Origin of the sequence: Pyxidicoccus caerfyrddinensis (assembly GCF_010894405.1) — a bacterium.
Lineage (GTDB): Bacteria > Myxococcota > Myxococcia > Myxococcales > Myxococcaceae > Myxococcus > Myxococcus caerfyrddinensis.
In genome coordinates, this window is sequence record NZ_JAAIYA010000026.1 from 1 (window position 1) to 181,290 (window position 181,290).

The following is a 181,290-nucleotide window of genomic DNA, read 5'->3' on the forward strand; positions in this document are numbered from 1 at the left end:
AGCCGGCTTCCAGCGTTCCATGCGCCACCTCCGTGAGGTGGCGACCTGATCACGCGGCGACAGCCCGCGTCGATCGCTCTCGCAAGTGTTCGACTTTCCTCGGGCCGAAACCTGATCGGTGCTCTAGGCCCCCATGAGCCTGACCAAGATCGTTTTAATCTCTATCGGCGTGGGCATCCTTGCTGGTGTCGTCGTTCTATTTTTCTCAGGCGGATTTCTCGCCCTCATTTTTAGAAACAGCTACGAAGTCAAGAATGGAAAAGTCTTTTATCATGCGGCGGGAATCGGCTTGTCCGAAGTGACCGGGGCTGACGCCGAGACATTCAAGGAAATGAAAGAGGGCAATCATGGGTACGGTGAAGATAAACACGGCATCTACTTCCATGCGCAAAAGCTCCCGGATGCCGACCGAGACAGTTTTTCGATTTTGACCGAAGCTTCGTATTGGTCGAAAGACAAGAACAAGGTGTTCTACGGCGCCAGCGTCTTGCCTGGTGTCGACGTTTCAAGATTCCGGCTTCTTGGCTCTTATTACGGGACGGACGGCAAATCTGTATATGGCGTTGGTAGACTCATTGAAGGTGCCGATCCCGGAACATTCGAATTGGTCGGAAAGGACGGCACGATGGCGAAAGACAAAAGTGCCTACTATCGCCTTGAAGAGCGCGGCCACATGCAAAACGGCGAATTCATCAGCGACGAAGAAGCCGCCGAAGATCCTCATTGAGGGTTGCCGCTCATTTCCGGGAGGCTCGGCTCCAGAGGTCAGTGTCCGGCCTGGGCCACGAAGTCGGCGGTGGAGACCACCTGGGCATAGGCCATGCCGAGCGCGGCGAGGAACGCGGCGTGGACCTGTGGCGCGGGCACGGCCTGGCCGTTGTGTTCCAGGCTCCGGGCCGCGCACGCATCGTGGAGCACCGTGACGGCGTAGCCCAGGTCCGCCGCCGCGCGCACCGTGGCGTCTACGCACATGAGCGTCATCATGCCCGTCACCACCAGGCGCTTCACGCCCAGCGCCCGCAGGCGCTCCTGGAGGTCCGTCTCCCGGAAGCTGTTGGGGAAGTGCTTGCGCACCACCGCCTCACCCGGCCGAGGCTCGACCCGGGGATGAATCTCCGCGCCCGGCGTCCCCGGGAGGAAGAACGTCGCCCCCGGCTGCATCGAGATGTGCTGCACGTGGATGACCGGCAGGTTTCGCTCCCGGAAGAAGTCCAGGGCCGCTCGGGCCTGGACCGCCGCGGCGTCGGAGCGGTCCAGCTCGAACCGCCCTCCCGGGAAGTAGTCATTCTGGATGTCGATGAGCAGCAGCGCGGTGTTCTCCAGGGTCTTCTCCATGGGGCGCTCCTCCAAGTGCGCCGGCCGGATGGGGCGGCGATGCAATGAATACCCAGGACGGGGGCCCGGCAGGAGCGGGAGGCCACCACCCACTGGGGCCTCGCCCAGCGCTTCGTGGCGAGCTATCCGCGCGTGTCGCTCAAGCCCGAGCTGCTCCTGGTGGACCTCGGCGACGTGCTCACCGCGGGCGGAGTCACCGCCTACCTGGACCTCTGTCTTCATCTGGTCTCGAAGCAGGCCTCACCGGAGCTGGCCGCGCTCTGCGCCAAGATGCTCCTGGTGGAGCCCGGCCGCAGGTTCCAGGCGCCCTACGCGGTGCATGCCGCGCCCCGGGACCACGGAGACGCCGCCGTGCTGCGCGCGCAGGAGTGGCTGGAGTCCAACCTGGAAGGGCCGGTGACGCTGGCGGGGGCAGCCAGCGCCGCGAGCCTGGGGGAGAGGACCCTGCTGCGCCGCTTCCGCAAGGCCACTGGCGACACGCCCCTGGACTATGTCCAGCGCCTGCGAGTCGAGGCCGCCCGACGCCTGCTGGAGACCACCCCGCGCACCGTGGAGGACATCTCCCAGTCCGTGGGCTACGCGGACACCACCGCGTTCCGCCGCCGCTTCAAGGCGCGCACGGGCCTGACACCCGATGCGTACCGGCGGCGCTTCGCGCTGCGGTGAGCGCGCTCCACCGCGACGCCCCCGCTGATGCAAGGAGACCGCCGGCGGCCCTCCCCGACATCCGGGAGGATGACAGCGACGGCGCGAGCCGGAAGCCCGCGCCGCCGCCCGCTCACGTCACGGGGAGTAGAGCTCCGCGGATGCGAGCGCCGGGCCCGAGCTGTCGGTGCCGCCCACCGCGAGCACCTGGCCCGACGGCAGGGTGCTGGTGGTGAAGTGGTTGCGCACCGCCAGCATGCTGGCCGTGGTGTTCCAGGTGCCGGTGCCCGGCTCGTACAGGTCCGCGCTGGACAGCAGGAGCGTCGTGCTGCTTCCGCCAATCTTGTTCACACCCCCGGCCACCAGCACCGCGCCCGACGGCAGCGCGGCGACGGCGTGGCCATGACGCGGGGTGCTCATCGTGCCCGCGGACGACATGGTGCCGGCCGTGAAGGACTCGGCCGCGGCGACCGAGAAGTGGCCCATGGAGTTGCCGGTGCCGGACAGGCCTCCGACGGCCAGCGCCTTGCCCGAGGGCAGCAGGAGCGAGAGGTGCTCGCTGCGGGACGTGGCGAGGCTGCCCGTGGTGGACCAGGTGCCGGTGGCGGGGGTGTACAGCTCCGCGCTCGCAAGCCGGGTGATGGAGGTGAAGACGTAGTAGAAGCCTCCGGTGACGAGCACCTGCCCGTTGCCCAGCAGCACGGCGGAGTGGTTCATGCGGCCCGTGGCGAGGCTGCCCGTGGCGGACCACGTGCCGGTGGCCGGGTCGTAGAGCTCGGAGCTGGTCTGGTAGACGCCGCCGTTGCCCCGGCCTCCCGTAACGAGCACCTGGCCGGAGGTCAGCAGGGTCGCCGTGAAGCCGGTGCGCACCGCGGAGAGGCTGCCGGTGGAGGTCCACGTCCCCGTGGCCGGGTCATACAGCTCCGCGCTGACGGGGCTGCCGCTGGCGATGCCGCCCATGACGAGCACCTTGCCGGAGGTCAGCAGGACGGCGACGTGCCCCGCGCGGGCCTGAGTCATGCTGCCCGCCGTGGACCAGGTGTTGGTGGCCGGGTCATACAGCTCCGCGCTGGCGAGCGGGCCGCTCGCGTCGTTGCCGCCGGCCACGAGCAGCGTGCCGGACGGCAGGACGGTGGCGCTGTGGTCGTACCGGCCCGTGATGAGCGGCGCGGCGCGGCTCCAGGTGAAGGCGCCCGCTTCGTAGAGCTCGGCGGTGGCCACCTCGCCCGAGGCGGTGGTGCCGCCGGCGGCCAGCACCTGCCCGGAGCGCAGCACGGTGGTGGCGGGGTTGGTGCGGCCCGCGAGCATGCTGACGGTGGCGCTCCACGTTCCCGTGGCCGGGTCGTACAGCTCGGAGGTGCCGGAGTTGTCGAAGACCAGCACCTTTCCCGAGGCCAGCAGCGCGGCGGAGTGGCCCCAGCGGGGCTGCGTCATGGCGCCGGTCGCGGACCAGGTGCCGGTGGCCGGGTCATACAGCTCCGCGCTCGACAGGGTGCCGCCCGAGCCATTGCCACCCGCGACGAGCACCTTGCCCGAGCGCAGCAGCGTGGCCGTATGCGCATTGCGCACGGCGCCCATGCTCGGGCCCAGGGTCCAGGTGTTGGTGGCCGGGTCGTACAGCTCCGAGGTGTTCGTCGAGGAGAGCCGGCCCTGGCCCCCGGTGACGAGCACCTTGCCCGAAGCGAGCAGCGTGGCCGCGTGCCTGTCTCGCACCAGGTTCATGCCGCCGGCCGTCCAGGCTCCGGTGGCGGGGTCATACAGGGCCACCGTCCCGATGGGACCGGTGGCTCCGGCGCCCCCGGTGATGAGCACCTTGCCCGAAGACAGCAGCGTGTTCGTGCCCCCGGCCCGTGGCTGGGGGACAGTGCCCGTGGCGGACCAGGTGCCGGTGGTCGGGTCATACAGCTCCGCGCTGGTAAGATAGACGCCCGCGCCGCCGCCCGCGTAGCCATTGGCCACGAGGACCTTGCCCGTGCGCAGCAGCGTGGCGGTGTGGCCCGTGCGCACCGAGCTCATGCTGCCTGTCGCGGCCCAGGTGCCGGTGGCCGGGTTGTACAGCTCCGCGCTCGACTGGACCGCGCCCGCGCTGTTGCCGCCGGTGACGAGCACCAGGCCGGAGGCAAGCTGCGTGGCCTTGCCGCTGCTCCGCGTCTGGAGCGCGCTGCCGGTGGTGACCCACTGCGCGGCGCCCAGCGCCGCGCTTGAAGTCTCACAAGATGAACCGCCCGGAGCGCAGTCTGTCTCGAAGCCGGAAGGGCCGCACGCCGCGCACGCCAGCAGCAACAGGATGGATGGGAAGATGACTGGGAAAGGACGTCTCATGGATTGCCCCCTCGGAGCGAGGCCCTGCCAAGGCAAGCAAAGAGGCTGGTCATGGCGAGGGCGCGAATACCGGTCTGCGAGAAAATGCAAACTTCCAGATTCCGCAAGGGCCGGTGCCGCGCATCCTTGCCCCTGCCGCCAAACAAACTCAAGCACGCAATCCCGCTTGCTCCTGCGGGGCTCCAGGCCGGTGACGTCCATGGCCCATGCGGCGGCGATGGGCCGCAGCCGCTGGTTTCTTTGCCTGCTGGAGGCGGTGTCAGGACGTAGTGCGGGCCCAGCCACCTCCCATAGGGATGAGCGGGCCAGGTGGAGAATGATGCAGAAGAATCAGCGGGCCCCTCCCAGTGCATTGCCTCGGTCTTGGGTGATGCCCCATGAGTTCAAACACTTACAGGCTGGGAGTCGCCGCGCGCCGGACGCCTGGGAAATACGCCGTATGCAAGGGCGCGCGCTGAGGAACGCTGACAAAGACTGCTTGGGGCCGTCAGCGCCAGTTCGCTCCCGCGCCTCGCGGACGTACCGCTGCGCAGGGAGTTGATGGCAGACATCGGCGTCGCGACCGCATCGGCCTCCGTGAGCCGCTCGAGCACTTCGACGAGAAACCAGACCGCCGTGGGGTCATCGGGCGTCTTCTTCTGCTTCCTCCCGCTCCGCGGCGAACACGGCCTTCACGTCCGCCCGGCGGAGGACGACCAGCGACCAGATGCCCACCCCCGCCGAGATGCCACAGCACGCGTTGGTGACGGGGATGATGGCCAGCACCGCTCCGGCAATGGCCAGCCCATAGCTCCGGTTCCTGGCCATCTGGATGCCCGCGACGGTCATCAACAGGCTGCCCAACAGTGGCAGGCCGAGCGGGACGACTCCCAGCAGGTCCACGCTGTCAGTGGAGATGGCTCCGCCTTTCCCGAACACCCGGGCAAACCCCACGAGCATCATGAAGAAGCTCAGTCCTCCCAGGGTGGCCAGCGAGAGGCCGGGAGCGACCACCGCTCCTCCGCCATCCCCCTGGATGCGCTCCAGACAGGGCTGACACCGCTGCCCCATCGGGCACTCCGCGCAGACAAACGCTCCGCAGCGCGTGCACGTCCCCCGCGCTGGCATCGCGTGAGCCGGGCACATGGCCCCCGCCCACGCGACGGCCGCGGCGCCGGAGGCCCCCGCCGTCCCACGCCGTTCGATTCGCGCGCGGCCCCACGACACCGAGAAGCCCAGCAGGGCCCAAGCGCTTCCCAGGGCGAGCAACACCAGGACCGCATGGGCGAACATGCCCGTGTGGTTCCACAAATCCATGAGGCTGAAGTTCATCGGTTCGGCCCCCGCCGAGAAGAAGTCTGTCGTCCGACCCGTGGATGCAGGATACCCGTGACGCGCCCGCCTGTTCACGAGTCCGGCCAGAGTAGCGCGCGGAGGAACGCGCGCGTCCCGGCGGGACGCCAGAGGCCGCCCGAAGGGCCTCGACCCGGGGCAGGTCACGTGCAGCACTCTTTGGGCACATCTCGGCCCGCAGACGTTTCGAGCGGCGGGTGCCGGACGTGGAGCGGGCGCTTTGGAGGGTCGACACGGTGGCTGTCGTCCACCTGCTGGATGGCGTTGGAGTCCAACTACCTCGCGAGTAGGCTCCTCGTGCGCGGTGCGGACCGCCTCACGAGGAACCTCATGGAGTCTGACGACCTCAATCCGGCAAGCCTGCCCCCTGGGACGCGACTGGGCCCGTGGCGTCTGCTGGAGCAGCGCGGTCGGGGCGCCTACGGCGTCGTCTACCGCGCCGTGCCCGCCGAGCCGCAGGACGCGGACGCCGTGGCCCTCAAGCTGGCCCTGTACCCGGGGGATGCGCGCTTCGCGCGTGAGGCCGAGCTGCTCTCGCGCATCCGCCACCCCGCCGTCCCCCGCCTGATAGACAATGGTCACTGGCAGCCCCGGGAGGGCGTGTCCTTCGCCTGGCTCGTCATGGATTGGGTGGAGGGCCTGCCGCTCTATGCGTGGTCCCAGGCTCAGCGCCCGTCTTCACGTCAGGTGCTTCAGCTTCTTGCCCGACTGGCTCGAGCGTTGGCCGCCACCCATGCGGTCGGAGGCCTCCACCGCGATGTGAAGGGTGACAACGTCCGCGTCCGGCTCGCAGACGCGCAGCCCTTCCTCCTGGACTTCGGCTCCGGACACCACCTGGGGGCCGCCACGCTCACCTGGCAGCCCTTTCCTCCCGGTACCCCATTCTATCGTTCGCCCGAGGCGTGGAGCTTCGTGCTCGGCTCCCGCAAGCCTCCTGCGGTCGCGTATCCGCCCGGGCCCGCGGATGACCTCTTCGCCCTGGGTGTCACGGCCTTTCGACTGGTCACCGAGAAGTACCCACCGTCGGCGCACCCGGATGATGAGGATGCCTGGCTCTGGCGCCCCGAGGAGTTGGAGGACTGGACGGCGCGAGTCTGCAACCCCCGCTGCATACCGGAACTGAGCGCCCTGGTGTCCCGGATGCTCTCGCCCCGCCCCGAGGCGCGAGGGAGCGCGCGGGAGGTGGCGGAAGCGCTCGAGCAGGCAGCGCGCAGCGCGGGACGCGAGGCGGAGGTGCCTCTCTTCACGGGAGAAGAGCCGCGGCCCGCGGGCCTCTTTCCCATCCCTCAGCGTGTCACGGTGCGGCGTCCTCCTCGCATGAGGAGGAGGCCCTGGTTCGCGGCCGCCGGCCTCGGAGGCGCACTGGCGCTGAGCGCCGGGGGGCTGCTGAGCGTGAGTCGCTTTGAGGAGCCCGCGACGTCCCACCTCGCGGAGCAGGAAGAGGCAAAGGATGCCGGCACCGTGGCCGTGGGGGACTCCGCACTGACGGCGCCGGTGGCGCGCGAGCGAGCCCCCTCCGTGTGGTCATCCATCGCGGTCGACGTGCCACCGAAACCCTTCTCAGGGCAGCGGCGCCCGGACGGCAAAGGCCGTTGTCCCGGCAAGGTGCAGGTCGCCATCAACGACGGTTGTTGGACGAAGCTGCCTGCGGACGTGAAGGACTGTGATGATTATTGGGGCGGCGTTGAGTACCGAGGCGCGTGCTACATCCCCGTCATGATTCGGCAACGCCCTGCCACCTCCGGCCCTGCGGAGCGAGACGACAGTCCATAGCCAGCTGCTCCAGCGCCCGACTTGTGCTCCTGGCCGGTGGACCGGCGCGTCGTCACCCCCGAGTACTTCGACACCCTGTGGGTGCCGCTGCTGCGCGGGTGAAGCGAGCCTCCGCTGGTGAATGACATGAGGATTACGACGCTGCGTAATCATGACTTGCTGGTATTTACAGGAAGAATGCCCTTGAAGTCATATTGTCTGTCCCGACGCTCCCATGCCGGGGCTGCGGGAAGAACCGCTTCAGGATGAAAAGGGGAACGACCATGTTCAAGCGAGCGGCAGGCCTCGGGATGAGCTGTGGCGCATTGCTGACCGGCTGCGGTACCGACCCGCAAATCGAGAACAAGGAGACCATCGCCAACCTGATCGAGGCCGGGTTTCCGGCCGACGACATCAGGGTCGTCGACGGTGCCGTGTACGTGGGCCGCGACGCTCAGGTGCCCCTCGAGGCGTCCCAGGAGATGCTCCAGCCCGGCGAGGGGAGCGCGGAGCTGGTCAGGACGACCAATCTCGTCGGCACCTCCGTGACGAAGATCTGCGTCAACCCCACCTCCACGTTCAACAGCTACATCAGCCTCAGCCAGGGACTCGATCTGGCACTCGCCAACTACAATTCCCTGGGGCTCAGGATTACCTTCGTGCGGGGGCCGACCACCGGCTGCACCGCGAACATTACCGCGACGACCATGGCCGGCACCGGCCACTCTGCTGGATACCCCTCGGGCGGCCGCCCCTACGGGACCATCACCATCGGCACCGGGCTGAACAGCTACAGCACCGACGTGAACGAGCACGTCGTCACCCACGCGCTTGGCCACACGATCGGTCTCCGCCACACGGACTACTACGATCGGTCCATCAGTTGCGGCGGCGAGCCCACCAGCGAAGGCACCGCTGGCGTCGGCGCCATCATCATCCCCGGGACGCCGCCGGCCACGCCGGGAGGGTCGATCATGAACACCTGCTATCCGCCCGATACGAACGGCGAGTTCACCAGCTCCGACATCACCGGGCTGCAGTACCTCTACTGAGAGATGGCGCGGTAGCCCCCTGGCGCGTCGATGACTCCGGGGTGCCCGCTCCTCGCGGGCACCGTCCTCCTGGGCGTTGCTGCCCATGGAACCGCGTCCCTTCGGGCCTTCCGCCTATCTGCAAATGGAGTCGTAGACGGGCGTGACGGACAACACGCCCTGGTTCGACATGGTTACGACGGTGCCTTGAACGGAGCCCGCCACGGCGCGTGCGGTGAGGGTGACGCTGAAGGGGCCTGCCACGTCCGCGCGGTAGATGAACTTGCAGCCCCCCACCCATGACGCATCGGGCACGGGCGCCCGGGTACCATCCGCGCACCCCGGCGGTGAGAAGCCAATCAGCGCGTAGTTGTTGGAGTAGTGGTCCTTCTCCTGGAAGTACGACCGCTCGGACGTGAACAGCGCCCGGATTCCCATCGTCCCTTCTCGCAGCTGGGCGTCACAGCTGAACGACTGTGGAGGAAGGCACTCCGCCGCGTCCACATACCGGCGCACACCGTTGCGCTCCAGCCAGAAGAGGAAGCCGGAAACCGGGTGGGTGGCGAACTGGAGCGTGAGGCCCGCGGCGGGTGTCCCCGGAGCGCCCTGCGCCACCGCGACGAAGGTCGGGTTGGGATGTGGGGTGATGCTCGCGATCCTGTAGGAGAAGTTGCACCCCGACACCCATCCCGGCCCCGGCAGGGGTGCACGCGTCCCGTTCGCGCAGGGCGGGGGTGCGAAGTTCCCGTAGGACGTGAGCACGCCCATGTCCTGGGTGAACACGTCCGTCTCCTGGAAGTACGACAGCTCCGCGACGCCCAGGGCCCGCGTCTCCCGGATGCCCTCGCACTCCACCGTGCCACAGTCGACGGGGGTGGGCGCATCCGCCCAGGCGGGCACGGCCACCGTGAAAGCTCCCACGCACACCACCGACAGCCACCGCTTCAGGTACTGCTTCATGGATTGAAACTCCTCGGGTCTGGGACGGAAAAAGGCTCGCGTCGCGGGTTGGACGCTCTTCGCCCTGCCGCCGGTCCGTGGCCATGCGCACGGTGCTGCGCCGTCTGTCCTCGGACTGCATGCGTCCGCCGCGACGAAAGGCCTCACACCACCCCGGGGCCGAGCGCAGCAGCAGCTCCACAGCGGCCCGGATGCGGGGCGCCCGGCTTCGCGCCTCGCGCGTGGCCAGGTGGATGCGGTTGCGCACGGGCTGAGCGGGCCGCATCAGCTCCACCTGCGAGCCGCGCTGGAGCGGGCCCGCGCACAGGTAGCGGGGCAGCACCGTCACGCCCGCTCCCGCCTCCGCCAGTGCCATTGCCGCGCGGAGGTCGGGCACCACGGCGCGGCGCGCCCCTTGACGAGGGGAGGAGCATTGAATAGCGGGAGGGCCCGGTGTCGCAGGGACACGGACCCCGGTGCTTCACGTCAGGCGCTGATGCCCACGCCAATCGGGCAACTGACGCCCGTGCCCCCGACGCCGCAGTATCCGTCCGGGTTCTTCTGCAGGTACTGCTGGTGGTAGTCCTCGGCGTAATAGAAGGCCGGCGCCGGCAGGATTTCCGTCGCGGGTTTGGGGTACCCCTCGTTTACGGGTTCAAGTCCCGTACTCCTCGGTAGAGGAAGCCCAGCAATCTCAACGGGTTGCTGGGCTTTTTCTTTTCCCTCGTTCCCTCATGTGCTCAGTGGGCCCCTCCGGCGTCTCTGGCCGGAGCGGCGTGGAACTGGAGGGGCACGCCCTGGACGGGGGCACCCTGGCGCGTCATCTGCCGCAGGTGAGGCAGGCCCGGTCCCCGCGGAACTGGTAGTTGGTGCACCCGGTGAAGAGACGCTCCTGGTAGGCATTGCGAGAGTCGACCTTGCCCAGGCGCGGCGGGTTGAGGGGTCGCTGTCGACGCGCCCAGGCTGGGCCCCACGACGATGACGTGCAGTTGGTGGCCGTTACGCCGCGCCACATCGGCCCGCCCGTTGAGGGACCTCCCAATTGCTGGCCCCCCAATCCGTTTCTCAAGTCCCTCGCGCAGAGACACGCGGCTGGCTGCGAGAACGCGCTCACCTCTTGGCGGGAGATTCGCGCCAAGGGCTTTCGCGGTACCTCGCAACGGTCCATCGCTGGCTTCAGACGCGCCGCATGGCCCCGGCACCCGCGAAAGCCTCCCCTCGCCGAAGCAACTGGCCTGGCGCTGCATCCAGCCGCAGTCCGCGCTCACCCCGAGCGAGGCCAGCATGCTGGCTCGCATCGAACAGGAGAAGGAAGCTGCCCGCGTGGTTGGGCTGGCACGTCGCTACGGTGAACTGGTGCGCGAGCGTGGCGTCACGCGCGGTGCCGAGCCGGCCACGTCCTGCGCCACCTTTGAGCAGTGGCTGCGCGAGGCACGCACCCCTGCTTCACATAAAGCACGGGAGAGCCACAAAATCGTGGCTCTCCCAGGAGTCAATGTAGCTACCGAGTCACCTTGCGCACTGAAATGCTTGATTCGGACGCGCCCACTCACATTGTCAAAGTGGGCTCAGGGTAAGTGTTCGCCGTGCCCCGTCGCGATGGGCTCCGGCGTCTCGTGAGACCTCCATTGGCCACCCACCAGGAGGTGAGCCATGGAGTTGGAGAAGGAGTTGGAGCAGTTCCGGCAGGAGGCGCAGCGACTGAAGGCCGGACGGCGCAGTGGTTCGTTGCCGTTCCCCGAGGCGCTGCGCGCCTTCGCAGTGCGCTATGCCGAGCACCTCGTGGCGGCGGGTGGGACGGTGACGGACGCGGCGCAGAAGCTGGGCGTGTCCGGGCCGACGCTGTACGAGTGGCGAAAGGGACGCCCCGCGGGGCACCGCAGCTCGAAGCCCGCCGAGAAGAGCGCGGCCCTGGTGCCAGTGCGAGTCAGCGAGCGACCCGCCGCAGCCGCACGGGCGGGGTTGCAGCAGGTGGCGCTGGTGTCGCCGAGCGGCTGGCGAGTCGAAGGCCTCAGCGTGGAGAGCGCCGTCCAGTTCGTGGGGCTGCTGGGGTGCTGACGCTCACGCGCGTGGTGCGCGTCTTCGCGTATGCGGCTCCGGTGGACATGCGCCGGGGCTTCGACGGGCTGAGCGCGCTGGTGGAGCAGCAGTTGGGCGGACAGGTGCTCAATGGCGACGTCTTTCTCTTCGTGGGCCGGTGCCGGCGCCGGGCCAAGGTGCTGCACTTCGACGGCACGGGCCTGGTGCTTCTCACCAAGCGGCTCTTCCGGGGCCGCTTCGCCCGGCCCTGGTGCGAAGAGGGTGCGCGGGCGGTGGAGCTGACGGTGAGCGAGCTGTCCCTCTTCCTGGAAGGCTGCGAGCTGGCGGGGCGGTGGAAGCTGTCGCCACCGACGGTGGACGAGAAAGTCCTTGCGGTAGGCAGTGGTTTGTAGCACCTGCCAGGTAGTCATGACGCGCGTCGAGCAACTACGGGACTTGGAGACGGCGAAGCAGGTGGCGTCGCTGCTGGAGGCGGAAGACGCCCGGCTGCACCAGCGCCTCGAAGCCCTGGTGGCGGAGAATGCCCGGCTCAAGGGCGAGGACGCCCAGACGCGGCTCCAGTTGGAGCTCGAGGGGCTCAAGGAGCAGCTGGCCCTGCTGCAGAAGCGTTTGTTCGGCGCCTCCAGCGAGAAGCGTGGCGACAGCTCGCCGAAGACTCCTCGCACGAAACCGCAGCGCGGCCACGGCCCCACGGCCCAGCCCGAGCTGAAGGTGCAAGAAGTCCTGCTGCCGCTGGCCGAGGCGGACCGCGTCTGCGGCCTGTGCGGCAGCGGCCTGCACGCGTGGGAGGGGCAGACGGAGGACTGCGAGGAACTCACCGTCGTCGAGCGAAGCTTCGTGCTGCGTCGCGTACGCCGGCAGAAGTACCGCTGCCACCAGGGCTGCACGCCGGTGACGGCCCCCGCGCCGCCGCGGCTGATTGCGGGCGGCCGCTACTCGCTGGAGTTCGCCGTCTACGTGGCTCTCATGAAGTATGGCTTCCACCTGCCACTGGCCCGTCAGCAGCGGCTGTACCTGCGCGAGAGCCTGGTGGTGGAAGCCCAGACGCTGTGGGACCAACTCGACGCGCTGGCCAGCCACCTGCAGAAGTCCTACGAGGCGCTGCTGGCCGAAGTCTTTACCTCGCCCGTCATTCACGCGGACGAGACGTACTGGCTGCTGCTGGAAAAGGGCCCGGGCACCAAATGGTACGCGTGGACGGTGGCCTCGCCGGACACCGTCTTCCACCGCATCCTTCCCAGCCGCTCCGCGGCGACAGCCAAGACGGTGCTGGGCGAGTACGCGGGCGTCGTCCTGGTGGACGGGTACGCGGCGTATCAGACGGCGACGAAGTCCGGGGCGGATGGGACCGTCCCCGCGACGCTGGCCTTCTGCTGGGCGCACGTGCGGCGCAAATTCTTCGAGGCGAAACAGTTCGCGCCCGCGTGCGAGCAGGTGCTGGAGCTCATAGGCCAGTTGTACGCCGTCGAGGCGGACCTGCCCGAGTGGTACGCCCTCTCCAAAGAGGAGCGCCCGGCCGTGCTCGCGCAGCGACGGGCGGTGCGCCAGCAGCACTCCGCGCCGGTGGTGGAGCGCATCCACCAGTGGGCCCTGGTGCAGCGAGCAATCCCTGGCAGCGCGTTCCGCAAGGCCCTGGCGTACATGCTGAAGCTGTGGAATGGGCTGACCGTCTTCCTGGATGACCCCGTGGTCCCCATCGACAACAACCACGTCGAGAGGCAGATGCGCGACATGGTGATGGGAAGGAAGAACCACTACGGCAGCAAGTCGAAGCGAGGCACCGAGGTGGCCGCGCTCTTCTACTCGCTCATCGAGACGGCACGCCTGCGCGGTGAGGAGCCGGGCCACTACCTCCGGCGTGCTGCGCTGGCTGCCATTCAGAACCCAGACGCCGTCACCCTCCCCGAGAGTCAGGACTGACGTCCGCGCCCGCCGTACTCCTCGGCCAGGTCAGGCCTGCACCGGGACGGGGCACGGCGAAGAGTTACAGAGCAGCTACACCACCCACTACCCGGCCATCATAGCGGGCGCGGTGGTGGCCTGCGCGCCCGCCCTGGCGTCTTTCCTGGTCAGCCAGAGGCAGGTGGTGGAGAGCCTCTCCAGCAGCGGGCTCAAGGGCTGACCTGGCCGCGCTCGTGCTCCCCGCCTTCCTGGTGCCCTGACGAACCCACGGCCGCTCTCGGTGCTCTTGCCGCACCAAGGCAGGCACCAGCCCAGCAAAGGAGGGAGCCAAGCACAGCCCGGTTGCCGTCAACGCCCCGGTCAAGCCCGGCACTCAGAAAATGAATGCGACTGGCATATGGTCACTCAGCAGCAGGCTCAGGACCAGCCCTGCGGGCGGCGCAGCCGCTCCGCTGCGGATTGCATAGTCATACTTGCTCTCTGGCTTTTTCGTCGGGTACGTCGGCCCGTTCGGCGGGCAGACGACGCTCCCCGCAGGGGCGAACCCGTCCGGTGTGCGGTTGAAGTCGCCAGCGACCACCCACGGAAGCGCCCCGGCCGCACCCTGGGCGGCCGCCAGCAGACCAGGGGCATCGGCGCCACCCGGCGAGATGGCGTGGCAGGAGAAGACCACTTGTGCGCCCGTCCGCAGTCCGAGGACCGGGCGCCACGCGGGTGCCCCCGCCGGCCAGGCCAGCGTGACATCTCCCGCCGCCGGAGGGCCCTGCTTGGTCAGAACCGCCAGGTTGACGCGATTGCCCAGCACGTCCCACTGGTGGAACGCCACCCAGGCCAACGGCCGCGACACTGTCCCTCCCCACAAGTAGACCTCCACCGAGGTGGCGACTCCCCCCGGTGAGAGGAACGGAACCGAGAACAGCAGGGTCCCGCTTGGCGGGGCGCCTCCACATTCCTGTAGGCAGATGACGTCTGGGCGCCAGCGCTCGGGGGTTTGGGCCAGCGTGAGCACCCCTGTCCTCCATTTCACCTCGGTGCTTGCGCTGCTGCCTTGCATGTTCCAGGTCGTCACGTTCATGGATGGGTGTCCTCCTGCCTGGGGCTGGTTCCCGCGACCGGCCGACACGCCCTGAAGCGTACCCGCCCGAGTAATTCGCACCAGAGCCGTCCAGCCGCGTCCCAGCGGTAGGCCGGGGCAGCGGCGCGACGGGCACACGCGTTCGCAACGGCCTGGCGGTGCGCCACACGCTTCAGCAGCCCCCTCATTGCCTCCGCGAGTGCGCCGACGTCGGGTTCGGCCCCGCTGAACACCTCGTCGACCACAACCTCACGCCCGGTCTTGACCCAGACCGGCGCGGCACCCCACAACTCGCGGAGGGTCTCGTGGTCTGGCAGCACCTGGGCTGCGCCGTGCAGGGCATGCTCGAAGGCCACAAGCCCCCAGCCCTCGGCACTGGCGCTGTTGACCCCGATCTCGCAGGCCGAGTACAGCGCACCCAGTCGGCTCTCGTCGTAGACTGGCTCGCCCTCCTCCTCGGTGAGGATCACCGAGCCGCGCAAGCCCAGGCGGTCGCGCTCAATGCGCAGGTTGAGCCCGGGCCGGGCGGCGCGGCAGTGGAGCACGAGGGTGGCGGCTGGATGGTCTGCGGCCAGGGAGGCAAAGGCGCGCAAGGTCAGCTCTGGCCGCTTGCGGCTATCGTGGCGGTTCCCGTTCAGCAGCCAAGTGCCCGCCGCGCGGTGGAGCCAGCGCGGGAACAGCTCGCGTCTCAGCTCCTCGCGCGGGCGCGGAGCCAGCGGGGGGGCAGCGATCGCGTGCGGAATAGCTACCACCAGCGGCTGCGGCCCGCCGAGACGAGCGAACCCGTCCCGCAGGGTGGCCGCCCCACCCTCAGTGTAAGCGACCAGGACGTCGGCGCGGCCCAGGAAGGCGAGCCCCTGCGGGCGGACGAGCCGGCCTTCCACTGGCACGTACACGAGGAGCGCCCCCTGGAAGCCATCGCGGCGAAGGCGCTCGACCATCCACGCGGTCACCTGGGCCTGCCCTACCAGCACCACCGCCTCGGGCCTGAGCGCCGCGGCCAGGCTCGAGACCGCGGAGGTCCGCGTAGGGTCGAAGCGCTCGTTGTGTGCGTGCCCGAGCCAGGGTTCGGACCCCAGGGGGGCGCCAAGCCCCACCACGTGGACCTCACCTTCCCGGGCGATTGCCGCGGCGATTCCGGCGGCGACGCGGCCGAAGCCGGTGGCCCGGCCGGTGTGCGATGTCACCAGCAGCCGAGCGCGAGGACCGGGGCTCATTCGGCCAGGACGAGGGACACGTGGGAGGGCAACCCACAGTTCACCTTCTGCACTTCGTCGGTAGGGTCGGGGCCGGGCGCGCGGACGCTGGCAACACGGCCGGAGAAGCCCGGCGAGCCCGTCTTGCCAATCGCGACCATCTGCGCCGGCCAGCCCGGGTAGGTTCCGTTCACCCACGGCTGGTCGGGGACGCCGCAGGAACTCAACCACTCCAGCGCCTGGACGCTCGGGATATTCGTCGCCACGCACTGGACCGCCACCACCCACCAGCTCTGCCCGGCCGACATGGCGCGGGCGGCGGAGATGAGGCGGTCGAGCTCGTCTGGATCGTCCTTGGACGAGGCTTCATTGAACTGGATCGTTCCCTCCTCGTCCGCCAGGACGAGCCAGTAGCAGGGCCGCTCCGCCACGTCCCGCGAGGCGGGCACCGGGACAGGTTGGCGGTTGAGGGTGATCGAGCAGGCAGCGCCGACGACCTCCTCGGACCGCAGCTCCGCCCGGCTCGTGGCCTCGATGCCATCATTCAGGTAGGCGTCGAGGGCCTGGTTGAGCACGGCAACCTGGCTGACCGGGGCGACGTGGGAGAGCGGCTGCAGCTTCACGTTCGTCACGTCGGGAGTCTGCTTCACGCCCGTGGCCCAATTGCTAATCAGCTCGGAGTAGTTGACGTAGGCGGTCGGGTCGCTCGGTGGGACGGCGTTCGCGAGGATGCTCGCGTCACCTCCCTGAACACTCAAGCTCGCGTTGCGCGAGCTGATCCAGCTCGTATCCATGCGGTCCCACTCCGCGTGGCCCGAGACTGACGAGTCGGTGAACACGGAGTCATACTCCAGCTTCATGTTGGCCGCAGCTGTCGTCTTGTCGAAGCTCGACGCGCTGGAAACGGCGACTGCATAGTGGAGTTTGCCGCCGACGGTCGCGTTGGTGACGACGTGGGTCCCGTACTTGTCGAAGAAGTCGAAGAACGCCTGCGCCGTGCCGGGGGCGAAGGTTGCCGGGAGGGCCGCGAGCTCGGCCTGAAATGTCGGGTCCAGGGACAGCGCCTGGAGCTGCTGGATGGCGACCTCCCACATCGAGGTGTCAGCATCCACCAGCCCGCAGAGCGAGGCCTGGCTGCCCTCCGAGAGGCTTGAGTAGGAGGCATCGAACTCGCCGCTGAACCCCCAGGCAGATACCGAAACTTGTGCCTCGGTGGCCATGTGCTCGGCGTATTCGGCTTGCGATGCGAACACGCTGAAGTCGATCTTTGAGGAGTGGTCGTCGATGAGGCTGATGTTCGCGGGGAGCAGGTACTGGATATCGTTCTCGATCACGGTCGTCCCCTGCTGCTCGTCGATGGCCACCACCCGCTGGGTGACGTCCCAGGCGCTGGTGGCGGTGACCACGTTGATCCCGAAGCCGAGGATCGCGGCCCCGGGGATGACGTTGACCGCGAGCGTGCGATTCGCCGAGGCGCATTCCGGCGCCGGGATGACTGCCTGTCCTTGCCGCATGTGAGGCCTTTCAGACGACTGTACTGGTACAGAGCGCTCAACTGCAGGGAACGGTCTGCGGGATCAGTCGCTCAACCACTGAAGAGTTGTGGAGGAATGAGACGATAAGAGAACAACAACATGAGAAAGCTTCTATTCTAAGCCACGGGGAGTAAGTTCTGTCAGGAGGCATCACCGCCCAGGCCGAGAATCTGGCCTCCGCGCAGGCCTCCCCTGAAAAGACTTAACCCCTCTGGCTTAGTACTACATGGTAAAAACTGTCAATTGGCCAGGAGCGAGGCTTCCCCTCGCCTGGATGAAGGTGGCCTCTGCCTGGCGGCGCACTGCTCGGCCGGCCCCCGTCAGCGGCCCTCCTCGGCCCCTCCGCTCCAGTCCGCCACCTCTGAACATAGCCTCTACCCTGCCTATACGCAGACATGAGCCGGGTCAGAGACGAGGGCAAGGGTGGCCTCCGCTGGTGCGGCACCGTCCACGGAAGATCGGAGCCCGTCACGACGGGGCACGGCGAACTCTTACGAAGAAGTTCTGGAACGTGTCGCTCTTGTTGGTGACGTTGATCGTGATCGTCGTGGCCATTTTATTTTCCTGTCGGCGGATATCGCCATGGGTTGCCTCCACAAAGACTCCCTCGGAGGTTTCAAAGCCATAGCGACAGTGCTTGCTTGGTTGAACCAACACCTGGGTTTGACACTCATTCACAGACATGTGCCTGTTTTAGGGTCCCTGACTTCGGCTTGGGCGCCCCGGCCCAAAGCAGTAGCAGGTGTCATGCCAAGCTCTGCCGGTAGCACGTCTTCAGAAAAGCCTCCCTTTGCTGAGACACTGGCGCAGGGCGACATCAGGCGCCGTGTGTCTCCAGCATCCGAGCAGGAGCGGGAGGAGCCAGGCTTTCCGGCAGGTTCTTGCCGAGAGGCTTTGCCCGGCAACTCCCTGCCGGCAACTTCTTGCCGGAACACCCGGAGCCCGTGGCGCCCTACTCCTCCGTGCGCGCAGGGAGCGTGGCCTCCGCCTTCCGGCGGATGTGCTCCCAGGAGTCGGTGTGGGAGAAGGAGTAGCGGGTCTGCTTCGGTGGCAGGCCGGCCTCCAGCTTCGCGCGCAGGGTGTGCAGCAGGCGCAACCCGTCGAGCCGCTTTGCGTCCACCCGGCGCTCGGCCACGAAGCGTCGGCACGCCTCCAGCCCGGCCGCGTCGAGCCCCGCCTCCTGGCCCTGCTTCAGCAGCCGGTGCCAGCTCCGGTCGGCATGGAACAGCCCCTTGGCGAGCTGCTCCAGCGTGTGTCGCGCCTCCGGGCCGAGCACCCCCGCGCGCTCCGCCGCCTGGAGGGTGGCGCGGATGTTCACCATCGCCTCGGAGAGCGGACGGTAGCCGTCCTCGGCCCCGGCATGCACCACCGCGACCTCGTCGTCGTCCTCCAGCGCTCCGCTCGCGAAGGCCTCGTAGATGGCTCCGACGCCCTCCATGCCGAAGGCCGCCAGCTCGGCGGCGCGCAGCGCCCCCATGCTCGCCGCGCCGAAGACGTGCACGCCCTGCGTCATCGCCCAGAGGATTTCCTTGTGGGACACCGAGGGCACGCGCTCGAAGTAGCCGTCGATGAGCCCGATGGCCACCGGCTTGCCCAGCGCCGCCCGGTACAGGTCTCCCTGCGCCGCGGGCGGCAGGTACACGGCGTCGAGTTCCCGCCGTCCTTCCTCGGCGGAGAGCGTGGGGCCGGCGAAGATGACCACCGTCATGGCGCGCGCTCCGAGAGGCAGCGGCGGGCGCGGGCGCCCGGCACGTAGCCAGGAATGTCGTTGAGGGGCTCGAGGCCGGGCACGAGGACGCGCACCACCGGGATGCCGAAGTGGGGCCGCGTCAGGTCCACCACCACCGCCTCCCCGAGCCCCGCGGCGCGCAGGCGGCCCAGCAGGAAGGCGTGGTCCTCCTCCAGCGTGCCGCCCTGGAAGTCGGGCGCGGCCTGGAAGCGGTGCACCTTCGGCTCGGCCACCAGCGCGTCCCGCATCCGCCGGGCGGCTTCGAGCTCCGCCTCGGAGCCCTGCGGCCCCATGTGGCGGACGTCGTCGCGGGCGCCGGTGATGATGGTGAGCCGGCTCTGCGCCGCCTCGGTGAGCGCGCGGGAGAGCGCCACGGCCCGGCAGGGATGGCAGCCCATGCCCCCCATGGGGCCGATGGGCCGCTGCGGCTCGGGGTCCGCGTCCACGATGGTGCAGGAGAACGCCGCCACCCCCACGTCCGACGTGAGCTCCCAGATGCCGACCTCCACCCCGGCGCGCGCGTACTGCGCCAGCAGGGCCCGGCAGCCCGGGTCATCCACCGTCGATGGGTCCACCCGGCGCTGGCGCCGGGCCTCGTCACCGGAGAGGCGGAAGAGGGTGGTGGCGTCCCGCTCGATGAGCTCGCAGAGCGCATGGTTCACCGCTTCGAGCAGGTGGTTGCCAGAGGCCAGGCCACTGGAGCTCATCAGGAACGAGCCGCTCCCCGACGGCAGCGGGAGCGTGTAGTCCATGTGGACCAGCTCGTAGGGCACCCAGGTGGCGCCCTCGTCGAAGAGGTTCCTGCCTTCAATCCAGAGCGTGCGGAAGTGGCCGTGGAACGCACTCACGGACAGTGCCGGCAGCGCCGTGACGTCCACCATGCGGTGGGTGAAGCGCAGCTCGTTGAAGGAGGCGAGCTTGAGAGGCTGGGGGATGTGCTCGGCGTGATACAGCTCGATGGCCTCCATCAGCCCCGAGGCCCGGGCCGATGCGAGGTCGCCCCCCTTCCCCTGGGAGACGGAGAGCGAGCGCGCATTGGGCCGGATGACCATCACCACCGGGATGCCGATGGTATCCAGGCCCGTGACGTTGGCCACGCGGGTGATGCCCATGAGGGGCAGCAGGCCGCGCACACGAGCGACCGTCGCCTCGGGTGGGACGAGGCGGTGGGTGCCGGCGAGGAAGCGCTTGGGCGTGGCTTCCCCTCCAGCACTGACGGGAGCGGCGTTTCCGGACACGGGGCTATCGGTTCTTCTTGGACTTCTTGGAACTATCGAACGCGAAGCTCGCGAGGTTCAACACGTAGCACGTGACGGCTTCTGACGAAGGGGCTACCGCTTTCGCCTGACCAGTAATATCCGCGACAATCGCGTTGGAATCGACCAGGGCAGTGATGCGTGGGTCGACTTCATCCGGATCGATTCGTTTGGCGCTTCCGTCAGCGAAGACCTGGCAATGGCTTCCATCCGCACCCACGATGACTACCGAGCCGACGTAGAGAGCCAGTATCTCTGAGCCACCGCTCCCATCGCTCACTTCGATGCTCGTCCGGCCAAAGGCACGTCCACTGACCCTCCAGGCAATCTGCGTTTCGGCGGTCTCAGAGTTGAGCAACGTGCCGTCGGAGCTCTCAGTCCACCTGTACGGGTTCGAGCCACCTACGGCCGTCAGAGTCACCTGGCTGCCGACCTCCACACAGTTATTACCGCCTGGGGTTTGGGGCGTATGGGAACCGGGACGGGGCGCAGGGGAACCGGGACGTGGTGTGACTGTGACTGTGATTGTGAGTGCCATGTCTTGCTCTTTCCTATGGGAGTGTCCGCGAGATTCTTCGACGATGGGAGCCCGGTTTTCACTACAGATAGCCGGCACGCTCCGCCTCTTGGAGCGCTCGCTCGATGGCTGCACCTGCGACGTCCTCGCGCCCGCTGTCCCAGGTCGCCTGGGCTTCCTGGAGCGCCGCCGCGAGCGTGTCGGGCAGGCGCTGCTGTGCTGACTGCAACAGGCGCGCCACCCGGAGCGCCGCGTCCGCCGGCCGGCCACTCCGGAGCTCCAGCAGGGCCAGGGGAAGCAATGCCATCCACTCGAAGGGGTAGATGAGCGAAGTGGTGCCCCAGAGCTGGAGCGCCGCCTTGCAGTGGCGCTCCGCGTCCTCGGGGCGGCCCTCGCGCAGGGCCACCCAGCCCAGGTTGGCCCGGGCCGCGCCGGCATAGCTCGTCATCTTCCCGGCCCCGGCGGCCCGCAGGCTCCGCTCGGCGCAGTCGCGCGTCGCCTCGACGGCGCACCGCCTCCGGTGAATCTGCGTCAGGTAGGTGAGGCCCCGCACCTCCAGGGCCACGTCCCCCATGCGCCGTGCCTGCTCCACCGTGGCGAGCATCCTGTCCGCGGCCTCCTCCAACGCGCCGTGCCACAGCAGCACGCAGGCGAGCACACAGCCCGCCTCGGCGCGCTCGTCCGGGTCGCCCGAGGCCTCGCTGGCCCCCTGATAGTCCCGCGCGAAGCGCACGGTCTCCGCGGACGCCAGGTAACGCTCGGCGCGCAGGTTGCGCTGGACGCGCACCTCGAAGAAGCGGGCCCGCTGCAGTGGCGTGCCATAGCGCTCGACGGTGGGCTCGATGCGCCGTGACAGCGCTTCCATGACCTCCAGCCGCGCCGTCCAGTAGTGCACCGCGAGCTGTTCAATCTGGATGTGCAGCCACTCGTTCCACCACGCCTCCGCGCCTTCGGTGGGTGGCGTGCCCAGCGCCTGCTCCGCGGCGAGGTACGCCGAGAGCGCCTCGTCATGCGCGTGGTGTATCTCCCACGCCTTGCCCGTCTTGCGGTGCAGACGCGCCAGCTCGAGGCCGTGCTCCGGCGCTGTGCGCTCCAGGGCCCGCGCGTAGGACTCCCGGGCCTCTTCGTGACGCCCCACGAGCGCGAGCACGTCTCCGAGCGCCTCGTGGAGCGGGAGGGCCGGCGTCTGCCCCCCTTCATCCCACCCGGAGGGAGCGGGCACTTCCTGGAGCGCCGCCTGGTACAGCCGGATGGCCTCTCCATTGGCATACGTGGCCCGCGCCCGGTCCGCCGCGCGGCCGAGGTAGAGGAGCGCCTTGTCGTGGAGGCCGGCCTGCGAGAAGTGGTGCCCGAGCTCCGGCAGGGCCTCGGGGACATCTTGGGCACGCGCCTCGAGCAAGCATGCCGCGCCCAGGTGGAGCGCGCGCCGCCGCTCCAGGGCCAGGCGCTCGTAGGAAATCTCCCGGAGCTTGTCGTGCACGAAGCGCAGCCGCCCCAGGGCCGTCTCCTCGATGAGCTGCCGCCTGCGCAGCTCCCCAAGCGCGTCGAGCGCCGCCGTCTCCGCGAGCCCGGCTAGGGTGGGCAGCAGCGTGCCGTCGAACTCGCGCCCCAGCACCGAGGCGCTCTCCACCAGTCGCTGCCCATCGCCCCCGAGCGTGGACAAGCGACGCACGATGAGCTCGGCCAGCGTGCGTGGCAGTGGCACCTGGCGGGCCATCAGGTCCGCGCCTTCGCCGGGCTGGCGGAGGTGCCACATCCCCGTCCGGTCCCTCGCGAGCAAACCTTCGTCGATGGCCGCGCGCAGGTACTCCGCGATGAAGAAGGGATTGCCCGACGAGCTGTCCGCCAGGAAGTCCACCAGCGAGACAGGTGACTCGCGGAGCGCCAGCATCCCGGCCACCATCGACCCCACGCTCCCCGTGTCGAGGCGGCCGAGCGCAATCCTCCGGGCCCCCGGCGCGCTCAGGAGTGCCGTGAGCTCGGCGCCCGTCTCGCCGAGGCGGCACGTTCCCAGGATGAGCAGCCCCGGCTCACCTCCCCGGGCGACCAGCACTTCGAGGAATGCGAGCGAGAGCCCGTCGGCCCACTGTAGGTCATCGAGGACGAGCAGGAGGGGCTGCTCCCAGGTGAGGCCGAGGAGCGCCGCTCGCAGCGCCTCCAGGATGCGCTGCCGGGCCGCGGCCGGAGGCAGTACCGGGGGCTCCGGCTGCTCCTTTACCCAGGGAAGCTCGGCCAGCGAGGGCTCGAAGAGCGCCAGCCACCTGCCGCTCGTGCCCAGCAGCCGCTCCGCTTCGGCTGCCCCCCGCGCGCGGCAGCGGTCCGCGAGCAGTTGGAGCAGCGGGCGGAAGGGATGGAGCGGGACGGCGGCCCTGCTCTGCTCCGGGGCCGTCATGCTCCACGGGGCGCATTGCCCTGTCACCACCCTCAGCCGCTGACGGGTGGCGAGCAGGGCCAGCTCCAGGGCGAGCCGCGTCTTCCCCACGCCGCTCTCGCCTTCGAGGAGGATGAGCTGTCCCCTCTGCTGCTGGCGCAGCTGCTCCAGCGCGTGCTCCAGCTCCTCCAGGGGACCCGCGCGGCCCTCGAGCCCGGGGCGATACAGGTAGCTCCTGGGACGCGGCAGGCCCTGGCGCTCCTCGCCTCCGGCGCCCAGCGCACCGAGCGCCTCGGCCACGTCTTCGGCGTAGCCGGGCCGGGCATCCGGGCGTTTCGCGAGGAGCCGCAGCACGAGCCGCTCGAGCTCCTCCGGGATGCCCTCGACATGATGCGAGGGAGGAACCGGCGCCTCGTTCAGGTGCTGGAAAACGATGGAGCCCGCCCCCGAGCCGATGAAGGGAGGGCGGCCCACGAGGCACTCATAGAGAATGCAGCCGAGCGCATAGAGGTCCGCGCGCGCATCCACGAGCTCGCCCAGGAGCTGCTCGGGCGCCATATAGGCCACGCTGCCCATGATGCGCCCTTCGGCGACGAGCTCCTCCCGGCTCGCGGCGCCACTGAACGAGGCGGCGATGCCGAAGTCCACGAGCACGGGCCGTCCATCCTCCCGGATGAAGATGTTCTCGGGCTTGAGGTCGCGGTGGACGAAGCCCTCTCCGTGCAGGTGGGCCAGCGGCGCGCAGAGCCCTCGCACCAGGGACAGCAACGCCTGGAGCGCGGGCAGGTCGACCCTGGGGCACGCGGCGGGAGGGGTCGGAAGGGAGGGAGGCGTCGCCACCGGGCCCGCCAGGGTTGCTTCGGTGGAAGTGGGCAGCCAGGTCCCGGTGGAGTCCACGGAGGAGGCTTCTGGGCGCCTGACCCACCGGGGGACCTCGAGGCGGCTTCGCAGCGTTCCCCCCTCGAAGAGCTCCATCACGTAGAAGGGCAGGCCGTGGGAGAGGCCCTCGTCGAGGATGCGAGCAATGCCCGGATGGCTCAGCCGCCGGAGCGCGTGGATCTCCCGGCGGATGCCCGCGAGCAACACCTCGGAGGGAGTCCGCACCGTCTTGAGGGCCACCGGCACGGCTTGCTCGCGGTGCTCCGCGCGGTAGACCACGCCCATCCCGCCGCGTCCGAGGAGGCCTGTGATGCGATAGGGCCCAAGGAGGGCAGGCAGCGCCTTCGCAAACTCAACCGGTCGGGACTGAGTTGTCATTCGACTCACCGAGCAGGACTAGGGCTTCTTGAGCCCCAGGACCTTCATCCGGTAGGACAGGGTCCGCACCGGAATTCCCAGACGCTTCGCGGCCTCGCTGCGGTTCCAGCCCGTCGCCAAGAGCGCCTCCTCGAGGAGGTGCGCTTCATAACTCCGCATCTGCTTGCGGGCCGGGGTTGCTTCTTCCCACTCGAGCCCGGGCGCGGCCGACCCGGTGGGAGCCGGCGCGGAAGCAGGGCGCTTCGCAGTCTCCGCTGCCTGCACCCGCACAGGCAGATCGCCGGGAGCGAGCAGTGCTCCACGTGCGACCACCACGGCGCGCTCGATGGCGTTCTTCAACTCGCGCACGTTGCCCGGCCAGGAGTAGGCCCGCAGCAGTTCCAGCGTCGCGGGCTCGAGCCCCTGCACGTTGCGGCCGTTGCCCTCGTTGGCGAGCCGCAAGAAGCGGTGCACGAGCGGCTCGAGCTCGTCCAGGCGCTCCCGCAGCGGCGGAATGGCCAGGAGGATGGCGTTGAGCCGATAGTAGAGGTCCTCCCGGAAGCTCCCGGCCGCCACCATGCCCTCGAGGTTCCGGTGCGTCGCGGCGATGACGCGCACGTCGACGGTGAGCTCCTTGCTGGCACCCACCCGGCTGAAGGCGCCGGTCTCCAGCACGCGCAGGAGCGCCACCTGCGCCGCGAGCGGCATCTCACCGATTTCATCGAGGAACACGGTGCCGCCGTGGGCCTCCTCGAAGACGCCCTGCTTCAGCTGACCCGCGCCGGTGAAGGCCCCGCGCTCGTGACCGAAGAGCGTGCTTTCGACGAGTTCCTTGGGGATGGCGCCGCAGTTGACCCGCACCATCCGCTGAGCGCGCCGAGGCCCCTCGTCGTGAAGAAAGCGGGCCAGCACCTCCTTACCCGTGCCTGTCTCTCCCTGAAGGATGACCGGCACGCGCGAGGCCGAGACCTGACGTGCGGTCGCCAGCAGCGCGCGCATGGCGGCGCCGGCGATGAGGGAACCCTCGGCCCCGGTGCTGCTGTCGAACCAGGGCGCCGTCGAGGTCACCTCCACGGGGTGTTCGGGAGCGGCGCGGTTGGCAGCCGCGCGCGCCAGCTCGACGAGCGCCTCCACCGTGTCCGCGGCACCGGGGTACAGGGAGACGCCCACGACGAGCGGCGTCCCGGAGCCAGGAGGCGCGGTGGCGATGGCGCGCGCGATGCGCACCGCCTCCTCGGGCCCGGCCTCCGGGAGCAGGAGCTGCACGGCGTCAGCGCCATAGGGAGCCATCCGGTCCACGGGCCGCAGCTGGCCGTGCACGCGCTCCGCCCAGCGGTGGACATGCTCTTCGATGGAGGGAGGAGCGCCGTCCCTCCGGGCCCGGGCGGCGCGCACCACGAGCAGCGCGAAGGGGCGGTGGAACTGCCGGGCTCGGGTGGCTTCTTCCTCCACCGCGCGCCGGAAGGGCTCATCTCCCTCGAACCGGAGCGACTGCCCCGCGCGGCCGAGCGCGTGGAGCCGCACGCACACCCCTCCGAGCCGCAGCTCGTCACCGATCTCGAGGAAGGCTTTCTCGATGCGCCGGCCGGCGATCCACGAGCCATTCTTCGAGCCGAGGTCCTCGACGGTGATGCGGTTGTCGGAGAGCAGGAAGCGCGCATGGACGCGCGAGAGGCGGCGATCGTTGATGCGCAGCACGGAGGGTTCCGCGCGCCCCAGGGTCAAGGGAACCTCGGGCGTCAGCAGCCCCAGCTCGACGCCGCTCTCGTGGTGGACGACGACGGCGAGCCGCTGCGCGTCTCCCTCGGCCCGCCCCACCTCCGCGCCAGTCGAGAGGGTCTCGGTTTTTGTGCCGTCAGACGCCTGCCGTGGATGCCCTGCGTGCATGACCGGTCCCCGCCCCAGAGTGCCGCCACTCATAGCAGGAAAGCCTCCGGCCTTCAGGGAGGCCCGGGGCACCTTGCCGGCACCACGGGGCCGCCCCCTGCGCCTCGCATGGCTGTGTTGAGGGCACTTGCCAGAGGGGGATGAGGGATGAACCTTCAGCCCCCCCTGGTTGCGGACGCTCAGGGCTTGCCGAGGTGCGTCCAGCAGGCGGGCCGAGACTCAGCTCCCCGTGTAGGCGCGCTCAAGGCCAGCGATGTCGATCTTCTGCATTCCGAGCAAGGCGCACCGCGGCTGCTTGTTGGGAGGGGGCCGGACGTCCACCTCCGTCCAGCGCAGCCGTTCTCATGTTCCACCACTCGGGCCTGGACCTGTCCCTCTACCAGTCCATGGAGCTGTGGGTGCACGGCGGCTCCGCCGGTGGCCAGGCGGTGCGGCTGGTCCTCCATGACGGCTCGCAGGCGCTGGGCAGCATCCGGCTGGACACGGCGTTGGGCGGCCCCATCGCCGCGGGCAGCTGGCAGAAGGTGAGCATTCCCCTCAGCAGCCTGGGCATCAGCTCGGGCACCCTGCAGGACCTGTACTTCCAGGACGACTCGGGCGCGGACCAGCCCGTGGTGTTCCTGGATGACATCTCGCTCATCCCCCGCTGAGCCCTGCTACCGGGCCCCATGGCCGGAGCGTGGGGGCCTTGCGGCGGGTGCGCTACGGCGACTCGCAGGTGAAGGCGGTGACGGTGCCTTCCCCGCTGTCGCCCAGGAATAGGAATCCGTGGCGCGCAGCCTCTACCGCGGGCCTTATTCCGGCTCAGGCACCGCGAGCCTGCTGGCCGCTTCGGCCTCGAGGTCTTCCGCGTTCAGCAGCAGCACACGCAGACCGAAGCTGTCGCCAACCACGGCCCGCCGGCCGTCCGCGCTGAACTGGCAGAAGTCCAGCAGTCCCATCAGCGACTGCGTCGCACGTGGCCGCAGCTCGCCCCCCGGGGCATCGAGCTCCCACACCTCTGCGACGGCGCCCTCCGGCAGGCCCACGAGCGTGCCGGCATCGTCGAGGCACACGGCGGACAGGCCTCCCGTGCCGCTCATGGTGCGCGAGGCTCGCAGCTTCCGCTCGGGCACCGACCAGACCTCGATTGCGGGCAGGGGGTTGAGTAAGCGCGAAGGGGGTTTGACGGCCGAGGCCAGCGCCAGCGTGTGGCCATTGGCCGAGAACGCCATCGAGCGCACCAGGTAGGCGGTCCGCGTCCGCATCAGCACCTTCGCCGCCGACACATCCACCACGACGACCTCCGGCCCTCCGGGCGACATGAAGGATGCCGCGAGCGTCCTGCCGTCCGGCGCCAGCACCAGGCTTTCGGCACAACTCGCGGGCAGATCCTTCACGTCCAGTGGCGTCAGGGCCTGTCCCGAGCCGGCGAACAGCCTCCCCCGGCCCACGGAGACGGCCAGCGCATCCGAGCCTCGCGCGAGCGCGGCCTGCCGCGAGCACCCGCCAGACGCCGCGGGGAAGTCCAGCCGCTTCTGCGGCTCACCCCCGGGCCAGCCGGTAGAGCCCCAGAGCGCGTCGCGAGTCGCGATGTCGATGCCGCCGTCCGTGCCTTCTCGCAGGCGCAGCGCCTGCACGGCTCCCGCGACGTGCAGGGCCGTCAGCCGCGCCGCGGACCGCAGGTCCCACAGCTCGATGTCGGTGCCCTGCGGCAGGAAACGCGTCCGGGTCGCGACCACGGCGCGGGCGGCCTCGCGGTCGGCGACGGCGGTGGCCACCTCCGCGAGGAGGTGTGACGTCCTGCCCTGGCGCGAGAGCAGATCGCCCCAGATTCGCACGCGGCCATCACTCGCCGCGGTGACTCCCGACGAGCCGGGACCGAGCGAGAAGAAATGCCAGATGTATTGGGGATGATAGAAGCGGGCCACCTCCTCGCCGCTGCCGATGTCCAGCAACGAGGCCCAGTGCTCCGTCCCCCCGGACATGCGGTGTACGGCCAGCAGCCGGTGCCCATCGGCGCTCACCGGCAGCCGGTCTCCCGCCGGGAGCGTGCCGGTCAGATAGGCCTCGTGAAAGCCCAGGCCGTCCGCCTGGACGAACAGCTGTTTCGGCTGGTGCCAAGCCTTGTACAGCCCATCGGCGGTGTGGGCGAGGAGCCAGCCCCTGGACGTGACGGCCAGCGCATCCACGCGCGCCAGCGGGAGCTGCTGCAGCAGCGCACCGTCGGAGAGACGGCGGATGCCAATCATGCCCCGGTAGGCGCTGATGAAGAGCTCGCGCCGCGAGTCGAACACCGCGGGCGGCGCCGCCCCGGGCGGGACGTCGTCCTCGGAGAGCGGCTCCCCCCAGATGCACTGGGGCTGCGTGCCCGCCCGGTTCCGCCAGACCTCGAGCGCGCTGCCGCTGCCCACCAGCAGGCTCTCGCCACGCTCATCAAAGCCGAGCGCCGAGATTGCCTTGTGCGGGGTGGCCCCGGGGTTGATGAAGCCCTCGAAGGCCACCCCTCCATCGGGATGCCGCGCCATGACCGCGACGTGGCCTTCGCCGGTGCCAACCGCCATCCACCTTCCGTCCGCGGAAAGCGCCATCCGCGTGACCTCCACCTGCAGGTGGATGGGGGGACGCTCGCTCCAGCGCGTGCCCTCCAGCACGCGGATGCGGGTGCCGGCCGCAGGAAACTGCCGGGTGGCGGCGACCAGGGCTCCATCGCGGTCAAACGCCAGCTCCATGATGTCCTCCAGGACCTCCAGCGGATGGGTCAGCACCACCTTGCGCTGCCGCAGGTCGACCACGCAGAGCCGTTCCGACTTCCCGATGGCGAGGAAGCGGCCCGTGCCATCCAGCGCGGCGACGTGGGGCGTGCAGTCCGTCTGGATGTCCGCGAGCAGGGGCGTCAACACCGTCAGGGCCGCGCGCAGCGGCTCCTCCATCAGCAGGCCCTGGTGCTTGCGCAGCGCCTCCAGCCCCAGCCGCACCGCCAGGTCCGGAGCCGCTGGCCGGCCGCGGCGTACGCCATCGGCCGTCGCGGCCAGGGCCTGCGCCTCGGCCACCCGGGCGCTCTCCGCCGCACGGGCCTGGAACCCGGCGGCCACGGCGACCAGCAGGACGAGCAGCGCGGACAGGCCCGCTACGCTCCAGCGCGCGAGCGTGTTGCGCCCGGTGAAGTCCTTCTCGGACTCGATGCGGCGCAGCACTTCATCCGCGGGGGCGGGCGGGTCCAGCTGCTGTGCGCTCTCCACCAGCCAGGTCTTGCCGGCCAGGCCGGGCCAGGTCTCCGGCGTCACCGTGCCGTCGACGTTGATGACGATGACGCGCGTCCGGTGCTTCAGGTACGTCTCGATTTCACGCCTCACCCACTTGCCCTCGGCAGGGTCCGCGGCGAGCGGCGTGCCCACGACAATCAGCAACTGGCTGCGGCGCAGCGCGCGTTCAATCTGCTCCGGAAAGTCGCCGCTGGGGGATATCTCCGTGACGTCGCGAAAGCAGGCCAGGTCCTGGGAGCGCAGGTGGTGCTCCAGCGCCAGTGCATAGCTAAGCCCGTCCTTGCGCTTGTAGGAGATGAAGACGTCATAGCCAAACAGCCATGCACGAAGACGGGCGAAGAACCCGGTTTCCAGCGGCTGGGACGGCGGGGCCGCGGCCGCGCCGGGGACCACGTTGGAACCTTCGCGATGGCTGGGACGGAGCATGCGAGAACCTGGACCGGGGTTGGACATCGTGCGGACGGGCGGCCTCCGCTCAGAAGCTGCCGGACAGCCCGCCCATGAAGCCACCTCGCGGTGCCGGCGCCACCACGGGCGCCAGCAGCAACCCCGGCTCGGGGCGCCTCCGGGGCTCGGCGCGCGGGCCCGTGGAGGACGAGGAGCCGGACAGCTCTAAGCCGATGATGGCGCCCAGCATCCCGGCCGCGGGGACGCTGAGGAAGACCAGGTCGTCCTCATTCCTGGGGAAGTATGAGATTGGGCTTGCCCCGTTTTCGTTGGACAGGTTCGTCAAGCTGCTGCACGCCGGGTCGAGGCGTCCCGCTCGTACTGCTCGGGGCTGACATAGCCCAGTGCGGAGTGCCTGCGGCGGCGGTTGTACCACGCCTCAATGTACTCAAACAGCGCCCGCCACACCGGGCACGGACAGAGGGCTGGTGTCGTAGCGTAGCCAGCAGGGGCTCTCCGTGCACAGCTGTTCGGCGATGCGAGCGAAGAGGTTTCGCACCGGAGCCGCGGCGCTCAGCGACAGCACGACGCGGCGGACACTGACGCGCACGAGGGCGGCGGACACTGACGCGCACGAGGGCGGCGACCTTCAGCAGGCGCAGCCGGAGGCTGCCAGCCTGAGCTCTCTCCATCTCGGTGCCCCGCAGGCCGAAGTGGCGCAGGAGGTTGAGGAGCACGTAGGCCACGGAGGCAAACCACAGACGCAGCTGGTTGGCGCGAAGCGTATGGGCGCTGGTCCGGTCGGCGAAGAGGCCCAGCTGCTGCTCCTTGATGCGGTTCTCCATGTCGCCTCTGGCGCAGTAGAGCTCCTCGTAAAGGGACTGCGCCGGGTACGTCTGCTCGCAGAAGGACGTGACGACGAAGCGCGGGTTGTGCTTGTCACCCAGCCACTCCGCCTTGGCCACCACGCGGCGCTCCCGCGTCCAGGAGTCGCGTGTCTGGTAGCGCAGCTCGCAGTAGGCGCGCGTCGGCGCGCCGTCGCGTTCCTCCTGCGACACCGCGCGCACCAGCTTCAGGTCCGCCGCAATCATCTGCTCCAACCGCTTGTTGCGGGCCAGGCGGAAGACGAAGTCGACGCCGGTGTCCTCGCACCACGCCATGAGGTCATCTCTGGCGAAGCCCGAGTCGGCGCGCAGCACCAGCTTGGCGTCGGGCCAGCGTTCGCGAATGCGGGCCACGATTCGCTGCACCTCCTCCATCGCCCCCGCGGCCGCGTCGATGCCAGAGGTGCGCAGCTTGGCGGCCAGCAGGAAGTCGCCCGCGAAGATGTAGAGCGGCATGTAGCAGTAGTTGCCGTAGTAGCCGTGGAAGAAGCGCCCCTCCTGGGTGCCGTGGATGGGGTCGTCGGTCGCGTCCAGGTCCAGCACCACCTCGCGCAAGAGCCGTGGGTGGGCGTCCAGGAAGGCGTCGACAAAGAAGTGCTCGATGGCCTGCGCGTGGTAGATGGAAAGCCTTGAGAACTCTCCACTTATCGGTCGGTCGCTACGCGGTGTTCCCTCTACCCGTGATCGATCCGGGCTAGCCCGTTGCTCGCGAGAGGGGCAGGCGCACCGTGAAGGTGGCGCCCTGGCCGGGGCTGGACTCCACCTGGATGGAGCCGTTCATCGCGTCGACGATCTGCCGGGTGATGTAGAGCCCCAGCCCGAGCCCGCCGTAGTGCCGCTCCGACACGGCGCGCTCGAACTTGCCGAAGATGCGCGACAGGTCGTCCTGGGAGATGCCGATGCCCTGGTCCTTCACCGTCACCATGGCCATGTCCCCCTCTCGCCCGAGTCTCACCTCCACCGGCTTGCCCGCGCCGTAGCGCACGGCGTTGCTCAGCAGGTTCCCCACCACCTGTTCCACCCGCAGCGGGTCCCACAACCCCACCAGCGGCTGCCCGGCGTCCCGCACGGTGATGGTGATGCCCAGCCGCTGGAACTCGTCGCGGAAGGCCTGTGAGATCTGCTCCACCAGGAGGCCCAGGTCGACCTCTCTCGGCTCCAGGGTCAGCCGCCCCGCCGTCAGCCGGGACACGTCCAGCAGCGTGTAGATGAGCCCGGCGAGCCGGCCGACCTGCCGCTCCAGGGCCGCGGAGCGGGAGGCGAGCTGCGCGGCCAGCTCGGGGCTGCCGAGGGCGAGCTGCCGCAGCAGGAGCTGCAGTTGCAGTCGCAGGCTCGTCAGCGGCGTGCGCAGCTCGTGCGCGGCCACGGTGAGGAACTCGTCCCGCACCCGCACGGCCTCCTCGGCTTCCCGCAGCAGGCGCACGCGCTCGCTCTCCGCCCGCCTTGCCTCGCTGATGTCCGTGTGCGCGCCAATCCACTCCCGAAGGGAGCCATCCGGGGCGAACACCGGCACGGCCCGCACCAGGAACTGGCGGTACTCGCCGTCGTGGCGGCGTACGCGGCTCTCCATCCGCAGGGGCTCCCTGCGCGCCACCGCCCGCCGCCACTGCTCCAGGGTTTGCAGTCTGTCATCGGGGTGCACGGCCTCGAGCCAGCCCAGGGGGGACGTGGCCTTCTTCGGGTCCTGCCCGGTGTAGGCCACCCAGCTCCGGGATTCCGGCCCGACCCCGCCGTCGGCGTCCGTCGTCCACACCATCTGCGTGGTGGCCTCCACCAGCGAGCGGAAGCGCTGCTCGCTCAGGTAGATGCTCTGCAGCACCCTCTTGAACTCGGAGACGTCGAAGAAGGAGGCGACCGCCATGGCGGGCTCCTGTTCTCCAGGGTGGCGCAGCGGCTGGGCGTTGATGGAAAGCCAGATGAGCGTGCCGTCGGGCCGATGCACCCCCATGGGGACACTCCTCACCGGCTCGCCGGTGCGCAGTGCCACCATGGCCGGATGCTCGTCCCCAGCGAAGGGCGAGCCGTCCTCGTGGATGGCCCGCCACCGCGGGTCCATGGAGGTGCGGCCCGTCAGCTGGTCCAACGTCAGCCCGAGGATGCGCTCGGCGCTCGCGTTGGCGGTGATGATGTCCCCCTGCCGGCCCTGCACGACGATGCCCTCGTCGAGCGCGGCCAGGATGGCCCGGTAGCGTGCCTCGCTCTCGCCGAGCGCCTGGGCGGCCGCCTCCGCGCGAGCCCGGGCGGCGCGCTCGCTCGCCAGCAGCTCCCGCTGCTGCTCCTGGAGCTGGCGCCGCTCGGTGACGTCCTCCACGAAGGCGTACAGCTCGGTGGTGGCGCCGTCGCGGCGCACCGGGTGGAAGCTGATGCAGTAGATATTCCGTGCCTCCGGCCGCGCCGGAGATTCGAAGGCCAGCACCTCGTGCTCCACGGACTGGCCCGTGTCGAGCACCTGGCGCGCGCAGCGGATGAACTGCTCGGCGGCGGGCGAGGGCCGGAGCACTTCGTGTGCGCGCCTGCCGAGGTAGGCCTCTCGAAGCTGGCCGGTGGTGGCCACCAGCTGCATGGCCACCAGCCGGTCATTGAGCTCCACGAAGCGCAGCTCCGAGTCCAGGACCGCGATGCCCAGCGGAGCCCATGACAGCAGCCCCTCGAGCCTCTCCCTGCCGTCTCGCGGTTCCCGCGACATGTGGTCAGCCTCCACCCTCGACGCGCGGGGTCCCCCTCGGGCACTCGTATAGAATTGCAATCCATGGCCCGGAGGGGAGCCGAAAGAAGCAGTAGCCAGGGGCTCGGTGCGCCTGTCCTCCATCCTCTCAGGGAGAGATGCTGTTCTCCGTGAGGGTCACCGGGCCGTAGCGCACCACGTTGTTGGAGTCGTAGTACCGCACCGTCAGCGTGGCCGGGCTCACGGTGGTGTTCACGTCGAACACTCCGTACACGGGCGTCGTGTCGTACAGGAAGAGCACCTGCGGGTCCGACGTCGTGGGCGCCACGCGGCGGGTCGTGGCCACCGGGGTGGGCATGAACTCGTAGAGGTTGTACGGCGCGATGTCATTCAGCTTGAACGCGCCCGACCAGTGCTGGTCACCCGACAGCAGCACCACCCCACGGATGTTGTTGTTCTTGATGTAGTTGAAGAGCTCCGCGCGCTCGGCCTTGAAGCCCCCCCACGCGTCACTGCCCGTCGTGCCGAAGTCGTTCCACGGCACCGAGGACACCAGGAACTTGAACTTCGCCGTGGAGGCGGAGAGCCACGCCTTCAGGTCTGCCTTCTGCGTCGCCCCGAGCATCGTCTCGCCCACGTCATTGGTGGACGTGTTCTGCGTCCGGAAGCTGCGCGTATCGAGGACGTAGAAGTCCGCCTGTCCCACCCGGAACGAGTAGTACAGCTCGCCGGCCGTCCGCGGCGTCGGCGCCTGGTTGGCGACGTAGGCCTCATACGCGGCGCGCGCCGGGACGTACTTGCCCGTCTTGCCGTTGTCCCAGTCATTCTGGATTTCGTGGTCGTCCCAGATCATGAACATGGGACTCTTTCGCATCAGCGAGCGGAGCGAGGACTGGGCCCAGTTCTGCCGGTACTTCGCCAGGTACTGCTCGTACGTGGAGGCGACGACGGCACCCGAGTCCGCGTACACCAGGTCGCCGATGAACAGTGTGAGGTCGGGGTTCTTGTCCGCGAGCTTGTCGAAGATCTCGACCTGGGCGCTCTTCGCCGGGTCCGGCTCGTAGATCCACCCGGCGGACACGTCCGCGCCGAAGGCGAAGCGGAAGGTGCCCGCCGTGCCCGGCGTCCTCAGCGTCCCCACGGTGGCCTGGGATTGCGAGTCCACTTCGCAGTCCACCACCGGCCGGTAGTCATAGGCCGTGTTCGCCGCGAGCCCCGTGAGCGTCACGACGGCGGTGAGGTCCTTGTTCACGTCGAAGAGGGCCTCGGCGCTGGTGAGCCAGACGTTGCTCGACGCCGGCTTGTACTGCACCCGGAAGGTGCGCTCGGCATGGCCCCGGGCCCAGACCTTCACCGAGGTGTCCGTCACCGACGCCAGCACCGGCCCCAGCGCCAGCCCCGGCACGAGGCCCCGGTACACGCCCACCATGCCCGACGCGGGGTCGGAGTAGGGCGCCTCGCCGGGCACGCCCACCGCCACGTCACTCCTGCCGTCGGCATTCGAGTCACCGATGGCGAGCGCGGTGCCGAACCCGTCCCCGGGCTCGTTGGACGACCCCAGGTCCTGCTGGGTCAGGCGGCGGCCCGTCTGTAGATTGGCCGGCGTCCCCGCGTAGAGGAAGACGGCCCCGGAGTTGACGCCGCCCGTGGGCGACTCGTTGGGGGCACCCACCACGAGGTCGTCGTAGCCATCCGCGTCCACGTCTCCGGCCGCCAGCGCCCGGCCGAAGCCATCCGACAGCTCGACCGGGTCGCCGCCGCTGTTCTCCTGCGAGCGCCAGTAGCCCGTGAGGCTGCCCGCCGTGCCGGGGAACACGAAGATGCTGCCGCCGCGAGGAAAGCCGCCGGGGGCCTCGTCGGGCGCGCCCACGACGAGGTCGGCCTTGTGGTCCTTGTTGAAGTCGCCCAGCGTCAGCGCGGCGCCGAAGTGGTCCCCCGGCTCATCACTTCCGCCGGCCTGCGTCTGCGAGAACCAGCTCCCCGTGGTGAGGCCGGTGCCGCTGCCCTTGAAGAGGAACACCGCGCCGCTGTCGGTGGCGTCTCCCAGGTCTTCATACGGCGTTCCGATGAAGAGGTCGTCGTACCCGTCGCCGTTGAAGTCCCCCGCGGCCAGCGCGTGGCCGAAGCGGTCCCCGTCCGTGTTGGACCCACCGCCCTGCGACTGGCTCTTGATGGGCCCCGCCTGGAGCCCGGAGGTGGAGCCCCGGAGGAGGAAGACCACGCCCGAGCCGTCCTCGTTGGGAGCGGACGCGGCCAGGTCGTCATAGCCGTCGTGGTTGAAGTCCCCCGCGGCCAGCGCGTAGCCGAGCTGGTCGTTCGCCTGCATCACGCCGCCGAGGGCCTCCTGGTCCTTGAAGGTGCCCCCGTGCAGCCCGGTCGCCGAGCCGAGGAAGACGTAGACGACACCGTCGTTGGTGTCGCCCCGGTCCTCCAGGGGCGCGCCCACCGCCAGGTCGCCATAGCCGTCGCCGTTGAAGTCGCCGGTGGCCAGCGAGAAGCCGAACCGGTCTCCCGCCTCGTTGCTCCCTCCGCCCGTGGACTGTGTCAGCACGGTGCCCGTCCCCAGGCCCGTGGACGAGCCTGGGAACACGAACACCGCCCCGGAGCGCGCCGTGCCCACCTCGTCGTCGGGGGCGCCCACCACGAGGTCCGCATACCCGTCGTGGTTGAAGTCCCCCCACGCGACGGCGCCGCCGAACCGGTCCCCTGCCACGTTGGTGCCGCCTCCGGTGGTCGGCATGAGCAGGGTCGACTGGTAGCGGGCCTGCGGCGGACAGACGATGCCCGCCAGCGCGGCACCCGGGGAGAGGATGGCGCCGGCGCCCAGAAACAGCAGGGCCGCCACACGCAGCCGGCCTCTCGGGTCGGTGCGCATGGCGGCGCTGAGATGAGGATTCGTCGTTGTGTGCATGAACCAGCCCCTGAAAGAGAGAAAGCCTCTCTTTCAACGGCGACCGGCTGGATTCTTCCTCAGAAGGCGAAGCGGGCCTGCAGCCTCCGAGGCCGGAGCCGGCCTACTTCGCCTGCGCCGCGAAGAGCGTCTTCAGCTCCTCCGAGGTGCCGTTGAAGTAGCTCTGGTCGACCTCCCCGTCGATGCCCTCCACGCGGCCCTTCTCCGTGTACTGCCAGAAGTGCCACTGCTTCCACCCCTTGGGGATCCGGGGCTCGGTCTGTTTCGTGTACGCGGCGAGCCAGAGCGGGTGGTCGATGAAGTAGGGGTGGTCGCAGAAGCTGGTGCTCCACGTCACGTGGTTCGTGTAGATCATCGGCTTGCGGCCGAGCGCCTTCTCCACGCCCTGGGAGAACTGCTGGAGCTTCCCCGCGAGCTGCTCGCAGGTGAAGCCGTCGTACTCCTTCTTGAACTCCTCCACGTCCACGACGGGAGGCAGTTCACCCGGGTCCGGCTTCAGGTGCCGTGTGAAGTTGGCCACCTGTTTGGCCACGTCCTCCTTCGGGTGGAAGAAGTGGTAGGCGCCGCGCGGGAGCCCCGCCTTTTTGGCCCCGCTCCAGTGCGTCTTGAAGTCCGGGTCCACCTCGCCCGTGGTCTCCGTCGCCTTCACGAAGACGAAGGCGGCCTTGCCCTTGAGCGCGTCCCACTTCACCTTCGGCTGGTAGCGGGAGACGTCGACGCCCTGCACCCAGGCCCTGGCCACCGGGGCCTTCGCGGGCTCGGCGGCGGGCGCTGCGGCGGGAGCAGGGGCGGCCTGCGCCACGACGGCCGGGGGCGCCGCTTCGGGAGCCTTCGCCTCCGGAGCCGGTGCCACGGAGGGCGCCTGCGCCTCCAGGGACTCGCGCGCGGGGGCGCTCGGTGAGGTGCAGGCCACGAGCAGCAGGGTGCCCATCAGGCCCAGGGGCCTCATCACGGGGTTCCACGGGGACATGGTTGTTCTCCTCTCAGTACACGACGAAGTTGAGGGTGAGGTTGGGACGAACGCGCTGCGTTCCACCCAGGGGAAGGTGGACGCCACCACCCAGGGCCACGCCCAATTGCTTGCCGCGCACGGTCGGGCTGTAGGTGACGAAGGCGTCCCCGCCGCTACCCTCCAGGGAGTCGAAGTCGGAGGAGAGCCCGCCCGCGAGGCCGACATCTCCCAGCCGCACCACGCTGGCCGAAGCGCCGAAGCGCAGCAGGTGCTCCGAGCGGAACGAGGTCGCCATGGTGGCCATCCACCCCGGGCCCCACTTCATCCACCCGTCGCCAGGCGGTCCCTCCTGGGGAGGATTGGCGTAGGTGAAGTTCGCATCCACCAGGTGGGCCTCGGCCAGCTCGCGGTACTGCTCTGCTCCCTGGCCGTCGGCGGAGACCTCCATGAGCTGGATGCGCTCGGCCATCAGCGAGCCGTCCTTTTGCTGCACGACGGTGCCCTTCACGCGGAAGAGCTGCTTCATCTCCAGGTCCTCATCGCCCTGGACCCAGATGTCGGGGTCGTTGAGGTGGATGCGGCCGTCCTTGTCCGCGAACGCGTAGGAGATGACCGGCTTCGCGGAGGGCGTGGTGTCACCGGGCCCGGACGGAGGCGAGGGCTCCTCGTGCGCCTCCTCCGTTCCATCCGGCGCGCGCTGCTTCAGCTCGAGGATGGAGTCGGACAGACTCTTCACGACGAGGGCGTGGTCGCGGCGGAACTTCTCGAAGTCCGCGTCCCTCGCGGTGAGCAGCGCGTTGTACTTCTTCTCCAGGTCCGCCGGCGTCACCAGCTGGGAGCGCATCATCCCGAGCTGCGCGTTGAAGGCTTCAATCTCCTTCTCGTGCTCGGTGAGGTGGCCCGAGAGCTGGCGCTGGTACTCGGCCTCGCGCTTCTCGTAGTCCGCGTCGCGATAGCGGTGGTAGAGGTACGCGCCGCCCGCGGCTGAGCCGAGCACGAGCAACGGCACTCCCAACAACCAGCCTGACGTGCGCAGCGACATGGGCTCTCCCCCGCGGCTCCGGCTTCTCGGGGGAGAAGACCGGGTGCGTGCGCAGGGGTACTGCGGGCCGCGTGCCAGCGCCGCGTGCCGCCCTCTTGAGAGGGAGGGCGGGGCGCCACCTGTGAGCCTTCGCCGGCCTCCGCGTCCCGCCAGGACGCGGGCCGATCATGGAGGGACGCAGGAGGGGCTCGCGATGGAGCCGTTTCCCGCACGAGCGCTCGGAGGCCAGGCCGCGAGTCGGGCCTGGTGGCGCCCGCGTCAAGTCGCGGGCCGGGCCGCCCGGGGCCAGGAACCCCGAGCGGCCACGAGTCCGCGCTGCGCTCAGGGCGCGACGACGGTGCCCATGTTGCCGCCGGAGAAGCCGTCGCCGAACTTGCCGCCGCCACCGCGGTCGTTGCGGTCGCCGTAGCAGTACGGCCCGCCATTGAGCGAGTACCGGTAGATGTAGGACGTGCCGACGGGCAGGTCCGGCAGATTCACGGAGAACTGGTCGTTGCTGCCCTCATCGCTGAGGAACGGCGCTGCGACCCAGGTCCATCCGGAGACACCCGGGTCGCTGCTCGCGCTGCCGTAGCCGAGCTCCGCGACGATGCCCGCACCCGCGCCACCCTGGTTGGTGACACCATCCTCGTACACCTGACCGTAGACGGTCCGGGCTCCATCGATGTCACTCGTCTTGATGGAGAACGGCCACTGCAGGTTGCAGTAGTCAATGTCCATGTGCTTGCCCACGGTGAGGGCATGCTGCTGCCCCATCGTGTAGCCGCCCACGTCGTTGCCGTCCTTGTCGCAGTACGTCCACGCGGTGCCGTCCGTGGTGTAGCGCAGGCTCACCGCGCGGGTGCCCTCGTAGGCCGGGTGGACGGTCGTGCTGAACTCGTCCGTGTTCGCCTCGCCTGACGCCTCGCCCGAGTACGGCGCGACCTTCCAGGTGAAGGCCGCCGGATTGGCGGAGGCATCCACGTCGCTGGCGCCCACGCCCACCTGCACCTGGAGGTTGCCGGCCGGGGCGCCCGAGCCATCGGTGACACCGGTGATGCGCACGCGGCCGGTGGCCGTGACGGCGTCACCGCTGCCCACCGTGGTGCCGCTCACGCTCTGCAGACGGCAGACCGCGAGGGGGGCGGGAGGGGCCTCGACCACCAGCGTGCCCGTCTTCGCCGCATCGAAGTCCGTGGCGCTGCTGCCGCCGTCCGCGTCGCAGTAGAGGAACGCGCCGCCGTTCACCTGGAAGCGGTAGGCGAAGCGGTAGTTGCCCACCACGCCCGGGTTGGGCAGCGTGGCGTCGTACTCGTCGTTGTTGCCGATGTCGTTCTTGAACTGGGCGGTCGACCAGCTCCAGCTCGCCGAGGTGGTGGGGTCCTGGCCCGCTGGGCCCCAGCCGAGCTGCCCCACGACTCCGGCGCCCGCGCCCGCCCCGGCCGTCACGCCGTCCACCCACAGCTGCCCGACCACCTTCCGGTCGGCAGTCGCGGTGGTGACGTACGTCACCGACTCCGGCGTGGTGTTCCCATCCGGCCCCAGCTTGCAGTAGCCGACGGTGGTGGGGGCCTGCGGCGCGCTCACGGTGAGCGTGCCCATCTTCGCCGTGTCGAAGCCCGAGGCACCGCCGCTGTTGCCGTCCGCGTCGCAGTAGAGGAACGCGCCGCCATTGACCTGGAAGCGGTAGGCGAAGCCGAAGCTGCCCACCACGCCCGGGTTGGGCAGCGTGGCCTCGTACTCATCGTTGTCACCGATGTCGCCCTTGTACGCGCCAGACGTCGCCCAGCTCCAGTTCGCCGAGGTCGTCGGGTTCTCTCCCGCGGGGCCCCAGCCGAGCTGCGCCACGATGTTGCCGCCCTTGCCCGTACCGGTGGTCACGCCCTGCACCCACACCTGGCCCACCACCTTCCGGTCGGCTGTCGCGGTGGTGACGTACGCCACCGTCTCCGGCGTGGTGTTCCCATCCGGCCCCAGCTTGCAGTAGCCGATGGTGGTGGGGACCTGCGGCGCGCTCACGGTGAGCGTCCCGAGCTTCGTCGTGTCGAAGTCCGTGGCGCTGCTGCCGCCGTCCGCATCGCAGTAGAGGAACGCGCCGCTGTTCACCTGGAAGCGGTACGCGAAGCCATAGCTGCCCGCCGAACCCGGGTTGGGCAGGGCGGCTTCGTATTCGTCGTTGTTACCGAGGTCGGCCTTGTACGCGGCCGACGTCGCCCAGTTCCAGTTCGCCGAGGTGCGCGGGTCCTCACCCGCAGGCCCCCAGCCGAGCTGCGCGACGACTCCGGTGCCCGCGCCCGTCCCGGTCGTCACACCGTCCACCCAGACCTGGCCCAGCACCTTCCGGTCGCCCGTCGCGGTGGTGGCGTACGTCACCGTCTCAGGCGTGCCGTTCCCGTCCGGACCCAGCTTGCAGTAGCCGACGACCTTGGGCACCACGACCTCACCGGTGACGTTGAGCGTGCCCAGCTTCGTCGTGTCGAAGCCCGCGGCCCCACCGCTGTTGCCGTCCGCGTCGCAGTACAGGAACGCGCCGCCATTGACCTGGAAGCGGTACGCGAAGCTGGAGGTGCCCTCCACGCCCGGGTTGGGCAGGGTGGCCTCGTACTCGTCGTTGTTACCGCCGATGTCGCCCTTGTACGCGGCCGCTGTCGACCAGTTCCAGCTCGCCGAGGTGGCCGGGTTCTCTCCCGAGGGGCCCCAGCCGAGCTGGGCCACGACGTTGTCGCCCTTGCCCGGGCTCGTCGTCACGCTCTGCACGTACACCTGGCCCAGCACCTTGCGGCTGGCCGTCGCGGTGGTGGCGTACGTCACCGTCTCAGGCGTGTTGTTCCCATCCGGCCCCAGCTTGCAGTAGCCGATGACCTTGGGCACGACGATTTCACCGGTGACGTTGAGCGTGCCCAATTGGTTCAGCTCGAAGTCCTGGCCACCGTCGTCGACGCCGTTGCCGTCACACACCCGCACCGGGCCGCCGTTGGCGGCGAAGCGCACCGCGTAGCGGTACTCGCCATTCACACCGGGGTTGGGGAGCGTGCCCTTCCACTCGTCGTTGACGGTGAAGTTGTCCTTGTTCCAGGCCAGGTTCGTGGACCAGTTCCACAGCGCCGACGTGCGCGGGTCCTCATTCGCGGGACCCCAGCCGAGCTGGCCGGTGAGGCCCGGGCCCGCGCCCACCTTGTCCGTGACGCCCGTCATGAAGACCTGGGCGTAGACCGTCTTCTGCCCGGACGTCTGCGTGGTCAGGTAGTTGATGGTCTCCGGCGCCTTCTGGTCCTCGCCAATCTTGCACCAGCCCACCTGCGGCTTCGGCGCCTCGTTGCCCACGGTGAGGGTGCCCAGCTTGCCCAGGTTGAAGGTCAGGTTGCCCTCGGTGCTGTCATTGACGCCGTCCGCGTCGCACACGCGCCAGGCGTTCTCGCTGATGCTGAAGCGGAAGGCGACGCGGTACTTGCCCTCGGTGCCCGGATTGGGCAGGTCTGCTTCCCACTCGTCGTTGTTGCCGTGCTCCGCCTTGTACGTGGCGTTGATCCACGTCCACCCGGTGGCGTCGCGCGGGTCCGAGTCCGCGGGGCCGATGCCCAGTTGCGCCACCAGGCCCGAGCCCGCGCCGGCGCCCTGGGTGATGCCCGCCGCGTACACCTGGCCCGCGACCTTGATGAGCGTCGAGTCCGTCGGCTTGTAGAACAGCTCCGGGTTGGCGCCGTTCCCGTCCGGGCCCAGCTTGCAGTAGTCCACCCGCGGCCGGGCGATGAACACCCGACGCATCATCTCCGCGGAGACGCCGTTGGCGATGCCGTCGCCGTCCGCCATCACCCACGTCTTCCCGCCGTCGATGGAGAAGCGGATGCTGACGACCCACTCGCGATTCTCGCCGCCAATCGCCGGCTGCAGGAGCACGTTGCCCTTGTAGACGTCCGCCTCGCCGCTGTCCGAGTCCGTCTCGTAGGTGGCCGCCTCCCAGGTGTAGCTGTCCATCTTGAGCAGCTCCGAGTCGCCCGCAGCGAAGCCCACCTGCGCGCGCACGCCGCCGGCCTGGCCCACGCCGCGCGTGAGGCCGGCCACGGTGATGGCGCCCCTCACGGTGATGCCCACCGGCTGTCCGCCGCTCACCGCGTCGGTGTTGCCGTTGAGCACCTCGGCCTGGTCGATGTTGGGCGCCGGCGGGCCCTCGTAGGTGAAGCCCTTCACCAGCACGCCGTACGCGCCATCCGGGTTCACCACCCGCACGTCGACCTGCGCCGACGTGGCCGTGGGCGTGTAGCCGTAGATGCGGAAGGCGTTGACCACCACGGTGCGCTGCAGCTCCTGGTCGCCCAGGAACACCTTCGCGCCGTCCTGGAAGCCGGAGCCATAGACGTTGAGGAGGGTGTTGCCGGCGATGGGGCCGCCCGTGGGCTGGAGTTCGCGCACGGTGGGCGGCGTCAGCTCGGGCGGGGTGCCTCCATCGGAGTCATCACCACACGCCACGGTGAGCAACGGCAATACGAGCAGCAGGGTCCTGAGACAACGCGACGACATCGGCCATCACCCCTTGACGCCGCCAGCGGTGAGACCGCCGACGAGGTGCTTCTGGAGAGCGAAGAACAAAGCCATGACCGGCGCGGAAATCACGAGTGCACCGGCGGCGAACTTGCCCCACTCCACCTTGTATTCGCCCACGTACCGCTGGAGGGCGACCGGCAGGGTGAAGCGGGTCGGGTCATTGAGCAGCGTGGCGGCGAGGATGAACTCGTTCCACGCCGTCATGAAGGAAAACAGCGCCGTCACGGCCAGCGCGGGGCGGGCCAGCGGCAGCACCACCTTGATGAACACCTGGGCGGGGGAGGCCCCGTCCATCACCGCCGCCTCCTCCAGTTCGCGCGGCAGCGTGTCGAAGTAGCCCTTCAGGTTCCAGATGCAGAAGGGCAGGGCGGTGGTGGCGTACACGAGGACGAGCCCCGTGAGGCTGTCCAGCAGGTGGAGCTTCTCGAGGATGCTGTAGATGGGCACCAGCATCAGCGTCGCCGGGAACATCTGCGTAATCAGCAGCGTCTGCATCCCGCCTTCCTTGCCGGGGAAGCGGAACCGGGACAGCGCGTACGCCGCGGACACCGCCAGCGCCAGGCCCACCAGCGTGGTGGCGCCGGACACGACGAGGCTCGACAGGAGCTGCCGGCCGAACAGCCAGCGCCCGGAGGCGTCCGTGCCCAGCAGCACCTCGCGGAAGTGCTCCAGGGTGATGGACTCCGGGAAGGGGTTGACGGTGAGCGTGAGGCTGTCGGAGGGCGACAGCGCCATCTTCACCACCCACAGCACCGGGTAGAGCGTGGCCATGCACGTCAGCATCAGCCCGGCGTGGATGGCGGCCATCTTCAGCTTCGACGGGCGGTTCATCCCATCACCTCCGACGACGCACGCATCAGGCGCTTGGTGAAGCTGGACCAGGCCAGCAGCACCACGAAGATGAGGACCGAGTACGCCGCGGCGAAGCCGTACTGCTGGTTTCGCTGGAAGGCCCAGCGGAAGGCCTCGGACACCAAGATGTCCGTGCCACCGCCCGGCTCACCACCGGAGACCAGGTAGATGATGTTGAACATGTTGAACGTCCACACGCTGCCCAGGATGACGGCGGGCAGCATGGCGGGCCTGAGCAGCGGCAGGGTGATGTGCCGGAACTGCGTCCACTTGCTCGCGCCGTCCACCTCCGCCGCCTCGTACAGCTCCTGGGGGATGGACTGGAGCGCGCCCAGCGCCACCACCATCATGAAGGGGAAGCCCAGCCAGGTGTTGGTGGCCACGTTGGCCGCGAAGGCGGTGGAGAACTTCGTGAACCAGCTCACCGGCTCCATCCCCAGCGCCACCAGCAGGCCGTTGATGGCGCCGAACTGCTGGTGGAACATGCCCTTCCACATCAGCGCGGTGATGTAGTTGGGCACCGCCCACGGGATGATGAGCAGCACCCGGTACACGCCCTTGAGCTTCAGGAGCGGGTCCTTGAGCAGCAGCGCCAGGAACAGGCCGATGCTCACGTGGAGCACCACGTTGACCAGCGCCCACAGCAGCGTCACCGCCAGCGTGAAGTAGAAGGACAGCGGCTCGCTGATGCTGTAGCCGCGGCTGGCCAGGATGTCGATGAAGTTGGCCAGGCCGACGAAGGAGTACTGGCCCGGCTCGTAGTGGAAGAGCGACAGGCTCAGGCCCACCACGAAGGGGATGAACACCAGCACCAGGATGCCGGCCGACGCGGGCGCGAGGTACGTCGCCGCCAATGCCACATCCGGGTAGCGCCGCTTGAAGGGCAGCGTCGGCGCGGGCCGGCGCATCACCCACACCGTGCCGCCCACGGCCATGACGCCCACCAGCCCCAGCCAGGGCAGGGGGCTCGCGTCGGGGGGACGCTCGCGGTGCAGCGCGCGGTAGCGACGGTCGGCGAGCGCGCCCGCGTCCTGGGGCTCGGTGCCGCCCTGGAGCACCGCGCGCAGCGCGAGCTTCATGGGCTCCCACACCCGGAGCATCTCCAGGGTGTTGGGCATGGGCGTGGCGTTCTTCGCCGCCTCGCGGAAGGAGGAGATGAGCACGTCGTCCTTCACCGCCTGCAGCTGGTACGCGGCCACGTCCGCCGGAATCTGCCGGCCCACCGTGGTGCGCACGAGCGACGCCTCACCCAGGGAGAGGAAGCGCGCCAGCGCCTGCGCCTGCTCGGCCTGCTTCGACTGGGAGGAGACGTACGCCGCCTCCACGCCCAGGAAGGGCTTCAGGGGGATGCCCGTCTCGCTCACCGTGGGCAGTGCCACCACGCGGTAGTCCACGGAGGGCGCCACCTCGCCGGCGAACCAGGGGCCGCTGATGATCATGGCCACGCGGCCGTCGTTGAAGAGGCTCTTCACCAGTGCGCCGGTGATCTCCTGCGGGATGAAGCGGTCGTCCTGCAGCTTCTTCACGAAGGCCAGCGAGCGCGCCATGCCCTCCGTGTTGAAGGTCGCCTTGCCGGACGCGTCGAACAGCTCGCCGCCGAAGCCGAAGAGGAAGGGCGCGTGGAAGTAGAAGTCGCCGTTCTCGTAGGCGAAGCCGAAGCGGCCCGCCTTCTCATCCGACAGGGCCGGCAGCATCGCCAGGAGCTCCGCCGTGGTGGTCGGCGGGGTGGGCACCAGCTTCGTGTTGACGTAGAGCGCCAGGGACTTCAGCGACATGGGATAGCCGTACACCTGGCCATCCACCTCCAGCGCCTCCAGCGCGTTGGGGAAGTAGTCGCCGCGCGCGAGCTTGCTGGCGGGGGCCAGCAGGTGCTGGGCGTGAAAGTTGCGCAGCCGCTCGTGGTTGAAGATGAAGACGTCCGGGCCCGCGCCGTGCGGAATCCCGTTGGTCAGCTTGTCGGCGTACGCGTTGTACGGCACGGCGAGCAGCTCCACCGGGACGCCCGTCTTCGCGGTGAACAGCTGCGTCACCTGGATGATCGCCGTCTCCTCGCCGCCACGGTACGCGTGCCACAGCTTCAGCGGCGCGGCCGCGTCGCCGGCCGCCTGCGCGCTCCACGCCGTGGCGAGGAGCACGAGCGCCAGCAACCTCTTCACGACGCCACCTCCAGCGAGTCGCGGTCCACCGGGTGCCGCAGCGCGCGCGCCCCGTCCTCGGTGAAGACGTGCAGCGAGTCCGCGACGGGCGCGAGGGAGACCTTGTCTCCGACGGTGACGTTCGTCCCCTTCTCGAAGCGCGCCGCCACCGGGCCCGCCTCGGTGCTGAGGAAGGCGTACCCGTCGAAGCCCAGCCGCTCCACCGCGTCCACCGTGCCCGCCAGCGGCCCCTGTGCCGCGACGCGCAAGTCTTGAGGACGCAGGCCCACCAGCACCTTCCCGGCGTCCGCCGGCACGTCCACGGGGCAGGGCAGGGTGAAGCCCTTGCCGGTGAAGCCCGAGCCCTCGCGCTTCGCCTCCAGGAAGTTCATGGCCGGGGAGCCGAGGAACCCCGCCACGAAGCGGTTCGCCGGGCGGTTGTAGAGCTCCAGCGGCGGCCCCACCTGCTGGAGGATGCCCCCGTTGAAGACGGCCACGCGGGTGGCCAGCGTCATCGCCTCCACCTGGTCGTGGGTGACGTAGATCATCGTGGCGCTCAGCCGCCGGTGCAGCCGCGCCAGCTCGCCGCGCATCTGCACGCGCAGGGCGGTGTCCAGGTTGGACAGGGGCTCGTCGAAGAGGAACACCTTGGGGCGCCGGACGATGGCGCGGCCCATGGCCACGCGCTGGCGTTGGCCACCGGACAGCGCCTTGGGCTTGCGGTCCAGCAGGTGGCTCAGCTCCAGCATCCCCGCCACTTCCTGCACCCGCGAGGTGATCTCCGCCTCCGGGAACTTCCGCAGCGTCAGGCCGAAGGCCAGGTTCTCCCGCACCGTCATGTGCGGGTAGAGCGCGTACGACTGGAACACCATCGCCACGTCGCGATCACGCGGGGGGACGTCGTTCACCCGCGCGCCGCCAATCTTCACCTCTCCCGAGTCCACCTGCTCCAGCCCCGCGATGAGGCGCAGCAGGGTGGTCTTTCCGCAGCCGGAGGGCCCCACCATGACGAGGAATTCGCCTTCCCTCACCTGAAGGTCCACGCCCTTCACGATGAGGTTCTGGCCAAACGACTTCTTGATCCCGCTCAGGATGACTTCGGACAAGACGCGCTCGGAAAATGTGTGGGGAGGACGGCGGCGAACCTTACCCTTCCGGCGTCATTTTCCTCAAACCCGCCGGGTTGGGCGCGCTGCGTCATGCATGAGCCACCCATCCGAGCGAGAGTGCGGGCCGTAAGGGCTTCCGGGGGCTGCCTTGTCAGCCCCGGAAGCCGCTTGTTATGGAAGCGTGGTTCGTTCCCGGGCCGAAGTCCGTCCGGAATGCCGAGGGCAGCCTACCCGTATGAGCACTCCCCGTATGACCCGCCTGAAGGGCGCGGCCCTGGCCAGCGTCCTGTTCGTCTTCGGCTGCAGTGAGAGCGATTACGTCCGGCTCTACCACAGCGAAGCCCGGGCCCCGAGCTACTCGGTCGACGACGTGGAGTCCATGCGGCACATGGGCACCACCTTCGCGGACCGCGGCGTCAACTTCGCCCTCTACTCGGAGAACGCCACCCGGCTGGAGCTGCTGCTCTTCGACGACCCGGAAGTGAACCGCCCCACGCGCACGTACGAGATGACGCGCTACGGGGACGTGTGGAGCGTCTACGTGGAGGGCGTGGGGCTGGGCCAGAACTACGGCTTTCGCGCCTGGGGGCCCAACTGGGAGTACGACCCCGAGTGGTTCCCCGGCTCCATCAAGGGCTTCAAGTCGGACGTGGACGTCTACGGCAATCGCTTCAACCCCAACAAGCTGCTGACGGACCCCTACTCGAAGGCGCTCCACCGCGATCACGACTGGGGCAAGGGCAGCACCGCCAGCGGCCCGGCGCGCACGGAAGTCACCTACGCGGCCTCGGCCAAGAGCGTCATCGTCCAGAGCGGCTACGCATGGGGCGAGGTGGAAGAGCAGTGGCGCTCCAACCGCCAGGACGAGAACTGGAAGGGCCACTCGTGGAACGACCTCGTCGTCTACGAGGTCCACGCCAAGGGCTTCACCGCGGACCCCGCCAGCGGCGTGCGCTTCCCGGGCACCTACCGCGGCATGGGCGAGAAGGCGGACTACTTCAAGGACCTGGGCATCACCGCCGTGGAGCTGCTGCCCATCCACGAGAAGCCGCTGGACGGTGGTTACTGGGGCTACCAGACCATCAACTTCTTCGCCCCCGAGCTGTCGTACTCGGCCATGAAGCGGCCGCACGAGGTGGTGGACGAGTTCAAGTGGATGGTGGAGGAGTTCCACAAGCGCGGCATCGAGGTCATCGTCGACGTGGTCTTCAACCACACCGGCGAGGGCGGCCTGTGGCGCGAGAAGCTGGAGACGGACGACGTCCTGCCCGGTGAGCCGCTGGAGTCCCTGGACCCGGCGGAAGTCGCGGGCCTCTACTCGTTCCGCGGCATCGACAACCAGGCGTACTACGCGCTCAACCCGGACCGCCGCACGTACTGGAACAACACCGGCGTGGGCAACCAGACGCGGCCCAACCACCGGCCCATGCGCAAGCTCACCGTGGACAGCCTCCGCTACTACGCGGAGGAGCTGCACGTGGACGGCTTCCGCTTCGACCTGGCGCCCATCCTGGGAGAGCGCGACGGCGACTTCAACCGCTGGGACGACCCGCGCAACACGGTGCTCCAGGAGATCATCGACGACCCCGTCCTGCAGAAGTACAACACCCGCATCATCGCCGAGCCCTGGAGCGCGGGCGGCTGGTACTGCCTGCCCATGGGCGAGTTCCCCAACTCGCTGACCCAGCCGGGCGCCGGCTGGTACGAGTGGAACGGCCGCTTCCGCGACTGGTGGCGCGCCTTCATCAACCGCGACGACTGGAAGCTCAACTCCAACGAGGGCTCGCTGTGCGGCAAGCCCGGCGCGGCGGATGGCCCCTTCCTGATGTACGGCAGCCGGGACTGGTACGCGCGCAATGACCGCCGCCCGTACCACTCGATGAACTTCATCACCGTGCACGACGGCTTCACGATGTACGACCTGTTCGCCTACGACAAGAAGGAGAACAAGTGCGGGCCGCTCAACCCGGTGTGCTGCGACACGCCCAACAGCCCCTTCTGCGACAAGGTCAGCGGCGAGGACAACAACCGCTCGCGCAACTGGGGCGCGGTGGGGGATGCGCGCGGTGAGAGCCTGCGCCGGCAGATGATGCGCAACGCCTTCATGTCCATGATGATCAGCCACGGCACGCCGATGATTCTCGGCGGCGACGAGTGGATGCGCACGCAGCTGGGCAACAACAACGCGTACTCCACGCGCGCGGACAACCCGTTCAACTGGTACCAGTGGGGCGCGTACCTGGCACGGGACGAGCGGCACCGCATGCACGACTTCGTCAAGGCGGCCATCCGCCTGCGCAAGGAGCACTCGTACGCCTTCGCCCCTTCGGACTACGAGAAGGGTGCGCCGCTGGCGTGGAAGAGCGCGCAGAACACCGACGAGGTGCTCTGGGACAGCAAGCAGCTGATGATCCACTACTACGACGTGTCCTTCGGGCCGGAGCTGGTGGTGCTCATCAACATGGAGCCCCGCGCGGTGGAGTTCACCCTGCCGCAGGTGGTGGGCCGGACGTGGAAGCGGCTCATCGACACGCAGGCCTACTTCGACAGCGCCGAGTACCTCACGGCCACGGGACTGAGCAGCCGCGTCACGGGCAACTCGTGGCTGGACGCGCCGTCGCCGGTGACGGGCACGACGTACGGCGTCCCGGAGCGCACCATCGTCGTCCTGCGCGCGGAGTAGGGCAGGCAGCCAGAGGTGCGCTATAAGCGGGGCTCGCCCATGCGAGTCCCGCCCGCGCGCCTCGGCGCATTCCTGCTGCTTCTCCTCAGCCCGCTCCTGGCCCTGGCCGACGCTCCCCGAGATCGCTTCGGGGCCGCGGGTTACTTCCGCATCATGACCCGCCCGGACTTCTCGGGTGGCTCCGGCCAGCTGGGCTACTACTGGCTCTACGGCCGGCTCCTCAACGAGAGCCCCTACGCCGAGCTCAACCTGAAGCTCGACGTGCTCCAGGCCACGCCGGGCTCCGACGAGGTCTGGGCCGAGGTGCACACGCGCTTCTCCGGTACCTCCATCCGCTCGGCGGACCCGGGCAATGGCTCGTTCGTCAACTTCCGCGCGGACTACCTCTTCGTGCGCGCCGGCAACATCCTGCTCGACAGGGTGACGTGGCAGCTGGGCACGCTCGAGAACCGCTGGAACGACCTGCACATCTACGACCAGCGGCCCGGCACGCTGCTCTACAACACGGTGGGCCTGTCCGGCACGTACACGGGGGACCGCTACGACGTGCTGCTGGCGGTGGGTGACAGCGGCTACTCGCTGCGGCCGCAGAAGTACAACACCGTGCTCACCGGCGCCGCGCACTTCCGCTACCGGCTGATTCCGGGGCACCTGGAGGCCGGCGTGCGCGGGCAGTTGGGCTACGAGCCCTCCGTGCGCGGCAACCGCAACGCGCTCTACGCGTCGCCCGGCATCAACTACGAGGACTACGTCCGGCGCCAGGTGGTGCAGCGCTACTTCGAGGCCAACCCCGGCCTGGAGGACCTGGTGCCCGACCTGAAACCGCGCAGCGCGGTTTCCTATATGGCCGCCGGCTACCTGGGCTTCGGCAACTGGGGCCCGCTCATCTGGGACAACTTCTACGTCACCTTCGAGCGCAAGCACCCGGACCAGTCGTACTCGGAGAACTACCGGGGCCGGGATTGGACCGTCTACATCGCGGACCAGACGGACCAGCGCTACGAGGCGAACCTCGGCAACGAGGCGTACATCAAGATCATCCCCGACAAGCTGGAGGCGCTCTGGGGCGTCTGGGTGGGCTACGCCTTCAACAAGGACAACGCCATCAAGCCGGGTGACGACGACCGGTTCATCGCGTCCACGGTGCTGCGGCTCCAGTACTTCCTCACCGAGCGGGTCCACCTGCTGGCGGAGACGAGCATCGCCCGGGAGAAGAGTGAGAATGGCAACCTCTTCCGCAACCACGTGGACTCGGTGTTCACCAACACGGGCGGCATGCCGGACGCGCGCGGGCTGGAGTTCGGTGACAGCGACACGCGCGACACGTGGCAGGGCAAGGTGGGCGTGGTGCTCAACCCGACGGGCAGGGGCATCTACGCGCGCCCCAGCCTGCGCCTGCTCTACGGCATCCAGTACTCCACGCAGCACGCGGCGTTCGGCAACTCCTTCGTGGAGAGTCTGGACCAGTACAACGTCTACGTCGGCCCCGAGCGCCACTGGCACTCGGTGGTCGCCATCGAGGCCGAAGGATGGTTCTGAGACAGCGGTGGGCCCTGGCGGCCCTCTTCCTCGCGGTGGGCACGGCGGGATGTCTGCTGAAGCAGTCCACCGCGCCCGTGCTGGCGCCCAACGGCACGGTGGTGGCGGTGGCCTACGTGCGCGACGACAGGCTCAAGCGCGGCGTCGTGGCGGACGTGCCGCAGGGCGTGAAGCAGCGCGTGGCGGAGGCCCTGGCGAAGCGCAACCTCCAGGTGCAGGAGGTGCCGTACGAGCAGTACGCGGCCGAGTTCGCGAGGGTGTCGGAGTCCCAGCGCCGCTACGCCATGCTGATGGCCCATGCGCCGAACGCGCCGCTGTACCTGCTGGTGGAGACGCGCGTCTCCTTCTTCGGCGAGGTGAGCGGGCGCTTCTCGTGGGAGGTCTACGTCCGCACGACGGCGGGGCGCGCCAACTCCACGCTGGAGCCCACGAGCATCAGCCAGGACTACTCCGCCGCGCTTCAGTACGACCAGCAGCGGGAGAACGACGCGCAGCTGGAGGTGTCGCGTCAGATCGCGGGGCAGGCCGCGGGCCTGTTCGACTCGTTCCTCGCGTCGCCCATGATGGTGCCGGTGACGGACGGGGGCCCGGCCGTGGTGCCCGGCCTGAGCGCGCCGGCCGGCGAGGGCATCGAGCCCGGGACGAGCACGCCGTCCGCGCCTCCCAGGCCGCCGGAGGGCGGTGCGGCGGACGGCGGCTCGGCGTGGGTGCCGCCCGCGGGGGACGCCATCTACTTCGTGATGGTGGACCGCTTCGCGAATGGGGACTCGCGCAATGACGGGAAGGTGGACCTGAAGGATGCGCAGGCGTTCCATGGGGGCGACCTGCAGGGTGTCATCTCGCGGTTGGACGGGCTGAAGCAGCTCGGTGTCCGCACGGTGTGGCTTTCACCCGTCTTCCAGATGCGGACGGAGAAGTTCTACGGGTACGGCGCCTTCCACGGGTACTGGGTAGAGGACTTCGGGAAGGTGGAGCCGCGCTTCGGTGACGAGGCGCTGCTGACGAAGCTGTCGGAGGAGCTGCGCCGCCGGGACATGCGGCTGGTGCTGGACGTGGTGCTCAACCACGTGGGCCCCGAGACGAAGCTGGTGCGCGAGAAGCCCCAGTGGTTCCACGGCCTGGGCCCCATCGACAACTGGAACGACACGCGCGAGTTGGTGATGCGCGACGTGCACGGGCTGCCGGACCTGGCGGTGGAGAAGGACGAGGTCTACCAACATCTCCTCGGGCACTCGCAGCAGTGGGTGGACGCGGTGAAGCCCGCGGGCTTCCGGCTGGATGCGGTGAAGCACATGCCGCTGAAGTTCTGGGCCCGCTACAACGACGACCTGCGGGCCCACGCGGGGAAGGACTTCCTGCTGCTGGGGGAGATGCTGGACGGGGACCCGGTGCTGCTGGCGGACACGATGGCGAAGGGGCACTTCGGGACGATGTTCGACTTCCCGCTGGCCTTCGCGCTGGTGGATGTCTTCTGCCGCGACAGGTCGCCCTCGCACCTGGGCGCGGTGCTCTCCAACGACAGGCTGTACCCGGCGCCGGGCTCGCTGGTGACGCTGGTGGACAACCACGACCTGCCCCGGGTGATGAGCGAGTGCGGCGGGGACGTGGAGCGGGTGAAGCGGGCCCTGGCGGTGCAGCTCACCGCGCGCGGGGTGCCGGCGCTCACGTACGGGACGGAGGAGGGGCTGGCGGGGAAGAAGGAGCCGGAGAATCGCGGGGACATGCGCTTCACGGCGGACCATCCGCTGCGCGGCTGGATTTCGAAGCTGCTGGAGCTGCGGCGGGGCAGTGAGGCCCTCCAGGGTGGCGAGACGCTCGTGCTCGCCGCCCGGGAGGACCTCTTTGCCTACGCCCGCGTGGCGCCAGACGAGGCCGTGGTGGTTGCCGTGAACCGGGGCAGGGGGCTCGTGGACGTGGCGCTTCCGGCGGGGCTCGCGGGAGCACGCGTCTCCGAGCTGCTCGCGGGCACCGCGTTTCCGGGCACCGATTCCATCCCCGTGCCGCCCGGCCCGGTGACGCTGCTGCGGCTGAAGCCGCGCGAGACCGGTGGCTTCGGCGCGCTGGTGGCGCAGGCCCGTACGCGCTGGCGGGGGCAGGGCGAGCGGCGCACGGTGGAGCTGACGGTGGACGACGCGTCGGCGCGGCTGGTGGGCAGCGGACCGGAGCTGGGCGGCTGGAAGCCCGAGCGCTCACTGCGTCCGGAATCCGGCGGATTCAAGCTGTCGCTGCCCGTGGGGGCCGTGTTCGAGTACAAGCTCGTGCGCGACGGCACCCCGGGGAAGTTCGACTGGGAGGGCGGAGACAACCGCCTGTTGTACGTGCCCGAAGGCCGCGAGCCCCTGCGCCTGAGTCTGGCGTGGGGCAAGCGCTGAAGGACATCCTCCACTTGCCCCCTCGTCACGAGCGGGGCCGACACCGAGGCCTGAAGTGAACGACCGACTCCTCCGCGCGGCGCGCCGCCAGCCCACCGACACGACGCCCGTGTGGCTGATGCGCCAGGCCGGCCGCTACCTGCCCGAGTACCGGGCCATCCGCGGCAACATCGCCTTCCTGGACCTGTGCAAGCACCCGGACCTGGCGGCCGAAGTGACGGTGCAGCCGGTGACACGCCTGGGCGTGGACGCGGCCATCATCTTCTCGGACATCCTCATCCCCGTGGAGGCGATGGGCATTGTGCTGGAGCTGGGCGACAAGGGCCCGCACTTCCCCAACCCGGTGCGCACCGCGGCGGACATCGACAAGCTCGGTGTGCCGGACCCGGTGCAAGGCACGGGCTTCGTGGCCGAGGCCATCCGCCGCACGCGCAAGGCGCTGAATGACTCGGTGCCCGTCATCGGCTTCGCGGGCGCGCCCTTCACGCTGGCCGCGTACCTGGTCGAAGGCGGCGGCTCGAAGAGCTACATCCTCATCAAGCGGCTGATGTTCGAGCAGCCGGAGCTGGCGCACCGCCTCTTCGGGAAGCTCACGGACACGCTGATTCCGTACCTGAAGATGCAGGTGGAGGCGGGCGCGAGCATCGTCCAGATTTTCGACTCGTGGGGCGGCGAGCTGTCGCCGTGGGACTACGAGCGCTTCTGCATTCCGTACCTGAAGCGGATGGTGTCCGAGCTGAAGGCGACGGGCGTGCCCGTCATCGTGTTCGGCGTGGGCATGTCCACGCACCTGCCGCTCTTGAAGAGCACGGGCGCGGACGTGGTGGGGCTGGACTGGACGATGCCCATGGACGAGGGCCGCAAGGTGCTGGGCCCGGACGTGGCGGTGCAGGGCAACCTGGACCCGCTGCACCTGTTCCTGCCGCGCGAGGAGCTGGACGGGCGCGTGAAGGACATCCTCCAGCGCGCCGGGCCCGTGGGGCACATCTTCAACCTGGGCCACGGCATCCTGCCGCCCACGGACCCGGACTCGGCGAAGTTCCTCGTGGACGCCGTGCACAAGCACGGCGTGGCACTGAGGCAGGGGACGCTGGGGAAGTAGCGGCTCAGCCGCCCTCAGCGGGGACGCCGTGCACAGGCAAGGCGTCCCGGTGCGGAAGGGCGCGCCTCAGCCGGCGTCGCCCAGTGTGCCGGCATCCCCCTGGGTGCCAGCGTCTCCCAGGGAACCGGCATCCACGGGAATGCAGCTCATGCCTCCGCCGTCCAGGCTGCCCGCATCCATGCCGCCATCCGTCAGGTCGCACTGCGGCAGGTCCTCGATGCAGTCGAACGTGCCGTCGTCGCACGGCGGCATGCCGTAGCAGGCCATCAACGTGAGGCCGACCGCGCTCGCGCCCGCGAGCGTCCACAGCGAGGCCACCCAGGACATCGCAAGGCGCGTGGGCCCGCCGTCGAGCGGGTGGCTGCAGTGCAGGCACGCTTTCGCGGTGGGCGGGTTGAATCCCTGGCAGGACGGACAGCCAGACAGCTGGGGCACGGAGGGCATCCTTGTCGGAGTGGGGTGTGAGGCCGGTGGGCGAAGTGCAGGGCTCGTGCCCGAGGTAAGTGCCAGAACTCCCGAGGGCCGCGCCACTCGCCGCGTGCTGGAACGAGCGCGGGCCTGACACCGGTGTCACGGATGTTGGTGCCGGGGCTCGTCCGTTAGGCTCCGTGCGCATGGTGAACCGGCGCATCGACGTGAGCCCCACGGACTACCACCCCGCCTACGTGGTGTGGGAGCTGACCCTCGCGTGCGACCAGCCCTGCACGCACTGTGGCTCGCGGGCCGGCACCGCACGCGCGGGGGAGCTGGGCACGGAGGAGGCGCTCGGGGTGGTGGCGCAGCTCGCGGCGATGCGCGCACGGGAGGTGGTGCTCATCGGTGGAGAGGCGTACCTGCACCCGGGGTTCCTCCGCATCATCCAGGCGTTGAAGGCCGCGGGCATCCGGCCGGGCCTGACGACGGGCGGGCGCGGAGTCACCGCGGAGCTGGCCTCGGAGATGGCGAGCGCGGGGCTGTACGCAGCGTCGGTGAGCATCGACGGGCTGGAGCCCACGCACGACATCATGCGCGCGGCCCGGGGCAGCTTCGCTTCCGCCACCGCGGCACTGGGGTACCTGAAGGCCGCCGGAGTGCGCACCGCCGCCAACACCAATCTCAACCGGCTCAACCAGGGGGACCTGGAGGGGCTCTATTCGCACTTGAGGGCCCAGGGCATCGGGGCGTGGCAGGTGCAGATCACCGCGCCGCTCGGGCGCGCGGCGGACCGGCCGGACCTGCTGCTGCAGCCGTGGGATTTGATGGACCTGATGCCGCGCATCGCCCGGCTGAAGGAGCAGGCGCGGCAGGACCGCATCACCGTGATGCCGGGCAACAACCTGGGCTACTTCGGGCCGGAGGAGGCGCTGCTGCGCTCGGTGCACGCGGGCGGGCGAGACCACTGGCGGGGCTGTCAGGCGGGGCGCTACGTGATGGGCATCGAGTCGAATGGCGCGGTGAAGGGATGCCCCTCGCTCCAGACGGCGCACTACGTGGGCGGCAACCTGCGCGAGCAGTCACTGGAGACCATCTGGAAGGACACGCCACAGTTGGCCTTCACGCGGACGCGCACGGTGGAGGACTTGTGGGGCTTCTGCCGCACGTGCCCCTTCGCGGAGACGTGCATGGGCGGGTGCAGCTTCACGGCGCATGCGCTGTTCGGCCGGCCGGGGAACAACCCCTACTGTCACTTCCGCGCAAAGACGCGCGCGGCGGAAGGGACGCGGGAGCGGCTCGTGCCGAAGGCGCCCGCGCCGGGCCGGCCATTCGACAACGGCCTGTACGAAATCGTCGAGGAGCCCTTCGACGCGCCGGACCCCAAGCCGCAGCTCGCGCGCGAGTACGTGAAGACGAAGCGCTGGCCGAAGCCCGCTCTGCCTCCTACCGGGCAGGCAGTTGCTCCTTCCGCTCAACCGTTGACTCTTGAATCAACGGACGATTGACGCGGTGCATTGTCGGCCGTTAGATGCGCCTCATCCGACGCAGCAGGAAGGTGAGGCACACATGGCAAGCGAGAAGCGCAAGGGCCACCCGAGGGTGGCCATCGTCCGCGGATTGCGGACCCCGTTCGTGAAGGCGGGCTCGGTCTTCTCCGGGCTCACCGCGCTGGACCTCGGCCGCATGGTGGTCCAGGAGCTCGTCCAGCGGACGGAGCTGGACCCGAACACCATCGACCAGGTGGTCTTCGGCCAGGTCATCCCCACGCTGACGGCCCCGTCCATCGCCCGCGAGGTGGTCATCGCCGCGGGCCTGCCGAAGAAGATCGAGGCCTTCACCGTGGCGCGCGCCTGCGCCACGTCCATCCAGGCGATGACCACGGCGGCCAACGCGATTGCCGTGGGCGAGGCGGACATCATCATCGCCGGTGGCACCGAGTGCATGTCGGACGCCCCCATCTTCACCAGCCGGCCCCTGGCCCACGCGCTGGTGGCCGCGTCCAAGGGGCGCTCGCTGCCGGAGAAGCTCAAGCCCTTCCAGAAGCTCAAGGGCAAGGACCTGATTCCCGTGCCCCCCGCCATCGCCGAGTACTCCACCGGCCTGACGATGGGCGAGAGCGCGGAGAAGATGGCCAAGGAGAACGGCATCTCCCGCGAGGAGCAGGACCGCATCGCCTACAACTCGCACCGCAACGCCGCGCGCGCGTGGAAGGACGGCCTCTTCGACAACGAGGTCATGCACGTCGCCGTGCCGCCGAAGTACGAGCAGATTGCCGCGAAGGACAACATCGTCCGCGACGACACCAGCGTGGAGGCGCTCGGTCAGCTCAAGCCGGTGTTCGACCGCAAGTACGGCACGATTACCGCCGGCAACGCCTCGCCCCTCACCGACGGCGCCGCGGCGCTGCTGCTGATGAGCGAGGAGCGCGCGAAGGCCCTGGGCTATGAGCCGCTGGGCTACCTGCGCGCGCACGCCTACGCCGCGACGGACCCGGGCGACCAGCTCCTCCAGGGCCCCGTGTACGCGGTGCCCACCGCGCTCAAGCGCGCGGGCCTCACGCTGGCGGACATCGACCTGGTGGAGATGCACGAGGCGTTCGCCGCCCAGGTGGCGAGCAACCTCCAGGCGCTGGCGTCCAAGGAGTTCGCGAAGAAGGCCGGCTGGAGCGCGCCGGTGGGCGAGGTGGACCGCGAGCGGCTCAACGTGACGGGCGGCTCCATCGCCATCGGCCATCCCTTCGGGGCCACGGGGGCGCGCATCGTCACCCAGGCCCTCAACGAGCTGAAGCGTCGGAACAAGAACACGGTGCTGTGCACCGTCTGCGCCGCCGGTGGCCTGGGTGCCGCCGTGGTCCTGGAGCGTGCGTGATGGCCATCAAGCTTGAAGAGCTCGAGGTGAAGCAGGGCTTCCACTACCAGGTGGAGGACGGGGTCGCCGTCATCACGTACGACCTGCCGGACTCGCCCGTGAATACGCTGTCGCCCGAGACGGGCGAGGTCTTCACCCGCCTCATGTCCCGCGCGGAGGGGGCACCCGAGGTGAAGGCCGTGGTCTTCATCTCCGGCAAGAAGGACAACTTCGTCGCCGGGGCGAAGATTGATTTCCTGCAGACCATCAAGACGGCGGAAGAGGCCACCGCCATCAGCCGCAACGGCCAGGAGGGCTTCGACCGGCTCGACGCGTTCCCCAAGCCCGTCGTCGCGGCCATCCATGGTTCATGTCTCGGCGGCGGTCTGGAGTGGGCGCTGGCGTGTGACTACCGCATCGCCACGGACAGCCCCAAGACGTCGCTGGGCCTGCCGGAGACGCAGCTCGGCCTGATTCCCGGCGCCGGCGGCACCCAGCGGCTGCCCGCGCTCATCGGGGTGCAGGCGGCGCTGGACCTCATCCTCACCGGCAAGAGCCTCAAGCCCTCCAAGGCGAAGAAGCTGGGCGTGGTGGATGAAGTCGTGCCGGTGCCGCTCTTGCGCAAGCTCGCGGTGCAGCGCGCGAAGGAGCTGGCGGAGGGCACGCTGAAGGTGGAGCGCACGCGCGGCCAGGGCTTCAAGTCCGTGGTCTCCGGCGGCAAGGCGAAGGGGCTGGCGGGCTTCTTCCAGGGGCTGGCCAACAAGGAGCTGTGGGCCGAGGTTGCCCTCGAGGACAACCCGCTGGGCCGCAAGCTCGTCTTCGACGAGGCACGCAAGCAGCTGCTCAAGAAGACGCGCGGCCACTACCCGGCGCAGGAGAAGGTGCTCCAGGTGATTCGCACCGGCCTGGAGTCCGGGCACAAGGCGGGCCAGGAGGCCGAGGCGAAGGCATTCGGCGAGCTGGTGGTGTCGGACGTCTCCAAGCGGCTGGTCGAAATCTTCTTCGCCACGACGACGCTGAAGAAGGAGAACGGCACCGCCAACCCCAGCGTGAAGCCGCGCGAGGTGAAGAAGGTGGCGGTGCTGGGCGGCGGCCTGATGGGCGGCGGCATCGCCTACGTGGCCAGCGCGCTGCAGGGCGTGCCGGTGCGCGTGAAGGACAAGGACGACGCGGGCGTGGGCCGCGCGCTGAAGCAGGTGCAGTCCATCCTGGATGAGCGCACGAAGAAGCGCTCGCTGACGCCCCGCGAGGCGGCGGCGAAGATGGCGCTCATCACCGCGGGCACGGACTACAGCGGCTTCAAGTCCGCGGACCTCGTCATCGAGGCGGTGTTCGAGGACCTGAAGCTCAAGCACCGCATCATCGCCGAGGTGGAGGCTGTCACCGGCGACCCGTGCATCTTCGCGTCCAACACCTCCAGCATCCCGATTACGGAGCTGGCGAAGGGCAGCCGCCGGCCGGCGCAGGTCATCGGGATGCACTACTTCAGCCCGGTGAACAAGATGCCGCTGCTGGAGATCATCACCCACCCGGGCACCGCCGAGTGGGTGACGGCCACCTGCGTGGAGGTGGGCCGCAAGCAGGGCAAGACGGTCATCGTCGTCAACGACGGGCCGGGTTTCTACACCTCGCGCATCCTCGCGCCGTACATGAACGAGGCGGCGTACCTCCTGGCGGAGGGCGCGGACATCGCGGAGCTGGACAAGGCGCTCGTGGACTTCGGCTTCCCGGTGGGGCCGATTACCCTCCTCGACGAGGTGGGCATCGACGTGGCGCAGAAGGTGGGCCCCATCATGGAGGCCGCGTTCGGCAAGCGCATGGCGGCGCCCAAGGCGCTGGAGAACGTCGTCACCGACGGCCGCCTGGGTCGCAAGACGCAGAAGGGCTTCTACCTGTACGAGGACGGGAAGAAGAAGGAGGTGGACCCGACCATCTACGCGCTGCTGCCGCACGGGAAGGACCGCAAGTCCTTCGACCGCGAGGAGATGGCGGAGCGGCTGGTGCTGCAGATGGTGAACGAGGCCGTGCGCTGCATGGGCGAGGGCATCCTGCGCAGCGCGCGTGACGGCGACGTGGGCGCCATCTTCGGCCTGGGCTTCCCTCCGTTCCTGGGCGGCCCGCTGCGCTACGTGGACAGCCGCGGCCCCGCCGAGGTGCTGCGCAAGCTGGAGCACTTCCACGACAAGCTCGGGGAGCGGTTCACCCCCGCGCCGCACCTCGTGGAGATGGTGAAGGCGGGCAAGACGTTCTACCCGCGCTGAGCGCCGCTGAAGGCTGCACCGGCTCGGGAGTCCGCGTCATCGCGGGCTCCCGGGCTTGACCGGGGCCGCGTTCTGGACCAAGCCTGCCGGCCGCATGGTCCGCTCCGCGTCCCGCACCATCCTCCTCGTCACCCTCGTCGCCGTGGTGCTGTGCGGCGCCGCCGCCGGGCTCGGGGCTCATCGCTACTTCCACAAGAACAAGCAGAACCCCGTCGTTCGCGTGGACGAGTACGTCACCATGGGCTGGGTGGCGTGGGACTCGAGCTGGTACATGCGGATTGCCCAGGAGGGCTACGAGTTCACCCCGGGCCAGCAGAGCTCGGTGGCCTTCTTCCCGCTCTACCCGCTGGTCATCCGCGCCGTGCAGACGCTCGGGCCGGACGTGTACCAGTCCGGCGTCCTCATCACCCTGCTGTGCGGCCCGCTGGCGCTGCTGCTCTTCACCCAATGGGCGCGCGGCCTCACGGACGAGGCCACCGCGCTGCGGGCCGGCCTGCTGATGGCCTGCTACCCGTTCGCCTTCTATTTCTACGGCGCCATGTACTCGGACGCGCTGTTCGTCCTGCTGGTGATTACCGCCTTCCTGCTGCTGGAGCGTGGGCACTTGCTGCCGGCGGTGCTGGTGGCGGCGGTGGCCACGGCGGCGCGGCCGGTGGCGCCCGCGGTGGTGGTGGGCCTGCTGGTGCGCCGGCTGGAGTGGAAGCACGCGCGCGGTGAAAAGTGGACCGCGGTGGACTTCCTGCCGGTGCTCGCGGGGCTGGGCTTCGGTGGCTACATGCTCTTTCTCTGGCACAAGTTCGGAGACCCCTTCGCCTTCGTGAAGGTGCAGGGCGCTGCCGGGTGGGACCAGCAGCCCGGCTGGCACTCGTGGCTGAAGGTGAGCTGGTTCGAGCGCGTCATCCTCCATCCCACGGACAAGCGCGAGGCGTTCCGCCTGGCCGCGCATGCCTTCTTCACACTGCTCGCGCTGGCGCTGGTGTGGCCCACGCGGAAGCTCTTGGGGTGGGGTTACGCCGTCTACGTGCTGGCGATTGTGGGACTGCCCGCGTGGTCCACGAAGGACTTCATGGGTATGGGGCGATATCTCCTGTCCTCGTTCCCCGTGTTCCTCACCGCCGCGATGCTGCTGCGCCAGCGACCGAGGCTGCTGCGGGGCGCGCTCACGGTGGGCGCAATCTCCGTGGTCGTTCTCTCGTGGGCCTTTGGCGCCGATTATTACATCTCATGAGCGCACTCCTCGAGCAGGCCCTCGCCCTCTACGCCGCGCTGCCCGCCGCCGAGCGCTTCCACGTCCATGCTCGCGCAGCTTCCGCGCCGCTGCTGGCCGTGGCCTCGCGGACGCCTTCCGGCACCGTGGCGGACATCGGCTGTGGACATGGGCTGCTGTCCGCGCTGCTGGCGCTGGCGGACCCGCGCCGCACCGTGCGGGGCGTGGACCCGGACCCGCGCAAGGTGGCGTGGGCGCGGCGGGCGCTCGCGGGGCTGCCCAACGTGAAGCTCGCGGAAGGCACCGTGGAGGAGACGTTCGCCACCGAGACGGCGGGTGACTTCGATGCGGCGGTGGTTTGCGACGTGCTGTACCTCCTGCCCGAGGCGAAGTGGCCTGACTTCCTCCGCACCGTGCACGGGCTGCTCAAGCCCGGCGGGCGCTTCCTGCTGAAGGAGGTGGAGGGCGACGGCTCCTGGAAGCACCGCAAGGCGCTCCTGCAGGAGTGGGTGATGGTGTCGCTGCTCGGGCGCACGAAGGCCAGCGGCGGCATGGCGCTCAAGCCGCGCGCGGAGATGACCCGGTTGCTGAAGGACGCGGGCTTCGGCGTGCTCGAGGTGGTGGACCTGGGCCGCGGCTACACCACGCCGCACGTGCTCTACGTCGCGGAGGCCTGGCTGCCGTAGGGGAGGGGAGACTACGCGGCCGATGCGAGGCTGCCGTAGGTGTGCAGCTCGATGCCGCGCTCGCGCAGCACGGCCTTCACTCGCGGGCTCGTGAGCGCGTCCAGCTCCGCCTGCCAGCCGTAGCGCCATGCCGGGTCCTCCGGCACATGCGGCGCGCCTTCACCGGGGTGGCAGCCAAGCTCGAAGTCACCCGCCGGCAGCGCATCCAGCGCGTCCAGCAGCGCGCGCTCATCCAGCCGGCCCGCCTCGAACACGCCGCCCGCGCTCACCCGGCGCACGCCCGGCGTGCTCCACGGTGGCAGCCGCGCCAGCGCCGCCAGCACCGTCGCCTTGAGCGCGGGCCCCGGGGCGCGCAGCCACCGCGTTCTCGGCAGCGCATCCGGCCACCGCAGCGGCAGCCCCTCGCGCGCGGCCAGCGCCTCCACCACGCCGCGCACGCCGGGCAGCAGGTGCAGGTGCTGGTGCCCATCCAGGTGGTCCACCGCCACGCCCAGCTCCCGCGCGCGCTTCAGCTGCGCGGCCAGCTCCACCTCCACCTCTTCACGTCGCACGGCTCCGGCGAGCCACGCCTTCGCGAAGTCCGCCCAGCTCCCGCGCAGCCGCCCGCCCGGCGCCACCGAGGGCACCGCATGCACGGGCGCCGCCGGAGCCAGCCGGGTGGATAGCGCCAGATGCAGGCCCACCGCCAGCCCCTGCTCGCGGGCGCGCCCGGCGGCCTCGGGCGCCGTGGGGCCCATGGCCAGCAGGGTGGCGCTGGTGACGATGCCTTCGCGGTGCGCCCGGAGGATGCCCGCGTCCAGCGAGGGGTGCAGCCCCAGGTCGTCCGCGTTCACCACCAGGCGCGTGAGGGAGCGCGCCACGTTGCGAAGCCCTCAGCCCCGCGCCGCGCGGCCCGGGGGCGGCACCGCGTGGAGCTGCTGCACCGACGGAGGCAGCCGCACCGGCTGGACCGGAGGCTGCGGCGAGCGCGTCTGCGGGTACAGCCGCACCAGCTCCTTCACCATCTTCACGATGACCGAAGGCGAGGCCAGCGTGGAGATGCCGCGCGTGCGCGGGAAGTAGTCCACGCCCATCTGGAACACGCGGAAGCCCTTGCGGATGGCCTTCACCACCAGCTCCGCGTCGATGAACGAGCCCTGGCTGTGCAGCTCCATGGACTCCAGCACCCGCCGGTGCATCACCTTGAAGCTGAAGTTGACGTCCTTGATCTGGATGTCGAACAGCGCGCGGATGAGCAGGTTGTAGACGAACGAGTAGACGATGCGCTTGGGGCCCTCGCTCGTGCGGTCGAACCGGAAGGCGCAGATCATGTCCGCCTCCAGGTAGTTCATCAGGTGCAGCGAGCGCTCCAGCTCCCGCATGTCCCACGGCAGGTCCACATCCGAGTAGACGACGATGTCCTTCGTCGACGCCGCCAGCCCCGTGCGCATCGCCCCGCCCAGCTTGAGATTCACCGGGTGGTGGATGACCCTCAACTGCGGCACCTTCTGCGCCAGCGCCTCGCAGATTTCGCGCGTCCGGTCCGTGGAGGCGTCGTTGACGATGATGATTTCGAAGTCGTCCGTCAGCTGGGGGAGTACGTCCAGGGCGCGACTTACGGCGCGCTCGACGTAGTCCTCCTCGTTCCACGCGGGAAAGAAGAGGCTGATACTGGGGTACTTGCCCACGGAGGACCTCGACGGAGAAGCGTGCGGGAGTGAACGCGCTCGGTACCAGAGCACTTCCCCCAAATCAACGAGAGGGGGTCGCACCCCGGACTACCGTCGTGATACCGTATGAGCATCAATTTGCGGGGACACTGTGAACTCCAGGCCCTACACCCTGCTCGTGGTGGATGACTCGCAGTCAACGCTGCCCCGGCTGGCCCGCGCCCTGGGGCCGGAGGACTTCGCGCTCCGGCTGACACCGCATGGGCCGGACGTACCGCGGCTGGCCCGGGGCACGGCCCTGGTGGTGCTCTGCCCGGGCGAGGACGCCGCGGGGCTGCTCCCGCTCCTGGACCGGTTGATTCCTCCGGAAGGCGGGCCGGCGACGCCCGTCCTGGTGCTGGCCCCCCCGGAGCCTCGCACCCTCTGGCTGGAGGCGCTCCGCAGGGGCGCCGAGGTCGTTCTTGACCCATGGGACGCCGAGGAACTGGTCGCTCGGGTGCACCGGTGCCTGTCCACGCAGGCCCGGATGGAGGCGCTCGCCTCGCAGGTCGGCGAGCTGCAGCGGCTGTCGTCGACGGACGGCCTCACGGGCGTCCACAACCACCGGCATTTCCAGGAGCGGCTGCGCGAGGAGTTCCGCCGCGCCCAGCGCTACGACGACGCGCTGTCGCTCATCCTCCTGGACCTGGACCACTTCAAGAACGTGAATGACCAGTTCGGCCACACGGCCGGAGACGGGGTGCTGCGCGAGGTGGCCGCGGCGCTCCAGCGCGGCGTGCGCGAGACGGACCTGGTGGCCCGCTACGGAGGGGAGGAGTTCGCGGTGCTGCTGCCTCGCACCCACCTCACCGGGGCCCTCACCGTGGCGGAGCGCGTGCGCCGCGAGTTGTGCGCCCTGCGCCTGGGCACCGAGGGCACCTTGCGCGTGACGGCCTCGCTCGGCGTCTCCACCTTCCCCCACCGCTCCGTCCTCTCCCCGGAGCAGCTCCTCCTCACCGCCGACGAGGCCCTCTACCGGGCCAAGCACGAGGGGAGAGATCGCATCTGCCTGCACGCCCAGCTCCCCCCGTCTCCGCCCCCCTAGTTGCTCGGCGGCTGACCCCGGGTCAAAGACTCTGGGTAGTTATTGACCCGTTTGATGGGGGAGGGTCTACTCTGACTCACGCACTCTTGGGTAACGAGAGAGTTAAATCTCGTGATTCCAGGAGTTTACCGCGCAACGGCCTCTGGCAGGGCCATTGCAATTGTCGTGAGGCAGAAAGAATCCATGGGTCCTCAAGCCGCACAGCTCTCGAAGCAGGACGCAGCGCCCCGGGGGCGGCTGCTGCTGGTGGATGACGAGGAGAACATCCTCAAGTCCATTCGCCGGGTGCTGCGCCGGGGGGACTGGGACATCGAGACGGCGACGGACGCGGAGCAGGGGCTGCGGACGCTGGAGCAGTTCCGCCCCGAGGTCGTCATCTCCGACTTCCGCATGCCGGGGATGAACGGGGTGGAGTTCCTCACCCAGGTGAAGCAGCAGGAGCCGCGCACCCAGCGCATCATGCTGACGGGCCAGGCGGACCAGCAGGCGATTGAAGAGGCCATCAACCGCTCCGAAATCTTCCGCTTCATCTCCAAGCCGTGGAACGACAGCCACCTGGTGCTGACGGTGAAGAGCGCCTTCGAGCAGTACGCGCTCCAGACGGAGAACGAGCGGCTGCACCAGATGACGCAGGCGCAGAACGCCGAGCTCAAGCTGCTCAACGCGGACCTGGAGGAGCGCGTCGCCCAGCGCACGCGCATGCTCAGCCAGGCCAAGCGTGAGTGGGAGCTGTCCTTCGACTGCATGGAGACGCCGCTGTGCGTGGTGCGCTCGCGCGACTTCGCCGTGCGCCGCGCCAACCTCGCGTACGCCCGCGTCGCCGGCCGCTCGATTGAAGAGATTCCCTCCGACACCGCCTGCTACCGCTACCTCTTCGGCCGCAACGAGCCGTGCACGGGCTGCCCGCTGCCGGCGGCGGTGGAGAGCGGCAAGGGCGCGCGCGGCGAGGTGCAGCAGTCCGGCCGCACCTACGTCGTCTCCGCGTACCCGATGGCGGGCGACGACCGGGTGGTGTGCACGTACCGGGACGTCACCGAGGAGCAGTCGATTACGCGCCGCCTCATCGAGACGGAGAAGATGGCCGCGGTGGGCCAGCTCGCCGGCGGTGTGGCGCACGAAATCAACAACCCGCTGGGCGGCATCCTCGCCTTCGCGCAGCTCATGTCCCGCGACGCGGGCCGCACCGCTCCGGACCTCGAGTCCCTCAAGCTGATTGAAGAGAGCGCGCTGCGCTGCAAGCGGATTGTGGAGAGCCTGCTCAAGTTCAGCCGCCACAGCCGCGTGGAGGACCGGCGGCTGTTCGACTTGTCCAAGTGCGTGGAGGACGCGGCGGTGCTCTTCCGCGCGCAGCTCAAGTCGACGCCCCGGGTGGAGCTGTCGCTGGGGCTGACGGAGGGGCTGCCCAAGGTGTACGGCGACCCCGGCCAGCTCGCGCAGGTGGTGCTCAACCTGCTGCAGAACGGCCTCCATGCGTTGCTGCCCACGCCCGAAGGCCGGCTGTCCCTGGTGACGGGCCGCGAGGGGGACCGCTGCTTCTTCGCCGTGGCCGACACCGGCTGCGGCATCGAAGAGCGCCACCTGCCGCGCATCTTCGAGCCCTCCTTCACGACCAAGGCTCCCGGTGAAGGCACCGGCCTGGGTCTCTCCATTGCCTACCGCATCGTCCAGGACCACGGGGGCAGCTTCCACGTGGACACCCAGGTCGGCGACGGCTCCCGCTTCACCGTCTTCCTGCCCATCCCCCTGCAGCTCGAGAGGTTGCCGTGATTCCAGTCAAGCGCGCCAAAGTCCTCGTCGTTGATGATGACTCGGTCGTCCTCAAGGCCGTGACGCAGATTCTCCAGCGCGAGGGCCACCCGGTGGTGGCCATTGACGACGCGGTGGAGGGCCTGACGGCGGCCAAGGACCCGTCCATCGACGTGGTCGTCCTCGACATCAAGATGCCCAACCTGTCCGGCATGGACCTGCTCCGCGGAATCAAGGCGGACCGCCCGGACGTGGAGGTCATCATGATGACGGCCTTCGCCACCGTGGAGACGGCGGTGGAGGCGGTGAAGGCGGGCGCGTACGACTACCTCACCAAGCCCTTCGAGAACATCGACGAGGTGAGCCTCACCGTGGCCAAGGCGGCCGAGCGCAAGGCGCTCAAGGACCGCACCCGCGCGCTGGAGGAGGCCCTCACCGCGCGCAGCCAGTTCGAGGACCTCATCGGCCAGTCCACGCAGATGCGCTCCGTCTTCAAGCTGGTGGAGACGGTGAGCCACTCCACGGCCACCGTCCTCATCCAGGGCGAGAGCGGCACGGGCAAGGAATTGGTGGCGCGCGCCATCCACTACCGCAGCTCGCGCAAGGACAAGCCCTTCGTCGCCGTCAACTGCTCGGCGCTCACGGAGACGCTGCTGGAGAGCGAGCTGTTCGGCCACGTGAAGGGCAGCTTCACCGGCGCCACCGGCAACAAGAAGGGCCTCTTCGAGGCGGCCGACGGCGGCACCATCTTCCTGGACGAGATTGGCGACGTGCCCCCCGCCACCCAGGTGCGCCTGCTGCGCGTGCTGCAGGAGGGTGAGGTGAAGCGCGTGGGCGCCAACGAGCCCGTCAAGGTGGACGTGCGCGTCATCGCCGCCACCCACGTGGACCTGTCCCGCGCCAAGGAGCAGGGCAAGTTCCGCGAGGACCTCTTCTACCGCCTCAACGTCATCACCATCGACCTGCCGCCCCTGCGAGACCGCCCCGAGGACGTGCCGCTGCTCGCGCACCACTTCCTCAAGGTGTACGCCGGCAAGGCGGACAAGAAGGTGTCGGGCATCTCCCCGCGCGCCATGGAGGCCCTCACCTGCAACCGGTGGACGGGCAACGTGCGCGAGCTGGAGAACGTCATCGAGCGCGCGGTGGTGCTGACGGCCAACGACATCATCGACGTGGAGGATTTGCCGCCCGGGTTCCAGGCCGCGCCGCAGGCCGACTCGACGGTGGAGGTGTTCAGCCTGGCGCACCTGCCGTACGCCCAGGCCAAGCGCCTGGCGATGCGCGCCTTCGAGCGCCGCTACCTCTCCGCGCTGCTGGAGAAGAACAACCAGAACGTCTCCAGCGCCGCTCGCGCGGCGGGCGTGGACCGCTCCAACTTCCGCCGCCTGCTGAAGCAGTACGAGGTGGCCGGCCGCTCCATGAAGCCGCGCCAGCCCAAGGAGGACGAGGCCGAGGCGCTGGAAGTCGCTTCCTGAGTCAGCCTTCTTCACCCGGCTCGCGGGGCGGCTTTCGCTCCGCGAGCTGGCGTTGGATGGTGTCGTAGCGGTCCGCCAGCTCCGCCTCCTCGCCGTTCCGGGTGGGGGTGTAGAAGCGGCGGGCGCGCAGGGTCTCCGGCAGGTAGTCCTCGGGGACGTAGTTGCCCTCGAAGTTGTGGGGGTACTTGTAGCCGCCCCCGTACCCCAGTGACTTCATCAGCTTCGTGGGCGCGTTGCGCAGGTGCAGGGGCACCGGCAGCGCGCCCTCCGCCTTCACGGCCTCGCGCGCGGCCATGTACGCGGTAATCACCGTGTTCGCCTTGGGCGCCAGCGCCAGGTACGTCACGGCCTGCGTCATCGGCAGGGTGCCCTCGGGCAGGCCCATGAGCTGGAAGGCGTTCAGCGCGTCCACCGCCACGCCCAGCGCGCGCGGGTCCGCGTTGCCGATGTCCTCCGAGGCGAAGATGACCATGCGCCGGAGGATGAAGACCGGGTCCTCCCCCGCCTCCAGCATCCGCACCATCCAGTACAGCGCCGCGTCCACGTCGCTGCCGCGCATGGATTTGATGAAGGCGCTGATGACGTTGTAGTGCTCCTCGCCGCCCTTGTCGTAGAGCAGCATCTTCTGCTGCAGGGCCTCCTCCGCCGACCGCCGGTCCACGTGGGTGCCGCCGTGGGCCGCGGCCACCTCCAGCGCGGTGAGGGCCTTGCGCGCGTCGCCGCCGGCCGTGCTGGCGAGGAAGTCCAGCGCCTCGTCGTCCACCGTCACGCGCCCGCCCAGGCCGCGCTCGTCCGCCATGGCGCGTCGGAGCAGGGGAATGAGCTCGTCCTCCTCCAGCCCGCGCAGGGTGACGACGCGGCAGCGGGACAGGAGCGCGGCGTTGACCTCGAAGGAGGGGTTCTCCGTGGTGGCGCCGATGAGCGTCAGCGTGCCCTTCTCCACGTGGGGCAGCAGCGCGTCCTGCTGGGCCTTGTTGAAGCGGTGGATTTCGTCCACGAAGAGGAAGGTGCGCTTCCTGTGCAGCTTCCAGCGGTCCTGCGCGCGGGCCACCGTCTCGCGGATGTCCTTCACGCCGGAGAGGACGGCGGACACCGACTCGAAGGCGGCGCCGGTGGAGCGGGCGACGATTTGCGCCAGCGTCGTCTTGCCGGTGCCGGGCGGGCCCCAGAGGATGAGGCTGGGCACCTTGTCGGCTTCAATCGCGCGGCGCAGGAAGCGGCCCTCACCGGTGACGTGCTCCTGGCCCACGAACTCGGAGAGCGAGCGGGGGCGCATGCGCTCGGCCAGGGGCGCCTGGCTGGCCTGGTCCTTCTGGCCGGCATGTTCGAAGAGGTCCATGACGCCTGAAAATAGCGACCTGGAGGCCTACGTGCCGGGTCCTGTGTCGGCGGGCGGGCACCCCGGTATTTCGGGGGAGCGCCCGGACGCCCGGCTGGATTAGAACCCACACGCGTGCAGACCCTGGCAATCGTCGCGAAGAAGGACAAGCCCGAGGCGGCTGCGCTGGCGGCCCAAATCCGTGAGCGCTACCCGCAGCTGACCACCCTCGGGGACCGCGCCCTGTCGCATGTGCTGGGCTGGCCGCGGGTGGACGACCGGGAGCTGGCGGCCCGGGCGGACCTGGTGGTGGTGCTCGGCGGTGACGGCACCCTCATCTACGCGGCCCGGATGCTGGGCGGCCGTGGGGTGCCCATCCTCGGCGTCAACCTGGGCAGCCTCGGCTTCATGACGGAGGTGCCGGTGGAGGAGCTCTTCACCACCCTGGACGGGGTGCTGACGGGGCGCTTCCAGGTGGATTCGCGGATGAAGCTCACCTGCCGGCTCATCCGCAACGGGCGCACCCTCATCGAGGACGAAATCCTCAACGACGTGGTCATCAACAAGGGCGCGCTGGCGCGCATCGCGGACCACGAGACGTCCATCGATGGGGTGCCGATTACGACGTACAAGGCGGACGGCGTCATCCTCGCCACGCCCACCGGCTCCACGGCGTACTCGCTGTCCGCGGGGGGGCCCATCGTCCACCCGTCGGTGGACTGCACGGTGCTGTCGCCCATCTGCTCGCACGCGCTCACCCAGCGCTCCATCGTCGTGCCGGCGGACCGGGTCATCCGCGTCACGCTGCGCAGCGAGACGGCGGACACGTACCTCACGCTGGACGGACAGACGGGCCACGGGCTGCAGGGCGGAGACTGCATCGAGGTGGTGCGCTCGCCCAACCGCGTCAACCTGGTGCGCAACCCGAAGGTGGCCTACTTCTCCATCCTCCGGCAGAAGCTCCACTGGGGAGAGCGCTGAAGCGCCGTGTTCCTCTTCCTGTCGAAGGTGCTCGACATCTTCCTGGCGCCGCTGTCCTGGGCGCTGCTGTTCCTCCTGGCCGGGGCGCTGCTGCGCAAGCGGGTGCGGGCGGCGCGGCTGCTCACCGCGCTGGGGCTGGCGGTGCTCTACGCCTTCTCGACGGAGCCGGTGGCCTCGGCGCTGATGCGGGAGGCGGAGGCCGGCGCCGTGTCCACCTTCCGTCCCGACGTGACGTATGACGCCGTCATCGTCCTGGGCGGCGGGTTGGACCCCGTGGCCACCGAGCGTTCCGGCCGGCCCGAGTACAACGCCGCCCCCGAGCGCCTGCTGCGCGGCTTCGAGCTGTTGCGAGAGGGGAGGGCGCGAAGGGTGCTCCTCTCTGGAGGCTCGCTGGACCCGAGGCCCCAGGCGGTGGTGGAGGCGGACGTGCTGTCGAAGCAACTCCAGGCGTGGGGCATTCCCGCGGAGCGCATCTTCACCGAGAGCCGCAGCCGCAACACGCGGGAGAACGCGGTGGGGTCCGAGCGCATCATCCGCGAGCAGGGGTGGAAGACGCTGCTCCTGGTGACGAGCGCCGCGCACATGCCCCGCGCGGCCGGCTGCTTCGCCGCGGTGGGCCTGCGTCCGGACACGCTGCCCGTGGACATCCGCACGTCGTCCACGCCCCTGCGGCGGATGAGCTGGCTGCCTCGCGCGGGCAACCTCAACCAGAGCACGGACGCGCTGCGAGAGCTGGCGGGGCGCGTCGTCTACGAGCGGCGCGGGTGGGCGGTGAAGTAGAGGGCGGAGGCGCCGCGCCCCGGCTCGCTACTTGAGCGGCTGCGCCGGCTTGCGCGCGTCCTTCGTCAGCGTGCCGCCGCCGACGCGGGCAATCCGGCCATCTCCCTTCGCGCGCGGCGCGGGCTTGCCGGTGCGGAACGCCTCGGCCAGCACGTCCAGCGGGGTGCGCCCGTCCTTCAGCGCGGGGGTGGTGGGCTGGCCCTTCAGCATCTCGTAGCCGTCCTTGCCGCTGGCGAGAAAGCTCAGCGTGGCGAGCCGGTACGTTCCTTCCGCGTCCAGCGGCTTGCCGCCCACCTTCACGTCCACCACGCGGTCTCCCGCGGGGCGGGCAGGGTTGTACGTGAAGCGCAGGCCGGACACCTGCAGGAAGCGGCCGGGCTTCGCGTCTTCGCGGCTCAGGCTGACGCCGTTCTCCAGCGCCGCCTTCAGCGTGGCCCCCTTCACCTCCACCACGACCAGCGCGTCCTCGTACGGGAGGATGGCGTGCAATTCGCGCCGCGTCACCACGCCCGCCGGCAGCACCGAGTCCGCGCGCAGGGCGCCGCCATTCACCAGGGCCACGTCCGCGCCGGACGCCGCGCGGAAGGCATCCGCGACGAAGGAGCCCAGGTTGGTCTCCCGCGTGCGCACCTCCGAGGCGCGCGCCTCCAGCGCCACCGGCGTGCGGCCCACGCGCTCGGAGAGCCGGGCGAAGAGCGGCTCGTAGGCCTTCATCGCCGCGTTGAACTCCGCGTCCTCCGGCACCTTTCGCGTGACGGGCATCCGCTTCCACGTGGCCTTGCGCAGCACGCCCGTCGCCGCGTCCACGTCCAGCGTGAGCCGGCCCAATTCCACCGCGTCCGCGGGCACCTTGAAGATGGGCGTCCCGGTGGAGCGGTCCTCCGCGCCCACGTGGTCATGCCCGCCGAGGATGGCATCCACCTTCACGCACTTCGCGAGCGCCCGGTCCTGCTCCAGCGTCAGGTGCGTCAGCCCCACCACCACGCTGGCGCCCGCCTCGCGCAGCTTCGTCACCGCGGCCTGCGACGCCTCGCAGTAGTCCCCGAAGTTCGTGTCCGGCCCGGCCTTGGAGGACGTCTTCGTCTCCGTCACCACCACGCCGAACAGGCCCACCTTGATGCCGCCCACCTCGCGCACGTCGTACGCCTTCACGCCCGCGAAGAGGTTGCCCGTCTTCGCGTCCGTCACGTTGGCGCCCAGCCAGGTGAAGCGCGACTCCTGGATGCGCTCGCGCAGCGTCTCGTCGCCGAAGTCGAACTCGTGGTTGCCCAGCACCGCGTAGTCCAGGCCGAGCGCGTTCCACGCATCAATCATCTGCCGGCCCTTGAGCGCCTTGCCGTCCACCGTCAGCAGCGATTCCACGGACGGGGAGAGCGTGTCGCCGCCCAGCACCGTCAGCACGTCCGGCGTCTCCTTCAGCACCTGCTTGCGCAGCGTGGCCACCCGCGCCAGCCCGCCCCGGCGTCCCTCCTCCACCGGCTGCACCTGGTACACGTCCGCCAGGTGGAGCAGCGTCACCTTGCGCGAGGCCGGCGCGGACGGCGCGGACGGCTGTGCGCCCGAGGCACGGCCCGCGGCCAGCACCATGGCCAACGCGAGCGGCAGGAGCAGGGCCCCGCGTCGGGCCGGCGCTGTCGTCTTGGTCATCTCGTCTCCAGGGGGCGCCCCCGGGCGCCGCGCAGTCCGCCGGGAGTAGCGCAGTCGGCTTTCGAACGCGAGCGCCCACGCCTTCACCCCGCGTGCGAGACAAGCGCGGCGCGGTGACGATTCAGTGAAGATTGATGCGGTGCGGCATTGTAGAAAGTTACAGGAAAGCGACTTCCCGCATTTGCCGAGACTTCACGGCGATTGCTAGGACGCCCGGTAACCAAGGGAGGTCGTCATCATGCGGGACCGCATCAGGTGGAGTGCACTGCTACTGGCCGGCTTGCTGGGCTGTGGCGATTCGGCGCTCGAGACACAGCAGCGCTCCAGTCCGGAGACAGCGCAGGTCGTCCAGCAACTTGCCGCTTCGACGCGCCCCGGCATGGGCGCCTCCATCTACTACGTGAACAACGTGATTGCCGGCACCACGTTCCGGACCTGGGCACCCCTCGCGAAGCAGGTCTGGGTGAAGGGCGATTTCAGCAGCTGGGGCCTCATCGCGCTGAGCAAGGAGATCGACAACAACGGCATCTGGAACGGCAACTGGTCCGGTGACGTGACCGCTGGGAGGCCGGGTCAGAAGTACAAGTACGTCACGCGCAACCAGTGGGACGGCGACGCGGAGCACGCGGACCCGCGCTCGGCGTGGCAGGAGAACTCGTCCGGCGCGAGCATCATCTACAACCAGGGCGAGTACCAGTGGAAGGCGCAGCAGTTCGGCACCCCCGCCTTCAACCAGATGGTCATCTACGAGATGCACGTCGGTACGTTCTACGACTCGGTTGGTGGCGGCCCCGGCAACTGGACCAGCGCGATTGCGAAGCTCGACTACCTGAAGGACCTCGGCATCAACATGATCGAGGTCATGCCGGTGTTCGAGTTCGCCGGTGACTTCTCCTGGGGCTACAACGCGGCCTACCCCTTCGCGCCGGAGAGCGCGTACGGCTCCCCCAACGACATGAAGCGCTTCGTGGACGAGGCGCACTACCGCGGCATCGGCGTCATCTTCGACGTGGTGCACAACCACTACGGCCCCAGCGACCTGCCCATGTGGTGCTTCAGCGGCAACTGCCTCAACAACGGCGGCGAGTACTTCTACAACGACTGGCGCATGAACACGCCGTGGGGCAGCTCGCGTCCGGACTACGGCCGCCCCGAGGTCCGCGCGTACATCCGCGACTCGATGATGAGCCTGACGCATGCCTTCCAGGCCGACGGCCTGCGCTGGGACGCCACCAAGTTCATGCGCACCTCGGATGGCAACGACGCCAACTCCATTGGCGATGCGTGGCTCGTGTTCCGCTCCATCAACCGCGAAATCAACGCGGAGCAGCCGTGGAAGATCAGCATCGCCGAGGACTTCGGCGCGGGTAGCTCCATCACCAACGACGCCACGTCCGACACCTCGGGCGGCGGCGGCTTCGACGCGCAGTGGGCGGGCGAGTTCGTGCACCCGGTCCGCCAGGCCGTCATCGAGATGAACGACAGCAACCGCGACATGAACGCGGTGAAGAATGCCATCACCCAGGGCTTCAGCAACCGGCACACCGCGCGCATCATCTACACGGAGAGCCACGACGAGGTGGCCAACGGCCACGCCCGCGTGCCGGAGGAGATCTGGCCGGGCAACGCGGGCAGCTGGGCGGCGAAGAAGCGCTCCACGCTGGCGGCGGGCATCACCTTCACCTCGCCCGGCATCCCCCTCATGTTCCAGGGCCAGGAGATTCTGGAGGACGGCTACTTCTCCGATGGCGACCCGGTGGACTGGGACAAGCTCAAGCCCGAGAGGTTTGCGGGTATCCGGACGATGTACCGCGACCTCATCCGCCTGCGCCGCAACTGGTTCAACAACACCCGCGGCCTGCGTGGCGCCAACGTCAACGTCTACCACGTCAACAACGCCAGCAAGGTGATTGCCTACCACCGCTGGGAGAACGGTGGCCCGGGCGATGACGTGGTCATCGTCGCCAACTTCAGTGGGACGTACTTCGACAGCTACAACGTCGCCTTCCCGCGCGGTGGCCTCTGGTACGCGCGCTTCAACAGCGACTGGAACGGGTACTCGTCCGACTTCGGCAACACGGCGACGCTGGACACCAACGCCAACGGCGGCGGCAAGGAGGGCCTGCCCAGCAGCGGCAACATCAAGCTCGGGCCCTACTCGCTGGTCATCTTCTCGCAGTAACGCGTGAGGCAGTGAAGGGCGTCCCGCTCATGCTGGAGCGGGGCGCCCTTGCTTTTGCGTCACACGTGGTAGCGGCGGCCCTGCGCGAGCGGCTCGATGACGCTCGCGCCGGTGTCGAAGTCGTCCGGGTAGTGGATGAGCCGCATCCGGGCGCGCAAGTCGGAGGGCAGCGCCGCGAGCTTCTCGTAGGGCGTGTGCACGCCGTAGTTCGTCTCGTGAATCATCAGGTCCGCCTCCGAGAGCCAGTCGATGAGGCCCTCGTCGAAGGCGGTGTCCGCGCTGTAGCCCAGGCACCGGCCCCCCGCGTGGATGCGCAGCGCGGTGGTGGGCACATGGTGGTACGTCATTCGGCTCTCAATCAGGAACGGCCCGTGCCGCACAGTGGACTCGGTGGAGAGCGGCGTGTGCTCGTAGTAGTCCTCGAAGTGCTTGTCGTTGGGGGCCGCGCCGTGGCGCTCGATGAGGCACTCCATGCCGGCGGCGAGGTGGCCCTCCCAGAGGCGGTCCGCGACGGCGGGGTGGGCGAGCACCTCCAGCTTCTTCTTCAGCACGAAGAAGGAGAAGTAGCCCAGGCCCTCCAGGCCCGACGCGTGGTCCGCGTGCAGGTGGGTGAGGGCCACGGCGCTGACGCGGTCCGCGTCCAGGGCCACGCCGGAGGACTCGGAGGCCTCGCGCATCATCTTCCGGATGGGATGCGGGCAGTCCACGAGCAGCACCTGGCCTTCCGCCTCCACGGCGAGGCACGAGGAGTAGCGCAGGGCGGAGAAGGCGTCACCGACGCCGAGGGTGACGAAGGACAGGCTCATGGCTGGCTCCGGACAGAGGGTGCGAGGCGTTCTCTCAGCTTGGCCGCGACGGCGGGCGGGCAGAAGGCGGAAACGTCCTCGCCGCGCGCGACGCGCTCCTTCAGTCCGCTGCTGCTCACCTCGGCGAGGTGCGCCTCGGCGGGAAGGAAGAGGGTGGACAGCTCCGGCGCGAGGGCGCGGTTGTTCTGCGCCAGCTCCGTCTCGAACTGGGCGTCGGTGGCGCCGCGCACGCCGCGCAGGAGCACGCTGGCGCCAATCTCTCGCGCGAAGTCCACGATGAGGCCTTCGGTGCGCGCCACGGTGACGTTGGGGTGCAGCCTCACCGCCTCGCGCACGAGGGCCATGCGCTCATCGGCGGACAGGAGGGAGTGCTTGTTGGGATTGACGGCCACCACGACGACGACATGGCCGAAGAGGCGCGCGGCCTGGCGGACGACGGACAGGTGCCCGGCGGTGACGGGGTCGAAGCTGCCGGCGTAGACGGCGATGGTCATGACGACACCTCGGGAGCCGCCCCGGACGACACCGCCGGGGGCGGATGGAAGCGGAGGGCGGCGTAGAGCGTGCCGGCGACGCACAGGGCGGCGGACAGGGCGAAGTGCGTGGAGTAGCCGAGCGCGGCGGCGCTGAAGCCACTCGCCGCGGCCGCGGCGCCGGTGGCCAGCACCACCAGCGAGGCCTGCACGGTGTAGTCCGTGGCGGCGTGCTCGGGACGGCAGGCGTCCATCATCGCGGTGAAGACGGCGGCGGTGGCCATGCCGCTCGCCACGTGCTCCACCGCGCAGACGGCCGTGAGCAGGGAGAGGGACGCGGGGCCGCGCGCGACGAGGGCATACAGCAGCACCGCGCCGGCCTGGGTGGCGCCGAAGAGCAGCAGCGCGCGACGCCGGCCCAGCCGCACCACGAGGCCGCCGCCGAGGAGCGCGCCCAACAGCCCCGCGGTGAAGCCCACGCCGCCGAGCATCCAGCCGATGTCCGTGAGCGTCAGCCCCGAGTCCACGAGGAAGGTGCGCAGCATGCCCGTGGCCAGGGCCTCGCCCGCCTTGTAGACGACGAGCAGCGACAGCCACGCCGCCGCGCCCGGCCGCCGCAGCCACCACGACAGGCCCAGGCTCTGCGCGGGTGGAGGCTCGGAGGGGGGCTCGCGGTAGAGGGCGATGGGCACCGTGGCGGCGAGCAGCAGGCCGCCCAGCGCGAGGAACGTGGGGCGCCAGCCCACCGCGTCGAAGACGGCGAGCATCAGCCCGCCGCCGAGAATCATTCCCACGCGGTAGGCAGCCACCTGCACGCCGTTGCCCCAGCCGCGCTCGGCGGGCGCGAGCAGGTCCACCGCGAGCCCGTCCGTGGCCACGTCCTGCGTGGCGGCCAGGAGGTTGACGCCCAGCACCGCGGCCATCAGCACGGACGTGTCCAGGCCCGCCGAGGGTAGCGCGAGCGACAGGAGCAGCGCCGCGGACAGACACTGCAAGGGGAGGATGTAGCCGCGCCGCCGTCCCCACCGCGCCGAGCCGTGGCGGTCCATGGGCGGCGCCCAGAGGAACTTGAGCGCCCAGGGAAGGGCGAGCAGGTGGGCCAGTCCGATGGCGGGCAGCGACAGGCCCTGCTTGCGCAGCAGCACCGGCAGGGCCTGGGTGAAGAAGCCGAACGGCAGGCCCTGCGAGAGGTAGAGGCTGGAGAGCAGCCCCAGCTTCGTCGAGGTCTTCATGCGTCCTCCCGGGCTTCCACCGTGTCCAGCAGTCCCGCGGCCATGCGCTTCACGGTGCCCGCCGCGGAGCCTGGAGGCACCAGGGCCGGGGCGCTCGCGGAGAGCACGAAGTAGCCCTGCACCGCGGCGAAGAGGCCCGCGGCGATGGTGCGCGCCCTGCGCTTCCCAGTCACCGCGGCGACGAGGGACTCCAGCTGCCCCAGGTCCTCGCCGACCACCTTGTCGTAGGCGGCGCGGACTTCGGGCTGGCGGATGGCCTCCGCGCTGATGGTGACCCAGCTCGCCACGGCGGAAGGCGCCGAGTCCCCGCCCGTGGCGAGGAAGGCGTCGATGAAGGCATCCACCTTCGCTCGCGCGTCGTCGCCCTTCACCCGCGCCAGCCGCGTCGTCACCCGGATGCGGGCGCGCGACGCGAGCTGCTCCACCAGCGTGAGCAGAATCTCCTGCTTGTCACTGAAGTGGTAGTGCACGAGCCCCGGGCTCAGCCCCGCCGCCTTCGCGATTTCTCCCACGGAGGCGCGCTCGTAGCCGCGCTCCGCCATGACCTTCAGCAGCCCGTCGACAATCTGCTGGCGGCGCTCTTCGGTGTTGGAGGGACGGGGCATGGCGGCTTTGTTTATTGGTTGTGTGACCAACTTATAAACAGGGGCCATGAAAACGTCAACCCGACGGCCTGGAGCAGGGCCGTCGGGTGGTCAGGTGGGCGGCGAGGTGGGCCGCCTGGAATGGGCTTCACGAGGGTGCGGCGCCCGGGATGTCGAGGGCGGTGTTGATGTACATCTGCTGCGCGGAGACGAGCGCCTCGATTCCCACGGCCACGAGGTCGGGCACCTCGAGCATGGGGAAGTGGCTGACGGCGGGCAGCTTCATCACGTGGAACCACGGGTGCTGCGCGCCGAAGGCCACCTGGGCCTCGAGGTAGTCGTGCGAGTCCGGCTGCGAGTACAGGTGCAGCGTCGGAGTGGATGGGCTCAGTCCGGAGAGGGCCCGCAGCGGCGAGCCCTCGCGGGCGTACGCGGAGGCAATCTCCCGCGCGGCGCGGGCCCACATGTCCTCGCCGAAGCCGCCCATGACCTCGCGGGCGTAGCGGATGATGTTCGGGTCCTCCACGCCGTCCAGCCACATGTCCAGAAGCCCGTCGCGAGTGCGCATCCACCGCTCGGACATCAGCCCCCGGAGGGCCTCGGTGAAGGCGAGGGGTGGCTCGGTGACAATCCAGTCCAGCAGCACCAGCTTCGGGATGCGCTCGGCGCCCAGCTCGCGGCGCAATTCCAGCGCCCACCAGCCCGCGTGGGACAGGGCCACGGGCACCACCTGGCGCGCGCCGCTGGCCTCCACCACCGCGAGCAGGTCGTCGAGCACGGTGGCGCTGTCGAAGTCGGTGCCGCCGCCCCCGGACTGCCCATGGCCCCGCAGGTCCACGGAGAGCACCCGGCGCCGCGCGGCGCAGCGGGGCAGCACGTCCCGGAAGGCGTCCCGGGTCGTGTTCCAGCCCGGGATGAAGAGCAGCGCGGGTTCTCCCCGGCCCACGTCGTCGTAGTGGATGCGAGCGTCGCCGCTGGTGCGCACCTCGGGCATGGTCGTCCCCTCCGTGGAACGTGGCTCCTCCAGAGGTGCTCAGGCCCGGCCCGCGCGGCAGCAGGCGGGCAGGGGAGGGCGCGGACGCCTGAAGTGCCCGAAGGGCTCCGGTGTCCTCCGGTGCACTCCGGTTTCCTCAGAACGACAAGAGCGACGTCACCTTGTCGGGACCGAGCCGCTTCACCCCGTCGAGGAACGCGAGGTGGATGAGGAAGCTGAAGCCCACCAGCTCACCGCCGAGCTTGTGGACGAGCCGCGCGGTGGCCTCCGCCGTGCCGCCGGTGGCGAGCACGTCGTCCACCACGAGCACGCGCTCTCCCTTGTGGAGGGCGTCCTCGTGCATCTCCAGCCCGTCGGCGCCGTACTCCAGCGAGTACTTCTCCACGACGGAGCGGTAGGGCAGCTTGCCCGGCTTGCGCGCGGGGACGAAGCCCGCGTGGAGCGCGAGGGCGATGGGCGCGCCCAGCAGGAAGCCACGGGCCTCCACCCCCACCACCTTGGTGATGTGCTGCCCGCGAAAGGGGGCGGCCATCGCGTTGATGACGCGGCCGAAGAGGCGCGGGTCCGCCAGCACGGGGGTGATGTCCTTGAAGACGATGCCCGGCTTGGGGAAGTTCGGCACGTCGCGCAGCATGGCGCTCACGTCGGCGACGAGGGTGGTGTCGGTCAGGCTGGTGGCGGGCAGGTTCATGGGAAGAGCTCCGGATTGACGCAGTGAGGAGGCCGCCGTCCCTCGAGCGCGGCCAGCAGGTTGTCCACCGCCATGGAGGCCATGCGGCCCCGGGTGGCGTGGGAGGCGCTGGCGATGTGCGGCGCCAGCAGCACGTTGGGCAAGGTCATCAGCGGGCTGTCCGTGGGGAGCGGCTCCGGGTCCATGACGTCCAGCGCGGCGCCGCCCAGCCGTCCAGCCCGCAGCGCCTCGATGAGCGCCTCCTGGTCCACCACGCCGCCGCGCGCGGTGTTGACGAGCAGCGCCCCCGGCTTCATCGCCGCCAGCTCCGCGCGCCCCAGCCAGTGCCGCGTCTCGGGCGACAGCGGGATGTGCAGGCTCACCACGTCCGACTCCGCCAGCAGCGTGGCCTTGTCCACGCGCCGCGCGCCCAATTCCGCTTCCAGCTCGGGCCTCGGGTGGCGGCCCACGTACAGCACGCGCATGCCGAAGCCGCGCGCCCGCCGCGCCACCGCCGCGCCGATGGCGCCCAGGCCGACGATGCCCAGCGTGGCCCCGTGGATGTCGGTGCCCAGCAGCAGGGTAGGGCTCCACGTCCGCCACTTTCCCGCGCGGACGAAGGCGTCCGCCTCCGCCACCCGGCGCGCCAGCCCCATCAGCAGGGCGAAGGCGAAGTCCGCGGTGGTGTCAGTCAGCACACCAGGAGTGTGACCCACTGGAATCCGCCGTGCGGTACAGGCCGGCACGTCGATGTTGTCGTAGCCCACGGCCACGTTGCTCACCGCCCGCAGGCCCGGAGCGGCGGCGAGCAGGCGGGCGTCCACCCGGTCTGTCAGCAGGGTGACAAGCCCCTCGGCGAGCGCCGCCTCGGCCAGCAGCGCGTCACGGGAGGGTGGCAGTTCCTCCTCCCAGACGCGCAGCTCCACGTGCCTGCCCAGTCGGCCGAGGGCCTCTCCAGGGAGCTGGCGGGTTACGAAGACGCGGGGGCGGACGGTCCGGGCCATGGCGCGGGTTGATGCTCTCACAGCCTGATGCCAGCGGGCGGGTTCCGCTGGCGGACGCATCGTTTTTTCCCGTGAGCGTGAGCGCCGTTGGTGTGGTAGTCCAGCGCGTTCCCCGCGGCCATTTGAGCCTGGGGCCTTTCCAGCCGTGCAATCCACCGCCGACATCCGAGACGCCCTCCCCCCTCAGGACACCGTGTGGCTGCGGGCCCTGAAGGCTGAAGTCCAACCCACCACCTTCAAGAAGGGGCGGGAGGTGGCGGAGACACGCCGCGTCTTCGGCCTCCAGAGAGAAGGCAACCGCATCACCGCGCAGGTCGCCGGCTCGACCGGCGAGCGCTACCAGGTGGCCATGGAGCTGGGGGACGGGAAGGCCACGTCCACCTGCACCTGCCAGTCCTGGAACGTGTACGGGCCGCACTGCAAGCACGTGGTCGCCGCCGCGCTCATCTACGCGGCGCGCTTCCGTCCGCCCGGCCCGCCGCCCCCTCGGCCGGAGCCCGTGCCTCCTCCCACCGTGGAGACCCCGGAGGTCGCCGCGGCCGATGACGAGCCTCAAGTGGAGCCCGTCTCCACGCCGGGCATCGACCCGGTGAACCTGCCGGCGCTCGCCAAGGTGGAGAGCTGGCTCGGTCTGTCTTCGCAACCGGATTACGAATTCTTCTACCGCCTGACGCCCTCCAGCACCGGCAACGGGGGACGGCACTGGGTGGTGGACGTGCGCCGTCAGGACGCGCAGACCAAGGGCCCCATCCACGTCAAGCGTCTGCTCCAGACGGGCGGCCGGATTGCGCCCGCGGACGAGCGCGTCTTCATGATGCTGTCGCGTCATGAGCACCGCTACGACTCGCGCATCGTCCTCTCCGACGAGGACCTGAGCGAGGTGATGGAGTTGTTGCGCTTCCGGCGCGTCATCTACCGGGGCACGCAGCTCATCAACACGGAAGCACCCGTGCGCCCGCAGATCCGCCTGGAGTCGCGTCCGGACGGCGCCACCGCGCGCATCGAGCTGCTCTTCCCGGACAGCGCCAGCTACGCCCTCAAGGACGTCATCCTCCTGTCGGGGAAGAAGACCTGGGTCATCCAGGCGCAGAACCTCCACGCGGTGGAGCCGGACTTCCCGCCCCGCCTGCTGCGCAAGTGGCTGCTGGAGCCGAACATGTCCTTCCCGGCCGGGCAGCTGGACCGGGTGCTGACCTTCTTCGCCGCACACCTGCCGCGCTTCCGCATGGCGCTGAAGGCGGACGACATCGACGTGGACGAGTCGGTGGAGCCGCGCTTCATGCTCACGCTGGAGGGCAACCCGGAGAAGGTGAAGGTGCAGCTCGCCGCGCGCTACGGGCAGACCACCGTGCCGGTGTCTCCCACGGCCACGCACCTGGGCTACGCCAGCGGCGTGGGCGCGGACAGCCGCAAGCTGTACCGCCGCCGCGAGGAAGTAGAGCGCGCCGCCGGCAAGCTGCTGTTGGACCTGGGCCTGCGCTTCGAGCCGCAGAGCTCCGTCTTCGACGCCACCGCCGACATCGCGCTGGAGTTCTGGGCGCGCGGCCTGGCCTCGCTCCCCGCCGAGTGGGAGCGCTTCGGCGTGCAGGCCCCCAAGGTGCGCCTGCGTCCCAAGCTCAAGCCGCGCATCCGCGTGGGCATGAGCGGCGTGCAGTGGTTCGACCTGGATGCGGAGTTCGTCACCGACGACCAGGCGGTGGACCTGGGCGCGGTGCGCATGTGGCTGGACTCCGGCCGCAAGTTCGTCCCCCTGAAGGACGGCTCCTTCGCGGAGGCGGACCCCGCTGAAATCAAGCGCGTGGCCGACCTGCTGGAAGAGGCGGGCGCCATGCCCGGCCGCTCCCGCACGCGGCTGCCGCTGCACCAGGCCGTCGCGTTGGATTTGCTCGCGGACCTGGGCGAGTTCACCGAGGTGGAGGCCAAGGCGCGGCAGGCCATGCTGGAGCTGCGCGAGACGGCCGGCGTGCCGAAGGTCGCCGTGCCGGAAGGCCTGCATGCCACGCTGCGCCACTACCAGGAGGCGGGCCTGTCCTGGCTCTGGTTCCTGCGCCGCCACGGCCTGTCCGGCATCCTCGCGGACGACATGGGTCTCGGTAAGACGGTGCAGTCGCTGAGCCTCATGCAGAAGGTGGCCAACGACGAGGGCCACAAGCCGTCGCTCGTGGTGGCGCCCACCAGCGTGCTCGCCAACTGGGAGCGCGAGGCCGAGCGCTTCACCCCGGGCCTCAAGGTCATGGTGTGGCACGGGCAGGACCGCAAGGAGCGCGCGGAGGACCTCAAGGGGATGGACCTGGTCCTCACCTCGTACGCCCTGGTGCGTCGCGATTTGGACCAGCTCTCCCAGGTGGGCTTCCGCTACGTCGTCCTGGACGAGGCGCAGAACATCAAGAACGCGGACAGCGCCACCGCGCAGGCGTGCAAGTCGCTGCCGAGCGAGACGCGCCTGGCGCTCACCGGTACGCCGCTGGAGAACCGCCTGTCGGAGCTCTGGAGCATCTTCGACTTCCTCATGCCGGGCTTCCTCGGCAGCGCGGACAGCTTCAGCGACAGGTACGAGCAGCCCATCCAGGTGGCCAACGACCCCGTCGCGAAGGACCGGCTGCGCCGCCGCATCCAGCCCTTCATCCTCCGCCGTCTGAAGACGGAGGTGGCCAAGGACCTGCCGCCCAAGACGGAGTCCATCGCCTGGTGCGAGATGGAGCCCGGTCAGGCCGCCCTCTACCGCGAGGTCCTGGAGGAGAGCCGCCGCAAGGTGCACGAGTCCATCGAGAAGGTGGGCTTCAAGCGCAGCCGCGTGTCCATCCTCGCCGCGCTGATGCGCCTGCGGCAGGTGTGCTGCGACCCTCGCCTCCTCAAGATGCCGCCCGGCACGCTGCTGCCGTCCAGCTCCAAGGTGGAGCGCTTCCTCCAATTGGTGGAGGACCTGGTGGCGGAAGGCCACCGCGCGCTCGTCTTCAGCCAGTTCACGGAGATGCTGGAGCTGCTCAAGCAGGAGGCGGACAAGAAGGGCATGCGCTACCTCTACCTGGACGGTCGCACCAAGGACCGCATGGGCAAGGTGGACGAGTACAACCAGCCCGACGGGCCGCCGCTGTTCTTCATCTCCCTGAAGGCGGGCGGCACCGGCCTCAACCTCACCGCGGCGGACTACGTCATCCACTTCGACCCGTGGTGGAACCCCGCCGTGGAGGACCAGGCCACGGACCGTACGCACCGCATCGGCCAGACGCGCGCGGTCATCAGCTACAAGCTGATTACCCGCGGCACGGTGGAGGAGAAGATCCTCGCGCTCCAGCGCCGCAAGCGCGACCTGGCCGCCGGAGTCCTCGGAAACGACGGCGACGAGTTGGGCCGGACGCTCACCGAGCAGGACATCCAGGAGCTGTTCACCGAAATCTGAGGGGTTGTGAGGTGGGGGCTCCAACGAGCCTCCTCTCCCACCCGCGCGCCAGACGTGCGCACGACCCGAACGCCTGTGCAGTGTCAGAGGTACCTGCTAGGGTGTTCAGTCACCAGTGCCGTCGTATGACCACGGAGGGCGCGCGTGCTGCTGGGTCTTCGGATTTCGAACGTGGCGGTGATCGAGGAGGTGGAGGTGGCGTTCGGAGCCGGCCTCACCGTCCTCACGGGTGAGACAGGTGCGGGCAAGTCCATCCTCGTGGATGCGCTGGGCCTGCTGCTGGGTGGGCGGGCCGACGCGGATGTCATCCGTGCCGGCTGCGAGGAGGCCTCCGTCGAGGGCGTCTTCGTGCGCACCCCGGCCTTGGGGCAGCGGCTGGAGGAGCTCGGCCTGCCGGACCTCGGAGAGGAGGTGTTGGTGCGCCGCGTGCTCGGCCGGACGGGCCGGGGCAAGGTGTACGTCAACGGCGCCCTGGTGACGGTGGGCGTGCTGGGGAAGCTCACGCGGGGCGCGGTGGACATCGCCGGCCAGCACGAGCACGTCAGCCTCTTCGACTCGGGCCTGCACCGCGTGCTGCTGGACCGGTATGGCGCCCTGGACGAGGCGCTGGCGGCCTACTTCGGCGAGTACACTGCGCTGCGTGAAGTGGACGCGCGCATGGACGCGCTGGGGGGCGACGAGGCGAAGGTGCGCGAGCGCGCCGAGTTCCTCCGCTTCCAGCTCGACGAGATTTCGCGCCTGGACCCCGAGGCGGGCGAGGACGCGCGGCTGGACGCGGAGCGCAAGCGGCTGGGCAGCGCGCAGAAGCTCAAGCGCCACGCGTCCGAGGCCGAGCTGCTCGTCTCCGGTGAGGAGCAGTCCGCCGTGGAGACGGTGGGCCGCGCGCTGGGGCTGGTGCATGACGCCGTGAAGACGGACGCCACGCTGGCGCCGGTGGCTCAGTCGCTCAGCACCGCACTGTCGGAATTGGAGGAGGCTCAGCGCCAGCTCAACCGCTACGTGGAGGGGCTGGAGTCGGACCCCTCTAGGCTGGCGGACGTGGAGGAGCGGCTGGACGCGCTCAAGCGGCTGTGCCGCAAGCACGGCACGCACCTGGACGGCCTGCTCAAGAAGCGCGGCGAGCTCGAGACCGAGCTGGGCACGCTGGAGAACCGGAAGGAAATCCTCGAGGAGCTGGCGGCGGAGCGGCGCCGGGTGGAGGAGCGCACGCGCAAGGCCGCGGCGGCGCTGTCGCGCCAGCGCACGGCGAGCGCGGTGGAGTTCTCCGCCCAGGTCCGCGAGGGACTGGGGGGGCTGGCCATGGGCAAGGCGGCCTTCGAGGTGCGCGTGACGCCGAGGGAGATGCTGCGGCCGGACGGCGCGGACGACGTGGAGTTCTTCTTCAGCGCCAACCCTGGCGAGCCGACGCGCCCGCTGGCCAAGGTGGCCTCCGGCGGTGAGGCGAGCCGCCTGCTGCTGGCCCTCAAGCGTGCGCTGGCCGACAGTGACGGCTGCGGCTCGTACATCCTCGACGAGGCGGACGCGGGCGTCAGCGGCGCGATTGCGGACGTGGTGGGGCGGATGATCAAGGAGGTGAGCAGCCACCGTCAGGTGCTCTGCATCACCCACCTGCCGCAGGTGGCCGCCTATGCGGACGCGCACCTGCTCATCCGCAAGAGCCTCAAGGGGGAGCGCACCGTCTCAGAGGTGGCCGTGCTGGAGGCGGGCTCGGAGCGCACCCGCGAGCTGGCGCGGATGATGTCCGGCGTGGAGGTGACGCGCGAGGCGCTCGGGGCCGCCGAGGCCCTGGTGCGCTCCGCCCACCGGGCGCTGGGTACGCCCGCCCCAAGGGCCCGGAGCCGGGAAACCGGCCCGGAGGGTACCCCGCGGGGCCGGCTCCGACGCACTGCGTAGGACCAAGTGAGGGGCAGGTGCATTCGTGTCCTTGCCCCATCCGTGGGCCTCACATAGCATCCCACCTGTGTCCAGCACCGCAGGGCAGACCGCGGCCTCCCGCCTCAAAATTGTCTCCGCAGGCCTGACGGACGTCGGGCGCAAGCGCAATCACAATGAGGACAGCTTCCTTATTGATGATGAGCTGCAGCTCTATGTCGTGGCGGACGGAATGGGCGGTCACGCGGGTGGCGGTACCGCGTCGCGCATCGCCGTCGAGACCATCGACAAGGAGATGCGCCGGGCGCGGGAAGGGAAGGACAACCCCTTCCTCTCCGTGCCCAACCTGCAGGATTCGCCCATCCCCGAATCGCTCCGCACGGCGGTAGAGAGGGCCTGCCTGGCCATCTTCACCGCCGCCCAGGAAGACGCGCGGCTGTCCGGCATGGGCACCACCGTCATCTCCCTGGTGGTGCGGGACGAGCACGCCTTCTTCGCCCACGTCGGCGACAGTCGCGCGTACCTCATCCGGGGGGACCTCATCCAGCAGATCTCCGAGGACCACTCGCTGGTCAACGAGCAGATCAAGGCCGGGATGATTACCCCCGAGGAGGCCAAGCACTCCCGGTACAAGAACATCATCACCCGCTCCGTCGGCTTCGAGGAGGAGGTGCAGGTGGACGTCATGGGGCTGGTGTCGGAGCCCGGCGACGTCTTCCTCCTCTGCTCGGACGGCCTGGCCAACATGCTCGAGGACCGCGAAATCCACGAGGTGGTGTCCAAGGCCCGGACGCTGGACGAAGTGCCCAAGCGCCTCATCGACCTCGCCAACGAGCGGGGCGGGGACGACAACATCACCGTCATCGTGGTGCGCGTGGAGGCCTGAGTCGGCTGCTGTGACGTGCAGTGGCCGTGGACCCTCCCCATGGGTCTGTTGACCTTGATACTCTTCAGGTAAGAATGGTATCTGCCCCAACGTTTCCAGCGGCGGCGAAATGCCGCTGGGCGACGGAGGCAGGCTGGGGATTGGCTGGGGGAGGTGTTGCGCGAGAACGAGCGACTTAGCTTGTCGCGCCTGAAGTCCCACGCAAAGCAGGGAGCGGTCCCGTGGCGAAAAAGTCCTTCACACTGATGGTGATCCCGGACCACGACGCGCCGGTGAAGCGGTACACCATCCAGCGGTCCTTCCTCATGCAGGTGGGGATGGGGCTGATGTTGGTGGTGGGACTGGCGGCCGGGGCAAGTGTCCACTACTTCCAGGTCGCCGCCGACGCGTCGGAGAACCGCATCCTCCGCGAGGAGAACCTGACGCTCCGCTCGCAGCTCAAGTCGGTGCGCGAGCGCATCGAGCACATCGGCTCCACGCTGGACCGGGTGGAGCGGTTCGACCAGAAGCTGCGCGCGATTACGCTGTTGTCCGACCCGCAGCGCAACCTGGCCATGGGCCCGACGGAGCCCGAGGCGGGCACCGCGGCGCCGGCCACCGACACCCAGTTCACCCAGCTGACCACCACGGTGTCGCCCAACGCGCTGCTGGGGCGGCTGGACAAGCTGAGCGCGGAGGCCACCCGCCAGGAGCAGAGCCTCCAGGAGCTGCAGGCGTACTTCCAGGACCAGAAGTCGATGCTCGCGTCGACCCCGTCCGTCTGGCCCGCGCGCGGCTGGGTGACGAGCGACTTCGGCCAGCGGCTGGACCCGTACACCGCGGACCGGGTGATGCACGCCGGTCTCGACATCGCGGCGCCGCACGGCAAGGAAGTCTACTCGCCGTCGGACGGCACGGTGGTCTTCGCCGGCCTCGAGGGTGGGTACGGCAACGTGCTCGTCATCGACCACGGCTACGGCATCAAGACGCGCTACGGCCACCTGTCGAAGATGCTGGTGAAGGCGGGTGACAGGGTGAAGCGCGGGGCGCTCATCGCGGCGGTGGGCAACACCGGCCGCTCCACCGGCCCGCACCTGCACTATGAGGTCCGCGTCAACGGCATTCCGCAGAACCCGCGCAAGTTCATCCTCGAGGAGTAGCGAGGGGCTTCGCTCCAGCGCTGGAGCCTCGGGCTCGCGCTGGAGCGGGAAGTGGCATTCCAGCGCTTGGAGCCTCGGGCTCGCGCTGGAGTTCAGGCGCTCACAGCGTGCCGGGCCCGGGAACGAACCCATCCAGTCGGAGGCGCCGGCGCTGAAGTCCGCTCGCGCGTCCGCTGCGCACCATGACGTGGGTGCGCTCCAGCTCGGCCCACACCAGTGGCCCCAGCACCTGCCAGTGCGAGGGCGCGTCCACCGTCAGCTCCAGCAGGCTCACCGTCCAGGCCGGTACGTCCGCATCGGGCGTCCCCTCGGGCAGCACGCGGCGCACGTCGCTCGCGAGCCGCTCCCGGGTGGGGACGTCCAGGTCTTCGCGCACGGTGAGCTGCGAGGTGGGCACCAGCAGCGCGGCGAGGCAGTCCGCGTGCAGGCGCAGCACCTTGGCGCCCGGGTACTGCGCGGCAAGGGACTCGGCCGTGGCGCGCAGCACCGCGTCCCCGGTGGGGAAGCCGAAGCGCGCGTTGACGTGAATCATCCCCTGCACGTCGGCGATGACTGCGCCCACTCGCCACCCGTCATGGTGGGCGTGCGTGGACAGGTCGTACTCCTCCTTGAGGAGGTTGCCCTGGGTGAGGGCGGGCACCTGGAGCGCGCCCGTCTTCGCGTCGGGGTGGCCGCGGCGGGCCTGCTCGGCCTGGAGGAGCACCTCCACGGCGGCCTGCACGGGCGCGTCCCGGTGGCGCTGGAGCACCCACGGGTTCAGGGCGATGAGGGCGGTGGCGGTGGCGTCGTCGAGCGGGTAGGGCATCGCGCCCCTTCTGTAGCGCGTCCCGCGTCGCGGCGCAGGCGCCTTACTTCATGCGGTGGGCCGTCACCGTCACCTCGTCCCGGTCATGGTAGAGCTGCCGGACGGTGAGGCCCTCCCAGGCTCCCTCCTGCATCAGCGTCTGGCGCACGCGCAGCAGCATGGGGTTCTTGTCCTTCATCGGCAGCTTGATGTTGGCCACCAGGTGGCGGGCCCAGTTGCGCCGGCCCCACTTGGCGAGCAGCTGTGCCACCTCGAGCGGGCGCCACGCCATGTCGCAGAAGAGCCAGTCCACCGGCTCCTCGGGCGCGTAGGCGAAGGCGCTCTCCTGCACGTGCTGCACGCGCTTGTTGGCAGCCAGCTCCGGCATCAGCTTCGCCGGGTCCACCGCCACCACCCGCGCCCCGCGCGCCACCAGTCGCTGCGTCCACCCGCCGGGCGCCGCGCCCAGGTCCACGCAGACGTCCCCGCGCCCGGGCTCGAAGGCCAGTCCGTCCAGCGCCTCCTCCAGCTTCATGGCCGCGCGCGAGGGAGACTCGCCCGCGCGCTTCATGCGCCGCCGCCCGCCGGCCGCCAGCGACAGCGCCTCGCGAGCAGGCACCGCGCCCACCACCGTCACCCCGTCCGGCGCCACGCACAGCCCCACCAGCACGGCGCCCGCGTCGCGCGCTCGCTGCGCGTCATCCACCAGGCGCTCCGCAGGGAGCCGCGCGCGCACCGCCGCCTCCAGCGCCTCCGCGGGTGCGGTCAGCGTGTTGCCGCGCGGCGTGTCCGGCGTGAAGGCCTGCACCACCCAGGGCCCCTTGCCCGGCAGCGACGTCACGGCTCTTGCCGCGGCCTCGGCCACCGCGTCGGGCGCGCTCGCCGTCAGCGAGACGACCACCCGGTAGCCGGCCCGGGCGAAGGCGGGCGACAGACCGGTGACGGCCTCGCTCTCCACCAGGGCCTCGCCCAGCAGGCGGGGATGGGCACCCGCCCACTCCAGCTCCTCGTAGAGGTGGGGCTCGAAGCCCGCGCGGCAGGTCCACAGCCAGTGCCCCGGCCGGGCGGCCAGCGTTTGTGCGGGCATGGGGGGGACGCGGGCCCGGGGTGGGACCCGGGGGGCAGGCGCCGCGGCGTTTGCATGCGGCCCGACGCTGGACCCCGTGCCCTGGGGGCCTCGGGAGCCCGCGCCCTGCTGGGGGCCTCGGGAGCCCGCGCCCTGCTGGGCGCCTCGGGAGCCCTGGCCCTGAGCGCCTCGGGAGCCTGTGCCCTGGGTGCTGCGGGAGCCTGTGCCCTGGATGCTTCGAGAACCCGTGCCCTGGGTGCTGCGGGAGCCCGTGCCCTGGGGGCCCCGGGGGGCAGGCCCCTGGCGTCCCCCGGACGGACCCGGCCGGGCGGGGCGGCGGGATTTGCCTGCGGGTGAAGGTTGGCCCTGGCCGCGGCGTTGATTTCGTGTGGGGGACATTGCGTGTGCTCGGTTCCGCTTTACTGTGAGCCGCTGCGTGTACGGCGACCGGCCGAGTGGAAGTTTCGGGGGTCGCTCGTGGTTTTCAACCGGTTCTCCCTTACACCTCCTGGGATTTCCCTTCACTCGCCGCCGTCCTTCGAGGATTCTCCGGCGAGAGAGTCGACCGAATGATCGAATGGACGCTGAAGAAACTCATCGGGACCAAGAATGAGCGCGAGCTCAAGAAGTCCCAGGGGAAGGTAGCCCGGGTCAACGAGCTGGAGACCCGCATGCGGGCCCTCAAGGACGAGGACTTCGCCGCGGAAACGGCCCGGATGCGGCAGGAGATCCAGAACGGCCGGTCGCTGGACGACCTGCTGTTCGAGGCCTTCGCCCTCACCCGCGAGGCGGCGCGGCGCGTCATCGGCCAGCGCCACTACGACGTGCAGCTCATTGGCGGCATGTTCCTCCACGAGGGCTGCATCGCCGAGATGCGCACCGGTGAAGGCAAGACGCTGACCGCGACGCTGCCCACGTACCTCAACGCGCTGTCCGGCCGTGGCGTGCACGTGGTGACGGTGAACGACTACCTCGCCCGCCGCGACGCGGAGTGGATGGGGCGCGTCTACAAGTTCCTGGGCATGACCACCGGCTGCGTCCTCCACGAGCTGACGGACAAGCAGCGGCAGGAGGCGTACCGCTCGGACATCACCTACGGGCAGAACAACGAGTTCGGCTTCGACTACCTGCGCGACAACATGAAGTTCCGCCTGCAGGACTACGTCCAGCGCGAGCTGAACTACGCCATCGTCGACGAGGTGGACTCCATCCTCATCGACGAGGCCCGCACGCCGCTCATCATCTCGGGCCCCACCGAGGACAGCACGGACAAGTACTACCGGGTGGACCAGGTCATCCCCGGGATGGTGCCGGACCAGGACTACACCCTGGACGAGAAGCACCGCTCCGTGTCGCTCACCGACGACGGCATCGAGAAGCTCCAGAAGCGGCTGAGCGTGGGCAACCTGTACGACCCGGGCGAGATTGAAACGCTCCACCACGTCGAGCAGGCCCTGCGCGCGCACACCCTCTACAAGCGCGACAAGGACTACGTCGTGAAGGAGGGTGAGGTCGTCATCGTCGACGAGTTCACCGGCCGCCAGATGCCGGGCCGCCGCTGGTCCGACGGCCTCCACCAGGCCATCGAGGCCAAGGAGGGCGTGAAGATCGAGAACGAGAACCAGACGCTGGCCACCATCTCGTTCCAGAACTACTTCCGCATGTACTCCAAGCTGTCCGGCATGACGGGCACCGCGGACACGGAAGCGGAGGAGTTCGCGAAGATCTACAACCTCGACGTGCGCGTCATCCCCACCAACCGCGCCAACATCCGCAAGGACCAGCAGGACGTGGTCTACAAGACGGAGCGCGAGAAGTTCGAGGCGGTGGCGGAGCAGATCGCCGAGCTGCACCAGAAGGGGCAGCCGGTGCTGGTGGGCACGGTGTCCATCGCGAAGAGCGAGGTGGTGGGCAGCTTCCTCAAGAAGCGCGGCATCCCCCACAACGTCCTCAACGCCAAGCAGCACCAGCGCGAGGCGGACATCGTCGCGCAGGCGGGCCGCAAGGGCGCCGTCACCATCTCCACCAACATGGCCGGCCGCGGCACGGACATCCTCCTGGGCGGCAACTCGGAGGTCCTGGCCAAGGCGGCCATGGGCCCGCCGCCGGAGCCGCCCACCGCGCCCGCGGTGGAGGGGCAGCCCATCGACCTGACGGGCTACCAGCAGGCGCTGGCGGACTGGGAGAAGCAGCTCGCCGATACGAAGGCGAAGCTGGAGGAGCAGACGAAGAAGGAGCGCGAGGAGGTGATGGCGGCCGGAGGCCTGTTCATCATCGGCACCGAGCGCCACGAGTCGCGCCGCGTGGACAACCAGCTGCGTGGCCGCGCCGGCCGCCAGGGTGACCCGGGCGCCAGCCGCTTCTTCCTGTCGCTCGAGGACGACCTGATGCGCATCTTCGGGTCCGAGCGCATCCAGGGCCTGATGGAGCGGCTGGGCATGGAGGAGGGCGAGGTCATCGAGCACGTGTGGCTGTCGCGTGCGATCGAGGGCGCCCAGAAGCGGGTCGAAGGCCACAACTTCGACATCCGCAAGAACCTGCTCGAGTACGACGACGTGATGAACCAGCAGCGGCGCACCATCTACAAGCTGCGCCGCCAGGTGCTGGCCGCCGGCGCGGGCGTGCCGCTCATCGAGTACACCGAGGACCCGAAGACGCGCGTGAAGTCCCGCTCCGAGCAGACGGTGAGCTGGGCGGACTTCCGCGAGCTCATCCTCGACTCCATGGAGGACGTCATCGTGTCCCTCACGGACACGTACGCGCCCACCAAGGGCGTGGACGGCTGGGACATGGCCGCGCTCTCCCAGGGCGTGAAGGAGACCTTCAACCTGGAGATGGGCTTCGAGGGCGTGGGCAGCCGCGAGGAGCTGCAGGAGCACATCTACAAGGCGGCGGAGAAGGTCTTCCAGGCGCGCGACGAGGAGTTCGGCGAGAACTTCATGCGCTTCCTCCAGTACAACTACCTGGCGACCATCGACCGGCTCTGGAAGGACCACCTGCTGGCCATGGACCACCTGCGCCAGGGCATCGGCCTGCGCGGCTACGGCCAGAAGGACCCGAAGCAGGAGTACAAGAAGGAGGGCTATCAGGGCTTCATCCAGATGCTCTCCGCCATCAAGGCGCAGTTCGTCACCCAGCTCATGCACGTGCAGCCCCGCTCCGCGACCAACGCCGCGGAGGAAGCCGCCCGCATCCAGCGCCAGCTCGCCCAGCAGCAGAAGAAGGCGGTGGAGGGGCGTGGCACGGCGGACGGCAAGCTGGACGAGGCCTCGGTCGCCGCCACGGCCCGGCCCCAGGCCGCCCGCTCGGACAAGCCCGCCGTGGGCCGCAACGACCCCTGCCCCTGCGGCAGCGGCCGCAAGTACAAGAAGTGCCACGGGGCCGCGGAGGCCAACGTCTAGTCGCGGGCTTCTCCCCACGACCAGGTAGGACACCGGCGCGGCGCCGCTCCCTCACAGGGGCGGCCACCGCGCCGGTCGTCTTTCCGGCGACGGGCAGGGGGGCCGCAAGGCAGGCGGGCGGGCACGGGCCGTCCGTGACGGTACGGACGGTGCAGTGAAGCTTGCGCCGCCCGGAAGGGTTCTGTTAAGGACCCCCGGCCCCTGGGTATGGGGTCGGGGAGCAGTCGAGCCCTGGTAGCAAGGCAGCAACCACTACACACACGCTCGTGCCGGTCGCCGGTGCCTCCGTGAACGGGCCTCTGCAGAAGAGGCTCCTCTTCACGGTCGTCACGACCGGGCTTCGCGAGCGTGGCGGATCACCAACCGGAGAGAGACTCACATGGAAACGCAGGACACGCAGACGCAGGGCCAGGCGATGGCCGCAGCCAGCGGCATCACGATGCGGCAGCTCCTGGAGGCCGGCGTTCACTTCGGCCACCAGACGAAGCGCTGGAACCCGAAGATGAAGCCCTACATCTTCGGCGCCCGTAACGGCATCTACATCATCGACCTGCAGAAGACGGTGACGATGGCCCGTTCCGCGTTCCGCTTCGTGGCGGACATCACGGCGCGGGGCGGCTCGGTGCTGTTCGTGGGCACCAAGAAGCAGGCGCAGGACGTCATCCGCGAGGAGGCCGCGCGCGCCGGTCAGTTCTTCGTCACCAGCCGCTGGCTGGGTGGCACGCTGACCAACTTCAAGACCATCAAGCAGGGCATCGACCGTCTGAAGACGCTGGAGAAGATGGCCGAGGACGGCACCTTCGACCGGCTCCCGAAGAAGGAAGTCGCCCAGCTCGAGCGTGAGCGCGAGAAGCTGGAGAAGAACCTGGGCGGCGTGAAGGAGATGTCGAAGCTGCCCCGCTGCGTCTTCGTCATCGACCCGAAGAAGGAGCACATCGCCATCCACGAGGCGAGCCGCCTGGGCATCCCCGTGATTGGCCTGGTGGACACCAACTGCGACCCGGACGGCATCGACTTCGTCATCCCGGGCAACGACGACGCCATCCGCTCCATCAAGCTCTTCACCTCGAAGATCGCCGAGGCGTGCCTCGAGGGCGCGGCCCGCTACCGTGCGTCCGGCGCCGCCGAGCGCGACGAGCAGGAGGAGCGTGAGGGCCGTGACGACCGCGGCGACCGCCGTGACGACCGCCGGGGCCCGCGCCGTGGCGACCGCCGTGACGACCGTGGTGGCCGGGGTGGTGACCGTGGCGGTGACCGCGGCGGCGAGCGCCGTGGCCCCCTCGTGGAGATGAAGGGCGCCCCCGTCGCCGCCGAGCAGCCGGCCGCCGAGAGTGCTCCCGAGGCTGGCGGCGAGGAGCCGGCGGCGGCCGAGTAGCCGTCCCTTCCTCTCGTTGGTTTCAAGGCGGCCGGGTGGCGCAGCAGCGACCCGGCCGCCCCTGTTTCCCGTGTACCGCAGTACCCCTTTTCAACCCTGATACTCCGCCCGGCGCTCCGCGCCCATGGTGAGGCGGAGGCTGGAGACGAACATGGCCGAGGTCAGCGCCCAGATGGTGAAGGAGCTCCGCGAGCGGACCGGCGCGGGCATGATGGACTGCAAGAAGGCGCTCGCCGAGAGCGCCGGTGACTTCGCGAAGGCCGAGGAGTGGCTGCGCAAGAAGGGCATCGCCAAGGCGGCCGGCAAGGAAGGCCGCGTGGCCGCGGAAGGCCTCATCGGCACCTACCTCCACGGTGGCCGCATCGGCGTCATCGTCGAGGTCAACTGCGAGACGGACTTCGTCGCCCGCAACCCGGACTTCCAGGACCTGGTGAAGGACGTGGCCATGCAGATCGCCGCGGCCAGCCCCAAGTACGTCCGCCGCGAGGAGGTCCCCACGGACAACCTCGACAAGGAGAAGGAAATCCAGCGCGACCTGCTCAAGCAGCAGGGCAAGCCCGAGGCGATGCTGGACAAGATTCTCGTCGGGAAGATGGAGAAGTACTACGAGGGAGTGTGCCTCGTGGACCAGCTCTGGGTGAAGGACGACAAGAAGAAGGTCGGTGAGATGATCACCGAGCGCGCCGCGAAGATTGGCGAGAAGGTCTCCGTCCGCCGCTTCGTCCGGTACGAGGTGGGTGAGGGCATCCAGAAGCAGAAGGACGACCTCGCCGCCGAGGTCGCCAAGACGCTGGGCCAGGCGTAGTTTCCAGGGTGGCCCTCTTGGGGGCCGCTCGGTGGAAGTGAGGGCCGCGCGCACGGACATCCCCTGGAGGGGGGACCGGGCGGCGCGGCCCTCGTCCTTGCGGGCTCCCCCCTCCCTTGCGACAGACAGCGGACGATGCGGGCCGGACAGCCCGACTCGGGCGTTGATCAGTCGCGGGACGGGGGATAGAAGCGGACGCGCATGTCCTCCGACACGACGAGCCCCCTCCGTTACAAGCGCATCCTCCTCAAGCTCTCGGGCGAGGCCCTGATGGGCGAAGGCAAGTACGGCATCCATCCGCCCACATTGCTCGCCATCGCCGAGGAGGTCATCGAGGTGGCGCAGGCCGGCGTGGAGGTGGCCCTCGTCATCGGCGGCGGCAACATCTTCCGCGGCGTGGCGGGCGCCACCGAGGGCATGGACCGCGCGAGCGCGGACTACATGGGGATGCTGGCCACCTGCATCAACTCCATGGCCATGCAGGACGCGCTGGAGAAGAAGGGCGTCCACACGCGCGTGCTGTCCGCCATCAAGATGGAGCAGATTGCCGAGCCCTACATCCGCCGGCGCGCGGTGCGTCACCTGGAGAAGGGCCGCATCGTCATCTTCGCCGCGGGCACCGGCAACCCGTACTTCACGACGGACACCGCCGCCTCGCTGCGCGCCATGGAAATCAACGCGCAGGTCATCCTGAAGGCGACGAAGGTGGATGGCATCTACAACGCGGACCCGAAGAAGGACCCCACCGCGCGCCGCTACAAGACGCTGACGTACATGGACGTGCTGCGGCAGAACCTCAATGTGATGGACTCCACGGCCATCTCGCTGTGCATGGACAACAAGCTGCCCCTCATCGTCTTCGACCTGACGGTGCGTGGGAACATCCGTCGCGCGGTGCTGGGGGGCGGGGAGATTGGTACGCTGGTGGGTGGGACGGAGACTGCCTGGGCCTAGCGCCCGGACGACCGCCGCCGGCAAGCACTCAAGGAGAAATCGCAATGAGTGGAGACGTCGTCGCCGAACTGAAGACCCGCATCGACAAGTCGCTCGAGGACTTGAAGCGGGAGCTGACGAAGGTGCGCACCGGGCGCGCCAGCATCTCCATCCTGGATGGCATCCGGGTGGACTACTACGGCACGCCCACGCCGCTGTCCGGCGTGGCCAGCGTCAACGCGCCCGAGCCCCGACTCATCACCATCAAGCCGTGGGAGAAGAGCGTCCTCAAGGAGATTGAAAAGGCGCTGCGCGAGGCGAACCTGGGCATCAACCCGATGAGCGATGGGGAGATGATTCGCCTGCCCTTCCCGCCGCTCACCGAGGAGCGCCGCAAGGACATCGCCAAGCAGGTGAAGACGAAGGGTGAGGACCACAAGGTCGCCATCCGCAACGTCCGCCGCGACGCCAACGAGGCGCTCAAGGTCCAGCTCAAGGACAAGAAGATCACCGAGGACGACCACAAGCGCATCACCGAGACGGTGCAGAAGCAGACCGACGCGGGCATCGCCCAGGTGGACGACATCGTGAAGAAGAAGGAGAAGGAGGTCATGGAGGTCTGATGGCCTCCGTGCTCCTGGCCGAGCCCTCCGTGCCGGTGGCGGGCGCTCTGCGCCGCTACCTCGAAGGGGCCGGCCACGAAGTCTCCTCGGCGGGCAGCGCGGACGAAGCGCTGCGCGCCGCCCGGGTGCGTCCTCCCGCGGTGCTGCTGGCCTCGGGGACGGGCACCCTGGACGGAGAGGCGCTGTGCCGCGCCCTCCGCGCGGACGGGCTCTCCGTCCCGGTGCTGCTGCTGTACCCGCCCACCGAAGAGCACGCGGACGAGCGCGCCGTCGAGGCGGGCGCGGACGGGTGCCTGGTGGGGCCGCTCAAGCGCGCCAACGTGCTGACCTGCGTCGGGCTGCTGATGCAGCGCGAGGAGGCACGTCGGTTGGCGGCCCCCGCTCCGGACGAGGCTTCCGGCGCGACGCTCGTGCTCACGCGTGACGACGAGAGCGACGACGAGCTGAGCTTCGGAGAGTCCATGCCCGACGCGGCGTCAGGCGCGGGTTCCGAGCCCTCGCGCGACGAAGCCCGAAGGCTGGAGGTCACCCCTTCGCCGGGGACGGCCTCCCGCGTGGCCTTTGCCCTGGCGGGCTCGGGCGAGGCCGTGGGCCCGGACGCCCAGAGCTCCGTCTCCCCCGGGGGCCAGCAGGGCGCGGCCTCCCAGGCCGTCACGGGCATGGCGTCGGGGGCCCCCCGAGGGACGGCCTCCCAGCGCGCGTCGGGGTTCGCCATCACCCCCGTGCCGGGCACGCTGACCATCCTGGAGCCGGAGGGCCGCCGCGTCACCCGCTCGGACCTGCCCGCCGTCGGCGCGCCGCCGTCGTCCTCGCCGGACTTCGAGTTCCTCAAGCGGCTGATGCTGATGGAGGTGAAGCGCAGCCGCCGCTACCGCTATCCCATCGCCCTGCTGCTGGTGGAGCTGGACCGCTACACCGAGCGCATCGCCCCGCTCGCCCCCGCTGCCCGCACGGGCGTGCTGGCCGAGGCGCTGGGGCTCTTGGTGGCGGGCGTGCGTGACATCGACGTGGCCGTGCCCTTCTCGGACAGCCGCTTCGTGGTGTTCCTCCCGCACACGCCGCGCTCGGGCGCCCTCGTCGTGGCCGAGCGCCTGCGCGAGCGGGTGAAGTCCCTGCGGGGGCTGGCGGGCACGAGCGCGTCCGTGGGCGTGGCGGTGTCCGAGCCGCCCGCGGGCAAGGCGCCTTCGTCCGGCGGCGGGGCCCAGGTGAGCTTTGGAGGCTTGCTGAAGGAAGCGGGCGAGGCGCTGCGCCGCGCGCAGGCCGCCGGGGGCGACAGGGTGGAGCCGGCGGGCGGGAAGCCTCAGCCGGGATAAATGAAGTCCACGCCGCTGATGTCGTGCACCACGTCCGCGACGAAGGTGAGCAGCTCCAGGCCCCGGCCCTTGTCGTCCTTCCAGGCGCTGGTGGCCGGGTCGTACGTGAAGTGGATGCCCTGACCCCGGCCGGCGACCCATATCTGCCGCACGGCGCGCTGGGTGTTGACGATGCACTTCTCGCGGGAGCGGGCGGTGAGCGTCACCATGTCGCCCGTGCTCTCGGCCTCGAGGATGTCCGGGTCGATGACGTCCGCCGCGGCGAGGATGCGGCGGAACGCGGCGGTGGCGAGCTGGTTGTAGCGGGCTTCGTCCATCATGGCCGCGCGGGCCTCACTGGATGACGTCGAGCACCTGCTGGCCAGGGGCCGCGTAGAACAGGAACTTCAGCTGCGGCGTCTCCCCGTCCGAGCGCTCCAGCGCGATGACGGTGCCCGGGTTGACGGGCTTGGGGAAGGACTGCATGCCCAGCAGGTGGGCGGCCAGCGCCCCCATGGAGGGCTGGTGCCCCACGAGCACCAGGTTCTGGTCCGAGTGCTCGGTCAGCACCGGCTCCACCGCGCCCACCGGCATGTCCGGCAAGAGGCACCGGTGCACCTTGAGCAGGCCCTCGTGCTTCGTCTCGATGGAGAGGATCTGCGCCGTCTGCACCGTACGCACCAGCGGGCTGGTCAGGATGAGACCCACGGGGCCCATGCGCTCCGACAGCGACGCGAAGTGCTGTGACGTCGCGGCGCGGGCCTTCGCGGTGAGCGCGCGCGCCTCGTCGCCGAGACCCTCGGGGATCTCTGCGTCCGCATCGCCGTGCCTAACCAGGAAAATCCTCAAAGTCCCTCCACCGCTTTCGACAGGACCGCGGTTCGTACACGAGCGCAGCCGGGTTGGTCAAAGGTAATGCAGCGATTGTTCAGTGGCCGGAACAACCCCGTCGTGTCAGAGAGAGAAGGGCGTCACCGGCCGCCGCGCAAGTGGCGGAAGTTCCCGGTGTCTCCGGCCCGTCTGGAGGAAAACGCATGCGCACCATGCTGTCGGGACTGTTGGTACTGCTGGCCTTCTCGGCTTGTAAGAAGGAAGAGGCCGCACCCCGCCCGGCACCCGGGGAGGCAGCCGAGCCAGCCACCGGCGCCCCGGTGGAAGGGGCGGCCGAGGTCGGCCCGTACACCGTCACGAAGGAGAAGCTGGACGCGTACGTGGGCTACCAGCGGCGCATGCTGGAGGTGTACGGCTCGCTGCTCAAGGGGCTGCACGGCCTGGGCGCGCTGGTGGACGCGGGCACCCCGGAGGCCATGGCGTCCGCGCGCGCGGGGCTGAAGGTGGTGGAGGCCAAGGCCAGGTCGGAGGCCGAGGCCCGGCAGCAGGCGGGGCTGAGCGAGAATGACGTCAACGGCATCGCCGAGGTGGTGACGGCGGTCATCAGCCAGCGGCAGCTCGGCCGCACGCTCCAGTACGAGGAGGAGCTGAAGAAGCTGGAGGCGCTCCAGGCGAAGCTCCCACCCGAGCAGCAGGAGGGGCTCGCGGCGCAGGTGGCCTCCATGCGCCGCCAGGTGGAGGCCTTCGAGAAGCTGGCCGACGCGCGCCGCGACTACGGCGACGCCAACGTGGACGTGGTCCTCACGCGCGAGGACGACCTGATGAAGAACTACCAGGAGATGCTGCGCGTCTTCACCGGCACGCGCCGGTGAGCCGTATGTCAGTGCCCCATGGTTGTGTGCCGTCAACCATTGCCGGGGGATGACCCCCGGACTGGTTGAGGAGCATTACATGGCAATGGAAGTCTTGGGACGGGCGGCGCACTCGGAGCTGGCAGTGAGCGGGCTGGGTGCTCGCGGCTCGAGTGCACGAGGGAAGGGGTGGCTGCGGCGGAGCACGTATGCGCTCCTGTTCGCCGGGCTCGTGGTGGGTTCGGATGCGGCCGCGCAGTCGACAGCGCTGGCGGGGTGGCAGTACCGGCGAATCGTGACGGTGACCGATTCCACGACGCCGACGACGCCTCCCGTTCCGCTCTCGCCTCCCACTGCGCCCTTGTCGAAGCTCCAGGTTCGTATCGACCTCAATTCGACGAATTTCGATTTCAGCAAGGCCCGGCCGGATGGGCGCGACCTGCGCGTCACCACGGGAGAGTCCGACGCTCCGCTGCCCTTCTGGATTGAGCGGTGGGGTGGGGGCACGGCCACAGTCTGGGTGAAGGTCCCCTCCATCGTCATCGGCGGGACGACCCTCCGCCTCTATTACGGCAACAGCACGGCAGTCAGCGCCGCAGATGGCCGCGCCACCTTCGAGTTCTTCGACGACTTCCAGTCCCCGGGCGCCACCCCGGGCTACTTCCAGCTCAGCGCGCCCCAGACGGTGATGGTCAACGCGGTGTGGAAGCAGGATGAGGCGGTCCACACGATGAGCGTCGTCGAGGTCAACGATCCCAACTACCGATACTGGGGCTACTACGGTCTGCAGCGCTGTGGTGGCGTGGGTATCGCGAAGAGCAACGACCTGAACACCTGGGTGCAGGACAGCGCCCCGCTCTTCAACACGGAGCAAGAGCGTTGGCCGTCGGTCCTGTTGGAGGGGGGCACCTTCTACATGGCGCACACGGTGAACTACTGCTCCCTTCCCACGGGCATCAAGCTTCGGAAGAGCATCAATGGCACGAGCTTCTCGGACGAGGGGACACTGGTGCCCCAGGCGACGGGGGCACTCAACCAGAACCCGACGCTCTTCCACGACCCCGTGGGGGGCAAGTACTTCCTGTACTGGTTCCACTGGGAGAACTGGCGCTGGGAAATCCATGTCCGGCAGTCGACGACGATTGACGGACTCAAACAGGCGCTGACCACCCCTGGAGACACCAAGGTGCTCATGTCCGTGCCCGTCACGCTGGCGGCCCCGCAGATGATGTACCGCGACGGCACCTACTTCCTGGCGGTGGAGACGTTGGAGGCCGGCGTCTGGCACACGCGGATGTACACGAGCGAGGTGCCGGATGCCGGCTTCCGCGAGCTGCCGGGCAACCCGCTACTGGGAGATGGGGCCGCGTGCTTCTTCCAGCACATCTTCGGCAACACGATGCATGCGTACTACTGCAAGGATTCGGGGACCCTGCAGAGCCCCGTCTGGTCCCTGGAGCACCGGACTGCGGACCTGAGCGCGGGCCGGACGCTCGCCGCCGCTCCGGCGGCGGAGCGATGGTCCGCGACGGGGGGCGCCTGGCAGACGGTCCAGGCGACCCAGCCGGATGGCACGACAGGAGCGGTGGCCCAGGGCTTCACGGTGGAAGGGCAGGTCCTCCAGTCCTCCTTCACCGGAACGGACTACGTCGTCGAAGTGAATGGGCGCCAGCTCACGGGAAGCGTCTGGGGGCTCGGAGTGCGGGGCACCGACTCGGAGAACCTCGTCTCCATCAACCTCTACGAGAACCTCGACACGCAGCAGAACCTCTACGCCTACGCCTGGGCCGGAGGGGTGCCCACGGAGAAGGCGAAGGCCGAGGTCGGCGCCATCCAGGTCAATGAATGGCACAAGCTGACGGCGAGGGTGCAGGGGGATGTCATCAGGGTCTCCGTGGACGGAGTGCACAAGCTTCAGATCACCGATACCCGCGCCAATGCTGGCAGCGGCGTGGCGCTCTACGGTGAGGCCGGCACGCGGGCGCAGTTCGACAACGTCTTCGTGCGGAAGTTCGTCGCCAACGAGCCGGCAGTCCTCGTGGGGGCGGAGAAGGCACTCTGAGGTTCCGGTAGGCTGAATGCACCGCGGGCCCGAGGGGACATGCCTCCCGGGCCCGCGAGTGCTTCATCCGAAGGTGGGCGCCGTGCCTCAGACGCGCTTGAGGTGCGGCGCCTTCTTGAGGAGCTGCGCCAGGTAGACGTCCGCCACCTTCTCCATGACGGTGTTGCCGCGCAGGCGCTGATTGAGGTTGACGAAGTCCACCTGGTCCAGCCGCTGGTCCTGGTTGTAGCAGGAGAACACCCACGTCTCCTTGCCGGTGAGCGGGTCCACGTGCCGCTGGAGGCACTGGGCGCAGATCTCCTTCATCATGCACTGCATCGGCGAGTTGATGGAGCCGATGGCCTCGTGGCCGGGCTTGAGGTGCGGCTGGAGCACGCCGTGCCGCGCCTCGGCCACCGCGCGCATCATCCGGTCCGAGCCGATGGCGATGATGCGGTCCACCTCCGCCAGGGAGATGACGGGCGCCGGGCCCAGCTTGTTCTCCGCGTAGGCCAGCATCGCCTGCACCACGTTGCCCCGGAACGCCGAGTCCTGCGGGCGCCGCGGCGCAATGGTGTCGCCCGTGTCCACGGACCACACAATCTGGTCCGTGCCGGCCTCAATCTCGTCCTGCTTGAAGGAGTCCGACTTCTGCCGGTAGCCGGCGAAGTAGACGACGCGGCAGCCGGCCGCCTTGAGCGAGCGGGCGATGGAGAAGAGCACCGCGTTGCCCAGGCCGCCGCCCACGAGCGCCACCGTCTCGTTGTGGCCGATTTCCGTGGGCGCGCCGGTGGGGCCCATCAGCACCACCTGCTCGCCCGGCGTGAGCGCCGCGCACAGGCGCGAGGACGAGCCCATCTCCAGGACGATGGTGCCCATCAGCCCCTTCTCCTTGTCCACCCACGCGCCGGTGAGGGCCAGGCCCTCCATGGTGAGGCGCATGCCGTCCACCACGGGCGCGTTCCGCTCGAAGTTCTGCAGGCGGTAGAACTGGCCGGGGGAGAAGTGGCTCGCCGCGAAGGGCGCGCGGACCACCACTTCCACAATCGTCGGGGTCAGCCGGTTGACGGCGACGACGGTGGCCGTGAAGGCCTCGTCCAGCTTCGCGAAGTGCGCGGCGCGCTGCTCCTCGCGGCGGGCCTGGGCCAGGTCATCGTTGAAGTCCATGGCCGCCACCTCCTTCGCGTACAGGCGCGCCACTTCCGGGTGGCCGTCCTTCGCGCTGGCCATGGCCTTCACCACGTTGCCCGCGTAGGTGGGGTGGTTGTCGCCATAGAAGGAGATGAGGTGGCCGTCCTTCCGGTACGACGTGAAGAAGCCCGCCTTCGCCGCCGGGTCCTCCTTGGCCTTCACGGGCTTCAGCTCGAAGCCGTCCGCGGCCTCCACCAACTCGTGGCCCTGGAAGTACTCCCCGCGCGCGTCGAGCTGGAAGGTGCCCGGGTATTCCTTCTCGTACGTGACGTTGGGCGACGTGCCGGCGGCGACGCATACCGTGCGCGCGGGCAACTCGAAGAACTGGCCGCTGCCCTTGAGCTTGCCGTCCACCGTCACCTGTCGCTCGAAGCGCAGCGCGCGCACCGCGCCGGACGCGTCCGGCAGCGCCTCCACGGGGCTCATGCGCTCGATGAAGCGGATGCCCTCCTCGAGCGCCTTGGTGACTTCCTCGTGGTTGAGGCGGTAGGCGGGGGACTCGGTGAGGCCGCGGCGGTAGACGAGGCTGACGCCGCCCCAGCCGCGCACCAGCTTGATGAAGTCCGGGTTGCGCCCCTCGGCCTGGGCCTTCTCGCGCTCGGCGCGCACCGCGCGGCCGTGCTCCAGGAAGGTCTGGTAGGAGGCCCGCTCCTCGGCGTCGAGGCGGGCCAGCACGCCCTCCTCGCCGAGGTCCGCCACCAGCCGCTCGTGGCGGGCGAGCGTCTTCTCCACCTGCACCGGGTAGTACGCCATCAGCTCGGTGGCGGTGTCGATGCCGGTGAGGCCGCCGCCGATGACGATGGCGGGCAGCTGCACCTGGAGGTTGGCCAGCGAGTCCTTCTTGAAGGCGCCGGTGAGCTGCAGCGCCATGAGGAAGTCGCTCGCCTTGCGGATGCCCCGGATGAGGTTGTTCTTCATCCCGATGATGGTGGGGCGGCCCGCGCCTGCGGCGATGGCGATGTGGTCGAAGCCCAGCTCCCACGCGTCTTCAATCGTCAGCGTGCCACCGAAGCGCACGCCGCCGTAGATGCGGAAGCCCTCGCGGCGCGCGAGCGTGAGGTGGATGAGCGTGAGGAAGTTCTTGTCCCAGCGCACGGTGATTCCGTACTCGGACACGCCGCCGAAGCCCTCCAGCACGCGCTCGTCCAGCTCGCTGGTGAGCGCGGACCAGTCGCGGATGGGGCGCATGGCGCGGCCGTTGCGGCCCACCAGTTCATCCGGGAAGGGCTCGATCTTGAGGCCGTCCACGCCGGTGACGCCGAAGCCCTCGTTGAGCAGGTAGTGCGACAGCGTGTAGCCGGCGGGGCCCAGGCCCACCACCAGCACGTTGCGGCCCACGTAGGGCAGGGCGTACGGGCGGCGGACGTTGAGCGGATTCCAGCGCGTGAGCAGCCCGTAGATTTCGAAGCCCCAGGGCAAATCCAGCACGTCCGTGAGGGTGGCCGTCTCCGCCAGGGGGATGTTCACCGGCTCCTGCTTCTGGAAGATGCACGCCTTCATGCAGTCATTGCAGATGCGGTGGCCGGTGCCGGGGCACATCGGGTTGTCGAGCGTCACCATGGCCAGCGCGGCCACGGAGTTGCCCTCGCGCTTGAGCAGGTGCGCCTCGGAGATGCGCTCGTCGAGCGGGCACCCGTTGAGCGGAATCCCCAGCGGGTTCTTCTTGAAGCTGTGCCCCTCCGCCACCGGGTCCTTCGCGGGGAAGCCCTTGGAGCACGAGTCCTTCGAGCGCTCGTGGCAGATGACGCAGTAGTCGACTTCGTTCATCACGTCGCGCGGGGTGCCGCGGCGGTCCGTGAGCTTGAAGCCGTCGCGGTGGCGCAGGTGGTGCTCGTCCCCCTCCGTGATTTCGGGCAGCTCCGGGTCCGGCCGCTTCAGCTGGACGAGCTGGTCGAACACCAGCGGCTTGGGAATCCGGTGCGTGGGCCACGCGTGGAAGATGTCCTTCGTCTCCGGGTGCAGGGCGCGCGCGTACGTCCAGCGGTCCGCCAGCGACAGCAGCGCGCGGATGGCCTGCAGCTCCGCGGCGTCGTCGCCCTGGGTGACGAGGCTGGAGCCGAAGGCGTCACGGCCCTCCGGCGTGGACACGAGCCCCTCGCGCAGCGCCGCCCAGCGGGCGCGCATCGCCTCCGCGCGCGGCTGCAGCTCCGCGGGGAGGCTGCCGGCGAACAGCCGCTCCAGGTCCATCAGCGTGAGGACGGACTCGGCCAGGCCACGCTCCAAATCGCCCGTGGCCAGCGCCTCCGGGAAGCCGAGCTGCATCAGCAGCCGCATGCGCGCGTCCAGCGAGGGGAACTCGGCCAGCGAGGGGCGGTCCGCGGCGCCCTTCTTGAAAACGCGGCGGGTGATGAACTCGCGCTTGAAGTCGAAGAGGGGCAGCTCGCCCTTGAGGCGGCCGGCCAGGCGCTCCAGCTCCGACTCGAGGCGGAAGAGCTTCGCGACGAAGCGCGACACGTGGCGGGACACGCGCACGAGCAGGTCCGACTCGGCGGGGCCGGTGACGCTGGTGCCCCCGGACTTTCGGTACGCCTCGTAGCTCTGGAAGAGCTCGGGCTCGTCCTCGGCGAGCTGCGCGTCGAAGCGCTCCATCAGCCGGCGCAGGCCGCGCGGGCGGTAGAGGTCCTCGAAGGTAAAGCCCGGCAGGCCCAGGGTGAGGGTGGGAGCGGAGTCGGAGGGCAGGTCGGTCAAGGCGCGCATATCACTGAAGGTGTGGGAGGAACCTGGGGGAACGGCTCTCGGGCGGGGCCTATTTCGCGGTCAGTCGCCCGGAATGCAAGCGGGCTCAGCACCGGGCGTGAAGGACGGCGATGGGAGCGATTGGCCCGGCTTCGGTTGTAACGCGGCCGGCCGCCCAAGGCACCACACCCCGCGTCATGCTCCGTGTGAGGCACGTCCCACCCACCTGCCGTGTTGTGGGGGCCCGCCCCCAGGGATACGGTGCGCGGCCATGACGGAACGCGCCCACCGCCGCCATGCGGAGCCCCACCTCGCTCCGGTGCCCGACGCCTGCTACCTGTGCAAGGGAGGCCGGCTGCGGATGAAGTTCCCGGCCCGCGGCGGCGGACAGCCCGAGGGCGCGGCGGCCTACAACTGCACCTCCTTTGGCCACCGGAGCCACCCGCCTATCTGGGAATGCGAGGACTGCGGGATGCTCTTCCAGTGGCCCATGCGCTCGGCGCAGGAGCTGCTGTCGGCGTATCAGGGCGTGGAGGATCCGCTGTACGTGGCGGAGAAGGAGAACCGCTACCACACGTTCCGCAAGGTGGTGCGGGCGCTGGGGCCGCCGCTGGGGCGGACGCTGCTCGATGTGGGCGCCTACTGCGGCTACTTCCTGGACGTGGCGCGCGAGGCCGGCTTCCGCCCGGAGGGGCTGGAGCTGTCGCACTGGGCGGCGGGGCACGCGCGCTCGCTGGGCTTCACCGTGCACGGGGTTCCGCTGGCGGAGCTGGCGGCGCGGGGCGTCCAGTACGACGTGGTGACGCTGTGGGACGTGGTGGAGCACTTCGCGGACCCGCGCACCGAGCTGGAGGCCGCGTTCCGGCTGGTGCGCCCTGGCGGCCGCATCTACCTGTCCACCATCGACGCGGGCAGCCTGGTGGCCCGGCTCATGGGGGGCCAGTGGCCGTGGCTGATGGACATGCACCTGTTCTATTTCGGCCGGCGCACCCTGGCGACGCTGCTGGAAGGGGTGGGCTTCCACGTGAAGGACACGCGGACGTACACGCACATCATCTCCGCGGACTACCTGCTGCGGAAGGTGGGTGCGAGCTTCCGTCCCGCGGCGCCGGTGCTGGAGCTGGCCCGGCGCGTGGTTCCGGGGGCGTGGGCCATTCCGTTCAACCTGGGCGACAACATGCTGATGGCCGCCGAGCGGCCAGCCTGACCCTCACCGTCTATGTCCTCACTTCCGCGGCGGGTGCTCCACCCGCTGGTGCTGCTGGCGTTCTCGCTGCTGTCCGCGTTCCACACCTGGCCGCTGCTGTCGAAGCTCAAGGGCCACGTCGCGGGCGGGCGCGAGGATGTGCTGATGAACATGTGGCACCTCTGGTGGATGCGCCAGGCCACGTGGGTGGAGCCGCAGAACCCCTTCTTCACGCCGCTCTTGCACTGGCCGCTGGGCGCGGAGCTGTACTGGCACACGCTGTCGCCCGCGAAGACGCTGTGGGGCGTGGTGCTGCTGCCCTTCATGCGCGTGGAGACGGCCTACAACCTCGTCCTCTTCGGCACCTTCGTGCTGACGGGGTACACGGCGTGGCTGCTGCTGGACTATCTGCTGACGCGTGCGGGCTTCGAGCCTGGCCTCGCGGCGGTGGCGGCGCTGGCGGGCGCGTGCGTGTTCAACTTCTCGCGCTACCACCTCAGCCACTCGATTGCGCACCTCAACCTGTCCGCGCTGGAGGGCATCCCCCTCTACCTGTTCTTCTTCCTGCGCTGGCTGGACGAGGGCAAGCGCCGGTGGCTCGTGGGCGTCGCGCTGGCCGCGCTCTACACGCTACTGTGTGACTATTACTACCTGCTCTACATCGCGCTCTTCTCCTTCCTGTGGGTGGTGGCGGAGCGCTGGCGTCGCGGGCCGCTGTTGTCGCTGGACACGCTGAAGGACCCGGGCATGCGCCGGGCGGGCCTGGCGGCGCTGGCCGCGGGCCTGGCGTGCGTGCCGCCGGTGGTGCCGCTGCTCCTGCATGCCTTCCCCGCGCCGCTGGCCATCCACCACGGGGACTCCGACTACTTCACCGACCTGTACGCCTTCTTCCTCCCGGACACGCTGTCGGGCTGGGTGGAGTCGATGCCGGCTTGGGCCCAGGAATTCTCAGGGGGGCTGGTGCGCGGGAAGATGTCGAGCAACGCGGAGGAGGCGGGCACCTTCCTCGGGTGGCTCACGCCGCTGCTGGCCGTCTTCGCGCTCTGGCGCGGCGTGCCCGAGGGCCGGCGCTGGGCGGGGCTGGGGCTGGGCTTCGCGGTGCTGTCCATGGGCACGGTGCTGAACATCGGCCTCTCCGACAGGGTGTCTCCGGCGGTGCTGCTGCTCGCCGTGACGCTCGTGGTGGGGTGGGCGCCAGCGTGGCGCGGGCGCTCCTGGCACCGGGACGTGGTGGTGCTGCTGGGGCTGTGCACGCTGCTGTCATCGCTGACGCCGCTCACCTCGTTCGATCAGCCGCTGCTGGTGCAGGTGCCCATGCCCTACGTGGTCTTCAAACACGTGGTGCCGCTGTTCTCCCGCGGCGGCATGCCGGTGCGCTTCGAGCTGCTCACGACGCTGGCCCTGAGTGTCCTCGTCGCCTTCGCGGCGGCGCACCTGGGGCGCCTGGCGTCCCAGCGCGGCGCGGCGGCGGGCCTGGTCGTGGCGCTGGCCGTGGCGCTGGTGCCGAACGTGGAGTACCTCGGCAAGCCGCTGCCCATGCCGGAGCTGCCGAAGCTGCCGCCCATCTTCGACGAGATTCGCTTCGCGCCCATGCCGGCGGCCGTCTTCACGGACAACGTGCTGGGGCAGTGGGAGCAGATCTACCACCAGAAGCCGGTGTCCTTCGCGCGCCTGTCACGGCTGCCGGTGCGCGAGGCGGCCATGCTGGAGCAGCGCATCTTCCGCGCGCTGGAGGGACTCAACGGCGTGGTGGGGAGGGTGTCCGACGAGGAGCGCGAGGAGATGCGACGCTTCCTGAAGGACAACCACTTCCGCTGGTACGTCACGCACTACAACCATCCGATGCGTCACCGCTTCGTGGTGGAGGAGCTGGGCGGGGAGCTGGCGTACCAGGACGGCTACGTCACCGTGTACCGCTTCCCGTGACGCTGGAGGGCAGGGCCTCCTGCGCCGAGCGCGGCGCGGGGGCGGGAAGGGACAGCCGCTCCAGCCGCCGCCGGAGCTGAATCAGGCCCCAGAACATGCGCAGCCCATCCAGGCCGGGGATGACCTTGGAGCCGCCGAAGTCCTCCCAGTCGATGGGGACTTCCAGCGCGCGGGCGCCCTGGCGCTTGAGCAGCGCGAGCAGCTCGATGTCCAGGAGCCAGCGCTCTTCGCGCAGCACGTCCAGCAGCGGGCGCAGCAGGGCGGCGCGGATGAGCTTCACGCCGCACTGGGTGTCGTAGAAGTGCAGGCCGAAGTTGGAGTCCGTCAGCGTGGCGAAGACGCGCCCCTGCAGGTGGCGGTGGAGATTGCGCACCACGCGGCGGCCGGCCATGAGGATGCGCGAGCCGGCAATCACATCCGTGTCCCGCCCGGTGGAAGAGGCCGTCAGCTCCACGAGTCGGTGCAGCTCCTCCGCGCTGATGGCGCCGTCCGCGTCCACGAAGCCCAGCCACGTGGCGCTGGGAGAGGCGCTGCGCCAGCCCAGCCGGATGGCCGAGCCCTTGCCCTGGTTGCGCGGGGCCGCCACGTAGGTGAAGCGGTGCTGAGCGCCCTTCGCGGTGAGCCGGGACTGGGCCTCCTCCACACAGGCACGCTGGAGCGCGGCGTGCTCGGGGCGGCTGCCGTCGTCCACGACGATGAACTCCACCGGCGGGGCGGGACGCTCCAGGAAGACGCGCGTCAGCTCCCCCACGAAGCGGGGCAGGCGCTGGCCCTCGTTGTAGGCGGGGATGACCACGCTGATGACAGGCTCGTCCACGCGGCCGGTTTGTCATGCGGTAGGCGGGGTCGTCAATGCGAGCCGTCGGCGCCCGTGCGCGGGCGGATGGGGCCCGGGGCGGTGGAAGGGTCCACCCCGCGGCCTCCCGATGATGACGGGCGCCCCTGCTGGACGAGCCGGCGGGCGGCCTCCCGCACGGGTTCCATGCGCTCCCGCCAGCCGTCGTCTCCGAGAGCGCGTGCGACCTCGGAGGGGGAGCCGGTGGTGCCGCGGGCCCTGGACTACTTCCGGCGACCGCGGCGCTTGTCTCCAGACTTGCGAGGGCGCTGGCCCGTCTGGGGTGTCGAGGCGGCGGGCGTCTCGGGGCGAGGCTTGGGAGTGCCCGCTTGTCCGCGAGGCTGCTGTGTCGTCGACGCGGTCCGGGTGTGGCGAGGCTGCGGCAGCACGGGCTCGACCTTCGAATCCGATTGGACGCGGGTCTCGGGCGTGGACTTCGCCTGGGGGGAGGCCTTCGTGGAGGGAGCGCGCGCCTCGGTGCGGGCCGGCCTGGCGGGCGTGTCCTGTCGAGGGCGCGTGGCTCGCACAGCGGGAGCCGGTGCGGGCTTCACACCAGCCGCCTCGACGGTTCGTGGAGCTCGCTCCGCGGGCGCGGTCGGCTTCGCGGGAGGCTCGCGCTCGGCCCGGTTCTGCACTTCGAGCGAGGCCTTCGCGGCCGGAGGCGCCACCGCCGGAACAGGCCGCTCATCCCCGGGCGGCCTGCCGCCACCGCCGCCACGGGCGCGCAGCTCCTCCACCTCGCGCCGCAGGCGAATCACCTCGGCGGAGAGCTGCGCGTACGAGTCGCGCACGTGCCCGTTGAAGACGCGCTGCCTTCCGAGCGCCTCGTTGATGAACACCTGGCACGACTTGCGGAAGGCCCACTTGGCCACCAGCACGAGCTGGCCCGCGCCGCCCCGGTGCGTGTGCAGCGGCAGCGCGCGCGTGGCGTCCGCGTTCTCCTCCAGCGCGTGCAGGTTGAACGTCAGCGGCTCCACCCGCGGCTCCACGCCCTCGGGGGGCACCTCGAGCGGCTCCGACGTGGGGAGGCCGCGCGTGCGCAGGCGCTCCTCGATTCGGGAGATGAGCTCCCGCGCGGGAATGTCGCGTCCCAAAAGCTTCATTGGCGATTCTCCTCGAGGATGCGCTCCAGCTCCTCACGGTAGGCCGCCACCACCTGTGGCCAGCCCTGCTTCTTCACGTACGCCAGGCCCTTCTTCCCCAGGGGCGCCCGCTGCTCGCCCACCTCGCGCAGGCCCTGGATGAACGACTCCAGGTCCGTATACGTCCGGCCCGCGCCGCTGCGCTCCACCTGGCCCACCAGCACGTCCGAGCGCCCGTTCACCAGCACCGGCGTGCCCTGCGCGAAGGACTCCAGCGTCAGCAGCGACAGGCTCTCGTACCGGGACGGCACCACCACCGCCAAGGCCCCGGCCAGCGCGTCGTGCTTGTCCTGCTCGTCGATGCGGCCCAGGTAGCGCACGCCCTCGCCGGACAGCTCCATGTTGGTGTCGCCCGCGAGCACCAGGTCCGGCGCGTCGGCGTACCGCTGCTTCAGCGCGCGGTGGTACTCGAGCAACTCGCCCACGCCCTTGCCCGGCTCCTGCCGCCCCACGTAGAGCAGGTAGTGCTTGCGGATGCCGTGCTTCTCGCGGAAGCGCGCGCCGTCCGCCTCGGGCCGGTCCACGCCCACGCCCACCACCCGCGTCCGCGCATGGTCCGGGAAGTACTTCTCGATGATGGTCAGCTCCTCCGGTGTGAGGCAGAGGAGCGCGCGCGGGCGCTCGAAGACGTCCCGGTACACGCCGAACTTGATGGGTGATTCGTCGTGCGTGGTGGGCACCAGCAGTGCCCGGTCCGCCACCAGCGGCAGGCCCCACACCGTGGGCGCGTAGAGGTACGTGAAGAACAGGTAGCCGTCATACGCGTCGCGCGTGGTGGCCAGGTGATTCAGCAGCCCCGGGCACAGCGGGCCCTGCTCCGCCACCCACTGCTCCTCGCGCAGCCGCTCGTTGGGCTTGTCGAACACCTGCCGCGACAGCCCGTTGAAGCCCCGGATGTTGCGCGCCCGCGTCGACGGGAAGCGCAGGACCTTGATGCCGTCCACCTCGTCCGGTCCGGGCGGGAAGACGTTCTCCCAGGACAGGTGGTTCTTCGCGCACGTGGTCAGCACCGTGAGGTCCCAGTGCGGGGCCAGGTGCTCGGCCATCTGCGCGGCCAGCTTCTCCGCTCCGCCCGTCACCTCGCCGTAGCGCTGCACCACCAGCGCCACGCGCGGGCGCTTCGGCGCCTTGCGCGCTCTCGGCGCGTGCGGCGTCAGGAACCCGTCCAGAGCGCGGGAGAGGGCACTCTGCGCGGACGTCGCGGAGAAGTGCTCCAGCCGGCGCTTCTGTCCGGCGAGAACGGGCTCGCGCAGGGACAGATCCTCGCTCAGGTCCACCGCCAGTTCCGCGAGGAAGGCGAAGCGCTTCTGGTCGAAGGCCACCCCCGCGCCGCCGAGCGTCTCCGGTACCGCCGCAGCCGCATACGCCAGCACCGGCACCTCGGCCGCCATGGCCTCGATGAGCGGGACGCCGAAGCCTTCGTGCTCGCTCATGGAGACGAAGACGGACGCGGAGCGGTACGCCGCCACGAGCTGCGCGTGGCTCAGTCGTCCCAGGAAGTGCACGCCGCTCAGGCCCTTCGCTTCACGCTGGAGCGCCTTGAAGTAGCGGCTGCCCGGCTCGTACCCGCCCACCATCAGCAGCCGCGCCTGGGGCCGCAGCCGCAGCAGCTCGCGGTGCAGCGTGATGAAGTCCTCGAAGCGCTTGTGCGGCATCACCCGGCTGACGCCCAGCAGCACGGGGCCGGGGCCGGCGAGCTGCCGCAGCATCTTCGGGTCCGCGTTGTCCCGGCTGAAGCGCTCCGGTTCGATGAACAGCGGCACCGTGTGGACGTTGCGGTAGCCCGCCGCGCGCAATTCCGCGGCGTTGAAGGCCGACACGCCGATGGCCACGTCCGCGAAGGGCGCCATGGCCGCGAGCTGGGCACGCCCCGCCACCAGCGCATCCGCCAGCGGCAGGCCCGAGTAGAAGCGCGCGGGGCTGATGTTGTGGAACACCACGCCGCGGCGGCAGGGCAGGTGCATCAGCCGGCTGCTCAGCGGCGAGGCGATGCCGTGGTGATAGAGCACCAGGTCATCGGGCTGGGGCCGCAGCGCGGAGGCGGGGCTGGCAAGACCCTCCAGGCCCGCGCCCACCTCGTCCGCGTACAGCGCGCCCGCGTGGCCCATGCGGCGCAGCAGCAATTGGAGGTGCAGCGCGGCCTGCCCGGTGGCGTCGCCAGGGACGAAGCTGGGTATCAACTGGTGGATCGCCATGCGCGCCCTGCCTATCACACGAGTCGTGCTATGAGGCGCACCGTGTCCACCGGCCCCATCGCCTTCGACGCGACGCTCTGGGACGAGCCGACCACCGGCATCGGCCTGTACACCCGTTGTCTGGCCTCCGCCCTGGAAGGGCTGGACGTCCGCCTGGAGAAGCTGGGCGCGCACGGCTCCGGCGAGCACCCCCGCGGCGACGTGGGCCGCACCTCGTGGACGCTCGGCCGGCTGCCCCGGTTGCTCCAGCGCGTGGGCGCGCCGCTCTACCACGCGCACGGCAACTTCAACCTCCCGCTCACCCGCGTGCCCGGCACCGCCTACGTGCTCACGGTGCATGACCTGATTCCGTTGCTGATGCCGGAGACGGTGTCCACCGCGTTCCGCTGGCAGTTCCGCCTGTGGCTGACGCGCAGCGTGTCCCTGGCGGCCCGCGTGGTGTGCGTGAGCGAGCGCACCCGTCAGGACCTGCTGGCCCGCATCCCCGAGGCGGAGTCGCGCACCGTGGTGGTGCCCAACGGCGTGGACCACGTGCACGCGCCGGTGCTGGATGCCATCAGCGTGGACTTCCTGCGCGCCCTGTCGCTGCCGAAGGACTACGTGCTCTACGCGGGCTCGCTGGACGTGCGCAAGAACGTGGACCTGGTGCTGGACGCCATGGAGCGACTCCGGGAGCGCGGGCGTCCTGTGTCGCTGGTGCTGGCGGGACAGAGCTGGTTCGGCTCGGGCCGGGTGGAGAAGCGCATCGCCCGGATGCGCTCCGAGGGGCATGACCTGCGCTCGCTCGGCTACCAGGCGGACCCGGTGTTCTACGAGCTGATGCGCCGCGCGGCCGTGTTCGTGTTCCCCTCGCGCTACGAGGGCTTCGGCCTGCCGCCGCTGGAGGCGATGCACCTGGGCACGCCCACCATCGTCTCCACCGCGGGCTCGCTCCCGGAGGTCTGCGGCGACGCGGCCCTGGCGGTGCGGCCGGAGGACGCGGAGGGGCTCGCGCAGTCCATCGAGCGCCTGCTGAAGTCGCCCGAGGAGCGGCGGGCGCTGGCGGAGAAGGGCCGGGAGCGGGCGGCGAAGTACACCTGGAAGCGGACCGCCGAGGCGACCCTGGCGGCGTACGAGGCCGCGCTCCAGCGTTGAGACAGTGACGCGGTCTGGAGGATGCGCATGCGAAAGCTGAGCTGGAGTGGCTTCGTGCTGTTCGGTCTGCTCGCCGGTTGCGCGAGCACGCCGGTGAAGGAGGAGCCGTCGGACGCCACCACGGAGGAGCGCCGTGAGGCGGAGGGCGGGGAGGAGGCGGAGGAGTCCATCAAGAACACCACCTCCGAGGAGGGCAAGGCGCCCGTCCAGCCCATCATCGTGAGCGCGAGCCCGCAGGCGAAGGACCTCATCCGCATCGAGGGCATGCGCATCCTGCGGGGCGTGCTGGACGTGAGCGTGTCCCACGGCGGCGGCTGCAAGGAGCACACGTACGCGCTGGCCTGGGACGGCACCTTCACCCAGGGCACGGACGGCACGCCGGTGGCGAACCTGGTGCTGGTCCACGACGCCCACGAGGACCGCTGCAAGGCCATGAAGTACGCGACGCCGCGCTTCGACCTGGCGCCCATCACCCAGGCCTTCCAGCAGAAGTACGGCAAGTCCACCGGCGCGGTGGACCTGGCCCTTCCGGGACAGGCCACCCTTCGCTACGAGTTCTGAGGCGGCGGCTTCGGAAGCTCGGTGACGCCGGGGATGTGCGTGGCGCCGGACTGCGTGAGCTTCTGGATGTCGTAGCCGCGCAGCGTCCCGGTGCGGACCGTGTCGCGCCAGTGGAAGACGGCGCGACGGCGGACCACCTCGGTGCGGAGGTCCTCCGGGCAGACCAGCTCCACGCGGGCGGGCGCGGGGCCCCAGGCGAAGCGGGCGCACTCCACCTGCGGGTCTCCCTCCACGGGCTGCTGGCGGCGCAGCAGCGCGTAGGCCGCCTCGGGCACGGGTGTCACCGGCTCGGCGGTGATGCCCACCGTGAGGAATATGTCCTTGTTCTCGGTGACGCGCGACGAAGCCTCCGGCAAGGCCTTCAGGGTGAGCTTCAGCATCAGTGCCTCGCCCGGGCCGAGCACCGCGGGCTCCGTGCCGTCGCGCAGGTCCAGCAGCGATACCTCGCGCAGGCGCTCGGGCGCCACCGTGAGCGCGGGGGTGTCCACGCCGTCCTCGCGGACGCTCAGCGGCCGGGTGACTCCGCCCGGGCCCACGCGCAGCAGGGACAGGAGCGCCGGAAGCCCCGTCGTACCGTCGTCCCAGTCGAAGCGCAGCGCCATCCGGCTGTCCGGGTTGTACTCGCCACGGTCCGTGGCCAGCGTCACCGCGTGCAGAGCCTTCTGCGTCCCGTCCAGCGTCTTGACCAGCTGGGTCGCCCGCCGCGTCGTCGAGGCGAGGTGGCGGTTGTACTCGGGGTCCTCGAAGTGGAGGAACACGGGTTCCAGCGGCAGCGGCAGCACCCCCGGGTCCACCACCCGCAGCGGGAAGGTGAGCGTCTGGATGAAGCCCTCCGCGCCCGTCACGCGGCCGACGCGGGCGTGCACCGCAAGCACCCGGCCGGGCGCGAGGCGCTGGGAGAAGTCCGCCCGCACCTCCTCGGCGGAGCGTCCTCCCGTCCCCGCCAGCTTGAAGCCCAGGCGCCCTCCCTCCGCGGGCTCGGCGGGGCCGTAGGCGAACACCTTCCCGTCCAGCGGAATCTCCAGCGCGAGCGTCCAGTCCGCCAACGAGGCCCCCGCGTTCACGTCCGCCGACAGCGTCAGCGTGCCATCCCAGCTGGCGGGGATGGCACCGTGCAGCGGGGCTTCCAGGACGAGCCGCAGGCGGTGGACGGGGCCGTCACCGAACGACGCGATGAAGGCCTCGTCCGCCGGAGAGGCCGTGGCCAGGACGCTGTGCCCGGGTTCGAAGTGGCTGGCCCAGGTGCGCAGCGCGGCGCCGGGGTGCCGCGCGTCATTCTCCCGCAGCGGCACCGGGCGTGGCACGCGGTGCTGCACCGGGATGCTGCCGGAGACCATGCCCTGCCCGCGGTGGGCCTCGTCCCGGGTGGGGTCCAGCCCGGCCTGACGCAGGAGCTGGTGGCGCATGGCCAGCATCACTCCCGGCCGCGAGCCCGTGAGGTGGAAGCGCACCGTACCGGGCAGCACCGGTTGCCACCGCTTCATCCGGTCGGGCTCGTCCACGTTGAGCAACACACGCGGGCTCATCAGGGGCAGGGGCAGCTGGGGCAGCACCGGCAGCAGGCCCTTGATGGCGCGGGCGCGGAACAGCGGCGGCAGGCCCGCGGTGGGCCCGGCGGCGCTCGTGGCGGAGCGGAACTGCACCTGGTGCTGGAGCGCCTGCCACCACAGCGAGAAGGGCTTGTCGGGCACGCCGTCACGAGGGCCCAGCGTGCCCGTCGCCCCCTCCTGCTCGTGGGTGTAGTGCACGGTGGTGCGCAGCGCGCTCAGGCCCCAGGGCCAGTCGCGCGGCGATTGCTGCTGCGGCCCGCTCGCGGGCCGGTGGGCGCGGTGGATGGGCTGGACGCCGGTGACTTGCGGCGGCGCCAGCTCCAGGGGGCGCACCTCCTGGGGCAGCTCCTGGCCGCCGAAGTGCCCGTCGCGGAAGCGCAGCCGCGCCGGGGGCGAGCGCAGCTTGAGCACGCGCCGCGACAGGCCTCCCGTGCGCTCGAGTCCGGGGACGAGCGAGAAGGAGTAGGCGGTGGTCAGCACCGCTTCGTCCTCGCCCGACGCCACGGTCCGGTAGACCTCCCGGAACCGCAGCACGGCGAGCGGCGACTCGGGGGTGAGCCGACGGTGCATCTCCCGCGCCCAGGCGATGGCGGAGGCGCGGACCGCGTCGAGGCCCTCTCCGCCCTCCTTCACGTGGCTGGCGGCGGGCAGCAGGGCGCGGCGCGTGCGGTCCAGGCAGAGCAGCTCCACCACCACCAGCTCCGGGATGTCGTCCTCGCGAGGGGCCGCGGGGCGGAAGCCGAGGCCGAGGTAGGGGCTCACGGCGAGGCTCATCGGCGCGCGGACGGCATCCGCGCGCGGCGCGAGCGCGGTGGCGGCGGGGAAGCGGCGCGTCCCGGTGGCCGTCGACGGCCGGAGCCAGCCACCGCTCACGAGCTGGAGCGCGGTGAGCAGCCAGCCTGACGGCAGCGGCGTGGAGCTGCCGCGTTGTGTGAGTACGGCCTGGAGCGCGAGGAGCGCGTCCGGGCGCCACTGGAGGCGCGCCTGGCCCGGCAGCGGGTCCACTCCTCCGGAGGCCTTGGGCTGACCGGGCGGATAGGCGTTGCGGACCGGGTCGAAGGCGTACTGGAGCGCCGTGGCCCGGCTGAGCCTTGCGGGCGTCTCCGGCCTCGCGGCCAGCACGCTCTGGAGCGTGTCGAAGCGGGGCTCCGGCAGCGGGTGCTGCACTCGGAACCAGCTCTCCTCCAGCGACAGCGGGTCCAGCCTCGACCAGCTGCGCGCGCGGGCGGTGTCCAGGCTGGTGAAGGTGACGGCGGCGGCCTTGCGGTCGGCCCAGCCGCTCAGCGCCAGGGCCAGCGGGGGCAGCGCGGCCGGCTGCTTGCGCCGGCGCTCCAGGTTCAGCACCGGGTCCACCTGGAGCTGCGAGGCCGGGCCGGACGGGGCCTCCAGCCCGTCACGCGTCCGGTCCTGCAGGCGCCCGAGGAAGGGCACCACCAGCAGCAGCCAGCGCGGGTCCGCCGGGTCCGTGGGGCCGTAGTCCTGCGGGTTGCTCAGCAGGGCCTGCTGCGTGCCGCTCGGGAGGAACTGGAGCGTCGTGGCCGCGGTGGCCTTCACGGGCTCGCCCTTCACCCAGTGCAGCGCGGTGGCCTCCACCAGCAACGTACCGGCGGGCAGCGCGGCCAGCTCCGGAGCGCTCCCTCCCGCGAGCATCGTCCGGACCTCCTGCCCCAGGTAGCCCGCGAGCACCTCGCCCACGGGGTCCACGTCGTCGGTGGGCGAGACGGCATGCAGGTCGCTGTCCTTGAAGCGCTGGAGGAAGGCCTTGAGCCCGGCGGGCGAGGCGATGCGCACCTCCTGCAGCGCCGTCCAGCGTCGGTCGTTGGACAGGCGCGGCGTGGTGAAGCCTTCACCCGGCGCCACGTCCACGAGCTGGTGCTCCACCACCGCGAGGAACTGCCAGGACCTGCCGTCCGACAGGCGGAACAGCAGGTCTCCGGCGCTCACCTCGAAGGCGTCCCGTGGCAGCGCGTGCTGGTTGAAGAGGATGCGCGCCGTGTGTCGGACGTGGGCCAGTGGCACTGCCCCCGCCGCGGCCGGGACGGTGAGCGTCACCTTCGACGCGTCGTACTGGAGGCTCGCCGGGTAGGAGAGGAGGTCCTTCACCTCCAGGTAGCCGTTGAGCAGCAGCGTCTCCGTCCAGGTGCTGTCCCGCGACTGGCCGGTGTAGCCGAACACCAGGTCGCCCGCGGAGGAGCCCGCCACCTGCGCCAGCGTGGGCTGCGCCGGGAGCGGCTCCGCCTGGAGGAAGGTGCCCCAGCGGCAGCTCAGCAGCGCCTCCACGAACGAGGTGCGCAGCCGCAGCGTGGGGACGTCCACCACGCCGGTGGCCGGTAGCAGCACGTCGAAGGACAGCGCCACGAAGCCGGGCGCGTCCTGGCCCACCAGCGACATGCCGGGAAGCAGCTGCAGGCCCGAGCTGCCCGGAGAGGGCATGGGCGCGCGGTAGCGGCTCCAGGTGAGCTGGAGCGCGCCGGGGCCGGTCTCGAGCGCCACCTCCGGTGGGGGCCGCTCCAGCTCCAGGTCGTCCAGCAGGAAGCCCGACTCCCAGATCGCCCTTCCCCGGCCGGGAAACGTGACGGCCGCCGCATCCTGACTGGTGCCCACCACGCCAAAGCGCACGCCCGCGCGGAAGGCCGAGCGCGCCACCGGGGTGGCCGTGGGACGGACCGCGCCTGGCGCGGTGGCTCCGGGCACCACCGGCACCCAGCGCACGGGCCGGGTCCGCGGGCCCGGCGGCATCTCCTGGAGGGCGCGGCCCAGCCGCACGTCCACCAGCAGCGACACCCGGTACTCGAGGCCGCGCGGGTCCAGCTCCACGGCGACTTCCTTCGGTGACAGCGGCTCGGCCGCGTCCAGCTCGGCCGGCACCATGCGCACGGAAAGCGGGGACGCCTTCCCGGTGAAGGTGAGCGCGGGCAGCGGCACGTTCCAGGTGGCGCCGAACAGCAGGAAGGCGAGCTGCACGCCGTCGACGCGGAGCCCGTCCTTCTCCGGTGTGAGGGCCGCGGAGCGGACGGTGAGGCGCGGGGCGTCTCCCAGCTCTCCGTTCGCGAGCTCCAGCGGCCATTCGCACTCCGCCGGAGCGCCCGGGGACGCCTCCAGCGCCGCCGCCGTCAAAGCCAGCCCGCCGCCGGACGGCGGCCGCTCGAAGGTGAGCCGGAGCGCGTTGCCCAGGTCCACCAGCTCTCCGCCGCCGGACAGGGGCAACTGCACGCGGCCCACCAACTCCAGTCGCGTCACCCCGGCGGCATCGAGCCGCACCCGCTCCAGCGTCAGCGGGTAGAAGCCCAGCCCGAAGAGGGTGAAGGCGTCGACGTCGGTGGGCGGCGCCAGGCGCCACTCGTAGCCGTTGAGGACGTTGTGCTCGCGCGAGCCCGCCTCGGGGTCATTCACGTCCTGCGCGGCGGCGGAGCGGGTGCTGTCGCGCCGGAACTCACCCGCCGCGGCCGGCAGGTCCCTGAACCAGAGGCCCCACGTCAGCGCGCCACCCGTGATGGGGTCCTTCCCCAGGCCCAGCGTCACCGCCTCCAGCGTGGACACCAACTCCACCGCGGCGCCGCCCTCCAGGCGCACCGCCGTCCGCAGCTGCGTGCCCACGAGGCGCGTGGCCTTGCGCCACAGGCCCCGCTGGTCCCTCAGCCCCTCGCCGGCCTTCGCATGGGCAGCCATGCTGCCCGCCACCAGCGTGTACGCGTCCGCGGAGGGCGTGCCCGCCGCGAGCCGGATGCCTCCGTCCGCGCTCTCGAAGCGGCCGGTGAAGCCCTCCAGGGCGGCCTCGCCCTTCAGCTCCACCGAGGCCGCGGGTGCTCCCGCCGCGTTGGCCACCACCAGCGAGCCCGGGTACGTGCCCAGCGCCAGCGTGGGGCTCACCGTCCACGTGTGCGGCTCCACCAGCCCCTGGACGCGCACGGCGCCGCCGCTGGAGGAGAAGGCGTCCACCGCGTCGGCGCTCGCCAGGACGGCCAGCTCCGAGAGGCGGGACCAGTGGTCCGCCAGCGTCTCGCGAACCAGTGGCCGGGGCGGCTCCGGCGGCGAGTCATCCGCTGTGGGGGTGACTTCGTCCGGGCGGCGCGTGGGCGGCTTCAGCCGGGCCAGGGCCTGCGGTTCGTCCGTGTACGGCAGGTCCAGGCGGAGCTGCACCGGCAGGGTGGTGCCGGCGTCCAGCGGCAGCCCGGAGGCATTGGCGCCCGGCTTCAGCACCAGGCCTGGCAGCGACAGCGACACGAGCGGCAGGTCTGGCCTCCCCTTCCACTCGCACGCGGGGACCTGGGGCCCCCGTGCCCGGGGCCACGCGGCGGCGCCGTTCGTCCCGGTGACGCCGAAGCGCCAGCCCGAGGGAAGGGTGAGGCCGTTCATCTCCACCACCGGGAGCTCGAAGGGCGCGAGCTGTCGGCTGGCGCTGGGGTGGTTGGCGGGAGTGCGGCTCTGGGTGAGCGGCAGCGCCTGAATCCAGGGCAGGGCGGGGTGGCGCTTCCAGACGAGCGGCAGGTGGCTCGCGAACAGGGACGGGGGCAGCAGGTTCCGGTCCGCCATCGCGCGCAGCACCTCCGCGTCCGCGCCGTAGTCGAAGGACCAGGTCTTCAGCTGCGCGCTGGGGTGGGCGACCCGCCCCGGCCGGCGCTGGAGCTGCAGCGTGCCGAGCCCCGCCGTCACCACCGCGGGGAAGGCATCCTCCGGGGACACGCTTCGCAGCGTCACCGGGCGCAGGCCGCCAGCCCAGTCCTCCAGGTCCGGCAGGGCGTCCTCCGTGCGCGGCGCTTCGCTGCCCAGCCACACGAGGCCGCTCACGCGCACCTCGGGCTCATGCAGCACCAACTGCACCGAAGCCAGCGCGAGCGGCGCATTGGCGTTGGCGCGCTGCAGGCGCCACGTGCCGGTGAGCCCACCGAGGTCGGTGAGCGTCAGGCTCCACGACTGCTCGCCGCGCTCCAGCGCGCCGTCCTCCGGCTTGTCGTTGCCGTAGGAGACGGCGCCCTGGAGCCGCGGCTCGGGCAGCGTGTCCGTGCTGGGGAAGCGGGCGAGGCCGGCGTCCAGGTACATCTGCTCGGTGAGGTTGGGCACCGGCAGCTGGGCCCAGCCGTCCTCCAGGCGCATGAAGGCCCAGAGCAGCGCGGGCTCCACGGGCTTGGCGGGCGTGGTGGCCGTGCCGGCAGTCCACTCGGGCGTGGGCAGCCGCTGCAGGCCGCGCACCAGCCTTGGCGTGTCCACCGGGCTGAAGGCGGCCCGCACGCCGGTGACGGTGAAGCCCTCCGTCCACTCCGGCTGGGCGCGGGTTGCCTGGTACTTCGCGCTGGCACCGCCCTCGGGGCCGCTGCGGAGCGTCACCTCCACGGTGCCATCCATGTGGCGGCCCACCGTCACGTCCTCGGGGACGGTGCGCGCCAGCGAGGTGGGGGGCGTGCGCGGGTCGTACGGCGAGGCGTCGCTCAGCAGCAGCGCCAGCTCCTCACGGCCGAAGTGCAACTGGTGCCAGGTGGGCTGCTCCTGCCACGCCGGAATCTCCCAGGTCATCCGCGGCACCGTGCGCGGATTGACCACCTCCAGCGTCACCCAGCCGGGACCCTGGGAGGCGGGGCCCTCCAGCTGCGGATTGCCAGGGTTGAGCGCGCTGGCGAGGCGCCCCCAGGACGCCGTCAGCGCGGTGCGCTCGACCGCGGTGAGCCGCTCCTCCTCGAGGGACAGCAGGTAACGCTGGAGGGTCGTCGTCCGCGAGCCCTCCGGCAGCACCGGCGCCAGGAGGAAGGGCGCGGCGAAGCGGTCCTTGCCCTGCGGCTCCCACGGCAGCGCGATGCGGCCGAACACCGACAGGCCGCTGGCATGCACGGAGAGCGCGGAGGTGAGGCACGCCGGGCCCGTGGCATTGCGCGGCTCCAGTGGGGCCACGTCCAGCGTGAGCGCCCGGAACAGGCGGTCGCGCGCATTGTTCTGGGCGCACAGTTTGTCGAGGGGAATCTCCCCCGCGAGGCACGTCAGCTCCAGGTCCGACTGCCCCGACGCGGCGGGCGGGGTGCCCGCCCGGCCCGGGGCGCTGGCGGACCGGCCCGGGCCTCCCATGAGGATGTCCAGCAGGCCGCGGCGCGAGTGCTCGTCCCAGTCCGTGGGGCGGGCCTGCACGAGCAGCAGCGCCAGGAAACCCTTCGTCACCTTGTCGTGCAGCTCCTCGGCCGTGGCGGGCAGGGACGGCGTGTTGCCGCCGCCGTCGTGCTCCCAGCGGTACTTCACGTCGCTCGGCGCCACCTCCACGGAGCGGACGTGGCACAGCACCACCACCGTGGTGGGCGCGAGCAGCTGCTCGTTGTCCACCTCGCGCCCGTTCAGGTCGAGGAAGAGCTGGCGGAACGCGTAGGACTTCTTCGGGTCCTCGGCGCGCACCAGCTCCGCCTCGGCGCGCCAGAACGGGCCGCGGAGGACCACCTTCTTCAAGTCAATCGATGAAGACATGGACGTGGCTCCTGGCTCGAATCAGAGCGGGCGGGAATCCAGCGGGTGGATGGGGCTGGGACGAGCGCTGCCCCGCCGGGCGCGGATGCCCAGCTTGCGGTCGTCCATGCCGCGCGAGTGGGACTGCTTGTGGAGCCGCTCCACCGCGGCCTTCTCGGCGCCGCGGGGGAACAGCGCGCGCAGCCGCAGCGCCTCGTCGCGCGTCATCAGCCCGTGGTAGCGCAGCACGGCCCCGCCGATGACGAGGCGCGCGGACAGCGGGTGCGCCGCATCCAGGGTGGGACGCAGCGGCGCGGTGAAGGGCACCTGGAGCACGCGGGCATCGAGGTCGGCGACGAGGGCCTGGAGCGCGGCGACGAAGGGCGCGTCACCGTCCAGCGCCAGCAACTGCTCGCGCTGTGTAATGTCGTCCAGCGGGCCCCTCCAGTGCACGGCCGTGGGCTCCACGGTGAGCCGCGCGGAAAGCGCGTCGGGGAGGTCGCCCTGGCGGGGCCGGCGCTTCACCGGCGCCAGGTCCACCTCCTGGTCCACGTCCACCAGCTGGAGCAGCAGCCGCACCGTGCCCTGCCACTGCGCGTCCCCGGGCATGGCGAGCAGCGCCGCGCGCTGGGCATCGGTGGGCGCCGGGGCCGTCCACGTCACCGTCCCCGTCGCGAAGCGCAGCTGGGCGCGCACGAACTCGGGCAGCGTGTCCTCCGCGGGGCGCTCGCCCAAGTGCGGCACCGTCCGGTCCGTGTCGATGGCCGCGAGCAGGCGCGTGCGGGCGCCGAGGAACGCGGCGTCCCCGGCCAGCGCGGCCAGGGCCTCGCGCTCGGCGTCCGTGGGCGCGGGGCCCTTCCACCGCAGCTTCGCGTCGGTGATTCCGAGCCGGCCTCGCAGGACGGCTGGCAGCTCCCCGGCGAGGGGCCGGGCGGCGGGCAGCGGCCGGGTGGCCACGGCGGCGTCGAAGGCCTCCTTCAGCCGGGCGAAGGCATCGGCCAGGGCCGTCACCCGCACCCAGCGGTCGATTTCGAGCTGGTGCTCGGCCCACAGGTGCCCCTTCCACACCAGCGTGGTGTACGCGGTGCCGGCGGCGTCCGTGCGCAGCTCCACCTTCTGCGCGAGCGCCGGTGGCAGCTGCTCCGGCCCCCGCGGCGCCACGACGGTGGTGACGGTGTCTGCGCCCGCGCCAGCCGCGGTGGCGATGAGCGTCTCCACCGTGCGGCGGAGTTCCTCGTCGCCGGGCAGGGCGCGCAGCGCCTGGGCCTGTGCCGCGTCCAGGGGGCCCGTCCACACCAGCGGCAGGTCCTCGGGCTTCTCGAAGTCCACCACGTCAGCGAGCGACGCGGGCACGTCCATCGCCGAGGCCACGGGCACGCGGGCGTACCAACCGTCATGCACCCGGCCCACCGCCTGGCGGTCCAGCGCGTCCAGCACGGCGAGGTTCTGCCGGTCCTCGTGCGTGAGGACTCCCACGAAGGACAGCCGCCGCGCGTTGAAGGCCAGCTTGGAGCGGGTGGGCTCGGGGATGGAGGCCTGCTGCGGCGCCGTGTACGGGCGCGACAGCTCCAGCTCCGTCACCTGCTGCACGGTGACGGCCAGCAGGAAGCGGTCCTCCTCCGTGCCGAGGGGGACCTCGGGCAGCGACAGCGCGGCGATGTCCGCGAGGAAGTGCCCGCCGAGCTGCCGCTTCGCGAAGGCGCCTGCCGCCGCGTCGAAGTAGAGCTCCGCCTGCACCTCCACGTTGCCCTGGTGCTCCTCCACCACCTGGTAGACGACATCCAGGTCCGGCAGCCACGAGGGGCCGCGCCCGCCGGGCCGGGGCCGCTCGCTGCCCCAGCGCTGCTGAGCGCGCTCCGGCAGCGACTCCCACAGCCGCCGCAGCGGAATGCCCAGGCCCCGCGCGCGCACCGTCAGCCCGGACGCCGGAGTCGTGCCGCCGAAGGGCGGGGTCGGCACCCAGCCGGTGCGTGTCATGCCCTCCACCCAGGCCACGGGCTTCTCCGGCGCGCGGTACTCGAAGTCGCGCTGCCGCACCTCGTTGAGCGGGGACACGGTGCTGTGCGTCTGCGCCATCAGGAGGAGCCGGTGCTTGTAGTAGAAGGGCAGCCCCTCCCACTGGATGACCTGCGCGCCCTGCTGGAAGGCGCCCACCCGCAGCGGCAGGTCCAGTCCCCGCGCGTCCTCCACGCTCAGCCGCCCGGACAGGTCCAGGTGCTCCGGCTGCTCGGGGAGCGTGCCGGGGATTTCCGGCACGCGGTCCTCCACCGGCGTCAGCACCAGCGGCCCTGACAGGCCCGCGGCGCCCTCCAACGCGGACACCCAGCCTGGGAAGGCGAAGCCGCGCAGCAGTGTGAAGGCCACCTGCCGGAAGCCGAGCTGCCGCGCCAGCGTCTGGTTGCGCTCCATCAGCGCCTGCTCCGGGTGCTGGGCCACCACCACCTCCCACGTGCTGCCGGGCTCGGAGGGCACCACGGGTGGAAGCGGTTCATCGGGAGCGGACGGCTCGAGCGGCGCGTCCGCGTCCAGGCGGGTGGAGCTGAGCACCAGCGGCATGTCCACGGCGCGGGTGCGGTCCATCACCACGTCGAGCCCGCCCGCGAGCGGGTCGGGCCGGGCGGGCTCCACGGCCGGGGCGTCCGGGTACAGGAGCGGCGACTGGCGCAGCCCCTGCCACAGCAGGTCGTAGCGCGCGAAGGGGCGCACGTAGAACCGGTAGTTGTGCGCCCACGCGTCCTCGAGGAGGTGGTCGTACGTCAGCCGGCCGCTCTCGTCCGGGCTGGAGTACGCAGGTGAGCTGGCGCGCGGGTACGCCGTGGCCACCCACGGCCCTTCGGGAGCCACGAGGGGGCCGTCCTGGGTGAAGTCGATGCGGCCGGTGGCGTCGAAGAAGCGCTGCGACCAGGTCAGCACGTCCGGCAGCACGTCCTCCAGCGCGCTGCCCGAGGCGGGGATGCGAATCTTCTGCTCCGCGGGCATGCCCGGGTCGGTGCTGGAGAGCGACTCCGCGTACCGCCGGAAGCGCCGCCACTGCACGGCCTCCGGGCGCAACTTCTCGTCGGACGTGTCTTCGTCATGGGCGAGGAGCGCGGCCAGCGGCTCGACGTCGGCGGGGAAGTAGGTGGTGCGCTCGTCGGTGACCTGGAAGAGCGGCTCCAGGCGCATCCCCAGGAGGGCGGTGAGCGCGGCGGGCTCCTGGGCGAGCGTCGTGCGCAGCAGCGCGCGCGCGTCGGCGGACAGCGTGTGCGGCGACTGCGCCAGCACCAGCTCGGCGGCCGGCGTCTCACGGTACGTCACGTAGGCCGGCAGCGGCTCCTGGGTGAGCAGGGCCTGCGCCTCCGGGGACAGGGGCCTGCCCAGGGCCACGCCCGCGCCGGGCAGGTCCGCGAGCGACAGCGCCTCCGCCGCGCTGCGCGTCCTCAGCAGCACCTGCGTCTTCCCATTCAGCGGCAGCACGAAGGTGCGCTTCGACACCGTCCCGGTGGTGGCGCCCGGCTCGGGCTCCAGCTCCGCCTGTCCGGCGGCGGGGTTCGTCTGCTCCACCACGCTGCACGTGGTGGCCGGCTTCAGGTGGAGGACGACGTCCAGCGGGGCCCCGGCGGGGCCTTCCAGGTGGATGGCCGAGTACAGCGCGCGCTGTCGCACCACCGGCCGCAGGCTGAGCTGCACCAGCGCGAGCAGGTCCTCCGCGACGACGGCGCCCTCCCGCAGCGCGACGGCACGTCCCGGCTGGAAGAGCAGCTCGACATGGAGGTGCCGGGCCGCTTCGTCCGGGAGGACGCCCTGCTGTGCCAGCACGTCACGCACGGCGTCCAGCAGGGCCTGGCCCTTCAGCACCTCGCCCGTCCGCGGCTCGCGCAGGCTGAAGGCCATGCTCAGCCCCAGGCGCTGGAGCACGCCCCAGCCGTACGGGTCCGCCTGAGCCGCCGTGGCGCGCAGCAGGTCCGCGAAGCTGCCCGGCTGGGTGGGCGGGCTGATCTGCAGGTCCACGGTGAAGGCCGGCAGTTGCGAGTCCCCGGCCGGGCGCTGGAGGCGCTGGACGATGCCCGCGAGCACCGGGTGCAGCGCGCTGGTGCGCGACGGCGCGGGCGAGTCCGTCAGGCCTGGCCAGTGCGGCCACTCGAGGAGGGACTCGCGCCAGGACGGACCGGGCGTGAGCGAAAGCTGCGAGCCCGCCGCGCGCGCGGCCGGCGTGCGGCGCCGCTGCAGGGTGCTGGGGTACCAGGCCTCCCACGCGCTGGTGGCCAGCGTGTCACCGGGGACGAGTTGCATGTCCCCGGCCGGCAGCATCTGCACTTCCTGCAGGCCGCGCAGCGCGCGGGACAGCCGGTCCGCGTCGCCGAACGTCTCAGTGGTGTGCGCGTCGGTGTCCAGCTCCAGCAGGTGGTAGCCGGCATGCAGGTCCAGCGGGTGGTCCGGCGCGCCGCTGGGGCCCTGGTTCCACCGGAACCGGATGCACCGCACGCCCGCCGGGTGCTTCTGGTGGAGCACCCCGGTGAGCTGGCCATTGAAGCGGAAGGCCTCCGGGTGGCCCACGGTGCCCACCGGCATGGGGAAGTGCGCGTCCTCCACGGTGGCGCGTACGTCCTCGGGCGGCAGCACCGGCAGCACCACCGGCGAGGGCAGCCACTCCAGCTCGGCGGGGCGGCGCTCCTCGCGGCGGCGGTTGTCCGTGTCGTCCGCGGGGGCGTCCGCGCGCACCACGCGCAGCAGCAGCTGCACGGGTGCGAGCGCGGAGGGCACGCCGTTGCCCGACTCCGTCTGCATGAACAGCCGCCAGGCCTCGGGGCGCCAGGCATCATTCTCGGCGGGGAGCACGCGCAGCTCGCGCAGCTTCGTGAGCGGCACCTCGGCGACGCGCTTCTCGCGGGGGCCGGTGGGCACCACGGTGACGCGCACGTCGGTGGGCAGTGGCCGCGCGTTGCTGGTGGGCAGGGAGCGGGCGCCGGCGCGCTGGGTGGCGCTGTCCAGCCCGTAGCTGCCGATGGGCAGCGACGTCTCGCGCCGGAAGACGAGCACGTATGTCTTCACCGGCACCTGCGGCTGGCCGGGCGCTGCGGATGGTTCGGACCACTCCAAGAAGACGCGGTCCGGCGTCACCACCCTCGGCGTCCCCACGTCGCGCCGGGCGAGGATGGCGAGGTCCACCTTGTAGCGGACGACGCACTCGGCGTTCACCGGCACGAGCGGCGGCTCGCTGGGGTAGCGCGTGGCCACCACCGTCAAGGGGCGGCCCGCGTTGCCGGCGAAGTCGTAGGGCGTAATCGTGTAGAGGTAGCTGCGGCCGCTGAGGGGCAGCGCGGCCAGGTCCTCCGCCGTGTCCTCGTGGAAGTGGTCCACGAGCTGGAAGCGCGGCTGCAGGCGCTTGAGGGCGCCGCCCTCGCGGTGCAGCGTCTGCGCGCCCTTCAGCGTGTAGACGGCTTCCGGGGTGTTGCTTTCCAGCCCGCGGCGGCGGACGTGGTAGTGGACCAGGTGGTGCTCGGGCGAGGCCTGGGCCGGCGTCAGCCCCGCGCGCGGGGGCTGCTCCCAGACCAGCTCCCACGCCAGGGCGATGGTGCGCGCGTCGGTGAGCTGCTGCACCCGCCGGAACTGGGGCGGATTGCGCGTGAAGTTCGTGTCGCGCACGTTGAAGGTGCGCACCGACACCTCGGACCCGGAGCAGGTGGTGTCCTCCACGCGGATGCGCTGGCGGAGCCTGGGCTCGGGCTCACCCCTCTCGGGCACGCCATCCAGCCACGCGGGCAGGCCACCGCTCACGCGGAACACCAGGCCCATGTGCAGCGCGACGGAGCGCTCACGCTGCTCCGGCGTCAGGCCGCTGCCGTCCGGCGACGCGGCCAGCGCGCGCAGGTCCGCGACGATGTCATGCACCACCATGCCGCGCAGCTGGTGCGCCTGCTGCTCCTCCAGCATCTTGCGCAGGCCCGGCGCATCGTCCGGGACCTTGCCGTCGTCGGAGTACACGGTGGTCCTGTCCTGGTACGCCTGTCCAAGCAGTCGGTCGTACTCCACCCGCGTGTCGTCGCGCTTGAAGAAGGGCGAGCCCCGGAACTGCTCCACCGCGCCGCGCACCGCGGCCTCGAAGGCGTTGTCGGTGGGGTTGTGGACGCGGTCGTCCGCCACCACGTCCTCTGACCGCGTCGGGGGCAGGCGAGCCGGATCTCTCAATCGAATGGTGGCACCCAGCGCGTCCACCTCGGTGACGAAGGCATGGCGCAGGTAGCGCGCCAGCGTGAAGGTCTCGTCCCCCACCTCGGGCACGCCCGTCTCCGAGTACCTTTCCCCCTTTTTCTCCAACTCCGTCTCCCAGTGGGCGCGCCACGCCACGTCCTGGGAGGGCTGACCGGGGGTGGGCGCGTGGGGCTTCCACATGCCCGTGAGCGGGTCGAGCTGCTCCAGCGTGTACGTGTCCTTCGCGGCCCGGGGCACGGTGAGGACGAAGTCGTTGTAGCCGGGCTGAGCCCACGCACCCTCCGCGGGCGGCACGGGCAGGAAGCCGGGCTCCTCCTCCACCTCCCCGCTCGGGGTGGGCCGCTCGCCCTGTGGCATCAGTACGAAGTAGTGGGTGCCCTTCGGGTCCTCGGAGCGGATGGCGAACACCGTGTAGCCCGGGGCCTCGAACGTGCCTTCCGCCAGCGTCCGGCGCTGGAGGGCCGGGGGTGCTTCTTCCGTACGAAGGGTGTCGGCGCGCAGGGCGGCGGGCGCGGGACGGCCGCTCCGGAGGGCGGCGCCCTCGACGCCGGGGATGCCCTCGACGTCGGTGGCTTCCAGTCCGTAGTCGAGCACGTGCTTCGTGCGCTCCAGGGCCTCGGCCACCTTGCCCTCCCTCATACCGATGTGCGCGCTGAGGTGGAAGCTGCGGCCCATCACCGACAGCGACAGGGTGCCGGTGCCGCGCAGGCCGATGCCGTTGGGGGACAGGCCGACCATGCCCACCTCCAGCCCGGCGGTGAAGTCGATGCCGAAGCTGAAGCGGAACGACTTCTTTATCTTGATGAAGCCCAGCTTCAGCTTGATCCAGAACTCGATGGCGAACCGGATGTGCGCCTCGATGCCGATGCCGCCGTAGAGCGCGGAGCTGCCCACCGGGTCCTTCAGGCTGAGCAGGCCGATGTAGCGGGCGCCGTATGCGAGGCTGGCCTGGGCGCTGACGCGCACACCGACGATGCCCAGGTTCACCTGGGCGCTGAAGTCCAGCTTCGCGCGGGCGAGGAAGCTGGTGCCGGTGACGAGCTCCTCGCGCGACAGCCGCCAGATGAAGCCGCCGCGCAGCTCCGCCTCCAGCGGGCCCAGCTTCTGGCTCCAGCGCAGCATGTTGGGCCAGCCCAGCTCGTAGTGCAGCAGTCCCGGCTCCACCAGCAGGGTGGCGGAGAACTGGCAGCTGGTGAGGGCCTTCTCCACGAACTCCGGCAGCTGCGGGTGGGGCCCGAGCTGGCCGTTGGGGTTGGAGGCCACGTGCGCCAGCAGCCGCTTCTGCCGCGGTGACAGCAGCACGAAGCCGGAGACGAAGGGGCGCTCGCGCAGGCCTTTGTAGTTGCTGACGTAGTCGTAGTAGTTCGCGTTCAGCCAGCCGCGCACCGCCATGAAGAACGTCAGGTCGCTGCGGAAGGCGATGACGGCGTCCAGCAGGAAGAGGCAGGAGATGAGCTTCTCGGCATTCTCATCCCACTGCAGCGGCGACGCGGACGCGGACGTCTGGGAAATCATCGCGCGCAGCACGATGGTCCACCGCGGGTCCTGTCCGGGGTCCTCCAGGTCCAGCGCCCACCGGTCCCGCTTGGAGAGGTCACCCTGCGTGCGCGACAACTTCTTGAGCTCCTTCAGCAGCTCGCGCACATCGTTGGCCTGGTCCGCGGCCTTGATGCTGGCCAGGGTGTAGCGGTACCCGAAGCCCAGGCCCACCTCGCGCACGTACAGCTGCACGACGGGAATCATCAGGCTGATCTGCCGGGCCTCCAGGTAGATGAACCAGGCGCGCAGCCAGGGCGAGGACTCGTCGCGGCGCACGCGCAGGAAGGAGAAGGCGGCGGCGAAGGTGGGCAGGCCCTGAATCTGGAGCGTGCCCTCGCCGGAGAAGCCCTTCTCCGTGGTGCTGTCCACGAAGTCCACCACGCCGTTGAGGCGGAAGGCGGCGCCGAAGTTGAGGTTGACCGGCAGGTTGCCGAAGTGGAGGCGCGGCAGGAAGTGGCCCTCCTCCGGCAGGCCGATGTAGAGCCGGTGGTAGTCCACGCGGGTGTCCGGCGTGTCGCCCGCGCCCTGCGCGAACTTGAGCTGGCCGGTGAGCAGCATGGCCCCGTCGCCGCCGAAGACGTCGGCCTGTGGGATGAAGCCGATGCCGCGCAGCTCCAGCTCGAAGCAGCCCAGGAAGCTGAAGGACAGCGGCTTGGGCAGCTCGATGAGGAAGCGCACGTGCTTGGAAATGACGCGCGCGTCGCCGGTGAGCGGGCACTCCACCAGGTCGATGCGCAGCTTCGGCAGCAGCGCCAGCGCACCCTCCGCGTCGTCGCTCTCCGCGAGGCGGAATTGCGCGCTGCCGGTGAGCACGAAGTACAGGTGGAAGCGCCCATCGTTGACGAAGCGCAGGCCGATGGCGTCCACCTGGAACTCGAAGCGGGTGCTCTGGCAGTGCAGCAGCTTGGAGCCCCGCAGGCGCGCGCCGCCGGACACCAGCGTCAGCGCTCCGTCGCGCTGCGCCAGCTGCAGCGAGATGTCCGCCATGGCGTCGCCCACCAGCGCGGGCGGCATCGGTCCGGAGCCGTTGAGGGTGAAGTCCTGGACCCGGTTCTCCACGATGACGAGCCGGCTGTCATTGAAGCGGAAGCGTGTGTCCAGGCCGTTGAGCTTCGCGGGCCGGTCGGTCACCGTCGCGGTGACGTTGAGCCCCTTGGGGGTGAGCGCGAAGTCGGTGATGGCGAAGACGATGGGCTCGTCGCTGACGTGGAGGTACTTCACCTCGAAGGACGCGCCGGGAGCCTGCTGGAGCTGGTAGTTGTACTTGTCCGTGGCCAGCGTGAAGAGGTGGTAGCGCGTCTTGCCGTTCTCGGTGATGGGCGTGCCCTTGAAGCCCCAGGTGAGGCCCAGGTACTCCACGGGCTTGCCGTTCTCGTCCTTCGGTGCCAGCTCCGCCTCGTTCGCGTACAGCTTGAGGCCGTCGCTGTGCCGCACGGCGAAAGAGAAGGTCTCCCAGTTGAAGGCCAGCTCCGCGGTGGTCTCCAGGTTGAGCGGGCCGAAGCTCACCTTCACCGTGACGGGCACGGCGATGGAGTGGTTGGGGATGTCCAGGGTGATGGCGCTCAGGTTCGGCTTCACCTGGAGGAACTGCGGCGCGTCCTCGCCGCCCGGCTCCTGCTTGAGGAAGGGCAGGGTGAAGGGCGCCTTCTCCAGGTTCAGCTTGAAGCCGAAGCTCCAGTCCTCCGCCCGCATGCTGAAGGAGTCCGTGGCGGTGGGCAGGCACAGCGTGTCGGGGTCGCCGTAGTTGAGCGGCTCCAGCGCGGTGGTGAGCTGGCGGAGGAAGTGGGGCAGCCGGGCCTCCTTCCACTCGAACTCCGCCAGGGCCAGCGTCACGCGCTGTTTCGCGGCGATGGACAGCTGGAGCAGCGGGTCTGGCGACGCGCGGCCCTGGTCGGCGTGGACCTCGCGGCCCTCGTCGCGCTCCCAGGCGAAGTCGCTCGTCACCGTCAGACCGGAGCCCTCGGCGAAGGTGAGGTAGAGCCCGGCCTGGCTCAAGGAACGGTCGTCGCCCTCCGCCTTGGCGTTCACCACGACGCTGAGCTGCGTGTCGTCCGGGAGCTGGAGATTGAGCCCGGGCAGGGGCAGCGCGCGGCCCATGCCGCCCAGCTCCACGTCCACGCGGACCTCGCGCAGCGGCTGTCCGAACACGAGGCGGAAGGTGATGGCCTGCCGCGCGAAGGTCTGCCGGTCGAGCTGCTCCCAGGTGAGGGCGAGGCACTCGCGGCCGAGGTGGAAGCCGGCGATGTCCAGCTCGCTGCCATGCTCGAACAGCCCGGGCAGGAAGGCGCGCAGGCGCACGTCGGTGGCGGTCAGCTCCAGCGCGCTGCTCACGCGCAGGGTGCCCCGGAACGAGAAGCCGGGGGCCTCACCCGCCCCGCCGTCCAGGCCGAGCTGCCCCGCGTCCAGCTGCACGCAGATGGGGATGTCGTGGAGGATGAGCTCCAGCTCGTCGGTGAACCTCACCTCCGCGCGCAGGAAGGTCAGCCCGTCGCGCACCTCGCCCACGGTGAGCCGCGCGCCGTCCTGGCCGGCCAGCGGCACGGACAGCTCGCCTTCGATTCCCAGCCACGCGGTGGCGTCGAGCGTGCCGTTCCCCGTGCGCGCCTCGTAGTCGAGCACGTGGACGCCGCCGAAGAGCTGGCGCAGCGCGGGTTCTGGGAACATGCCGCCGGGAATGGCGGTATCGGCGAGGAAGCCATCGAGGCGACCCAGGGAGCGGTAATAGGGCATGGCGGGCTCGTGGCGCTACGAGAGGGGAAGCTCGTCGGGGCGGATGACCCACAAGGTCCCGACGATGCGGTTGTCCCAGGTGACGGAGTTGGCGGCCCAGGTGGTCTGCGTCTGGGCCCAGTTCTGGCCGCGCAGCGCCTGGATGTTGGCGTCGTTGACGCCGTTGAGCGCGCGCTGTTCGACCTGGTAGCGGTCGATGACGTAGTCGCGCAGCACGTTGTGCAGGGGCGACACCAGGCACCCCGCGGAGCCGGTGCCGGTGTTCTGGCCGCTCATGGTGCCGCGGTGGATGCGGACGTTCACCTTGCCGCCGTGGGTGGGTGACGTCTGCGGGTCGTGGCCCGCCTCGGGCACGTCCTCTGTGACGTGCTCGCCGAAGTAGAAGCGCGCCTCGCGTAAGCCGTCGTAGGCGGTGACGTCCGGGTCCACGACGGTGAAGGTGTAGTTGCGGAACTGCGGGCCACTGCCCGTTCCGGGCGAGCGGTAGCTGGCCCAGTGGTAGCGGCGGTTGCCCCGCACGGACGACAGGTTCTGGTCGTTGGCAGGGTAGTTGCGCGAAGTGAAGCTGGTGTAGCGCACCTGCGCGTGCACCTCGCCGTTGTGCACGACGAACATCACCCCGTCGTAGTGGTCATAGAAGCGGGGGTTGGCCGGGGTGGCGGGGACGGCCGGACCCAGGTCATAGGCCAGCGCGGGCAATTCGCCGCTGAGGCCAGCGGGGATGTGCCAGGCGGAGGTTCCGCCGCCGAAGTCCGGGTTGCCGTCCAGGGTGAGGGTGCGCTGGACGCGGTCGAAGGCGGTGATGCGGTAGGTGCGGCGGGGCCGCGCGGTGTCCGAGGGCAGGTAGACGGTGTCGAAGCGCGCGTTGAGCTTGTTGATGTTGGGGGTGCCGTCCAGGCGCACCGTGTTGTCCGCGGTGCGCGTGGCGGAGGCGCCCTGCAGCCGTCCGCCCAGCGGGTCGATGAGCACCAGCACCTGCCGCAGGCTGATGCGCCACGGGGACGGATTGCCGCCGAGGTTGGGCTCGCTGGCGCCGGCCTCCAGCGTCACCTGCCGGTTGGCCACGTCCACCGCGGTGATGCGGTACCACTTCCGGGGGCGCGCGGTGTCCGCGTCGAGGTAGAGCAGGTCCTTCCCGGCGCGCACCCGGCTCAGGTCCATGGTGCCGTCGAGGGTGACCTGGTTGCCCGCGGCGGTGGCGGCGGCGCCCTCCGGGTCCAGGAAGTCGATGGTGGTGGCCGCCGTGGGCGTGCCAGGCACCGCGCCGGCGAGCCAGGGGTCGTCGAAGAGCGAGTAGAACTCGACGATGGCCTCGAGCTGGAAGAGGTTGAGCGCGTCGCGGTCGTTGAACTCGAAGGGCGGGGCGGTGCTGCCCGCGGGGGCGTGGCCCGCGCGCTTGAGGAGCTGCTCGCGGTAGAGCGCCTTCTGGTGGTTGCCCACCTGCCGCCACTGCGCGGCGGTGAGGTGGAGGCGGTCCTTCGCCTCCTTGAGCACGCTGAACGGATAGAGCGACGCCTGCACCAGTCCGAGCAGCGCGGCCGGCGTCGCCGCGTCGATGACGGGCCACTTCCTGGGCGCGAGGGTGAGGAGCTCATCCACCTTCGGCTGCCCCTCCTCCACGAAGTCGCGCATCACGTCGTAGAGGTGCGACGGGTCCGTGGTGCCGGAGAAGGTGAGCACGGAGAAGCCCACCTCGCGGGTTCCCGCCTGGCCTGCGACCGGCGCGGCCCGGCCGATGGCATGTCCCGCCGTCACCGGCACGTCCACCTGCCCGCGGATGAGCAGGTCCACCACCCGCGCGCGGTTGAGGCCCTGGTTGGGGATGAGGAAGTCCAGCTGCTCCGCCAGCGCGGCCTCCAGGGAGCCCGTCTCGATGTCCAGGTAGATGAAGCCACGGAGGCCGCCCAGCTGCTGCGCGCGCTGTTGGAAGGCCTGCGCGCCCGTCATGACGAAGGACGGGTGGAGGTACAGCTTCACGCGGGGCGGGAGCGGCTCGTAGTCCTCGGGCAGGTCGAAGGGCTCCGTCGGGTCGGGTGCTCCACCCAGCGGCGGGCGCGCGGACAGCGTGCCGGCCATCACCGCGAGAAGCTGCCCGGTGTCGGTGGTACGGAGCCGGAGGTGGTCGCGGAAGGCGTGCTGAGGCCCGGGCGTGGACGGGGCCGGCCCATAGCCGTGGACGCGCGTCCATGGCGTGGGGGCGACGAAGGGCGGGTTGATGAACAGCCGGAGCGGTTTGGCCAAGCGCGACTCCCCCTCAGATTCGCGTCGATGCGGCGCTGACGCTTCCATCTGCCCATGCGCCTGGGTTTGGAGACAAGAGAAATCTGGGATTGGCTCGCCTGCTGGGGATGATGATTGCAGCCGTGAAGGACGGTTCCAGTCGCGGGCTCGGGGGATGCTAGGGTTCCAGCGTGCTCTTCAATCTCTTGTCAGGCATTCCGTCGTTGCTTGCCCAGGTCCCGGCGCCGGCGCCGGCGCCCACGGAACCCCAGAGTCTCACGGTGACCCGGGAGCTCATCAACGCCTACGACTCCGCGCGGAACGGGCGGGGGCGGCTGCGAGGGGCCATCGACGAGATTCGCCAGGGAAGGGCACTCGGCTATCACCAGACACAGACGTCCCGGCGCTTCCTGGTGCCGCTGCTGGACGACGTGCTCCATGTCCCCGCCGCGGACAGGGCGGCGCGGCTGGCGGACTGGGATTGGTTCCTGGCCAGTGGCCCGCCCGGCAGCACCCCACGCGCGACGAACGCGGACTGGACGGCGCGGAGAACGGCGTTCCTGGACTCGATGAAGGTGCCGGTGGAGTCGCGCCTGGCGCGGTTCAACCCCGCGGACAACGTGGCATTCGACGCCACGCTCAACTGGCTCCAGAACCTGCCCCAGTCGGTCCACGAGCTCATCCAGGACGTCTCGCACGCGGAGATTCCGCCCGCCTTCGTCTACTCGGCGGCGGCGAACGAGGGCCTGGTGGACCAGTACATCCGGCCCCAGGTTCCCGGCGCCGGAGTCCGGCTGAATGCCGCCCAGTTGTCGGGCATCCGCGTCGACCTGCCCGTGGATGGCTTCATGGCGCTTGGGATTGACACGTTCTTCACCGAGCTGGGCTACACGCATCAGCCCCTGCGCTCCTTCTTTCCCGCCGGATTCGACGTCACGCAAATGGTGGAGATCACCTATACCAACGAGAAGGGGGAGACGGTTCGCTCGGCGCGCGCTCCCAATCTCAGGATGGGGCTTCAGGCGCAGGTGGCCATGCTCCGGCGGCGGCGCGCGCTGTTCCTGGAAGACCAGACATCGCTCGGCTTCGCGGCGCCGCTTCCCGACGAGCTCGTCTACTTCGCATACATCTATTACAACGTAGGCCCCGGGGACCGGGCGCATCCGGATGCGCCGGGGAACGGCGGCTACCAGACGTTGTATCGCCACCGCCCGGCCCATCCGAATCCCGCGGAGCGCCGGGTGCTGGGAGATTGGATTTCGCAGTCGGCGCTCTGGTACCGGAACGCGATGAAGGTGCTGGTGACGTACCGCTTCGTGTCGGATGCGACAGGCGGTCACCCGGTCATCTTCGCGGGGCTGTGAGCATGGTCCGCGCGCGTCCCTGCCTCGGGCTCCTCGCGGCGCTGGTGCTGGCGGGGTGTCCCCGGCAGGGCGTGGTGCCACTGCGGCCAGAACAGTACCCGGCGCCCTACGAGGTCGTGGCGCGGCTGGACGTGAATGGCGATGGCCGTGAGGATGCGCTCTTCCGGAATCCGGATGACTGCGGCTCCGCGGGCTGCGCGCACCTGCTCTGGCTCAGTGGCCCCGGAGGCTACCGGGCCGCGCTGACCACGGTGGCCTCGCTGTGCGAGGTGGCCGCGGAGAAGACGCGCGGGTATCGGGACGTGCGCTGCGTGCAGCCGGTGGTGGACGAGGGAACGCAGCTCAACGTCCGCGCGGCAGTGCGCTACCGGTGGAGCGGGACGGAGTACGTGAGCGAGCTCGCGCACCTGGACGGCGCGGCCGAGCGCCCCGCCTGCGAGCTGTTCCGCGCGCGAACGGCGCTGCCGCTCTGGGTGCTGCCGGCCCGGGACGTGTCGGTCTCCGAGCGCACGCCGCAGGGGTGGACGTTCGGTCCCCCGGTGACGCCGCGGCGCGGAGCACTGGAGGAGGGAGAGACCTTCGAGCCGGGCGTCGAGCGGGTGGACGCGGCGGGGGAGCGCTGGACGCAGGTGCCGGGGCGCGGGTGGGTGGAGTCGAAGGGGCTCGACTGCGCTGAAGGCGGCGAGGACTCAGCGGCCGGGCCCTGACGGCTTCCACCGGCGCACCTCGTAGGGCGCGGAGTGGTACGGGACGTCGCCCAAGGAGCGCTCCTCGGCGAGCCCGTGGAACGTGTGGAGGATGAGGTCCCCGGCGTCGAGCACGCCCATGGGCGCACGGTCCTCGGCGAGCACGGCCGTCTGGAAGCCGAAGTGGAGCACGTCTCCCGCGCGCACGGGCCCCGTCACCCGCCAGGTGAAGCGATGCAGCGCGGACGGCGCGACGTAGGGCATGGCCTCGCCCAGGCGCCGCCGCCCGTAGATGGTGAGCGCCACACAGTCGGCGCCGAGCCGCGCATCCGTCTGGTGCCGGCCGTCCGGGAGGTGGCGGGGGAAGAGGACGAAGGGCACGCCAATGAGCTCGCTCGCGTAGCCGGCATAGGAGTCATCGCGGCGGACCACCAGCTCCCATGCGGCGGCGAGGTCCGAGGCGCCGGGCGGAGCAGTGGGCGCCTCCGCTCGCGCGAGGAGGCGGTGGGTCCCCGGTGAGGCCAGCTCCGGGACGTCGCGCGCATCGAAGGCGGAGAGGCCGCGAAGCGCGGGCAACTCCCGCCAGGCGTAGACGATGGGGACCACACACCGTTGCCCGCAGCTGGTGTTGTCGTAGTCGAGCGGCAGCGGCGCAAGGAGGTACCAGCGAGGGGAGGGAATGCTCCGCTCCGTCATGGGCAGCGACTCACCCACCCGGGCGAAGCGCGTGCGGGGTGGAGCCTCCGCAATGGCGGCTCCGGACCCCAGCAGCGCCAGGAGGGGCAGGAGTGGCGCCATGCGCAGGCGCCGTCCCGGCCGCGGGGGCGACAGTGGCCTTACCGTGGAGGCCTGGAAGCGCGGCGGTGCCGCGTCGACCGGAAAGGGCGCGAGGCGGACGCTCATCCGCAGTTGTAGAGGGGCACCAGCTCGGTGACGCAGGTGTCCGGGTAGCGGGTGCCGGGGGCCACCTCGACGAATGTCAGCCGCAGGCAGAGGTCTCCAGAGGGCTGGGGCAGCGTGTCCCGTCTGGAGCCTGGTGTCCGGGTGGCCGCGACATCCTCCTTGCCGGACTCGGAGATGACATGTGCCTCGGCGTCGGGGCGGTCCGCGAGCGCCAGGTCGACCTCCACGAAGTCCTCCGGGGCCGCGCAGGTGGCCACCCGTACGCGGCGGGGCCGCCCGTTCTCCCCGTAGGTCTTCGCGCTTCGCGTGTACCCCGCGACGAGCCCCACGCCCTCGAAGTGACAGGGGAACATGGGTGGCGTCGCGGGAGGGCCCGCACGGACCTCCAGCCACTCACCCGCGCCGTCACCCTTGCTCCCCTCGCACCACGCGGTGTCCGCCCTGCCATCCAGGACATGGGCCGGGGCATAGCGGCCGCCGGCCAGCGTGCTCGACGCGGTGACGGAGAGCGGCAGCTTCAGCGGATTGAAGCGCGCGCGCTCCACGGTGAGCTGCCTGTGCCGCGCGAAGGCCTCCTTGTTGAACCGGACCGAGAGGAACGGAAGCTGGTCCAGGTCCACCTTCTCGAAGTGCCAGCGTGCTCGCGCCGCTTCCGGTTTCGCACCCGCCGGGCCGAATATTTCGGCACGTCCCGCGTACGGACCGAAGTCCACGGTGACGTCCACGCGCTCGGCCTGGCCCTTCCACCAGCCGGCGGGGAACAGGGGGTAGCGCAGCCACCGCCCGTCCACATGCGGCAGCGCCGCCTTCGACGTCTCCACATCCTGGAACAGCAGCTCGCCGCTGTACTCGAGCCGCAGGGGAACCGCCTTGCCGCTCGGAATGGTCAGCTCCGCGACGCACCAGCCATCCACGTCGAGCGGCTGGAGGAGGACCTGCGCGAAGGGAAGCGGCTGCACGTTGTCGCGAGGGTCCTCGATGCGCGCCTGGGTGCGCACCACCTTGCACGGCACCCTCCGTCCCGCGAGGGAGATGCGGATGCTGCCGGCCGTGACGTCGAGCTTCTGGCCCTCGTCGTCGACAGCGAACAGCGGCACGCCGTAGGAGGCCTTCACCTTCGCACCCTCGTTCGCGAGCACGTAGTCCGCGCGGACGCGGTAGCGCTCCAGGCCCGTCACGGTGATGGAGAGGTCCTCGGAGACGAGCCGGACCGGGAGGTCCGTGCGGGGCTGCAGGTTGCCGGTGGCGGTGGGCCCCGACCACGCCACGGGGCCGCCGTTGGGCCATGCACGGCCCGCCCCGAGCAGTGCGAACACGAAGACTGGAAGCAGGAGGGCGCGGAGCATGTCACCTCCGGTTCTAGGCGGGCACTCGGGCCCGTGTCGATTGCCCGCCCATGCGATGTCCGGTGTTCAGCGCGTGGCGGGGCGGGCCTCGGTGATGCCCTCGGCCATCAGGTCCTCACGCAGCTTCGTGAGAACCTTGCCGAGCAGATTCAGTCCGCGCCACTTCGACGGGTCCTGGATGCGCGGGTCCTCCGCGCCCAGGCCCACGCCCCAGATGCGGTCCAGGGGACTGGCCTCCACCAGCTCCGTGCCCTTCGTGGCCAGCAGCGCCTTCAGCAGCTCCGCGCTCTGGGTGAACTTCGCGCGATTGCCCTCGTAGACGATGCGCTCCCGCTCGCGCTCCCACACGGCGGCGTCGAAGTCGCGCACCTTGCGGCCCAGCGCCTTGTGCGTCTTCGGAGAGGCGGACTTCAGGATGCTCGCCAGCACCTCCGCGTCCCCGAAGAGGCGTGCCTTGCCCGCCATCATGTACTGCTCCGCGCACATGTAGCGCACGCCCTCCACCACGAAGTCGGACCGGTGCCACTGGGAGAAGGGGGACTCCTCGCGCCAGAAGAAGGTGAACCTGCGCTGCTCGGCTCCGTCCATGTCTCGTGCCTCCTGCTTGGTGTGGAGAATACACCAACGTTCCACGCGCGCGAGCCTGACACGGGCACTACACTGCCGGCACGATGAAGCTCTCCGACGCCCAGGCCCTGCTGGAACGCTGCTTCGGCGGCGTGAGGGAGGGCGCGCCCCGCCTCCGCGAGCCCGACGACGCGCGCTTCGCGCTCCGCCCGAGCGCCGTCTGGCTGGAGTACCGCTGGTACGCGCAAGAGCGCGGCCTTGCCGAGGTGTTCCTCAAGTGGGGCCGCGTCCCGGCCGAGCAGTCCGCCGGGGCGGAGGCGACGGTGCTGCGCATCCACCTGCTCGGCGCGTCGCCGGAGTTGTCCGTGAGGGCGCATCGGATACTTGAAGGGGGGACGCCCTCGCGCGAGCGCATCCTCGACCTCTTTGGCGACGACGGCGTGCGCCGCGAGTGTGTCGCCTTCGGCCGGACGAGCGCCACCGTGGAGCAGTGGGAGTTGCCCGGCCCGAGCCCGCTGCTGGAGGACGCGCGCTTCGAGGCGCTCACCTCGACGCTGGAGGACGCGGACTCCACGAACGAGGAGCGCCACGAGGCCGTGCAGCGACTCGCCGCCGAGCGCAGCCCGCGCGTGGCGGAGGCGCTCGTCGCGCTGGTGACGCGCCGGCCCTCGCTGATGGCGCTGCGCATCCTGTCGGAGTGGGGCGAGGTCCGTGCCCGCCCCGCGCTCCAGCGTGACCTGGCCGCGGTGCGCCCGGACAATCCCGCAGACCTGTGGGCCCTCACCGCACTGGACCGCCGGCTGGAGGCCTGGCAGTCGCTGGTGACGTGAGTCCACGGCTTCACGTAGTCCCGCGCGTCCCCACGCCCAGCCGCTTCATCATCGTGCGCACGGTGCCGCCGGGGTCCTTGGCCGTGCCGCGGCCCACCTCGCCCAGCAGGCGCGCGGCTTCGGCGGCATTGCCACCCGCGCGACGCAGCGCGGCCTGGAGGGCCATGCGCTCCAGTCGCTCGATTTCAGCGCGCAGGTTCATCGTCCCCGAGGCCACGCGGCGCTCCACCTCCTGCGCGGACACCAGCGCGGAGGCGCCCGCGCGCTCGCGGTGCCACAGCCGGCGTGGCAGGTCCGACACGAGCAGCTCGTCCCCGGCGCGCTTGGCCACCAGCGCGCCGTAGATGACGTTGCGCAGCTCGCGCACGTTGCCGGGCCACGGGTAGGCGCGCAGCACGTCGAGCGTCTCGGGCGTCGCGCTCCGCACGCGGGGACTGTCGGGCGCCGGCTCCTCGACGGCGTAGTACCGCTCCATCCAGTGCAGCACGAGCGGCGCCACGTCCTCCTGCCGCTCGCGCAGCGGAGGCAGGTGGATCTGCACCGTGGCGAGGCGCTCGTAGAGGTCCTCGCCGAACAGCCCGCGCTCGATGAGCTGCTTCAAGTCACGGTTGGTCGCCGCGAGGATTCGGAAGTCCACCTTGCGCCACGCATTCTCTCCCAGGCGCGAGATGACCCGGTCCTCCAGCACCCGCAGCAGCTTCGACTGGAGCGCGTGCGGCGTGTCGTCAATCTCGTCCAGCAGCACCGTGCCGCCCTCGGCCGCGGACACCAGGCCGTCATACCCGTGCACGGCGCCGGAGAACGCGCCCTTCGCATAGCCGAAGAGCTCGCCCTCCATCAGCTCGTTGGGGATGGCCGCGCAGTTGATGGGCACGAAGGTGCGCGAGCGCCGCTCGGACCACTCGTGGATGAGCCGCGCGGCCACCTCCTTGCCCGTCCCCGTCTCCCCCGTGAGCAGCACCGGCATCGACGTGCGAGCAGCCTGCGCGAGCTGGGCGAGCAGCGCCCTGGCCGCCGCGCTGTGCGCGATGAGTGTCTCCGGCACGCGCGGCGCCGGAGTCTCCACGAGGCTCTCCTCGAGCCGCCGCAACAGCCGTTCTTCCCAGTCGCGCGCGCCCTTCCAGAGCACGTCCACGGCGCCCTGCTCCACGGCCAGCCGGAGCGCGTCGACGGGCAGCGGCTTCTCGCACAGCCACACCCAGGGCCCCGACTTCGGCGGACCCGCCAACCGCGGCTGCACCGAGCACACCACCGTCACTCGCGGCTCGGTGCCTCCAAGCCGCCAGCCGGCGTCATTCAAGCGCTGCACCAGGGCCCGCTCCGGGGCCGGGCCCTTCCAGTGGAGAGTCCGCATCCCACGAATCAAACACGGAAACCGCATGATTTGAATCGTGGCCGGGAAACACCGCTCCAGCAGTTCCGGACACTTGGCCCTGGCAGGGGGCGTGCAGTGGAGGGGGGCACTCCCGCACTCCCGCGGGCGGCAGGAGAAGGGCCTCATGGAATACATCGTGGTTCTGGCCGTGGTCGGGTTGCTGCTGGGCGTTGGCGCGGTCTACGTGTTCAGCGGCCTGCAGGTCATCGGCGAGGACGAGTCGGGGCTGGTCATCAAGAAGTACGGCGCGCCGCTGCCGCCCGGACGGCTGGTCGCGCTGGAGGGCGAAGCCGGCTACCAGGCGGAGATGCTCCCGCCGGGTTGGCACTTCGGCTACCCGTTCTGGCGCTTCAAGGTGACGCGCGTCCCGGTGGTGGTGGTGCGCCAGGGGCACATCGCGCTCGTCGTCGCCAACGGCGGCGCGCCCATCCCGCCCGGGAACATCCTCGGCTGCGAGGTGGCCTGCGACAACTACCAGGATGCGCGCGCGTTCCTCGACGGCGGTGGGCAGAAGGGCCGTCAGCTCGCCTTCCTCACCGCGGGCACGTACCGCATCAACCCCTCGCTGTTCAACGTCATCACGCCGGAGAACGCCGAGGCCTTCGACATGTCCGAGGAGGACCTCGAAATCTTCAGCGTAGGCCCCGACAAGGTGGGCATCGTGACGACGCTGGATGGCCGCCCCATTCCCGCCGGGGACCTCGCCGGCTCGCCGGTGGAAGGGCATGACTCGTTCCAGAGCGCCCAGCGCTTCCTCGACGCGGGCGGCTGCCGCGGCCTCCAGGAGCAGGTGTTGCTGTCGGGCTCGTGGAACCTCAACCCGTGGTTCGTGAAGGTGGAGCAGATTCCCATGACGGAGGTGCCCATCGGCTACGTGGGCGTCGTCGTCAGCTACGTGGGCCGCGAGCACCTGGACGTGTCCGGGGACGAGTTCACCCATGGCGACCTCGTGGAGCGCGGGCGCAAGGGCGTGTGGATCGAGCCGCTGCTGCCCGGCAAGCACCCGCTCAACACGCGGGTGATGAAGGTGGAGCTGGTGCCCACGACGAACATCGTCCTCAACTGGGCGCAGCGCACGGAGCAGCACAAGTACGACGAGAAGCTCAGCCCCATCACGGTGCGCTCGCGCGACGGCTTCAGCTTCACGCTCGACGTGTCGCAGATCATCCACATCAGCATGAAGCAGGCGCCGCGCGTGATTTCGCGCGTGGGCTCCATGCAGAACCTGGTCGACCACGTCCTGCAGCCCACGGTGGCCAACTACTTCCGGAACTCCGCGCAGCAGGTGTCGGTCCTCGAGTTCCTCTCCGCGCGCACCGAGCGCCAGCGCGAGGCGTACGAGGCCATCCACGGCGCGCTGGGGGCATACGACGTGGAGTGCATCGACACGCTCATCGGTGACATCCAGCCGCCCGGCGAGCTGATGAAGACGCAGACGGACCGGAAGATTGCCGAGGAGCTCCAGGTGACGTTCGAGGTGCAGCGCGAGGCCCAGGTCCGACGCCGTGAGCTGGAGCGCGCGACGGCGGTGGCGAACATGCAGGGCGAGGTGGTGCGCAGCGAGCAGATGGTCGCCATCAGCGAGAAGGGTGCCCTCGCGGCGGCGGAGACGGCCAAGGGCGAGGCCGCCCGTACGCGGCTGCACGCGGACGCGGAGGCGCACGGCTTGAGGCAGCGCGCGGATGCGGAGGCGCATGGCATGCGGCAGCGCGCGGAGGCCGAGGCCGAGTCGAAGCGGCTGCACGGCAGCGCGGAGGCGGACGCGACGCGGCTCGTCGGTGATGCGAAGGCGGAGGCGTATCGCACCGGTGTGGCGGCGCTCGGCGCCCAGGCGTTCACCGCGGTGCAGCTGGCCACGGTGCTGGCGCAGCATGGGGTGAAGCTGGTGCCGGAAATCGCGCTCGGTCAGGACGGCGGCGGGGGAGGGCAGGGACTGCTCGGCGCGCTGATGGCGCGGGTGCTCCAGAACGGGGCGGCGCCCCAGGTGCTGCAGCGCCCCACGAAGCCGCAGGGTGGCAACGGCGTGGAGAACGGCCGCAAGGAGGCCTGATTCAGGTCGCGGGAGCTCGCATGGAATCAGCGGGACGCGCCTCGTCCGGCCGCGGGCAGGCGCGGAAGGAACGTTCATTCCGCGAGTCCTCCTTCCGAAGGGGAGGCGGTTCCCGCGAATCGCATGACGTCGCGGATGTGAAAGCCCTGCACCTCCGTGCTTCTCGCGGAGGTGCGCGGCCATTCGTTAGGCCCGGTTTGATTTCTGGAGGTCGGGTGGTCGAGGCGGCAAGGTTGGAACTCCTGCAAGCGCTCCGGGCGCTCCCTCGTGGCGCGGGGCCCGAGGCGCTGCGCCTCACTGCCGCGCTGTTCGAAGCCGCGGTCGACGCGGACGATGACGTCGACCCACGCTTCCGGGATGAGCTCATTCGCGTCCTCGGCCCGGTGATGGCCGAGGACACTCCCGTGACAGTCGAGGACGCGGCGGCGTACGTGACGGGAGTGGACGCGGAGGTCCTCGTCGCCATGTTGCCCCGGTTGCGCGCTGCGCTCGCGGAGGTGCGCGGGCTGAAGGCGTGCCTTGCGCGCGAGGCGGTCGAGCTGCTGTCGCGTGTGGAGACGCTGCTCCATGACGCTCCGGCCACGCATACCCGACGTGCGCTGGAGGTCGCGGTGAACGCCCTGCGCGCACGTCTCGCGGCCGAGTTGTCGCGGCTCCACGCCCCGGTCACCGTCCTGCCCGAGGATGCGCTCCCCGTCGCGCGCTGGATGCTCGGAGACGGGCCTCCGCCCAGGGGCGCAGCCGTGCTGGAGTTCGCTCGTGGCCTGGACGACTTCTGCCGGCGTGCACCGCTGTCTCCAGCAACTCTGGATGCGCTCCGGGCACTCGCACGCAGAGCGGACGCGGAGCGTGACACGCCGGGCTGGCCGCTGCTGGTGGAGCGGCTGCGCACGGTCCGCCCCCGGCTGCTGCCCCGCAGGCCGCTGTCGCCGTTCTACCGGTCCCTGGCCGGAATCCAGGCACGCACACCGGATGCACCCGCCTCCCTCGAAGCGCTCCTGCGCGAGTAGGCGACAGGACAGCGCACCCCTTCTGGCTTGGCATTCCAGCTCCGCGCGGCACACTTGCGGCACATCCAGGCCGAGACCCGAGGAGCCCCACATGAGCATCGACGTCACCCGCGCCCGCGCCGAGACACCGGGGACCGCCCACGTCGCACACTTCAACAACGCCGGTGCGAGCCTGCCGCCCCAGCCGGTGCTCGACACGGTGATGGCGCACCTCCAACTGGAAGCCCGCATCGGCGGCTACGAGGCCGAGGACGCGGCCCGCGACAGGCTGGAGCGCGTCTATGACTCCATCGCCGCGCTGCTGCACGCGTCGCGCGAGGAGGTCGCCGTCGTCGAGAACGCCACCGTCGCCTGGGACATGGCCTTCTATGGCCTCGCCCAGGACTTCCGCCCCGGGGACCGCATCCTCACCGGCGTCGCCGAGTACGCCGCGAACTACGTCGCCTACCTCCAGGTCGCCCGCCGCACGGGAGCCGTCGTGGAGGTCGTCCCGAACGACGCGCATGGCCAGCTGTCCATCTCCGCGCTGGAGTCGATGATGGACGCCCGCGTCCGGCTCATCTCCGTCACCCACATCCCGACCAACGGGGGCCTGGTGAATCCGGCGGCCGCCATCGGCCGCATCGCCAGGTTGGCCGGCGTGCCCTTCCTGCTCGATGCCTGCCAGACGGCCGGGCAGTTGCCCATCGACGTCGAGGCGCTCGGCTGCGACCTCCTGTCCGCGACGGGCCGCAAGTTCCTCCGCGCCCCGCGCGGCACGGGCTTCCTCTACGTCCGCAAGGCGCTGCTCGAGCGGCTCGAACCTCCCATGCTCGACCACCACGCGGCGCCCTGGACATCCGCGGACGGCTACACGCTGCGCCCGGACGCGCGGCGCTTCGAGAGCTGGGAGAGCAACATCGCCGGGAAGCTCGGCCTCGGCGTCGCCGTCGACTACGCGCTCGGCTGGGGTGTGGAGGCCATCTGGGAGCGCATCCGCCACCTCGCGGAGCGTCTGCGCGTCCGGCTCGCCGACGTCCCCGGCGTCATCGTGCGCGACGTGGGCCAGGTGAAGTGCGGCATCGTCACCTTCACCGTCGAAGGCCAGGCGCCCGATGTCGTCCGGCAGCGGCTGCTCGCCCAGGGCATCAACGTGTCGGTGACGCGGCGCCCGTCCACGCGGCTCGACATGGAGGCGCGCGGGCTGGGCGAGATGCTCCGCGCCTCGGTGCACTACTACAACACGGAGGAGGAGCTGGAGCGGCTCGTCGGCGCGGTGGCTCAGCCCTCGTCGTGAATGAACTTGTACTGACCGCCCTTCACCCGCTCACGCCACACCGACTTGACGGTGGGCACGTCCACCAGCCGGTAGCCCTGCTGGAGGAGCTGGAAGGACTGGTAGATGTCGGAACTCCAGTGCGCGAACTCGCCGTCGGGGTACGGGTACTTCGCCAGCACCTCGGTCCTCCCGGCGAAGAGGCCCCCCTGGATGTGGAGGCGCGGCAGTGACTCCGGGAAGCCGAGCTTGGACGGAGGCCCGCTCGCGTAGTGGGAGCCGGTGAGGGCCACCTTGCCGCTCGCGTCGTTCACCATCGGCTCGAGCATGTCCCACAGCCACGTCGGGTCCAGCATGCGGCCGTGGTTGGCGCAGACGTAGACCAGGAACGGGTGTGCCGCGGCCTTCACGGCCAGGTTGATCGCCGGGCCGTAGTAGAGATTGCGTCCCTCGCTCCAGATGTACTTCGCGGGGAAGGTGCCGTTGTCGCGCACCGCCTCGGCCAGCCGGGGCTGTGGCTTCTCGCTGTTGTCGACGACGATGAGCTCCGCATCGAGGACGCCGCGGTACAGGAGGAGCGACGGCATGAGGTCGCGCAGCAGGCGCGTCAGGGCCAACTCCTCGTTGTGGTACGCGACCATCACCGCCGTGACGCCGACCTTCACGTCCCGGGTCCCAGCTTCACGGCGAGGGCGTAGATGTCCCCCGGCGTGGTGGCCGTATCAATCATCGCGAAGCCGAAGGGCTTCAGCCACTGCTGGAGCTGCTCGCGGTTGACGTTGCGGTAGTACTCGCCGGGCCGCAGCCCCTGCCCATCCACCGCCGAGTGCGGCGCGCGCCCGACTCCCGCGGCGGTGAGGATGAGCACCCCGCCGACTTCGAGCATGGCCAGCGCGTTGTGGCAGATGCGCTCGGCTTCCGGCGTGTGCTCCAGCGTCTCGGTGCACACGACGGTGTCGAACTGGCGGAAGGGCTCCGGGCGCCAGGTGGCGGCGTCCCCGATGAAGTCCACGTTCTCACCGGGGGCGATGTCCACGCCGACGTACTCGGAGCCGGGGAACAGTGGCCGGATGGAGCCGGAGTAGGGCCAGTTGCCCGCCACCGTCCGGCTGCCAAGCTCCAGGACCTGCTTGCGTGGCTCGAGCTGCATGACAGCGCGAGCCACGAACTTGTAGGCGCCTTCGTGCATCCCCCAGGAATATCAGAAGGGGCTGCGCGCTGACGACCCGGCCCCCGTTCTACGAGGCCCGCGCCGGCACCTTGGGACCCAGCACGTCACGCAGCGCGTCCGTCACCGTCAGCTTCGGCGCCCAGCCCAGCGCCCGCAGCTTGTCCGGTGCGCCGACGAGGCTCGGGATGTCCGAGGGCCTCAAGCGCGCGGGGTCCAATTCAATCCGCGCATTCACGCCGGCCAGCGTCAGCATCTCCTCCAGCAGGCTGCGGATGGTGCGTCCCTCGCCGCTGCAGATGTTGTACGCCTGCCCGGGCTCGCCCTTCACGAGCAGCAGCCGGTACGCCTCCACCACGTCGCGCACGTGGGAGAAGTCACGCACCGCCTCCAGGTTGCCCGTGCGGAGCACCGGGTCCACCGTGCCCAGGCCAATCGCGCGAATCTGCGAGGCGAAGGAGGGAACCACGAAGGTAGGGTCCTGCCCCGCGCCCAGGTGGTTGAAGGGCCGGGCCATGACGACTTCCAGCCCGTAGCTGCGGTGGAACTGCACGCCGGCCAGCTCCGCCGCGGACTTGGAGGCCGCGTAGGGGCTCAGGGGGACGGCGGGCGTGGACTCGGTGGCGCGCGTGCCCTCGGGCACCGGGCCGTACACCTCGCCCGAGCCCACCAGCACCACCCGCGTCTTCGGCGCGGTGTCGCGCAGCGCCGTGAGCAGGTGCACCACCCCCATCGTGTTCACCGCGAACACGCGCGAGGGGTTGTTGTGGCTCTTGGCCACCGAGCTGAAGCCCGCCAGGTGGATGACACCCTCGGGCTTCGCCTCGGCGATGGCGGTCTTCATCGCGGCCTCGTTGGCCACGTCGAAGTGGAGGGCGCTGCTGCTGATGCCCTCCCCGCGCGGCCCGTGGGCCTCGACGACGTCGTCACCGGCGGCGCGCAACAGGGCGCACAGGTGCCGGCCGACGAAGCCGTCCGCTCCAGTGACGAGGATGCGCATCTACTTCTGCCCCGCCTTCAGCCGCTCCAGGTCGGCGTCCACCATCATCTCCACCAGTTGCTTGAAGCGCACGGTGGGCTCCCAGCCCAGCTTCGCCTTCGCCTTGGCGTAGTCGCCGATGAGCAGGTCCACCTCGGCGGGGCGCACGAAGGCCGGGTCGATGTGCACGTACTTCTGGTAGTCCAGGCCCACGCGGCCGAAGGCAATCTCCACCAGCTCGCGCACGGTGTGCGTCTCGTTGGTGGCCACCACGTAGTCGTCCGGCTCCGGCTGCTGGAGCATGCGCCACATGGCGTCCACGTAGTCGCCCGCGAAGCCCCAGTCGCGCTTGGCGTCCAGGTTGCCCATGGGCAGCTTGTCCTGGAGGCCCAGCTTGATGCGCGCCACGTTGTACGTGACCTTGCGCGTGACGAACTCGAGGCCGCGACGCGGGGACTCGTGGTTGAAGAGGATGCCGCTCACCGCGAACAGGTTGAAGGACTCGCGGTAGTTGACGGTGATGTGGTGGCCGTACGCCTTCGCCACGCCGTACGGGCTGCGCGGGTAGAAGGGCGTCTCCTCCGTCTGCGGCACCTCCAGCACCTTGCCGAACATCTCGCTGGAGGACGCCTGGTAGAAGCGCACCTGCGGGCGGGTGTGGCGGATGGCCTCCAGCATCTTCGTCACGCCCAGCGCGGTGAACTCGCCGGTGAGCACGGGCTGGTTCCAGCTGGTGGGCACGAAGGACTGCGCCGCCAGGTTGTAGACCTCGTCCGGCTTGACCAGATTCAACAGCGCCGCGAGCGAGAACTGGTCCAGCAGGTCGCCCTGGTGGAGCTGAATCTTCCCGTGCAGGTGCTGGATGCGCTCGAACTTCTCCTCCGAAGAGCGGCGCACCATGCCGTGCACCTCGTAGCCCTTCGAGAGCAGCAGCTCCGCGAGGTAGCTGCCGTCCTGCCCCGTGATGCCCGTAATCAGTGCGCGCTTGGTCGCCATGGTCTTTTTCTATGTTTGCTGGAGGACGGCGCGTTGTACCCGAGGCGGTCACCAGTAGCCAACCGTTGCCTGTGCCTTCGTACTTGAAAGGCACACCCCCCGTGACAAGGTAGGCGTTTCCCAGATGAGCGAGGAGCCGGTCATGCGCAACCCATTCTTCCTGGCCCTGGCGGCGCTGCTCGCGAGTGCGACCGTGTCCGCACAGCCCGTTTCCGTGTCCGTGGCGCCTGTCCGGGAGACGCAGCCGGACCCGGGCACCGTCGCCGGGGCGCTGCGCGACGTCGCGCTCTGGGTGAACCCGGCCGACGGTGGGGCCAGCCTCCTCATCAGCGCCTATGACAACGTCAACGCGGGCCTGGTCACCTTCGGGGTGGACGGGACGCAGGTCGAGGCGGAGCTGCCGGATGGGCCGGCCCTCGGCGTGGCATTGCACGACGACTTCCCCCTGGGAGGGGGCTCCCGGACGCTGGTGGTGACGGCGAACCCCAACTTCAACGGGCTGGGGGCGTACCGGCTGGACCCGACGGGCGCGGACCGGGTCGTGCGCATCGGCAACGCGGGCTTCCTCACCGGTACGCAGTACGCCACGGTGGCGCTCTACCGCAGCCCCACCTCGGGCCGCTTCTTCGTCTTCGCGGGCACCCAGGGCGGCAGGCTCGAGCAGTTCGAGCTGACGGGCACGGACGGCGGCCTGACGGCCACCCCCGCGCGCGTGCTCGCCACGGCGGGAGGCGGCATCGCGGGCGTGGTGGCGGACGAGGAGTCCGGCCGGCTGTTCGTCACCGAGGAGGGGCAGGGCCTGTGGCGCTACTCCGCCGAGACGGATGGAGGCCAGACGCGCACGCAGATTGCCTCGGTGGGAAACACGCTCAGCACCGACGTGGGCCGGGTGAGCCTGTACCGGGCGCGCAATGGCGAGGGCTACATCCTCGTCGCGGACACGGCGTCGGGCGCGTTCGCCGTGTTCGAGCGCCGCTCCGAGGCCCTGGTGGGCAAGTTCCTGGTGGTGGCGGACGGCGGCGTCGACGCGGTGGATGACCCGGTCGCCCTGGCGGTGTCGTCACGTCCGGTGGGGCCGGACTTCGCGGATGGGCTCTTCGTCGCGCACGACGGCGTCAACGGTCCGGACAACCTGAAGCTGGTGCGCTGGTCGGCGGTGGCGAACGCCTTCAGCCCGCCGCTGCGCGTCGACACGCTGCAGGCCACCGATGGCGGGACGGATGCGGGGACGGGTGGAAACGATGCCGGTCCCGACGTCCAGCCCCAGCCGCTGCCGGTGCCCGGCGGTGGCGAGGACGAGGACGACAGCGGCTGCTCGTGCGCCACGGCCTCGGTGCCCGCCTCGGCGCTGCTCGGGCTGCTTGCCCTGGCGCTGGCCGGACGGCGGCGCCGGAGCTGAAAGCGCGTTGCCAGGGGGCGCGTGCCGCGCTGAAGTGCGCGGCTCCATGCGTTCCCCGCGCCCCGTCCTCGTCGCGCTGGCGGCTGTCATCGCCGCCTGCGCCAGCACCCCTCCCACGTCCACGCCTGACGGCGTCGGCTCCACCGCGAGCGCCGCGTCGGCGCAGCCCGTGCGCCTCACGCTGGTGGGGCTCAATGACCTCCATGGCCACGTGGAGCCCGGCCGCACCGTCCTGAAGGACGGGCAGGTGGTGGAGGAGGGTGGGGCGGCCACGCTCGCGGCCTACGTGGCACGGCTGCGCGCGGACAACCCGGGCGGGGTGCTGCTGGTGGATGGCGGGGACCTCTTCCAGGGCACGCTGCCCTCCAACCTCACGGAGGGCGCCATCGTCGTCGACGTGTACAACCACCTGGGTGTCACGGCGGCGGCCATCGGCAACCACGAGTTCGACTACGGCCCCGTGGGGCCGGGCACCATGGCGAAGGGCCCGGGCGAGGACTCGCTGGGCGCGCTCAAGGCCCGCGTCGCCCAGGCGCGCTTCCCCCTGCTGTCCGCCAACCTGCGCGAGGCGGCCACCGGCCAGCGCCCGGCGTGGATGGGCAATGACGGCACGGCGCTCGTCACGGTGAAGGGCGTGAAGGTGGGGCTCCTGGGGCTCACCACCGAGTCCACGCCGGAGGCCACCAACCCCGTCAACGTGGCGTCGCTGCGCTTCCTGCCGCTGGCGCCCGCCGCCCTGGAAGCGGCCCGCTCCCTGCGCGCGCGCGGCGCCGAGGTGGTCATCGTCGTGGCGCACGCGGGCGGCAAGTGCCCGGACGTGACGAATCCGCGCGACACGTCCCGCTGTGACAGGGGCGACTCGGAGATTCTCGACATGCTGGATGGGCTGCCGCCGGGCATGGTGGACGCGGTGGTGGCCGGGCACACGCACCAGGCCCTGGGCGTCTTCTACGGCGGCGTGCCCGTCATCGAGACGTCGGGCATGGCGCGCTCGCTGGGCGTGGTGGAGCTGTACGTGGACCCGGCGGGCCGCCGCGTGCTGCCGGAGCGCACCCGCCTCCAGGCGTCGATTCCCCTCTGCGCGAAGGTGGACACGGCCAGCGGCACGTGTGACGGGCGCAAGCTGAAGGAGCAGGCGGAGGTGAAGCTGGTGCAGGCCACCTTCCTCGGCGCGCCGGTGGTGCCCGACGCCCAGGTGGAGCAGCTGCTGGCGCCGGCATTGAAGACGGCGCGGGAGACGCAGCTGCACCCGCTCGGCATCTCCGCCGCCGCGCCCCTGACGCGTGGCTACGCCCAGGAGAGCGCGCTGGGCAACCTCCTCGCGGACGCCCTGCGCGACGCGGCCCGCGCGGACGTGGCGGTGATGAACCCCGGCGGCCTCCGCGCGGACCTCTCAGCGGGCCCGCTCACCTTCGGCCAGCTGTACGAGGTGCTGCCCTTCGACAACACCGTGGCCGTGCTCCAGCTCAGCGGCGCGGAGCTGCGGCGCCTGCTGGAGCTGGCCCATGCCACGGACCGGGGCGCCGTCTTCCCCGTCTCCGGGCTGGAGCTGACGCTGGCGAACTGCCCGGGGCCCCAGCGGCTGCAGCGCGCGACGCTGGCGGGAGGCGGGGCGCTGGAGCCGGGGAAGACGTACCGGGTGGCCCTGCCGGACTTCCTCGCCCGTGGCGGAGACGGGCTGGCGCCCCTCATCCGGACGCTGCCCCCCGAACGCGTGGACCTCACGCCGGTGCGCGGCATGGACCTGCGCGACACCGTCATCGCCTACGGGAAGGCGCGGGGGGGAGTCCTCCCCGTGCCCCCGGTGGGTCGCGTGCGCTACACCGGTGTCGCGGCCTGTCCCGGCGCGGTGCGCTGAGGGAGCCCGGGCCGAAAATTCAGTCCCTGTGTGATCCGCTGGGACTGAACGAGGAGAGCCAACCCGGCGTAAGATCAGCGGAAACGCGCCAGGGCCCGATTTTTCGGCCTTGGATCAGTTTTCAACGGGAGGAAGAGTCCCTAGTCTAGGGCCTGCGAGCGACTGAACCGAGGTGGCCCTTTGCCTGGGCCTGCGAGTGCTGGCGCGCGTGAGTGGGAGGGACTGACATGCTCTACAAAGTGACCCCGATGATGGCGCCGCCTGCGCCTGACAAGGCCAAGCAGCGTGAACCGGGGCAGGGCCAGCCGCGCAAGCGGCGCAAGTCCGCCGTCTACGACGCGGACGGCCACGAGGTGCTCATCTCGCTGATGTGCATCAAGTGCCGGACCCTGAAGCCGCTGGCCCAGTTCGGCCTGCGGAAGATGGCGGATGGCGCCATCCGTAACCAGCCCTGGTGCCGCACCTGCCGCTCGGGCGCGGGCTCCAAGAAGGCGAAGGCCGGCAAGGAGGCCGACGCGAAGGCCCCCGAGGCCGCCGCGCCCGTGCTCCAGGTCGTCGCCAAGGCGAATGACGCCGAGACGGCCGCTGCGCCCGCCGCGGCGCAGGGCTGAGCTGATCCACCGCTGAGCCACGCTCCCGAGGGGCGGCCCTCCCGGCCGACCTGACGGGAGGGATCTGACCGGGATGATCGCGACCTCGCCGGTTGCGACGCCCGGAAGACGCCTCAGGACAGCCGGAGTCCGGCGGGCAGCGTGTCGCCGAGCGCCCGGGCTTCGTCCGCCGCGTCCAGCGCCACCACCTCGCGCACCATGCGCAGCCAGGCCTCGGCCGCCTTCGCCGCGACGAGCTCCCGGGCGGTGCGCTCGCGCAGGGCGGGGTCCAAATCCCGCGTGCGGTCCCCGGTGAGCCGGGCCAGCTGCGCCGCCGCGAAGGGGGCGCCGTCAATCTTCTTCAGGTCCATGTCGAGCAGCAGCGTGAGCCACGCCTCCGCCGTCTCCACGTCCACCACCTTGTGGCTGCTGCCGTAGAGCGGCACGCGCGCGCCCAGCCGGCCCAGGGCCCAGGCCCAGGGGCCGCCGGACTTCGCCTCGGCCTTCAGTCGCGCGGCAATCCACCTGCCCACCTCGGACTTGTCCCCGGGCGACAGGTGCTCCAGCGAGGCCACGGTGCGGACCATCTCCTCCAGCCCCTCCGGCTGGATGCCCTTGAGCTTCCCCGCGGGCGGCGCGTCCGGCGGCACCTTCCGCGCCAGGTGCGGCTGGAGGTACGCGTACAGCTTCTGCTGCTGGGCCTCGGTGAGGCCGCCGGCGATGCGGCGCCACATCACCCAGAACTCCGTCCACACCGCCTTGTCCGAGTGGTGCTGCACCAGCGCGTCGAAGAGGCTGAAGGTCTGCTCCGAGCGCCAGCCGTCCAGCGGGTAGCCGAAGCCCGGACGCAGCGAGAAGCCGGTGAGGCTGTAGAAGACGCGCTCGTGGTCCTCCGTGCGCCGCCGCTTGCTGGCGCCCGCGTACAGGGTGCTCCACATCTCGCGCAGCACCGGCACGCGCCACGTCTCGCGCGGGCCCAGCGCCTTCTCCAGCGTGCGCCCCAGCTGCTTCACGTCCTTGGGGCCGATGGGCAGCGGCTTGTTGCCGTAGACGCGCTCGATGTTGTCCTTCGCCTCGACGAAGCGCGCGGGCATGGACTCGGTGACGGTCAGCTCGTGCGAGCCGCCGGTGCCGCGCAGCTCGAACTCCAGCCGCCAGCGCTCGTCCGCCACGTTGGAGACGCAGTACAGCTCCAGCGTGCCAATCTCCGTCAGCGCGGCCTGCAGGTGCACGGGGACTTCCGCCACCTTGCCGGTGGCGCCCTTGAGCAGCGTGTGGATGGGCGGCAGGGGCTTCAAGTCCTCCGCCAGCGGGACGAGGTCTCCCGGCTTGTCGATGCGGTCGCTCGTCGTGGAGTAGAGCTGGAACTGCACCGGCCGCCCGAGGGTGAGCGTGAAGGGGCGCTCGCCCAGGTCCACCTTCTGGCCCTCCTCGAAGCCGCGGGGGATGAGGCACAGCGCCGGCTGCTCCGCGCTGTCCGCCGGCCGCTGCAGGCCCACGTAATACGCGCGCGCCGCGCCACCACCGATGCGCAGGCCATGCCCGCGCCGCACCAGACCGTAGTACGCCGCGCCGCGCGCCACCGCCAGCTCCAGCGAGGTGTGGCGCAGCAGGGGAATGCGCGGCGCGCCGGGCCACCACGCGGAGAGCGCCTGCACGAGCCGCTCGGAAATCTGGGGTGAGTTGAAGACGCCGCCGTTGAGGAGGATGGCGTCGGGGCGGGGCAGGGCGCCCTCGGCCGGAGCTGCCTCGCCCAGCGCCGCGAAGCCCGCCGCCGCGTGCTGCGCGAGGAAGGCCGCCAGGTGCCGCGTCACCGCCGGGTCCTGCACGTACGGCAGGCCCAGCTCCTGGAGCGCCATGCGCGCGGCGCGGCGCGGGCGCTCGGTGGGGGCAGAGGCCGGGAAGAAGCCGTCCAGCACCAGGGCGTGCGCCTCGTCGCGCAGCAGCTCCGTGGACAGCGTGCCGCCCAAGAGCCGGCTGCCCCCGCCCACCAGCGAGACGCCGTACTTCTCCGGAGGCTCATTGCCCAGCAGCGCCTCCTTCGCGGTGCGCGCGGCCTGGATGGCGTGCGTCCACTGCGTGGCGGACAGGCGCCGGCCGTCGGTGAAGAGCTTCTCCTCCACGCGGCGGGCCAGGGCGGCGTCCATGTTGTCGCCGCCCAGCATCAGGTGGTCGCCCACCGCGAGGCGCCGCAACATGGGCCCTTCCGGCGAGACGCCCGCGTGCACCAGCGTGAAGTCCGTGGTGCCGCCGCCCACGTCCACCACCAGCACCAGCCGCACGTTGGAGAGCGTCTGCTCCAGGTCCGTCCGGTGGCGCGCGGTGTAGTCGTAGAAGGCCGCCTGTGGCTCCTCCAGCAGGGTGAACTTCTCCAGCCCCGCCTTGCGCGCGGCGCTCACCGTGAGGGCACGCGCGGCCTCGTCGAAGGAGGCGGGAACGGTAATCACCACCTCCTGCTTGGACAGCGGCGCGTCCGGGTGGGCGAAGTCCCAGGCGCGCGCCATGTGCGTCAGCAGGAGGGCGCTGGCGTCCACCGGCGAGAGCTTCTGCACGTCCGCCGGAGCGCCCCACGGGAGGATGGGCGCGGAGCGGTCCACGCCCGGGTGACACAGCCAGCTCTTGGCGCTGGAGACGAGGCGGCCCGGCACGCGGGCGCCCTGCCAGCGCGCCAGCTCGCCCACCACCCACGGGCCGCCGTCATCGCCCCAGGGCAGCTTCAGCGACTCGGCGGCCAGCTCCTGGCCTGCGGGCACGTACACGGTGGAGGGCAGCAGCGCGCGGGGGGCTACCTCTCCCTGCCGGACGAGCTGGGGAATCGGGAAGTCCTCCACGGGGGCGCCCGCGCCCTTCGAGGGGTCCACGGACGCCACCGCGCAGTGGGTGGTTCCCAGGTCGATTCCGACGATTCGCATACACCTCCGGTTGACGGACGGCTTTCTACTCCTTCATGCGGACGTTGAGCTCCAGCTTCCAGCGCCCCGGGCCGTCCTTCTGCAGGCAGCGCAGCTCCAGCGTGCCCACCTCCGTCACCGCCGCCTGGAGGTTGACGGGCGTCAAATCCCCGAAGGCCGAGGGCTGGCCGGGCATGGTGGTCTCAATCGGCGCCAGCTCCTCCAGGGCACCGTCGGCCAGCGCGCCGTCCACGTCCTCCAGCATCTCGCCCACCCTGTCGTCGCGGCGGACGGACGAGGAGAAGAAGCGGAAGCTGGTGGGCTCGCCAGTGACGAGGCCGAACTCCTGCGGAGGCACGTCTGCCTGCGTGCCTTCCTCCATGCCGAAGGGGGCCACGCACAGCGCCTTCACGGGCGGCTCCATGCCGGGCACCGCGGGCATCGCCGTCTCCACGCCCACGTAGTAGGCGCGGGCGGTGCCGCCGCGGATGCGCAGGCCGTGGCCCTGGCGCACCCAGCCGTAGTACGCGGCGCCACGCGCCACGGCGAGGTCCAGGTCCGCGCCCTCCAGCTCCTTGGCCGGCTGTCCGCCGTCGGCCTCGAGCCACTCGTTGAGCACCTCCATGACACGCGCCTTCAGCGGGCCGGCCTTGAAGACGCCGCCGTTGAAGAGCACCGCGGTGGGGTGGAGGAAGGCCTTGCCGCTCACGTCCACCGGCGCGTCCGAGCTGGCCGCGAGCGCCTGTGCCTGCCGGGTGAGGAAGGCCGCCAGGTGCCGGGACACACCCGGGTCCTGCGCGTAGGGCAGCGCCATCTGCGCCAGGCCGGTGCGGCGCGCGGTGCGAGGCAGCTCGGTGACGGGCGTCACCGGGAAGAAGCCGTCGGTGAGGACGCGGTCCAGCTCCTCGCGCGTCAGCTCCGTGCGCAGCGTGCCGCCGATGAGCGACGAGCCGCGGCCGGGGATGGAGATGGGCGCCTTCTCCATGGACGGGTCGCCGTACAGCGTCTCCTTCGCGTGCCGGCAGCCGTAGGTGAGGGCGTTGAACTGCCACGCGTCCAGCTTCTTGCCCTCGGCCACCAGGCGCTGGTTGAGCGTGTGCGCCAGCGCCAGGTCCATGTTGTCGCCGCCGAGCAGGATGTGGTCGCCCACCGCAACGCGCAGCAGCTCCAGGTCACCTTCGCGGTCCCTCACGGTGATGACGGAGAAGTCCGAGGTGCCGCCGCCCACGTCCACCACGAGGATGACCTCGCCGGGCTGCACCTGCCTGCGGAAGTTCTCCCCCATGGCCTCCAGCCACGCGTAGAGCGCGGCCTGGGGCTCCTCCAGCAGGGTGATGTGCTGGAGCCCCGCGGCCTTGGCGGCCTCCAGCGTCAAGTCACGCGCCGCCGCGTCGAAGGAGGCGGGGACGGTGACGATGACGTCCTGCTCGGCCAGCGCGTTGCCGTGCTCCTCCTTGGCGCGGGCGAAGGTATGGTCCCACGCTTCCTTGAGGTGGCGGAGGTAGCGCGCGGAGGCATCCAGCGGCGACACGCGCTGCACCTCTTCCGGCGCCTGCCAGGGCAGCAGCGCCGCGCGCCGGTCCACGCCCGGGTGGGACAGCCAGCTCTTGGCGGAGGAGACGAGGCGCGTGGGCACCTTGGCGCCGTGCGTGCGGGCGAACTCGCCGACGATGGTGCCCGTCTCCGGGTTCCACGGCAGGCCGAGGCTGCCGGCGGGGAACTCCTGCGCGGAGGGCAGGTAGAGGAAGGACGGCAGCAGCGGACGCGCCTCCACGGTGCCGGGCGCGGTGAGCTGGGGGATGGGCAGCATGGACTGCGCACGGCCCCGCGGCTTGCCCTCCTCGAGGTTGAAGTAGGACACCGCGGAGTGCGTGGTGCCGAGGTCGATGCCGATGGAATAGCGGGCCATATCGGACGGGAACTCCTTCAGGCGAGCTCGACTTCCGCGGGCGCCAGCACTCGCGGGTCCATGGCCGGGCTCACGGCGGGGAACTTCACTTCCGTCGTCACCCAGCCGTGATGGCGCAGCGTCCCGTTGTAGGGAGGCTGGCCGGCCACGTTGCCGGTGAGGCGGATGCGCTGGGCGTCGAAGCCGGCGGGCACCGGGACGCCGTCCCCCTCCGACTGCGGCAGCACCGGCTGGAGGGTGAGGTATTGGTTCACTACCTTGCGGCAGCCCTCGTGGACGATGCGGGCCGCGGCCCCCACCTCGGCGTCCGAGAAGGCGGCCACGTTCTCCTGGAGGAAGTCCACGAAGCGGCCCTCGCGCTGGAGCATGCCCAGCACGGACAGGGCGCTGGCGTGCTCACGCTCGGGCGGCAGGGCGGGGGGCGGCTCGGGGGGCTTCACCACCGCCACCGCTACAGGCTTCGGCTGCTCCCTGGGCAGGGCGGCGGGCGCGGGGCCACCGGCCGGGAGCTGTGCGAGCTGGCCTGCGTCGTAGGCCCGGCTGGCTGGCAGCACCGCCTGGGCGAACTCGCGGGACACGAGGCAGCGCCAGAAGCACAGCCAGGCGAGCCAGAAGCGTGCGAAGAACGACAGGGAGGCGGACGGGTCGGTCATCGACTCCGGATAACAAAGCCCGCCTGCTTTGCAATTCAGCAAATGGAGGGAAGTGCCCCAAATGCAAAGGGCCTCACGGTTTCCCGTGAGGCCCTTCGGTTCTTCATGGTGGAGGTGGACGGGATCGAACCGACGACCTTCGCATTGCGAACGCGACGCTCTCCCAACTGAGCTACACCCCCACAACCGGACTGCTGACTGCTCGCCTGCTGCGCCCCGGCGGCGTTGGGGCCGACGAAGTGGAACGGGCTAGTACCGGACCCCTTTCATGCTGTCAAGCGCAAGGCGCAGCCAATAATTCCTGCGATTGACGTGCCGCGCAGCGGATGCCATAAAAACCCCTCGTTTCAGGCGTAACCTTCCCGCCCGCTTCAACGCCCCCGGTAATGTCTATCTCCCCCTCTAAGACGTTGAGCCCGGCAGAGCTCGCGAAGCTGGAGCACGCCTTCGCTTCCGACCCCTCGTCCGCCGCCTACAAACCCCTCGCCGAGGCGTACCTGAGCATGGGTCGCTTCATGGAGGCGATGGTCGTCTGCAAGAAGGGGGTGAAGGCGCATCCGAACGCCTCCGACCCGCGCCTGCTGCTCGCCCGCGTCTACGCGGAGCAGGGCAAGGACAAGAAGGCGTTGGAAGAGGCGCTCGGCGCCCTCACCGTGCAGCCCGAGGACAAGGCCGCGCTGCGGATGGCCGGCACCCTCCAGTTGAAGACGGGCGAGACGGAGCCCGGCAAGGCCAACCTCCTCAAGGCGTACGGCGCGGACCCGGGTGACCCGGAGACCGTGACGCTCCTGCAGCAGTACAAGATCGACCTGCCCCGGCCCGCGGCGCCCGCGCCCGTGGCCGCGCCCCCGGTGCTCACGCCGGCCGCGCCGCCGCCTCCGTCCGCCACCCAGCAGTCCGCCGCCGCCCTCGCGAGCGTCGCGGCGACGGGGGCCTCGCAGGCTTCGCCCTCCGCCACGGCCCGGGCCACTTCGGGCGCCCCGCAGCAGCGCTCCTCGGGCGGTGCCAACGCGGCCCGCGCGGAGGCCCCGGCGGTCCGTTCGGCGCCGCAGCCGCGCCGCGCGCCCGTGGTGGTGGAAGAGGTGGACGAGGACGAGGACGACGAGCCCTCGACGTCGCGCCGCCGCCCGGCCTCGGGTGGCCGCGGCGGCAAGATGGTGACGCTGGCGCTGCTGGTGGCCATCCCGCTGTTCGCCATCGGCTACGGCTGGTACTCGTCGCACGCGAAGGCGCGCGCCCGCGAGCTGAAGAAGACGCTGGACGTGGCCACCGAGCTGCTCAAGCGCGACTCGTTCGACAGCTACAAGAAGGCGTGTGAGGCGGCGGACAAGGCGCTGGAGGTGGACTCCGACTCCACCGTGGCGCACGGCTACCTGGCCTACGCGTACGCCATCCGCTGGGGTGAGCACGGCGGCGGCGACGATGCGCGCCGCAAGGCCGAGGAGCACCTGGCCGCGGGCAAGGCGGGCAAGGACGTCAGCTCGCACCTCATCGCCGCCGAGGCCCTCATCCAGACGTACGGGGGCAAGGGCAAGGAAGCGCTGGGCAAGCTCGAGGAGACGGTGAAGGGGCTGGACGCCCAGGGCCGCTCCAGCTCGCTGCTCTACCTGACGCAGGGCCTCATCCAGATGAACGCCGGCGATCTGGAGCGCGGGCGGGACAGCCTGGAGCGCGCGCAGGTGCTGGCGCCGGACGACCCGCGCATCTACGCGGGGCTGGGCGCCGTGTACCGCCGCCTGGGCCAGGACAACACCGCCTGGAAGAACTACGACTTCGCGCTCCGCTACGAGAAGGACCACCCGGAGTCGCTGCTGGGTCGCGCGCTGCTGATGCTGGAGCAGGACTCGCCCAACTACGGGCTGGCCCACACCATGCTGAAGAAGCTGCTGGAGACCGACCCGCCGCCGTCGCCGCGCCAGCTGGCCGCCGCGCACCTGGCCCGCTCGCTGCTCATCAGCCGCGTGTCGGCGGAGATGGCGGAGCTGAAGCCGGACGTGCAGCAGAAGCTGTCCGAGGCCACCGGCGTGCCGCTGGACAAGGACAAGGCGCGCGCGGAGATGCTCAAGAGCGAGGAGACCGGCTTCGCGCTCGACAAGCAGAACCCGGAGCTGCACCTCATCAAGGGCCGCCGGCTGCTGGCGGAGAACAACTTCGACGCGGCCGCCGAGGAGATTCGCAAGGCCATCCGCGTGGACGGCACGCGCGCCCAGTTCCACGTCGAGCTGGCCAAGGCCCTCATGGGCAAGCAGGGCGGCGAGAAGGAAGCCGCCGAGGCGCTCGTGACGGCCCTCAAGACGATGGGCGACAGCCCCAAGCTCGTCGTCATGCTGGGCAACGCGTACCGCCGCCAGGGCAAGCTGGACGAGGCCCTCACCCAGTACCAGCGCGCGGTGAAGGACCCGAAGGCGAAGAACCCCGAGGCGCGGCTGGCCATGGGCGCCATCTACCGCGAGCGCTCGGACTGGGCGAAGGCGCAGGAGCAGCTGGAGAAGGCGAGCCAGGAGTTCGTCGGCCAGGCCGACCGCGCGGCCATGGCCCTCACCGAGCTGGCGCGCGTCTACCAGGGCAAGGGTGACGCGGCGAAGGCAGACGAGACGTACCAGCGCGCCCTCAACGCCGACGAGAGCTACGGCCCGGCCTACTACTTCTACGCCACCCTGCTGTCGAAGGACGCCAAGCAGGGCCCCAAGGCGAAGATGCTGGCCCAGGAGTACCTGAAGCGCGAGCCGAGCGGCGAGCACGCCAACGCCGCCCGCGCGCTGTCCGGGAGCTGAGACGACACGGCGCTCCCTTCGGGGCCCGGGCAGCAACAAGCGGGGCTGATGCGCGCGGGCAGCACGACGCGCGGTCAGCCCCGTTGCTTTGTTGAAGGTGCCTCCGGCGGGCGGTATGCACCGGACGTTTGCCTTCCCGAGCGCACCAGGAGACGGGGCCTGACGGCCTCACGTGGCGGAGGGGATGCCTGGCGGGCAGCCGTCCGTCGGAGGCATCTCCGGGTGCCGTGTCCTTGCCCACCCCCCGGTGGTGCCTGTATGGGAAGGCCGTTCCCGCGTCGGCAGCCCGTCTGTCGCGCCTTGCCCCGGAGTCTGTGTGAGCGCGCGTGCCGAGTCCCTGTCGACGACCGCGTCCGACCTGATCTCCCTGACGAAGCCGCGGCTGTCCAGCCTGGTGCTCATCACCACGGCGGGCGGCATGTTCCTGGCGCCCGGCCCGCTGAACACAGTGCGCGCGCTGGTGACGCTCTTGGCCACGGCCGGCACGGTGGGCGCGGCCAACTCGCTCAACTGCTACTGGGAGCGGCACAGCGACCAGTTCATGGCGCGCACCCGCAACCGGCCGCTGCCCTCGGGGCGGATGGAGCCGTCGGTGGCGCTGTGGTTCGGCATCTCCCTGGCGGCGGTGTCCCTGCCGGCGCTGGCGCTGGGCGCCAACCTGCTCACCGCGGGCCTGGGCCTGCTCGCGCTGCTCAGCTACGTGCTGGCCTACACGCCGCTCAAGGCGCGCACCTCCGCCGCCATGCTGGTGGGCGCGGTGCCCGGCGCGCTGCCTCCGCTGATGGGGTGGACGGCGGTGACGAACGTGTTGGACGCGGGCGGCTTCGCGCTCTTCGCCATCCTCTTCCTGTGGCAGATGCCGCACTTCATCGCCATCGCCCTGTTCCGCAAGGAGGAGTACGCGGCGGCGGGCCTCAAGTCCGTGCCGCTGGAGCGCGGGGACGAGTCCAGCCGCGCGCAGGTGGTGCTCTACCTGGTGGCGCTGGTGCCGATGACGCTCTTGCCCTTCCAGCTGAACATCTCCGGCTCGTGGTACCTGGCGGCGGCGGTGGTGCTGGGCCTGGGCTTCCTAGGCCTGGGGGCGTGGGGTTTCTTCCGCCGGCTCGGGAAGCCCTGGGCGCGCCAGACGTTCTTCTATTCGCTCATCTACCTCACCGTCCTGTTCGCCGCGATGACGCTCGACCGCGTCCCGCGCGGCTAGCGCGCAGGGTGCCGGGGGAAGTCACTCATGCCTGATACCTCGGTCTCCACCCCTCCGGCGCCGCTGCTCCAGCTCGAAGGCCTCACGCGGCGCTTCAAGGGCCGCATCGCCGTGGACGGCTTGAGCCTGTCCGTGCGGCAGGGCGAAATCCTGGGCCTCCTGGGCCCCAACGGCGCGGGCAAGTCCACCACCTTCCAGGTGCTGGCGGGGCTCCTGGCTCCGGACGCGGGAGAGGTGCGCTTCGCCGGGAAGGTGCTGGCGCTGAGCGACCCGTCGCTGCGGCGGCAGATGGGCATCATCTTCCAGCGCAGCAGCCTGGATGACCTGCTCACCGCGCGGGAGAACCTGATGCTCGGGGCCCGGCTGTACGGCCTGGGCGGCGAGCGGGCGCGCGAGCGGGTGGAGGCGATGCTCGCGCTCATCGGCCTGCAGGACCGGGGCGACGAGAAGGTGGGCATCTGGTCCGGCGGCATGCGCAGGCGGCTGGAGCTGGCGCGTGCGCTGGTGCACCAGCCGCGCGTGGTGCTGATGGACGAGCCCACGCAGGGCCTGGACGAGGCGGCCTTCCGCACCTTCTGGGCGCACCTCAAGCGGCTGCGCGACAGCGAGGGCGTCACGGTGCTGCTCACCACGCACCGCGCGGACGAGGCCGAGGTGTGCGACAGGCTCGCGGTGCTGGACGCGGGCAAGCTGGTGGCGTGTGACACGCCGGCGGCGCTGGCCTCGCGCATGGGCGGGGACATCCTCTCGCTGGAGGCGGCCGAGCCGGAGGCGCTGGCGCGCGAGGTGCGCGAGCGGCTGGGGCTGGACGCGAAGGTGGTGGAGGGGAGGGTGCAGGTGGAGGCCACAGAGGGCCATGCGCTGGTGCCCCGGCTGGTGGAGGCCTTCCCGGCCGGGCGGCTGACCTCCGTGTCGCTGCGCCGGCCCACGCTGGCGGACGTGTTCCTCCAGCTCACGGGGCGCGCGCTGGGGGCGGACAAGCCCGCCGCCGAGCCCGCGCCGAGGAGACGCCGATGAACGCCGAGGTTTCCGCCGCTCCTCCGCCCGTGGAGGCCCCGCAGCCGCTGGAGGCCCGTGTGCCGGCTCCTGTCGCACCGGGCTCGCTCGCGCTGCAGTGGGCGACGGTGCGCGTGCTGCTGGTGCGCGACGTGGTGCGCTTCTTCCGTCAGCCCAGCCGCGTGGTGGGGGCGTTGGCGCAGCCCATCCTCTTCTGGTTCGTCATCGGCTCCGGCTTCGCGGGCTCGTTCCGCGTGGAGGGCGCGCAGGGGCTGGGCTACCAGCAGTTCTTCTTCCCCGGCGTCGTCACCATGGTGCTGCTGTTCAGCGCCATCTTCGCGACGATTACCGTCATCGAGGACCGGCGCGAGGGCTTCCTCCAGGCGGTGCTCGCCGGGCCGGGTTCGCGGCTGGCGGTGGTGCTGGGCAAGGCGCTGGGCTCGTCGGCGATTGCGCTGATGCAGGCGTCGCTGTTCCTGCTGCTGGCCCCGCTGGCCGGGGTGAGCGCGGCCACGCTCGACCTGCCGCTGCTGCTGACGGTCATGGTGCTGTCCGCGCTGGCGCTCACCGGCATGGGCATGTCGCTGGCATGGTGGGTGCGCTCCAGCGCGGGCTACCACGCGGTGATGAGCATCGTCCTGCTGCCCATGTGGGTGCTGTCCGGGGCGATGTTCCCGCTCAAGGGCGCGGGCTCCTGGCTGGCGTGGGTGATGCGCGTGAATCCCATGCGCTTCTCCGTGGAGGGCGTGCGGCGCGCGCTGTACGGCGTGGAGGCGTCCGCGGCGGTGGGCCCCGCGTCCGTGGCGGGGCTGGAGGTGCCGGTGCTGCTCGCCTTCGCCACCGTGTTCGTGGGCCTGGCCGCCTTCAGCGTCAGCCGGCGCGAGTAGCCCCAGGCGCACGCGGCTTGGACATCCGGAGCCCCGTTCAGTACGACGGGGTGGCTGATGAACCTGCTTCCCGAGGAGATTGCACGATGACGCTGCGCACGCTCGGTCTGACGCTGTTGGGGACCGCGGGCCTGCTGGCCCTTCCCGCCTGCCAGAAGGAGGAGGCTCCGGCCGCTCCGACTCCGGCTGCCACCGCCCCGCAGCCCGCCGCGCCCACGCCCGCGCCCGAGGCCAAGCAGCACGCTGCCACGCCCATCCAGGAGCCCGGCGCGCAGGGGACCGCGCCCGCCGTTCCAGCCATCCCCGCCGGCAAGGGCGTGGTGCGCGGCACGGTGACGTTCACCGGCACGGCGCCCGTGGCGGCCGACCTGCCGCCGAGCAATGACCCTGCCTGCGAGGGCATGTCGATGAAGGACGCCTCGGTGCTGGTGAAGGACGGCAAGCTGGCGAACGTGCTGGTGCGCGTGCGCGGCAACGTGCCGGGCGCGCCGCCCGCGCCGTCGGCTCCGGTGCTGGTGGACCAGTCGAAGTGCACCTATGTGCCGCGCGTGCAGGGGGCGATGGTGGGCCAGCCGGTGGCCTTCAAGAACAGCGACGGGACGCTGCACAACGTGCGCGGACTGGTGGGCACGAAGTCCGCCTTCAACGTGGCGCAGCCGCCGTCGGGCGCGCAGGTGCAGAAGACCTTGCCCGCGGACGCGGAGGTGCTCAAGCTCAAGTGCGACGTGCACCCGTGGATGACGGCGTTCGTGGTGACGAACCCGAATCCGTACTTCGCCACCACGGGCGCGGACGGCACGTTCAGCCTCCAGGGCCTGCCCGCCGGGAAGTACACGGTGGAGGCCTGGCACGAGTCGCTCGGCACGAAGACGGCCGAAGTCACGGTGAAGGACGACGCGCCGGCCGAGGCCTCCTTCGCCTTCTCCGCGACGGACGCCTCCGCGAAGAAGTGAGCGTGTCGAAACGATGAGCACGCACGGGCTCGCGCGGGTGCGGTGGTGGTACCTGCGCGGGCTCGGGTTCGTTTTCTGTCTCGCGTTCGCCTCGCTGCTCCCGCAGTTGCCCGAGCTGCTCGGACCTCAGGGACTGAGCCCCGCCGCGGAGTGGCTCGACCAGGTCCGTGAGTATCTGGGTGGCGAAGGACGCATGCTGCGCGTGCCCACGCTGCTGTGGCTCACGGGGGCGAGCACCGGGGCCTTGCGGGGCGTGAGCATCGCGGGCCTCCTGTGCGGCCTGCTGCTGGTGGTGGATGTGGCGCCGCGCTACGCGCTGGTGGGCGCGTGGGCCGCGTACCTGTCCATCACCACCGTGGGCGGCGTGTTCCTCAGCTTCCAGTGGGACGTGCTGCTGCTGGAGACCGCGCTCGTCTCGCTGCCGCTCACACCCGGACACCTGTGGCCGCCGCGCGTGGCATCGGAGCCGCGCCGTGAGGCGGTGCTCCTCGTCCGCTTCCTGTTGTTCCGGCTGATGGTGATGTCCGGCCTCGTGAAGCTCGCGAGTGGCGCCCCGACGTGGCGCGACTTCACCGCGCTCGAGTACCACTACTGGACGCAGCCGCTGCCGAATGCGCTGGCGTACTTCGCGCACCAGCTTCCGGCGGGGCTGCAGCGGGCCAGCGCGGTGGCCATGTTCATCATCGAGTTGATGGTGCCGTTCTTCCTCTTCGGGCCCCGGCGCGTGCGGCTCGCGGCGGCCGCGCTGCTGGTGCTGCTCCAGGTGGGCATCTTCGCCACCGGGAGCTATGGCTTCTTCAACCTGCTGACGCTCGTGCTGTGTTTCGCCGCGCTCGATGACGGCGTGCTGCGCCGGCTGCGCTTCCCGAAGCTCGGGGAGGAGGGTGCTCCACCAGCGCCGCGCTCACGGTGGGGCACCGCGGCCTTCACCGTGTTCGCCGGCGGCTATGCCGTGCTCGCGCTGTCGCAGGATGCGCGCCGCCTCATGCGCTGGAGTCCTCCGTCGCTGGTGTCGACGGTGCTCGAAGCCGTGAATCCCTTCAACAGCATCAACACCTACGGCCTCTTCGCGGTGATGACCACGCAGCGCGAGGAAATCGTCATCGAGGGCAGCGACGACGGGCAGACGTGGTACGAGTACCTCCTGCGCTGGCGCCCGGGCCCGGTGGACGAGCGGCCCCGCGTGGCCGCGCCGCACATGCCCCGGCTGGACTGGCAGATGTGGTTCGCCGCGCTGTCCACCTGCCGCGACAATCCGTGGCTCTTGCGCCTCCAGGACGCGCTGCTCCGGGGCGAGCCCCAGGTGCGCGACTTCTTCCGCAAGGGCTCGCTGCCGGACACGCCTCCACGCTACGTGCGCACCGTCCTCTACGACTACCGCTTCACGGACTTCGCGACGTGGCGCTCCACGGGCGCCTGGTGGACCCGGCGGGCGGTAGGCCCCTATTGCCCGCCGCTCATGCTGCGGGATGGGCAATTGCAGCGGGCGGACCCGACTTCTTCACCGTGAAGCCCACCCGCGCGCCCCCCCCGGCGCGGTTCTCCGCGAAGGCCTCACCTCCGTGGGCGCGCGCAATCCGCTGCACCAGCGCCAGCCCCAGTCCCAGCGAGCCCGCCTCGCGGGCCTCGCCGCCCCGGTCCTTCCGGTAGAAGGGCTGGAAGATGCGCACCTCCTCGCCCGGCAGGAGCCCCTGGCCCCGGTCGTCCACGAAGAAGGCGAGGTGCTCGCCGCGCTCCTGGACGCGCAGCGCCTCCGCGCCCGCGCCATGTCGCCGCGCGTTCTCCAGCAGGTTGGCCAGCGCCCGCCCCAGCAGCGTCGCGTCTCCCTGCAGGCCCGCCTCCGCCGCCTCCACGTCCAGCAGCTCCACTGGCAGCCCCGCGCGCTCCAGCGCCTGCGCCGCGAGCGTGCGCCCGTCCAGCACCCGCGACGTGAGCTGCCCGAAGTCCAGCCGCGAGCTGGCCAGCAGCTCGCCCACCAGCGCGTCCAGCTCCACCACCTCGCGGTCCACCTGGTCCAGCGTCTTCGGGTTGCCTCCGCCGTCGCGCAGCAGCTCCGTCAGCACGCGCATGCGGGCCAGCGGCGTACGCAGCTCGTGCGACACCGCGGCGAGCATCTCGCGCTGGTCCGCCACCTGCTTCTCGATGCGGCCCGCCATGTCGTTGAAGGCGACGGCCAGCACGGCGAACTCGCCCGTGGTGTGCGGGAGCACCTCGGCGCGCGCGTTCAGCTTCCCCGCGCCCAGCGCCTCGGTGGCCTTCACCAGCGCGTCCACCGGCCGGGCCAGCCGCCGGGCCAGCTTCCCCGCGGCGAGCCACAGCACTGCTCCAGCGAGCACCAGCGGCAGCGCCACCCGGAGCGGGTTCTTCGGACGGAAGGGGGAGTAGCACGCCCGCACCATCCCCAGCGGGACGCCGTCGCGCTCCACGGGGACACTCAGCTCGGAGCGCCGGCACGGCTCGCCCCCGCGCACCAGCAGTGCGCCGGAGGTGTCCCGCAGCTCCACGCCAATCTCCAGGTCCGTGGCGATGGAGTGCACCAGCGCGTCGCGCCGCGCGGGCTCGTTCCAGACCTCCTCGAAGCGGTGGCCCACGAAGGTCCGCATCCGGTCGGTCTCCTGCTTCCACGTGTTGCCGCCCACCAGGTTCATCACCGTCACCACCACGAGGCCCGTGGCGAGGATGGACAGCCCGAACCAGAGGAAGAGGCGCCGGTGCAGCCGCGCGCGCACGAAGTGCCCCAGCCGGCCCATGCGCCAGTACCGGTGCCGCCAGCGCGCGTGCGCCCGCATGTGCCGCCGCCAGGCCGCGGGGCCATGCCCATGTCCCCAGGGACCATGCCCCCAGTGCTCCATGCCGTGGCCCGGGGAAGCACCCTCGGGCTTTTGTTCGGAGTCCTCCTCGTGAAGACCGCAGTCGGGGCCACAGTCGGGCCCGTGGCCCCAGTCGCGCCGGCGGCCTCTCATGGCCCCTCTTTGGCGAAGACGTAGCCCACGCCGCGCACCGTCTTGATGAGACGCGTCCCGACGTCGCCCAGCTTCTGCCGCAGATGCGAGATGTGCACGTCCACCGTGCGCTCGCCCACCACCGTGTCACTGCGCCCGGCCTCGCCCAGCAGCGCGTCGCGAGGAATGACCCGCCCGGCCCGGCGCACCAGCGCCACCAGCAGGTCGAACTCCAGGCCCGTCAGGTCCACCAGCCGGTCCTCCACGCGCACCTCGCGGCCGGCCACGTCGATGGACACGCCGCCCGCCTCCAGCCGGTCCGCCACCGCCGACGGCTGCGAGCGGCGCAGCACCGCGCGCAGGCGGGCCAGCAGCTCGCGGGGGCTGAATGGCTTGGGCAGGTAGTCGTCCGCGCCCAGCTCCAGCCCCACCACCCGGTCCGTCTCGTCGCCCTTCGCGGTGAGCATGACGACCGGGATGCGGCTCTTGGCGCGGATGCGCTTGCACACCTCCAGACCGTCCATGCCCGGCATCATCACGTCCAGCAGCACCGCGTCGTAGGCCCCGGCCTCCAGCGCCGCCAGGCCGCGCCCACCGTCGGGCGCGTGGGTGACGCTGAGGCCGTTCTGCCCGAGGTACTGCGCGAGCAGCTCGTACAGCCGGGTGTCGTCGTCGATGAGCAGGACTCGCGTGGACATGTACGGCCTCTGACTCTAGCGCGCTCCCTCGCCAGGCGCGGGGGGCTCGGAGGGACTGGGGGCTGCGACGGACGGGGCCGAGGCCCCCCTGGGCGCGCGAGACTCCCACGACTCGCTCGGGCCCCGCGAGCCCCAGCGGCGCTCCCACCGGTCCTCCCCGCGCTCTCCCCACGCGCTGGAGTGGCAGGAGTGACGGTGGTGGGCAAGGCGGGCGAAGCCGGAGGCATAGCCTCCGACGGTGCCCATGGCGAGCAGGACTATCAGCAGGCGGCGGCGCATGGTGCGTTCTCCTTTGCGTTGATGAAGACGGCTGTCATGGGGAGCGGGTCAGACCATCTGCTCGCCGTGCCCCCGCCAGCCGCCGCGCCCACCGCACCGGCCATGGCCGCCGTAGCCGCCTCGCCAGCCGTAGCCGAAGCCGTGCTCGATGAGGTCCGCCAGCTCGCGGCGCTGGCGCGGGTCCAGGGCCTCGTGCACCTGAGACAGCCCGCCCTGCACCGTGCGGCGCAGGTTGTCGAGCGCCACGTCATGGCGCGCGAACAGCTCGCGCAGCGCGTCCCCGTCGAAGTGCTCGCCCCGCAGCGCGGTGCCGAGGGCGGTGCGGCTCGGGCCCACCTCGTCGCGCACCTTGGCGAAGGCCTCCGTTACTTCTTCCACCGTCTTGACGATGACCTTCTCCTGGCCGGGAGACGTCTCCAGGCGCTCGAACAGCCAGCGCAGCCGGGCGCGGCCCCAGCGCCCTCCGCCGCGGTGATGGGAGTGATGCCAGTGGCGCCCGCCGCGCAGCGTGAAGATGAGCCCCGCGAGGCACGCGGTACCGAAGAGAAATCCGAACATGGTGCTGTGCTCCCCAGAAGTGCCGTGCCCGGGAAGGGCCGGCGTTGTTGACGGGGAGAAAGGTAGAAGGCGGGTGTGAAGCGCGCGCCCGAGCCCCGTGAAGAAGTGTGAAGGGGTCCTCCGGACTCGGAATGGAGCGGAGAGCCCGGTCGGTTTTCCCTAGCGAGCGACGCTCCTTCCTGGGAGTGTCCGCCGTCCGACGCCTGCTCGCCTAGCGGGGAGGGGGACGGTGGACATTCACCCGCAGGGTGGATTGTCGTATCGGTGTTGGGGCGATGTCCGCTCCGCACGGGCAGCCCGGAAGTCCGGACCGCCGCAAAGCAGAAAGAAGAAGGTCACATGGCAATCGGTACTGTGAAGTGGTTCAACGACGCCAAGGGGTTCGGCTTCATCGCGCAGGACAACGGTGAGGACGTTTTCTGCCACCACTCGGCCATCAACATGGATGGCTTCCGCACCCTCCAGGAGGGGCAGAAGGTGGAGTTCGAGGTGACCCGCGGTCCCAAGGGACTGCAGGCCCAGAACGTCCGCGCGGCTGGCTAGCAGCCAGGCACCGCGGCCACCCATGGGTGGTTTCGAGGCCCGGTCTCCCACAGGGAGGCTGGGCCTTCGTCTTTCCGGCCTCCGGCCTGCCAGCCAGGCGGCCTCGCGGTGTCCACCCGTCGACCCCGGTCGCCTTCCTTACCTTCACGGCAGGAGCGCGGCGCACCCGCCGCCATTCACCGCCTCGAGGCGAAGGAGACGCAGGCATGGGCGACACCAGCGTGAAGAAGGTCGAGAGTCGGCACTCTCCCAAGGGAGAGCTGGGGCAGAAGTACCTGGCCTCCGGCGTCCGCCTGTCCATGCGGCTGTGGGAGGACGAGCCCCCCGGAGAGCCCGCGCCCGCCACCGCCCGCGACTACGAGACGGTGGGCTTCGTGCTGAAGGGTCGCGCCGAGCTGCTCCTGGAGGGACAGGTCATCCTGCTCAACCCGGGGGATTCGTGGCTGGTGCCGCGCGGCTCCTCGCACACGTACAAGATCCTGGAGACCTTCTCCGCCGTGGAGGCCACCAGCCCGCCGGCCGCCGTGCACGGTCGCGACGAGGGCAAGGACGTGCAGAAGAAGCCCGCCAAGGCGTGAGGCCATGCGCGAGCGGGCCGCGGAAGATCGCGGCCCGCCGTCACGCCGGGCCTACCCATCCCGAGGGGCGAGACGCTAGTGGGCGGTGCCCTTCAGGCAGGAACCCTGGAAGCAGTCGTCGATGCAGATGTAGCCCGTCCCGAGCGACGCGCAGTCCTCATGCCGGGTGCAGGTGATGGAACACAGCGTGTCGGTCTCGACGCAGGAGAGGCCATCGTTGGTGATCTGGTGCCCGCCATTGGAGATGCACCTGGTGCTGCCGGCGCACTCGAAGTCCTCGGAGCAGCTTTCGCCGATGTCGGCCTTGCCGGTGCCGTCCTTGCCGCAGGAGGTGAGGAGCAGGACCGCGGTCGCCACGAAAAAAAGTCTATGCATCGCGAGAGCCTGATTGCCGACCGCGACATGCACAAGAAACCGGTTGTGCTCCAGATCGTGACCCGGGCTGGCGCATCCCTGACCCCGCCCCCCCGTCCGCCATGCTTCTTGTTCATACAAGCCAGAGGTGACAGGCCTTCCGGGCGACAGTGAGCCTCCGCATCTTCAGCTGCGAACCGAATGCAGACGGACGGCTGCGCCGGGTCATTCGCGCGGATACACGCGCGGAGCGGATTCGTCGCGCCACAGCATCTCGAGCGTCTTGCCGGTGAGCCTGACCCGTAGCACCTCATAGCCCTCGACAGCGAAGACGTCCTCCGTCAGTGGCGAAAGGCGCGCGACCGGGCGATTGGGAAAGGCGAACCACAGCGCCCCGTCGCGATACACGACTTCGATCGGAGGGGCTCCCGCACCACTCCTCAGAAAGCGTCCCGCCAGCGGCGGCAGCTTCACGGGAGCCAGGCTGACGGGATGCATGCGCGCCTCGACGGCGACGTTCGCCCAGCGATAGTCGCCAAGCTGCTCGGGCGTCGCGCCGGGGGCCCGAGAGAGCCTGCTCAGCGCGCGCACCTGTGCCGCGTCCAGAGCCTGTGAGGAGGGAGTTTCCACGTCCGGCGCGACCCCGGCGCCCTCCCAGTTCGTATTGCTCACCGCATGCACGGGACGGCCATAGGAAACGCTGAGGATGAAGTTGGGCGCGATGGGAATCAGCTTGTTGTTGTTGGCCGCGCCCACGGTCTTGGTGCCGACCAGCTCGCCCAGCTTGAATTGCTGCACATCGTAGGCGAACGCTTCGGCAGCCGATGCTGTTTGCCCGTCGAGCAGCACATAGAGCGGCTTGCCCTGCAGTCGCCCGGCAGGGAGGTGTTCAAGGATTCGCGATTGCGAAGGCGTTTCCGAACCTTGCAGGAAGGTCAGTTCCAGTGTGTCGGGAGCCATGAAATGGCTGACCAGATAGCGGACTGCACCGTGCGAGCCGCCGCCGTTGTTGCGAAGGTCGATGATGATGGCATCGCCGTCCTTCAGGAATCGCATTGCGTCGTCGTAAGCGGTGCCGGTCTCGTCGTTGACCCACTGGAACCCGGTGATCTTCAGATAGCGGATGTTGCCCGGCAGTATCTTCATCTCCGTCAGGCCGTGATGTTCGCGGATGGCCTGGTGGCGGAAAAAGGCGTCTTCGCCCGCGGCGCTGTCCGGCGCGGCCAGCGCCGCGACGTAGGCCGCCGGATTGACCCGCAGCGAAAGATGCCTGTCGTTGCTGACGCCACGAAGGTCCTCGGTGATCCGGTCGGCAAAGACGATGGGGTCGTCCACCTCGTAGCGTCCAGACTTTTGCAGCTGCTTCAACCGTTCGATGATCTTCGGCCGCATCTCTGGGAAGACGTAGCGCTCCTCGAACTCCGTCGAGATGGCCTGAAGCGCCGTGCCGCGCTCTTTCGGCGACAGGCGCTGTTGCGCCAGTGCGGTCGTGCAGACACAGCTCAACGCAATCAACGACGCAATCGCATGCGGTTTCATTGCTGGGGCCTCTTCCAGGAGGGTTTCGATGGTCCTGTCGACGGCATCGACAGGTCCCCATCGACTGCCTGCGCGCCAGGGGGGCGTTGCCTGGGAGCGTCACGGGCGAATATATAAGCGCTGTTATATGTGCGCAAGAGGTCGCTGGACTCGCGTTCGTCAGGGATGAAATCCGCGTGGTGGTGCTCGCGCCGGACTCCGGTCGCCGCCCGATTCGCCGGCCGAGGGGACCCGGCGGGGTTGCTTGGAATCACGAGGAGTGGAGGCTCGAGCCGCCATGACCAACAGGCCCAGGCTCCTGACGCGCCACTCGCGGGAGGGGGGCCTGGACATGCCCAGCACCCACGAAGCGCGTTTGGCGACACCGGCGTGCCCGCCGCGCTCGGGAAGAGACGGGAGCAGGTGCGGGTTGGGGCCGTCACCTCGAGCACCGGAGGCCCCCATGGCCGAGCGCCTGCCCCGCCCCGCACCCCGCTGGAAGCGTCACCTGCCCGACCTCGCCGTGCTGCTCTTCCTGTTGGTGGGGCGCGCCAGTTTCGCGGACCACTATCACGTGCCCTCCGGCTCCATGGAGCCGACGCTGGCGGTGAAGGACCACATCCTCGTGGACAAGCGCGCCTATGGCCTGCGCGTACCGCTCACCGAGACCTGGCTCACCGAGCGCGAGCCCACCCGCGGCGACGTGGTGGTGTTCGCCCACCCACTCACAGGGACGACGATGGTGAAGCGCCTCATCGGACTGCCCGGCGACACCGTGGCTCTGGTGCAGGGGCGGCTCTGGCTCAACGGCGCCCCGGTGGAGCAGACGCTCGCGCAGGGCGTGCGTCGCGAGGCGCTGCCCGGCGCCCCCCACCCGCTCGCCCCCGAGGAGGACCAGGGGCCGGACTTCGGCCCGCTGCAGGTGCCCGCGGGCGAGTACCTGATGCTGGGCGACCACCGGGGCAACTCCGCCGACAGCCGCTTCTGGGGCCTGGTCCCCCGCGCCAGGCTGCTCGGGCGCGCGGTGTCCGTGGTGTACAGCGCGCGCGACGGGCTCTCCGGCACCGAGCGCCTGTGGCTGCCGCTCACCCCGGGCAGCGAGGACTCCCGGCTGCTGGAGCCGCGGCGGGACTGAGGCCGCTCGGGCCTGGACGCGCTGGCATCCAGCCCAAGGCCGCCCCGCCGGTGCCGCCGCGCGCGAGCAGGGTAGCTGCGGCCCTTGATGCCCACCAGCACCTGGCCGCTGGGGCACAGGTCCGCGAAGTAGGTGCCACCCGTGCCGCCCAGGGGGCCGAAGTCATGGGCGGTGCCGAGTGAGCCATTGCGTGTGGGTGACCGCCGACGCAACGGACGCACCAGTCCGAGCCGTCATCGAAAACCTGATCGGCTCCTTCGCGGGCGAGGAGTGAAACCGTGAGTCGTGAGAGGATTCAATGATCAAACGTCATCCACGAGCAGCGGCTCGCCAGATTTGGAATAATCAAAAATATACGTCGTGTATGTGAAAACACCCGGAAGGACTTTTCCGCTCCATTGGCAGACGTCTCACACCAGACCTCGAGAACAAACTGCGGGTCGAGCAGCGCCTCGCCGGAATGCGCTTCCAGCAGGCCGACCCCATGTGTGAGATCTCCCCTCATGGGTGCACGATTTCGCTCTTGCTTCAGCATTTCCGCGCCTGTCACAGCCCGTGTCTCCCGGGGGCAGGCGATTCACGGCCCGTACGACAGCTTCCCCGCCGAACGGCCTTTCACGTTTCAGCAGTCATTTCGATGTATTCTTGTTTGATTCCTGAAGTCTAGTGTTGCGGGCATGCGTACCCCCACCTCGATCAGCGGCCAGCTCGAGCTGCATGCCGCCGCGCAGCCCCATCGGCTCGCCTACCGCTACCTGACGACTGGTGACGCGGATGGGCCGGTGGAGACGCTGACGTGGGCGGAGCTGGACCGCCGGGTGCGCGCCGTGGCGGCGGCCCTGCAACGCGCCGGTGCCGAGGGGCAGCGGGCGCTGCTCCTGTACCCGCCGGGGCTCGACTTCGTCGTGGCGTTCCTGGGGTGCCTTGCCTCGGGGGTGATCGCCGCCCCCGCCTACCCGCCGGATCCAGGTCGCCTGGAGCGGACGCTGGGCCGGCTCCGGGCCATCGCGCGGGACTGCGACGCGCGGCTGGTGCTCACCACGGAGGCCATCGCCGGGATGGCCGAGGCGCTGCATCCCATGGCCCCGGAACTGGGAGAGCTCCAATGGGTGGCCTCGGATGCGGTGCCCGACAGCGAAGCGGACGCCTGGCGACGCCCGGCGCTACCGACCTCGGGCGTCGCGTTCCTGCAGTACACGTCGGGGTCGACCGGGACGCCGAAGGGCGTCGTCATCACCCACGACAACCTCCTGCACAACGAGCGGATGCTCCAGCGGGGTTTCGGCCACTCGGTCGAGACGAGCAGCGGCGTCGGCTGGCTGCCGCTCTACCACGACATGGGGCTCATCGGGAACGTGCTGCAGCCGCTCTACATCGGCATGCCGTGCACGCTGATGTCGCCGCTGGCCTTCCTGCAGCGCCCGGCGCGCTGGCTGCGCGCCATCTCCACCTTCCGGGGGACGACGAGCGGCGGGCCGAACTTCGCCTACGACCTGTGCGTGCGAAAGGTCACGGACGCGGAGCGCGTCGGGCTGGACCTGTCGAGCTGGGACGTGGCCTTCAACGGCGCGGAGCCGGTGCGCACGGCGACGCTCGAGCGCTTCGCGGCGGCCTTCGCGGCTCATGGCTTCCGACGCGAGGTGTTCTACCCATGCTACGGGCTCGCCGAGTCGACGCTGTTCGTGACCGGGCCGGTGAAGGCCTCGGCGCCGCCCGTCACCGTCTCGCTGGACGTGCCGGCCTTGGAACAGGGTCGCGTGGTGCCCCTGGCGGCGGAGGCGTCGCGCGACGCGCGCACGCTGGTGGGTTGCGGGCACGCCTGGATGGATCAGCAGGTGGCCATCGTCGACCCGGCCAGCGGGCGGCGCGCGGGCGATGACCGGGTCGGGGAGATCTGGGTCTCGGGGCCGAGCGTGGCGCGGGGCTACTGGAACAACCCGGAGGCGACCGCGCGGACCTTCGAGGCGCGGATCTCGGGCACGGGTGAGGGGCCCTTCCTACGGACGGGCGACCTGGGCTTCCTTCACGAAGGAGCCCTGTTCGTCACGGGGCGGCTCAAGGACCTGATCATCGTGCGCGGGCGCAACCTGTACCCGCAGGACGTGGAGCTGACCGCGGAGCAGGCCCACGCGGCGGTGCGGCAGGGCTGTGCCGCGGCGTTCGGGCTGGAGGTGGAGGGCGACGAGCAGCTCGTCGTCGTCGCGGAGGTGGACGAGCGCGCGGGCACGGCCCCCTCCGAGGTCGCGGCGGCGATCCGGGAGGCGGTGGCGGCGGATCACGGGGTGGTCGTGCACGCGGTGGCGCTCCTGCAATCGCGGACGCTGCCGAAGACGACGAGCGGCAAGGTGCAGCGCCACGCGTGCCGCAACGCCTTCGTGGAAGGAACGCTCTCGCTCGTGTCGGACGTGGCGTTCGCGCCTGCGAGGGTCGAGCCGTCACCGGATGACGCGGCGGTGCAGGGGCTCGAAGGCTGGCTGTTCGCGAGGATCGCCGCGCTCACCGGCACGCCCGTGGGGGCCATCGACCCGGGGCAGCCGTTCGCCCACTACGGGATGGACTCCAAGGACCTCGTGGGCCTGTCCGGAGACCTGGAGCTGCGTCTGAACCGTCCTGTCTCTCCCGCGCTGCTCTATGAGCAGCCGAGCCTCGCCGCGCTGCTCCGCCACCTGGAGCAGAGCACGGACGTGGGGCAGCCGGTGCCCATCTCCCGGTCGGCGGGCCCTGAGACGGAGCCAGGCCCCCTGTCCGCGGGCGGGGCTCGACTGCTCGTGCTCGACCGGTTGGAGCCCGGAAGCGCGCTGTACAACATCCACGCCGGGCTGCGCATGAAGGGCACGCTCGACGCGGTCGCGTTGCGCAAGAGCCTGGACGCGCTCATCACGCGCCACCCGATGCTGCGCGCCACCTTCCCCGAGTCGGAAGGACGGCCGGTCCTCGCCATCTCCGCCCCGCGCCCCGTGGAGCTGCCCACCGTCGATCTGCGGCGGCTCCCCGAGGAGGCGCGGAAGGCGGAGCTGGCGCGGCTCTCGGACGCGCACGCCACGGCACCCTTCGACCTCGCCCGGGGGCCGCTGGTGCGGCTCACGCTGGTGGCGCTCGCGGAAGCGGAGCACCTGCTGCTGCTCACGCAGCACCACATCATCACCGACGCGGGGTCCATCGGGGTCTTCGTCCGCGAGCTGGCCCAGGTGTACGAGGGCTTCCGGACCGGCGCGCACCGGGCTCTCGGAGAGCTTCCGGTGCGCTACACCGACTACGTCCGCTGGCAGGACGCCTGGCTCCAGGGAGAGGACGCCCGACGCTCGGTGGCGTGGTGGAGGCAGAACCTCTCGGGGCTGCCACGGCTCGACCTCCCGACGCCTCGAACTCCCAGCCGGGGCACGACCCATGCGGGCGACGCACATGCCTTCATGCTTTCGGCGGGGCTCACCTCGGCCCTGAAGGGCCTGGCCCGCCGCGAGTCCTGCACGCTGTACGTCGCGCTCCTGACGGCCTGGGCCACGCTCCTGCATCGCTACTCCCACCAGCAGGTGGACTTCGGGATTGGCACCGTCACCGCCGGGAGGGATCGTCGCGAGCTGCGCGACGTGGTGGGCTTCTTCGTGAACACGCTCGTGCTGCGGTGCGACCTGTCCGGAGACCCCGAGGGGGGCGCGCTGATGCGCCGGCTTCGCGGCGTCGTCGAAGGCGCGCTCCGTCACCAGGAGGTGCCCTTCGACCAGGTGGTGAGCGCCGTCGGAGCCCCCCGGGGACAGGATCTCAACCCGCTCTTCCGCGCGGGCTTCGTGCTGGAGAACGTGCCCTTCCCCGAACTGTCCCTCCCGGGACTCACGTGGACGCCCGTGCTCCAGCGGCCCGATGGCGGCGTGCCGGGCACGGCGAAATTCGACATCGGCCTTTCGATGGTGGAGGCGGAGGGAGGGCTTTCCGCGGCCATCGAGTACGCGACCGACCTGTTCGATGCGGCGACGATCCAGCGGATGGCGGGGCACTTCCAGCGGCTGGTGGAGGGCCTCGTCGAAGCACCGAAGCGGCGGGTGTCAGAGCTGTCGCTGCTGACCGCCGGGGAACGCCACCGACTCCTGCGCGAGTGGAACGAGACGGTGGAGCCGTCAGGAGACGTCTGCCTCCACGAACTGTTCGAGGCGCGGGCCCGGGCGGCACCCGAGGCCCTGGCGGTGAGCTTCGGAGCGCAGCGGCTCACCTATGGCGAGCTGGAGCATCGAGCCAATCAGCTCGCCCACCACCTGCGGGGGCTGGGGGTGGGCCCGGAGGTGCGGGTCGGGCTGTGCATGCCGCGGTCGGTGGAGCTGGTGGTGGGGCTGCTGGGGATCCTCAAGGCGGGCGGAGCGTATCTGCCGCTCGACCCGACCTACCCCGCGGAGCGGCTGTCCTTCATGCTCGACGATGCCCGCTCGCCCGTGCTCGTCACCGTAGGGCGGCTGCGCGACACGGTGCGCGCCGCGGCACCGTGCATCGTCTTTCTCGACGACGACCGGGACGCCATCGCCTCGCGGCGAGGCGATGCACCCGCGAGCGGCGTCCAGCGCGACAACCTCGCCTACGTCATCTACACCTCCGGCTCCTCGGGACGGCCCAAGGGGGTGGAGAACCGGCACGGCGGGCTGACCAACCTGATCCGCTGGTTCGTGAAGGAATACGCCGTCGGTCCGGCGGACAGGGTCGCGCAGCAGGCGGTGATGGGCTTCGACGCCTGCGGGCTGGAGTTGTGGCCCGCGCTCTCGGCCGGCGCGTCGGTGCACATCGTGGACGAGGAGACGCGGTTCTCATCCGAGGGGCTGGTGAAGTGGTTCGCGCGCGAGGCCATCACGCTCGCGCACCTGCCGCCGGTCCTCGCCGAGGCCATCGTCGACGGAGCGCTCCCGGCGGGCCTTCCGCTTCGTGCGCTGCTCACCGGCTCCGACAAGGTGCAACGCACCCCGAGGCACGCGCCGCCGTTCCGGTTCACCAACCACTATGGCCCGACAGAGGCGGCCATCCTCGCGACCTGGAGCCCCATCCAGGTGTCGGAGGGCATGCAGCCGCCCCCGATTGGTCGTCCACTCCCGGGGGTGCGCGTCTACGTGAGCGACCCCCACCTCCAGCCCGTGCCGGTCGGCGTGCCTGGAGAGCTCTGCATCGGGGGCCTTGGACTGGGCCGGGGTTACGCGCACCGGCCGGACCTGACGGCGGAGCGCTTCATCCCCGATCCCTTCGGACCCGAAGCCGGAGCGCGCATCTACCGTACCGGCGATCTGGTGCGCTACCGCGAGGATGGCGTCCTCGAGTTCCTCGGACGCGCCGACCATCAGGTGAAGCTCCGAGGCTTCCGCATCGAGCTCGCGGAGATCGAGAGCGTGCTCGCCCAGCACCCGTCGATTCGTGACGCGGTGGTGCTGGCACGCGAGGACGCCCCGGGTGACAAGCGGCTCGTGGCCTATGTGGTGCCACGAGAGGGTCCGCTTCCCGGTACGAGCGGGCTGAGGAGCCATCTGCGAGACAAGCTCCCGGACTACATGGTGCCGGCGGCGTTCGTGGAGCTTTCGTCGCTGCCCCTGACGCCCAATGGCAAGGTGGACCGCAAGGCCCTGCCGCTTCCGGACCCTGCTGCAACCGACGCGGGGCGGGACTTCGAGGCCCCCCGCACGCCGGTGGAGGAAGTGCTGGCCACCCTCTGGGCGCAGGTGCTTGGCGTGCCTCGCGTCAGCCTCTCCGACAACTTCTTCGACCTCGGAGGCCACTCGCTGCTGGCCATGCAGGTGCTCGGCCGGGTGCGCACCGCCTTCGGCGTCGACGTGCCGTTGCGCGCCTTGTTCGAAACGCCCACCGTCGCCGCGCTGGCTCCGCTCGTCGAAGCCGCCCTGCGCGACGGGACGACGCCCACCGCGCCAGCACTCGTGCCCGTGCCTCGCGAGGGATTGCTGCCATTGTCCTTCGCCCAGCAGCGGCTGTGGCTGCTCGACCGACTGGAGCCCGACAGCCCTCTGTACAACGTCCCCGCGGCCGTGCACCTGGAAGGGCCACTCAACGCGACCGCGCTGGAGCAGGCGCTGAGGGCGCTGGTGCAACGCCATGAGGCCTTGCGCACCACCTTCCCCAGCATCGAAGGGCAGGCGCACCAGGCCATCGCGCCCGAGCTGGCGGTGCACCTGCACACGGTGCAACTCCACGCGCCGGATGAGGTGCAACGGCTGGCGAAGAAGGAAGCGGAGACGCCGTTCGACCTCGGCCGGGGGCCGCTGCTTCGAGCGACGCTGCTCAGACACTCGGAGCAGGAGCACGTGCTGCTGCTGACGCTGCACCACATCGTCTCGGATGGCTGGTCTCTGGGGGTGCTGGTACGGGAAGTCGCAGCGCTGTACGAGGCATATTCGCAGGGCCAGGCATCGCCTCTGCCAGCGCTTCCGGTGCAGTACGCCGACTACGCGATGTGGCAGCGGCAATGGCTGTCGGGCGAGGTGCTGAAGACGCAGCTCGCCTGGTGGAAGCAGCACCTGGCCGGAGCCCCCCCGGCGCTGGAGTTGCCCACGGACAGGCCTCGGCCCTCCATGCGTTCCCACCGCGGAAGCGTCCTCCCCGTGGCACTGCCCCGCGAGCTGACCTCCGCGCTGACGGCGCTGAGCCGCCGTGAGGGCAGCACGCTCTTCATGACGCTGCTCGCGGCCTTCCAGCTGCTGCTGGGACGCCACAGCGGCCAGGACGACATCGTC

General features: G+C 70.4%; 120 protein-coding genes, 1 tRNA gene and 5 pseudogenes. 58 read left to right on the plus strand and 68 right to left on the minus strand.

The window, feature by feature from the left end; genetic code table 11:
* Positions 1-133 precede the first annotated feature (133 nt).
* Positions 134-727: a DKNYY domain-containing protein gene (locus tag G4D86_RS41645; protein WP_164000021.1), complete on the plus strand. Its 594-nt coding sequence runs from the start codon at positions 134-136 to the stop codon at positions 725-727.
* 38 nt (positions 728-765) lie between these two features.
* Here G4D86_RS41645 and G4D86_RS41650 read toward each other — a convergent pair whose 3' ends face one another.
* Positions 766-1,335: a cysteine hydrolase family protein gene (locus G4D86_RS41650; protein WP_164000023.1), complete on the minus strand. Its 570-nt coding sequence runs from the start codon at positions 1,333-1,335 to the stop codon at positions 766-768.
* Between the two features lie 114 nt (positions 1,336-1,449).
* Here G4D86_RS41650 and G4D86_RS41655 point away from each other — a divergent pair, with 114 nt between their 5' ends.
* Positions 1,450-2,001, plus strand: coding sequence for a GlxA family transcriptional regulator (locus G4D86_RS41655; RefSeq protein ID WP_164000024.1), 552 nt, complete (start codon positions 1,450-1,452; stop codon positions 1,999-2,001).
* A gap of 117 nt (positions 2,002-2,118) precedes the next feature.
* Here the strand turns inward: G4D86_RS41655 and G4D86_RS41660 are convergent, their stop codons facing one another.
* Positions 2,119-4,302 (minus strand): Kelch repeat-containing protein, encoded by a 2,184-nt coding sequence (locus tag G4D86_RS41660; RefSeq protein ID WP_164000026.1) that lies wholly within the window; start codon positions 4,300-4,302, stop codon positions 2,119-2,121.
* 621 nt (positions 4,303-4,923) lie between these two features.
* Entirely contained in the window at positions 4,924-5,613 is a 690-nt protein-coding gene (locus tag G4D86_RS41665) for a hypothetical protein (protein WP_164000028.1), read from the minus strand.
* Positions 5,614-5,964: 351 nt separating this feature from the next.
* Between G4D86_RS41665 and G4D86_RS41670 the strand changes: the two genes are divergently transcribed.
* Positions 5,965-7,407: a serine/threonine protein kinase gene (locus tag G4D86_RS41670; protein ID WP_205520249.1), complete on the plus strand. Its 1,443-nt coding sequence runs from the start codon at positions 5,965-5,967 to the stop codon at positions 7,405-7,407.
* Positions 7,408-7,670: 263 nt separating this feature from the next.
* Entirely contained in the window at positions 7,671-8,438 is a 768-nt protein-coding gene (locus G4D86_RS41675; RefSeq protein ID WP_164000030.1) for a zinc-dependent metalloprotease, read from the plus strand.
* Between the two features lie 114 nt (positions 8,439-8,552).
* Here G4D86_RS41675 and G4D86_RS53395 read toward each other — a convergent pair whose 3' ends face one another.
* The 3 genes and pseudogenes from G4D86_RS53395 to G4D86_RS41690 form a co-directional block, all read right to left on the minus strand.
* Complete coding sequence (locus G4D86_RS53395) at positions 8,553-9,377, minus strand: hypothetical protein (RefSeq protein WP_240360783.1); 825 nt, start codon at positions 9,375-9,377, stop codon at positions 8,553-8,555.
* Between the two features lie 172 nt (positions 9,378-9,549).
* Positions 9,550-9,756, minus strand: a pseudogene (locus G4D86_RS54385) (LysR substrate-binding domain-containing protein); the annotation flags it as partial.
* Between the two features lie 86 nt (positions 9,757-9,842).
* Positions 9,843-9,980: pseudogene (locus tag G4D86_RS41690) on the minus strand (peptide-methionine (S)-S-oxide reductase); the annotation flags it as partial.
* A gap of 1,029 nt (positions 9,981-11,009) precedes the next feature.
* Here G4D86_RS41690 and G4D86_RS41695 point away from each other — a divergent pair.
* Genes G4D86_RS41695 through tnpC form a run of 3 tightly spaced genes read left to right on the plus strand, consistent with a single transcriptional unit; the run spans position 11,010 to position 13,316 of the window.
* Positions 11,010-11,414: a transposase gene (locus G4D86_RS41695; RefSeq protein ID WP_164000034.1), complete on the plus strand. Its 405-nt coding sequence runs from the start codon at positions 11,010-11,012 to the stop codon at positions 11,412-11,414.
* Complete coding sequence (gene tnpB, locus G4D86_RS41700; RefSeq protein ID WP_164000036.1) at positions 11,408-11,788, plus strand: IS66 family insertion sequence element accessory protein TnpB; 381 nt, start codon at positions 11,408-11,410, stop codon at positions 11,786-11,788. The genes G4D86_RS41695 and tnpB overlap by 7 nt, the downstream gene beginning before the upstream one ends.
* A 16-nt stretch (positions 11,789-11,804) precedes the next feature.
* On the plus strand, positions 11,805-13,316 hold the full coding sequence (tnpC, locus tag G4D86_RS41705) for an IS66 family transposase (RefSeq protein ID WP_164000038.1): 1,512 nt from the start codon (positions 11,805-11,807) through the stop codon (positions 13,314-13,316).
* Between the two features lie 355 nt (positions 13,317-13,671).
* Here tnpC and G4D86_RS41710 read toward each other — a convergent pair whose 3' ends face one another.
* The 9 genes from G4D86_RS41710 to G4D86_RS41750 all read right to left on the minus strand — a co-directional run bounded on the left by G4D86_RS41710 (position 13,672) and on the right by G4D86_RS41750 (position 26,031).
* Positions 13,672-14,373 (minus strand): endonuclease/exonuclease/phosphatase family protein, encoded by a 702-nt coding sequence (locus G4D86_RS41710; RefSeq protein ID WP_164000040.1) that lies wholly within the window; start codon positions 14,371-14,373, stop codon positions 13,672-13,674.
* Positions 14,370-15,560, minus strand: coding sequence for a glycosyltransferase family protein (locus tag G4D86_RS41715; RefSeq protein WP_164000043.1), 1,191 nt, complete (start codon positions 15,558-15,560; stop codon positions 14,370-14,372). Before G4D86_RS41715 ends, G4D86_RS41710 begins: the two co-directional genes overlap by 4 nt.
* 26 nt (positions 15,561-15,586) lie before the next feature.
* Positions 15,587-17,083, minus strand: a complete 1,497-nt coding sequence (locus G4D86_RS41720) for an MAC/perforin domain-containing protein (protein ID WP_164000045.1) — start codon at positions 17,081-17,083, stop codon at positions 15,587-15,589.
* Positions 17,084-17,572: 489 nt separating this feature from the next.
* Positions 17,573-17,788 carry a hypothetical protein gene (locus G4D86_RS41725; RefSeq protein ID WP_164000047.1) on the minus strand — a complete coding sequence of 72 codons (216 nt, stop codon included), beginning with the start codon at positions 17,786-17,788 and terminating at the stop codon, positions 17,573-17,575.
* Between the two features lie 268 nt (positions 17,789-18,056).
* Entirely contained in the window at positions 18,057-18,812 is a 756-nt protein-coding gene (locus G4D86_RS41730) for a TfuA-like protein (RefSeq protein WP_164000049.1), read from the minus strand.
* Positions 18,809-20,071, minus strand: a complete 1,263-nt coding sequence (locus G4D86_RS41735; RefSeq protein ID WP_240360784.1) for a YcaO-like family protein — start codon at positions 20,069-20,071, stop codon at positions 18,809-18,811. Before G4D86_RS41735 ends, G4D86_RS41730 begins: the two co-directional genes overlap by 4 nt.
* A 4-nt stretch (positions 20,072-20,075) precedes the next feature.
* Entirely contained in the window at positions 20,076-20,510 is a 435-nt protein-coding gene (locus G4D86_RS41740; protein WP_205520255.1) for a hypothetical protein, read from the minus strand.
* Positions 20,511-20,688: 178 nt separating this feature from the next.
* A complete protein-coding gene (locus G4D86_RS41745; protein WP_275899208.1) occupies positions 20,689-24,234 on the minus strand; it encodes a serine/threonine-protein kinase in 3,546 nt (1,181 codons plus the stop codon).
* 18 nt (positions 24,235-24,252) lie between these two features.
* Complete coding sequence (locus tag G4D86_RS41750) at positions 24,253-26,031, minus strand: sigma 54-interacting transcriptional regulator (protein WP_240360785.1); 1,779 nt, start codon at positions 26,029-26,031, stop codon at positions 24,253-24,255.
* A gap of 413 nt (positions 26,032-26,444) precedes the next feature.
* Here G4D86_RS41750 and G4D86_RS41755 point away from each other — a divergent pair, with 413 nt between their 5' ends.
* Complete coding sequence (locus tag G4D86_RS41755; RefSeq protein WP_240360786.1) at positions 26,445-26,750, plus strand: hypothetical protein; 306 nt, start codon at positions 26,445-26,447, stop codon at positions 26,748-26,750.
* A 144-nt stretch (positions 26,751-26,894) separates the two neighbouring features.
* Here the strand turns inward: G4D86_RS41755 and G4D86_RS41760 are convergent, their stop codons facing one another.
* The 11 genes and pseudogenes from G4D86_RS41760 to G4D86_RS41810 form a co-directional block, all read right to left on the minus strand.
* Positions 26,895-29,771, minus strand: a complete 2,877-nt coding sequence (locus tag G4D86_RS41760) for a toll/interleukin-1 receptor domain-containing protein (protein ID WP_164000059.1) — start codon at positions 29,769-29,771, stop codon at positions 26,895-26,897.
* A gap of 303 nt (positions 29,772-30,074) precedes the next feature.
* Positions 30,075-30,191 (minus strand): annotated as a pseudogene (locus G4D86_RS41765) (IS3 family transposase); the annotation flags it as partial.
* 134 nt (positions 30,192-30,325) lie between these two features.
* Positions 30,326-31,285, minus strand: a pseudogene (locus G4D86_RS41770) (IS1380 family transposase); the annotation flags it as partial.
* 25 nt (positions 31,286-31,310) lie between these two features.
* Complete coding sequence (locus G4D86_RS41775; protein WP_164000061.1) at positions 31,311-33,302, minus strand: PAS domain-containing sensor histidine kinase; 1,992 nt, start codon at positions 33,300-33,302, stop codon at positions 31,311-31,313.
* 127 nt (positions 33,303-33,429) lie between these two features.
* Positions 33,430-36,192 (minus strand): alkaline phosphatase D family protein, encoded by a 2,763-nt coding sequence (locus G4D86_RS41780; protein WP_164000062.1) that lies wholly within the window; start codon positions 36,190-36,192, stop codon positions 33,430-33,432.
* A gap of 103 nt (positions 36,193-36,295) precedes the next feature.
* Positions 36,296-37,162 (minus strand): glycoside hydrolase family 25 protein, encoded by an 867-nt coding sequence (locus G4D86_RS41785; protein WP_164000065.1) that lies wholly within the window; start codon positions 37,160-37,162, stop codon positions 36,296-36,298.
* A gap of 13 nt (positions 37,163-37,175) precedes the next feature.
* Positions 37,176-38,186 carry a hypothetical protein gene (locus G4D86_RS41790; protein WP_164000067.1) on the minus strand — a complete coding sequence of 337 codons (1,011 nt, stop codon included), beginning with the start codon at positions 38,184-38,186 and terminating at the stop codon, positions 37,176-37,178.
* Between the two features lie 321 nt (positions 38,187-38,507).
* Complete coding sequence (locus tag G4D86_RS41795) at positions 38,508-42,683, minus strand: IPT/TIG domain-containing protein (RefSeq protein WP_164000069.1); 4,176 nt, start codon at positions 42,681-42,683, stop codon at positions 38,508-38,510.
* A 6-nt stretch (positions 42,684-42,689) separates the two neighbouring features.
* A complete protein-coding gene (locus G4D86_RS41800; protein ID WP_164000072.1) occupies positions 42,690-43,538 on the minus strand; it encodes a sugar ABC transporter permease in 849 nt (282 codons plus the stop codon).
* The gene (locus G4D86_RS41805; RefSeq protein ID WP_164000073.1) at positions 43,535-45,715 is read right to left on the minus strand and encodes an extracellular solute-binding protein; all 2,181 of its coding nucleotides are present in this window, start codon (positions 45,713-45,715) and stop codon (positions 43,535-43,537) included. The genes G4D86_RS41800 and G4D86_RS41805 overlap by 4 nt, the downstream gene beginning before the upstream one ends.
* Positions 45,712-46,800, minus strand: a complete 1,089-nt coding sequence (locus G4D86_RS41810) for an ABC transporter ATP-binding protein (RefSeq protein ID WP_164000075.1) — start codon at positions 46,798-46,800, stop codon at positions 45,712-45,714. The genes G4D86_RS41805 and G4D86_RS41810 overlap by 4 nt, the downstream gene beginning before the upstream one ends.
* A 253-nt stretch (positions 46,801-47,053) precedes the next feature.
* Here G4D86_RS41810 and G4D86_RS41815 point away from each other — a divergent pair, with 253 nt between their 5' ends.
* Genes G4D86_RS41815 through hemE form a run of 4 tightly spaced genes read left to right on the plus strand, consistent with a single transcriptional unit; the run spans position 47,054 to position 54,499 of the window.
* On the plus strand, positions 47,054-49,486 hold the full coding sequence (locus G4D86_RS41815; protein ID WP_240360787.1) for a glycogen debranching protein: 2,433 nt from the start codon (positions 47,054-47,056) through the stop codon (positions 49,484-49,486).
* 39 nt (positions 49,487-49,525) lie between these two features.
* Positions 49,526-51,025 (plus strand): hypothetical protein, encoded by a 1,500-nt coding sequence (locus G4D86_RS41820; protein WP_164000080.1) that lies wholly within the window; start codon positions 49,526-49,528, stop codon positions 51,023-51,025.
* Positions 51,016-53,397, plus strand: coding sequence for an alpha-amylase family glycosyl hydrolase (locus tag G4D86_RS41825; RefSeq protein WP_164000081.1), 2,382 nt, complete (start codon positions 51,016-51,018; stop codon positions 53,395-53,397). Before G4D86_RS41820 ends, G4D86_RS41825 begins: the two co-directional genes overlap by 10 nt.
* A 55-nt stretch (positions 53,398-53,452) precedes the next feature.
* The gene (gene hemE, locus G4D86_RS41830; RefSeq protein WP_164000083.1) at positions 53,453-54,499 is read left to right on the plus strand and encodes a uroporphyrinogen decarboxylase; all 1,047 of its coding nucleotides are present in this window, start codon (positions 53,453-53,455) and stop codon (positions 54,497-54,499) included.
* A 66-nt stretch (positions 54,500-54,565) separates the two neighbouring features.
* Here the strand turns inward: hemE and G4D86_RS41835 are convergent, their stop codons facing one another.
* The gene (locus tag G4D86_RS41835) at positions 54,566-54,934 is read right to left on the minus strand and encodes a hypothetical protein (protein WP_164000019.1); all 369 of its coding nucleotides are present in this window, start codon (positions 54,932-54,934) and stop codon (positions 54,566-54,568) included.
* Between the two features lie 179 nt (positions 54,935-55,113).
* On the opposite strand from G4D86_RS41835, the gene G4D86_RS41840 reads away from it, so the two are divergent.
* The 5 genes from G4D86_RS41840 to G4D86_RS41860 all read left to right on the plus strand — a co-directional run bounded on the left by G4D86_RS41840 (position 55,114) and on the right by G4D86_RS41860 (position 61,914).
* Positions 55,114-56,418 (plus strand): radical SAM/SPASM domain-containing protein, encoded by a 1,305-nt coding sequence (locus tag G4D86_RS41840; protein WP_164000252.1) that lies wholly within the window; start codon positions 55,114-55,116, stop codon positions 56,416-56,418.
* Positions 56,419-56,479: 61 nt separating this feature from the next.
* Entirely contained in the window at positions 56,480-57,781 is a 1,302-nt protein-coding gene (fadI, locus tag G4D86_RS41845; RefSeq protein ID WP_164000085.1) for an acetyl-CoA C-acyltransferase FadI, read from the plus strand.
* Positions 57,781-60,021 (plus strand): fatty acid oxidation complex subunit alpha FadJ, encoded by a 2,241-nt coding sequence (gene fadJ, locus G4D86_RS41850; RefSeq protein WP_164000087.1) that lies wholly within the window; start codon positions 57,781-57,783, stop codon positions 60,019-60,021. The genes fadI and fadJ overlap by 1 nt, the downstream gene beginning before the upstream one ends.
* A 94-nt stretch (positions 60,022-60,115) precedes the next feature.
* On the plus strand, positions 60,116-61,249 hold the full coding sequence (locus G4D86_RS41855; RefSeq protein ID WP_164000089.1) for a mannosyltransferase family protein: 1,134 nt from the start codon (positions 60,116-60,118) through the stop codon (positions 61,247-61,249).
* A complete protein-coding gene (locus G4D86_RS41860; RefSeq protein WP_164000091.1) occupies positions 61,246-61,914 on the plus strand; it encodes a class I SAM-dependent methyltransferase in 669 nt (222 codons plus the stop codon). The genes G4D86_RS41855 and G4D86_RS41860 overlap by 4 nt, the downstream gene beginning before the upstream one ends.
* Positions 61,915-61,925: 11 nt before the next feature.
* Here G4D86_RS41860 and G4D86_RS41865 read toward each other — a convergent pair whose 3' ends face one another.
* Together G4D86_RS41865 and G4D86_RS41870 are read right to left on the minus strand one after the other, a co-directional pair.
* Positions 61,926-62,774 (minus strand): carbohydrate deacetylase, encoded by an 849-nt coding sequence (locus tag G4D86_RS41865; protein WP_164000093.1) that lies wholly within the window; start codon positions 62,772-62,774, stop codon positions 61,926-61,928.
* 12 nt (positions 62,775-62,786) lie between these two features.
* Complete coding sequence (locus G4D86_RS41870) at positions 62,787-63,581, minus strand: glycosyltransferase family 2 protein (RefSeq protein ID WP_164000095.1); 795 nt, start codon at positions 63,579-63,581, stop codon at positions 62,787-62,789.
* 133 nt (positions 63,582-63,714) lie between these two features.
* Here G4D86_RS41870 and G4D86_RS41875 point away from each other — a divergent pair, with 133 nt between their 5' ends.
* From G4D86_RS41875 to G4D86_RS41885, 3 genes are all read left to right on the plus strand, one after another.
* Positions 63,715-64,647: a diguanylate cyclase gene (locus G4D86_RS41875; RefSeq protein ID WP_164000097.1), complete on the plus strand. Its 933-nt coding sequence runs from the start codon at positions 63,715-63,717 to the stop codon at positions 64,645-64,647.
* Between the two features lie 183 nt (positions 64,648-64,830).
* Entirely contained in the window at positions 64,831-66,414 is a 1,584-nt protein-coding gene (locus tag G4D86_RS41880) for a response regulator (RefSeq protein ID WP_164000099.1), read from the plus strand.
* Entirely contained in the window at positions 66,411-67,868 is a 1,458-nt protein-coding gene (locus G4D86_RS41885) for a sigma-54-dependent transcriptional regulator (RefSeq protein WP_164000101.1), read from the plus strand. Before G4D86_RS41880 ends, G4D86_RS41885 begins: the two co-directional genes overlap by 4 nt.
* Position 67,869: 1 nt before the next feature.
* Here the strand turns inward: G4D86_RS41885 and G4D86_RS41890 are convergent, their stop codons facing one another.
* Positions 67,870-69,207 carry a replication-associated recombination protein A gene (locus G4D86_RS41890; protein ID WP_164000103.1) on the minus strand — a complete coding sequence of 446 codons (1,338 nt, stop codon included), beginning with the start codon at positions 69,205-69,207 and terminating at the stop codon, positions 67,870-67,872.
* 114 nt (positions 69,208-69,321) lie between these two features.
* On the opposite strand from G4D86_RS41890, the gene G4D86_RS41895 reads away from it, so the two are divergent.
* Together G4D86_RS41895 and G4D86_RS41900 are read left to right on the plus strand one after the other, a co-directional pair.
* A complete protein-coding gene (locus G4D86_RS41895; RefSeq protein WP_164000104.1) occupies positions 69,322-70,167 on the plus strand; it encodes an NAD(+)/NADH kinase in 846 nt (281 codons plus the stop codon).
* Between the two features lie 6 nt (positions 70,168-70,173).
* Positions 70,174-70,947 (plus strand): YdcF family protein, encoded by a 774-nt coding sequence (locus G4D86_RS41900; protein ID WP_164000106.1) that lies wholly within the window; start codon positions 70,174-70,176, stop codon positions 70,945-70,947.
* A 27-nt stretch (positions 70,948-70,974) separates the two neighbouring features.
* Here G4D86_RS41900 and G4D86_RS41905 read toward each other — a convergent pair whose 3' ends face one another.
* Positions 70,975-72,594, minus strand: a complete 1,620-nt coding sequence (locus tag G4D86_RS41905) for a bifunctional metallophosphatase/5'-nucleotidase (RefSeq protein ID WP_164000109.1) — start codon at positions 72,592-72,594, stop codon at positions 70,975-70,977.
* A 238-nt stretch (positions 72,595-72,832) separates the two neighbouring features.
* On the opposite strand from G4D86_RS41905, the gene G4D86_RS41910 reads away from it, so the two are divergent.
* On the plus strand, positions 72,833-74,776 hold the full coding sequence (locus G4D86_RS41910) for an alpha-amylase family glycosyl hydrolase (RefSeq protein WP_164000111.1): 1,944 nt from the start codon (positions 72,833-72,835) through the stop codon (positions 74,774-74,776).
* A gap of 59 nt (positions 74,777-74,835) precedes the next feature.
* Here G4D86_RS41910 and G4D86_RS41915 read toward each other — a convergent pair whose 3' ends face one another.
* From G4D86_RS41915 to G4D86_RS41945, 7 genes are all read right to left on the minus strand, one after another.
* Positions 74,836-75,582, minus strand: a complete 747-nt coding sequence (locus G4D86_RS41915) for an MBL fold metallo-hydrolase (RefSeq protein ID WP_164000113.1) — start codon at positions 75,580-75,582, stop codon at positions 74,836-74,838.
* On the minus strand, positions 75,579-76,076 hold the full coding sequence (gene coaD, locus G4D86_RS41920) for a pantetheine-phosphate adenylyltransferase (RefSeq protein WP_164000115.1): 498 nt from the start codon (positions 76,074-76,076) through the stop codon (positions 75,579-75,581). Before coaD ends, G4D86_RS41915 begins: the two co-directional genes overlap by 4 nt.
* The gene (locus tag G4D86_RS41925; protein ID WP_164000116.1) at positions 76,073-77,287 is read right to left on the minus strand and encodes an MFS transporter; all 1,215 of its coding nucleotides are present in this window, start codon (positions 77,285-77,287) and stop codon (positions 76,073-76,075) included. The genes coaD and G4D86_RS41925 overlap by 4 nt, the downstream gene beginning before the upstream one ends.
* Positions 77,284-77,892 carry a TetR/AcrR family transcriptional regulator gene (locus G4D86_RS41930; protein WP_164000118.1) on the minus strand — a complete coding sequence of 203 codons (609 nt, stop codon included), beginning with the start codon at positions 77,890-77,892 and terminating at the stop codon, positions 77,284-77,286. Before G4D86_RS41930 ends, G4D86_RS41925 begins: the two co-directional genes overlap by 4 nt.
* A 127-nt stretch (positions 77,893-78,019) precedes the next feature.
* Complete coding sequence (locus tag G4D86_RS41935; protein WP_164000119.1) at positions 78,020-78,865, minus strand: alpha/beta fold hydrolase; 846 nt, start codon at positions 78,863-78,865, stop codon at positions 78,020-78,022.
* Between the two features lie 136 nt (positions 78,866-79,001).
* Positions 79,002-79,556 carry an adenine phosphoribosyltransferase gene (locus G4D86_RS41940; protein ID WP_164000122.1) on the minus strand — a complete coding sequence of 185 codons (555 nt, stop codon included), beginning with the start codon at positions 79,554-79,556 and terminating at the stop codon, positions 79,002-79,004.
* Positions 79,553-80,539, minus strand: coding sequence for a 2-hydroxyacid dehydrogenase (locus G4D86_RS41945; RefSeq protein WP_164000123.1), 987 nt, complete (start codon positions 80,537-80,539; stop codon positions 79,553-79,555). Before G4D86_RS41945 ends, G4D86_RS41940 begins: the two co-directional genes overlap by 4 nt.
* A gap of 145 nt (positions 80,540-80,684) precedes the next feature.
* On the opposite strand from G4D86_RS41945, the gene G4D86_RS41950 reads away from it, so the two are divergent.
* The 4 genes from G4D86_RS41950 (at position 80,685) to G4D86_RS41965 (ending at position 87,836) form a co-directional block, all read left to right on the plus strand.
* Positions 80,685-83,939, plus strand: coding sequence for a DEAD/DEAH box helicase (locus tag G4D86_RS41950; protein ID WP_164000125.1), 3,255 nt, complete (start codon positions 80,685-80,687; stop codon positions 83,937-83,939).
* A gap of 144 nt (positions 83,940-84,083) precedes the next feature.
* Positions 84,084-85,832 (plus strand): DNA repair protein RecN, encoded by a 1,749-nt coding sequence (gene recN / locus G4D86_RS41955; RefSeq protein ID WP_164000127.1) that lies wholly within the window; start codon positions 84,084-84,086, stop codon positions 85,830-85,832.
* 67 nt (positions 85,833-85,899) lie between these two features.
* Positions 85,900-86,697: a Stp1/IreP family PP2C-type Ser/Thr phosphatase gene (locus G4D86_RS41960; RefSeq protein ID WP_164000128.1), complete on the plus strand. Its 798-nt coding sequence runs from the start codon at positions 85,900-85,902 to the stop codon at positions 86,695-86,697.
* A gap of 221 nt (positions 86,698-86,918) precedes the next feature.
* Complete coding sequence (locus G4D86_RS41965) at positions 86,919-87,836, plus strand: M23 family metallopeptidase (protein WP_164000130.1); 918 nt, start codon at positions 86,919-86,921, stop codon at positions 87,834-87,836.
* Positions 87,837-87,936: 100 nt separating this feature from the next.
* On the opposite strand, the gene G4D86_RS41970 is transcribed toward G4D86_RS41965, so the two are convergent.
* Both G4D86_RS41970 and rlmM read right to left on the minus strand, forming a co-directional pair.
* On the minus strand, positions 87,937-88,641 hold the full coding sequence (locus G4D86_RS41970; protein WP_164000132.1) for a nucleotidyl cyclase domain-containing protein: 705 nt from the start codon (positions 88,639-88,641) through the stop codon (positions 87,937-87,939).
* A 43-nt stretch (positions 88,642-88,684) separates the two neighbouring features.
* On the minus strand, positions 88,685-89,707 hold the full coding sequence (gene rlmM / locus G4D86_RS41975; RefSeq protein ID WP_164000134.1) for a 23S rRNA (cytidine(2498)-2'-O)-methyltransferase RlmM: 1,023 nt from the start codon (positions 89,705-89,707) through the stop codon (positions 88,685-88,687).
* A 548-nt stretch (positions 89,708-90,255) separates the two neighbouring features.
* Here rlmM and secA point away from each other — a divergent pair.
* The 6 genes from secA (at position 90,256) to G4D86_RS42005 (ending at position 98,136) form a co-directional block, all read left to right on the plus strand.
* On the plus strand, positions 90,256-93,087 hold the full coding sequence (secA, locus tag G4D86_RS41980; protein WP_164000135.1) for a preprotein translocase subunit SecA: 2,832 nt from the start codon (positions 90,256-90,258) through the stop codon (positions 93,085-93,087).
* A gap of 379 nt (positions 93,088-93,466) precedes the next feature.
* Entirely contained in the window at positions 93,467-94,462 is a 996-nt protein-coding gene (gene rpsB / locus G4D86_RS41985; RefSeq protein ID WP_164000137.1) for a 30S ribosomal protein S2, read from the plus strand.
* 151 nt (positions 94,463-94,613) lie between these two features.
* Positions 94,614-95,267 (plus strand): translation elongation factor Ts, encoded by a 654-nt coding sequence (tsf, locus tag G4D86_RS41990; protein ID WP_164000139.1) that lies wholly within the window; start codon positions 94,614-94,616, stop codon positions 95,265-95,267.
* Positions 95,268-95,468: 201 nt separating this feature from the next.
* On the plus strand, positions 95,469-96,221 hold the full coding sequence (gene pyrH / locus G4D86_RS41995) for a UMP kinase (protein WP_164000141.1): 753 nt from the start codon (positions 95,469-95,471) through the stop codon (positions 96,219-96,221).
* 44 nt (positions 96,222-96,265) lie between these two features.
* Entirely contained in the window at positions 96,266-96,823 is a 558-nt protein-coding gene (frr, locus tag G4D86_RS42000; RefSeq protein WP_164000143.1) for a ribosome recycling factor, read from the plus strand.
* Entirely contained in the window at positions 96,823-98,136 is a 1,314-nt protein-coding gene (locus G4D86_RS42005; protein WP_164000146.1) for a diguanylate cyclase, read from the plus strand. Before frr ends, G4D86_RS42005 begins: the two co-directional genes overlap by 1 nt.
* Here G4D86_RS42005 and cyaY read toward each other — a convergent pair.
* Positions 98,124-98,456 carry an iron donor protein CyaY gene (gene cyaY / locus G4D86_RS42010; RefSeq protein ID WP_164000148.1) on the minus strand — a complete coding sequence of 111 codons (333 nt, stop codon included), beginning with the start codon at positions 98,454-98,456 and terminating at the stop codon, positions 98,124-98,126. The genes G4D86_RS42005 and cyaY overlap by 13 nt on opposite strands.
* Before the next feature lie 13 nt (positions 98,457-98,469).
* On the minus strand, positions 98,470-98,964 hold the full coding sequence (locus tag G4D86_RS42015) for a SixA phosphatase family protein (RefSeq protein ID WP_164000150.1): 495 nt from the start codon (positions 98,962-98,964) through the stop codon (positions 98,470-98,472).
* 185 nt (positions 98,965-99,149) lie between these two features.
* Between G4D86_RS42015 and G4D86_RS42020 the strand changes: the two genes are divergently transcribed.
* Positions 99,150-99,818: a hypothetical protein gene (locus G4D86_RS42020; protein ID WP_164000152.1), complete on the plus strand. Its 669-nt coding sequence runs from the start codon at positions 99,150-99,152 to the stop codon at positions 99,816-99,818.
* A gap of 79 nt (positions 99,819-99,897) precedes the next feature.
* Positions 99,898-101,859, plus strand: coding sequence for a DUF2341 domain-containing protein (locus G4D86_RS42025; protein WP_164000155.1), 1,962 nt, complete (start codon positions 99,898-99,900; stop codon positions 101,857-101,859).
* 87 nt (positions 101,860-101,946) lie between these two features.
* On the opposite strand, the gene G4D86_RS42030 is transcribed toward G4D86_RS42025, so the two are convergent.
* Positions 101,947-105,726, minus strand: a complete 3,780-nt coding sequence (locus G4D86_RS42030) for an FAD-dependent oxidoreductase (RefSeq protein ID WP_164000157.1) — start codon at positions 105,724-105,726, stop codon at positions 101,947-101,949.
* Between the two features lie 250 nt (positions 105,727-105,976).
* On the opposite strand from G4D86_RS42030, the gene G4D86_RS42035 reads away from it, so the two are divergent.
* Both G4D86_RS42035 and G4D86_RS42040 read left to right on the plus strand, forming a co-directional pair.
* Positions 105,977-106,912: a class I SAM-dependent methyltransferase gene (locus tag G4D86_RS42035; protein ID WP_240360788.1), complete on the plus strand. Its 936-nt coding sequence runs from the start codon at positions 105,977-105,979 to the stop codon at positions 106,910-106,912.
* 12 nt (positions 106,913-106,924) lie between these two features.
* The gene (locus G4D86_RS42040) at positions 106,925-108,817 is read left to right on the plus strand and encodes a hypothetical protein (RefSeq protein ID WP_164000159.1); all 1,893 of its coding nucleotides are present in this window, start codon (positions 106,925-106,927) and stop codon (positions 108,815-108,817) included.
* On the opposite strand, the gene G4D86_RS42045 is transcribed toward G4D86_RS42040, so the two are convergent.
* The 4 genes and pseudogenes from G4D86_RS42045 to G4D86_RS42060 form a co-directional block, all read right to left on the minus strand.
* Entirely contained in the window at positions 108,795-109,634 is an 840-nt protein-coding gene (locus tag G4D86_RS42045) for a glycosyltransferase (RefSeq protein ID WP_164000161.1), read from the minus strand. The two genes, G4D86_RS42040 and G4D86_RS42045, sit on opposite strands and share 23 nt — an antisense overlap.
* A gap of 32 nt (positions 109,635-109,666) precedes the next feature.
* Positions 109,667-109,861: pseudogene (locus G4D86_RS42050) on the minus strand (DUF3253 domain-containing protein); the annotation flags it as partial.
* Between the two features lie 15 nt (positions 109,862-109,876).
* Positions 109,877-110,755: a hypothetical protein gene (locus G4D86_RS53400; protein ID WP_240360789.1), complete on the minus strand. Its 879-nt coding sequence runs from the start codon at positions 110,753-110,755 to the stop codon at positions 109,877-109,879.
* Positions 110,752-112,989: a glycosyltransferase family 4 protein gene (locus tag G4D86_RS42060; RefSeq protein WP_164000163.1), complete on the minus strand. Its 2,238-nt coding sequence runs from the start codon at positions 112,987-112,989 to the stop codon at positions 110,752-110,754. Before G4D86_RS42060 ends, G4D86_RS53400 begins: the two co-directional genes overlap by 4 nt.
* A gap of 30 nt (positions 112,990-113,019) precedes the next feature.
* Here G4D86_RS42060 and G4D86_RS42065 point away from each other — a divergent pair, with 30 nt between their 5' ends.
* Together G4D86_RS42065 and G4D86_RS42070 are read left to right on the plus strand one after the other, a co-directional pair.
* Positions 113,020-114,123 (plus strand): glycosyltransferase family 4 protein, encoded by a 1,104-nt coding sequence (locus G4D86_RS42065; protein ID WP_164000165.1) that lies wholly within the window; start codon positions 113,020-113,022, stop codon positions 114,121-114,123.
* A 27-nt stretch (positions 114,124-114,150) separates the two neighbouring features.
* Positions 114,151-114,684, plus strand: coding sequence for a hypothetical protein (locus tag G4D86_RS42070; RefSeq protein ID WP_164000167.1), 534 nt, complete (start codon positions 114,151-114,153; stop codon positions 114,682-114,684).
* Here G4D86_RS42070 and G4D86_RS42075 read toward each other — a convergent pair.
* From G4D86_RS42075 to G4D86_RS42085, 3 genes are read right to left on the minus strand one after another with little or no spacing between them, the layout of a single operon-like run.
* Positions 114,672-122,675, minus strand: a complete 8,004-nt coding sequence (locus G4D86_RS42075; protein WP_164000169.1) for a hypothetical protein — start codon at positions 122,673-122,675, stop codon at positions 114,672-114,674. The genes G4D86_RS42070 and G4D86_RS42075 overlap by 13 nt on opposite strands.
* A gap of 21 nt (positions 122,676-122,696) precedes the next feature.
* On the minus strand, positions 122,697-133,115 hold the full coding sequence (locus tag G4D86_RS42080; protein WP_164000171.1) for a hypothetical protein: 10,419 nt from the start codon (positions 133,113-133,115) through the stop codon (positions 122,697-122,699).
* Between the two features lie 15 nt (positions 133,116-133,130).
* Positions 133,131-135,356 (minus strand): hypothetical protein, encoded by a 2,226-nt coding sequence (locus tag G4D86_RS42085; protein WP_164000173.1) that lies wholly within the window; start codon positions 135,354-135,356, stop codon positions 133,131-133,133.
* 260 nt (positions 135,357-135,616) lie between these two features.
* Between G4D86_RS42085 and G4D86_RS42090 the strand changes: the two genes are divergently transcribed.
* Together G4D86_RS42090 and G4D86_RS42095 are read left to right on the plus strand one after the other, a co-directional pair.
* On the plus strand, positions 135,617-136,699 hold the full coding sequence (locus G4D86_RS42090; protein WP_164000175.1) for a hypothetical protein: 1,083 nt from the start codon (positions 135,617-135,619) through the stop codon (positions 136,697-136,699).
* A gap of 2 nt (positions 136,700-136,701) precedes the next feature.
* Positions 136,702-137,406, plus strand: coding sequence for a hypothetical protein (locus tag G4D86_RS42095; RefSeq protein ID WP_164000177.1), 705 nt, complete (start codon positions 136,702-136,704; stop codon positions 137,404-137,406).
* On the opposite strand, the gene G4D86_RS42100 is transcribed toward G4D86_RS42095, so the two are convergent.
* From G4D86_RS42100 to G4D86_RS42110, 3 genes are all read right to left on the minus strand, one after another.
* Positions 137,389-138,183 carry a hypothetical protein gene (locus tag G4D86_RS42100; RefSeq protein ID WP_164000178.1) on the minus strand — a complete coding sequence of 265 codons (795 nt, stop codon included), beginning with the start codon at positions 138,181-138,183 and terminating at the stop codon, positions 137,389-137,391. The genes G4D86_RS42095 and G4D86_RS42100 overlap by 18 nt on opposite strands.
* A 101-nt stretch (positions 138,184-138,284) precedes the next feature.
* Positions 138,285-139,634: a discoidin domain-containing protein gene (locus G4D86_RS42105; RefSeq protein WP_164000180.1), complete on the minus strand. Its 1,350-nt coding sequence runs from the start codon at positions 139,632-139,634 to the stop codon at positions 138,285-138,287.
* Positions 139,635-139,700: 66 nt separating this feature from the next.
* Positions 139,701-140,222, minus strand: coding sequence for an NADAR family protein (locus G4D86_RS42110; RefSeq protein WP_164000182.1), 522 nt, complete (start codon positions 140,220-140,222; stop codon positions 139,701-139,703).
* An 83-nt stretch (positions 140,223-140,305) separates the two neighbouring features.
* Between G4D86_RS42110 and G4D86_RS42115 the strand changes: the two genes are divergently transcribed.
* Complete coding sequence (locus G4D86_RS42115) at positions 140,306-141,031, plus strand: hypothetical protein (protein ID WP_164000184.1); 726 nt, start codon at positions 140,306-140,308, stop codon at positions 141,029-141,031.
* A gap of 10 nt (positions 141,032-141,041) precedes the next feature.
* On the opposite strand, the gene G4D86_RS42120 is transcribed toward G4D86_RS42115, so the two are convergent.
* Positions 141,042-142,385, minus strand: coding sequence for a sigma 54-interacting transcriptional regulator (locus tag G4D86_RS42120; RefSeq protein ID WP_164000186.1), 1,344 nt, complete (start codon positions 142,383-142,385; stop codon positions 141,042-141,044).
* A 145-nt stretch (positions 142,386-142,530) separates the two neighbouring features.
* On the opposite strand from G4D86_RS42120, the gene G4D86_RS42125 reads away from it, so the two are divergent.
* The 3 genes from G4D86_RS42125 (at position 142,531) to G4D86_RS42135 (ending at position 146,742) form a co-directional block, all read left to right on the plus strand.
* Complete coding sequence (locus G4D86_RS42125; protein WP_164000188.1) at positions 142,531-144,456, plus strand: SPFH domain-containing protein; 1,926 nt, start codon at positions 142,531-142,533, stop codon at positions 144,454-144,456.
* Positions 144,457-144,689: 233 nt separating this feature from the next.
* Positions 144,690-145,466 carry a hypothetical protein gene (locus tag G4D86_RS42130; RefSeq protein ID WP_164000190.1) on the plus strand — a complete coding sequence of 259 codons (777 nt, stop codon included), beginning with the start codon at positions 144,690-144,692 and terminating at the stop codon, positions 145,464-145,466.
* Between the two features lie 91 nt (positions 145,467-145,557).
* Positions 145,558-146,742 carry an aminotransferase class V-fold PLP-dependent enzyme gene (locus G4D86_RS42135; RefSeq protein ID WP_164000192.1) on the plus strand — a complete coding sequence of 395 codons (1,185 nt, stop codon included), beginning with the start codon at positions 145,558-145,560 and terminating at the stop codon, positions 146,740-146,742.
* Here G4D86_RS42135 and G4D86_RS42140 read toward each other — a convergent pair.
* The 4 genes from G4D86_RS42140 to gmd are packed head-to-tail and all read right to left on the minus strand — an operon-like array spanning position 146,727 to position 149,864.
* Positions 146,727-147,386 carry a glycosyltransferase family 2 protein gene (locus G4D86_RS42140; protein WP_164000194.1) on the minus strand — a complete coding sequence of 220 codons (660 nt, stop codon included), beginning with the start codon at positions 147,384-147,386 and terminating at the stop codon, positions 146,727-146,729. The genes G4D86_RS42135 and G4D86_RS42140 overlap by 16 nt on opposite strands.
* A complete protein-coding gene (locus tag G4D86_RS42145; RefSeq protein WP_164000196.1) occupies positions 147,383-147,910 on the minus strand; it encodes a class I SAM-dependent methyltransferase in 528 nt (175 codons plus the stop codon). Before G4D86_RS42145 ends, G4D86_RS42140 begins: the two co-directional genes overlap by 4 nt.
* Positions 147,911-147,959: 49 nt before the next feature.
* The gene (locus tag G4D86_RS42150) at positions 147,960-148,889 is read right to left on the minus strand and encodes a GDP-mannose 4,6-dehydratase (protein WP_164000199.1); all 930 of its coding nucleotides are present in this window, start codon (positions 148,887-148,889) and stop codon (positions 147,960-147,962) included.
* Positions 148,890-149,864, minus strand: coding sequence for a GDP-mannose 4,6-dehydratase (gene gmd / locus G4D86_RS42155; RefSeq protein ID WP_164000201.1), 975 nt, complete (start codon positions 149,862-149,864; stop codon positions 148,890-148,892).
* A 142-nt stretch (positions 149,865-150,006) separates the two neighbouring features.
* On the opposite strand from gmd, the gene G4D86_RS42160 reads away from it, so the two are divergent.
* The 3 genes from G4D86_RS42160 (at position 150,007) to G4D86_RS42170 (ending at position 153,732) form a co-directional block, all read left to right on the plus strand.
* Entirely contained in the window at positions 150,007-151,263 is a 1,257-nt protein-coding gene (locus G4D86_RS42160; RefSeq protein ID WP_164000203.1) for a myxosortase-dependent phytase-like phosphatase, read from the plus strand.
* A 46-nt stretch (positions 151,264-151,309) separates the two neighbouring features.
* A complete protein-coding gene (locus G4D86_RS42165) occupies positions 151,310-153,121 on the plus strand; it encodes a bifunctional metallophosphatase/5'-nucleotidase (protein WP_164000205.1) in 1,812 nt (603 codons plus the stop codon).
* Between the two features lie 227 nt (positions 153,122-153,348).
* The gene (locus tag G4D86_RS42170; protein WP_164000208.1) at positions 153,349-153,732 is read left to right on the plus strand and encodes a hypothetical protein; all 384 of its coding nucleotides are present in this window, start codon (positions 153,349-153,351) and stop codon (positions 153,730-153,732) included.
* A 113-nt stretch (positions 153,733-153,845) separates the two neighbouring features.
* Here G4D86_RS42170 and G4D86_RS42175 read toward each other — a convergent pair whose 3' ends face one another.
* The 4 genes from G4D86_RS42175 to G4D86_RS42190 all read right to left on the minus strand — a co-directional run bounded on the left by G4D86_RS42175 (position 153,846) and on the right by G4D86_RS42190 (position 159,346).
* Positions 153,846-156,623: an Hsp70 family protein gene (locus G4D86_RS42175; protein ID WP_164000210.1), complete on the minus strand. Its 2,778-nt coding sequence runs from the start codon at positions 156,621-156,623 to the stop codon at positions 153,846-153,848.
* A gap of 25 nt (positions 156,624-156,648) precedes the next feature.
* Positions 156,649-158,511, minus strand: coding sequence for an Hsp70 family protein (locus tag G4D86_RS42180; protein WP_164000213.1), 1,863 nt, complete (start codon positions 158,509-158,511; stop codon positions 156,649-156,651).
* A 17-nt stretch (positions 158,512-158,528) separates the two neighbouring features.
* On the minus strand, positions 158,529-159,164 hold the full coding sequence (locus G4D86_RS42185; protein ID WP_164000215.1) for a DUF2760 domain-containing protein: 636 nt from the start codon (positions 159,162-159,164) through the stop codon (positions 158,529-158,531).
* A 106-nt stretch (positions 159,165-159,270) separates the two neighbouring features.
* Positions 159,271-159,346: transfer RNA gene (locus G4D86_RS42190), tRNA-Ala, on the minus strand.
* Positions 159,347-159,550: 204 nt separating this feature from the next.
* Here G4D86_RS42190 and G4D86_RS42195 point away from each other — a divergent pair.
* The 6 genes from G4D86_RS42195 to G4D86_RS42220 all read left to right on the plus strand — a co-directional run bounded on the left by G4D86_RS42195 (position 159,551) and on the right by G4D86_RS42220 (position 167,485).
* The gene (locus G4D86_RS42195) at positions 159,551-161,938 is read left to right on the plus strand and encodes a tetratricopeptide repeat protein (protein ID WP_164000217.1); all 2,388 of its coding nucleotides are present in this window, start codon (positions 159,551-159,553) and stop codon (positions 161,936-161,938) included.
* 316 nt (positions 161,939-162,254) lie between these two features.
* Positions 162,255-163,139: a heme o synthase gene (cyoE, locus tag G4D86_RS42200; RefSeq protein ID WP_164000219.1), complete on the plus strand. Its 885-nt coding sequence runs from the start codon at positions 162,255-162,257 to the stop codon at positions 163,137-163,139.
* 27 nt (positions 163,140-163,166) lie between these two features.
* On the plus strand, positions 163,167-164,156 hold the full coding sequence (locus G4D86_RS42205; protein WP_164000221.1) for an ABC transporter ATP-binding protein: 990 nt from the start codon (positions 163,167-163,169) through the stop codon (positions 164,154-164,156).
* Positions 164,153-165,022 carry an ABC transporter permease gene (locus tag G4D86_RS42210; protein WP_164000223.1) on the plus strand — a complete coding sequence of 290 codons (870 nt, stop codon included), beginning with the start codon at positions 164,153-164,155 and terminating at the stop codon, positions 165,020-165,022. Before G4D86_RS42205 ends, G4D86_RS42210 begins: the two co-directional genes overlap by 4 nt.
* Before the next feature lie 86 nt (positions 165,023-165,108).
* On the plus strand, positions 165,109-165,975 hold the full coding sequence (locus G4D86_RS42215; RefSeq protein ID WP_164000225.1) for a carboxypeptidase regulatory-like domain-containing protein: 867 nt from the start codon (positions 165,109-165,111) through the stop codon (positions 165,973-165,975).
* Between the two features lie 13 nt (positions 165,976-165,988).
* Entirely contained in the window at positions 165,989-167,485 is a 1,497-nt protein-coding gene (locus tag G4D86_RS42220; RefSeq protein ID WP_164000227.1) for a lipase maturation factor family protein, read from the plus strand.
* Here the strand turns inward: G4D86_RS42220 and G4D86_RS42225 are convergent.
* The 3 genes from G4D86_RS42225 to G4D86_RS42235 all read right to left on the minus strand — a co-directional run bounded on the left by G4D86_RS42225 (position 167,433) and on the right by G4D86_RS42235 (position 170,452).
* Positions 167,433-168,827 (minus strand): sensor histidine kinase, encoded by a 1,395-nt coding sequence (locus G4D86_RS42225; protein WP_164000256.1) that lies wholly within the window; start codon positions 168,825-168,827, stop codon positions 167,433-167,435. The genes G4D86_RS42220 and G4D86_RS42225 overlap by 53 nt on opposite strands.
* Positions 168,828-168,934: 107 nt before the next feature.
* Positions 168,935-169,615, minus strand: a complete 681-nt coding sequence (locus G4D86_RS42230; protein WP_164000229.1) for a response regulator transcription factor — start codon at positions 169,613-169,615, stop codon at positions 168,935-168,937.
* Between the two features lie 327 nt (positions 169,616-169,942).
* Entirely contained in the window at positions 169,943-170,452 is a 510-nt protein-coding gene (locus G4D86_RS42235; RefSeq protein ID WP_164000230.1) for a periplasmic heavy metal sensor, read from the minus strand.
* Positions 170,453-170,791: 339 nt separating this feature from the next.
* On the opposite strand from G4D86_RS42235, the gene G4D86_RS42240 reads away from it, so the two are divergent.
* Both G4D86_RS42240 and G4D86_RS42245 read left to right on the plus strand, forming a co-directional pair.
* Positions 170,792-170,995: a cold-shock protein gene (locus tag G4D86_RS42240; RefSeq protein ID WP_164000232.1), complete on the plus strand. Its 204-nt coding sequence runs from the start codon at positions 170,792-170,794 to the stop codon at positions 170,993-170,995.
* Positions 170,996-171,201: 206 nt separating this feature from the next.
* Positions 171,202-171,573, plus strand: coding sequence for a cupin domain-containing protein (locus tag G4D86_RS42245; RefSeq protein ID WP_164000234.1), 372 nt, complete (start codon positions 171,202-171,204; stop codon positions 171,571-171,573).
* Between the two features lie 75 nt (positions 171,574-171,648).
* On the opposite strand, the gene G4D86_RS42250 is transcribed toward G4D86_RS42245, so the two are convergent.
* The gene (locus tag G4D86_RS42250) at positions 171,649-171,930 is read right to left on the minus strand and encodes a hypothetical protein (protein WP_164000236.1); all 282 of its coding nucleotides are present in this window, start codon (positions 171,928-171,930) and stop codon (positions 171,649-171,651) included.
* Positions 171,931-172,152: 222 nt separating this feature from the next.
* Positions 172,153-173,466, minus strand: a complete 1,314-nt coding sequence (locus G4D86_RS42255) for a S41 family peptidase (RefSeq protein WP_164000238.1) — start codon at positions 173,464-173,466, stop codon at positions 172,153-172,155.
* Between the two features lie 442 nt (positions 173,467-173,908).
* On the opposite strand from G4D86_RS42255, the gene lepB reads away from it, so the two are divergent.
* Positions 173,909-174,580 (plus strand): signal peptidase I, encoded by a 672-nt coding sequence (gene lepB, locus G4D86_RS42260; protein WP_164000240.1) that lies wholly within the window; start codon positions 173,909-173,911, stop codon positions 174,578-174,580.
* Between the two features lie 295 nt (positions 174,581-174,875).
* Here lepB and G4D86_RS42265 read toward each other — a convergent pair whose 3' ends face one another.
* Positions 174,876-175,115 carry a hypothetical protein gene (locus tag G4D86_RS42265; protein WP_164000243.1) on the minus strand — a complete coding sequence of 80 codons (240 nt, stop codon included), beginning with the start codon at positions 175,113-175,115 and terminating at the stop codon, positions 174,876-174,878.
* Between the two features lie 142 nt (positions 175,116-175,257).
* Between G4D86_RS42265 and G4D86_RS42270 the strand changes: the two genes are divergently transcribed.
* A partial coding sequence (locus G4D86_RS42270) for a non-ribosomal peptide synthetase (protein ID WP_164000245.1) occupies positions 175,258-181,290 on the plus strand: 6,033 nt, incomplete at its 3' end.

Coding starts and splice junctions, on each gene's coding strand:
- G4D86_RS41645 (WP_164000021.1), top strand. CDS start 134: ATGAGCCTGACCAAGATCGTTTTAATCTCTATCGGCGTGGGCATCCTT.
- G4D86_RS41650 (WP_164000023.1), bottom strand. CDS start 1,335: ATGGAGAAGACCCTGGAGAACACCGCGCTGCTGCTCATCGACATCCAG.
- G4D86_RS41660 (WP_164000026.1), bottom strand. CDS start 4,302: ATGAGACGTCCTTTCCCAGTCATCTTCCCATCCATCCTGTTGCTGCTG.
- G4D86_RS41665 (WP_164000028.1), bottom strand. CDS start 5,613: ATGAACTTCAGCCTCATGGATTTGTGGAACCACACGGGCATGTTCGCC.
- G4D86_RS41670 (WP_205520249.1), top strand. CDS start 5,965: ATGGAGTCTGACGACCTCAATCCGGCAAGCCTGCCCCCTGGGACGCGA.
- G4D86_RS41675 (WP_164000030.1), top strand. CDS start 7,671: ATGTTCAAGCGAGCGGCAGGCCTCGGGATGAGCTGTGGCGCATTGCTG.
- G4D86_RS53395 (WP_240360783.1), bottom strand. CDS start 9,377: ATGAAGCAGTACCTGAAGCGGTGGCTGTCGGTGGTGTGCGTGGGAGCT.
- G4D86_RS41695 (WP_164000034.1), top strand. CDS start 11,010: ATGGAGTTGGAGAAGGAGTTGGAGCAGTTCCGGCAGGAGGCGCAGCGA.
- tnpC (WP_164000038.1), top strand. CDS start 11,805: ATGACGCGCGTCGAGCAACTACGGGACTTGGAGACGGCGAAGCAGGTG.
- G4D86_RS41710 (WP_164000040.1), bottom strand. CDS start 14,373: ATGAACGTGACGACCTGGAACATGCAAGGCAGCAGCGCAAGCACCGAG.
- G4D86_RS41720 (WP_164000045.1), bottom strand. CDS start 17,083: ATGCGGCAAGGACAGGCAGTCATCCCGGCGCCGGAATGCGCCTCGGCG.
- G4D86_RS41725 (WP_164000047.1), bottom strand. CDS start 17,788: ATGTCTGTGAATGAGTGTCAAACCCAGGTGTTGGTTCAACCAAGCAAG.
- G4D86_RS41730 (WP_164000049.1), bottom strand. CDS start 18,812: ATGACGGTGGTCATCTTCGCCGGCCCCACGCTCTCCGCCGAGGAAGGA.
- G4D86_RS41745 (WP_275899208.1), bottom strand. CDS start 24,234: ATGACAACTCAGTCCCGACCGGTTGAGTTTGCGAAGGCGCTGCCTGCC.
- G4D86_RS41755 (WP_240360786.1), top strand. CDS start 26,445: ATGTTCCACCACTCGGGCCTGGACCTGTCCCTCTACCAGTCCATGGAG.
- G4D86_RS41760 (WP_164000059.1), bottom strand. CDS start 29,771: ATGCTCCGTCCCAGCCATCGCGAAGGTTCCAACGTGGTCCCCGGCGCG.
- G4D86_RS41775 (WP_164000061.1), bottom strand. CDS start 33,302: ATGTCGCGGGAACCGCGAGACGGCAGGGAGAGGCTCGAGGGGCTGCTG.
- G4D86_RS41780 (WP_164000062.1), bottom strand. CDS start 36,192: ATGCACACAACGACGAATCCTCATCTCAGCGCCGCCATGCGCACCGAC.
- G4D86_RS41785 (WP_164000065.1), bottom strand. CDS start 37,162: ATGTCCCCGTGGAACCCCGTGATGAGGCCCCTGGGCCTGATGGGCACC.
- G4D86_RS41790 (WP_164000067.1), bottom strand. CDS start 38,186: ATGTCGCTGCGCACGTCAGGCTGGTTGTTGGGAGTGCCGTTGCTCGTG.
- G4D86_RS41795 (WP_164000069.1), bottom strand. CDS start 42,683: ATGTCGTCGCGTTGTCTCAGGACCCTGCTGCTCGTATTGCCGTTGCTC.
- G4D86_RS41800 (WP_164000072.1), bottom strand. CDS start 43,538: ATGAACCGCCCGTCGAAGCTGAAGATGGCCGCCATCCACGCCGGGCTG.
- G4D86_RS41815 (WP_240360787.1), top strand. CDS start 47,054: ATGACCCGCCTGAAGGGCGCGGCCCTGGCCAGCGTCCTGTTCGTCTTC.
- G4D86_RS41820 (WP_164000080.1), top strand. CDS start 49,526: ATGCGAGTCCCGCCCGCGCGCCTCGGCGCATTCCTGCTGCTTCTCCTC.
- G4D86_RS41825 (WP_164000081.1), top strand. CDS start 51,016: ATGGTTCTGAGACAGCGGTGGGCCCTGGCGGCCCTCTTCCTCGCGGTG.
- G4D86_RS41840 (WP_164000252.1), top strand. CDS start 55,114: ATGGTGAACCGGCGCATCGACGTGAGCCCCACGGACTACCACCCCGCC.
- fadI (WP_164000085.1), top strand. CDS start 56,480: ATGGCAAGCGAGAAGCGCAAGGGCCACCCGAGGGTGGCCATCGTCCGC.
- fadJ (WP_164000087.1), top strand. CDS start 57,781: ATGGCCATCAAGCTTGAAGAGCTCGAGGTGAAGCAGGGCTTCCACTAC.
- G4D86_RS41855 (WP_164000089.1), top strand. CDS start 60,116: ATGGTCCGCTCCGCGTCCCGCACCATCCTCCTCGTCACCCTCGTCGCC.
- G4D86_RS41860 (WP_164000091.1), top strand. CDS start 61,246: ATGAGCGCACTCCTCGAGCAGGCCCTCGCCCTCTACGCCGCGCTGCCC.
- G4D86_RS41880 (WP_164000099.1), top strand. CDS start 64,831: ATGGGTCCTCAAGCCGCACAGCTCTCGAAGCAGGACGCAGCGCCCCGG.
- G4D86_RS41890 (WP_164000103.1), bottom strand. CDS start 69,207: ATGGACCTCTTCGAACATGCCGGCCAGAAGGACCAGGCCAGCCAGGCG.
- G4D86_RS41905 (WP_164000109.1), bottom strand. CDS start 72,594: ATGACCAAGACGACAGCGCCGGCCCGACGCGGGGCCCTGCTCCTGCCG.
- G4D86_RS41910 (WP_164000111.1), top strand. CDS start 72,833: ATGCGGGACCGCATCAGGTGGAGTGCACTGCTACTGGCCGGCTTGCTG.
- G4D86_RS41915 (WP_164000113.1), bottom strand. CDS start 75,582: ATGAGCCTGTCCTTCGTCACCCTCGGCGTCGGTGACGCCTTCTCCGCC.
- coaD (WP_164000115.1), bottom strand. CDS start 76,076: ATGACCATCGCCGTCTACGCCGGCAGCTTCGACCCCGTCACCGCCGGG.
- G4D86_RS41925 (WP_164000116.1), bottom strand. CDS start 77,287: ATGAAGACCTCGACGAAGCTGGGGCTGCTCTCCAGCCTCTACCTCTCG.
- G4D86_RS41930 (WP_164000118.1), bottom strand. CDS start 77,892: ATGCCCCGTCCCTCCAACACCGAAGAGCGCCGCCAGCAGATTGTCGAC.
- G4D86_RS41935 (WP_164000119.1), bottom strand. CDS start 78,865: ATGCCCGAGGTGCGCACCAGCGGCGACGCTCGCATCCACTACGACGAC.
- G4D86_RS41940 (WP_164000122.1), bottom strand. CDS start 79,556: ATGAACCTGCCCGCCACCAGCCTGACCGACACCACCCTCGTCGCCGAC.
- G4D86_RS41945 (WP_164000123.1), bottom strand. CDS start 80,539: ATGGCCCGGACCGTCCGCCCCCGCGTCTTCGTAACCCGCCAGCTCCCT.
- G4D86_RS41970 (WP_164000132.1), bottom strand. CDS start 88,641: ATGCCCTACCCGCTCGACGACGCCACCGCCACCGCCCTCATCGCCCTG.
- rlmM (WP_164000134.1), bottom strand. CDS start 89,707: ATGCCCGCACAAACGCTGGCCGCCCGGCCGGGGCACTGGCTGTGGACC.
- secA (WP_164000135.1), top strand. CDS start 90,256: ATGATCGAATGGACGCTGAAGAAACTCATCGGGACCAAGAATGAGCGC.
- rpsB (WP_164000137.1), top strand. CDS start 93,467: ATGGAAACGCAGGACACGCAGACGCAGGGCCAGGCGATGGCCGCAGCC.
- tsf (WP_164000139.1), top strand. CDS start 94,614: ATGGCCGAGGTCAGCGCCCAGATGGTGAAGGAGCTCCGCGAGCGGACC.
- pyrH (WP_164000141.1), top strand. CDS start 95,469: ATGTCCTCCGACACGACGAGCCCCCTCCGTTACAAGCGCATCCTCCTC.
- frr (WP_164000143.1), top strand. CDS start 96,266: ATGAGTGGAGACGTCGTCGCCGAACTGAAGACCCGCATCGACAAGTCG.
- G4D86_RS42005 (WP_164000146.1), top strand. CDS start 96,823: ATGGCCTCCGTGCTCCTGGCCGAGCCCTCCGTGCCGGTGGCGGGCGCT.
- cyaY (WP_164000148.1), bottom strand. CDS start 98,456: ATGATGGACGAAGCCCGCTACAACCAGCTCGCCACCGCCGCGTTCCGC.
- G4D86_RS42020 (WP_164000152.1), top strand. CDS start 99,150: ATGCGCACCATGCTGTCGGGACTGTTGGTACTGCTGGCCTTCTCGGCT.
- G4D86_RS42025 (WP_164000155.1), top strand. CDS start 99,898: ATGGCAATGGAAGTCTTGGGACGGGCGGCGCACTCGGAGCTGGCAGTG.
- G4D86_RS42030 (WP_164000157.1), bottom strand. CDS start 105,726: ATGCGCGCCTTGACCGACCTGCCCTCCGACTCCGCTCCCACCCTCACC.
- G4D86_RS42035 (WP_240360788.1), top strand. CDS start 105,977: ATGACGGAACGCGCCCACCGCCGCCATGCGGAGCCCCACCTCGCTCCG.
- G4D86_RS42040 (WP_164000159.1), top strand. CDS start 106,925: ATGTCCTCACTTCCGCGGCGGGTGCTCCACCCGCTGGTGCTGCTGGCG.
- G4D86_RS53400 (WP_240360789.1), bottom strand. CDS start 110,755: ATGAAGCTTTTGGGACGCGACATTCCCGCGCGGGAGCTCATCTCCCGA.
- G4D86_RS42060 (WP_164000163.1), bottom strand. CDS start 112,989: ATGGCGATCCACCAGTTGATACCCAGCTTCGTCCCTGGCGACGCCACC.
- G4D86_RS42065 (WP_164000165.1), top strand. CDS start 113,020: ATGAGGCGCACCGTGTCCACCGGCCCCATCGCCTTCGACGCGACGCTC.
- G4D86_RS42070 (WP_164000167.1), top strand. CDS start 114,151: ATGCGAAAGCTGAGCTGGAGTGGCTTCGTGCTGTTCGGTCTGCTCGCC.
- G4D86_RS42075 (WP_164000169.1), bottom strand. CDS start 122,675: ATGTCTTCATCGATTGACTTGAAGAAGGTGGTCCTCCGCGGCCCGTTC.
- G4D86_RS42080 (WP_164000171.1), bottom strand. CDS start 133,115: ATGCCCTATTACCGCTCCCTGGGTCGCCTCGATGGCTTCCTCGCCGAT.
- G4D86_RS42095 (WP_164000177.1), top strand. CDS start 136,702: ATGGTCCGCGCGCGTCCCTGCCTCGGGCTCCTCGCGGCGCTGGTGCTG.
- G4D86_RS42100 (WP_164000178.1), bottom strand. CDS start 138,183: ATGGCGCCACTCCTGCCCCTCCTGGCGCTGCTGGGGTCCGGAGCCGCC.
- G4D86_RS42105 (WP_164000180.1), bottom strand. CDS start 139,634: ATGCTCCGCGCCCTCCTGCTTCCAGTCTTCGTGTTCGCACTGCTCGGG.
- G4D86_RS42110 (WP_164000182.1), bottom strand. CDS start 140,222: ATGGACGGAGCCGAGCAGCGCAGGTTCACCTTCTTCTGGCGCGAGGAG.
- G4D86_RS42115 (WP_164000184.1), top strand. CDS start 140,306: ATGAAGCTCTCCGACGCCCAGGCCCTGCTGGAACGCTGCTTCGGCGGC.
- G4D86_RS42120 (WP_164000186.1), bottom strand. CDS start 142,385: ATGCGGACTCTCCACTGGAAGGGCCCGGCCCCGGAGCGGGCCCTGGTG.
- G4D86_RS42125 (WP_164000188.1), top strand. CDS start 142,531: ATGGAATACATCGTGGTTCTGGCCGTGGTCGGGTTGCTGCTGGGCGTT.
- G4D86_RS42135 (WP_164000192.1), top strand. CDS start 145,558: ATGAGCATCGACGTCACCCGCGCCCGCGCCGAGACACCGGGGACCGCC.
- G4D86_RS42145 (WP_164000196.1), bottom strand. CDS start 147,910: ATGCACGAAGGCGCCTACAAGTTCGTGGCTCGCGCTGTCATGCAGCTC.
- G4D86_RS42150 (WP_164000199.1), bottom strand. CDS start 148,889: ATGCGCATCCTCGTCACTGGAGCGGACGGCTTCGTCGGCCGGCACCTG.
- gmd (WP_164000201.1), bottom strand. CDS start 149,864: ATGGCGACCAAGCGCGCACTGATTACGGGCATCACGGGGCAGGACGGC.
- G4D86_RS42160 (WP_164000203.1), top strand. CDS start 150,007: ATGCGCAACCCATTCTTCCTGGCCCTGGCGGCGCTGCTCGCGAGTGCG.
- G4D86_RS42165 (WP_164000205.1), top strand. CDS start 151,310: ATGCGTTCCCCGCGCCCCGTCCTCGTCGCGCTGGCGGCTGTCATCGCC.
- G4D86_RS42170 (WP_164000208.1), top strand. CDS start 153,349: ATGCTCTACAAAGTGACCCCGATGATGGCGCCGCCTGCGCCTGACAAG.
- G4D86_RS42175 (WP_164000210.1), bottom strand. CDS start 156,623: ATGCGAATCGTCGGAATCGACCTGGGAACCACCCACTGCGCGGTGGCG.
- G4D86_RS42180 (WP_164000213.1), bottom strand. CDS start 158,511: ATGGCCCGCTATTCCATCGGCATCGACCTCGGCACCACGCACTCCGCG.
- G4D86_RS42185 (WP_164000215.1), bottom strand. CDS start 159,164: ATGACCGACCCGTCCGCCTCCCTGTCGTTCTTCGCACGCTTCTGGCTC.
- G4D86_RS42195 (WP_164000217.1), top strand. CDS start 159,551: ATGTCTATCTCCCCCTCTAAGACGTTGAGCCCGGCAGAGCTCGCGAAG.
- G4D86_RS42205 (WP_164000221.1), top strand. CDS start 163,167: ATGCCTGATACCTCGGTCTCCACCCCTCCGGCGCCGCTGCTCCAGCTC.
- G4D86_RS42210 (WP_164000223.1), top strand. CDS start 164,153: ATGAACGCCGAGGTTTCCGCCGCTCCTCCGCCCGTGGAGGCCCCGCAG.
- G4D86_RS42215 (WP_164000225.1), top strand. CDS start 165,109: ATGACGCTGCGCACGCTCGGTCTGACGCTGTTGGGGACCGCGGGCCTG.
- G4D86_RS42220 (WP_164000227.1), top strand. CDS start 165,989: ATGAGCACGCACGGGCTCGCGCGGGTGCGGTGGTGGTACCTGCGCGGG.
- G4D86_RS42225 (WP_164000256.1), bottom strand. CDS start 168,827: ATGGAGCACTGGGGGCATGGTCCCTGGGGACATGGGCATGGCCCCGCG.
- G4D86_RS42230 (WP_164000229.1), bottom strand. CDS start 169,615: ATGTCCACGCGAGTCCTGCTCATCGACGACGACACCCGGCTGTACGAG.
- G4D86_RS42235 (WP_164000230.1), bottom strand. CDS start 170,452: ATGTTCGGATTTCTCTTCGGTACCGCGTGCCTCGCGGGGCTCATCTTC.
- G4D86_RS42240 (WP_164000232.1), top strand. CDS start 170,792: ATGGCAATCGGTACTGTGAAGTGGTTCAACGACGCCAAGGGGTTCGGC.
- G4D86_RS42245 (WP_164000234.1), top strand. CDS start 171,202: ATGGGCGACACCAGCGTGAAGAAGGTCGAGAGTCGGCACTCTCCCAAG.
- G4D86_RS42255 (WP_164000238.1), bottom strand. CDS start 173,466: ATGAAACCGCATGCGATTGCGTCGTTGATTGCGTTGAGCTGTGTCTGC.
- lepB (WP_164000240.1), top strand. CDS start 173,909: ATGGCCGAGCGCCTGCCCCGCCCCGCACCCCGCTGGAAGCGTCACCTG.
- G4D86_RS42265 (WP_164000243.1), bottom strand. CDS start 175,115: ATGCTGAAGCAAGAGCGAAATCGTGCACCCATGAGGGGAGATCTCACA.